The sequence below is a fragment of the Floridaenema flaviceps BLCC-F50 genome (genome assembly GCF_041929275.2).
GTDB classification, from domain to species: domain Bacteria; phylum Cyanobacteriota; class Cyanobacteriia; order Cyanobacteriales; family Aerosakkonemataceae; genus Floridanema; species Floridanema flaviceps.
In genome coordinates, this window is the sequence record NZ_JBHFNR020000001.1 from 3,525,416 (window position 1) to 3,756,101 (window position 230,686).

The 230,686-nt window shown below is 40.2% G+C and carries 207 protein-coding genes, 3 tRNA genes and 7 pseudogenes (2 of these 217 cut by a window edge); 94 read left to right on the forward strand and 123 right to left on the reverse strand.

The window, feature by feature from the left end; translation table 11 throughout:
• The 4 genes in view from ACE1CI_RS17160 to ACE1CI_RS17175 are tightly spaced (at most 59 nt apart) and all read right to left on the reverse strand, a layout consistent with a single transcriptional unit that may run on beyond the window.
• Window positions 1-1,185: the 5' portion of a thymidylate synthase gene (locus ACE1CI_RS17160; RefSeq protein ID WP_413263821.1), read on the reverse strand. The gene continues 306 nt to the left of window position 1, outside the view; 1,185 of the gene's 1,491 nt are visible here — the first part of the coding sequence; its start codon is at window positions 1,183-1,185; its stop codon lies off the left edge, out of view.
• 59 nt (window positions 1,186-1,244) lie between these two features.
• Window positions 1,245-1,712: an ATP-binding protein gene (locus ACE1CI_RS17165; RefSeq protein ID WP_413263820.1), complete on the reverse strand. Its 468-nt coding sequence runs from the start codon at window positions 1,710-1,712 to the stop codon at window positions 1,245-1,247.
• Between the two features lie 15 nt (window positions 1,713-1,727).
• Complete coding sequence (sfsA, locus tag ACE1CI_RS17170; protein WP_413263819.1) at window positions 1,728-2,498, reverse strand: DNA/RNA nuclease SfsA; 771 nt, start codon at window positions 2,496-2,498, stop codon at window positions 1,728-1,730.
• Window positions 2,499-2,505: 7 nt separating this feature from the next.
• A complete protein-coding gene (locus ACE1CI_RS17175; protein WP_413263818.1) occupies window positions 2,506-3,690 on the reverse strand; it encodes a DUF3095 domain-containing protein in 1,185 nt (394 codons plus the stop codon).
• A 63-nt stretch (window positions 3,691-3,753) separates the two neighbouring features.
• Here ACE1CI_RS17175 and murJ point away from each other — a divergent pair, with 63 nt between their 5' ends.
• The gene (murJ, locus tag ACE1CI_RS17180; RefSeq protein ID WP_413263817.1) at window positions 3,754-5,391 is read left to right on the forward strand and encodes a murein biosynthesis integral membrane protein MurJ; all 1,638 of its coding nucleotides are present in this window, start codon (window positions 3,754-3,756) and stop codon (window positions 5,389-5,391) included.
• Between the two features lie 113 nt (window positions 5,392-5,504).
• Here the strand turns inward: murJ and ACE1CI_RS17185 are convergent, their stop codons facing one another.
• The 5 genes from ACE1CI_RS17185 to ACE1CI_RS17205 all read right to left on the reverse strand — a co-directional run bounded on the left by ACE1CI_RS17185 (window position 5,505) and on the right by ACE1CI_RS17205 (window position 6,931).
• The gene (locus tag ACE1CI_RS17185; RefSeq protein ID WP_413263816.1) at window positions 5,505-5,810 is read right to left on the reverse strand and encodes a DUF3181 family protein; all 306 of its coding nucleotides are present in this window, start codon (window positions 5,808-5,810) and stop codon (window positions 5,505-5,507) included.
• 100 nt (window positions 5,811-5,910) lie between these two features.
• On the reverse strand, window positions 5,911-6,195 hold the full coding sequence (locus ACE1CI_RS17190) for a 2TM domain-containing protein (protein ID WP_413263815.1): 285 nt from the start codon (window positions 6,193-6,195) through the stop codon (window positions 5,911-5,913).
• Between the two features lie 50 nt (window positions 6,196-6,245).
• Window positions 6,246-6,410, reverse strand: coding sequence for a hypothetical protein (locus ACE1CI_RS17195; protein WP_413263814.1), 165 nt, complete (start codon window positions 6,408-6,410; stop codon window positions 6,246-6,248).
• 3 nt (window positions 6,411-6,413) lie between these two features.
• Window positions 6,414-6,587: a hypothetical protein gene (locus ACE1CI_RS17200; RefSeq protein WP_413263813.1), complete on the reverse strand. Its 174-nt coding sequence runs from the start codon at window positions 6,585-6,587 to the stop codon at window positions 6,414-6,416.
• Window positions 6,584-6,931 carry a restriction endonuclease subunit S gene (locus ACE1CI_RS17205; RefSeq protein ID WP_496615529.1) on the reverse strand — a complete coding sequence of 116 codons (348 nt, stop codon included), beginning with the start codon at window positions 6,929-6,931 and terminating at the stop codon, window positions 6,584-6,586. Before ACE1CI_RS17205 ends, ACE1CI_RS17200 begins: the two co-directional genes overlap by 4 nt.
• Before the next feature lie 330 nt (window positions 6,932-7,261).
• Between ACE1CI_RS17205 and ACE1CI_RS17210 the strand changes: the two genes are divergently transcribed.
• Window positions 7,262-8,107, forward strand: coding sequence for a DUF4351 domain-containing protein (locus tag ACE1CI_RS17210; RefSeq protein WP_413261191.1), 846 nt, complete (start codon window positions 7,262-7,264; stop codon window positions 8,105-8,107).
• A gap of 75 nt (window positions 8,108-8,182) precedes the next feature.
• Here ACE1CI_RS17210 and ACE1CI_RS17215 read toward each other — a convergent pair whose 3' ends face one another.
• Entirely contained in the window at window positions 8,183-8,995 is an 813-nt protein-coding gene (locus tag ACE1CI_RS17215; protein WP_413261190.1) for an Rpn family recombination-promoting nuclease/putative transposase, read from the reverse strand.
• A gap of 9 nt (window positions 8,996-9,004) precedes the next feature.
• A complete protein-coding gene (gene moaC, locus ACE1CI_RS17220) occupies window positions 9,005-9,502 on the reverse strand; it encodes a cyclic pyranopterin monophosphate synthase MoaC (RefSeq protein ID WP_413261189.1) in 498 nt (165 codons plus the stop codon).
• A 43-nt stretch (window positions 9,503-9,545) separates the two neighbouring features.
• On the opposite strand from moaC, the gene ACE1CI_RS17225 reads away from it, so the two are divergent.
• A tRNA-Arg gene (locus tag ACE1CI_RS17225) sits at window positions 9,546-9,619 on the forward strand.
• Between the two features lie 69 nt (window positions 9,620-9,688).
• Here ACE1CI_RS17225 and ACE1CI_RS17230 read toward each other — a convergent pair.
• From ACE1CI_RS17230 to ACE1CI_RS17245, 4 genes and pseudogenes are all read right to left on the reverse strand, one after another.
• Window positions 9,689-11,662 (reverse strand): hypothetical protein, encoded by a 1,974-nt coding sequence (locus ACE1CI_RS17230; protein ID WP_413261188.1) that lies wholly within the window; start codon window positions 11,660-11,662, stop codon window positions 9,689-9,691.
• Window positions 11,663-11,871: 209 nt separating this feature from the next.
• Window positions 11,872-12,888: a glycosyltransferase family 2 protein gene (locus ACE1CI_RS17235; protein WP_413261187.1), complete on the reverse strand. Its 1,017-nt coding sequence runs from the start codon at window positions 12,886-12,888 to the stop codon at window positions 11,872-11,874.
• A gap of 19 nt (window positions 12,889-12,907) precedes the next feature.
• Entirely contained in the window at window positions 12,908-13,870 is a 963-nt protein-coding gene (locus ACE1CI_RS17240; protein WP_413261186.1) for a lysylphosphatidylglycerol synthase transmembrane domain-containing protein, read from the reverse strand.
• A gap of 157 nt (window positions 13,871-14,027) precedes the next feature.
• A pseudogene (locus tag ACE1CI_RS17245) lies at window positions 14,028-14,690 on the reverse strand (C40 family peptidase); the annotation flags it as partial.
• Between the two features lie 108 nt (window positions 14,691-14,798).
• Between ACE1CI_RS17245 and ACE1CI_RS17250 the strand changes: the two are divergent.
• From ACE1CI_RS17250 to ACE1CI_RS17265, 4 genes are all read left to right on the forward strand, one after another.
• A complete protein-coding gene (locus ACE1CI_RS17250) occupies window positions 14,799-15,755 on the forward strand; it encodes a serine hydrolase (protein WP_496615530.1) in 957 nt (318 codons plus the stop codon).
• 33 nt (window positions 15,756-15,788) lie between these two features.
• Entirely contained in the window at window positions 15,789-16,985 is a 1,197-nt protein-coding gene (locus ACE1CI_RS17255; protein WP_413261183.1) for an RNA-guided endonuclease InsQ/TnpB family protein, read from the forward strand.
• Between the two features lie 47 nt (window positions 16,986-17,032).
• Window positions 17,033-17,887, forward strand: a complete 855-nt coding sequence (locus ACE1CI_RS17260) for a hypothetical protein (RefSeq protein ID WP_413261182.1) — start codon at window positions 17,033-17,035, stop codon at window positions 17,885-17,887.
• 323 nt (window positions 17,888-18,210) lie between these two features.
• The gene (locus ACE1CI_RS17265; protein WP_413261181.1) at window positions 18,211-18,999 is read left to right on the forward strand and encodes a hypothetical protein; all 789 of its coding nucleotides are present in this window, start codon (window positions 18,211-18,213) and stop codon (window positions 18,997-18,999) included.
• 181 nt (window positions 19,000-19,180) lie between these two features.
• Here ACE1CI_RS17265 and ACE1CI_RS17270 read toward each other — a convergent pair whose 3' ends face one another.
• Both ACE1CI_RS17270 and ACE1CI_RS17275 read right to left on the reverse strand, forming a co-directional pair.
• On the reverse strand, window positions 19,181-20,533 hold the full coding sequence (locus ACE1CI_RS17270) for an ABC transporter substrate-binding protein (RefSeq protein ID WP_459563977.1): 1,353 nt from the start codon (window positions 20,531-20,533) through the stop codon (window positions 19,181-19,183).
• A gap of 288 nt (window positions 20,534-20,821) precedes the next feature.
• A complete protein-coding gene (locus tag ACE1CI_RS17275; RefSeq protein WP_413261179.1) occupies window positions 20,822-21,592 on the reverse strand; it encodes a 4'-phosphopantetheinyl transferase family protein in 771 nt (256 codons plus the stop codon).
• A gap of 290 nt (window positions 21,593-21,882) precedes the next feature.
• Here ACE1CI_RS17275 and ACE1CI_RS17280 point away from each other — a divergent pair, with 290 nt between their 5' ends.
• Entirely contained in the window at window positions 21,883-26,004 is a 4,122-nt protein-coding gene (locus ACE1CI_RS17280) for a PAS domain S-box protein (protein WP_496615531.1), read from the forward strand.
• Between the two features lie 366 nt (window positions 26,005-26,370).
• Here ACE1CI_RS17280 and ACE1CI_RS17285 read toward each other — a convergent pair.
• A tRNA-Ser gene (locus ACE1CI_RS17285) sits at window positions 26,371-26,462 on the reverse strand.
• A 429-nt stretch (window positions 26,463-26,891) separates the two neighbouring features.
• Between ACE1CI_RS17285 and ACE1CI_RS17290 the strand changes: the two genes are divergently transcribed.
• A complete protein-coding gene (locus ACE1CI_RS17290; RefSeq protein ID WP_413265787.1) occupies window positions 26,892-28,163 on the forward strand; it encodes a glycosyltransferase family 4 protein in 1,272 nt (423 codons plus the stop codon).
• 205 nt (window positions 28,164-28,368) lie between these two features.
• On the opposite strand, the gene alr is transcribed toward ACE1CI_RS17290, so the two are convergent.
• On the reverse strand, window positions 28,369-29,583 hold the full coding sequence (gene alr / locus ACE1CI_RS17295) for an alanine racemase (protein ID WP_413265788.1): 1,215 nt from the start codon (window positions 29,581-29,583) through the stop codon (window positions 28,369-28,371).
• Window positions 29,584-29,811: 228 nt separating this feature from the next.
• Between alr and ACE1CI_RS17300 the strand changes: the two genes are divergently transcribed.
• From ACE1CI_RS17300 to ACE1CI_RS17350, 11 genes are all read left to right on the forward strand, one after another.
• Window positions 29,812-31,116 carry an adenylate/guanylate cyclase domain-containing protein gene (locus ACE1CI_RS17300; protein WP_413265789.1) on the forward strand — a complete coding sequence of 435 codons (1,305 nt, stop codon included), beginning with the start codon at window positions 29,812-29,814 and terminating at the stop codon, window positions 31,114-31,116.
• A 231-nt stretch (window positions 31,117-31,347) separates the two neighbouring features.
• Window positions 31,348-35,124, forward strand: a complete 3,777-nt coding sequence (locus tag ACE1CI_RS17305) for a PAS domain S-box protein (RefSeq protein WP_413265790.1) — start codon at window positions 31,348-31,350, stop codon at window positions 35,122-35,124.
• Between the two features lie 197 nt (window positions 35,125-35,321).
• Complete coding sequence (locus tag ACE1CI_RS17310; protein WP_413265791.1) at window positions 35,322-35,819, forward strand: HNH endonuclease; 498 nt, start codon at window positions 35,322-35,324, stop codon at window positions 35,817-35,819.
• Between the two features lie 483 nt (window positions 35,820-36,302).
• Entirely contained in the window at window positions 36,303-37,577 is a 1,275-nt protein-coding gene (locus ACE1CI_RS17315) for a DHH family phosphoesterase (protein ID WP_413264701.1), read from the forward strand.
• Window positions 37,578-37,687: 110 nt separating this feature from the next.
• The gene (sixA, locus tag ACE1CI_RS17320; RefSeq protein ID WP_413264700.1) at window positions 37,688-38,182 is read left to right on the forward strand and encodes a phosphohistidine phosphatase SixA; all 495 of its coding nucleotides are present in this window, start codon (window positions 37,688-37,690) and stop codon (window positions 38,180-38,182) included.
• Between the two features lie 94 nt (window positions 38,183-38,276).
• On the forward strand, window positions 38,277-39,419 hold the full coding sequence (locus ACE1CI_RS17325) for a citrate synthase (protein WP_413264699.1): 1,143 nt from the start codon (window positions 38,277-38,279) through the stop codon (window positions 39,417-39,419).
• 341 nt (window positions 39,420-39,760) lie between these two features.
• Window positions 39,761-40,879: an NADH-quinone oxidoreductase subunit NuoH gene (gene nuoH, locus ACE1CI_RS17330; RefSeq protein ID WP_413266547.1), complete on the forward strand. Its 1,119-nt coding sequence runs from the start codon at window positions 39,761-39,763 to the stop codon at window positions 40,877-40,879.
• A gap of 216 nt (window positions 40,880-41,095) precedes the next feature.
• A complete protein-coding gene (ndhI, locus tag ACE1CI_RS17335) occupies window positions 41,096-41,677 on the forward strand; it encodes an NAD(P)H-quinone oxidoreductase subunit I (RefSeq protein ID WP_413266546.1) in 582 nt (193 codons plus the stop codon).
• A gap of 132 nt (window positions 41,678-41,809) precedes the next feature.
• Window positions 41,810-42,433: an NADH-quinone oxidoreductase subunit J gene (locus tag ACE1CI_RS17340; protein WP_413266545.1), complete on the forward strand. Its 624-nt coding sequence runs from the start codon at window positions 41,810-41,812 to the stop codon at window positions 42,431-42,433.
• Between the two features lie 27 nt (window positions 42,434-42,460).
• Window positions 42,461-42,772, forward strand: coding sequence for an NADH-quinone oxidoreductase subunit NuoK (gene nuoK, locus ACE1CI_RS17345; protein WP_413266544.1), 312 nt, complete (start codon window positions 42,461-42,463; stop codon window positions 42,770-42,772).
• Window positions 42,773-42,999: 227 nt separating this feature from the next.
• A complete protein-coding gene (locus ACE1CI_RS17350) occupies window positions 43,000-43,923 on the forward strand; it encodes an NAD(+) kinase (RefSeq protein WP_413266543.1) in 924 nt (307 codons plus the stop codon).
• 269 nt (window positions 43,924-44,192) lie between these two features.
• Here ACE1CI_RS17350 and nblB read toward each other — a convergent pair whose 3' ends face one another.
• From nblB to ACE1CI_RS17425, 15 genes and pseudogenes are all read right to left on the reverse strand, one after another.
• Entirely contained in the window at window positions 44,193-44,858 is a 666-nt protein-coding gene (gene nblB / locus ACE1CI_RS17355; protein WP_413265985.1) for a phycobilisome degradation protein NblB, read from the reverse strand.
• A 146-nt stretch (window positions 44,859-45,004) separates the two neighbouring features.
• On the reverse strand, window positions 45,005-45,472 hold the full coding sequence (locus tag ACE1CI_RS17360) for a CBS domain-containing protein (RefSeq protein WP_413265959.1): 468 nt from the start codon (window positions 45,470-45,472) through the stop codon (window positions 45,005-45,007).
• Window positions 45,473-45,897: 425 nt separating this feature from the next.
• Window positions 45,898-46,956, reverse strand: a complete 1,059-nt coding sequence (locus ACE1CI_RS17365) for a M42 family metallopeptidase (RefSeq protein WP_413265960.1) — start codon at window positions 46,954-46,956, stop codon at window positions 45,898-45,900.
• A 267-nt stretch (window positions 46,957-47,223) separates the two neighbouring features.
• Window positions 47,224-48,558: an S-layer homology domain-containing protein gene (locus ACE1CI_RS17370; RefSeq protein WP_413265961.1), complete on the reverse strand. Its 1,335-nt coding sequence runs from the start codon at window positions 48,556-48,558 to the stop codon at window positions 47,224-47,226.
• Window positions 48,559-48,685: 127 nt separating this feature from the next.
• Window positions 48,686-52,318 carry a WD40 domain-containing protein gene (locus tag ACE1CI_RS17375; RefSeq protein ID WP_496615532.1) on the reverse strand — a complete coding sequence of 1,211 codons (3,633 nt, stop codon included), beginning with the start codon at window positions 52,316-52,318 and terminating at the stop codon, window positions 48,686-48,688.
• A gap of 308 nt (window positions 52,319-52,626) precedes the next feature.
• A complete protein-coding gene (locus ACE1CI_RS17380) occupies window positions 52,627-53,532 on the reverse strand; it encodes an alpha/beta fold hydrolase (RefSeq protein ID WP_413265963.1) in 906 nt (301 codons plus the stop codon).
• A gap of 121 nt (window positions 53,533-53,653) precedes the next feature.
• Window positions 53,654-53,938 carry a hypothetical protein gene (locus ACE1CI_RS17385; RefSeq protein WP_413265964.1) on the reverse strand — a complete coding sequence of 95 codons (285 nt, stop codon included), beginning with the start codon at window positions 53,936-53,938 and terminating at the stop codon, window positions 53,654-53,656.
• Between the two features lie 218 nt (window positions 53,939-54,156).
• A complete protein-coding gene (locus ACE1CI_RS17390) occupies window positions 54,157-55,542 on the reverse strand; it encodes a hypothetical protein (protein ID WP_413265965.1) in 1,386 nt (461 codons plus the stop codon).
• 45 nt (window positions 55,543-55,587) lie between these two features.
• Entirely contained in the window at window positions 55,588-56,763 is a 1,176-nt protein-coding gene (locus ACE1CI_RS17395; protein ID WP_413265966.1) for an AI-2E family transporter, read from the reverse strand.
• A 72-nt stretch (window positions 56,764-56,835) separates the two neighbouring features.
• Window positions 56,836-57,024, reverse strand: a complete 189-nt coding sequence (locus ACE1CI_RS17400) for a hypothetical protein (RefSeq protein ID WP_413265967.1) — start codon at window positions 57,022-57,024, stop codon at window positions 56,836-56,838.
• A gap of 82 nt (window positions 57,025-57,106) precedes the next feature.
• On the reverse strand, window positions 57,107-58,126 hold the full coding sequence (locus ACE1CI_RS17405) for an aldo/keto reductase (protein WP_413265968.1): 1,020 nt from the start codon (window positions 58,124-58,126) through the stop codon (window positions 57,107-57,109).
• Between the two features lie 68 nt (window positions 58,127-58,194).
• Window positions 58,195-59,478 (reverse strand): tetratricopeptide repeat protein, encoded by a 1,284-nt coding sequence (locus tag ACE1CI_RS17410; RefSeq protein WP_413265969.1) that lies wholly within the window; start codon window positions 59,476-59,478, stop codon window positions 58,195-58,197.
• Window positions 59,479-59,606: 128 nt separating this feature from the next.
• Window positions 59,607-62,600: a hypothetical protein gene (locus ACE1CI_RS17415; RefSeq protein ID WP_496615533.1), complete on the reverse strand. Its 2,994-nt coding sequence runs from the start codon at window positions 62,598-62,600 to the stop codon at window positions 59,607-59,609.
• A 114-nt stretch (window positions 62,601-62,714) separates the two neighbouring features.
• Window positions 62,715-63,143: pseudogene (locus tag ACE1CI_RS17420) on the reverse strand (SAM-dependent methyltransferase); the annotation flags it as partial.
• Window positions 63,144-63,236: 93 nt separating this feature from the next.
• Window positions 63,237-63,644 (reverse strand): hypothetical protein, encoded by a 408-nt coding sequence (locus ACE1CI_RS17425; RefSeq protein WP_413265972.1) that lies wholly within the window; start codon window positions 63,642-63,644, stop codon window positions 63,237-63,239.
• Between the two features lie 213 nt (window positions 63,645-63,857).
• Between ACE1CI_RS17425 and ACE1CI_RS17430 the strand changes: the two genes are divergently transcribed.
• The 6 genes from ACE1CI_RS17430 (at window position 63,858) to ACE1CI_RS17455 (ending at window position 67,446) form a co-directional block, all read left to right on the forward strand.
• Window positions 63,858-64,259, forward strand: coding sequence for a fasciclin domain-containing protein (locus tag ACE1CI_RS17430; protein WP_413265973.1), 402 nt, complete (start codon window positions 63,858-63,860; stop codon window positions 64,257-64,259).
• A gap of 155 nt (window positions 64,260-64,414) precedes the next feature.
• Window positions 64,415-65,650 carry a DUF4336 domain-containing protein gene (locus ACE1CI_RS17435; RefSeq protein WP_413265974.1) on the forward strand — a complete coding sequence of 412 codons (1,236 nt, stop codon included), beginning with the start codon at window positions 64,415-64,417 and terminating at the stop codon, window positions 65,648-65,650.
• 85 nt (window positions 65,651-65,735) lie between these two features.
• Window positions 65,736-66,515, forward strand: coding sequence for a Uma2 family endonuclease (locus tag ACE1CI_RS17440; RefSeq protein ID WP_413265975.1), 780 nt, complete (start codon window positions 65,736-65,738; stop codon window positions 66,513-66,515).
• A gap of 43 nt (window positions 66,516-66,558) precedes the next feature.
• On the forward strand, window positions 66,559-66,780 hold the full coding sequence (locus ACE1CI_RS17445) for a hypothetical protein (RefSeq protein ID WP_413265976.1): 222 nt from the start codon (window positions 66,559-66,561) through the stop codon (window positions 66,778-66,780).
• 121 nt (window positions 66,781-66,901) lie between these two features.
• Window positions 66,902-67,246, forward strand: a complete 345-nt coding sequence (locus ACE1CI_RS17450) for a hypothetical protein (protein ID WP_496615534.1) — start codon at window positions 66,902-66,904, stop codon at window positions 67,244-67,246.
• The gene (locus ACE1CI_RS17455) at window positions 67,243-67,446 is read left to right on the forward strand and encodes a hypothetical protein (protein ID WP_413265978.1); all 204 of its coding nucleotides are present in this window, start codon (window positions 67,243-67,245) and stop codon (window positions 67,444-67,446) included. The genes ACE1CI_RS17450 and ACE1CI_RS17455 overlap by 4 nt, the downstream gene beginning before the upstream one ends.
• A 194-nt stretch (window positions 67,447-67,640) precedes the next feature.
• Here the strand turns inward: ACE1CI_RS17455 and ACE1CI_RS17460 are convergent.
• The 6 genes and pseudogenes from ACE1CI_RS17460 to ACE1CI_RS17485 form a co-directional block, all read right to left on the reverse strand.
• A pseudogene (locus tag ACE1CI_RS17460) lies at window positions 67,641-67,910 on the reverse strand (DUF2281 domain-containing protein); the annotation flags it as partial.
• 26 nt (window positions 67,911-67,936) lie between these two features.
• A complete protein-coding gene (locus tag ACE1CI_RS17465) occupies window positions 67,937-68,320 on the reverse strand; it encodes a type II toxin-antitoxin system VapC family toxin (RefSeq protein ID WP_413265980.1) in 384 nt (127 codons plus the stop codon).
• Window positions 68,317-68,628, reverse strand: a complete 312-nt coding sequence (locus ACE1CI_RS17470; protein ID WP_459564102.1) for a DUF2281 domain-containing protein — start codon at window positions 68,626-68,628, stop codon at window positions 68,317-68,319. Before ACE1CI_RS17470 ends, ACE1CI_RS17465 begins: the two co-directional genes overlap by 4 nt.
• 37 nt (window positions 68,629-68,665) lie before the next feature.
• The gene (locus ACE1CI_RS17475) at window positions 68,666-69,553 is read right to left on the reverse strand and encodes a hypothetical protein (protein WP_413265982.1); all 888 of its coding nucleotides are present in this window, start codon (window positions 69,551-69,553) and stop codon (window positions 68,666-68,668) included.
• Window positions 69,550-70,617, reverse strand: coding sequence for a DNA-methyltransferase (locus ACE1CI_RS17480; RefSeq protein ID WP_413265983.1), 1,068 nt, complete (start codon window positions 70,615-70,617; stop codon window positions 69,550-69,552). The genes ACE1CI_RS17475 and ACE1CI_RS17480 overlap by 4 nt, the downstream gene beginning before the upstream one ends.
• Before the next feature lie 68 nt (window positions 70,618-70,685).
• Window positions 70,686-71,921: an LL-diaminopimelate aminotransferase gene (locus ACE1CI_RS17485; protein ID WP_413265984.1), complete on the reverse strand. Its 1,236-nt coding sequence runs from the start codon at window positions 71,919-71,921 to the stop codon at window positions 70,686-70,688.
• A 477-nt stretch (window positions 71,922-72,398) separates the two neighbouring features.
• Here ACE1CI_RS17485 and ACE1CI_RS17490 point away from each other — a divergent pair, with 477 nt between their 5' ends.
• Window positions 72,399-73,394, forward strand: coding sequence for a glycosyltransferase (locus tag ACE1CI_RS17490; RefSeq protein WP_413263556.1), 996 nt, complete (start codon window positions 72,399-72,401; stop codon window positions 73,392-73,394).
• A 4-nt stretch (window positions 73,395-73,398) separates the two neighbouring features.
• Window positions 73,399-74,145 (forward strand): 5-formyltetrahydrofolate cyclo-ligase, encoded by a 747-nt coding sequence (locus tag ACE1CI_RS17495; protein WP_413263555.1) that lies wholly within the window; start codon window positions 73,399-73,401, stop codon window positions 74,143-74,145.
• Between the two features lie 21 nt (window positions 74,146-74,166).
• Here the strand turns inward: ACE1CI_RS17495 and ACE1CI_RS17500 are convergent, their stop codons facing one another.
• Window positions 74,167-74,547, reverse strand: coding sequence for a circadian clock KaiB family protein (locus ACE1CI_RS17500; RefSeq protein ID WP_413263554.1), 381 nt, complete (start codon window positions 74,545-74,547; stop codon window positions 74,167-74,169).
• Between the two features lie 71 nt (window positions 74,548-74,618).
• On the reverse strand, window positions 74,619-76,331 hold the full coding sequence (kaiC, locus tag ACE1CI_RS17505) for a circadian clock protein KaiC (RefSeq protein ID WP_413263553.1): 1,713 nt from the start codon (window positions 76,329-76,331) through the stop codon (window positions 74,619-74,621).
• Between the two features lie 277 nt (window positions 76,332-76,608).
• On the opposite strand from kaiC, the gene ACE1CI_RS17510 reads away from it, so the two are divergent.
• The 4 genes from ACE1CI_RS17510 to ACE1CI_RS17525 all read left to right on the forward strand — a co-directional run bounded on the left by ACE1CI_RS17510 (window position 76,609) and on the right by ACE1CI_RS17525 (window position 80,385).
• Window positions 76,609-77,766 (forward strand): MGDG synthase family glycosyltransferase, encoded by a 1,158-nt coding sequence (locus tag ACE1CI_RS17510; protein ID WP_413263552.1) that lies wholly within the window; start codon window positions 76,609-76,611, stop codon window positions 77,764-77,766.
• A 4-nt stretch (window positions 77,767-77,770) separates the two neighbouring features.
• Complete coding sequence (locus tag ACE1CI_RS17515; RefSeq protein WP_413263551.1) at window positions 77,771-79,330, forward strand: glycoside hydrolase family 1 protein; 1,560 nt, start codon at window positions 77,771-77,773, stop codon at window positions 79,328-79,330.
• Between the two features lie 93 nt (window positions 79,331-79,423).
• Complete coding sequence (locus ACE1CI_RS17520; protein ID WP_413263550.1) at window positions 79,424-79,870, forward strand: DUF6932 family protein; 447 nt, start codon at window positions 79,424-79,426, stop codon at window positions 79,868-79,870.
• Window positions 79,867-80,385, forward strand: a complete 519-nt coding sequence (locus ACE1CI_RS17525) for a helix-turn-helix domain-containing protein (protein ID WP_413263549.1) — start codon at window positions 79,867-79,869, stop codon at window positions 80,383-80,385. The genes ACE1CI_RS17520 and ACE1CI_RS17525 overlap by 4 nt, the downstream gene beginning before the upstream one ends.
• A gap of 296 nt (window positions 80,386-80,681) precedes the next feature.
• On the opposite strand, the gene ACE1CI_RS17530 is transcribed toward ACE1CI_RS17525, so the two are convergent.
• The gene (locus tag ACE1CI_RS17530) at window positions 80,682-81,035 is read right to left on the reverse strand and encodes a Spx/MgsR family RNA polymerase-binding regulatory protein (RefSeq protein WP_413263548.1); all 354 of its coding nucleotides are present in this window, start codon (window positions 81,033-81,035) and stop codon (window positions 80,682-80,684) included.
• A 154-nt stretch (window positions 81,036-81,189) separates the two neighbouring features.
• Here ACE1CI_RS17530 and ACE1CI_RS17535 point away from each other — a divergent pair, with 154 nt between their 5' ends.
• Window positions 81,190-82,530 (forward strand): YcjF family protein, encoded by a 1,341-nt coding sequence (locus tag ACE1CI_RS17535; protein ID WP_413263547.1) that lies wholly within the window; start codon window positions 81,190-81,192, stop codon window positions 82,528-82,530.
• 221 nt (window positions 82,531-82,751) lie between these two features.
• Here the strand turns inward: ACE1CI_RS17535 and ACE1CI_RS17540 are convergent, their stop codons facing one another.
• The 15 genes and pseudogenes from ACE1CI_RS17540 to ACE1CI_RS17610 form a co-directional block, all read right to left on the reverse strand.
• Window positions 82,752-83,465: a rubrerythrin family protein gene (locus ACE1CI_RS17540; protein ID WP_413263546.1), complete on the reverse strand. Its 714-nt coding sequence runs from the start codon at window positions 83,463-83,465 to the stop codon at window positions 82,752-82,754.
• Window positions 83,466-83,550: 85 nt separating this feature from the next.
• Complete coding sequence (locus ACE1CI_RS17545; RefSeq protein ID WP_413263545.1) at window positions 83,551-85,413, reverse strand: sensor histidine kinase; 1,863 nt, start codon at window positions 85,411-85,413, stop codon at window positions 83,551-83,553.
• A 41-nt stretch (window positions 85,414-85,454) separates the two neighbouring features.
• Window positions 85,455-86,348, reverse strand: a complete 894-nt coding sequence (locus ACE1CI_RS17550; protein WP_413263544.1) for a transporter substrate-binding domain-containing protein — start codon at window positions 86,346-86,348, stop codon at window positions 85,455-85,457.
• A gap of 315 nt (window positions 86,349-86,663) precedes the next feature.
• Entirely contained in the window at window positions 86,664-88,148 is a 1,485-nt protein-coding gene (locus ACE1CI_RS17555) for an AMP-binding protein (RefSeq protein ID WP_496615535.1), read from the reverse strand.
• A gap of 11 nt (window positions 88,149-88,159) precedes the next feature.
• Window positions 88,160-88,708 carry a GUN4 domain-containing protein gene (locus tag ACE1CI_RS17560; RefSeq protein WP_496615536.1) on the reverse strand — a complete coding sequence of 183 codons (549 nt, stop codon included), beginning with the start codon at window positions 88,706-88,708 and terminating at the stop codon, window positions 88,160-88,162.
• A complete protein-coding gene (locus tag ACE1CI_RS17565; RefSeq protein WP_413263541.1) occupies window positions 88,684-88,866 on the reverse strand; it encodes a PIN domain-containing protein in 183 nt (60 codons plus the stop codon). The genes ACE1CI_RS17560 and ACE1CI_RS17565 overlap by 25 nt, the downstream gene beginning before the upstream one ends.
• Complete coding sequence (locus ACE1CI_RS17570) at window positions 88,863-89,111, reverse strand: UPF0175 family protein (RefSeq protein WP_413263540.1); 249 nt, start codon at window positions 89,109-89,111, stop codon at window positions 88,863-88,865. Before ACE1CI_RS17570 ends, ACE1CI_RS17565 begins: the two co-directional genes overlap by 4 nt.
• Before the next feature lie 66 nt (window positions 89,112-89,177).
• Window positions 89,178-89,360, reverse strand: coding sequence for a hypothetical protein (locus ACE1CI_RS17575; protein ID WP_413263539.1), 183 nt, complete (start codon window positions 89,358-89,360; stop codon window positions 89,178-89,180).
• Window positions 89,347-89,838 (reverse strand): type II toxin-antitoxin system VapC family toxin, encoded by a 492-nt coding sequence (locus ACE1CI_RS17580; RefSeq protein WP_413263538.1) that lies wholly within the window; start codon window positions 89,836-89,838, stop codon window positions 89,347-89,349. The genes ACE1CI_RS17575 and ACE1CI_RS17580 overlap by 14 nt, the downstream gene beginning before the upstream one ends.
• Before the next feature lie 82 nt (window positions 89,839-89,920).
• A pseudogene (locus tag ACE1CI_RS17585) lies at window positions 89,921-90,138 on the reverse strand (hypothetical protein).
• 24 nt (window positions 90,139-90,162) lie between these two features.
• Complete coding sequence (locus ACE1CI_RS17590) at window positions 90,163-90,753, reverse strand: Uma2 family endonuclease (protein WP_413263561.1); 591 nt, start codon at window positions 90,751-90,753, stop codon at window positions 90,163-90,165.
• Between the two features lie 212 nt (window positions 90,754-90,965).
• On the reverse strand, window positions 90,966-91,964 hold the full coding sequence (locus tag ACE1CI_RS17595; RefSeq protein ID WP_413263537.1) for a phosphotransferase enzyme family protein: 999 nt from the start codon (window positions 91,962-91,964) through the stop codon (window positions 90,966-90,968).
• Between the two features lie 172 nt (window positions 91,965-92,136).
• Window positions 92,137-94,404, reverse strand: a complete 2,268-nt coding sequence (locus ACE1CI_RS17600) for a DUF1796 family putative cysteine peptidase (RefSeq protein WP_413263536.1) — start codon at window positions 94,402-94,404, stop codon at window positions 92,137-92,139.
• Between the two features lie 224 nt (window positions 94,405-94,628).
• Window positions 94,629-95,123, reverse strand: coding sequence for a DUF427 domain-containing protein (locus ACE1CI_RS17605; protein WP_413263535.1), 495 nt, complete (start codon window positions 95,121-95,123; stop codon window positions 94,629-94,631).
• Between the two features lie 66 nt (window positions 95,124-95,189).
• The gene (locus ACE1CI_RS17610) at window positions 95,190-95,927 is read right to left on the reverse strand and encodes a class I SAM-dependent methyltransferase (protein WP_413263534.1); all 738 of its coding nucleotides are present in this window, start codon (window positions 95,925-95,927) and stop codon (window positions 95,190-95,192) included.
• 130 nt (window positions 95,928-96,057) lie between these two features.
• Between ACE1CI_RS17610 and ACE1CI_RS17615 the strand changes: the two genes are divergently transcribed.
• Entirely contained in the window at window positions 96,058-97,587 is a 1,530-nt protein-coding gene (locus ACE1CI_RS17615) for a glycine betaine ABC transporter substrate-binding protein (protein ID WP_413263533.1), read from the forward strand.
• A gap of 12 nt (window positions 97,588-97,599) precedes the next feature.
• Here ACE1CI_RS17615 and ACE1CI_RS17620 read toward each other — a convergent pair whose 3' ends face one another.
• From ACE1CI_RS17620 to ACE1CI_RS17670, 11 genes are all read right to left on the reverse strand, one after another.
• Window positions 97,600-99,300 carry an iron uptake porin gene (locus tag ACE1CI_RS17620; RefSeq protein WP_413263532.1) on the reverse strand — a complete coding sequence of 567 codons (1,701 nt, stop codon included), beginning with the start codon at window positions 99,298-99,300 and terminating at the stop codon, window positions 97,600-97,602.
• A gap of 74 nt (window positions 99,301-99,374) precedes the next feature.
• A complete protein-coding gene (locus tag ACE1CI_RS17625; RefSeq protein ID WP_413263531.1) occupies window positions 99,375-100,451 on the reverse strand; it encodes a substrate-binding domain-containing protein in 1,077 nt (358 codons plus the stop codon).
• Window positions 100,452-100,530: 79 nt separating this feature from the next.
• The gene (locus ACE1CI_RS17630) at window positions 100,531-101,076 is read right to left on the reverse strand and encodes a hypothetical protein (protein WP_413263530.1); all 546 of its coding nucleotides are present in this window, start codon (window positions 101,074-101,076) and stop codon (window positions 100,531-100,533) included.
• A 168-nt stretch (window positions 101,077-101,244) separates the two neighbouring features.
• Window positions 101,245-102,831: a mechanosensitive ion channel family protein gene (locus ACE1CI_RS17635; RefSeq protein ID WP_413263529.1), complete on the reverse strand. Its 1,587-nt coding sequence runs from the start codon at window positions 102,829-102,831 to the stop codon at window positions 101,245-101,247.
• Window positions 102,832-103,036: 205 nt separating this feature from the next.
• Window positions 103,037-104,155 carry a mechanosensitive ion channel family protein gene (locus ACE1CI_RS17640; RefSeq protein ID WP_413263528.1) on the reverse strand — a complete coding sequence of 373 codons (1,119 nt, stop codon included), beginning with the start codon at window positions 104,153-104,155 and terminating at the stop codon, window positions 103,037-103,039.
• Between the two features lie 648 nt (window positions 104,156-104,803).
• A complete protein-coding gene (locus ACE1CI_RS17645; protein WP_413263527.1) occupies window positions 104,804-106,357 on the reverse strand; it encodes a radical SAM protein in 1,554 nt (517 codons plus the stop codon).
• Between the two features lie 368 nt (window positions 106,358-106,725).
• Complete coding sequence (ovoA, locus tag ACE1CI_RS17650) at window positions 106,726-108,078, reverse strand: 5-histidylcysteine sulfoxide synthase (RefSeq protein WP_459564031.1); 1,353 nt, start codon at window positions 108,076-108,078, stop codon at window positions 106,726-106,728.
• Between the two features lie 62 nt (window positions 108,079-108,140).
• Entirely contained in the window at window positions 108,141-109,121 is a 981-nt protein-coding gene (egtD, locus tag ACE1CI_RS17655; RefSeq protein WP_496615537.1) for an L-histidine N(alpha)-methyltransferase, read from the reverse strand.
• Window positions 109,122-109,788: 667 nt separating this feature from the next.
• Window positions 109,789-110,151, reverse strand: coding sequence for a hypothetical protein (locus ACE1CI_RS17660; protein WP_496615538.1), 363 nt, complete (start codon window positions 110,149-110,151; stop codon window positions 109,789-109,791).
• Between the two features lie 55 nt (window positions 110,152-110,206).
• Window positions 110,207-110,416, reverse strand: coding sequence for a hypothetical protein (locus tag ACE1CI_RS17665; RefSeq protein ID WP_413263523.1), 210 nt, complete (start codon window positions 110,414-110,416; stop codon window positions 110,207-110,209).
• A gap of 21 nt (window positions 110,417-110,437) precedes the next feature.
• On the reverse strand, window positions 110,438-110,608 hold the full coding sequence (locus ACE1CI_RS17670) for a deaminase domain-containing protein (RefSeq protein ID WP_413263560.1): 171 nt from the start codon (window positions 110,606-110,608) through the stop codon (window positions 110,438-110,440).
• Between the two features lie 219 nt (window positions 110,609-110,827).
• Between ACE1CI_RS17670 and ACE1CI_RS17675 the strand changes: the two genes are divergently transcribed.
• Window positions 110,828-112,747 carry a GTPase family protein gene (locus ACE1CI_RS17675; RefSeq protein WP_413263522.1) on the forward strand — a complete coding sequence of 640 codons (1,920 nt, stop codon included), beginning with the start codon at window positions 110,828-110,830 and terminating at the stop codon, window positions 112,745-112,747.
• Window positions 112,748-112,777: 30 nt separating this feature from the next.
• Here ACE1CI_RS17675 and ACE1CI_RS17680 read toward each other — a convergent pair whose 3' ends face one another.
• The 11 genes and pseudogenes from ACE1CI_RS17680 to ACE1CI_RS17730 form a co-directional block, all read right to left on the reverse strand.
• Complete coding sequence (locus ACE1CI_RS17680) at window positions 112,778-112,993, reverse strand: hypothetical protein (RefSeq protein WP_413263521.1); 216 nt, start codon at window positions 112,991-112,993, stop codon at window positions 112,778-112,780.
• A gap of 273 nt (window positions 112,994-113,266) precedes the next feature.
• Entirely contained in the window at window positions 113,267-113,656 is a 390-nt protein-coding gene (locus ACE1CI_RS17685) for a response regulator (RefSeq protein WP_413263520.1), read from the reverse strand.
• 192 nt (window positions 113,657-113,848) lie between these two features.
• Window positions 113,849-114,220 (reverse strand): response regulator, encoded by a 372-nt coding sequence (locus ACE1CI_RS17690; protein WP_413263519.1) that lies wholly within the window; start codon window positions 114,218-114,220, stop codon window positions 113,849-113,851.
• 51 nt (window positions 114,221-114,271) lie between these two features.
• Entirely contained in the window at window positions 114,272-116,113 is a 1,842-nt protein-coding gene (locus ACE1CI_RS17695; protein ID WP_413263518.1) for a response regulator, read from the reverse strand.
• A gap of 775 nt (window positions 116,114-116,888) precedes the next feature.
• Window positions 116,889-117,176 carry a PIN domain-containing protein gene (locus tag ACE1CI_RS17700; protein WP_496615539.1) on the reverse strand — a complete coding sequence of 96 codons (288 nt, stop codon included), beginning with the start codon at window positions 117,174-117,176 and terminating at the stop codon, window positions 116,889-116,891.
• 53 nt (window positions 117,177-117,229) lie between these two features.
• The gene (locus ACE1CI_RS17705) at window positions 117,230-117,451 is read right to left on the reverse strand and encodes a hypothetical protein (protein WP_413263516.1); all 222 of its coding nucleotides are present in this window, start codon (window positions 117,449-117,451) and stop codon (window positions 117,230-117,232) included.
• Between the two features lie 39 nt (window positions 117,452-117,490).
• Window positions 117,491-117,700, reverse strand: a complete 210-nt coding sequence (locus tag ACE1CI_RS17710) for a hypothetical protein (protein ID WP_413263515.1) — start codon at window positions 117,698-117,700, stop codon at window positions 117,491-117,493.
• 190 nt (window positions 117,701-117,890) lie between these two features.
• Window positions 117,891-118,226 carry a XisI protein gene (locus ACE1CI_RS17715; protein ID WP_413263514.1) on the reverse strand — a complete coding sequence of 112 codons (336 nt, stop codon included), beginning with the start codon at window positions 118,224-118,226 and terminating at the stop codon, window positions 117,891-117,893.
• A pseudogene (locus tag ACE1CI_RS17720) lies at window positions 118,196-118,447 on the reverse strand (element excision factor XisH family protein); the annotation flags it as partial. The gene ACE1CI_RS17715 and the pseudogene ACE1CI_RS17720, both read right to left, overlap by 31 nt.
• 102 nt (window positions 118,448-118,549) lie before the next feature.
• A tRNA-Ser gene (locus tag ACE1CI_RS17725) sits at window positions 118,550-118,636 on the reverse strand.
• Between the two features lie 30 nt (window positions 118,637-118,666).
• Complete coding sequence (locus ACE1CI_RS17730; RefSeq protein WP_413263513.1) at window positions 118,667-119,608, reverse strand: TIGR04168 family protein; 942 nt, start codon at window positions 119,606-119,608, stop codon at window positions 118,667-118,669.
• Between the two features lie 212 nt (window positions 119,609-119,820).
• On the opposite strand from ACE1CI_RS17730, the gene nadA reads away from it, so the two are divergent.
• From nadA to ACE1CI_RS17745, 3 genes are all read left to right on the forward strand, one after another.
• Window positions 119,821-120,792 carry a quinolinate synthase NadA gene (nadA, locus tag ACE1CI_RS17735; RefSeq protein WP_413263512.1) on the forward strand — a complete coding sequence of 324 codons (972 nt, stop codon included), beginning with the start codon at window positions 119,821-119,823 and terminating at the stop codon, window positions 120,790-120,792.
• 218 nt (window positions 120,793-121,010) lie between these two features.
• Window positions 121,011-121,652, forward strand: a complete 642-nt coding sequence (locus ACE1CI_RS17740) for a TIGR04282 family arsenosugar biosynthesis glycosyltransferase (protein ID WP_413263511.1) — start codon at window positions 121,011-121,013, stop codon at window positions 121,650-121,652.
• Between the two features lie 26 nt (window positions 121,653-121,678).
• Entirely contained in the window at window positions 121,679-122,374 is a 696-nt protein-coding gene (locus tag ACE1CI_RS17745) for a TIGR04283 family arsenosugar biosynthesis glycosyltransferase (RefSeq protein WP_413263510.1), read from the forward strand.
• Window positions 122,375-122,382: 8 nt separating this feature from the next.
• On the opposite strand, the gene ACE1CI_RS17750 is transcribed toward ACE1CI_RS17745, so the two are convergent.
• Complete coding sequence (locus tag ACE1CI_RS17750; RefSeq protein WP_413263509.1) at window positions 122,383-122,997, reverse strand: tetratricopeptide repeat protein; 615 nt, start codon at window positions 122,995-122,997, stop codon at window positions 122,383-122,385.
• A 100-nt stretch (window positions 122,998-123,097) separates the two neighbouring features.
• Here ACE1CI_RS17750 and ACE1CI_RS17755 point away from each other — a divergent pair, with 100 nt between their 5' ends.
• Window positions 123,098-123,436, forward strand: coding sequence for a DUF4342 domain-containing protein (locus tag ACE1CI_RS17755; RefSeq protein WP_413263508.1), 339 nt, complete (start codon window positions 123,098-123,100; stop codon window positions 123,434-123,436).
• A gap of 1 nt (window position 123,437) precedes the next feature.
• Here ACE1CI_RS17755 and ACE1CI_RS17760 read toward each other — a convergent pair whose 3' ends face one another.
• The 5 genes and pseudogenes from ACE1CI_RS17760 to ACE1CI_RS17780 form a co-directional block, all read right to left on the reverse strand.
• Window positions 123,438-125,717, reverse strand: a complete 2,280-nt coding sequence (locus ACE1CI_RS17760) for a hybrid sensor histidine kinase/response regulator (RefSeq protein WP_413263507.1) — start codon at window positions 125,715-125,717, stop codon at window positions 123,438-123,440.
• Window positions 125,718-125,775: 58 nt separating this feature from the next.
• Window positions 125,776-126,996 (reverse strand): RNA-guided endonuclease InsQ/TnpB family protein, encoded by a 1,221-nt coding sequence (locus ACE1CI_RS17765; RefSeq protein ID WP_413263506.1) that lies wholly within the window; start codon window positions 126,994-126,996, stop codon window positions 125,776-125,778.
• Window positions 126,997-127,135: 139 nt separating this feature from the next.
• Window positions 127,136-132,262, reverse strand: coding sequence for a PAS domain S-box protein (locus tag ACE1CI_RS17770; RefSeq protein ID WP_413263505.1), 5,127 nt, complete (start codon window positions 132,260-132,262; stop codon window positions 127,136-127,138).
• Window positions 132,263-132,449: 187 nt separating this feature from the next.
• Entirely contained in the window at window positions 132,450-132,863 is a 414-nt protein-coding gene (locus tag ACE1CI_RS17775; protein WP_413263559.1) for an EVE domain-containing protein, read from the reverse strand.
• A gap of 21 nt (window positions 132,864-132,884) precedes the next feature.
• Window positions 132,885-134,103: pseudogene (locus tag ACE1CI_RS17780) on the reverse strand (RNA-guided endonuclease InsQ/TnpB family protein); the annotation flags it as partial.
• Between the two features lie 232 nt (window positions 134,104-134,335).
• Here ACE1CI_RS17780 and ACE1CI_RS17785 point away from each other — a divergent pair.
• From ACE1CI_RS17785 to ACE1CI_RS17800, 4 genes are all read left to right on the forward strand, one after another.
• Window positions 134,336-135,817 carry a TldD/PmbA family protein gene (locus tag ACE1CI_RS17785; protein WP_413263503.1) on the forward strand — a complete coding sequence of 494 codons (1,482 nt, stop codon included), beginning with the start codon at window positions 134,336-134,338 and terminating at the stop codon, window positions 135,815-135,817.
• Between the two features lie 134 nt (window positions 135,818-135,951).
• The gene (locus ACE1CI_RS17790; protein WP_413263502.1) at window positions 135,952-137,298 is read left to right on the forward strand and encodes a TldD/PmbA family protein; all 1,347 of its coding nucleotides are present in this window, start codon (window positions 135,952-135,954) and stop codon (window positions 137,296-137,298) included.
• A gap of 65 nt (window positions 137,299-137,363) precedes the next feature.
• Window positions 137,364-137,630, forward strand: a complete 267-nt coding sequence (locus ACE1CI_RS17795) for a ribbon-helix-helix domain-containing protein (protein WP_413263501.1) — start codon at window positions 137,364-137,366, stop codon at window positions 137,628-137,630.
• Between the two features lie 32 nt (window positions 137,631-137,662).
• Window positions 137,663-138,265, forward strand: a complete 603-nt coding sequence (locus ACE1CI_RS17800; RefSeq protein ID WP_413263500.1) for an HD domain-containing protein — start codon at window positions 137,663-137,665, stop codon at window positions 138,263-138,265.
• A gap of 359 nt (window positions 138,266-138,624) precedes the next feature.
• Here ACE1CI_RS17800 and ACE1CI_RS17805 read toward each other — a convergent pair whose 3' ends face one another.
• The 5 genes and pseudogenes from ACE1CI_RS17805 to ACE1CI_RS17825 form a co-directional block, all read right to left on the reverse strand.
• Window positions 138,625-139,203 carry a Uma2 family endonuclease gene (locus ACE1CI_RS17805; RefSeq protein WP_413263499.1) on the reverse strand — a complete coding sequence of 193 codons (579 nt, stop codon included), beginning with the start codon at window positions 139,201-139,203 and terminating at the stop codon, window positions 138,625-138,627.
• Between the two features lie 75 nt (window positions 139,204-139,278).
• Window positions 139,279-141,069, reverse strand: a complete 1,791-nt coding sequence (locus ACE1CI_RS17810) for a M61 family metallopeptidase (RefSeq protein WP_413263498.1) — start codon at window positions 141,067-141,069, stop codon at window positions 139,279-139,281.
• 120 nt (window positions 141,070-141,189) lie between these two features.
• Complete coding sequence (locus ACE1CI_RS17815; RefSeq protein WP_413263497.1) at window positions 141,190-141,873, reverse strand: Crp/Fnr family transcriptional regulator; 684 nt, start codon at window positions 141,871-141,873, stop codon at window positions 141,190-141,192.
• 187 nt (window positions 141,874-142,060) lie between these two features.
• Complete coding sequence (locus ACE1CI_RS17820) at window positions 142,061-143,290, reverse strand: ATPase, T2SS/T4P/T4SS family (protein WP_496615540.1); 1,230 nt, start codon at window positions 143,288-143,290, stop codon at window positions 142,061-142,063.
• Between the two features lie 405 nt (window positions 143,291-143,695).
• Window positions 143,696-144,825 (reverse strand): annotated as a pseudogene (locus tag ACE1CI_RS17825) (HetZ-related protein 2).
• Between the two features lie 289 nt (window positions 144,826-145,114).
• Here ACE1CI_RS17825 and ACE1CI_RS17830 point away from each other — a divergent pair.
• A complete protein-coding gene (locus ACE1CI_RS17830) occupies window positions 145,115-147,370 on the forward strand; it encodes a response regulator (protein WP_496615541.1) in 2,256 nt (751 codons plus the stop codon).
• A 231-nt stretch (window positions 147,371-147,601) separates the two neighbouring features.
• On the forward strand, window positions 147,602-148,753 hold the full coding sequence (locus ACE1CI_RS17835; RefSeq protein WP_496615542.1) for a response regulator: 1,152 nt from the start codon (window positions 147,602-147,604) through the stop codon (window positions 148,751-148,753).
• An 11-nt stretch (window positions 148,754-148,764) separates the two neighbouring features.
• Here the strand turns inward: ACE1CI_RS17835 and ACE1CI_RS17840 are convergent, their stop codons facing one another.
• Together ACE1CI_RS17840 and ACE1CI_RS17845 are read right to left on the reverse strand one after the other, a co-directional pair.
• Window positions 148,765-149,388, reverse strand: a complete 624-nt coding sequence (locus tag ACE1CI_RS17840) for a COG3650 family protein (protein WP_413263492.1) — start codon at window positions 149,386-149,388, stop codon at window positions 148,765-148,767.
• A 7-nt stretch (window positions 149,389-149,395) separates the two neighbouring features.
• Entirely contained in the window at window positions 149,396-149,614 is a 219-nt protein-coding gene (locus tag ACE1CI_RS17845) for a hypothetical protein (protein WP_413263491.1), read from the reverse strand.
• A 313-nt stretch (window positions 149,615-149,927) separates the two neighbouring features.
• On the opposite strand from ACE1CI_RS17845, the gene ligA reads away from it, so the two are divergent.
• From ligA to ACE1CI_RS17880, 7 genes are all read left to right on the forward strand, one after another.
• The gene (gene ligA / locus ACE1CI_RS17850) at window positions 149,928-151,973 is read left to right on the forward strand and encodes an NAD-dependent DNA ligase LigA (RefSeq protein WP_413263490.1); all 2,046 of its coding nucleotides are present in this window, start codon (window positions 149,928-149,930) and stop codon (window positions 151,971-151,973) included.
• Between the two features lie 67 nt (window positions 151,974-152,040).
• Complete coding sequence (locus ACE1CI_RS17855; protein WP_413263489.1) at window positions 152,041-152,964, forward strand: DMT family transporter; 924 nt, start codon at window positions 152,041-152,043, stop codon at window positions 152,962-152,964.
• A gap of 223 nt (window positions 152,965-153,187) precedes the next feature.
• On the forward strand, window positions 153,188-154,885 hold the full coding sequence (locus ACE1CI_RS17860; RefSeq protein ID WP_413263488.1) for an alpha/beta hydrolase: 1,698 nt from the start codon (window positions 153,188-153,190) through the stop codon (window positions 154,883-154,885).
• A 27-nt stretch (window positions 154,886-154,912) separates the two neighbouring features.
• Entirely contained in the window at window positions 154,913-155,815 is a 903-nt protein-coding gene (gene truB / locus ACE1CI_RS17865) for a tRNA pseudouridine(55) synthase TruB (protein WP_413263487.1), read from the forward strand.
• A 139-nt stretch (window positions 155,816-155,954) separates the two neighbouring features.
• Entirely contained in the window at window positions 155,955-156,536 is a 582-nt protein-coding gene (locus ACE1CI_RS17870) for a rhomboid family intramembrane serine protease (RefSeq protein ID WP_413263486.1), read from the forward strand.
• A gap of 179 nt (window positions 156,537-156,715) precedes the next feature.
• Window positions 156,716-157,108, forward strand: coding sequence for a DUF3011 domain-containing protein (locus tag ACE1CI_RS17875; RefSeq protein WP_413263485.1), 393 nt, complete (start codon window positions 156,716-156,718; stop codon window positions 157,106-157,108).
• 276 nt (window positions 157,109-157,384) lie between these two features.
• Window positions 157,385-157,888, forward strand: coding sequence for an MAPEG family protein (locus ACE1CI_RS17880; RefSeq protein WP_413263484.1), 504 nt, complete (start codon window positions 157,385-157,387; stop codon window positions 157,886-157,888).
• Window positions 157,889-158,016: 128 nt separating this feature from the next.
• On the opposite strand, the gene hpsU is transcribed toward ACE1CI_RS17880, so the two are convergent.
• The 3 genes from hpsU to ACE1CI_RS17895 form a co-directional block, all read right to left on the reverse strand.
• Window positions 158,017-158,646 (reverse strand): hormogonium polysaccharide biosynthesis acetyltransferase HpsU, encoded by a 630-nt coding sequence (hpsU, locus tag ACE1CI_RS17885; RefSeq protein ID WP_413263483.1) that lies wholly within the window; start codon window positions 158,644-158,646, stop codon window positions 158,017-158,019.
• Window positions 158,627-159,607, reverse strand: coding sequence for a glycosyltransferase family 2 protein (locus tag ACE1CI_RS17890; protein WP_413263482.1), 981 nt, complete (start codon window positions 159,605-159,607; stop codon window positions 158,627-158,629). The genes hpsU and ACE1CI_RS17890 overlap by 20 nt, the downstream gene beginning before the upstream one ends.
• A gap of 80 nt (window positions 159,608-159,687) precedes the next feature.
• On the reverse strand, window positions 159,688-160,605 hold the full coding sequence (locus tag ACE1CI_RS17895; protein ID WP_413263481.1) for a glycosyltransferase family 2 protein: 918 nt from the start codon (window positions 160,603-160,605) through the stop codon (window positions 159,688-159,690).
• A gap of 265 nt (window positions 160,606-160,870) precedes the next feature.
• Here ACE1CI_RS17895 and cobU point away from each other — a divergent pair, with 265 nt between their 5' ends.
• From cobU to glgX, 3 genes are all read left to right on the forward strand, one after another.
• Window positions 160,871-161,428 (forward strand): bifunctional adenosylcobinamide kinase/adenosylcobinamide-phosphate guanylyltransferase, encoded by a 558-nt coding sequence (gene cobU / locus ACE1CI_RS17900; protein WP_413263480.1) that lies wholly within the window; start codon window positions 160,871-160,873, stop codon window positions 161,426-161,428.
• 256 nt (window positions 161,429-161,684) lie between these two features.
• Window positions 161,685-162,155, forward strand: a complete 471-nt coding sequence (locus ACE1CI_RS17905) for a hypothetical protein (protein ID WP_413263479.1) — start codon at window positions 161,685-161,687, stop codon at window positions 162,153-162,155.
• Window positions 162,156-162,324: 169 nt separating this feature from the next.
• A complete protein-coding gene (glgX, locus tag ACE1CI_RS17910) occupies window positions 162,325-164,439 on the forward strand; it encodes a glycogen debranching protein GlgX (RefSeq protein WP_413263478.1) in 2,115 nt (704 codons plus the stop codon).
• A 144-nt stretch (window positions 164,440-164,583) separates the two neighbouring features.
• Here glgX and ACE1CI_RS17915 read toward each other — a convergent pair whose 3' ends face one another.
• Entirely contained in the window at window positions 164,584-165,516 is a 933-nt protein-coding gene (locus ACE1CI_RS17915) for a ribonuclease Z (RefSeq protein WP_413263477.1), read from the reverse strand.
• A 204-nt stretch (window positions 165,517-165,720) separates the two neighbouring features.
• On the opposite strand from ACE1CI_RS17915, the gene ACE1CI_RS17920 reads away from it, so the two are divergent.
• A complete protein-coding gene (locus tag ACE1CI_RS17920) occupies window positions 165,721-166,899 on the forward strand; it encodes a SpoIID/LytB domain-containing protein (protein WP_413263476.1) in 1,179 nt (392 codons plus the stop codon).
• A gap of 199 nt (window positions 166,900-167,098) precedes the next feature.
• Here the strand turns inward: ACE1CI_RS17920 and ACE1CI_RS17925 are convergent, their stop codons facing one another.
• Window positions 167,099-168,412 (reverse strand): hypothetical protein, encoded by a 1,314-nt coding sequence (locus ACE1CI_RS17925; protein WP_413263475.1) that lies wholly within the window; start codon window positions 168,410-168,412, stop codon window positions 167,099-167,101.
• Between the two features lie 683 nt (window positions 168,413-169,095).
• On the opposite strand from ACE1CI_RS17925, the gene ACE1CI_RS17930 reads away from it, so the two are divergent.
• Complete coding sequence (locus ACE1CI_RS17930; RefSeq protein WP_413263474.1) at window positions 169,096-169,545, forward strand: ATP-binding protein; 450 nt, start codon at window positions 169,096-169,098, stop codon at window positions 169,543-169,545.
• 207 nt (window positions 169,546-169,752) lie between these two features.
• On the opposite strand, the gene ACE1CI_RS17935 is transcribed toward ACE1CI_RS17930, so the two are convergent.
• Window positions 169,753-170,040 (reverse strand): DUF6439 family protein, encoded by a 288-nt coding sequence (locus tag ACE1CI_RS17935; protein ID WP_413263473.1) that lies wholly within the window; start codon window positions 170,038-170,040, stop codon window positions 169,753-169,755.
• Between the two features lie 32 nt (window positions 170,041-170,072).
• Here ACE1CI_RS17935 and ACE1CI_RS17940 point away from each other — a divergent pair, with 32 nt between their 5' ends.
• The 5 genes from ACE1CI_RS17940 to ACE1CI_RS17960 all read left to right on the forward strand — a co-directional run bounded on the left by ACE1CI_RS17940 (window position 170,073) and on the right by ACE1CI_RS17960 (window position 175,117).
• Window positions 170,073-170,456, forward strand: coding sequence for a sll0565 family protein (locus ACE1CI_RS17940; protein ID WP_413263472.1), 384 nt, complete (start codon window positions 170,073-170,075; stop codon window positions 170,454-170,456).
• Between the two features lie 149 nt (window positions 170,457-170,605).
• Window positions 170,606-171,658: a gamma-glutamyltransferase gene (locus ACE1CI_RS17945; RefSeq protein WP_496615543.1), complete on the forward strand. Its 1,053-nt coding sequence runs from the start codon at window positions 170,606-170,608 to the stop codon at window positions 171,656-171,658.
• Window positions 171,573-172,355, forward strand: coding sequence for a gamma-glutamyltransferase (locus ACE1CI_RS17950; protein ID WP_496615544.1), 783 nt, complete (start codon window positions 171,573-171,575; stop codon window positions 172,353-172,355). Before ACE1CI_RS17945 ends, ACE1CI_RS17950 begins: the two co-directional genes overlap by 86 nt.
• Window positions 172,356-172,517: 162 nt before the next feature.
• Complete coding sequence (gene asnS / locus ACE1CI_RS17955) at window positions 172,518-173,909, forward strand: asparagine--tRNA ligase (RefSeq protein WP_413263558.1); 1,392 nt, start codon at window positions 172,518-172,520, stop codon at window positions 173,907-173,909.
• Window positions 173,910-174,082: 173 nt separating this feature from the next.
• Complete coding sequence (locus ACE1CI_RS17960) at window positions 174,083-175,117, forward strand: M28 family peptidase (protein ID WP_413263470.1); 1,035 nt, start codon at window positions 174,083-174,085, stop codon at window positions 175,115-175,117.
• 69 nt (window positions 175,118-175,186) lie between these two features.
• Here ACE1CI_RS17960 and ACE1CI_RS17965 read toward each other — a convergent pair whose 3' ends face one another.
• From ACE1CI_RS17965 to ACE1CI_RS17975, 3 genes are read right to left on the reverse strand one after another with little or no spacing between them, the layout of a single operon-like run.
• On the reverse strand, window positions 175,187-175,903 hold the full coding sequence (locus ACE1CI_RS17965; RefSeq protein ID WP_413263469.1) for a dual OB domain-containing protein: 717 nt from the start codon (window positions 175,901-175,903) through the stop codon (window positions 175,187-175,189).
• Window positions 175,891-176,337 (reverse strand): DUF488 domain-containing protein, encoded by a 447-nt coding sequence (locus ACE1CI_RS17970; RefSeq protein WP_413263468.1) that lies wholly within the window; start codon window positions 176,335-176,337, stop codon window positions 175,891-175,893. Before ACE1CI_RS17970 ends, ACE1CI_RS17965 begins: the two co-directional genes overlap by 13 nt.
• A complete protein-coding gene (locus ACE1CI_RS17975; protein WP_413263467.1) occupies window positions 176,330-176,971 on the reverse strand; it encodes a DUF488 domain-containing protein in 642 nt (213 codons plus the stop codon). The genes ACE1CI_RS17970 and ACE1CI_RS17975 overlap by 8 nt, the downstream gene beginning before the upstream one ends.
• A gap of 243 nt (window positions 176,972-177,214) precedes the next feature.
• Between ACE1CI_RS17975 and ACE1CI_RS17980 the strand changes: the two genes are divergently transcribed.
• Window positions 177,215-177,439, forward strand: a complete 225-nt coding sequence (locus ACE1CI_RS17980; protein WP_413263466.1) for a hypothetical protein — start codon at window positions 177,215-177,217, stop codon at window positions 177,437-177,439.
• A 290-nt stretch (window positions 177,440-177,729) separates the two neighbouring features.
• Here ACE1CI_RS17980 and ACE1CI_RS17985 read toward each other — a convergent pair whose 3' ends face one another.
• Window positions 177,730-177,999, reverse strand: coding sequence for a GlsB/YeaQ/YmgE family stress response membrane protein (locus tag ACE1CI_RS17985; RefSeq protein WP_413263557.1), 270 nt, complete (start codon window positions 177,997-177,999; stop codon window positions 177,730-177,732).
• A gap of 299 nt (window positions 178,000-178,298) precedes the next feature.
• Here ACE1CI_RS17985 and ACE1CI_RS17990 point away from each other — a divergent pair, with 299 nt between their 5' ends.
• The 4 genes from ACE1CI_RS17990 (at window position 178,299) to ACE1CI_RS18005 (ending at window position 183,745) form a co-directional block, all read left to right on the forward strand.
• Entirely contained in the window at window positions 178,299-181,652 is a 3,354-nt protein-coding gene (locus ACE1CI_RS17990) for a PAS domain-containing protein (RefSeq protein WP_496615545.1), read from the forward strand.
• Between the two features lie 283 nt (window positions 181,653-181,935).
• Window positions 181,936-182,724, forward strand: a complete 789-nt coding sequence (gene crtW, locus ACE1CI_RS17995) for a beta-carotene ketolase CrtW (RefSeq protein ID WP_413263464.1) — start codon at window positions 181,936-181,938, stop codon at window positions 182,722-182,724.
• Between the two features lie 148 nt (window positions 182,725-182,872).
• The gene (locus ACE1CI_RS18000) at window positions 182,873-183,346 is read left to right on the forward strand and encodes a TspO/MBR family protein (RefSeq protein WP_413263463.1); all 474 of its coding nucleotides are present in this window, start codon (window positions 182,873-182,875) and stop codon (window positions 183,344-183,346) included.
• A gap of 156 nt (window positions 183,347-183,502) precedes the next feature.
• Window positions 183,503-183,745, forward strand: coding sequence for a ChaB family protein (locus ACE1CI_RS18005; RefSeq protein WP_413263462.1), 243 nt, complete (start codon window positions 183,503-183,505; stop codon window positions 183,743-183,745).
• Window positions 183,746-184,413: 668 nt separating this feature from the next.
• On the opposite strand, the gene ACE1CI_RS18010 is transcribed toward ACE1CI_RS18005, so the two are convergent.
• The 3 genes from ACE1CI_RS18010 to ACE1CI_RS18020 form a co-directional block, all read right to left on the reverse strand.
• Complete coding sequence (locus ACE1CI_RS18010) at window positions 184,414-185,100, reverse strand: SRPBCC family protein (protein WP_496615616.1); 687 nt, start codon at window positions 185,098-185,100, stop codon at window positions 184,414-184,416.
• Between the two features lie 75 nt (window positions 185,101-185,175).
• The gene (locus ACE1CI_RS18015; protein WP_413265148.1) at window positions 185,176-186,339 is read right to left on the reverse strand and encodes a baeRF7 domain-containing protein; all 1,164 of its coding nucleotides are present in this window, start codon (window positions 186,337-186,339) and stop codon (window positions 185,176-185,178) included.
• A gap of 43 nt (window positions 186,340-186,382) precedes the next feature.
• The gene (locus ACE1CI_RS18020; RefSeq protein WP_413265147.1) at window positions 186,383-186,511 is read right to left on the reverse strand and encodes a hypothetical protein; all 129 of its coding nucleotides are present in this window, start codon (window positions 186,509-186,511) and stop codon (window positions 186,383-186,385) included.
• 250 nt (window positions 186,512-186,761) lie between these two features.
• Here ACE1CI_RS18020 and ACE1CI_RS18025 point away from each other — a divergent pair, with 250 nt between their 5' ends.
• Both ACE1CI_RS18025 and ACE1CI_RS18030 read left to right on the forward strand, forming a co-directional pair.
• Window positions 186,762-187,697, forward strand: coding sequence for a hypothetical protein (locus ACE1CI_RS18025; RefSeq protein WP_413265146.1), 936 nt, complete (start codon window positions 186,762-186,764; stop codon window positions 187,695-187,697).
• Between the two features lie 48 nt (window positions 187,698-187,745).
• The gene (locus ACE1CI_RS18030) at window positions 187,746-188,225 is read left to right on the forward strand and encodes a DUF2243 domain-containing protein (protein ID WP_413265145.1); all 480 of its coding nucleotides are present in this window, start codon (window positions 187,746-187,748) and stop codon (window positions 188,223-188,225) included.
• Here ACE1CI_RS18030 and ACE1CI_RS18035 read toward each other — a convergent pair.
• Window positions 188,222-188,395 carry a hypothetical protein gene (locus tag ACE1CI_RS18035; RefSeq protein ID WP_496615546.1) on the reverse strand — a complete coding sequence of 58 codons (174 nt, stop codon included), beginning with the start codon at window positions 188,393-188,395 and terminating at the stop codon, window positions 188,222-188,224. The two genes, ACE1CI_RS18030 and ACE1CI_RS18035, sit on opposite strands and share 4 nt — an antisense overlap.
• A 147-nt stretch (window positions 188,396-188,542) precedes the next feature.
• Here ACE1CI_RS18035 and ACE1CI_RS18040 point away from each other — a divergent pair, with 147 nt between their 5' ends.
• The gene (locus ACE1CI_RS18040) at window positions 188,543-189,337 is read left to right on the forward strand and encodes an alpha/beta fold hydrolase (RefSeq protein ID WP_413265143.1); all 795 of its coding nucleotides are present in this window, start codon (window positions 188,543-188,545) and stop codon (window positions 189,335-189,337) included.
• Window positions 189,338-189,569: 232 nt separating this feature from the next.
• Here ACE1CI_RS18040 and ACE1CI_RS18045 read toward each other — a convergent pair whose 3' ends face one another.
• From ACE1CI_RS18045 to ACE1CI_RS18060, 4 genes are all read right to left on the reverse strand, one after another.
• Entirely contained in the window at window positions 189,570-190,739 is a 1,170-nt protein-coding gene (locus ACE1CI_RS18045; protein WP_413265142.1) for a zinc-dependent alcohol dehydrogenase, read from the reverse strand.
• Between the two features lie 73 nt (window positions 190,740-190,812).
• Window positions 190,813-191,862, reverse strand: a complete 1,050-nt coding sequence (locus tag ACE1CI_RS18050; protein ID WP_413265141.1) for an SDR family oxidoreductase — start codon at window positions 191,860-191,862, stop codon at window positions 190,813-190,815.
• A gap of 56 nt (window positions 191,863-191,918) precedes the next feature.
• The gene (locus ACE1CI_RS18055) at window positions 191,919-192,155 is read right to left on the reverse strand and encodes a hypothetical protein (RefSeq protein WP_413265140.1); all 237 of its coding nucleotides are present in this window, start codon (window positions 192,153-192,155) and stop codon (window positions 191,919-191,921) included.
• 282 nt (window positions 192,156-192,437) lie between these two features.
• Complete coding sequence (locus tag ACE1CI_RS18060; protein ID WP_413265139.1) at window positions 192,438-192,866, reverse strand: response regulator; 429 nt, start codon at window positions 192,864-192,866, stop codon at window positions 192,438-192,440.
• 622 nt (window positions 192,867-193,488) lie between these two features.
• On the opposite strand from ACE1CI_RS18060, the gene ACE1CI_RS18065 reads away from it, so the two are divergent.
• Window positions 193,489-193,845: an Hpt domain-containing protein gene (locus ACE1CI_RS18065; RefSeq protein ID WP_413265138.1), complete on the forward strand. Its 357-nt coding sequence runs from the start codon at window positions 193,489-193,491 to the stop codon at window positions 193,843-193,845.
• A gap of 40 nt (window positions 193,846-193,885) precedes the next feature.
• Here the strand turns inward: ACE1CI_RS18065 and ACE1CI_RS18070 are convergent, their stop codons facing one another.
• Entirely contained in the window at window positions 193,886-195,004 is a 1,119-nt protein-coding gene (locus tag ACE1CI_RS18070; protein WP_413265137.1) for a phosphodiester glycosidase family protein, read from the reverse strand.
• Window positions 195,005-195,101: 97 nt separating this feature from the next.
• Window positions 195,102-195,806, reverse strand: coding sequence for a Crp/Fnr family transcriptional regulator (locus tag ACE1CI_RS18075; RefSeq protein ID WP_413265136.1), 705 nt, complete (start codon window positions 195,804-195,806; stop codon window positions 195,102-195,104).
• 94 nt (window positions 195,807-195,900) lie between these two features.
• Here ACE1CI_RS18075 and hcp point away from each other — a divergent pair, with 94 nt between their 5' ends.
• Both hcp and ACE1CI_RS18085 read left to right on the forward strand, forming a co-directional pair.
• Window positions 195,901-197,538 carry a hydroxylamine reductase gene (gene hcp, locus ACE1CI_RS18080; RefSeq protein ID WP_413265135.1) on the forward strand — a complete coding sequence of 546 codons (1,638 nt, stop codon included), beginning with the start codon at window positions 195,901-195,903 and terminating at the stop codon, window positions 197,536-197,538.
• A gap of 186 nt (window positions 197,539-197,724) precedes the next feature.
• Complete coding sequence (locus ACE1CI_RS18085; RefSeq protein WP_496615547.1) at window positions 197,725-198,504, forward strand: HAD-IIB family hydrolase; 780 nt, start codon at window positions 197,725-197,727, stop codon at window positions 198,502-198,504.
• Window positions 198,505-198,795: 291 nt separating this feature from the next.
• On the opposite strand, the gene ACE1CI_RS18090 is transcribed toward ACE1CI_RS18085, so the two are convergent.
• Window positions 198,796-202,905: a TIR domain-containing protein gene (locus ACE1CI_RS18090; protein WP_496615548.1), complete on the reverse strand. Its 4,110-nt coding sequence runs from the start codon at window positions 202,903-202,905 to the stop codon at window positions 198,796-198,798.
• A gap of 243 nt (window positions 202,906-203,148) precedes the next feature.
• A complete protein-coding gene (locus ACE1CI_RS18095; RefSeq protein ID WP_413265132.1) occupies window positions 203,149-205,710 on the reverse strand; it encodes a sigma 54-interacting transcriptional regulator in 2,562 nt (853 codons plus the stop codon).
• Window positions 205,711-205,924: 214 nt separating this feature from the next.
• Between ACE1CI_RS18095 and ACE1CI_RS18100 the strand changes: the two genes are divergently transcribed.
• The 5 genes from ACE1CI_RS18100 (at window position 205,925) to ACE1CI_RS18120 (ending at window position 209,999) form a co-directional block, all read left to right on the forward strand.
• Entirely contained in the window at window positions 205,925-206,947 is a 1,023-nt protein-coding gene (locus ACE1CI_RS18100; RefSeq protein ID WP_413265131.1) for a M23 family metallopeptidase, read from the forward strand.
• Window positions 206,948-206,978: 31 nt separating this feature from the next.
• Window positions 206,979-207,557, forward strand: a complete 579-nt coding sequence (locus ACE1CI_RS18105) for a thylakoid membrane photosystem I accumulation factor (RefSeq protein WP_413265130.1) — start codon at window positions 206,979-206,981, stop codon at window positions 207,555-207,557.
• A 420-nt stretch (window positions 207,558-207,977) separates the two neighbouring features.
• On the forward strand, window positions 207,978-208,544 hold the full coding sequence (locus ACE1CI_RS18110; RefSeq protein WP_496615549.1) for a CAP domain-containing protein: 567 nt from the start codon (window positions 207,978-207,980) through the stop codon (window positions 208,542-208,544).
• Window positions 208,545-208,641: 97 nt separating this feature from the next.
• The gene (locus ACE1CI_RS18115; RefSeq protein WP_413265128.1) at window positions 208,642-209,250 is read left to right on the forward strand and encodes a hypothetical protein; all 609 of its coding nucleotides are present in this window, start codon (window positions 208,642-208,644) and stop codon (window positions 209,248-209,250) included.
• A gap of 374 nt (window positions 209,251-209,624) precedes the next feature.
• A complete protein-coding gene (locus tag ACE1CI_RS18120) occupies window positions 209,625-209,999 on the forward strand; it encodes a hypothetical protein (RefSeq protein WP_413265127.1) in 375 nt (124 codons plus the stop codon).
• A 42-nt stretch (window positions 210,000-210,041) separates the two neighbouring features.
• Here the strand turns inward: ACE1CI_RS18120 and ACE1CI_RS18125 are convergent, their stop codons facing one another.
• Entirely contained in the window at window positions 210,042-210,986 is a 945-nt protein-coding gene (locus ACE1CI_RS18125) for a CPBP family intramembrane glutamic endopeptidase (protein ID WP_413265126.1), read from the reverse strand.
• A 110-nt stretch (window positions 210,987-211,096) separates the two neighbouring features.
• On the opposite strand from ACE1CI_RS18125, the gene ACE1CI_RS18130 reads away from it, so the two are divergent.
• Window positions 211,097-211,414, forward strand: a complete 318-nt coding sequence (locus ACE1CI_RS18130; protein ID WP_413265125.1) for a hypothetical protein — start codon at window positions 211,097-211,099, stop codon at window positions 211,412-211,414.
• Window positions 211,415-211,428: 14 nt separating this feature from the next.
• On the opposite strand, the gene ACE1CI_RS18135 is transcribed toward ACE1CI_RS18130, so the two are convergent.
• The 3 genes from ACE1CI_RS18135 to bchM all read right to left on the reverse strand — a co-directional run bounded on the left by ACE1CI_RS18135 (window position 211,429) and on the right by bchM (window position 213,294).
• Window positions 211,429-212,049, reverse strand: coding sequence for a hypothetical protein (locus tag ACE1CI_RS18135; RefSeq protein WP_413265124.1), 621 nt, complete (start codon window positions 212,047-212,049; stop codon window positions 211,429-211,431).
• Window positions 212,050-212,103: 54 nt separating this feature from the next.
• Entirely contained in the window at window positions 212,104-212,481 is a 378-nt protein-coding gene (locus tag ACE1CI_RS18140) for a DUF423 domain-containing protein (protein WP_413265123.1), read from the reverse strand.
• Window positions 212,482-212,607: 126 nt separating this feature from the next.
• Window positions 212,608-213,294: a magnesium protoporphyrin IX methyltransferase gene (bchM, locus tag ACE1CI_RS18145; RefSeq protein WP_496615550.1), complete on the reverse strand. Its 687-nt coding sequence runs from the start codon at window positions 213,292-213,294 to the stop codon at window positions 212,608-212,610.
• A 48-nt stretch (window positions 213,295-213,342) separates the two neighbouring features.
• On the opposite strand from bchM, the gene ACE1CI_RS18150 reads away from it, so the two are divergent.
• Window positions 213,343-214,260, forward strand: a complete 918-nt coding sequence (locus ACE1CI_RS18150; protein ID WP_413265121.1) for a GNAT family N-acetyltransferase — start codon at window positions 213,343-213,345, stop codon at window positions 214,258-214,260.
• Here ACE1CI_RS18150 and nagA read toward each other — a convergent pair.
• The gene (gene nagA, locus ACE1CI_RS18155) at window positions 214,252-215,433 is read right to left on the reverse strand and encodes an N-acetylglucosamine-6-phosphate deacetylase (protein ID WP_413265120.1); all 1,182 of its coding nucleotides are present in this window, start codon (window positions 215,431-215,433) and stop codon (window positions 214,252-214,254) included. The two genes, ACE1CI_RS18150 and nagA, sit on opposite strands and share 9 nt — an antisense overlap.
• Before the next feature lie 67 nt (window positions 215,434-215,500).
• Between nagA and purE the strand changes: the two genes are divergently transcribed.
• The 6 genes from purE to ACE1CI_RS18185 all read left to right on the forward strand — a co-directional run bounded on the left by purE (window position 215,501) and on the right by ACE1CI_RS18185 (window position 222,186).
• On the forward strand, window positions 215,501-216,025 hold the full coding sequence (purE, locus tag ACE1CI_RS18160; RefSeq protein ID WP_413265119.1) for a 5-(carboxyamino)imidazole ribonucleotide mutase: 525 nt from the start codon (window positions 215,501-215,503) through the stop codon (window positions 216,023-216,025).
• Window positions 216,026-216,521: 496 nt separating this feature from the next.
• Window positions 216,522-218,147: an ammonium transporter gene (locus tag ACE1CI_RS18165; protein ID WP_459564073.1), complete on the forward strand. Its 1,626-nt coding sequence runs from the start codon at window positions 216,522-216,524 to the stop codon at window positions 218,145-218,147.
• Window positions 218,148-218,678: 531 nt separating this feature from the next.
• Window positions 218,679-219,968: an ammonium transporter gene (locus ACE1CI_RS18170; RefSeq protein WP_459564072.1), complete on the forward strand. Its 1,290-nt coding sequence runs from the start codon at window positions 218,679-218,681 to the stop codon at window positions 219,966-219,968.
• Window positions 219,969-220,052: 84 nt separating this feature from the next.
• A complete protein-coding gene (locus ACE1CI_RS18175; protein WP_413265116.1) occupies window positions 220,053-220,928 on the forward strand; it encodes a GDSL-type esterase/lipase family protein in 876 nt (291 codons plus the stop codon).
• Between the two features lie 91 nt (window positions 220,929-221,019).
• Window positions 221,020-221,673 carry a helix-turn-helix domain-containing protein gene (locus ACE1CI_RS18180; protein WP_413265115.1) on the forward strand — a complete coding sequence of 218 codons (654 nt, stop codon included), beginning with the start codon at window positions 221,020-221,022 and terminating at the stop codon, window positions 221,671-221,673.
• A 150-nt stretch (window positions 221,674-221,823) separates the two neighbouring features.
• Window positions 221,824-222,186, forward strand: a complete 363-nt coding sequence (locus tag ACE1CI_RS18185) for an STAS domain-containing protein (protein ID WP_413265114.1) — start codon at window positions 221,824-221,826, stop codon at window positions 222,184-222,186.
• Here the strand turns inward: ACE1CI_RS18185 and ACE1CI_RS18190 are convergent, their stop codons facing one another.
• Entirely contained in the window at window positions 222,187-223,320 is a 1,134-nt protein-coding gene (locus tag ACE1CI_RS18190; protein ID WP_413265113.1) for a PP2C family protein-serine/threonine phosphatase, read from the reverse strand.
• Between the two features lie 220 nt (window positions 223,321-223,540).
• Here ACE1CI_RS18190 and ACE1CI_RS18195 point away from each other — a divergent pair, with 220 nt between their 5' ends.
• The gene (locus ACE1CI_RS18195; protein ID WP_496615617.1) at window positions 223,541-223,993 is read left to right on the forward strand and encodes an ATP-binding protein; all 453 of its coding nucleotides are present in this window, start codon (window positions 223,541-223,543) and stop codon (window positions 223,991-223,993) included.
• Here the strand turns inward: ACE1CI_RS18195 and ACE1CI_RS18200 are convergent.
• Window positions 223,960-224,736 (reverse strand): DUF1350 family protein, encoded by a 777-nt coding sequence (locus ACE1CI_RS18200; protein WP_413265111.1) that lies wholly within the window; start codon window positions 224,734-224,736, stop codon window positions 223,960-223,962. The two genes, ACE1CI_RS18195 and ACE1CI_RS18200, sit on opposite strands and share 34 nt — an antisense overlap.
• A gap of 114 nt (window positions 224,737-224,850) precedes the next feature.
• On the opposite strand from ACE1CI_RS18200, the gene ACE1CI_RS18205 reads away from it, so the two are divergent.
• Both ACE1CI_RS18205 and ACE1CI_RS18210 read left to right on the forward strand, forming a co-directional pair.
• Window positions 224,851-225,024: a type II toxin-antitoxin system Phd/YefM family antitoxin gene (locus ACE1CI_RS18205; protein WP_496615551.1), complete on the forward strand. Its 174-nt coding sequence runs from the start codon at window positions 224,851-224,853 to the stop codon at window positions 225,022-225,024.
• A 52-nt stretch (window positions 225,025-225,076) separates the two neighbouring features.
• Window positions 225,077-225,463, forward strand: a complete 387-nt coding sequence (locus ACE1CI_RS18210; protein ID WP_413265109.1) for a type II toxin-antitoxin system VapC family toxin — start codon at window positions 225,077-225,079, stop codon at window positions 225,461-225,463.
• On the opposite strand, the gene ACE1CI_RS18215 is transcribed toward ACE1CI_RS18210, so the two are convergent.
• The gene (locus tag ACE1CI_RS18215) at window positions 225,454-225,678 is read right to left on the reverse strand and encodes a DUF433 domain-containing protein (protein WP_413265108.1); all 225 of its coding nucleotides are present in this window, start codon (window positions 225,676-225,678) and stop codon (window positions 225,454-225,456) included. The two genes, ACE1CI_RS18210 and ACE1CI_RS18215, sit on opposite strands and share 10 nt — an antisense overlap.
• A gap of 138 nt (window positions 225,679-225,816) precedes the next feature.
• Here ACE1CI_RS18215 and ACE1CI_RS18220 point away from each other — a divergent pair, with 138 nt between their 5' ends.
• The 5 genes from ACE1CI_RS18220 to ACE1CI_RS18240 form a co-directional block, all read left to right on the forward strand.
• On the forward strand, window positions 225,817-225,999 hold the full coding sequence (locus tag ACE1CI_RS18220; RefSeq protein WP_413265107.1) for a DUF6888 family protein: 183 nt from the start codon (window positions 225,817-225,819) through the stop codon (window positions 225,997-225,999).
• The gene (locus ACE1CI_RS18225) at window positions 225,996-226,205 is read left to right on the forward strand and encodes a DUF6887 family protein (protein WP_413265106.1); all 210 of its coding nucleotides are present in this window, start codon (window positions 225,996-225,998) and stop codon (window positions 226,203-226,205) included. The genes ACE1CI_RS18220 and ACE1CI_RS18225 overlap by 4 nt, the downstream gene beginning before the upstream one ends.
• Window positions 226,206-226,625: 420 nt before the next feature.
• Window positions 226,626-227,390 (forward strand): CHAT domain-containing protein, encoded by a 765-nt coding sequence (locus tag ACE1CI_RS18230; protein WP_413265105.1) that lies wholly within the window; start codon window positions 226,626-226,628, stop codon window positions 227,388-227,390.
• Complete coding sequence (locus tag ACE1CI_RS18235; RefSeq protein WP_496615619.1) at window positions 227,377-229,098, forward strand: WD40 repeat domain-containing protein; 1,722 nt, start codon at window positions 227,377-227,379, stop codon at window positions 229,096-229,098. Before ACE1CI_RS18230 ends, ACE1CI_RS18235 begins: the two co-directional genes overlap by 14 nt.
• Window positions 229,099-229,693: 595 nt before the next feature.
• On the forward strand, window positions 229,694-230,686 hold the 5' portion of the coding sequence (locus tag ACE1CI_RS18240; protein WP_413265104.1) for a PAS domain-containing sensor histidine kinase. 486 nt of this gene lie beyond the right edge of the window; the window shows 993 of its 1,479 coding nt (coding positions 1-993); its start codon is at window positions 229,694-229,696; its stop codon lies off the right edge, out of view.

Here is a 230,686-nt window from a genome sequence, read left to right on the forward strand (position 1 = left end):
TGTATCATCATAAATATGCGCCGACTGACTAATAGTAATTAACGGCCCCATTTGCAAATCATAATCAGAAGTTTTGGCAATTTCATCCCTAATATGTTTTTGCAATGCCCTTAATCCCATTGCATTTGCAGGCCATGCCATGTACATATCATTACTACGAAGAGTCGCCGTTAAAGATAATTCATTTTCTACAACTCTCACCCAAATATGATTTAGGCAAGGACTCCCGCCTTTATCATGATCTTGCACATCCCAAAGAGACATTACTGCACTCGCCGCATCAATTTCTCCTATTAGTTTCTCAATCACTTGTTCAATTTGATCTTTACCAAACCAAGACCTTAAACGCTGTCCGTAAGTATATTTAACTCCTTCCCTGTAAGGCGCATCATCTAAAATTTGGGAAATGTATTCTTCTAAGAAAGTTCTATCAATTGGTAAATAGTTCGGTTCGGGGAAATAGAAGTTTTCTGGTTCATCGGTGACAACTGCCATTAAATCAATTAACTCTTGCCATTTGCCATCGTAACCTGTAGGTCGAATTGTGCCAGTTGTCTTAATTCGGTGGATGATTTTTACCCAAGTTTCGGCAATTGTTTTGCCTTCGATGCGATGTCCGTAACGATGTCCTGGTAATACTGTTGGAGTAACTTCTACTTCGGGAAAAATTAACGGTTGTCCCCAAGGTTCTAAAACTTCTTTTGTTGAATATGACTTGACTAAATCTACTGCTTCGCTAATTGTTTTTGCTTCTTTAACTTCAATATTTTGCCGCAATATTTCTAAAGCTTGGGCGGAAATTTCGATGTCAATGTAACCTGTAATTGGAGATTTAATTACCCAACAATCTCGTCCAGTGTCGCTTTTGCCTTCGGTAAATCCATGAGTAAAAAAGTCTAATAAACATTGACAACCACCAGCGTTTTTATCTTCTTTGGTGGCGTTTAGAATTACTAATCTTCTAACATGAGGATTAGCTAATAAATTGCGAATTAAAAAGGAAATTCCCCTGGTTGGGCTGTATAAATTACCAATGACAGCGTAATTATCAACTGGTAAATGTTTAGCTATTGTTTGTCTGACACTCCAACCTGTAACTATGGCGGTTTGTCCTGTGCCACAGATTAACTGATTTGGTTTGTAAAGTGCATTATATTTAAATTGAATGGCTGAGTTATTAATCATAAATTTAGCGATCGCACAATCTTAAATCATACCAAATCATCATATTGTTAGCTTAACGATTAGGGTTTTCGCTTCACCAGCAACAGACAGTTTCGCCCATCCTTGTCTCGTTCATAAGATACGCGATCGGTCAAGCGGCGAATTAAAGACCAACCAAAACCACCTTCTTGAAGTGAACCTAGTGCTGGTTCTGGTATGGTACTCGGATCGAAAGGTTCGCCGCGATCCCAAATCCGAATTTCTATGCGATCGTCCCAGATAGTAAATTGAATGTCGATCGGAGTATCAGGCGGTAATTTTTCGTGGGCGTGGCGTACCACATTGGTAAAACCTTCATCTAAGGCTAGTTTTAACTCATCTAAAGGGATGTATTGGCGATCGCTTTTACGTACTAACCAGGAAAGCTTTGATTGATTACGAAAACATAATTCATCAAACCATGATAATACCTGGTTAAGGAAAGCGATATCACTTTTAACCGTTAAATCCTCTTTGAAAAATATCCCTTGGCGGTTCCACCACTTCATAAGAAGTACCTAAATTTAACGATGATAATTAGTTGCATTTACACTCAATTCTGGCATAGATGCTATAAAATTTGCTTTTCCCAAATAGCGAATTCCTTCGGGTTTAGTTTCAAAGCGATAAGCTAAAACCTCTACACCTTGCGCTACTGCTGATCGCAACATTTTCCCATAAACCGGATCGACAAGATCTCCGGGGGCAAAACTGTCGCAGTCTCCCCTATTTATAAAATAAAGCATTACTGCCCGTCCTGTGGATAAAATTGAGATTAATTCTTGTAAATGTTTTTGCCCTCTGGTGGTGACAGTATCCGGGAATACTGCCAACCTACCTTTTGACCAAGTTGTATTCTTCACTTCCAGATATACAGGCAAGTTTGCCTCACTTCCTGATAATAAAAAGTCAATGCGACTTTTTTTCTCTCGCCCGTAAACTACTTCTGGTTTAATTTCTTTATAATCACTTAATTCCGGGAAAATTCCGGCTTCTAAACCTAGTTTTACGATCCGGTTTGGTAAATTTGTATTAATTCCTACCCAAGTCGGTTCATTGTCAGAAACTTGAATCATTTCCCAAGTATAAGCAAGTTTTCTGGTAGGACTTGGATTATAAGAAACTTGTACCAAACTACCAGGAGTTGAAACCCCGGTCATTGGCCCAGTATTAGGGCAATGTGCTGTAATTAATTCCCCTGTAGTTAACTCAATATCGGCAAAAAATCGCTGATAACGTTTAATTAATATACCTGAAAAAAGCGGAGGATATTGATAAATAAAATTAGAATTCATGCTGATTTTATCGATAATTTATGGCTTGCATTCTTTTTTTCATTGCTTTAGCTGCTAAAGCGTAACCGCCATCTGCACCATCCACAAAATGTACTTGGCGACCGTTACGTTCAAATACTAAACAGGTAACTATAGCCCGATCGGAATTATGTAATCCATACACTAATTTTCCTCGCTGATACTCAGTTTCTAGATAATTGGTTAATTGCTGTCTTTGTTCTGCGTTACCAGCTATAACCATACGCAGTATATCATCAAACTTTTTATAATCTGTAGAATTTAAGAAAATATTTTTATATTCGCCCCAATCCATATCACTAACTTTTAGTTTCAGGTTCATGAAAAATGAGCCTAAATAGTTTTCCATTTTTATTTTAGATAAATACCATTGCTGTTGTAACCAATTACCTACTGGCGAGCGCACTTTGGTTTCCAGCATCAGTTTTCTTTCATCGAAAGTCAGTTTAAGATTAGCTATAGGAATCGGATGAAAATCTATCTCTTCACCATAAATTTCGCTAAATTTATTTAAAACTTGTTTATAAATAAAATTAGCTTCTCTCTGTTCCCTAGCTTTTGCTAATACCAAAAAACTAACGATCTCACCACGCTGACTAGGAATATCTTGCCAACGACATTCCAACCCAGAAAAATCAGCTTTTGGTTCCACTTCCTGGTCTTTAACCAAATAAATATCGGCATAATCTGGATTTTTGATTAAATTTGTGGCATGAGTCAAGCCATAACTAGTAAAAACTGCTTGATGATAATGTTCCGAAACTTTTAACTTGGCAATTTTGATATCATACCCATTTTGATTAACTACCGATACCGGGACAATCCCCACTCTTAAATCTAACTGAAATTCCTGTTTTGCCAAAATTTTAGTAGCTAATAAAGCTTGTTTAGTTTGTGGTAAAATTGCAGGCGGAATTAACAAGGAAGCACCATCACCACCAAAGACAAAAGGCACCTCAAAATCTGTAGCAATATTTAAAATAGCTACAATTGAACAAGCGCCGATTAAGTTAACTTCTTTGTAACGTCCTGACTCGATCGCTTTTGTAGAACCAACAATATCTGTAACTATAACTTGCCAATCAGGAGGTACAGAAACATAATTTTGGGAATTAGTAATTTCCCAAAAATCTGTTAAAGCAGGTAACTCAGAATAAAAATAGTCCGTTGACATCTTTTCGGAATCGCCAGTTCGCGATTGAATAGGTAAGGTACGTTTAGTAATTTTTAAGAATTCGTGTCTGCAATCAAGAAACCCTCTCGAACTTTAGTTAGCATTGCCGGAATTGTAGCTGTAGCGACCCTGATTAGTAAAGTCTTTGGGTTAGTGCGTCAGCAAGCGATCGCCGCCGCTTTTGGAGTAGGCGCAGCTGCCAATGCTTACAGCTACGCTTACATCCTCCCTGGTTTTTTATTAGTATTGCTAGGTGGCATCAACGGTCCATTTCACAGTGCTTTGGTTAGCGTACTAGCGAAACGGGAAAAAGAAGAAGCCGCTCCTATTGTAGAAACAATTACTACTTTTGTCAGTGGGCTTTTATTACTAGTTACGATCGCTTTAATTATTTTTGCTGAACCAATGATTGATTTAGTCGCACCCGGATTAAATCAAACCCAAGGAGTCACTGTAGCACAAGCACAGACATTTGCACTCACCAAAGCGATCGCCATTCAACAACTACAAATTATGGCACCAATGGCTTTATTTGCAGGTTTAATTGGCATTGGTTTTGCTACATTAAATGCCGCAGATCAGTATTGGTTGCCTTCAATTAGTCCCCTATTTTCCAGCATAACAGTTATTGGCGGATTAGCAGGTTTAGCCATAGTTTTAGGTGGCAAAATCACCTCTCCTGAATATGCGATGCTAGGTGGAATAGTGTTAGCGATCGGCACATTAGCTGGAGCAATTTTACAATGGTTAGTGCAGGTAATTGCTCAATGGCGATCGGGTTTAGGAACCTTACGTTTGCGCTTTGACTTTCAGAATTCTGGAGTCAAAGAAGTGCTGAGAATTATGGCACCTGCAACCTTTTCTTCCGGGATGTTACATATTAACGTTTACACCGATTTATTCTTCGCTTCTTTCATCCCCAAAGCTGCTGCTAGTTTAAGCTATGCCGGACTATTAGTGCAAACTCCTTTAGGCATTATTTCCAATGTTTTATTAGTTCCCTTTTTGCCAATTTTCTCCCGACTTGCCGACCCTAAAGATTGGTCAGAATTAAAAGACAGAATTCGTCAAGCATTAATTCTCACCGCCCTCACAATGTTACCATTAGGGGCAATCATGGTTTCTTTAGCCATGCCGATCGTCCAAGTAGTTTATCAAAGAGGCGCATTCGATAAACAAGCTTCTCAACTAGTAGCATCCCTATTAATTGTTTACGGCATCGGAATGTTTTTCTACTTAGGACGAGATGTTTTAGTTCGAGTATTTTATGCCTTGGGAGATGCAGATACACCCTTTAGAATTAGCATCTTTAATATCTTCCTCAACGCCCTCTTAGACTTCATTTTCTTCAAACCTTTTGGCGCACCCGGATTAGTTTTAGCCACAATGGGAGTTAACATCACTTCCATGATCTTTCTCACCTGGCGACTGCATCAGAAACTAAATGGTTTACCCGTGAAAAAATGGGCATTAAAAATCGGTGCTTTAGGTGGTGCTAGCGTCTTTACAGGTGTAATTTCTTGGGGTATTAGTTGGGGTTTCCAAAGATTTATTCCCAACCAAAACTTGTTAACTCAACTCTTAGAATTAGCGATCGCCGGAGCGGTTGGTTTAGTCTTTTTTGCCTTCTGCGCCATCCAACTGAAATTGCCAGAAGTAGAGCTTTTAGTTGCTCGAATAAACCAGAAGCTTGGTAGATAAACAAATTGGTAACTGGTCATTTGTCAAAAGGTCAGTTTAACTTTAATAATCAGAAGTTGCTAAATAGTAAACCATGACCAATGACCAATGACCAATGACCAATGACCAATATCCTACATATTGCGTTGGAACTCTTCCAAGATATCCATCAAATTTACTTGACTAGCGGTAGGAATCAAATCAGCTAAAGGAAGATCGCGTTTGCCACCAATTTTTACTGGAATATCCTCCAAAATTTGCGACACTTTGCTTTCATCTAAAGAGTTGCTTTCTAGCAGAGGATAGACTCGTTCAGCAACCAAAGTATGCAAATGTGCTTCCCGCAAATAAAGATGCCATTTGGCAATATCGATATAAACATTACTGCCAATTTCAGCGGCAAGAGATTCGATCGCCCGTGAAGTATTTGTATTAGCCATAATCACTTACTCTTGTAAAATTCCTCAAAAATCAAGTTTTGTTTTAATTAAAACAAACTTGATTGGGTTGAAACATCTCTGCAAAGTCAGAGAATTTACCTTAACCGGAGGAGGATTTAGAAGCAGTTTCCTCGGTTACAATTGTGGGTTGAGAGTAGTTAGCGATCGCAAAAATATACAAAGCGTGGGCAAACAAAATAGTCGCCCATCCGCCTGTCACCCAAACTGCCCAAGGCCAATCAGCCTTTTGGAAATTATGGAAAAACCATAACCCGGAATTACAGGCAGCAAAAATTGCTACATGAACAGCAAAATTCATCCGGTCATCGAGTTTGCGGAAAGCGGGGTCTTTGCGATCGGGTTTGCGGGGCCAACGAGGAGGCATAAAATATTTCTACTGAGTGGAACGAGTTAGTACTTATTTAAATTGTAGGGCTATTGACTAGCCTGTAACTTCTTAGCTACTCTAATTTCGGCTAAACGTTTTTCATATTTTTGGTTTATCTCCAAAGTAAAATCGGCTAATTCCTTCATTTGGTGCTCGATAATTTTAGCCAATTTCAGAAATTCTTTTAACTCCGCTAATTCAGTTTCAGTCATGTCTTACTCAACCCCGCTGGCCTGTTGTTGCCTAGCCTCTCTAATTTCGCGCATCCTTTTTTGATATTTGAAAGCGATCGCAGTCGCCAATTCACTCATTTCTCTAGCTTTTACTTCAGCATCTTTAAATACTTCAAGCATTTCCAGTAATACTTTTTCATCAGGTAATTCTTTCATGGTAATCCCCTTAAGAAATTAAAAATCTGTTCAACTCGGTTTTTCCCTTCTAGAACCCGACCCAGTAAAGTTCCTAGATCTTCTCCAGACTCCTGAATCGTACTTGTTGGCACATCAACTGGCGTGAGAGTTTCAACAATTATTTCGATCTGTCTTCGAGAAGTGTCTACAAAAAGTAGGAGTGCATTGAGATAAGCCAAATACTGAACGAGTATAACATTCTCAGGAAAGCTGGATATTACTCGCATGAGGATATTTAATCCCTCAGTGGTTTCCTGCTCAATCTCATCTAACTCCCGGTTGAGTCGGTCAATTAGTGCTTGAATTTCTGATGGAATAGGCATCTAAACTTAATTTTAGGGGCTGTTCTCAGAAGTTTGATTAAGTAGGTGTAAATAAATAAAGTGAAAATAGTTATTTATCAATGGGGCGGGCAAGATGCCCACCCCACAAGATTTTTAGCTTTCTTGTGGGGTGGGCATCTTGCCCGACGAGAGTTTTACTTTATTTAGATCTACCTACTTACTGCGATCGCTTAGTTTGCGGAAACCGGGGTCATTGCGATCGGGTTTTCGGGGCCAACGAGGAGGTATAGAAAAACTCTAAATAAAAGGACAATTGATTTGTTTACTTTAATTTTAGAGTAATATTAATCCCTGATTGGAAACTTCCCCTTGGCATCGGACAACATTTGTAAATATCTCACCGAAAAGTACCCAGCACAATTTGTCCGCTGGTTACTTAACAAAGAACCCCAAAATATCCAAGTCCTGAAAACCGAATTAAGCGTCGAACCAATTCGCGCCGACAGCCTAATTTTATTACAAATTGACGAGCAAATACTGCACCTAGAATTTCAAACCTTACCCTATTCCCAACCGCCACTCCCATTTCGGATGCTGCAATATTGGGTGAGACTACAAGCACAATTTTGGGGCAAAGAAATAGTGCAAGTGGTCATTTTCCTTAAAGAAATCGACTCCGATGCCGTCTTTACAGACTCTTACCAAAGTACTAACATCAGGCATCAATATCGAGTGATTCGTTTGTGGGAACAAGAACCCACACCTTTCTTTGCTGATCCAGCACTTTTGCCCCTAGCTACCCTAACTAGAAGCGATCGGCCTAACATTTTATTAGAGCAAGTTGCCAGCCAAATCGCTAGGATTGAAGAAATAGAACAGCGCCGTAATATTTCAGCCTGTGCTGAAGTTCTCGCTGGTTTACGATTTAATCAAGCTTTAATTCGTCAATTAATTAAAGGGGAATTTATGCGAGAATCTGTGATTTACCAAGAAATCCTTCAAGAAGGTGTACAACAAGGACTTCAGCAAGGAAAGAAACAAGGAGAATTAGCTTTAATAATGCGCCTCCTAAACCGTCGATTTGGTTCGATCGATCCCCAATTACAAGAAAACCTGGAAAAATTGTCTATTTCTCAATTAGAAGAATTAGGTGAATTGTTGTTAGATTTCTCGACAATTTCCCAATTAACTGATTGGTTGGAACGCCAGGGATAATTAATTTAACCCTAAGAAACCGGGTTTAGTTAACGTGATAAAACCCGGTTTTTGTCATGGTAAGTACGATCGCCATTACCTAGACTGACTCTCTGCTATTGACTGCACTTGTGCGATCGACAAATCCAACGCCTCTGCAATTTGTTCCACCGTCAAACCTAACGCTAATAACCTTGGTACAGCCTCTAATTTTGCTTCCTGTTTACCTTCCTGTTTACCCTCTTCCAAACCTTCCTGTTTAATTGATTGATACATTCTTGTTTGTCGAAATTCATCATCTATTAAACCCAACATTTCTGCTAACTCCTCCCGACTTAACTGAGTAAGTTTGTACAACAAGATAGTTTCGATTAATTCTAATATTTCTCGCGTAGTGTCTGCATCTTCAATTTCCTCCCTTGTTTGCAAAATTAATCTTCTCGCCCGTTCAATAGCCGTTTCTTCCCTCTCAACTATTAATTGTACAATGCCAATTCCCAGCGATGTAGTTTCTCCCAATTCATTTAGGTAGATGCGCCTAACTCGCTGACTCTCAATTAATTCTTGATAGGTTGCTAAGTCATCTGCCTCGACACTGCGATTAGGATAAATTACAACCACACGCCATAAATTCACCGCCGGATTTTGCCTTAGATAAAGAAAGATTTCGGCGAACAAACGGCGATAAAATGACAAATCTAACTGAAACTGGACTTCTACAAAATAAACTGGTTGTCTGGTGACATCGGATTTGGGAACAAAAACTCCATCCATCCGAAAAGCAGTTTGCTTGAGTTCCACAGATGTAAATTCATAATTTCTCGCCTCGTTGTATTGGCGATCGATCAATTCAAAAAATATCCCCGGAAACTCCTGAAACAACCGATAAAAAAGCGTATCTGTTCTCAATTTCTTACCTCAATCTGCCCTTTGATAATCTCCCGACTTTCCACCCGTCTTACTAATTAACCGAATCGCCTCAATTTGCATCGACTTTTCCAAAGCTTTCGCCATATCATAAAGCGTTAACGCTGCCACAGAAACCGCAGTTAAAGCTTCCATTTCCACACCAGTTTCCGACTTAGTTTTTACTCTTGCCCGAATTTGATATCCCGGCAATTCGGAATCTGCGGTAATCTGCACCTCCACCTTTTGCAAAGGTAAAGGATGACAAAGGGGAATTAACATCGAAGTCTGTTTCGCAGCCATAATTCCCGCTATCCTTGCCGTTCCCAAAACATCTCCTTTAGGGGCGTTTCCCGATTCAATTGCCTCCAAAGTCTGCGCTGACATCCGCACCTGCGCCGCTGCTACCGCTTCTCTGAGAGTAGCTTCTTTGGCTGAAACGTCCACCATTCGCGCTTCCCCGCTTGCATCCAAATGAGTTAAAGAAGAATTTTCGGAAAACTCTTGCATAATTTTGAAACCCTGTGTTAGTATAAGATTCTGTGATTCAAATGGGCTTGTAGCTTAGTGGATTAGAGCGTGTGGCTACGGACCACAAGGTCGGGGGTTCGAGTCCCTCCAAGCCCGTTCCTTAATAGATGCGAATTTTGAGTTATGAGTCCTGAATTAGGATAATAACTCAAAATTTCCCATTTATCACTCTGCCTTAGATACACGAATTAGTTGACCTTTTTTAGCCGATGGTTTTGCAGTCCATAAGATAGCTTTGTTTAACTTAGCCTGATTAAAGTCACACTGGACATCAAGACAGAGAATATATTCAAAATTTGAGGCTTTAGACTCTAACTCACGCTGTTGAACAGGTATAAATTCTACTTGTGGATTTTGCAGGAGGTAATTGTATACCCAAGTAGTGCTATCTGCGACTAGGGCAACTCGTGAACCACGAGGAAGAAGCTTCATCGACTCTTGTACTCTAGAGTCTCCAAAAAAAGCTTCTGCATAATATAGTCTATTTGTACCCAGATTAGTTTTTCCCCAAATACTATTTTTAAAAATTACATAAGGCAGATTAATTGCATTGATATTTGAGTTAGTAAATGATTTATCTAAAGTGATGAATGGCTTTGCAGCATTAACACTACAAGCAAAGAATAGAATCATTATAGATATATATTTTACTAAGATTAGTAATATCATTTTTTTGCTAAATATTTGAATAAAATAAGCAACACATCCACCTGAAGCACCAAAGAAAATTGAAAGATAACGATTATGAAAAGGAGTCCAAGTTAGTGTGTAACACAAAATAAAAACATAGGTTAGTAAAGTTAGACTTGATGCTCTTAAAAACTTTTGTCCTTTGATGGTTGAGTATAAAATAGCCGGGATGACTATTAAAAATCCAAAAGGACCAAACCAAGCCATATCTTCATGACTCCACCAAGATAGTCGAAATGGGCCAAATGTATCATTGGTGGCAGCATTACCAAAAACTGGATAGATAAAAGAGTCATAGATTTTTTGGAGAAACTCTGTAAAACTCAAACCGATTAGACGACGAGCAATAGCATTACCGATTTCTAATACATCAATACTATGAAAAATATATCTAACTATGTTAGCTAAAGCTCCTGTAAGTCCATCTGTCTGTTTAGTGAGTTCGTTAAATTCACGAGTCCCTGACCAACTTCCCCAAACATAAATATTATGGATAAAAAGCCAAAATTGCGAAAAAATAAGCACCGGAACTCCAAAAGGAATCAAAATTCGCCAGTTACTAAAAATCAGATGTTTCCCATCTCTGAAAGGATATTTTTGGAGTAGTAAAATAGAGAATAATATACAAAAAGGAACGCCAAAACCAATCCAGGTTGTTTTAACAGAAATCCCCCAAAATAGCCCCAAAATGAAAATTACCAAATCTGTTATATTGAGGCATTCTAAAAGACGATGAACGGTTAAAAAACAAAAAACAGCCATAGCACAAGCTACAATATCATTCTTAGTCGATGTAGCTTGATAAACGAGTTCGGGTAAGCTGAGAATTACTAAAGTAGCTGTTAAAGATACTTCAGTGGATGTATACCGACGAGATAAAGCATAAGTTCCAAATACCACTGATAGATAAGATAAAAAGCTAAATATGCCTATTCCATAGTCTGTATAAAATCTTAGAAAAATATGCGGTAGTATATCAGAACCTAATGGATATATTGATTGCCAAATATTAGTAACATTCGTAAGAAGTAACGTTTTTTCTTGTTGGAATAGAAGGACTCTTGCTAAATTATATGTCATGCTATCCCAATTGGAAGGAGGGAGAAGAATCGCCTGTAATCCCAAGTAAACCCAGGCAAGACAAACCAAACTAGTCAGGATTTTGTATTGAGTCCAGAAACTATTTATTCTTTGCCCAATAATGCGAAGATATTTGGCTTTTTTCCTAACTTTTGAGAATAGCCAAACTAGTAGCATGGCTTCTAAAAAGAAAGCCAAATTTGGTTGACCAATTAAAAAGACTAATTGAAAGATAAATGAGAGAGCTAAAAAGGCTAAAATTATCCCCAATGATATGGATTCAGAAATTCTTACATCAGGGCGATGGATCAATAGGGTAGCTCCAAGACAAAATAAAAGAATCTCAAGAAGTGAAATAATAGCAGTCATTTCTATTGGATAAAAACTTGATAATTATCAGGCTATTTAACACACATAATTATAGCAACTAGCTACCTTGTTGTAAAGTTATACAAGTATAAGTGTATTAAGTAAAGATTGACATCTCCAAAAAAGATTATTGCTCGTTTAATATCAAGATTGCAGTTAATTTCTGAAGATGTCAAATAATGACCAATAAACAAGGACTATAGACAAAACTATCGTTCAGTGGTGTGTGCGATCGCCTCCACCACTTCCCTCACCCGATAGATTGGTCTTCCTTGAGATTCATGGTAAGTTCGCATTAACAATTCCGCTAACAATCCGAAACTAAATAGTTGCACGCCAGCCAATAATAGCACAACTGCTAAAACTAATAAGGGACGATTGCCAATTTCTTCTCCTAACACTAATTTGACAAAAGTTAGATAACTTCCAAGTGCAATTCCGGCAAACATGGAAATTAAACCCAACCATCCAAAAACGTGCATGGGACGGGTGAGAAACTTCTTCATAAACCAAATAGTTAACAAGTCCATTAATACCCGAAAAGTTCGTCCTAAACCATATTTACTTTGACCAAAACGACGTGCATGATGACGTACAGGAATTTCGGTAATTCTGGCACCTTCAATGTAAGCTAGCGCAGGTAAAAAGCGATGTAATTCGCCGTAAAGGTTCATGTCTGCAACTAGTTCGGAACGGTATGCTTTTAAAGAGCAACCATAATCATGTAATTTTACACCTGTAACTTTGCCAATTAACCAATTAGCAATTTTAGAAGGCAAGAGTCTAGTTAAAGCACCATCTTGACGATTTTTTCGCCACCCACTCACTAAATCATAGCCTTCTTCCAATTTTGCTATTAATAGGGGAATATCAACAGGATCGTTTTGTAAATCGCCATCTAAAGTAACAATAACCTGTCCTTTAGCATAATTGAAACCTGCTGCCATTGCCGCAGTTTGACCGTAATTTCGCCTTAGTAAAACTGCTTTTAAGTCTGTTCTTAGTTTCGCTTGTTCGCGGAGTAGTTGGGTAGAACCATCTTTGGAACCATCATCTACTAAAATTATTTCGTAGTTGAGTCCTGAATTTTTCAAAACATTAGAGATAGCATCAATTAAATGCGGTATACTTTCTAATTCATTATAAATCGGTACTACTACCGATACATTTAGTTGATAGGGATAAGCATTCTGTCGAACACTGTTTTGGTAAATTATCGCAGTCATAATCACTCCTCAAAAATTTTCAACTGCAATTCTCTTTGGCAAAAATTAGTTGAGAAAAACTTCCTAATCCAGCACCAGCCATTTCTGCCAGAATACTAATTAAGCGGTATAAAGCAACAGTAGCTAACATTAAGGCTGGAGAAAAGCTGTCACCTAAAATTGTTAGTATTGTAGCTTCAAATACTCCCAGTCCTCCAGGCGCACCGGGAACTACTAAACCCAAAAGCCAAGCTAAACTAAAAGCTGTGAACAGTAATGGGATTTTACTTGGTTCGATCGCACCAAGCGCCCTTAATGTTAACAGAAATCCCGTACCCCTTAATCCCACAAAGCAGATTTCTCCCAACAAAGGTACTAAAGGATAACTGGCAACTGGCAAAGCAGTTCCCTCAACATTTACTGAACCAGACTTTTGTTTTAACTTACTCAGTTTTTGAATCACTGGGTTTAATATGCGCGGATGAATAGCTATTAAGACTACCACTAATCCAAAAAGTTGCCAACCTAAAAAGGATGTATTTTTCGACCAGATTAAGGGAATGCCAATTACAGCAAAAATTAGAGCGCTAGCTGCCATCAACAAAGGTTCTAATAATACGGCAACTGTGGCGATTTCTAGGGAAACTCCCTGTTGTTTAGCGGCGACAATGCGACCATAAAAATGCCAAACATTTCCGGGAATATACTTAGCAATGTTCGTTTTTAAGTAAACCGGAATTCCCCAAGCTGCGGTAATTGGTTGTTTAAGATGATGAAAAATCCACACCCAAACCCAAGCAGACCAAATATGTGCTAGTAAGGTGATGGTAAATGCGATCGCTAAAATTCCCCATCCTCTATCATTAATTCTAATTGCCGCCACTCCCGCCCCATGATCTTTCAACGCTTTCGCCAAAAAAAACAGCGTCCCCCCCAAAATCACCCACCGCAAATAAGGCTTAAATTTTGCCAATACTTGTTTAATAAAGTTGGTTATTCTCATTCTTCCCCAATCCTGTAGGACAGGCATCTTGCCTGTCAACATCATCTTGCCTGTCAACATCATCTTGCCTGTCAACATCATCTTGCCTGTCAACATCATCTTGCCTGTCAACATCATCTTGCCTGTCAACATCATCTTGCCTGTCAACATCAATACCCCATCCCCTCATCACTCTGCCAAAACCTCGTAATTGCTGATAATAATTTTTGCTAATTTCATCACCTCGCTCGGAAAGTTCATCAATACCAATTCCATTCCGCCCTGACTTTTCCCCAGAACTGTGAATATAACAGTTATTGCCTAAATAAAGTCCCACATGAGTGGCTTTTTCCGCATTGCCAAAAAAGACAAAATCTCCCGGTTGTAACTCCTCAAAAGTAATTTTTTCCAGAAAAGCTTCCTGTTGATAAGCATCCCTTGGTATCCAAATACCAGAAGCAGCAAAAGCAGCTTGCATTAATCCCGAACAATCGTAATTTGGCCCTAATGTCCCACCCCAGAGATAACAATTGGGTTGTTGCATGGCATTTTGGGTAAAAGCAATGATTTCGGGTAACTTATTTTGAATTTCTTGGGGAGAAAGTGCGATCGCCTGATATGCTACTTCTGCCTGTACCAGCGACTTTAAATCATCCTTTAACAACCATCCCGGATAATTATCCTCCACCAAACGAACTGAAATCGCCATTTCCTCTGACTCTGGCAAAACTTTCAGGTAACGTCCCACTTTAGCCTGAGTTGCCAAACGATTACAGCTAGGAGAATCATATATATTGAGGTCTGTTTGGCAGATGTACTCAATTGATAGACTAAGGTTCATAACACCTACTACTTTCAGGAGTGCTTCAGAGATCACAAGTGGTTTTGCCTAAAATATTTCTGGGTAAAGTTAAAAATCAACCATGAACAATTTACATCTAGCAATAGAATGAGCTTTTTCCGCAAAGACGAAACACTAGAAAGTCTGGGTAATCAGATTTTACAGGCAACTTGGGCAGAATTTCCCGAATTAGGTCAAAACCAAGTAGCGATGACTTGGATTGTCTACGATCCTCCCGTCGTAGTAAACACTGGAGGTGCCTTAAATCCCGAAACCTTTTGGCAACACCAAGTTCGCGGTTTTAATTACCGGGGATTCGATCGCATTTATCCCGCCAGCATAATCAAGTTATTCTACCTCGTTGCCGTTTACGAATGGATCGAAAAAGGCATGATCCAAACCTCCGCCGAGTTAGAAAGAGCCATCCGCGATATGATCGTTGACTCCAGCAACGATGCCACCAGCTTAATAGTCGATGTATTAACAGGGACCACCAGTGGGCCAGAACTCACAACAGGGCCTTTTGAAACTTGGAAATTGCAGCGGAACTTAGTTAACCGCTACTTTCATTCTCTGGGATGGGCAGAATTAGAAACCATCAACGTCAACCAGAAAACCTGGTGTGATGGTCCCTACGGGCGGGAACGCCTGTTTGTCGGAGAAATGATGGAAAATCGCAATATGCTGACCACCAACGCCACCGCCCGCTTGCTACATAGCATTATTGGCGGAGTTGCGGTATCCTCCAGAGCATCCCAAGCAATGATGGCATTAATGAAACGTGACCTAAAACGGGTTGACTTAAACAGCAACGACGAAAATCAAATCACAGGTTTTCTCGGTGGTGGACTTCCCCAGAACGCCCAAATTTGGTCAAAAGCTGGTTGGACAAGTCAAGTGCGTCATGATGCTGCGTACATAGAGCTCCCCCGACAAACCACCTTACTTGTTAATCGTCTTTACCGAAGGCAAAGCCCACAGTCAGAACAAAGCCATTTTACCTTTCATCTCTCGGCAAGTACTTGCCGCTACCAGCAATCTATGAGCACAATACGACTGTCTTGATGTATTATGCTCATGAGTGATTAGGTCGAAGTCATGGAACAAGTATTGACGCTAGTTTGCAAACTCAACCCCACTCAAAAACAGGCTCTTGAAATCGAACTGGTGCTGAAAGCTTTTGCGGATGCGTGTAACTACGCTAACCAAAAAGTTAAGCCTCAGATAACCAGCAAGACCACTATTCAAAACATGGTCTATAACGAAATTCGTGTTTTGTTTGGGTTGAGTGCAAACTTAGCTGTTCGTGCTTGTGCCAGGGTTGGGCCTAATCGCAAAACTGCCAAACTCAAAGACAAACCAGTTAAAGCATTTAAGCCAACATCTGCTGATTATGACGCAAGAATCTTCTCGTTCAGAGAGAAAGACTGGACTGTTAGTTTAACTTTGATGAATGGCAGAGAACACATCAAAATTGATGCTGGTAATTATCAAAAAGGTAAATTAAAAGATAGAAAACCAACATCAGCACAGTTATGTAAACATCGTGACGGTAACTACTACATCCACATTCAAATTAAGGACGAACCGCCAACACCAATTAAGTCAAATAATGTAATTGGGGTAGACTTTGGTCGTCGCGATCTTGCTGTTACCAGCAATGGTGATAAATGGGATGGAAAACAAATCAACGATGTTAGAGATAAGTTTTCTAGATTAAGAACTTCTCTCCAGAAAAAAGCCACGAAAGGCACAAGGTCTACTCGCCGCAGGGCAAGGCGGATTTTGAAACGGCTGTCGGGTAAGGAGAGAAGATTTCAACAGTGGTTGAACCACAACATTAGCAAGTCCATAATTCAAAACGCATTAAAAAATAATGCAGTAGTGGCGGTTGAAGACTTAAAAGGTATTCGTGAAAAAACTAATCAAAAGCCAAGAAGCAAGACAGAGCGTAGGCGTTCAAACTCTTGGTCTTTTTATCAATTGCGTTCTTTTTTGGAATACAAAGGTATCCAATTTGGAGTAGAAGTAATTGCTGTTCCTCCAGCTTGGACAAGTCAAACTTGCCACCAATGCCTATATATTGGATTGCGTTCTGACAAGTGTTTCAAATGTATTAATGAGACTTGTTCTTGGAGTGGTAATGCTGATTTAAATGGAGCAAAAAATATTGCTGCTATTGGGGTGACTTTTGTAAACTCGCCCAGAGGCTCGAACCGTTTATACTGTAATTTCAGTATAGACAGTTCAGGGCTACTAAAAGCCGACACTCACCGCTTGCGGGAGTGTGGGTAGTTTACTGATATTTTAAGGTTGAACCACTTTGTTTGTGAGGAGTGACAGTGAATAACCTTTTTTTGCAACGCGCTATTTTTCTGCTTAGTCTTACAGCTATGGCTGGTGGAATTGGTAATTTACCTGCACAAGCTGAAACACCAAAGGTGAAAATGTTGGGTAATTCTGAGTGGCTGGTTGCCCAAAGTAATCAGCAAAACTTGGGAGAAACATCATCAAGTAACTTGGGGAAACTTGACCAATCAAATATAGTATCTGCGATCGATTCGGCTGAACAACAATTAAAAAATTCTTCATCTGACGAGAAAAGTTCACCAGTTCCAGGGACAACTCTTACATCTGCGGCAAATCTGCTAGGTCAAACTGTTACTAACTCGAATTCCCGAACTTCTACCGCTACAACAGAGAACACTAGAACCAGTAATTCTCGAACCAAAAAGGGGACTCAAGTAGCACAGTTTGAAATAGAACCAGGTCGAGAAACTCGTTCCGGTTCTAGCTATGTTGGTGCTGGCGGTAACATCGGTTTAACTGGTGAATCGGGAATCGGAGAAAATGGTTTTGCCTTATTTAGTAAAATTGGTTTAACCAGGGCATTATCTGTGCGACCAATGGTGGTTTTTGCTGGTGATACTGACTTTATCATCCCGATAACTTACGATTTTGCGATCGCCGCCGAACCATTCCAAAGAATTAATTTAGCTCCTTTTGTCGGTATAGGAGCAATTATCACCACCTATCGCGAACGCAATGCTGGTCTTGCCTTAACGGGCGGTGTAGATATTCCCATCACCGCCAATCTTACCGCCGTAGGTAGCGTCACACTAGGTTTTGTCGATACTACCAGTGTGGGTATATTGTTGGGTGTGGGTTATAACTTCGGTCAAGGATTTAGATTCTAAGATTGAGTGAATTTTGGCAATTGTCTGCCGATTCTCCAAAAATGAGGATTGCACCCCTTTCTTTGCAGAAGGGGGTTTGCTTCCAAAATTACCTGAGAAATTTTCAGGAAAAATACTATTGATAAATCAAAGAAAATTATTTACGGAATTTTGTCAACTTATTGTATAGGTGCTTACCTTAAATTTTAACTTAAGATTTTAGTAGCCTTAAGTAAGAAAATTTATAAAAATCGCTCAATGCTAAAATTAACCATATAGAATAAAATTAATCATAGTGTGATTTTGACTTTTGGCAATAAACCAAGTCTTTGTGAGGAGTGACCGTGAGTAATATTACAATTGTTTTCCAGAGAAACATTTTTCTTTATCTTGGTGCGATCGCCAGTGGATTAACTGTATCCTTAACTACTCTTAATGGATTACCCGCCCAAGCTGAAACAGTTAATAATAGCAGCAATAAGATTCAACAAACCGTTAACAGTAACATTCTGATCCAAGACTTAACCTTAACATCAGAAGAAATTTCCCCATCCTCAAAAGCAGTTGCTTTAAACATTCAATCAGAAGCAACACAAACCGAAATCCCAGTAGCAGAAGCAAAAAACCAACCCTTTCCGGGAACAACAGAAACCTCAGCCTCAGTTTTGTTAGAACAACCTAAAACAAAAAGTCAAGTCGCACAATTTGGCGATGTTGAACCAAGCCGGACAACTACTGGTAGCGGTTACATAGGCATAGGCGCTAACTTAGGAGTTGCAGGCGGCACAGCCATAGGAGATTTAGGCTTTACCCTGTTTGCCAGATTTGGCTTGGGTAGAAATTTTTCCGTCAGACCAGCCTTAATAATTGGCGATAATTTCGACATTCTCTTGCCAATAACATACGACTTTGCCATAGCAAATACTCCTTTCCTGCCTTTCGTTGGCGGTGGCTTGCTAATCACAACTGACAGTGGCAATGTCGGCGGCTTAATTACTGGCGGAATTGATGTTCCCATCAGCAGGCAATTTACCGCCACTGGTCGCTTGAACGTAGGCTTTACCAGTAAGGATGCCGCACTTGGATTCATCTTCGGTATAGGCTACAACTTCGCCCCCGGCTTTGCATTCTAAGGCAACAGAGAACAAGATGTGGGCACAGGGAGAGGGGGTCAAGGGATAGGGGATGGGGTGAAAGGGTGTAGGGTTTGGGGAAGAAGACATATTCCCTACACCCCACACCCCAACCCCCAACCCCCAGATTCTCCCCATCCCCCCATCTCCCCATCTCCCCATCTCCCCATTCCCCCTGCCCCTACTTGGGGCTAACTTTACCTGTAACCTTCAATTTACCGTCATCTAAGACAGTCCAAACATCGTAGCTACCGACGACATCACCATTTTCATCGATGTCAACGTTGCCGCTAGCACCTTGGTAATTAATGTCTTTGCCTTGACGGACTAATTCCAAAGCTTTGCAAACGTCGGTTACTTCTTCACCTGGGGCATTGGCAACTTCGCGGATTTTACTTTTAATTCCTTCCCCGGTGTTTGATTTAGAAGCTTGTGCTGCCAAAACTAACAAAGCTGCGGCATCCCAAGAATGGGGAACGTAAGCGCTAACGGGGCGTTTTTCCTTTGCTTCCCAAGATTTAGTGAACTGTGTAAGTGATTGACCGTTGGCACCGGGAACAGTTCCGATCGCATTGGCTAAAATAAACTTACCGTCGCTAGTTTTGCCCACTTGTTGCGGAAAGTCTGGAGAATAGACACCATCGGTAAGCATTACCGTGACTCCCTTCATTAACCCTTGTTCGTAAGCAGACTTGAGCAACAAAGAGCCAGTTTCAGCATACAAAACTGCTACTACCGCATCAGGTTTACCAGCAAAAGCCGCCGATGCTTCTGATTCAAAAGTAGTCGCTTTTGGGTCATAACGAGTTGGTTTAGCTTCGTTAACTACCGTTCCCCCTAAAGCTTTAAAGGCTTTGACAAATTCCTTTTCAAAACCCACACCATAATCATTATTAATTACAACCGTAGAAACTCGCTTAAAGCCTTTTTCACTCGCTAGTTTAGCTAAAGCTTGCGCCTGATAAGTATCTGGTGGCGCAGTCCGCGCCCAATAACCTTGAAAATCACCCTTTTTCGCTCTTTCTGTAAATACTGGACTTGTACTACCGGGTGAGATTAACACTACTTTGTTCCGTGCCGCAATATCTACAGCAGCACTAGACACACTGCTAGCAAAAGAACCGACAACTCCGGCAACTTTATCCACTTCTGCCAGTTTAGTCATTGCCGCTGCACCAGCTTCCGGTTTCGTTTGGTCATCCTCCGAAATTAAGGTGACAGGTTGACCGTTGACACCACCACATTTATTGACAGTTTCCACTAAAAACGGCACCGAGGCAATCATCGGTTGTCCAATTGAAGATAAGTCTCCAGTGGAGGGTAGCAAAGAACCAATTCGCAACCCATTTCCCGTAGCCGCTGAGGTTGCTGTTGGCGCAGCCGTAGGGGTAGCAGCAGCATTTTGGGCAGTGGGGGCAGGGGTGGTAGTACTAGCGTTGTTGGTAGTGGTGGATTGACAACCTGCTGCCAAAAACCCTGTAATCAAAGGGATAATCGTGAGAGTAAGTTTGGTTTTTAGCTGTAGGATAGGCATCTTGCCTGTCTCACTTGGTTTTTTCTGTCTTTTCATGATTTAATTACTGAACTTCTCCACAGTCAACTACAGGAAGATTGCAAAATTGAAATGAATATCTGATTTTAACCTTCAGTTGGTTGACAAAAACTTTACCATCTTCTATAGATTTTCGCCAAATAATTCGTTGAATGCTAAAAAATACTAAAAGTAAGTACCGCTCTTTGTATAAAATGAACATTGTCGTTCCGTAAGCGAAAATTAGCTACTCTTGAGTTGTCAAGGCAGTTTAATTGCAAATCTTAACTCTCAATGTTTCATAATATAATCAGTTTCTAAAGTAAAATATTCTATGGAATTTTCCTCTAAGTCTTTTCGCTCTGCAACCAAGGCACCTGTGTATTCTGCCCCTGGTTTGAATTCAGTACAAAACCACTGATTGTTGAGTAAAATATTACTTTCAGTGTTGTGCAAATTAATGGCGTTTTCCGCACTAAAAGAAACTGCGATCGCTTGCAGTCCACTCAATCCTTCACCAGTCGCTTTGAGATAAGCTTCCTTAATAGTCCAAAACCGAAAAAATAGTTGTTGCTGTTGTGATTCTGGCAAGGCATTAATTAAGCTAGATTCACTTCGGGAAAAAAAGCGTTCTGCTAATTGTTGCACATCAGGAATCTGGCGCGAATACTCTAAATCAATGCCAACTGCTCGATTAAGCGCGATCGCATAAACTGCTAAATCTTGAGAATGAGATACATTAAAACACAGCCTCGCTTCAGTATCAATATTATTGATATCCGGCTTCCCTTGCTGCGAGTACCTAAACTCTAGTCGATTCGGTTCTATATTTAAATAGCGACTCAAAATAATTCTTAATAATCCCCGACAGGCAATAAACTTTTTTTTATCCCGTTCAAAATAAAACCTGTCCGCCCTCTGCCGTTCATCTAAAGACAAATTTACCGCTAACTGTGTCAATAACTCTGGCGGTAAATCTAGATCGGCTCGCCAAATATGCAGATCGTTTTTTAGATTAGTTAAATTAATTAAATTTTTGGTGGGAAAATGCCATAATATCATAAAAGTGGAAAATCTTTTACTATCGGATTAAAATATATTATCAAACCTAGATTAGGAGCTTAAATGTAAAATACCATAATCTTAAATCCACCAAACTGAAAGAGTAGATATAGAACAGTATTTTACCTGAGATGTTGAGGATTTAAGTCGTTTCGCTGAACCAGTAATTCCAATAGGCGACTCTAGAAGAATCTCCCGTCAAGCTTCGCTGTGACGGTGAAAGTATGTCAAGAAGTGACTGTTCTTAACTCATAAGTTTTCCTCAACCTTATCCGCCTTTGACCGAGCAAATGAACAGAACAGGAAATCATAACTCTTCTTCCTCTGCAATTTGGCGCTATAGTATAGCGATTTTAACAGTAAGCTTGGTTCTGGGGATAAACTTACTCCTGGAACCGTTATTTGACACAGAAAGTCCAGTTCTCCTCTTTTTTACTGCCGTGATTATTAGTGCGCTGTATGGGGGAATTTGGGCAGGAGTCTTAGCTACAATTTTGTCAGCATTAATTTGCGATCGCCTGTTTTTATTCCCACTAGGTTACTTTTTTGTTCCCAGTGTGGGGCAAAGTGTGAAGTTTATTTTATTTATTTGGGAAGGCGTTTTTATTAGCTACACTATTGGGCAATTAAATATAGCTAAACAGCGACTAATAAGGGAAAAACAGGCATTAGAAGAAAAACCAAATAGCCTGGGTTTAAAGAGGGAATCAGAGCCCAAATATGCGGTTTTTTTGTTAGATGCAAAAGGGGCGGTTGCTAGTTGGAATCAACAGGCAGAAAATCTCAAGGGATATCAAGCTAAGGAGATTATTGGAAAGCATTTTTCTTGTTTCTATCTCCCGGAAGATATTGCCCAAAAAAAACCCGATCGCTACTTGCAAATCGCCGCCACAGAAGGACATATAGAAAAAGAAGGATGGCGAATTCGCCAAGATGGTTCTCGGTTTTGGGCAAATGCGATAATTACAGCCTTGCGAGATGAAAAGGGAAATTTGACAGGATTTTGCAAATTAACGCGAGATTTGAGCAGTCGCAGACAAACGGAAGATTCTTTACAAGAGCCAAACAATAACTTAAACTTAGAAACTCGCATCCAAGAACGCACCGCCCAACTAACAGCAGCAAATCGAGAATTACAGCAGCAAATCGAAGAAACAAGGAAAGCAGAAGCAGCATTGCAGATGAGCGAACAACGCTTTCGGGCGATCTTTAATCAGACATTTCAGTTTATGGGATTGATGAAACCAGATGGTACTTTAATAGAAGCTAATGAAACAGCCTTAAAATTTGGTGGATTAAAGCGAGAAGATGCGATCGATCGCCCATTTTGGCAAACTCGGTGGTGGACAATTTCCAGAGAAACCCAAGAAAGATTAAAACAGGCAATTCAACAAGCCGCCAACAACCAATTTGTGCGCTACGAAGTAGAGGTTTTAGGTGCAAAAGATACAGTCATAACGATCGACTTTTCCATCAAACCAATATGCGATGAATCCGGGCAAGTAGTCTTGCTAATTCCCGAAGGGCGAGACATTAGCGAACGCAAACAAGCCGAACAAACATTGCAAAGCTTCTTCGACGCAGCCCCAATGATGATGGGCATTGTAGAACTAATCGAGGATCGAGACATCCTGCACATAGCTGATAATGCTACCACAGCCAAATTTTTTGGTGTAGAGGCGATACAGGAATCACCTGTACAAAAAATGCCAAACGCCACAGCAAGCGAAATGGGAGCCCCAAAGGAACATATTCAACAATGGATTAAACATTACCGAGAAGCAGAACGCACCCAAGCCCCCGTTCGCTTTGAATATACTCATGTTACTCAACAAGGAGAACGCTGGCTATCAGCAACCGTTAGCTTAATTTCAGGGAAATTGGGTAACCGTTCCCGCTTTGCTTACATTGTGGAAGATATTACCGATCGCAAACTTGTCGAAGCCCAAATTCACCAACTGAACGCCGAACTAGAACAACGAGTCCAAAAACGCACTGCCCAACTACAAATAGAAATTGCCCAAAGAGAACGCGCCCTCCAAGAACTACAGCAAACCGAAGAAGCATTGCGGCAAAGTGAAGCACAATTTCGGATGGTAGCCGAAACAATGCCCCAAATAGTTTGGACAGCCTTACCCGACGGTGCGGTAGACTACTACAACCAACGATGGACAGAATTTAGCGGCATTCCCCAAACAGCAGGATGCAACTGGGGTTGGCAACCTATTCTACATCCAGAAGATGAACAACGCACGGTAGAGGCTTGGAAAAAAGCAGTGCAAACTGGAGAATTCTACGAATGCGAACACCGCCTCAGAAGGGCGGATGGCGAATTTCGCTGGTTTCTCAGTCGCAGTTTACCCCTTTGCAATAGTCAAGGGCAAATAATTAAATGGTTTGGTACTGCTACTGATATTCACGAACAAAAGCAGGTGCAAGAAGCCTTAAGGCAAAGCGAACAAAGGTTCCGGGCAGCAGTTGATAATATCCCTGATACTTTTGTCATTTACGATGCGGAACGTCGTTTGCAGTTCGTCAATGCAGAAGGTTTGCATCGAACTAAAAAGCCACTAGAAGCATTGTTAGGTCGTCGGGATGAGGAAATATATCCACCGGAAGTTACAGATGACTATCTACCATTCTTACAGTGGTCAGTGGAAACTTTGACTACTCAGAGTTTTGAATGCACTACTACCCTACCTAGCTATGGTACTTACACCGCAATTATTTCCTACATTCCCTTACTTAATGAGCAAGGGGAACTCTATCAAATTCTTGGTATAACTCACGATATTACTAAGCGCAAACGTGCTGAAGAAGCTTTGCGGTTAAGTTTAGAACGCTTCCGCATTGCTTTAGAAAATTCCCCGATCGCAGTTTTCAACCAAGACCGACAACTTCGCTACACTTGGATTTACAATCCTCGATTAGGCTACAAGGCAGATGAAGTTCTGGGCAAAACAGATGCCGATCTCATGCACCCAGATGATGCTGCTAAACTAACCGAAATTAAGCAGCGGGTACTTTTAACCGGGAATGGAGTCAGAGAAGAAGTTCACGCCAGTAAAAACGGAGAGTTTTCTTACTATGAACTAAATGTAGAACCATTACGGGACGAATCCGATCGAATTGTTGGCATTACCGCCTCTGCGATCGATATTACCGAACGCAAACGCACAGAAGCACAGCTGCAAATTCGGGCAAAACAACAAGCAGCGATCGCCAGTTTAGGACAAAAGGCATTATCTGGCATCAACTTAGATGAATTAATGAAAGAAACCACAAGTTTAATTGCTCAAATCCTGAATGTTGAATATTGCGAAATTCTGGAACTTTTGCCCGATACACAACAAATGATTATGCGTTCAACCTTTGGCTTCCCAGAAGAGTTAATCGGACAAAGCATAGTTAGCACAGGTTTGCAATCCCAAGCAGGTTATACTTTACACGCTTGGGAACCAGTAATAGTAAATGACTTAACTGCGGAAACTCGCTTTACTCCTTCCCCTTTTTGCCAAGAATATCAAATCATCAGTGGACTAAGCACAATTATTGCCGGAGTTCCCCAACCCTTCGGTGTTTTACAAGTTCATACTACCAGTAAATACAGCTTTACCCAAGATGATATTCACTTTCTGCAAGCCGGAGCAAATATCCTCGCCGAAGCAATTCAAAGACAAAAAGCGAGTGTTACTTTACACAGACAATCAGAAGAGTTAGCTTTAGCAAATCGTCTCAAAGATGAGTTTTTAGCAACAATTTCTCATGAACTACGGACTCCGCTAAATTCAATGTTAGGCTGGGCAAAACTTTTACCTACCAGAAATTTTAGCCAAGAAACTGTGAGTAGGGCGATCGAAACTATTTCCCGCAATACTCAAGCTTTAGCACAACTAATAGAAGATGTGCTAGATATGTCCGATATTATTCGTGGTAGGTTGAATTTACAAGTTGAGCCTGTGTCATTGGATCTGGTAATTGAAGGGGCGATCGCTTCCATCAATCTAGCAGCCGAAGCGAAAAATATTCAAATCTGCTCCCAGATCGATGACTCTGTAGGAATTGTTTTAGGTGATGCCAGTCGCTTACAACAAATAGTTTGGAATTTGCTCTCTAACTCAGTCAAATTTACCCCCAATGGTGGGAGAGTAGAAGTAAGGCTGACTACAATTAATCACCTTGCCCAAATTCAAGTCAGCGACACCGGAAGAGGTATTAGTCGTGATTTTTTGCCTCATGTTTTCGATCGCTTCCGTCAAGAAGATGGTTCCATTACTCGTTCTTACGGGGGTTTAGGTTTAGGATTAGCGATCGTCCGTTACCTAGTCGAACTACACGGCGGTACAATTCAAGCCGAAAGCCCTGGCTATGGACAAGGCGCAACCTTTACCGTCCAGCTTCCCCTCCTGTAAGACTCTAGGTGCAGGGGGGCAGGGGGGCAGGGGGGCAGGGGGGCAGGGGGGCAGGGGGGCAGGGGGGCAGGGGGGCAGGGCAGGGCTAATTCATGGTCATCAAAGAAAATTAAACGGACAAGGAGACTCTTGGGACTCTTGGGACTCTTGGGACTCTTGGGACTCTTGGGAAAAGATGATTTTTCCTTTGTTTGTATTATCTCTCCTTCACAAATCAATTTCTCTGTTTACAATGAATTAGCCCTGGGGGGCAGGGGGGGCAAGAAAGCTCTTTAACTCTAAACTCAGTACAGGCAATTCATGAATTGCCCCTACTCAAAACTTTCCGGGTCTCCAGTCCCAAGACCAGCCTAATTGTACAAAAAACGGAGAGGGAGGGATTCGAACCCTCGGATGGGTCTTACGAGTCCATCAACAGATTAGCAATCTGCCGCTTTCGACCACTCAGCCACCTCTCCAAGGTGACAGGAATTTATAATAGCACGCTTTTGATAGATAATCCAGCGAATTTCCCAAAAAAGTTTTGCACTTTCCGACCCTTGTCTAGTCTGCCTCCCTACCCGCAAAAGGTTCGGTTAACATTACTTGTCTGAGATCTTGCACAACTAGGAGGTTCCACCTCCTTTATCCTCGTTCCCCGGTTGAAGCTGGGAACGAAAAACATTTTAATTTACCAGATTATAGTCTGGTATTTATAATTTTTCACTCTTAAGTAATATCTTCACTTGCGCCGATCAATCTCTCCGTTAGCTGATGTTATCAGATCAATTGATCCTTACTGTAAATATCAAAAGCTCAAATTTAACACTTGAGCTAATCAGGCGGCTACTAATTTTAATAACCTCTTGTTTCGGCTGTCATTTAATTACACCAACAGTTACAAAACTATGTTTTCCCCAATCAAAAAGCACATTGCTCTTATATCGGTGCATGGAGATCCCGCGATCGAAATTGGTAAAGAAGAAGCTGGCGGGCAAAATGTTTATGTGCGTCAAGTAGGTCAAGCTTTAGCACAAAAGGGTTGGCTAGTTGATATGTTTACCCGCAAAGCTAATCCTCAACAAGATAAGATTGTACAACATAGCCTTAATTGTCGAACAATTCGTTTAAATGCTGGCCCGGAAGAGTTTGTGCCTAGAGATGATATTTTTGTATATTTACCAGAGTTTGTGGAGAATTTTCTCCAATTTCAGCAAGACAATCAAATTACTTACCCGATCGTTCATACTAATTACTGGCTTTCTGCCTGGGTAGGGATGCAATTGAAAAAGAAACTTGATGTAAAACAGGTGCATACTTACCATTCTTTAGGTGCAGTTAAATATAAGTCAGTCACTACAATTCCGATGATTGCTACTACCCGCTTAAGCACGGAAAAAGCAGTCTTAGAAACTGCCCAGAGAATTGTGGCAACTAGTCCGCAAGAAAAAGAACACATGAGAAATTTAGTTTCTCAAAAAGGCAAAATTGACATTATTCCTTGCGGTACTGATATTAGTCATTTTGGTTCTATTAGTCGGATAGCAGCTAGAGAACAATTAGGAATTGACCCAGAAACTAGGGTAATTTTATACGTGGGTCGTTTCGATCGACGCAAGGGAATTGAAACTTTAGTGCGTGCAGTTGGTCAATGCCAAGCTAGGAAAAATCAGCAGTTAAAATTAATTATTGGGGGCGGATTTATCCCCGGACATAGTGATGGTAAAGAGTACGATCGCATTGCCAGCATTGTAGACGAACTGGGTTTAAACGATATCACAATTTTCCCTGGAAGATTGAGTCGAGAAGTTTTACCAAATTACTATACTGCGGCTGATGTAACAGTTGTTCCCAGTCACTATGAACCCTTTGGGTTAGTAACAATTGAATCAATGGCTTGTGGTACACCAGTTATTGGCAGTGATGTGGGTGGTTTACAATTTACGATCGTACCAGAAGAAACTGGTTTACTCTGTCCGCCTAAAGATAACGCAGCTTTTGCAGCGGCGATCGATCGCATTTTGGGCAACCCAGAATGGCGCAACAAATTAGGAGTAAATGCCAGAGAACGAGTCGAAGAAATGTTTAGCTGGGATGGTGTTGCTGCTCAGTTAACTAACCTTTACCTTGACTTACTCAAACAACCAGCAGCGAAACAATTAACTACTGTGAGCGCTTAGTAACACTAGTTGCAAGTTACTTGAAATGGTTACTTTGTTGCCCTTGGAGGCTAACTCACATCTTGCGACCTGTGAGGTAGAACCTCCCAATACTCGTTCCCAGGTTGAACCTGGGAACGAGAAACTCCAGGCTCTGCCTCTTGGTGCAAGATTTCGGTATTATTCAGATGACCATAGATTTTTTTTACTAAACCGCCTCTACAACTCAAAACTTTCTTGCCCTCTGCCTTTTTACTTCACCCACAGCTACACGGGGGAGGCGATGTTTAAAACTGCAAAGAATTTCCCAGGAAATAGTACCTAAAATTTCTGCCCAATCATCAGCGCCAATTTGAAAATTGCCATCTTTGCCTAAAACAGTGACTACTTCTCCTACTTGTAGATCGGGAATCGCACTAACATCAAGCATTATTTGATCCATTGTAATCGCTCCCACTTGGGGCACTTGCTGACCGCGAATTAAAACTTTCATTTTGTTAGAAAGGTTGCGGGGAATGCCGTCTGCGTAGCCAATTCCTACTACTGCTAAACGCATTTCTTGGTCAGCAATGAATTGATAACCGTAGCTTACACCAGTACCAGCAGCAATGGTTTTAACTTGGGTAACTCTGGCTTTTACCTGCATTACTGGTTTAAGTTCTACCACTTGTTTTAAATGATTTGCTGGGTAAAGTCCGTAGGTAGCCAAGCCAACTCGTACCATATCATAGTGTAAGTTGCGACTGGTTAAAGCCGCAGCTGTGTTTGCTAAATGTAGTCGGGGAAATTGCCTACCTAAGTTGTTAATTTTTCTGTTATTTAAGCGAGTAGCAACGGCATTTTTCGCTGCTTCAAACCGCCGCTGTTGTTCTTTCATAATCGTTGGATCGGGACTATCAGCGGTGGCTAAGTGAGAATAGATACTGGCTATTTCTAAATTTGGACAATGATAAACTAGCTGGACAAAATCAGCGGCTTCTTGCCAGTTAGTTCCTAATCGTGACATTCCCGTATCTAATTTAATATGGACAGGTAAATTTTGATTCAGGGAAGCCAAAGTTTCCGAATAAATTAAAGCTTGTTGGGGAGTGCAAAGGGTGGGTTGTAATTTCCATTGTGCGATCGCTTCAATTTGCTCCGGCGTGTTTGTTGCCCCTAAAATTAAAATTGGCGCATTTATCCCCGCTTGGCGTAACTCTATTCCCTCTGGTATTGTCGCCACTCCCAGCCAACTAGCTCCCGCTTGTAGGGCTGTTTGCGCTACAGTACAAGCACCATGTCCATAAGCATCTGCCTTTACCACCGTCATCAGTTGCGTTTGGGGTGCTAAAAGACTTTTCATTTGCTCTACATTGTGAGCTAAAGCTGCTAAATCTATTTCTACCCACGCACGTTCGCATCGCATCGCAGCTAAAGCAGAAGTTTGCTCCCAACTTAACATTCCGTCTCACTCCTTCTTCACTCACACTCGATCGCCATTTGCCCAGCATTATCGGACAATACCTGACTGGTTTGGCAAAATTAAACCACTAAATTGATACTAGATTAACTCGATAGTAAGTAAATTTTACATTTAGCTAACAAAGAATGCCAAGGTAAATTTCAGTATTATTATCATTCTACAAATATTTTTCCCCAAGTTAGACTATAGTAAATATCGATTGGGATTATGAAGCGAATTCTCTTGGGTGACAAACTAATTATCTATTTTTCCGTACCCTGTATTTTTTTTATCACCTCTTTATTGCTGATTTATTTACAATCAGAGTTACAACTTTATCGGGTCATGCAACTACTTATCGTTGAGTTACAAGGAATCCGCATTCATAACCTTTTGGCAAGTCAATATACAATTAACTTATTGGTGACATCGGGATTTTTCTTAATAGTTTATGCTTTAGCCAAAAAATTGCCAAACTTACAGATTAAGCAGGAATCTCAGCCAGAGTTACAGTCAGAGGAATCAAAGTATCGGAGTATTTTTGAAAACGCTACAGAAGGAATTTACCAAACTACACCCAATGGCAAATTTATTAGTGCTAATCCGGCTTTAGCAAAAATTTTAGGTTACGATTCCCCCTCAGAACTAATGAACACAATTACAGATATTAGTAGCCAAATTTATGTGGAGCAAAACAGACGAGAAAAATTTATCAGTACTTTGAAAAAAAATCATAGTACAGCGAGATTTGTGTCCTTAGTTCGGCGCAAAGATGAGAAATTAATTTGGATTGCAGAAAAAGCGCATAGCGTCAAAAATTCCCAAGGGGAATTGCTTTATTATGAAGGCACAGTGGAGGACGTTACTAATCACAAAATTGCCGAAGAAGCGCTGCAATATCAACAAGAACAAACGGAAAGGCTACTTTTTAATATCTTACCCGGACCGATCGCAGTCAGGCTGCAAATGCAGGAAAGCATTATTGCCGATAGTTTTCCTGAAGCTACAGTTATGTTTGCCGATCTCGTGAATTTTACTGAACTTTGTAATACTATTCCTCCCACTGAGTTAGTGAGATTGCTCAATGAGATTTTTTCTGTATTCGATCGATTAGCCGAACAATATGGTTTAGAAAAAATCAAAACTATTGGGGATGCTTATATGGTAGCAGGAGGCATTCCCATAAACAGAGAAGATCACGCAGATGCGATCGCACAAATGGCTTTAGATATGTTAAAGGAAATCAAACATTTTCACACCAAAGACGGACAACCTTTTAGCATCCGCATCGGGATTCACAGTGGACCCGTAGTTGCGGGAGTAATCGGGATTAAAAAAATTATTTATGACCTTTGGGGAGATACCGTAAATATTGCTAGCCGGATGGAATCCCAAGGAATTCCCGACCAAATTCAAGTAACGGAATTTACTTATAATATTTTATGTGAGAAATATTTCCTTCAGGAAAGGGGAATGATTTCAGTTAAAGGTAAAGGCGAAATGAAGACATATTTTTTGGTTGACAAGCTTTAAAAATGACAAAATAAAAGCAGTTCTCCGGCGATTTACGTTAAATTAGATACTTCAATAAAAACTACAGCTAGTCCAGTGGATAGAGGGGTGTTTTCGCAGGTTAATTCGGCAAAATTAGCTAAATTCAGCCAGAAAACTAAAAATAGCTAAAATATCAGGGTAGCGTTCTTACTGACTGATTGTTTGACCGATGAAAATTCCATTAGTAAGACTTTCGATGAATTTATATCTATGAGAATTCGCCTTTTACCCTACATAGCAGCATTATCAGCAGGAATGGTAGTTCTAGCTGGTGTTTGGATTATCGATCGCTCAGAGGGAAAACGCTTCCGGGAAAGTAATCGCGCCGATGTGTTGCATCAACTGAGCACTGTTCGTGCCAAATTAGAAGGCGCTTTAAACTCCCGATTATTTCTGGCGCGAGGGTTAGTCGCTTATGTTTCCAATCATCCAGAAATTGACCAAGCAGAATTTGAACGCCTTGCCAAAGTGTTAGTTTCGCAACAAACTGGCATTGGGAGCGTGGCATTGTACAGAGATTCGATCGTAACTCACATTTACCCATTAAAAGGTCATGAAGCAGCGATCGGATTCGATCCTTCATCAGTACCCGAAGAACGAGAGGCGATTCAACGAGCAATTAACAGCAGAAAAACCGTAATTGCAGGGCCAGTAAACTTAGTAGAAGGGGGTGTAGGTTTTATCAATCGCACTCCCATTTTTCTTTCACCCGCCAACGAACCCCCGGAAAGTGGAAGATATTGGGGATTAGCAGGTGTAATCGTGGACAGAGACACGATTTTTCAAGAAGCAGGACTGATAAATTTAGGAAATCAAGAAAAAAATCTTCCCCAATCTCATCAACCAGTGGAATTTGCTTTGCGGGGAAAAGATGGATTAGGGGAACAAGGGGAGGTATTTTTCGGTAATGGCGCAATTTTTAGCAAAAATCCGGTAATTTTAGAAGTAAAATTGCCCAATGGTTACTGGCAGGTAGCAGCAATACCTGTGGGTGGTTGGTCAAAACAAGCGCCAATTTCCCAATGGTTGCGAATCGGTGGAGGAATTTCAGCTTTATTAACTGGTATTTTGGTGTATATTTGGGTGCGATCGCCAGAACATTTACGCCGAGCCGTACAAAAAGCCACGATCGCTTTAAAAGAATCAGAAACTAAATATCGGGAATTAGTTCAAAATGCCAACAGTATTATTGTAAAGATAGATCCGCAAGGGAATATCACCTTTTTTAATGAATTTGCTCAACGTTTCTTTGGTTATTCAGAAAAGGAAATTATTGGTAAAAATGTAGTCGGAACCATAGTTCCCCTTACTGATAGTTCTGGTCAAAATTTAGCATTGTTTATGCAGCAAATTCTTAGGCTTCCAGAAAAATACAATCATCAGGAATATGAAAATATTCGGCGCAATGGAGAAAGAGTTTGGATTGCTTGGCGGAACAAAGCTTTGTTTGATGAAAAGGGTAATTTTACTGGGTTGCTTGGTATTGGTACAGATATTAGCGATCGCAAACAAGCCGAAGAAGCCTTAAGAGCCTCCCAACAAATGTTACGCTTGGTGATGGATAATATTCCCCAAGCTATTTTTTGGAAAGACCTTAACTCAGTTTATCAAGGTTGTAATCAAAAGTTTGTCGAAGATGTGGGTTTAGTAGATCCAGCCGCAGTTATTGGGAAAACTGAGTATGATTTTTGTGAAAGTGAAACCCAAGCCGAATTTTTACGAGCGATCGATCGACAAGTGATGGAAAGTAATACACAAGTCACTCAATATTGTGAATATTTTCACTTCAAAAATGGTCGAGTAGCTTGGTTAGAAACTAGTAAAATTCCCCTGCATGATGCCGAAGGAAATGTAGTCGGAATTTTAGTAACTTATGAAGACATTACTGAGCGCAAACGTACCGAAGAAGCCTTGCGAGAAAGTGAAAATAAATTCCGTTTATTATTTGAACAGTCAGGAGATGCGCTCCTGTTATTACAAAATGATAAATTTATCGACTGTAATCAAGCCGCACAAGAAATGATTGGCGCTAGCAGCAAGGAACAATTATTAAATTTACATCCGGCTCAATTATCACCTGAAAAACAACCAGATGGTAGCTACTCTTTAAACAAAGCTAACGAAAATAATGCCTTAGCAATTAGTAGAGGAAACTGGAGATTTGAATGGATACATCAACGTTTAGATGGCTCACAATTTCCCGTAGAAGTATTACTCACCGCTATTCCCTTACAAGGTGAAAAAATCCTTCATGTAGTTTGGCGTGATATCACCGAACGCAAACGTGCGGAAGAAAATTTAAAAGCAAGTGAAAGACGCTTACGCAGACAAAGCACGGCTCTTTTAGAATTAGCAACTAACAGCAAACTTACCTGCGGTGATTTAGTAGAAGTAATTCAAGAAATTACCGAAACAGCGGCTAAAACATTGGAGTTAGAAAGAGCCAGCGTTTGGTTGTATAAACCAGGGAAAACAGGAATTATTTGCTTGGATTTGTATGAGCGGAGTAGCGATCGCCACTCTTCAGGAATAGAATTATTATCACCAGACTACCCCAACTATTTACAAGCATTACAAACTGAAAGAATTATGACCGTTAATCATGCTGATAAAGACTCTAGAACCAATGAACTATATGAGAATTATCTGCATCCTTTAGGGATTATTTCCATGTTAGAAGCACCAATTAGATTAAGTGGGGAAATGATTGGTATAATCTGCCATGAAAATACCGAAACAGCACGTTATTGGACTTTAGACGAAGAGAACTTTGCCGCCTCTTTAGCTGATTTTGTAGCCTTAGCAATGGAAGGGGTAGAACGTCGCCGCGCTCAACAAGCACTATTAAAAGCTAATGAAGAATTAGAAAATCGGGTGGAAGAAAGAACAGCAGCTTTAAAAGCAGCAAATCATCAATTACTAGAAGAAATTCGGCAAAGGAAACAATCAGAAGTAGCATTAAGCCAAGCCGAAGAAAAGTATCGCACAATATTTGAAAATGCTGTAGAAGGAATTTTCCAAACCTCAGTAGATGGACGTTACTTAAGTGCTAATCCAGCATTAGCAAGATTATACGGTTACAATTCTCCCGAAGAATTGATGAATAATATCCAAAACGTTGAACAGCAAGTTTATGTCGCTCCGCAACAAAGAGCAAAGTTTATTGAATTAATCGAAGAACATAACAATGTATTTGGGTTTGAATCGCAAGTTTATCGTCAAGATGGAAAGATTATTTGGGTTTCCGAAAATACTCGTGCCGTCCGGGATGAGCAAGGAAAAATACTATATTATGAAGGGACAATCGAAGATATTACCAAACGCAAAACAACAGAAGAAGCACTACGTTACCAACAAGAACAAACCGAAAAATTACTGTTAAACATATTGCCACAACCGATCGCAGAACGCCTGAGAAGAGAAGAAAGCACGATCGCAGATATCTTTAAAGAAGCCACAGTTCTATTTGCCGATATTGTCGGATTCACCGAACTTTCAGCGAACATTTCCCCAGTAGAACTAATAGAAATGCTCAACGAAATATTCTCCACCTTTGATGAACTAACCGAAGAACACGGCTTAGAAAAAATTAAAACCATTGGCGACGCTTACATGGTAGTTGGAGGATTACCAATACCCCGCCAAGATCATGCTCATGCGATCGCAGAAATGGCATTAGATATGAAAACAGAGATCGATCGTTTCAACCGGGAAAGCGGACAAAACGTACAACTGCGCGTAGGCATAAATACAGGCCCCGTCATCGCAGGCGTAATCGGCATTAAAAAATTCATCTACGACTTATGGGGCGACACAGTAAACACCGCCAGTCGCATGGAATCTCACGGATTAGCCGGACAAATTCAAGTCACAACCACAACCTACGAACTACTCCGAGATAAATACCACTTCCAAAAACGAGGTAACATCCCCATCAAAGGCAAAGGAGAAATGACAACCTATCTGCTTACAGGCAGAATGCGGTAGGGACTGGGGGCTGGGGAGGAGGGCACTAGGGCGGGGTTAGGGGTTAGGGGTTAGGGGTTAGGGAAAAACTCCCTTGGCTTTGAGAGCGAAAGAGCGCCCATCTGGAAAAAAATTTCTGGCAGTCCGAATGAGGTACTGAGATTCTAAGACTATAATCTTGACATAATCAGTAAACTATTGACGCAATTTTAATTCTCATGGGCAAGGTTCTGGTGTTAAATGCCTCTTATGAACCGCTCAACATCACCAACTGGCGACGGGCGGTTGTTCTATTGATCAAAGGTAAAGCAGAGCAAGTCGAACACAATGGGAAATACATTTATGCGGAATTTCCCTTACCAACTGTGATTCGGCTGCGTCATTACGTCCGGGTTCCCTACAAAGATATTCCCCTGACCAGACGTAATATATTGCACCGAGACGGGCATAGTTGTCAATACTGCGGTTACACAGGGGACGAATTAACCCTCGATCATGTTCTCCCTCGTTCTCGCGGTGGAGGCGAAAGTTGGGAAAATATGGTGACAGCCTGTGTCCGGTGCAATATCAAAAAAGGCAACCGCACACCCTCAGAAGCAAATATGCTGTTAAGGAATACACCGCGAAAACCTTACAGCAGTCTATATTTTGAAGTTGCTAAACACCTAAAAAGTGGTACGCATCAAGAGTGGCGAAAATATGTTATCGGTGTTTGACAAACCTGCACGAAATAAAGTGCAGGTTTTTTTGTAAGAGAAGGGGAGCAGGGGAGCAGGGGAGCAGGGGAGCAGGGGAGCAGGGGAGCAGGGGAGCAGGGGAGCAGGGGAGCAGGGGAGCAGGGGAGCAGGGACTCTTGGGACTCTTGGGACTCTTGGGACAATTTAATTCCCCCCATCCCCCCATCCCCCCATCTCCCCATCTCTCTAGCTCCCCACCTCCCCATCTCCCCATCTCCCCACCTCCCCACCTCCCCATCTCCCCACCTCCCCATCTCCCTACCTCTGCCTTTTTGCAATAGGGGGCTTCTACCGAATGAAATACTCAACAGGGGGGTATGTACAATCTGGATTTTTTTGCGAAGATCGAAGGAGAAGCAACTTAACTCAACCTGGGGAATGCTGCTTTCTAGCAAGCATAACCGCAGGAAATAAATTGTACATTCTAGACTTCGTAAAGTACCCCTACCCCTTTTTAATAGTATGCAATCTCGATCGCTCGAGTCACTCGACCGTTTAACCCTAATAGCTGATTCTCCTGTGGAACTAAAGGCAAATACAGCCAATACTGAATCTCATCCAAAGCGATCGGCTTCGTCTGCATTTGAATCGGCAAACGAACCTCCCAGACGTTCCCCCAGCCAATTATCTGCTCAAAAAACCCAAGCTCTACAACAAACCTTAGAGCGCCATCGGGAAGAAAAGCAAATTGTCGTGGTTCAGGATTTCCCAGATCCCGATGCTTTATCATGTGCTTGGGCATACCAATTAATCGCGCAACAATATGGGATTCAATGCGACATTGTTTATGGGGGTACTCTGAGTCACCAAGAAAATATTGCCTTGGTGAAACTGACTAACCTACCTGCAATGCGTTGGACACCCCAAGTCGCCAAAAACAAAGATTTATCAGTGTATCAAGGTTGCGTATTAATCGATAACCAAGGTACAACCAGCCAATTAATGACACAAGTCCAGCAAGCTGGGATTCCCACAATTGTAGTAGTTGACCATCACCAACTACAAGGTAACTTACAAGCTGAATTTATTGATATTCGTCCAGCTGTTCGTGCCACATCAACAATTTTTACCCAATATTTGCAAGCAGGATTACTGGTGTTGGATAACGGTATTAGCGAGCACGTAAAATGCGCTACTGCTTTAATGCACGGTTTGCGTTCTGATACTAATGGCTTGCGACAAGCGCAGGAAGAAGAATTTCTCGCTGCTGCTTATCTTAGCCGCTTTTACGATCCCCAAATGCTCAATGCTGTATTACAGGCGACTCGTTCTAAACGAGTTATGGATGTAATAGAACGTAGCTTGAAAAATCGGATTGTGAAAAATAATTTTTCGATCGCAGGAGTCGGATATTTGCTTTACGATGACCGTGATGCCATTCCCCAAGCTGCCGATTTCTTAGTAACAGAAGAAAACGTGCATACGGCAGTGGTTTATGGTATCGTTCATGATGAAGATAAGGAACGAGAATTAGTAGTTGGTTCTTTAAGAACTACTAAATTAACTCTCGATCCCGATGAATTTATCAAAGAAGCTTTTGGTCAAGATAATCAAGGACGTTTCTTTGGTGGTGGACGTTCAATGGCAGGAGGTTTTGAAATTCCGATCGGTTTCTTAGGTGGTAGTAACGAAAATTCCGAATATGCCAAACTGAAATGGGAAGTTTTTGATAGCCAAATTAAGCAAAAGCTCTTAAAACTAGTGAATCCCACCCATAACTTGATTGAAACCGAATAGTTGGGAAAAGTTGACCGTTTCAGATTTTAGATTTTTTGCTCAATTCAATATACAATCAAGAATCTTAAATCTGTTCGCCAAGCTGGTGCGGAGTGCAGGTAAATCAAGCAATGGTGAATTTGTACTTGGTGCGTCATGGGATCGCTGCCCAAAGAGAAGAATATACTGAAGATGCTCTCAGACCGCTAACAGGTGAGGGGAAGCGGAAAACGAAGCAAGTAGCTGAGCAATTGTTTAAATTAGGTCTACGATTTGATTTAATTTTGACTAGTCCGTTGGTACGAGCTCGCCAAACTGCTGATATTCTAAAAGCGATCGGACTAAGTTCCCAACTAGAAGAATCCACAGACCTAACTCCAGAAGGTAGCATCTACTCTTGGTTAACTTGGTGGGAGGAGTGGCGAAACCAAGGCGGTAATAATCTAGCATTAGTTGGTCACGAACCAAACTTAGGAGAATGGACAGAGATTTTGGTTTGGGGTGAAGCAAAAGGCAATTTGTTAGTTAAAAAAGCTGGAGTTATCGGAGTGCAACTTCCCGAAAGTGGTTCTTTGATCGGTCGTAGTTTATTATTTTGGCTAACACCACCAAAGTTCTTGCTGTAACAACTCTTAAATCATTTCGGTGCTAACCGTAACAGGTTCAGACTTTCTGGTAAGTTAGCCTGAAGAGATATTCATGTAAGCAAAGAGTAAGGATATGACCGTCTGCGAGTATAGACCAGGTTTAGAAGGAATTCCCGCTGCTGAATCCGCTATTAGTCATGTTGATGGACACAAGGGAATTTTGGAATATCGGGGTATTAAAATTGAAGAGTTAGCAGAAAAAAGCAACTTTCTAGAAACAACTTACCTGTTGATTTGGGGTAAGCTACCCACCAAGCCAGAATTAGAAGCTTTTGAGCATGAAATCCGTTACCATCGTCGGATTAAGTATCGCATCGTTGACATGATGAAATGCTTCCCAGAAAGCGGTCATCCGATGGATGCTTTGCAAGCTTCAGCGGCAGCGTTAGGATTGTTCTATTCTCGCCGCGATTTGCATAATCCAGCTTATATTCGAGCAGCTGTGGTGCGATTAATGGCAAAAATCCCGACAATGGTAGCCGCTTTCCAGTTGATGCGGAATGGGAATGAGCCAGTTAGACCCCGTGATGATTTGGGTTATTCAGCTAACTTTCTCTATATGCTTAATGAGAGGGAACCTGACCCCTTATCGGCAAGAATCATGGATATTTGCCTGATTCTTCATGCTGAACATACCATGAATGCTTCTACTTTCTCGGCAAGAGTGACGGCTTCTACACTGACAGACCCTTATGCAGTAATAGCTTCAGCTGTGGGAACTTTAGGTGGGCCTTTACATGGGGGCGCAAATGAAGAAGTTATCGAAATGTTAGAAGAAATTGGCTCGGTGGAAAATGTTCGCCCTTATTTAGAGGATTGTTTGCAGCGCAAATCGAAAATCATGGGCTTTGGTCACAGAGTTTACAAGGTGAAAGACCCCAGAGCAACCATACTCCAAGGTTTAGCAGAGCAATTGTTCGACAAGTTCGGGATGGACAAGTATTACGAAATTGCGGTGGAGTTGGAAAGGGCGGTGGAAGAGAAGTTGGCACACAAGGGAATTTATCCGAATGTTGACTTTTATTCCGGTTTGTTGTATAGGAAGATGGGTATTCCGACAGACTTGTTTACGCCGATTTTTGCGATCGCTCGTGTAGCTGGCTGGTTAGCCCACTGGAAAGAACAACTCGAAGAAAACCGCATCTATCGCCCCACCCAAGTTTACACCGGATACCACGAATCTCATTACATCCCAATGGATCAACGGTACTCTTGAGGAGATGGGGAGATGGGGAGATGGGGAGATGGGGAGATGGGGAGATGGGGAGATGGGGGGATGGGGAGATGGGGGGATGGGGGGATGGGGGGAGTTCCTGAATTTACATCAACAACTGCTCCCTACCTCCCTACCTCCCTACCTCCCCACATCTTCCCTCAGTCCCCATCAGTGTATCTCAGGGTTAGTTATAAGCAGAAATTGTGATTGCCTTGCGGGGCTGTAGTCCCTGCAACGATATACTATGCAGAGAAGTCCTAAAAAAATCTTCACAAACTGACATCGATCGCATTTTCAGCGGTTGGTTGGTTTGGTCGAGATCACGATAAATATCGACAAACATGAACTCAGGAATAGACCTGCAAGGCATTTTTATTAAGTCTCTCACGGACTTTGGCATCCCATCGGGAGCAGCTAAAGCCTTATGGCTTCCCCTACCGATGTTCTTAATGATCATCGGCGCAACAGTAGGAGTGCTAGTTACCGTTTGGCTAGAACGGAAGATTTCCGCTGCTGCTCAACAACGCATTGGCCCTGAGTATATGGGCCTGTTTGGGGTGTTAGCGCCCGTTGCAGATGGAATTAAGCTGGTTTTTAAAGAAGATACGCTTCCGGCAAAGACTGACGGAATTTTGTTCACTTTGGGCCCAATTATCGTTGTTATCCCGGTGTTTTTGTCCTATTTAATTGTGCCTTTTGGACAAAATTTGGTGATTACTGACATTGGGATGGGGATATTTCTGTGGATTGCCTTTTCCAGTATTGCGCCTATTGGTCTGCTGATGTCGGGTTATGCCTCCAATAATAAGTATTCGCTACTGGGTGGCTTAAGGGCAGCAGCACAATCAATTAGTTATGAAATTCCTTTGTCTTTGTCTGTGATTGCGGTGGCGATGATGTCGAATAGCCTCAGTACGATCGACATTGTAGACCAGCAATCTAGTTTGGGAATTTTAAGCTGGAATATCTGGCGACAACCTTTAGGGTTCTTAATTTTTTGGATTTGCGCCTTAGCAGAATGCGAACGGTTGCCTTTTGACCTTCCCGAAGCAGAAGAAGAATTAGTTGCAGGTTATCAAACCGAGTATTCTGGGATGAAATTCGCCCTGTTTTACCTTGGTTCTTACGTTAACTTAGTTCTCTCTGCCTTAATCTTCGCGGTTCTGTATTTGGGAGGGTGGAATTTCCCCGTTCCCATTGAAAAATTAGCCAGTTGGTTAGGAGTCAGCGAAACTAATTCCTGGTTACAAATTATCACCGCTTCTTTGGGCATCGGCATGACCGTACTCAAAGCTTACTTCCTGGTATTTTTAGCAGTTTTGGTACGCTGGACAGTACCTCGCGTCAGAATCGATCAATTGCTAAATTTAGGATGGAAGTTCTTACTACCCGTAGGGTTAGCAAACTTGCTATTAACGGCAGCTTTGAAGTTAGCATTTCCAGTTGCGTTTGGCGGGTAATTATTGGTCATTGTCTTATGTCGTTGGTCTTATGTCATTGGTCTTATGTCATTGGTTATTAGTCATTAGTGCTTGGAAAAGTAGGTCAATCAGTAATTGCTTTTTCTTACAAATGACAAACAACAAATGACATAAGACCAATGACAAATGACTTATGACCAATAACAAATGACTTATGGCAAATAACAAATGACTTATGACGAATGACAAAAAATTATGAAATTCCTCAAACAGGTTGGAGATTACGCGAAAGAGGCAGTTCAAGCAGCTAAGTATATTGGTCAAGGTTTATCTGTAACTTTTGACCACATGCGTCGCCGTCCAATTACGGTACAGTACCCTTACGAAAAATTGATTCCTTCGGAACGTTTTCGGGGTCGGATTCACTTTGAATTTGATAAGTGTATCGCTTGTGAAGTTTGCGTGCGGGTATGTCCAATTAACTTACCTGTAGTAGATTGGGAATTCAACAAAGAAACGAAGAAGAAACAACTCAAACACTACAGTATTGATTTCGGAGTTTGTATTTTCTGTGGCAATTGTGTGGAATATTGTCCGACTAATTGTTTGTCAATGACAGAAGATTATGAGCTTTCGACTTACGATCGCCACGAGTTAAACTACGATAACGTAGCTTTGGGTCGCTTACCTTACAAAGTGACAAACGATCCAATGGTGACACCTTTACGCGAATTTGTTTACTTGCCAAAAGGTGTAATCGACCCCCACGATTTGCCCCCAGGTACTCGCGGTGCTGGTAAACTACCAGAAGAGATTCTCCAAGAAACAGAAAAATAGGGACTGGGGACTGGATGATTTTAGATTTTAGATTTTAGATTGACTTAGCTAAAAATCTAAAATCGAAAATCTAAAATCGAAAATTTCCCAGTACCCAATCCCCGAATTAACGTTATTAAAGGACAAAAAACTGTGAATCTAGCAGAAGGAGTTCAACTAGTTTCCTTTGGACTGCTGTCATTAATGATGATTGGTGCAGCACTGGGAGTCGTGCTGTTAGCTAATATTGTCTATTCAGCTTTTTTGCTGGGTGGAGTGTTTATTAGCATTGCCGGATTATACATTTTGCTGAATGCTGATTTTGTGGCAGCAGCACAAGTGCTAATTTATGTGGGAGCAGTTAACGTTTTGATTTTGTTTGCCATTATGTTGGTAAATAAAAGGCAAGATTTTACTCCCTTGCCTAACGCTTGGGTACGGAAAGGTGCAACAGCTTTAGTTTGTGCTGGTTTATTTGTGTTGCTAGGAACAATGGTTTTGGCAACTCCTTGGACTAAAACTCATGTTGCGGGTACTGTCCCGACTCAATCCTCTATTGTGACAATTGGAGAGCATTTTTTCACTGACTTTTTGTTACCTTTTGAGTTGGCTTCTGTGTTGTTATTAATTGCAATGGTGGGAGCAATTATTTTAGCTCGTCGCGAGTTCTTACCAGAGGAAGTAATATCTCCAGAAACACCACAACAACCTGCTTTGACTTTACCGGAAAGACCAAGGGAATTGTTAATAGCAGGTAATGATAATAAAAAGGTTTAACTTTCGCAGTGAGGAAATAGAGGATTCATGCAATTACAATTACAATATTTTCTGCTAATAGCAGCGGCTCTTTTCTGTATTGGAATTTACGGATTGATTACTAGCCGCAATGCTGTGCGGGTGCTAATGTCGATCGAACTACTGCTCAATGCCGTAAATCTGAATTTGATGGGTTTTTCTAATTTCTTAGATTCCCAAGCAATTAAAGGGCAGGTGTTTACAGTATTTATCATTACTGTTGCCGCAGCAGAAGCCGCTGTAGGATTGGCGATCGTCCTGGCAATCTACCGCAACCGCGATACGGTGGATATGGAGGAGTTTAATTTGTTGAAATGGTAATGGGTGACTGGGGACTGGTAAAGTTTTGAGTTTGTAGGGGCGGGTGAGAGCCCTTTATATTGTTTGTGAGAGCCAAATACTGTGTACTAAACCCGCCCGTACAGAGTTTTGAGTTAGTCAGAGAGTTTTCAGTTTTAAGTTTTGAATTCTCCTCTTATTCCGAGAGTTACCTGCCTTTCCCAGTCCCTAATCCCCAATTACCCGAACAATAGGAGTGTGTTATTTCAGTGGATTTAAAACACATAATTATTGCACACAAGGCAGGAGATGACCTGAGTCGGCAATGGGCAGAAAATTGTGCGCGACAATTGGAAAAGCGGAATTGTCAGGTGTTATTGGGGCCAAGTGGAGCCAAGGATAATCCTTATCCGGTTTTTTTGGCTTCGTCAATTCATAAAATAGATTTGGCTTTGGTGTTGGGTGGGGATGGTACGGCATTGGCAGCGGCGAGGCATTTAGCGCCGGAAGGTATTCCGATTTTGGCGGTAAATGTGGGGGGACATTTGGGATTTTTGACGCAGCCGTTTGAGGAATTTAAGGATACAGAGAAAGTTTGGGATCGCCTGTTGGAAGATCGTTATGCGATTCAACGGCGAATGATGTTGCAGGCGGCTTTGTTTGAGGGCGATCGCACTAATCAAGAACCGATGAGTCAGTACTATTTGGCTTTAAATGAAATGTGTGTCAAGCCTGCTTCTGCCGATCGCATGATCACTTCAATTTTAGAGATGGAAATTGATGGCGAAGTAGTAGATCAATATCAAGGCGATGGGTTAATTGTGGCTACGCCTACGGGGTCAACTTGTTATACTGTTTCTGCTAATGGGCCAATTATTCATGATGGGATGCACGCGATCGCAGTTACTCCCATTTGTCCCTTGAGTTTAGCGAGTCGTCCCTTGGTTTTACCTGCTGGCTCGGTGGTAAGTATTTGGCCTTTGGGAGATTACGATCTAAATACTAAACTCTGGATGGATGGTGTTTTAGCAACGGCAATTTGGCCGGGACAAAGAGTGGATGTCCGAATGGCTGACTGCCTTGCTAAGTTTATTATTTTGCGGGAAAACTACTCTTATTATCGAACTTTACGGGAAAAATTAATGTGGGCTGGGGCGAGAATTCATTACAACAATAATCATCGTCAGGGATAGGAGATTGGGGACTTCGGATTGGTGACTAGGGGACTAGGGGACTAGGGGACTAGGGGACTAGGGGACTAGGGGACTAGGGGACTAGGGGACTAGGGGACTAGGGGACTAGGGGACTAGGGGACTAGGGGACTAGGGGACTAGGGGACTAGGGGACTAGGGGACTAGGGGAATTTTTGGCTTCTGGCTTCTACCTTTTTCTGTTCCCTGTTCCCTGTTCCCTGTTCCCTGTTCCCTGCTCGCTCCTTGGAGCCTTCTTAGACTAATCTAATCTAAGCGATCGGCAAAGAGTTCTTAGCTTCTTGGGCGATTTGTTCTACTTCGTCGTTGGTCATGGTTTGTAGTATAGCGAGGGCTTCTGGACTACCTAAACGATTGAGTGCTTGGACGACGCGATAGCGAATTTGCCAGTCGGGATCTTTGGCGTAGTGACTCAGGAGGGGAACGGCGCGTAAGTCTCCCAATTCGCCAAGAGAACTGATAGCGGCTGTTTTGACTAAATCTACTTCGGATTGGAGTGCTTCTTCTAGGAGGTTAAAAGCTCGGCTGTCTCCCATTTCTCCTAAAGCGGCGACGATGCTCATTTGGAGCAACCATTCCGAGGTGTTGTGGTAGGTTTGTTCTAAGTCTTTGAGAGCTTCTTTTAATTGTAAAGCTCCTAGACAGTCGGCTGCTGCTGCTTGTACGTCTACTTCCGAGTCGTTCAGCAGGCGATCGAGCAAGATATCGAAAGATTTTTTCAGATTTTCCCAGCCAACGGTGTCGAATTGACTAACAGCAGCGTAACGTACTCTGGGGTTGCTGTCCTTGATGGGGATTTGCACTAGCCTAAAGGCGTTACGTCTGTCTAACTGGCGCAGTTGGTTGACGGCGCGTAAGCGATCGCTAAGTTCCTCTGAACGAAGCAATTTTTGCACAGAGTCAGGATTTATGGTCATTTGGTCAGTAAAAATGGTTTTCAAAGAACAAAGCTGATTGGTCACAGGTCAAAAGATTTTAGATTTTAGATTTTAGATTTTGGATGGTTCGATCGCAAATCTAAAATCTCTTCGTGATTCAATGGCAAATGACCAGGACTAATGAACTAGTCTTGACTGGCTGCCATTGCCCGAATAATATCTCCGCGAGTGAGAATGCCGATAATTTGTCCAGCATCATCAATGACTGGCAAGCGACGAATGTTTTTGTCGTGCATTAATTGTGCTGCTTTCTGCAAGGGTTGATCGGGTTGAGTGGTAATTAACGAATCTTTCGTCATCACTTCTCCCACTGTTTGCCCCAAAGCTTTATGTAAGTCTCGGTCATAGCGGGCAGGATTTTCTAAGTAAATCACGCTATCGAGAATCATAATATATGCTGGGGGAGTCACCCCGGTTTCCCGCCACATTAAGTCTGTTTCCGAGATTACACCTACTAATTTGCCAGCCTGATCCACTACTGGCAGACCACTAATACGTCGCTGGGCCATAATTTTAATCGCCTCTTGGAGAGGTGTTTCGGGCCGCACTGAAATTGGATCGCGGCTCATTACATCGGCAACAGTTTTGGGCATAATCGACTAAATTCTTCCTGATCAATTCCCCGGTATCCTATTGTAGGAAATATTGACATACTCCCCTTGTTGAAAGGAAGGGGATTCAAAAATGTTGTTCCGTAACCGAGTGAACTCATGCTACTCCACATTTTCTTCCTGTCTCTTTGACTCTTAACTAGACTGTTACCAGTCCCCGCCAGACCGTCTCCACAAGCATTTTGTTTAACGTTCAGGAAGTGCCCCTCCCCAAACGGATCTAAATTCAATTTGGAACAATTTCTCTACCTGATTAGGCTCTATCGTGCAGGTCGCGTCACCTTTACTAATTTCTTGGGTGATATTTGTCTCGACGATCCATGATGGGGCTGAGTTGCCCGGTAATAATAATTGCGCTTTACCGCTAACATAATTATACCAGAAACAATTTGAAGTTTTTAGTTTCCTTAATCTCCTAGTCCCCAGTCCTTTTGGCAGTATGCTTGTAATATGTGGATGCAGTTGGCGATCGCACCGAGATGAGCAATTTCATAACCGTGAGTGTTTTGGGTGGGAAAGCTTAAGCAAGCGGCGCGGGCAACATGACCGAATTTCATGGCGATCGAGGCATCGGAACCAAAACCACTGAGAACGGCTAATTGTAAAGGTATACCCAGTTCTTTGGCGACTGTTCGCAGGTCGTTGTTTAATGATTCGTCATATATTCCGTAGCCATCTTGTGATAATAAGACTGGTGCTTCTCCATCTTGGATGGGGTATTCGCTGGATAGGGGACAAATTTCGAGGGCGATTAAGGCTTCGAGTTTTTGGTTTTGAGTAAAATAGAGTGCTCCTATTGCGCCGACTTCTTCTTTTGCTGAGGCTACTAAATAAGTATCGACTGCGGGTTGTTTGATATTTTCGGCTAGGGCTAACAAGATGGCGATCGAGGCTTTATTATCTAAGGTGTAACTGGCGATGTGGTCTTTGAGGCGAATCGGGCGTTTGCGGTGTTTGCCAATCACGACGCGAGTTCCGGGACGAATGCCTGCTGCTTCTAGTTCTGCGGTTGTCAGTTTGGTTTCTACCCAGGTGTCTTCCCATTTTAAGGGTTTGTCTTCTTGTTGGGCTTTTTGCGGTGATTCGTGGGAAACGTGGCGAGAACCGAAGGAAAGTATGCCACTGATTGTTTGATTGTCGCCTAGTAAGTCTAATACTCCTTCGCCGTAAACCCAAGGGAATGCGCCGCCAAGTTTGCGTATTTGGACTTTTCCTTCTGGTTCGATGCTTTTGACGATCGCGCCAATTTCGTCTTTGTGGGCGGTAATGGCGATCGCTCTGGTAGAATCTTTGCCTGGTAGGTGGGCGATCGCATTTCCGGCGCGATCGATCCAAGCTTTTACTTGTATTGTTTCAAAGTGGGTTAGTAGTAGGCGATCGATTTCGCTTTCTGCGCCACTCGGAGAATGATGCAATACTAATTGTTCGATGATGTTGAATAAGTTGTCGTAGGTTGATGTGGACATTTTTGGTTTTTTTAAGGCAGATGAATGCAGATTAACGCAGATTAACGCAGATGTTATTTAGGATTTTTGGTTAGGTAATTAACTGTTGTAGGGGCGAAGCATTCGGGCGACAATTTATGAAATTTACCAAAATCTAACTATCCGAATGCTTCGCCCTCCCCCACAGATATCCTCTATCTACATTTAATGGCGACAATTTATGAAATTCAACCAAAATCTAACTATCCGAATGCTTCGCCCTCCCCCACAGATATCCTGTATCTACATTTAATTCTGTGTTGAATTAGCTTGATTTTTCACTTTCAATGCTTCTTTGGCAGATATTCCTTCACTTGGAGTGCCAAAAAACCAAATTGTTCCTGCTGCTTCGGCACGAGTTACAGGTTTTTTGGGTTGAAATAAAGTAGTATATCCGTAAACTCGACGGATATTGGAAGCGTCTCCATTTTGGAAATCTGTTAATAATGCTTTGATTGCTTTGGGATCGATTTTAAAAGTATCTTGGAAACCCCAAGTTTGTTTAATTGCATCAAAAGTTGCACCGGAAGTTGTTAATTTCGTATCTAAGGGAACTTTCCAAAGTATCATTTGTTCGCGAGTTAATGGTGCATCAGGACGAAACAGTAATGCAGTGTTATCTCCTGAAAGTTGACTAGGAATTATTCCCGCTTCTGCTAATCCTTGAATTGCCGCAAAGTCTGGATCTGTTCGGGTTACGTCCTGAAATGCTGGTTGGGAACTTTCGTTAGCTAATCTGATTTGTTTGGCTGGTTGGTTGGCTTGAATTTGATTATTTGCTGCCATTAACCAACGGGCGAATTCTCTTTTAGTAATTACTTTGTTTGGTTCAAATACTGTGCTGTTAGAATCAGTTTTTCCGGCGGTCTTTGCAGGAGTTAATACCCCTAATTCCCCTAATTCAGTCACGTAAGGCTGTAATTCTTTCGGGGCTTTGTTAACATCAGAAAATGTTAGTGGTGTACCAGTTAAAATCGTGGCATCAGGTGCGGAAGTTTCTTGTGGTGTAGGTGTAGCAGCTACTTCGGGGGTTGCTTCTGTTGTGGGGGAAGCTGTAACGTTATTTTCTGGCGTTGTTGCGGCAGTTGTTTGCGGTGTTTCTTTAACGTATTGAAGAGTAAATTCTGTAACTCCGGGATTTTGGGTGGGTACAGCAGCAACAGTAACTTTTAAGTCGTTTAAACGTGCTTCTAAATTTCCTGTTTGTTGACTGGGTTGATTAACAATTTGCCAGTTATTATTCTGGAATTGCTGTTGATAGAAAGCCTGAATTTTGTCTGCACTGTCAGGACTAAACCAGCGAGTGTTAGTAGTTGATTCTGTAGAAGTTACTTCTTGTAGTTGTGCGTTGGGGTAACGGGGAATTTCTCTGGGAAAATCAGCGGGTAATTCGGCTTGTGTGGTATTCTGGCGGTTAGTATTAGCCGGATTTTGACCGAAGGTAACAGAATTATCTTTTAATTTTGGGTCTGCTGCGAAGGTTTGTTCTAAGTTTTTGCTGGCTGGACTATTGGCGCAAGCAGTCAGGGAACTTAGCAACAGGATGATTAAAGTTAAAGATATAGCCGGACGTTTAGTATACACCGCAGGAACTCAGAATTCTATTTCATCCCTACCCTAGCGTATCAGGAAACAGGTTGTTGCTTTTGGGGTGATGCAGGGCGGAAATTACACCTCCTAAAGCGACTTTCCTAACCCTAATTCCTCCTTTTTATTTCAGATTCAAGTCTTTGGCACAAATGCGACGGTCTTCTTCTGTAACATTAGGATTCGTTTTCAGATAATCGCTAACCCAGTAACAACCTTGTCTGATGAGGACATCTAAATCAGTTTCCACTTTCCACAGTTTCACTGTGTTGTCAAAACTTCCACTAGCCAGAGTTTGACCATCAGGGTTCCAACTTACACTAGTGACAAGACGCTGATGGCTTCTAAGAGTTTGCAGCAACTTCCCTTGAAGGTTCCACAGTTTCACCGTCCTATCCCAACTCGCAGTCGCCAGAGTTTGACCATCAGGACTCCAACTCAGACTGTAGACAGAACCCTGATGACCTTTAAGAGTTTGCAGCAACTTCCCTTGAAGGTTCCACAGTTTCACCGTCTTGTCATTACTTGCAGCAGCCAGAGTTTGACCGTCAGGACTCCAACTCACACTATTGACAGATTCCTGATGACCTTTAAGAGTTTGCAGTAGTTTGCCTTGTTTACTCCAGAGTTTCACTGTCTTGTCACCACTTCCAGTTGCCAGAGTTTGACCGTCGGGACTCCAACTGACACTTCTAACAAATTCCTGATGACCTTTAAGAGTTTGCAGTAGTTTGCCTTGTTTACTCCAGAGTTTCACCGTCTTGTCATCACTTCCAGTTGCCAGAGTTTGACCGTCGGGACTCCAACTGACACTTCTAACAGATTCCTGATGACCTTTAAGAGTTTGCAGTAGTTTGCCTTGTTTACTCCAGAGTTTCACCGTCTTGTCATCACTTGCAGAAGCCAGAGTTTGACTGTCGGGACTCCAACTCACACTCCTGACCCAATCCTGATGACCGCTAAGAGTTTGCAGAAGTTTGCCTTGTTTACTCCAAAGTTTCACTGTTTTGTCAACACTTGCAGAAGCCAGAGTTTGACCGTCGGGACTCCAACTCACTCTAGAGACTCTTTCGTGATGACCACTAAGAGTTTGGAGTAGTTTGCCTTGTTTACTCCAGAGTTTCACCGTTTTGTCACCACTTGCAGAAGCTAAAGTTTGACCGTCAGGACTCCAACTCAGACTAATGACAACACCCTGATGGCTACTGAGAGTTTGGAGTAATTTGCCTTGTTTACTCCAGAGTTTCACTGTATTGTCACCGCTTCCAGTCGCCAGAGTTTGACCATCGGGAGTCCAACTTAGACTCCAGACAGATTCCTGATGACCAGTAATAGTTTGCAACAGTTTGCCTTGTTTACTCCAGAGTTTCACCGTGTTGTCATAACTTCCAGTCGCCAAAGTTTGACCGTCGGGACTCCAACTCAGACTAATGACAGATTCCTGATGACCAGTAATAGTTTGCAACAGTTTGCCTTGTTTACTCCAGAGTTTCACCGTGTTGTCATCACTTGCACTCGCCAAAGTTTTACCGTCGGGACTCCAACTTACACTACTGACAGATTCCTGATTTTTAAGAGTTTGTAGTAGTTTGCCTTGTTTACTCCAGAGTTTCACCGTTTTGTCATCACTTGCACTCGCCAAAGTTTGACCGTCAGGACTCCAACTCACACTCCAGACAACAGCCTGATGACCTTTAAGAGTTTGTAGTAGTTTGCCTTGTTTACTCCAGAGTTTCACTGTCTTGTCATCACTTGCAGAAGCTAAAGTTTGACCGTCGGGACTCCAACTCACACTCCTGACAGATTCCTGATGACTTTTAAGAGTTTGTAGTAGTTTGCCTTGTTTACTCCAGAGTTTCACTGTCTTGTCATCACTTGCAGAAGCTAAAGTTTGACCGTCGGGACTCCAACTCACACTCCTGACAGATTCCTGATGATTTTTAAGAGTTTGTAGTAGTTTGCCTTGTTTACTCCAGAGTTTCACTGTCTTGTCAGAACTTGCAGAAGCCAAAGTTTGACCATCGGGACTCCAACTTACACTATTGACAGAACCTTGATGACCAGACAAACTATTGCGTTCTCTAATAGAATAAAGCGTTTGGCTCAAAGCAGCTAACACTTGCCTCTGAGTGTCGTCCTTTTCCCAAAGTAATTGATTGAGTTGTTTAAGTTTTTGTCCCGCCCGTAATGCTTCTAGTAATGCGGTGAATCCTTGACCAGAAAAAAGTTGTTCTCTGGAAGAAGCAGCTTTGAGTTTCACATCTGCTGCTTTGAGTATTTCCGTACTAACCATAAACGCTGTGACAATGGAAAAAGCTAGTAACCCAAGAGAAATTCCAGTAATCAAACCCGCCTTTTTTCGTGCTTTATCTAAAATTTGATTAGCTTTCTTCTGTGCATCCAATTCTTTCTTCTGTACGTCCAATTCTGCCTGAATTGTTCGTTTATCATACTCCTGACTCAAGCTTAAAAAACGGTAATCCAAATCACTCAAACTTTTCCCAACCGCCCAATTTTGAGCGTTCAACAATGCTTGACCCCGCAACAACCGCGATTCATCTTGATAATTAGAATCTTTCCAAGCATCAAAACTTTCCCCATAAGGACGTAAATTAGCTAACTTTTCCTCTACCCAATTTAAGTGAAACACAGATTGATAAATCCGGTTATAAACTTGTAATTGACCGTCACGTTTCACCACCAATCCAGTTAAGCGTAATTCCATCTGTTCGGGGCTGTCGTCTGCGGCGACTGGGGACTGGGGACTGGGGGCTAGGGATTGGGGATTGGGTTCGTATTGAAGGATTTGTTGATAGATTCCTAATAATCTGCCTGCGCGTTGTGGGCTTCTAAGAATTCGGTCTCTAATCGTTTTTAAATGTTCTGGTACATCTTGGGTTTCCCAACTTTGAATCACATGATCTTGTACCAGATTCGCTACTGATTCAGCTTCTTTACCCGTTGTAATTTCATCAGATGATTGACGAATTAACTTACAAATTTTCTGAGTTAAAAATGGTTGTCCGCCCGTCCAAAGCAACACAGCTTCAATCACTGCTTGGGGATTTTCGACAATATTTGCTAATCCTAATGTTAAAGGTTGTGCTTCCGCTAATTGAAAGCCAGTTAATTCGATTGCTTGACCAATATTAAATGGTGTGCGTTGTCGGTCACTAATCAAATCCGCAGGTGTCGCTACCCCAATTAAAACAAAGGTTAAACGACAATATTCGGGATTATCAGCCCGATAATTATAACATTCGCGAATGACGGCAAAAAAATCATCGATATTAAATGGTAAACTTAATACACTATCAATCTCATCAACAAATATAATGATGGTTTTCTCTATATATTTGAGTAATATTTCTCCTAAAAACTTGCGAAACTTCTGTACAGGAGAAAGTAAACTGTGATTTGTCCACCATTCATCTAAATCAAAACTAGTGTACAGTTCAAAATCGTTAATTAAATAATCAATAACTCCAGCATACCATTGTTCAGGGGTGATGTCGGAAGTGCCGATCGCAGTAATATCCACAGTAGCACAAGCAAATCCTTCTTCCCTCAAACGCTTAATAGTTCTCACCCGCAAACTAGACTTTCCCATTTGCCGAGAATTCAGTACATAACAAAATTCTCCAGCAATTAATTGTTGGTAAAAATCCTCATCTGCTTGTCTGCGAACATAAGTAACTGCATCCGCTGGTAAACTACCGCCTACTTGATAATCTAGGGAAGAACTTGGCAGGTTCATAACTTGTTTGAGGCACTTTTGCAAGTTAAATTTTAAACTAGCTTTTTTACATAATATGGCAAATAAATTTTATTTGTTTATAATCAATTTTAGTTAAAAATATTTGGTTTGTGTAATTTTTTACATTGCTTTTTTTAGTGATAACAAATATTTTTAGGAATGCGATCGAAAATAACACCCCCTAAAGTGAGTTTTCCGATCGCTTTAAGTTAATCTAAAAAATATTCTGGCTATTAGTCATCCGTTCTACTTGACTTTGACAAGATGGGCAAGCACAGCCGACAATCGATCTCGTAATTTCTGAATATTTAACTTTGCAAAAATGGTAGAATTTCAGAGGCGATTTGCTGGGGGAATTCTTCGTGCATTCCGAGAGAACCTGGGAGATAGCGGGTTTGGATGTTGGATAGTTGGGCTAAGTTGTCCATTTCTTGTTTTGATTTAGGTGGACATTGTTCGCCAATTACTACCATTATTGGCAGGGAAATTGAGTTAAATAAACTGAGGAATTCGCTGTTTGTTTGCACAGGATCTAATGCGCCTGTGACGAAGGCGACTGGGGCAAATTTTCCGCCTGGTTTTTGGGTAATTTGCCATTTGCGATCGATAAAATCAGAACTAAGTATTTTTGTATCGGTAAAAACGTGGCTTTGATACATATAACTGAGGAAGGGTGGCGCAGTGTTCAGGCTGTAGAGAATGTCGCCTAAAATTGGCGATCGTACTGTCTCCCGAATTATACTAAACCAATCTTCCTGTTTTCCTGCCATTGTGGGCAAGGGGCCTCGCCATGTGGGGGCGGTTAAAACAATGTGCGAAAATAATTCTGGTTGTTGATTGGCTAGTTGCATGACGTAACCTGCGCTGTGTCCGGCTGCGACGACGGCTACGGGTCTTTTAAACACTGTTTTGACGAAATCTGCCAAAAATTGCTGGAATATGGTTGGTTTGTAGTCTAGGGGTGGGCGATCGGATTCGCCAAAACCAGGCCAATCTAATGTTACTGTTTGAAAATAGGGTGCTAGTAAGTTCGCTAATCCTGCCATTTCGGAACGGCTGGAAACTGTGCTAAAAGCGGGTAAAAGTAATACTGGCGTTCCTTTGCCTGCGGTTTCGTAAACTATCCATAATTGTTGACCTTGCCAGTTCCAAGCGTATTTTTGTAAGAGTCTGTCGGTGTTGGTGGGCGAAGTTGCTGGAGATGTGGTGTTCATGGCTAGAAGGGAAAAAGGTTTTCGTTTGCATCCGTTCTAGCCTTTAATTTAGGTCAGGTTGTCTGACCTCGCAACTGTCGCAAGGAACGAATACAGGCGGGACGATCGCAACCAAACAAAGCTACGGCAGACTCGCTTCTTCATCTGTAAAATCTAACATGGGTGTGTTGTCTTCCCCAGGTTGCACGTTAGTTGGTGTCACTAAAGCTATTGGTAAACTCGATTTTTTGACACACACTAATTGTTTTGTGTGTACCGAAGGGGTACAGACTAAATCCTGTTTATTTGATTCGGAAGTTTGGCTAATTATTTCCGATGCTTGTGCAGGGTTGATGGTGACAAACAATGACAGTATAGACCCCAAAAGTGTCGGTCTAGTCAGTAAAACCAGCAAAATTCTACTCATTGGCTTCCATCACACATATCTATTTCTTTGCATAGATTATCAAGTATATTACCGCAAAAAGAAACAGAAAACCAAAAATCTCCCAAATTGCTGGGAATGACAGGCAAGATGCCTGTCCCACAAGATTGGGCAAAAATGAATTTTGTCTGTGTAGGCTATGGGAAGGTTAAGCTTTCATCTGTGTTTATCTGTGGATATCTGTGGTAAAAAAAATAGCTTTATTCCAAAATCACATAATTTACTAAGTCGGTAATTTGGGGCTCGGCAAAGCGGTTTAAGATGCGCCAAAGCACTGTATAACTACCATCAGCATTGCGCGAAACTGGGCGAAAGGCAATTAATAAATCGCTGCTAGGTGTTGTTAATAAGAATTCCAAATTGCGCCGTTGCCTTTTGGTAATTCGTTCATTGTTTAATACTGCTTCTGGTAGTTGAAATTGTACTGTTCGCACTAAATAAGTGTGGTTTAAAACTGCTGGCGCTTGGGCAAAAAGTTTAATGCAACATAAGTCTTCAATTTTACCTGTGATGAATAAGCGGCGATCGATCTGCAACGCTTCCAATCTATCAGGTGGTTGATATTTCAAGAAAAATTCTCTTGTCGGTTTAGCAACATTTAATAATTTAGCATCAAGATTTTCAATTGGTACATCTCCTAAGTCTTCCATAAAGCCGTAATTTAATCCTCGCTGCACAATTTGAAATTGATTATTGTCGAGTTGAATTTCTAAACGGGGAAGAAATTCCCCGCTTTCTGCTAAAGGCGGATAAGGGAAACGTTCTAATCTACTAGCTAATAATCGACTGCGTAATTCTTTCGCGTCTTGGCGATAAAATTCTGCGGGTAATATTCGGGCAATTCCTGTGTTGGGTAAGGCGAGAAATGGGCGGTATAATTGATTAAGTGCTTCGGAAATATTGTAGGGATCTTCGGTTACTTGACTGGGAAAATTAAATCTAGTTGCAGGGGGAAAGAGTGCGGTTGCTTGGGAGAGTAATCTTCTGGTAGTTAACAGGGGGGTGGTTGCTTCGATCGAAATGGCGATCGCAGGTAAAACTGGTGGTAAATATCCCTCTATTGGTTGTTTAGCTTCTCTCCCAATTATAGGCGGTTCTGGTGAAGGTAAAGGTGCGATCGGTGGAGGCGAAATTGGTTGTACATCACCCAATCTAACTAATCTTCCGCTGATGATTGGTTTAAGGGTTTCTACTGTGTTGGTAGAAATATAAAGGTAACAGTAAAGTTGTAATTGTTCGGGTGTTAAACTAACAAATGGTGGTAGGTTAGTGGAGTTTCCTGAGCTAACAATTCGACAAAGATCTACTGGGGAAGCATAGTAGCGTCTGAGGAAGCGATCGACTGCCCAAGTGTGAAAGAAAAGTTGCGATCGCACTCCTCTGAGAAATTCTGGATCGGCACTTGCGATCGCCTTTTCTAAGAGAGAAACTAAATTGATTTGTTCCTGTACTAGTTGCTGTGCTGGTTGCCAAAAATCAGAACTTTGATTTAATTGATCTGAAGGCATAAAGGGATTTTCTTGCGCCTTGGCAACCAGGGGTAAAAATAACAAAAGTGGTAATAGCAAAGATAAACGCTTTTTCATGGTTTCATGTTTTTATAATTACCAACCACCTTTTTACCACATCTTTTAACTTTGCCGATCTTGAATATTTTGATTATCTTCTTGAAGCTGAGTATTTTCTGCTGCTAATTCTTTTGGTGGCGACTCATTTGATATTACAACGACTTCACTTGTCTGATCTTCTTTCTTTTTACCCCATTGATCCAGCACATCTTTAATTAATACTTCCTTAATCCAAACTTGTCCCACAACTGTAATTGGCAAAGCTAATAATAATCCTAAAAATCCAAAAAATGTAGCAAAAATCACTTGTGACATTAAGGTAATCGCGGGTAGAAGTGCTACCTGTTGCGCCATGACATAAGGAGTGATGAAATTACTTTCCAGTTGTTGAATAAATATGTAAAGAATTAACACAAAAAGAGATTTCCAAGGATTATCTAATAATGCCACACCCATCGGTAAAACTACACTTAATGTAGGGCCAAGATTAGGTATAAAATTTAGTAAGCCTGCTAAAACTCCTTGTGCTAATGCTAATCTAACGCCAATAATTGAAAGACCAATAAAACTTAATAAGGCAACCAGAGTCATACTAATGATTGCGCCAATTACCCATTTTCCTAATGCTACTTCACATTCAGTTAAAATTTCTTCTACTCGCCGTCGATAAAAAGAGGGAAATAGCCGCACAAATGTTCTGCGATAGGCTAAGGGTTGAGCTAACATCATTATTGTTAAAACTATAACCAATAAAAAGCTCAGAATCATCCCTAATGTATTAGAAACAAATACACCTGCACCCCCAACTAATGATTGTACTAAAGGTTGTAATTGTTGGACTAATTGTTGGCTAGGTCGGAAAGCTTGGTTATTAATGGTAGGTCGAGGTATGAATTGATTTATCCAAGGTGGTAAACCATTAATTAGTTGTCTGAGTCTGGTATTCCAAAGGTCGATCGCCTTCGGAAATAGGTCAACAAGTTCTTGAGATTGAGCAATAAAAGGCGGTACAATTAAAAAGAAAAAGCCTATAGTAACGGCAAAAAATAAAACTAAGGAAACTATTACTGACCAAAATCGAGGCAATTTTAATCTTCTAGTTAACCAACGGACTAATTGATTTAAAGAAGTGGCGAATACAATAGCCGCAAATACCAGCAAAAGCACTTGCCGGATTTCCCAAAGCACATATAAACAAATAATAAGAACTAATAGGCCGATTATTTGACCAAATTTCACTGTAATTACTCCCTAATAGTTAGCTCATTTAACAGTTGAGTTGACATGATAACTTGCTTGTCACATTTAACTTCAGGTTTGCTGTTGTTGATATCGCCACCAGAGAGCGATCGCTAATACTACAGTAGGCAACAACACAATTATCAGGACAATTTGTGTTTCTGCGGGAACATTGAAATAGGGGCATACAAATTTAATAATTGCTGACAAAACTGCGGAAAGAATAAATACTTTAAGAAGGAATTCGGTTTGATTTTCCATTGTTTTATTTTCCTAAATTAAGGGGAACTTTTAAACTAAGTATCTAAAATTCCCCGATTTTTTTGTAAAATTGGATTAGTTACTAGCGTCGATATTCGTCACCACAATCACCAATATATTTGAATAAATCTTGGGATTGTTGTGTAACAGTATTAATTTGTTCAAGATCGTCTCGATCCAAGCTCAAATTAAATACTTTCGCGTTATCCTCAATATGCTCAGAAATTCCTAATCTTCCGCCGACAATTACACCTCCGACTGCTGGTTTATCAAGTATATAACGAACCGCAACATTAGGAATACTAACTTGGTGTTTGCTAGCAATTCTTTGCAAAACTTCAAGCAATTCTTGGAATAAACTCCAACCTCCCCAAGCGTCAATCATATTTTTATATTTCCGCAAGGAAACTGTTTCTAAAGCCATCGGATTTGGTTCTGGTTGACCGAGATATTTTTCCGATAAAAAGCCACCACAAACAGTCCCGTAAGTGAAAAGTTTAATATTGTGCTGTTCACAAAATTGGCTCATTTTGACTTCGGGACGGCGATCGACTATCGAAAATTGCACTTGGTTGGAAACAATTTTGATCCCGTTATCTACAATTATTTGTAGATGTTCTGTGTCAAAATTTGTTAAAGCTAAATGCTTAATTTTTCCTTCTTCTTGCAATTCGACCATGTATTTTAGGGCATCTAAGTAGTTATAATCGCGATATTCCCACCAGTGAAATTGCATTAAATCCAGAGATTCTACTCCCATTCTGCGGCGAGAAATATCAATATTATCTTCCACTATTTTCCGGGTCATTTTCCCTGGTCTTGGCACCCATTTAGTGAAAGCTTGAATATTAGATAATGCAGCTTCTCCACTGGTAGCAGCAAGGTGACGACGAAATTCGCCAATAAAGTCTTCGGCTGGCCCATAATGGTCGGCTAAGTCCCAAGTTGTAAAGCCTGCATCGACGTATTTAAACATAGTTTCGATCGCAGTTTTCGGGTTAATTCTTCCATGTGCGCCCGATACTTGCCACATTCCGTTTAAAATGCGACAAATATTTAAATCTGACGTAAATTGCAATCGGCTTGATGCTGGTAAATTCATCTACTACTAAATCCCTTGGTTAAAAGCAGATGCAATAGATTTTAACATTATTGCTATATTATGCCGATCTAGCGATCGCGCTCCAAATCTTGAATTGCCTTTTCCCAATACCATTCTTCTGGCATTCCCGGATATTTATAACGCGCAATATCCACCAAACGTTCAGCAATATCTCGATATCCACCAACCATTCTAATTAGTTGATTTTGTAACTCGGTTAATGATGTAGATTTTGCTTGAGAAAAGAAATCAGAAGAATTTTTTCTTTGATAACGTTGGGGGCGCGATTGTACTTTTTTAATTTGCTCTAATGCTTCTCGATATTTTTGCCAATCTCCGCGATTAAAGTAAATATTCGCAACTTGTTGATAATCATCGATCGCCCCTGGTAAATCTTCAAAATCTAAACGTGCAGCTGCCCTTTGATAATAAGCTTGTGGCTCGTCTGATTTCTCTTTTATAACGCGAGAATAATCTTCTATTGCTAAACGATGATTAGCAGATTTGTGATGAGCATTACCCCGATAAATATAGGCATCTATGTAATTTGGATCGATCTGTAATGCTTGGTTGCAATCATTAATTGCCCCGCCATAATCACCCATTTCCAAACGTACCATTGCCCGATAACAATAAGCTTGTAAATTTTGGGCATTGAGTTGTAATGCTTTATTTAAATCAGCAATTGCTTGTTGATTATAGCCGAGTTTACTTAACACCATTCCGCGATAAGAATGTGCTTGAGCATCATTAGGATCGGCTTGAATTAGCCAGTTTAAATCTTCCAAAGCTTGTCTTAAGTCGCCTCGTTGCACTTTTTGTAATACCTGCTCGTAAAAACCAGTATGGGTAGCTAATGCAGTTTGGGCGCGATTTTGTTCTGCTTGAATTTCGGTAATACTATTAATGCAACGTTGGCAATTTTGCTTATCTTTTTCTGCCAAATAAATGTTAGCAGCTTGCTTAAAACTGGCGATCGCTTCCGCTAAATTTCCCAAACGGCGGAAAGCTGTTCCTTGCAAGCTATAAGCAGCAGCTAATTTGTTATTTAATTTCAAACTTTGTTCCGCATCAGCAAGCGCCCCAGCATTGTCTTTTAATGCTAACTTAGTCAATCCGCGACTTAAATAAATTTCCGTTCTTTCCGGTTGTAATTGCAAAGCTTGGTTGTAGTCAGCTATTGCGCCTGTGCGATCGCCTAATTCAAAGCGACACCTTCCCCGTTTATAATATGCCTCAACTAATTGGGGGTTGATTCGCAAAACGCGATCTAATTCTCGCACTGCGCCTGCAAAATCTCCCGCTTGCGCCTTTTCTAATCCCCGATTGTAAAACTCTTGTTCTTGATCCATCTGACAAAATCCATTTACCCAACTCTTGTTTATTACTTTAGCTCATAGCAAAAATCCTGCGCCTCAAGGCTAAACTTACTAGCAGCAGGATTTTAATTTCAAATATCTTTTACTTTAATGAAAATTCATCAGCTAAGCAACTGATTCAAAGTAGTAGCGAAGTTTTCCACTTCAGGTTTACCAATTTCTCGCCAGCCCTCATCACCCAAAATTACAGAGATCTCGTGCTTGTTTGTTGGGTAAAATTTGGCGATCGTATTTGGCGATAACCACAGTTTCAAATTTCCCTCATCAGAAGGCTTTGCGGAAACTACAAACAAGCATTTTGAACAATTGCTGGGTACAGATAGCATTCGACTTGTCGGCGGACTAACCATTAAATTAGTAGGCCAACAATCAAAAGTCAATTGGTGCTGGCTAGCAACTTTTAGTATTAATTGAAACTCTTCCCCAATGCCATTCTCCTCAGCCATCCGCAAAATTGATGCTAAACTCAATTTTCCGCTGTTATAGTAAGTGGAGAATTGGCTGAATCTGGAAATAGCGAATTTGTCAGTTTTTTTTTCCACAGGTTCGGGGGGTTTACTTGGCGGAAACTGAGGAATTTTCGGGGTTAGTTTCTCAGTTTTTTCCTGTAATTCCTGCAATTGTTGTTGCATTTGAGCAAAACTATCTAACAGTTGAGGAATCATTGCTACTTGTTCATTTGAACTAGTTAGCTGTTGTTTGAGAGATGCCATCTCTAATTTTAGTTGTTGATTTTCTTGCTCTAAGTAACTAGGATCAAATTCAGGTTTTCCCGTTTCTAATTCCGTTATTTGAGCTACTAATTTTTGTTCCAAAGACTCTACAATTTGTCTGATTTCAGCCATTTCTTGTGGCTCGGAACGTTCCTTAAATTGAACAGACAACCCGGCAAAATAATCTTTTAATAGTTGGATATCTTTTTCTAAGTAACCTGCATCAAAACCTGTGGTTGAATTTAATGTTGCTAGTCTTTCTTGTACTGTATCTGTAATTTGCCTTAACTCAGAAAGTTGCTGTGATTCCCGATCGCTAAATTCCGCTCTTAACTGAGCTAAATGCTCTTTTAATTGATTGATTTCTTGCTCCAATTCACTAACATTAAAACTCGCAGGCGCGTCAGGTAATGTAGTTAAGCGTTCTTGAACTGTATCTGTAATTTGCCTTAACTCAGAAAGTTGCTGTGATTCCCGAGCGCTAAATTCCGCTCTTAACTGAGTTAAATGCTCTTTTAATTGATTGATTTCTTGCTCCAATTCACTAGCATTAAAACTCGCAGGCGCGTCAGGTAATGTAGTTAAGCGTTCTTGAACTGTATCTACAATTTGTCTTAACTCAGAAAGTTGCTGTGATTCCCGATCGCTAAATTCCGCTCTTAACTGAGCTAAATGCTCTTTTAATTGATTGATTTCTTGCTCCAATTCACTATCATTAAAACTCGCAGGCGCGTCAGGTAATGTAGTTAAGCGTTCTTGAACTGTATCTGTAATTTGCCTTAACTCAGAAAGTTGCTGTGATTCCCGAGCGCTAAATTCCGATCTTAACTGAGTTAAATGCTCTTTTAATTGATTGATTTCTTGCTCCAATTCGCTTGGATTAAAACTTGCAGGCGCGTCAGGTAATGTAGTTAAGCGTTCTTGAACTGTATTTGTTATTTGCCTTAACTCAGAAAGTTGCTGTAATTCCCGAGCGCTAAATTCCGCTCTTAACTGAGCTAAATGATCTTTTAATTGATTGATTTCTTGCTCCAATTCGCTAACATTAAAACTTGCAGGCGCGTCAGGTAATGTAGTTAAGCGTTCTTGAACTGTATTTGTTATTTGCCTTAACTCAGAAAGTTGCTGTGATTCCCGAGCGCTAAATTCCGCTCTTAACTGAGTTAAATGCTCTTTTAATTGATTGATTTCTAGCTCCAATTCGCTTGGATTAAAACTTGCAGGCGCGTCAGGTAATGTAGTTAAGCGTTCTTGAACTGTATCTGCAATTTGCCTTAACTCAGAAAGTTGCTGTGATTCCCGAGCGCTAAATTCCGCTCTTAACTGAGTTAAATGCTCTTTTAATTGATTGATTTCTAGCTCCAATTCGCTTGGATTAAAACTTGCAGGCGCGTCAGGTAATGTAGTTAAGCGTTCTTGAACTGTATCTGCAATTTGCCTTAACTCAGAAAGTTGCTGTGATTCCCGAGCGCTAAATTCCGCTCTTAACTGAGTTAAATGCTCTTTTAATTGATTGATTTCTTGCTCCAATTCACTAACATTAAAACTCGCAGGCGCGTCAGGTAATGTAGTTAAGCGTTCTTGAACTGTATCTGCAATTTGCCTTAACTCAGAAAGTTGCTGTGATTCCCGAGCGCTAAATTCAGAATTTAACTGCGCTAAGTTTTGTTTTAGCTGGTTAATTTCTTGTTCTAAATAACTGGTATCAACACTAACTGTTGTTGTCGGTAGTTCAGCTATTTTTTGTTGAAGCAAATTAGTAGTTTGTCTTAATTCTGTTATTTGGCGTAACTCTGTCCGCTCTTTGAACTCAGCACTTAATTTAGCAATATCTGCTTGCAATTTGGCAATTAGTTCCTTTTCGTCATTTTGGTAAATAACACCTTCTAATTCGATAACTGCTGCTTTCAATTCAACAAGTTGTATTTCTACATAAGTTGGATCAAATGTCGCCAAATTTTGCGGAATTTCTGGCTGTTCTTGGGTTTTTCTGGAAGTAAGGTTACTCAATGCTTCTTGCAGAGTAACAAATTGTTTTTGCAGAGCAGAAATTTCTGCTTTAGAAGCTTGAGAATCTACAGTTTTGCTAGCAAGCGATAAATCTTGAACTGAAGCTTGTAGCGATCGCATTTCCCCAGCAACTTCTTTATCTACCTGTTCGATCCGATTGTCGATTTCCGAAACGATCGCTGTAATATCATCTTCTAACTTTTGCTGAAATTTTCCTCTGTTGATCAAATTCAGCGACAGCGCTAAAGTCAGAGGAGCCGCCGCTACAATCATCTGTTGTGACCAAATCGCAGCCAGCGTCCCAGCCACACTAGCACCAACTGAAACCTTCTCTGCAACCCTCAGACCGTTGTTTTCGTTGCTAGCTTTCATGGAGTACACCTACAAATTGTAAATTTGTTTTGCCTGTTAAGTAAAATCTATCATATAATTTATCGCGTCAATATTTGATAAGATGTTTAGATTTCCTTTTCATCTGCGTGAAGTCTACCCAAGAAAATGACTTTCTTTTGTACTAGCAGATTCTTCAGCCAATTTTGTGATACTTAAACAATTTAAGATACTCGATTTAATCGGGCGCTTTTCGTCCCCAAATATCAATGATAAATAAAACTTATTCGCTGCTGGAGAATTCAACAACTGAAATGTTTCGGATGCTGCTTCCTGCTCATTAAAACTCAGGAAATAAACAGTATCATCAAAAACAACAGGCTTTTCCTTTATCTTGCCTATTAATCTGAACTCTAACTTTTTATAAAGTCCAGAAATGGCAATTTTCCAAGGGGCAAAAGTATATGAACCAACTCCAAAAATAGAGAAAGGAGGATTATTAAGATAAATTTTGCTTTTTCTATTATTTAAGTAACTAGCGTGGGATTCCAGATAACTCCAAGTTTTAGGAGCAAAATCTTTTATAGTTTTATATAATAAATTAAGGACTGAGAAATTTTGTTTTACTACATTCAATCCAAAATCTAAAACTCCCCAGTCCCCAATCACCAATACCAATTATTGCCAATTCCAAGATTTTAACCGAAAGACTAAATTAGCCTGTTCAGGTTTTGATTGTAAATCGGAAAATTGAGTTAAAAATATCGAATGTCCGTTTCTTAAACTCACCAGATTATCTGCCTCAATCTTCAAAGTTTTTTTATTCCCGAAATTACATTCAAAAGGTGCAACTCTGGAAGCACTCAAGGGGCCAAACTGACTTCCCAATCTAACTCCAACACAAGTAATATCTGACGGTTTTTTACCTGCTTGGCGCAAAGCAGTATTTACTTCTGTGTTTAGTTTGCTGGATTGCCGAATCAAAGGCATAATGTCATTTAAAGCTAGAGTTCCCTCGGCTAAAGCAGTTTGAGAAATCAAACTGCCTGCGATCGCTAAAGGTAGCACAAATTTAGTGATATTCATTTTTGATCTCGCTCTGACAAAATTTCACAATACTATGATAAATTGACTCTTTAGATAGAGATCGGTTCCCAAAAGCAAAACATTTTAAATTGTTTAGCAACAAGACTCAGTTCATGCTAAGGTGACAGATTGAGCCAAGAATCCAACGCGCTTCTGCCCGGAGGAATATTAATAAGCTCAATAAGGCATTTTTATGTAGATAAGTTGAAACTCATGGCTGACATAGTTGATATTGCAGTTAGCGCAGGTTCGTTCCAGACTTTAGTAACAGCTGTTCAAATAGCTGGTTTAGTCGATGCGCTGAAAAGTCCGGGGCCTTTTACAGTTTTTGCACCTAATGACGAAGCTTTTGCCAAACTGCCACCGGGAACAGTAGAGTCTTTGGTTAAAAGCCCTCCTCAGTTAGGCAGGATTCTCAAATATCATGTAGTGGCAGGAAGATTAATGAAAGAAGACCTAGCTAAACTTAATTCTGTCACTTCTTTGGAAGGTTCGCCGATTCCCATCGATTGTTCTGATGCTTTTGAAGTAAAAAATTCCACAGTTATTGCCGCAGATATTGAGGCGGATAACGGTGTGATTCATGTGATCGATCATGTAATATTGATGGGTTAATCTGCGGAAAATTGTAGAGACGTTGTATACAACGTCTCTACAAGCCTAATACAACGTCCGTACAAGCTTAAAATAGTAGTGTCTGACCCAACGGACAAACTAAAAATTGTATTTTAGAAATTAAGTAAAGTAATTGTAGAGTAGATAAACTTGAGATGAAAGGGCAAGAAACACAAGAACAAACAATTAACTTAAACATCAATCCTAAAGATATTTCATGGGCATTTTGGCCTGTTTTACCACTTTATCCCCGCAGTAGAAGAAGAACTATTCGTAAAGAAGTAGTTCCTGAGACTATCTGGACTTTTGATCAGTTACAAGGGATTTTTTACGTTGCCGTACCAATTAGGATGACAGTTGTCAGACTGGAAGCAGGAGGTTTGTTAATCTATGCACCAGTTGCCCCAACTTTAGAATGTATTCGATTAGTTAAAGAATTGGTAGCTAAATATGGCGATGTGAAATATATTATTTTGCCCACAGTTTCCGGTCTGGAACATAAGGTTTTTGTCGGCCCTTTTGCCAGACGTTTCCCGCAAGCCCAAATTTTCATCGCCCCAGGTCAATGGAGTTTTCCCATTTCCTTACCTTTGAGTTGGTTAGGTTTTCCGGCAAAACGCACTCAAATACTTCCAGAAGATAGCAGTCAAACTCCCTTTGCTGATGAGTTTGATTATAAAATTTTAGGCCCAATTGGATTAGGTTTAGGTTCATTTGGCGAGGTGGCTTTTTTCCATAAGCGATCGCAAACCCTCCTAGTAACTGACTCGGTAGTTTCCGTCCCGGAAAATCCCCCAGAAATCGTTCAAATTGAACCTTATCCCTTACTTTTCCACGCTAAAGATGATGCTTTTTCTATTGTTGAAGACAACCAAGCTAATCGCCAGAAAGGTTGGCAACGCATCTCATTATTTGCGTTTTATTTCCGTCCTAGTGCAATGGAAACAGTGGAATTAGGAAAAGCATTTGGGAATTCTTTCAAAGTTAGCGATCGCTCCAAAAAAGCTTATTTTGGTATCTATCCCTTCAAATGGAAAAATGGCTGGCAACATTCATTTAAAGCCCTCCGAAGAGATGGGAATTTATTAGTAGCACCAATCTTACAAGCTTTGATTTTGAATCGCGCACCACAGGAAACAATTAATTGGGCAAATCAAGTTACCCAATGGGATTTTCACAGGATTATTCCCTGTCATTTTGATGCACCAATTTCCGCAATTCCCCAGCAATTTCGCCAAGCATTCAACTTTTTAGAAAAAAATCCTGCTGTCAGTAATGATTTTATTAGTGCTACTACACCTTTGCCGGAAGAAGACTTTCAATTACTTAGAGAACTGGATGAAGCTTTAGGCAAACTTGGCATTGTGCCACCGTCAAAGGAAAAAATTTAAGCTGAAAGCTTAATAAAAATTGTAATGCTATAGAATATAATAAACATAGCTAGGCTAAAAAGTTTGATATTTAGGATAGTGAATAATGTATCAAACAGATCCGCCACTCCCGGCGAAAGAAACATTACCGACAATGTACGATCTTCCTAGCGAAGATCCAGAGGAATCAGGTTTGCCAGATCAATTTCATTTATTACAACCACAATTATTAACAGAAACATTCCGTCCTCCTGTTTATCCGCTCGAGGAAATATTTACGGCTAGCGATCTGAATCTTTATTATGATTCTCGTCATCCACTGTGGCATAAACGCCCGGATTGGTTTGCAGTTGTAGGTGTTCCTTATCTTTATGAAAATGGAGATTTGCGTTTAAGTTATGTAGTCTGGCAAGAAGCTATTAATCCTTATATTGTCGTTGAGTTACTGTCACCTGGAACCGAAAAAGAAGATTTAGGTCAAACATTGCGAGATGTGGAAAAACCTCCTAGTAAATGGGAAGTTTACGAAAAGATTTTAAGAATACCCTATTATGCCATATTCGATCGTTATAAATCTGAGTTTAAGATGTTTCAATTGACAGGCGATCGCTATGTCGAAACTTTGCAGGAAACAACTTTATCTAATTCCCGTTTTTGGATTCCCGGCTTAGAATTAGGTTTAGGAGTCTGGGAAGGTAAATATCAAAATGTCCAAAGGCTTTGGTTACGTTGGTACGATCGAAATGGTAATTGGATGTTAATTCCCGCAGAAGAGGAAAGACAAAAAGCTGAACAAGAAAGGCAAAAAGCCGAACAAGAGAGGCAAAAAACAGAAAGATTAATTGCCCAATTGCGATCGCTGGGTGTTGAACCTGATTTAGATTAGAGCGATCGCATTTCATATATAAAACACAATAAATTCAAAACAGATGTCTATTTCCAAATCAGAAGCAAAGCAACTTTTAGAAAGAATGATTTTTGAGGAGACAAGTCCTCAAGATTGGGTACAAGATGTTTGGGGATTAAGCCCTTTGTTGGGAGATAGCGCCGCTAAATTATTTGAAGCTTTTGAAATGTTAATTGAGTGTTGTCCTGAAGAAAAGTTAGATAATTTGCTGCAATCTTTGTATCGGGAAAATCTTGATTTGTAGTGATTAGGAATGGGAGATTGAGGATTGGGAATAGAAAAAGTGATTGTACAAAAATTTTTCTCCTGATAGTTGCAGCAAAATGAGTATGATATAGTCTTGTTCTCTTGAAATATAGGGCATAATGGCTAAATTACCAGACCAAACTTTAACTACTATTTTTTACTTGCAGCAACAGTTGGTAGAATTGATTGATGAAGCAAAAGCTACTGAGTTTGCTTTATTTGAACAGTTTGGTGAGAATGAAGCAACTCTACCAGAATTAGATCAGATGCAAAGCAGTGTCGAGAGATTGAGAATACCTTACTCGCGTCTGCATACGTTGGTTTTAGGAATAGCTGAATACCAGCCGATAGCAACCGATGCTATGCTGAACTTATTGGCTCAAACTATTGAACAGGCTGAAGCATTAATCGGTGCTGTCGAGGCAAGCATTTCTGAAACTAAACAAAATTGGAATTTGCCATGAATCAACAAGCTCAAATACCAGACCCCGAAACGAGAGCAAGAAGTGTAGCTAGGTGGCGCGAAGTTAACCAACAAATTGACTTGCTTACACTCCAGCTTGATGAATTAATTGCGCTCGTAGAAGCTGGTTTGCGAGAGCAACGTCTGGCTAGACTTAAAGGAAAAGGTAAAGATCAAGCAGCAGAAATTATTAATCAGTAAGTTGCAGTATAGGTTGTCAGTAGAAAACTAAAACTTAAAACTTTGCGGGAGATGGGCAGACTGTGATTATTGTTAGCAACCTATTCAGCAGACTTGCGCCATTCTTGTCCAAGACGAACCGCTTCATCAAAGGTAGGATCGTTTTCAAAGCTACCCGTAACTTTTAACCACCAATCATTCTCTTTGGAATCAAGATCATCAAAGTCATCTGGAACTGTAAACTCACCTGTACACAAACCAAATGGTCGTAGTTGCTTATTGCTTGGTTCTGCGGTGGTTACTTCTAAGCGATCGACACCTTCAAACCATTTTAACCATGCTTCGACAAGCTTTTCTTTACTCTGGCTTTCAGCAGTTTTGGCAAGATGTTTTTGGGTAATAAAAGCGATGAAATCACTCACTTCCTGTAAGAGTGGTTCGGGAAGTTGTTGTAATTTGGCGATCGTACTATCACGAATAGTCATAAGAATTGCCTCTATACTATTGTCCTTTACAAGATGCTGACTGAATAGGCACGAATTGCTGCATCTACTGTCGCAATGCTCAAACCATTTTGTAATGCTTGGCAGATAAGCATTCTATCAAACGGATCGCGATGTAATGGTGGTAGTTTAGCCAGTTGAACTACACTACTTTCATCAAGAGCGAGACTGGAAATTTCATGAATATCGCGCTGTTTAGGTAAATATGTTTCGGGAGGTTCCGGCAGAGGTAACTTACCTAACTGGTACTTAACAATTGCTTCCCAAATTGAAACAGAACTTAGATAGACTTCGTTGTTTGGATCGCGAATTGCATCCCGAACATCCGTTAATAATCGAGTATCGCCACTAATGAACCAGAGAAAAATATGCGTATCTAATAAAATCCTCATTTGCCCTCGAATGCGTTGATAAGATCTTCCGGCAAAGGAGCATCAAAGTCATCTGGAACTGTAAACTCACCTGCACACAAACCAAATGGTCGTAGTTGTTTATTGCTTGATTCTGTGGTTGTTACTTCTGAGCGATCGACACTTTCAAACCATTTTAACCATGCTTCGACAAGCTTTTCTTTACTCTGGCTTTCAGCAGTTTTGGCAAGATGTTTTTGGGTAATAAAATCGATGAAATCACTCACTTCCTGTAAGAGTGGTTCGGGAAGTTGTTGTAATTTGGCGATCGTAATGTCACGAATAGTCATAAGAATTGCCTCTTTGAAATCACTTTCTCTAAGATCTTTAGCTGTCATCTGCAACGTCTTCATGAGTAGAAACAGGTAAAGGTTGCCCAACAGATAATAAAGTGCTTTGCGGTAATCTCTCTTCAATTTGTCTCAACATTGCCTCCAATTCTACTCTTGGACTGGTTTGTAAACCAAGACACTGTGCAATTCCATTCGCGTCCGTACTCCATCGTTGTGTAAGCTGAATCCGATAACCTGAAGCTTCAGCAAGCAATTCATAGGAGTGAAAGTGCATAGGATTTCCCAGGCGAGCATCTTGAATATGTTCAAAAGAAAACTCTCGTTGCATATATTCAATAAGGCAATCTTGAGCTACCAAGACAAGGTGTTTACTGAGATGTTCAAAGGTGTGAATTTTATGGTGGAGTTGCATCAAAATTGTCTTTGCTGTCATCTTCCAATTCATGCCAAAGCTCTTTCCTGATGTAACGTCCGCATCTCGCACTTCGATACCATGATTTTGAAGAAAACGTTGACGTTCAGGCCACACCGTACCAGTGGTATCGAGGGTTTGCAATTCAATGCCAACGAAGTCAATAACCTTTCCCGATCTTACAGAAGCAAGGCAATAATCTATGCTGCCTCCAGGGACTGAAATTTCAGGCACAATCCGAAGTTCATTGCCCGGTTCATGCAGTGTCAAAAGATGAATACAGTCCATAAAGATCTGGCTACGCTCAAGAAGCCGAAACGGACAAATAATAATATTTCGGGCTTGTTTACCATAAGATACTGTACAGGTACCAATGGTAATTTCAGGCTCACTCTTCCGGTTTTTGAGACATTTACGAGCTAAAAAAGGACAGTTCTGGTTAGATACAATATCACTCCAAGGAAGCAAGTGATTGGTAGAATTTCCATATAATTCGGCAACTTTAGTCATGAGGATAAGCCACACCTTTGACGAGCAATAGTAATGTACTCGCCTGAAACATCAATTCCGATCGATTTTCGTTTTAGTTGATAAGCAACTAAGCTTGTTGTACCTGTTCCCACAAAGGGATCTAGAACAACACCAGATTGTGGACAGGTAGCAAGAATTGGTATTTTACAGAGATCTTCAGGATAAGGTGCAAAGTGAAGCTTTCGCTTTTGAGTATCTTCTGGCAAAATATCCCAGACATCGCTGGGTTTACTGCCATTTGGATGATATTTAAGAAAATAGAAGCCACGTTCAGCAAGTTCACGCGCTCGTCCAGAAACTTTTGCTGAATCTGAATGCGTTGTTCTTTGCTGTCCACGAATAATCATGCGAAAGTCAGATATTTTACCTACACGCACTTCTTCCAATACTTCATCAAGAGCTTTGAGTGCATTTATCCGTTCAGCATCATTAAGTGCTGTCGATAATTCAATTTGTCTTCGATAACGTACTCCAGAAACACCTGTTGCAGAAACTACGGAACCATTGACAACCTTAGCTTGTCTGGGCTTTGAGCGAATTGCATCAACATCATAAAAATAGCGTTCTATCTTTACAAAGTGAAAAAAAGGCTCATGTATATTTCGGAGTTTATCTTTGGTGTTGTCGGGTGCGCCTTTTACCTTATTCCAAACAACACTATTACGAAGAATCCAGCCTTGTTTATCAGTCATCTCAAGGGCAACTCGCCAAGGTATACCAATTAAAGATTTATTCTGATAAGCATCTCCGATATTGAGCCAGAAAGAACCACTAGGTTTAAGAATTCGCTTGATCTCATGAAAAATTAGCAGCAGTTTTTTAATGTAGTCTTCCCACTTTTCCTCTAGCCCAATTCCTCCATTAGCATAAGCTCTGTGTCCCCAATAAGGTGGCGATGTTATTACACAGTCGATGCAATTGTCAGGAAATAGCTGCAAAAGTGCAAAAGTATCAGCTTCTAAAAATAGAGGCATGGGGTCTGATAAGGTGAGATAGTCTTTAACCTTACCTATATTATCTAGAAGTTCGCTTCCCACAACCATTGAGATACCTAGCAACTACATCTCATAACTTTTTATTCAGGGTGAGCAAAGCCCACCCAAATTTCATCTTACACCTTAAACTTTTCGGTAATTCGCTTCATCGCTTCTTCCACATTTTCCCGACTATTAAAAGCAGAAATGCGGAAATAACCTTCACCTGCTGCACCAAAACCAGAACCGGGAGTTCCTACTACATTGCAATTTTGCAACAGCTTATCAAAGAAATCCCAACTCGATAAATTATTTGGGGTTTTTACCCAAACGTAAGGGGCATTTACTCCGCCATAAACTGCGATTCCTGCTGATGTTAATTGTTCGCGGATAATCCGGGCATTTTCCAAATAAAAACTGACTAATGCTTTAACTTGTGCTTTGCCTTCTTCGGAGTAAACTGCTTCTGCACCTTTTTGTACGATGTAAGAAACGCCATTGAATTTAGTTGATTGGCGACGATTCCATAACTTCCATAATTCTACATCGGAACCGTCGGCAGCTTTGGCGGTTAAGGTTTTTGGTACTACTGTGAATGCACAACGAGTTCCGGTAAATCCGGCAGTTTTGGAGAAAGAACGAAATTCGATCGCACAATCACGAGCCCCCTCTATTTCATAAATAGAATGGGGAATATTTTCTTCAGTAATAAATGCCTCGTAAGCTGCATCATAGAAAATAATTGCATTGTTTGCTTTGGCATAATCAACCCAAGCTTTTAAATGTTCTTTCGTCGCAACTGCACCTGTGGGATTATTAGGAAAACAGAGATAAATTAAATCGACTTTTTCCGAGGGAAGGGAAGCAGTAAAGTTATTTTCGGCGGTGATTGGCAAATAAACTAAACCTGCAAATTCGCCTTTTTCACTTGCATCGCCCGTGTGTCCCGCCATTACGTTAGTATCTACATAAACGGGATAAACTGGGTCGGTTACTGCAATAATATTGTTATCGCCAAAAATGTCGAGAATGTTGCCTGTATCGCACTTTGAACCGTCAGAAATAAAGATTTCGGAAGCGTCTACTTCGCATCCTCTCGCTTGGAAGTCGTTAGCGGCGATTTTCTCTCTTAACCAAGCATAACCTTGTTCGGGCCCATATCCTTTAAATGTGTTGCGATCGCCCATTTCTTCCACAGCTTTAATCATAGCTGTGCGGCAAGCTTCCGGCAAAGGTTCGGTAACGTCTCCAATACCTAAGCGAATAATCTTAGCATCAGGATTTGCTTCTGCAAAAGCATTGACTCTTCGCGCAATTTCGGGAAACAGATATCCAGCTTTCAGCTTCAGGTAGTTGTCGTTGATGGTTGCCATGTTAAATTGCAAAAAACGCCCTAAAATAGCTTACTGCTAATCTAGATAATTATTTCCCTTCTGGCTTCTTACGGTAAATATTACCCGATCGGGTGAATCTAATGGATGAAGTAGCGAAAATTGCAGTTTTGCGAGAATATAGTTAAGTGGCGATACAAGCTTTATGCCTGTGTCTCCCAAAAAACTATGCTGTGTTTCCCCACCGTTAGCAGTGGGGTTTCCTATTTTTTCCAGGGTAATTTTGTTCCCATTTCTGTCATCGCTGAAAAAATTAGATAAAGTATTAGCAAGCCGACTCCACCGCAAAAAGCTAACAAGTCATGATTCATATTGTTTCTCATTAACACTTTAAGTAATAATATTAACTCAAGTAACGTAAGAGATTAAGATTAGGTACGTTGTTGCGCTTCAGCGCTCTTATTACCAATCTTGATAAGAGCGCTGAAGCGCAACAACATACTAATTTGAGGTGGTGTGATGCGAAAGCTTTATTTTTTAGTTCCGGGAACTAAAGGCAAATTTGCTTGTGGTGGACTTTGGGCAGAATTAAAAACAGTGAAGTTAGCCCAACAAATATGTGATGCGAATGTTGTCACTTATCGTCAAAGGGAACCAGAACAACTTTTTATTGATGATATTTTAAAAAGTCCAAGTTTAGATAATGCAATTTTTGTAATTAGTTGGGGTTTTGATGTTCCTAAACTTGTCACTAAGCTTAAAGGTTATAATTTAATTTATCATGCTCATAGTGCTGGTTACGGCTTTAAGCTTACGGCAAATATTCCCATTATTACTGTTAGTAGGAATACTTTGGGATATTGGGGACAAAAATCTCCTCATTCGCTAATTTACTATTTACCTAATCAAATTTCTGATGAATTTACTAATTTAAGTTTATCACGGGATATTGATGTTTTAGTGCAAGCGAGAAAATCTTCGACTTATTTAATTAAAGAGTTAATACCAGCGTTGAAAAATCTTTGCAAAGTACAAGTTATTGATTCTTATGTGGAAGATTTGCCAGGGGTTTTTAATCGATCGCAAGTTTACTTATACGACTCTGCGGAATACTGGGCGCAACAGGGAGTAAGTGAGGGTTTCGGTTTACAACCAATGGAGGCGCTTGCTTGTGGTTGTCAAGTCTTTTCTAGTGTGAATGGTGGGCTTTCTGATTATTTAGATCCGGGTTTTAATTGTCATAAAATTGCAGGTTACTCAAAAGAATATGATGTAAAAAGGATTTTAAATGTCGTGAAAGGTTCAAAAAGTATTACATTACCGGAACAGTTTTTTGCTGAGTATAGAACCGAAAATATTATTAAGCGATTACAGGTCATTTTAGGGGAAGTAAATCAATTTTTTGACCAAAAGCCTGATTTTTCAAGTGAGATTAAAGATTTAACAAAAATGCGAATCTTCAGGCTGAAAACACAAACATTGTTGAAGAAAGTTTTAAAAAGAATACGAGGTTAAAATAATGGCGTGGAGTGGCTATCATTTAGAAAAAGATGAGTTAAGAAGTGAAATTTGGTCTTTACTGAAACAGGAAAAAGCTGCAATTCGCGATCCTTTTGGTCATATTCCTAATTTTTTGGGTGCGGAAAATGCAGCCCAAAAGTTGGCGGAGTTACCAATTTGGCGAGAAGCAAAAACTATTAAATGTAATCCTGATTCGCCACAAATTCCGGTAAGATTGCAAGCTTTAAAAGATGGAAAACGCTTGTATATGGCGGTTCCTAAGTTAACAAATACTCGCTGTTTTGTGGAGTTGACGGCGGAAATTTTGGGTGAGAATAATGTGGCGTTGGAGGAGGGTGCGATCGCACGCCAAGCACTAAAATTTGGTAAATTAGTCAGTTTTGCAGAAATGCAACCAATTGATTTAGTAATGGTAGGTTGTGTCGCTGTCACGCGCAATGGCGGACGTACCGGAAAAGGTGCAGGTTTTGCAGATTTGGAACTGGCGATGTTAAAAACTTTTGGGTTAATTGAGTCAAATACTCCGATCGCAACTACAGTACATCCATTACAAATTGTCGCAGATTCCCGCTTACCAATGCAAGCTCATGATTGGTCACTTAACTGGATTGTTACGCCTTTTGAAGTAATCGAAACTAATTCTAATTATCCTCGTCCCATCGGATTAAATTGGGATAATATTCGCCCTGAACAATATCGGAAAATACCAATTTTAAGGAAGTTGAAAGAACAGTTTACACAGTAAATATACAACAGTGGTGTTATTTTACCAATCGTTATGTAATTTTTTATAGTGAACTTCTTTATTCTTTAAAGAAATACCTAAAGAAGTAAGAACTTTTTTAGTATTTGACAAATCACCCACTAATCTTTTTACAGGTAAGGGAGAATCTTTAATCAGAGTGGGAATGGCAACTATATTTTCTAATAATAGTTGTTCCGGCTGTTCGTAAACATCTATTACTTCTAATTCGTAGTTATTGGGAAAATATTTTTCAGCAATTCTTTGCAGGTTTTTTAACGCCCGACCTGAATTAGGTGTACTTCCAGCAACGTACAAACGAAAACAGTATCGCTCATCGCTCTTGTGTGTTAATACAGGTTTATTAAAAATTTTCGCTAAGTTCGTCACATCTTCTTTTTCCATAAATTTAACCTAAGTTTAGTTTTAATTTGCTGCTCATTTTTTTACTATTCCCTTTCTGTTTGAAGAAGTAACTAATCTTCGTCAGCTTGTCGCCAATTGGCAACTTTTATTTGCTCTTGAAGAACAACATCCTGATATAATTTTTCTTGTTCAATCATTAGTTTAAATTCTTCTTCTTCATTTTCTAATTGGGTTTTTAAAGCTTCGATTTGCGATCGCACTAACACCTGTTTTCTTTCTAACTCGCGCCGTTTACGTTCAAATTCTTGCTGACGGACTAAGCTAGCAGCTTTTTCTTTTGCTTCTTGCACATTTCGCGCCGTACCAGTCAGCACAGTTCCCTGTCCTAAATAAACATCTTTTAATTCTATTCCTTGACTTGTCAGGACGAATTCCCGCACCTGATTTGAATGTTCCATTCCGCGAGATTTTAATACATATAAAACTCGGTTGCGTTCTCCACTGCTTTCATTAACTCGCAGTTCTAACCATGTATCCATTAAAGATGAAATGCCAATTTCTGTATGTTCCAAAGAACTACTACCCGTGACTAAATTCGTTAGCATGACCGTAATTTGTTGACTCTTTAAAGTGTCAATTAACCGCATAAAAAAGGCTTTAGACTGAAGTAAATTACCGCCTAAAACTAAGTTACTCATTGGGTCAACAATCACTACAGTTGGCTGAAATTCATTAATTAAATTATTAATTTGAATTAAGTGCATTTCCAAACCAAAAGCTGTCGGGCGTACTGCTTGAAACTTGAGTAACCCTTTCTCGACAAATGGATTTAAATCTAATCCTACTGACAGCATATTGCGGAGAATTTGTTGGGGTGCTTCTTCAAAAGCCAAGTAAAGACAAGGTTCACCGCGAAGACAGGTTGCTTGAGCAAAATGAGCAGAAATTGTACTTTTTCCAGTTCCCGCTGTACCTGTTATTAAAATGCTGCTACCTCGAAAATATCCTTGACCTCCTAACATTGTATCGAGGCGAGGTATGCCTGTACTGATCCGTTCGGTAGAAATTTTGTGGTCTAATCCTACTGAGGTAATAGGTAAAACGGAAATTCCTTTTTCGTTAATTAAAAATGGATATTCGTTAGTACCGTGACTAGAACCACGATATTTAACTATCTGTAAACGTCGAGTCGAAATTTCATTTTGGATGCGTTGATCTAAACGAATTACGCAATCAGCAACATATTCTTCTAAACCATGTCTGGTGAGAGTATTTTCTCCTTTTTCTCCAGTGATAATTGCTGTAACACCTTTGCTTTTTAACCAGCGAAATAAACGCTGTAATTCGGATCTGACGATCGTCTCATTAGACAAACCAACAAATAATGTTTCAATTGTATCTAAGACTATCCTTTTGGCTTCGATCGCATTAATTACTTGTTCTAATCTAATAAATAAAGCTTCTAAATTATAATCTCCCGTCTCTTCTATTTCATAAGGATCGATATGGATGTGATCGATTAAAAACTTTTTCTGAGCAATTAACTCCTTTAAATCCCAACCTAAAGAACGGACATTTTGGATCAGTTCTTCCGGTGTTTCTTCAAAAGAGACGAACACGCCCGGTTCTGAGTAAGAAACGGCACCAGAAACCAGGAAATTAAGACCGATTAAAGTTTTACCACTCCCCGCAGTTCCACATACAAGAGTTGGTCTTCCTTTGGGTAAACCACCGCCTGTAATTTCGTCTAGTCCCTGAATTCCTGTAGGACATTTAGGTAATTGATTGTTGTCTGATTTAGTAATTTCGCTGTCTAATAGCATAATGAATCGAGAATTTGACTATATGACATTTAAAAACCGAAGATTTTTTGTTCTTTCTAACTTATAGCAATTTAAATTCAAGTCGTGGTATTGATTAGCAGTCTCTGGTATTTATAATTATTCAATGCCACTGTTTAGTTTTGTCTGAATCATCAGCTTAAGTTCACCATAAAGGAGGTTGATTTTATAGACATCGGTCTTTTAACTGTTTACTTTTCACCAATATGTTATAAACTACTGAATCATAAGAAAGTTAAATTTGTGAGGATACTTAACAATGCGAGTAATGATTTTATATGCTTCACTAGGAATGGGGCATATTAGTGCTGCTAACGCTTTAACTCAGGCTTTCTCTCGCTTTCCAGGTATAGAAGTACTCAGTGAAGACGCTTTGGCTTACGCTAGTTTGGTTTATCGCAATGCTGTTATTCAAGCTTACAAAAATTCTAGCGAAAAAGTACCACAACTTTACAAAGCTCTATATGAAGGAAGTGATATTTCTGATTTAGAAAGGTCTTTGGATAGCAATTTAGCTTGGGCGAAACTAGAACTTCCTTTCTTCAGACGTTTGGGAAGATTGATTAGGGAAACAGCGCCAGATGCGATCGTCTGCGTACAACAAATTCCCAGCCGATTGTTACAATTATTAGAGCCAGAAGACCAAGTAAGCAAACCACAATATGTCGTTGTAACAGATTTAATTGCTCATAGTACTTGGTTAAATTATGGTGTAGATGGTTATTTTTTACCGAACGATTTGAGCGCTAATATTCTTAAACAAAGGGGTGTAAATTCGTCACTGATTCATGTGACAGGAATTCCGGTTAAATTAGAGATTAGCGAACCAAAATCTAAATCAGAAATGCGATCGCGTCATCACTTACCTCAAGATTTATCGGTAGTTACGTTATTTGGCGGGGGATTGAATAGTAGAAGAGTTTATGCGATCGTTTCCTCTTTGTTAGAAACTCTAAGTTCCGCTATGATTGTAGTAGTGGCTGGCAGAAATGAAGACTTGCTAGACACTTTAACAGATTTAACAGATAGCCCTCATGTGAGATTACGTAAATTAAGCACAATTGATTATGTAGATGACTTAATTGTAGCTAGCGATCTAATTATTACCAAAGCCGGAGGATTGATTACTAGCGAAATTTTAGCCAGGGGAACACCAACTATTATTGTAGATCCTATTCCCGGTCAAGAAGAACAAAATGCTGATGTAATTACTGCCGCAGGTGCCGGAGTTCAATTAAGATTATTAGAAATGGTAGCCCCAGCAGTCAAGTATCTTTTAAACCACCCAGAAAGGTTAACTCAAATGCGTCAATCTGCATTGGAGTTAGGCAAACCTCGTGCAGCTTTAAACATAGCTGAACATATTTTATCAGATTGGCGATCGCGCACCAAAATGTTACAACCTAGCAAAAATTGAAATTATGGCAACTTCTCTAAATCTTCCAACAAAGAATCAGAAAAATGCAGCTTTCCTCTGGGGAGTTGCCACATCAGGTTATCAAAGTGAAGGCGGTTACAATGGTTTTTCCCAACCCCAAAATAATTGGACACTCTGGGAAAAGCAAGGTAAAGTAATGCCGACAAAAGATGCTACAGAATTTTGGCATCGCTATGAAGAAGACTTTAAAACCTGCCAAAGATTAGGTTTAAATTCCTTCCGTTTGGGTTTAGAATGGGCGAGGATTCAACCTTCTACTAGTCCCGAAACTGCCCCTGCGCCTGCCTTTGACAGCGATGCTTTAGATAATTATACAGCAATAATTGCTGCTTGCTATCAACATGAATTAGAACCAATTGTTACCTTACATCATTTTACCCATCCAGCATGGTTAGGTTTAGATGCTTGGTTATCAACAGATACAATTGAGTGTTTTATCGAATATGTTCGAGTTACAATAACTCACATAAATCGCCGCTTAACTGATTACTACCAACTGCCGCCAATTAAGTGGTATATTACCATCAATGAACCAAATATTTTACTTTCTAATACCTATTTAAGCGGTCAATTTCCCGCAGGTTCCGCCAAGGGAATTGAGGCAATGATGAAAGGTTATAATCACATTTTAGCGGCTCATGTGCGAGCTTACAATGTGATTCATGACCTTTATGAGGCTGAAGGCTGGTTAACGCCCCAAGTTACTCTTAATACTTATTGTAGCGATTTATATTGGTCAGAAAAGGTGATTTGGGATTTATTGAATCATCAAAAACTAGGAATTAAACCTCAAGAATTACCTGATTACATTGTTAACAATGCCAAACACTTAGACCGTGCTTTAAGCCGTGAAAAGTTGCCTTTTCGTCGTAATTTACCTTATTTTTTAGGGAAGTTAGTGCATCAGGTATCTAATAAATTAGGATATAGAATTTTCGATCCGAAAAACTTAGATGTTTATCTGGAAGAGTTGGGGAAATCTGCGCGATCGCAAATCTTCGACTACCTCGCAATTGACTATTACGATCCCTTTTTAGCGCACATCTTTCGACTACCAGATTTTTCCGATTTTGAATTTGAAACCAAAGATTTTCGCGGTTGGTTAATGAGTGGAATTACTAGTAAATGGTGGGACTGGCGATCGTTACCTGAAGGATTACACTTTTTCTGCAAATATTATACCGAAACATTAGGTTATCCGATAATGATTGCTGAAAATGGGATGGCATTACGTCGCAAACCTGATAATAGTCTTTCTAGTTATCGTCGGGATCAAATTAAACGCAGCGATTTTTTGAAAGCACATATTCACCAAATCAAAAGGTTATTAAATGAAAAAGTGCCTGTAATTGGTTATATGCACTGGTCATTAACTGATAATTATGAATGGGGTTCTTATACACCTCGGTTTGGACTTTTTAGTATTGACTTTGCGAAAAATAGCGATCGCATAATTGAAGACCATTTAGGCGATCGACCTTCGGAAACTTACGCACAATTAATTCAAGAAATTGGTTCTCCTACAATTTCCTTAAAAAACTGAACAAAAAGAAGTACGTTGTTGCGCTTCAGCGCTCTTATTTAACGCTAAAGCGCAACAACGTACCTAATTTAATTTATATTATGAGTGTGAGAAGTGATTCCAGAATTCGATGAAAACGGCAATTTACCCCCAGGAGTTCATTTTTGTGAATGGGAAGAGTTTCAGCAGAGGTTTGGAACAAATTTTACCAGACAACGAATGATCTATGGGTTGAAACTGGCAATGACTCAATTAAAAGCAGCAGGTTGTAGAACTATCTATATTGATGGTAGTTTTGTTACCCGCGAACCCAAACCTGGCGATTTTGATGCTTGTTATGATAACGAAACTGTAGATATTGAGAATCTGAGGATTAATGCTCCTAAATTACTCAATCATTACGATCGGAATGGACAAAAAGCTAAGTATAAAGGCGAAATTTTCCCATGCAACCAACCTGTAGGTGATTACGGAATTAATTCTTTTGATTTTTTTCAAGCTGACAGACGCGGAAATAAGAAAGGTATCATAGCTATAGATTTAATAAGGTGGGAACCATGATTAAAGACGAATTAGAGTATAAAGTTACTCAAGAATGGATAGATAAGTTTAAAAAATCTATAATATTGATGGAGAAAGATGAGGAAGGTAAAAGAAATGATCCTCAGCGATGGGAATTAAACCGCAGCGCATTACAGTGTCATTTGGATAAATTAAACGCAGAAATTGCTGAATATGAAAGGTTGGTGAATTGCGATCGCACTCACCCAATCCAAATTCAAGTAGAAAATCTAAATAAATTACCCGATGCTTTAATTAAAGCTAGAATTGCTGCGAAAATGAGTCTAAAGGAACTAGCTGAAATATTAGATATTGATGAACAGCAAATCGAGGATTATGAAAAAACTGATTATCAAGATGCTAGTTTCGGAGAACTTCTTGAAGTCAGCGCAGCTTTAGGCGTAGAATTTACTACAGCAATTATGAAAGTAGATTTTGCCGAAATAGAAGAAGGTAAAAAAATTTCTGATAAATGGCGAAAAGAGAAGCTGAAAAATAAAACTAAAATTTCTTAAGTTGTTACCAATCTGAGTATTTAACCTAATCTGGACGGGTTTAGCCAAAAGTTTGGAATACCCAGGAATAAGATTCAAATCAAAACCCGCCCATCCCAAGAATTCTGTAACAAACATTTAGATAATCAATAAGAAACTGGTTTTTATTTAACTCAAGTTGCTAGTTACATAGATTGTTGGTTAGATCCCCCCTAACCCCCCTTACCAAGGGGGGAACTGGATTCAAAGTCCCCCTTAGTAAGGGGGATTTAGGGGGATCTAAACCTTCTGGGCTAATAAGTAGCAACTTACGTTATTTACTCTAGCTTTTGTTTAATAATTTCCGGTTTTTCCCGAAAACCAACTAATACTGCTGTGCCATTTTTAACAAACAAAGGTCTTTTCAGTAGCATCGCATCTTTGGCAAAAGCATCAATCCATTGTTCGTCTGTCCAAGTTTGTTTTACTTCCCCCAAGGCGCGGTAAGATTGTCCTGAAGTGTTTCGCATTGGTTTAGAACCCAACGTTTGCACCCAGCTTTCAATTATCTCGCGAGAGGGAGGATTTTCTTTAGTATTGATGAAATCATATTTAATATTATTATCAGACAGCCATTGTAGTGCTTTCTTGCAAGTGCCGCAGTTAGGAATGCCGTAAACTTGAATCGTCATAGTGTTGTTTACCGAAATTTTTGGGAGAGTTTACCGAAATAGAGATTTTTATTTGATCATCTAGAATTATTAAGTGTAACTCCTAATTTTAATAATCTCAATCCTTGATTTTGAGACAAAATGGAGTCGTCAACTAATCACGGTTTTGATGCCAATGACAGAACCAAACAATACTAATTTACCTTCAGATGATTCTCAGCAATTGAATCAACCGACTGCTAACATTACCAAAAAGTCAGTTGATGAGTCTTGGCAAAGTCGTATTGCTGAGGTTTGGAACAACACTAATAATAGCTTGAATGAGTTTAAAAAACTCCTACCTGTTGAGCCAGTGGCGCAAAAAATTGTAGAATTATTTAGTGTCAGCGAGGCTCAAGTAGCAGAAATTCTGGCAACTGTTCGGGCAGAATTACCTACAACTGAAGCATTGTTAATTGGTAAACCGCAAGCGGGAAAAAGTTCGATCGTGCGCGGACTAACAGGCGTTTCTGCCGAAATTGTTGGTCAAGGTTTTCGTCCTCACACCCAAAATACTCAACGCTATGTTTATCCTTCCGAGGATTTGCCGTTGCTGGTTTTTACTGATACGGTAGGTCTGGGAGATGTTAATCAGAATACACAGGGAATTATTGATGAGTTAATTGGAGATTTACAAAAAACCAATCGCGCCAAAATTTTAATTCTTACTGTTAAAACTAACGATTTTGCTACTGATACTTTACGCCAAATTGCTGAACAATTGCGGAAAAAGTACCCCGATATTCCCTGTTTGTTGGCGGTAACTTGTTTGCATGAAGTTTACCCGCATGATATAGATAATCATCCGAGTTATCCACCTGATTTTGAGGAAGTTAATCGCACATTTACGGCTTTAAAAGATGCTTTTTCGGGATTGTACGATCGCGCCATCCAAATCGACTTCACCTTAGAAGAAGATGGTTACACTCCCGTATTTTACGGTTTAGAAGCGTTGCGAGATGCCTTAGCAGATTTACTCCCAGAAGCAGAAGCTAACGCCATTTATCAATTATTAGATCGAGAAGAAACTGGCAGAAAACTGGGTAATCTTTATCGAGATGTCGGGCGGCGTTATATAATGGCATTTTCCATAATGGCTGCTACTTTAGCCGCTGTACCTTTGCCTTTTGCTACTATGCCAGTATTAACTGCTTTGCAAGTTTCAATGGTAAGTTTATTGGGAAATTTGTATGGACAAACTATCACGCCATCGCAAGCGGGTGGGATTGTTAGCGCGATCGCAGGTGGTTTTTTAGCCCAAGCGATCGGACGAGAATTAGTTAAATTTATCCCCATTTTTGGTAGCGTTATCGCTGCATCTTGGGCAGCTGCTTATACTTGGTCTTTAGGTGAAGCTGCTTGTGTTTATTTTGGGGATTTAATGGGTGGCAAAAAACCCGATCCTAAGAAAATTCAAAATGTCATGAAAGAGTCTTTTAAAACAGCAAAAGAAAGATTTAAAGGAATAAATAGTTAATTCTCAAGATCCCCGACTTCTTCAAGAAGTCGGGGATCTTAAGAGCTACTCATATCTTGCACTCCTGGAGGTGGAACCTCCTTTGTCCTCGTTCCCAGGTTCAACCTGGGAACGAAGAATGGAGGTTCTGCCTCTAGGTGCAAAGGAATAAATAGTTAATTCTCAAGATCCCCGACTTCTTCAAGAAGTCGGGGATCTGGGGGGATCTGGGCAGCTATTATCTAAGCAGCGAGTAATTCTTCAAAAACTACAAACATACTCTTTTTCGCTCCACAAATCGGACAATGCCAATCTTCGGGAATCTCAGCAAAAGGAGTTCCGGGAGCAATTCCTGAATCAGGATCGCCTGCTTCAGGATCGTAAATCATGGAACATTGGCGACAAATCCATTTTTGCGTAGCCGGATCGTCGCTTGCAGATCTGGGGAAAGCAGCTTTACCATCCAAAGCACCCAACGCTTCCGTGTATTGTTGCGCGTGATGTTGCTCAATGTGCGTTAACAAACCAAAATTTTTGGCTGCTGTGCGGAACATCATCGCGTGTTCTTTGGATTCCTCTGTTTGTGCATTGAACTCGGCGACTGCATCACTATCTTGATCTGCTTTTGCTTCTGCCGCAAAACCGGGATACATGGTAGTGTATTCGTAAGTTTCTCCTTCGATCGCCAGTTCTAGACAACGAGCAGCGATCGCTTTTTTTTCCTCCTCACTTAGTTTAGCCGGATCGTCCACAACTAATTCAGGATGCAACAAACGAAAATGTGCAAAAGCGTGTTCTGTTTCTTGATTCGCTGTTTCTTTGAATAACTTTGACAGTTCGCTCATCCCCAGTTTCCGAGTCACTTCCGCAAAAAACAGGTACTTGCGATTTGCCATTGACTCGCCACCAAAGGCAGCTTCTAAATTTTTCGCGGTGTTAGATTGTGAAAGATCCATCAGTGTTTCCTCAAAATTTCTAAGAGCGATCGCTCAATTAACTATCTTGCCATTATTGTTGGGCACAAATGTAGCAAATCGCTCATTAATGGATCGGTATTTCAATAAAAAATTCTGTACCCTTTCCTAGCTCAGATATACAGTAAATCTTCCCACGATGGCGCTCAGTTACAATCTGATAGCTGATGGACATTCCCATCCCTGTTCCTTTGCCAATAGGTTTTGTGGTAAAAAACGGATCGAAGATGCGTTGTTGTACTTCTTTCGACATTCCTTGTCCATTATCTGCGATCGCAATTTGCACCCAATCTTTATTTATAGTATTAGTAGTAATCCGAATCGTACTTGGAGGTTGATTGCATGAAGTATCTGTAATAATGCGCTGTTCTTCTAAAGCATCCAACGCATTACTTAAGATATTCATTAACACCTGATTGAGTTGACTAGCGTAGCAATTTACTAATGGTAATTCGCCATAATCTTTAATAACTTGAACTGCACTTAGATGGGGTGTCGCCTTGAGGCGGTGTTGCAAAATCAGCAAGGTACTATCAACACCTTCATGTAGATCGACTGGCTTAACTTCCGATTCATCTAAACGGGAAAAATTGCGAAGTGAGATGACAATTTGTTTAATTCGATCGGTGCCCAACCTCATAGAAGTTAGCATCTTCGGCAAATCTTCGCAAATAAAGTCAATATCTAAATCTGTGGCATATTCATCAATTTCGGCAGCAGGCTGAGGATAATATTTATGATATAAATTGAGCAAGTAAAGTAAGCCTTCTGTATATTCATTGAGATGAGTAATGTTGCCATGAATAAAGTTAACTGGATTATTAATTTCATGGGCAACTCCCGCAACTAATCCCCCCAGAGACGACATTTTTTCATTTTGAATCATCCGCAGTTGGGATTGTTGAAGTTGCTCCATTGTTTTGGCAAGTTCAGCTGTTCTTTGAGCCACTCGTTTTTCTAATAGTTCGTTCGATTTCTTCAACTGTTTTTGCTCAAAAGCCTGAACTCGCCAAAGAACCACCAACACAACAACAGTCATTCCAGCAATCACTAGAGCAATCACATCTAGCGATCGCAATTGTGATTCAATATTTTCTCTAGGAATAACCAACCCAACCGACCAATCGACTTCTTTTAAAGGCAGATAGGCAACATACTTAAGCTCATTCCCAATAGCCAATAACTCTATACCCTGCTGCTTTTTGACCATTCGCTCCCTCACATTAACTAGCTGTTGAATTTCTAGTTGTTGCGCTTGCCAAGGAGCCGAATTTTTGGTGAACTTATAGTTAGGATGAGACAGAAGCATTCCTTGGGAATCAATGGCAAAAGCATAGCTACCTTGACCATATTGCAGGCTACTAATTACCTGATTAAGGCGTTCTAATCGAACTTGACTGTGGATCGTACCAATTGGTTTACTATCAATGTCAAAATTGCGTCGAATAGGAGCAATAACAGCGATTGTGGGGATTTGATTAACGCGACTGATCACCGGATCGCTAACGTTAGTTAGCCCAGTCATTGCCTTTTGAAAATAGAGACGATCGGCAATACTAAGAGGTTTTCCTCCGATCGTATTACGCCAGCCATCAGGTCTAGCGATCGCAAAACCATAAACATCACTAAACCGTAAAACTTCTGATTTCAAATAAGGCTCTGTACGCGCCCAATCCATTGATTTGACTACATCTGTATTAGCCAGAGTTTGCACATGAATTTTTTGAGCAGATAGCCAACGATCCAAATTTTCTCGCCCCTGCTGGGCTTCCAAAAAAGCATTTGTCTTCAAGCTATCCAGCATTGTATTCCTAACAAGCTGGTAGCTATAGTAAGCTCCACAACTTGCTAATAAAGTGGTTCCGGCAATCAACAACCGCATCAATAAGCTGCGTTTGTGGAATACTAATTTTTCTACAAAAGATGACATAAGTAATAAGCTGGAAAACATAATAAAACAAACCAGTCAGTTTAAAAGTTTGGATTATAAATGGGACGATCGCCGGGTAGAAGAGGTTGTTCGGGTAAATCATCAAATGTCACCTTGAACCAATATTCTTGGAGTTTTTTCAGTTCCCCTTGTGCTTTCTGTCTTTGTAAAAACTGATTTAAAACATCTAATAATTCCTGATTGCCTTGTTTGACTGCCCAAGCTGCGTAAGATTTACGACTGACTCTTTCGCCTAATTCAAAAATGGCAGGTTTCTCATCCACCAAAACCGAAAGGGACACAATGTTATTGAGGACAACATCTATATTTTCGTTGATCAAATCTTGATAAGCGTCACCATAGCTTCGGTACTGCTTAACTGCACCCAATGTACCTCCTTGTTTTTTCAATTCTGTTGCTAGCTCGGGAACGACAGCTAGAGAAATTCCTCCCTGTTTTACTCCCAGCACTTTACCAGAGAGAGATTGAATTTCCTGAATCGAGGTGTCATCCTTACGTTTCAGGTAGGCAATGGTTGATTCTGCGATCGGAGTAGTAAAGCTAAGGAACTGAGCCCTTTCATCTGTGATTCCAGCAGCAGTTAAAGCAACATCGTATTTCCCCTCTGCTACACCTGGTAAAATCCCTTGCCAAGGAACCATTTCCTGTCGAATTTCAAAAGGAACTTCTTGCCTTAACCGAGTCAGCAATTCATTATCGAAACCAGCAGGTTTGCCATTCAACAAAAATTCAAAAGGTGGATAATCCTCTTCTGTCGCTACTAATAAGTAACCCCGCTTCTCGATCTGAGTTAATAAAGTGTCGCTAATCTTCAGGTGGGAAGTACTCGGAGTGTTGTGCATACACCCATGAATACTTGCTGTTAGCAGAAAACTAGTTCCAGATTGCAGGATAAAACGTCTAGAAATATTCATAATCGAATTTATCTGGATTTGGTACACAGATCCCCGACTTCTTGAAGAAGTCGGGGATCTCGCTGGCAGCTTTAGATTGTGAAAGGTACACAGATCCCCGACTTCTTGAAGAAGTCGGGGATCTCGCTGGCAGCTTTAGATTGTGAAAGATCCATCAATGTCTCCTCAAAATCCCTAAGATCGATCGCCCAACTAAGTACTTAATCAAGTTACTCAGTTTTAGGATGCGTCACTGATTAGATTTAGCAATAATCGCTAAATTTAATGCCACACTTGCGTTATACCATAAATACAAGTAGGGAAAGAATGTAAGAATTACTGAAATAATTTCGCCACGCTAGGTCTCGTTACTTTCCCCATCGCGTTGCGTGGTAATTCTTCAACAGCTATAATTTTGCTAGGAACTTTGTAAATAGCCAATCGTTCTTTTGCCCAACTTCTGAGAGTTTCTAAACTTAAATTACTTCCCTGTTTTAATATCAAAGCTGCACAAACTCTCTCACCCCATTCTGCATCTTCCACTCCCACAACTGCACAATCTTGAATCTCTGGATGAGTGCGTAAAACTTCCTCAATTTCTAAAGCCGAAACTTTATAACCGCCAGTTTTAATAATATCAACACTCATTCGCCCCAAAATCCGATAATTATCGTTTTCTACTACCGCAAAATCCCCAGTACAAAACCAACCATCACGAAATGCTTTTAAAGTAGCTTCCGGTTTTTGCCAATATTCCAAAAAAACAGTTGCGCCTTTAACTTGAATTTCTCCCGGAGTTCCCGGAGTCACTAATTCCCCGTTTTCATCTACTAATCTAACTTCTACTTGCGGCAAAGGTTTACCCACATATCCTGCGAATCTTTCACCATGTAAAGGGTTAGATAAAGCCATACCAATTTCCGTCATTCCGTAGCGTTCCAAGAGAAAATGACCGCTAATATCTTGCCATTTTTTTAATACTCGAACTGGTAAAGCTGCGGAGCCGGAAACCATTAACCGCATTTTAGCGCAACCATGAGAAATTCTTTGTTGTCGATCGCCATCACTCCTTTCCCAAGCGGCAATTAACTTAACATAAATCGTCGGTACAGCCATAAATAAAGTTAAGTCGCCATCACTAATGCGATCGCAAACAACCTCCGCATCAAACTTAGGTAAAATATGACATTCTGCCCCACTCCACAAAGCGCAAGTGAGCACGTTAATAATGCCATGAATATGATGTAAAGGTAAGACGTGCAAAATGCGATCGTCCGCCGTCCATCCCCAAGCAGAAACTAAGCTAGTGACTTGCGCTTCAATATTTTTATGTGTAGTAACAACACCCTTGGGTTTACCAGTTGTGCCGCTAGTATAAAGGATTAATGCTCGTCTGGTAAGCTCAATTTCTGGCAGCAAACTAACTTCTTCGGGCAGAGTTTCCGAAGTCAAAATAAATCTGATATTTCGTTCTTCAGCAATAGGACGCAATAGGTTTTCAAAACTCGGATGTGCAATAATAATTGATGCACCCGAATCAGCAATTACATAATCTAACTCAGGTTTTGGATGAGAAACACATAAAGGTACAGCTATTCCACCCGCACGCCAAATACCCCATTGTGTAGCGACATATTGAAATCCCGAAGGTATGAGAAAAGCAACTCGCTGTTCTTGTAAATCTGTGATATTATCCAGAAGTTTAGTCGCAATTTTAGCCGAAGTTTCGAGTAAATCCTGATAGGTAAATGTTCCTTCAGTGGCGACAATTGCGGTTTTGTTTGGGTTTTGGTGGGCGCGATCAATCAGTGGGAGATTCATGTTATTTTCAATTAATAATCTGTATTGCGCGGGTAGAGTTTAGAAAAAATCCTACTCAACATATAACCATGATGAAAAGCAACTCCCATTTCTTGCCTACCTACTGTAGGTAAGTGACCTAACGGAGCATCAAGTGAATAGATAATATCACGATCGAATGCCCATTCACCCGATCCTTTATTTAACCAGCCAATTTCTATTGCTAATGCAGACATAGGAGACCATCGCTTATTAACCAAATATTTCTCTATGAGATCTGGATTGTAATACGCTGCCGTTATTTCTTGAAATATTTGCCACTGAACGCTAAAACCAAATCTTCCATTACTATGTTTTTTCCACAAAAAATCAATTAGCTGTAATTCCTGAATAGGAAATTTATCGATAATTTCAGCTATTTCTCCTCTAACCGGAATACCACCATCTATCTTCAGCTTTTCAGAATCGACGCGAAATGTTAACCTAGTTGTCTCTAAATCCGCCTCTTGCCAATTTCCAGATACTAGTAATCGATGTAGTGGAGAATATTTAGCTTTTAGTTGCGACAAATTATTAGCCATTGATTTATATTAGGGTTAAGTGTATGAATATCAATATATATTAATTCACGATTAACTGCTTCGGGAATAGTGACTTGATTGTAGAGTTGAGGCAGAAGGTATAAGTATTGAATTGCTGCTAAATTCATGATAATTGATGTATCGCTGATGACAATCACAGTCGTCCCAATTCTCGTAAGTTTTTCAAATCAAGTTCAAAGTCCTCAACATCGTAGGAATAAAGTGGAATGTTGTGTTCTTTCAAAAGTTGACGAAAAGAATTTGGGTGCATATCCGCTAGTTGGCTAGCATAGCCCAAAGTTAAGCGACCTGTTTGGAACATATACAACGCAATTTCTTGGCGAAAGTCGCTGGAAGTAAGCCCGGATGCCTGTAGTATTTCGTCTGAAACGATCACACTCATAGCAAAATTATCTCACTCTTTTTGAATTGTTTTCTTGAGTTTAAGCTGTGTGACACATTCAGCTTCTTAAACACTTGGATGCAGTGGTTTATTAAGCTTTTTCTTCGGAGGTAATGTTACTGAATTCCTACCACTTTCAGCTTCTCTTTTGCGCCAGTCTGCAAACATAGCAGCTACATCATAATTAAATGATTTAGCATAATCTTCCCGAAATTTATGAATTTCTTCTAAAATTTCATTGGTCAGCATTTCCATAATCTCCCATTAATTCATAAGGTGTGCAAATCGTTGGTAGCTCGTACCCAAAGTCAGCACAAATCTGTGTCAATTTTTTTTGAATCTGAGCATTTGCTATATGTTTACAATTCCACGTTAGAAGATAATCCATCCCGTGAACAGTAGCTAGGGCAATATGTGCTGCATCGTTAGCAGCTTTATTTGGAAGATTACTTCTTGCTAAAAATTGGATCACCAGATCTTCAGCAGCTTCGCTAGGCTTCAGCAATGTCATATCCTGCAAAATTTCCAGCCGCTTGGCTGCTATCTCTGAGTCGCCCAAGGCTGCTTCATCTAAAACAATTTGCGAAATGTATAAATCGAAAGCTCTGCGATAATTTTCCCACCAATCTCGCGTTAATTCAATGTTGGCAGCAAGAATCAGATTTTTAGTCGATCTAGCTGTCAAATAGCCGAAAATACTGGTTTCAATGTAGATGGTTTCACTCATGCAAGATAAAGCTACTAACGTTTCTATTTTAGCGTGGTAATAGGTACTACACACAAGTTATGCGATCGCCACAATCAGCGTTTTATTCCGTCATTTGTACACCACTGTTGGGTAGCTGGCGTTGGGCTACCTGAATCAACAATCTCAATGCGTTATTTACAGCTTCATCATTAGGAAAAGCTTGGGCAACATCAGGTTCTAGAAGTACTAAATTAGTCCCTTGATATCGATGACATATTTTCCTCTAACTCCCCCCTGCATTTGAGTAAAGTCGTATTCAGGACGTAAATCGTCTTCCATTTCGTTTTCAAATTCCTTCTTAAATTAAAACATAATTGGATTGAGATTCAAAACAAAACCAGGCAACACATCTTCACCGGAAAGAGTCGCCGGATTTTCCAAAATTTCTACTTCTTGATTTGGGCGATAAATTTCAACTCGCTTGTTTTTTCTGTCAATTAACCAACCTAATTTTGCGTCATTTTCGATGTATTCTTGCATTTTTTCGCGCAGTTCTGTTAGGCTATCGCTAGGTGAGCGTAATTCAACTACAAAATCGGGACAAAGGGGCAGAAACTTTTCTCGTTGTTCGGGTGTTAAGGCATTCCATCGTTCCATTTTTACCCAAGAAGCATCGGGAGATCTATCCGCCCCATTCGGAAGCTTAAAACCACCATTAGAATCAAAGGCAATACCCAGATTATTCTGACGACTCCAGGCTTGAAGTTGAAAAGTTAACTCAGCATTGCGGTTGCTAGTTTCTCCTCCGGTTGGTGGCATAATTAGTAATACTCCTTCGGCTGTGCGTTCAAATTTTAAATCGCGGTTCTTTTGACACATTTGGAAATATTGTTCGTCAGACAAATCGATTTTCAATTTGAGGGTGGGAGGTAAGGCGATCGCAAAAGTATCCATAACCTTATCCAAATATTTGTTATTAAACGATTTTAGTATATCAAATTAAAAGGGGAAATAATGTTTTTTGATTTGGTTTTAGTTTGGAGTTTAGACTAAATAGCCTTTTTAGCGGGTTTTAGTTCTCCCTAATTCTACCAATACAGTTTTTTCTACCAAAGAACCGCTACTGGTAACGTCCGGGAGAATTAGTCTAAACTCCAGTTTAGTGGTTAACAGATTTGAATTTCTGCATTATCTAAACTTTTCAACATGGCTAACCTTGCATCTAGCCAATCATCATCGAACCAACCATAAGGTAAAACATCACCTACAACACTTGTACTAATTCCCATAACCCAGATATGAGCAGTTTGAACAAATACGGGAATTGATGCTAGTTCATCTTCACTCAACTGGCGAATTGTCTGATAACCTTCAATAAAGCTGTTTCTAACTTCAATGTCTATCTTCATCCTTAGTGCTGCGTGTAAAAACTTTGCAATGTCAAAAGCACGCCAGCTATAACCACACTGATCAAAGTCAAACAATGTTGGTTTATTCTGTTCTGTAAAATGAGCATTACCTGAATGTACATCACCTATACAAATTCCATACTCAGGGGCTTTAAAAGGTAGCCTAAATCTGGCTATTTGGCTGGCAATTTTTTTTGTTAATTGTTCGAGGTAGTCTATATCATGTTGACGATGTTTGTAGAGGGATGTAATTGCTAGCAATGACCTATGAAGTAAATATTCACTATTTAATTGATTCCGAGTAAAACAACTCCTGAAGCAGTTTAATTCCTGATGAATTTCTGCCAGTACTTTTCCCAAAATATAACTTTGCTCAACATCAAGCTTTTCATTAACTGCACATCCTGGTGCATACGTAAACACAGCCGCATAACGTACACCCTCCGGTGCTAAAACCTCTGTAGTAAAACCACCATCTTTTCTAAGAAGAGGGTATGCTACTGGCTGATTTTTATTATTTAAAAATGCTAGCAGTTCTAACTCAAAACCAATCTCTTCTTTATTTCTCCAACTATATCTATAAATCCGTAAAATATATCTCTCTTGTTCAGTTTCTATTAAATAAGTATCGTTAAGCCCACGTTTGTATAACTTACAACTGAGGGGCTTGTTAATTGGGTAGTTATCAAGTACAGTGTCAATTAAAGCTGACCCTTCAGGAATTGAATGAACTATAGGAATAAAAGGTGTGTTCATAAAATAGCGTTTCTCGATCTAGTGAGGTACAACTTTAAAACTAAAAGGCTTGATATACACATCTGGGTGTACCTCAGTTAATTGGGAAACGCTATACAAAAATCAAATAGACCACACCAGACAGTTAATTCGTCTTCCATTTCGTTTTTCAATTCCTTCTTCTGCAAACCTCTCACTCTTTCGCCCAATCTTTCGGGGGATTTGGCGGACACCAAAACAAGTTTTTACTAGTCACTCCCAAGGATTCCAGAATTTCTCGCATTACATCTGTGCAATACATCCAATATCCCAAATCATCGTACATTTTATCTGGATTAAATTCTAAATTATAATGCAACACATGGGGAAGTCCGGCAAATTGATCGGATGATTGGGGAGAAATCAACAAAACTCGGAATGGTTTCCCTTCACATTTTGCTTTCAATTTATGCAGCAAATCTATCACGTATCCGCGATCGGTAATACCTGTGCGAATAAATAACGCTTCGTCACATTTTTTAAGCGTATACCAAAAGCGTTGAGAACGGGCTGAATAACGCACGCGCATCCGTTCATAAACCGGAGACATATCATTTAATGGATCGTCTGTTTCTTCAACTTCATGGGCGAAAGATAAACCCGACCATTTGCCGTGATAGATTCTCCTTTCGTCATGATTGTAATGTAAAAACTGAGGATTCCACATATCGGCAAACCCATTTTCAATCATGTCTGCCACGTCTCCAAGATTGGTGCTTCTTGTCAGATCGAAGGGAAAAGCTGGCCCGTCATATTCCATTTTGTACAATAACATTCTGGCGGCACAGCGATCGCCTAACGGAAGAATCGCTACTCGGCTAATATCTGATAATTTACACTTGTATTCAAAAATTACTGATGATTTAGCTGGCACTTTAACTCGGTTTTCCAGTCCATCTTTGCCAATTATCATTGTCCGAAAAGGCAAATCTGGTTCAATTAAATCTTCATAAACACCTTCTGGCATTCCTTTGAGGGCGCTGCGTACTTCTTTCCACATCGGGTGGATGTTATATTCGTGGTCTGATTCGTTGATGACGCGCAAAGTAGTATCGCTTTCTTTCCATAATCCCAAAAGTCCGTCGTAGTGTAAAACTTGGGCAGCTTTTGGGGTAAAGAAATTGAAAGCGGCGCTATATTCAATGTCAGCACCAGGGGGAATATTTACGCTGGTTTCGATCGCACCATCCTCACGCACCCAAAAGTAAGGAAGTGTACTTTTTTCTACCTTTTTGCTAATATAAATTCCTGGAATCAATCCGGCTTTACTTTGAATATGTGCTTGCAGTTCTTCCCAGTAAGTTGCGATCGTATAAGTATTTTTGGAAGTATTAATAACTCGCAAACTTTTCTCTTCTTGACAGGCGAAAACATGGAAACCCCAATTATCGCGATATATTGGGACTTCTTGCTTTTGAGTAGAGAGTTGTTTTGCTTGCATTAATTTGTTTTTATCGATGTCGAATACTTGGAGATCGATCGCCTCAAACATCAACCGATGCCCTAAACTATTAGGATGAGCCGCATCAGACGAAATACCAGCTTTCCAACGCCCCGCCCCATCATCGATCGCATCCAGCCAATTTAACACGGTCACGCCCCAAGTTAACATTCGATTGTGCGTATCTCGCAACAGCCAATTATGTTCCGAATAATAATCCCCATTCGGGTATAATCCAGCTAAAATGGGCATTGCTCCCAATTCTTTGGTCATTTTTACGAGTTGCTGCAATCCTCTTTCAAAATGGCGTTGTACCGCCCGTCTTTGATGCGGTGGACAATGCGCTAACCCCTCGTTACCGAGAGAAAGCGCAATAATTACAATATCGGGTTGTTCTGGTGCGACTACTAAGGGAAATCTGTCGATCGTCCGGCTGACATTAGCCCCCACTTCTGATACATTCACCAGTATGTGACCATATTTTTCCTGCAATGCTTTTTCCAGATGCCAAGCCCAACCGCGCAACAACCAGGAATTGCAACCTAAAGCTACAGAACTGCCAATAACCGCGATTTTTAAACCTTCATTTCCTTTGGTGCTTTCTTTCTGGACAATAGGTTGCTGAAAATATCCGTAGGGAAAAGGTTGCACCCAACCGAACCAGCCATCTTCTACAATTATTGTGGTTGGTGGTAGGCTAGGTTCTAATGGTATCCAACGATTATCTCCCCAAGCTTCCCACTGCACAGTACCATCGGCACTAAATCGCACATACTTATAGTTAACCTTTTGGTTATTGGATGACTCTAATGAGGAAGGAACATCGATTTTAATTTCCGTCCACCATAACGGGTAACTTTGACCATTGGTATGTAGAGGTATGCACTTATTTATGTCCCACATTCCTAACTCAGGAGTTGAACCGACAAGTGCAATAAATTCTCCCCTTTGTGTGTTTGCCCTTACTTGGAACCGATACATACATTTCTCTTCTAATGCTTAAAAATACTATGCCAGACAATGTTAAATAATCAAAAGGAAAATGCAAACTGCATATCTGTATAAAAGATCGGAGTTTACAAAGTTGCTTTGAGGTTATCACAATTAGCGATCGATTTCTGTCTTGCAGCACACCAAAGCAATTAGATCCAAATAGATCCCCGACTTCTTGAAGAAGTCGGGGATCTATTCAGGGGATCTGGAAATTACCATCCCCATGTACCGGGACCACCTTTAAAAGGCCCGACAATATCAGAGGTAATCCATCCGCCATAAAATTCACCTGCTTGCGGTGTTACTAACTCATCATTAACGTAGCAAGCATCCATTAAACTAGCATTAAATCCATAGTATCCTTGAATTGACTCAAAACCGGGGGTGGACTGAAAGTATGTCCAAGCAGCTTGATTTATGTACTTATCACCAATGCTAACATCATAATATTGCCAATACCCTTTCCATTCACATACACCTTTTTTAGGTGTAGCAATTAAATGTTCTAGTTTAATATCTTCAGGAGGGAAGTAGTAGGCAGGAGGATGACTTGTTTCTAAGACTCTTTTGCCTTTGTTGGTTTCGGCTAAAATAATCCCATTACAAATTACCTTCAAATGTTTATTGGTATCTTCTAAGCGTGCGGGACGAGGGTAATCCCAAACTGATTCTTGACCGGGTTTTGGTGGTATTGGTTGTGGTCTCATGGTGATGATTTCCTAATTTAATGAGTTTAAGCTATTGGGCGATCGCACAGCATAGCAGATGCCATGTTACCACTTGCGATAACAACGAGATGTTATTAGGTAAGGATGAAAAATTTCTAAAAATTTAGTTTGTAAGGTCTGAAAGAAACTTTCTATCAGTTGTCGATCGTCATGGTGAAAAGGAAATTCCTGATTAAACCCCTTGAAGAAATACCAGTTAAGAATTATCTTTCCTTCATCATTCAAAACTTGATGAAACTTGAGTAACTGTTGTATGGGGTCTGGTAAATGTTCCAACACATCAAAACAAACTATTGTGTCAAAATTTTCTGAGTTTGGCATTTCTTCACATAAAATAATTTTGTTTTCTAACCCCAGTTGTTTAGAGCGATACTTTACAAAATCACGATTGATCGGATTAATATCGCAATATATCACCTCTTTTACGTCTGGACAAAGTGCTGCACCGATCGCATGAGTACCAATTCCTCCACCAAAATCTAATACCCTACCTTGGGCATATTTAGCAATTAATAGTAATGTATTACCAATATAATCATGACTCGCTAAATGCCAAGCTCCTAGTTCAAACAAATAAGCATCCTTCACCCGGTCTTGATAGAAAGCTGTAGCTTGTTGCCAATCAAAATCTTTGTGACTTAACTCAGCCATTTTTTGTTGACCCGATGCTAATTTACTCTCTAATGTTTCCACATCCAAATGTAAAAATTCCTGGAGATGCTGCTTTAAATTAAAAGCATCTTGCCAAAAGCTACTTAAAAATGATGGAATTGGTGGTGTCACTCTGTTTTTATACCTTTTTGTTACAAAAATTAAACTCAAGTATATAGTAGGTTTTAGCTATTACCTGCTTTATAGTTGAGTATAGTTGGAAAACCTTGTTAATTATAAACCAAATTCTCAGGAGATAAAAATGTTTTTTACTGAATACGCGCCAGAAATTTTGCTCCGCATGGGACAACATTTAATTTTAGTAGCGATCGCCATGACAGTAGCAACTGCGATCGGCATTCCTTTAGGCATCCTGATCGCACGCCAACCAAAAATTGCTCAACCAATTCTCGGTGTTGCCAACGCCATTCAAACCATCCCCAGTTTAGCAATTTTTGGCTTCCTAATTTCTGTACCATTTCTGGGAGGAATTGGCACAACTCCCGCCATTGTTGCTTTAACTTTGTACGCTTTACTCCCGCTAATTCGCAATACTTATATTGGCATTAATAGTGTCGATCCAGCAATTCGAGAAGCCGGAAGAGGCATGGGAATGACAGATAATGAATTGCTGTTTCAAGTAGAAATTCCTCTAGCTTTAGGTGTAATTTTAGCAGGAGTCAGGGTAGCCACAGTTATTTCTGTGGGAGTTGCGACTATTGCAGCTGCGATCGGTGCTGGCGGATTGGGAGTATTTATTTTTCGCGGTATTGCTTCTGTTAACAATCAGTTAATTTTAGCAGGGGCAATACCCGCTGCTTTTATCGCTTTAAGTGCAGATTTTTTCTTAGGTTGGGTAGAAAAGCAACTCACACAAAACAGACAAAGAGAAGGAAAATTTCATCGCAAAATTGCTGTTGCTTCTGGCATATTAATCTTAATGATACTGGGCTTATTTGTCTTTGCCAACCGACCAACAGCGCCGACAATTGCGATCGGGGGTAAAAATTTCACCGAACAATTTATTTTAGGAGAAATTCTCGCTCAACACATCGAATCTCGTACTAAATTAAAGGTCGATCGACGCTTCAATTTAGGAGGAACTTTTATTGCTCATGAAGCTTTAAAAGCAGGTAAAATTGACGGATATGTGGAATACACAGGAACAGCATTGACAGCTATTTTAAAACAACAGCCAATCAAGAACCCGGAAATTGTCTATCAAAAAGTCAAGCAAGAATACGACAAAAAATTTAACTTGGAAGTCATGAAACCGTTAGGATTTAACAGCACCTATGCTATGATTATTCGCGGAGAAGATGCTAGACGTTTAAAAATCAAAACTCTTTCCGAAGCTGCTAAATATACTCCCCAATGGCAAGCAGGATTTTGGTATGAATTTCTGGAAAGAAAAGACGGTTATGAAGGGTTAATTAAGACTTATGGCTTCAAATTTACCAAACCTCCGAAACAAATGGAGTTAGGATTAATGTATCAAGCTTTAAAAGAAAAGCAAGTAGATTTTGTGGCAGCAAATGCTACAGATGGCTTGATTCCTGTGCTGGATTTGGTGATTTTAGAAGATGACAAAAAGTATTTCCCTCCATATTACCCTATCCCAGTTTTTAATCAAGCAACGCTGAAAAAATATCCAGAATTGCGAAAAGTAATCAATGAATTAGCTGGATTAATTTCAACTCAAGAAATGCAAAAGATGAATTATCAAGTAGATAAGCAATCTCGTCCAGTTGAAGAAGTTGCCCGGGAGTGGCTGAAATCTAAAAAACTTTAATTTTAGCTTAACCTAAAATGTAAACGAAGTTCGGAGCAACCCAATCCAAATTGGAGAATTTGCAGAATTATGCTCTGGACTTGTAACTACAAGAAATCCGGGAGTGATAAAAATTCTATCATTTATTGGGTAGCGATAAGATAGTTCTAAATGCAAAGAAGTATCTCGATCTTCTCGTCCAGAAACATCATTATTTATCACTCTTGGAGGCATACCAAAAACAAAACTTAATTGCGAACTTGTTTTACCTAAATCTGCTACAAATGCCGTCAATGCCCAACTCCAAATCTCTGCTTGAGAACCCCGAAAACCATTTAACCCACTCACGCTGGGAGAAGCTTCCGCTTTAGCATTAAAATAGCTAACCCAACCACCTAAGATCAATTTGGAACTGATTTTGTAAGTAAATTGTAAACCAAAAGCATTGGAGGAAGTTGCTGTACTTGTACCAAAAGGAAATTGAGCGAATACACTACCTTTACTGCCCGTTATATTATTAGTTATACCAGGTTCGGGTGCATAATAATGACCATAAGTAAAAGCAAATCCAAATTGCTCAGTTGGAGTATAACTTATTTGGCTCAAGAGAGTATATTGACCCTTAAATAGTCCTTCTCTCACATTACTAAGGGAATCAGTTAAATAACTAATACCGCCAGCTAACTTGTCAGTGAAATTGTAGTAAATTACTCCACCACCACCGAAAGCAAAAGAATAAATCGGACTTTCTGCACCAAAATTTGATATAGAATTAACTGGATTAAAAGCTGGAAAAATCCTCGTAGGAAAGTCGGCAATAGGAGCGATCGCTACAATCCCACGCTTCCCTAGAGGAAATTCATAAAATAGGGTTCCTAATCTTATATTATTGTTAGTATTTATTGTGAGTAAACGAGTCATTTCTGTGCCAGTGACACGGCTAGCAAAAGGATTAACATTTCCGGCTAATAGTTGGGTTCGCAATCTATCTTTTCCGGTAAAGCTGGTATCAAAGTTAAGTATTACTGCTCCTGATAAAGTGAAATTATCTTCTAATTTTTCCTGAGAACGACTTCCAGGAGAAACGGCTTTCCTGTCACCAAAAGCACTAATTAAGTTAAAATTTGCTGTACCTCGTAAAACTGTAGTTGGAGTAAATTGGTGCCTTTCGATAGAAGCTACTCGCTGTTCTATGTTGTCTACTTTGGCAGTAATATTTTGTAGTTCTGTGGCAAATTCGGCTTGCAATCTTTCGATAACTAGCAAGTCTTCTTTTTGAGGAAATTGATTGTTAAAACTTTCAATTAAACGCCTAATACTGGTTAGACAACTATTTAACCCTGCGGCAAATTCATAGCGACTCATTGCCCGCTCGCCATTAAAATTTCGCTCAGGAGAACCGCTAATACAGCGATATTTTTCGATTAAATTTCTTAGGGCTTGATAAGCCCAATGGTTAGGAGTAACATCTAACAACTGATTGACATTGACGATCGCTTCGTCAAGTTCAGGAGGAGGGCCACTATATAATCTTTCGATTTGCTCAAGGGTACTTTCTTCGTCTTTAAATTCGGAATTATAGGTGACTAAGGGTGATTCATTGGCATTATTTAAAGATGAGTCTCTCAGAGGATTTGAGTTGAAGTTTGCTTGGGCTACAACTGGAGATAGGATGAGTAAATTACAACTCGCGATCGCTAAGGTAATAGAAAATGGTAGATTTAAGATTTTCATGATTTTATTGACAACTTATCCTCACACTTACAACCCCATTAGCTGTAAAAATTGCTAAAGAGAAAATTTTTATTTTAATAAGGTCGAATTTTCAATTCATTATTTACAGCTTCGATCGCTTTTTTAGCGACATCTTCAGGAACTTTCGTGTACTCCAACTGCTCATTAAATGTTTGACCCTTGATTAAAATCCAATTCAACAAATTTTGAATTGCTTTTAGCATATCTGGATTCAGATATCTTCTATAAACTAACAACCAAGTTAAACTTACCAAAGGATAACCATCTTCAGGATCTTTGATATCTTCAGTAGTAAAGTCATCATTAAATTTGACATTTGCTAGAGCTTTTTTGGTTTCTGCCAAAGTTGGTTGTACGTAACGACCTTTCTGATTTTCAATACTAGCAATAGATAGATTGTTGGCTAGAGCAAAATTACTTTGTACATAACCAATAGTACCATCAACTCTGCTTATTTCTCCTGCTATTCCACTATCTGTGGGAAAAGCAGAAAATACATTAAATCCCCAATCAGGATTTCTACTAGCTAGTACTTTTCCTCCAGTAATTTTGTTTAAGTATTTAGTGAGGATAAAGCTAGTAGCGCAGTTGCCAGAACAAACGACTACTTGAATTTTTTGATTGGGAAGGCTGGAATTAATCTGTTGCCAATTGGTAATTTTACCTGTAAAAACTTTCACTAATTGCTCGCGAGATAATCTGACTTCTCTTTTCACACCTGGCAAATTATAAACAATAGCTAATGCACCTCCTCCTGTAGGTACCATTAACAAACCATCTTCCATTTGATTTTTTTCAATAGGTGTGGGAATTAAACTACTGCCACCAAAGTCGATCGATTTGTTCACAAACAACCGAATTCCACCACCACTGCCAATAATACTGTATTTAAATTTTTCTCCTGTTTGCTGTTCGTATTCTTTGCTATATCGCTGATAAAGAGGTTCGGCAAAAGAATCACCAGCACCCCTAAGCAACTGTGCCCAAGCTGCATTAGTAGTAAGAGAAATCGTTGTTATAGTTAACGTGGCAGTTAATTTTTTCTGCCAGTTGTCGATCGCTTTGATTTTCATTTGTGTCTGATTAAGTAAGGTTTGATAGCGATTAAAAATTGTAGCTACGTAAGCCAAACTATTGTTTTTAATTAGTCAGTATATGCCAACTTGATGTTGGGTAGTCCCAGAATTATAGTCTGGGACTTTTAATTGACTAAATCTGAATTTTTTTGCGGTTAATGATGACTTTACTACCATCAGGAGCAATTTCTAACCAAAAATCCTGAAGGACAAATTGATAGTATAATTCGCCAAGACGAGTACTCCGCCAAATACTGATAAGTTGGTCATTTGGTGCCCATCTTTTGAAAGCTTTTGTGGCAATTTCAGGAACTCCGCTGGGATCGATTTGTTCATCAACTTGAAGGACGGTACCATTAGGAGTAACTTGTACTTCCACTTCAAAGCCTTGTTGATTTTTGCCTCTGAGTATGTACATTAATGAACCGTCAGACTTGAGTTCTATTCGGGCTTGGTTAAATTGAGCATTAGTTACTGTTTTTGCTGAAGACATTGCTGGAGGTGCTACTTCTTCTAAGGGAATTTTGCGGACTATTCCCCCTAAATTTTGGGCGATTAGTATGTTTCCAGACTCAATTTTTGATTGAGCTTGTGCTTTACAGGTATAGATGAAAGAGGCAGAAACAGCCATCCCTGTAATAATTAAAATGCTTTGCCAAGTCTTTGCGTAAAACATCATAGTTTTTTTAGTTGGTTGGTGTTTTTTGGGCAGTGCGATCGAGCAATTCATTTTTAGAACTTATCTTTGAGTTGAGCAAACAGAGCATCAGGAATTGCGTGTTCCTTTAAGTAAACAAAATTATCTTTTTTACCTGTTGGTAACTAATAAACTGAGATAGATACCAAATTAATCTTCACTAATTTGAGTATAAGCAGGAAGCAAAATACCTTCTCGAAACAAGATATCCATAAAATTCTTTCGCAGAATGCGCTGAATGTGAAGATGTTTTCCGGGCTTGACTTTGGTTAATGTTCGCAGCATTAAGTTAGATTCACCTAGACTTTCTACCCCATCTATTTGTGTGGGTTCGAGTACATCTGAGTAATTAGCTTTTAATTGTTTTCCTACCTCCTCAATTACTTGATAAACATGAGCAAAGTTAGAATTGTAAGGTACACCAACTTCGACTACGGCAAAGATGTATTGTTTGGAGTAATTGGTAATTGCACCCATCTCACCATTGCGAATAATTTGTAATTGACCGTTGGGATGTCGGATGCGGGTGGTTCTAAGTTCGATCGCTTCCACAATCCCCTCTAATTTTGTTTCTTCGTCTTTTCTCAACTCCACATAATCACCCACTAAATAGTAGTTTTCAAACAGAATAAAGAAGCCGCTGACTATATCATTTATTAATGCCTGTGCGCCTAAACCAACAGCTATACCAACAATACCCGCACCAGCTAGTATGGGAGTTGGATTAATGTCGAGAGTATAAAGGATGGAAACCCCAACGGTGAAATAAATTAAGTATTGCAATAAGCTGCGAAATAGTGGAATCAATGTTAAGCGCCTGCTTCTTTGGATGTCCGTCAAATTTTGTTCTTTAAATACTACTTCTTCAGCAATTAAATAGATAACTTCAAAAATTACCTGACTTAAGAAAATCATGGCAATAATTTTGAGTACTCGCAGACCGAAATCTGACATTTTGGCGATCGACTCTACCTGCTGAACTACCAATGTGGCGATGCAGACGTAAATGACAAATTCTAAACATCGCTTGAAAAATGGAATCAGGTGTCGTAGGCGATCGTAGAATCTTAAAAAGTTATCAGGACTAGAGTATTTGATGGTGAGAGCATCGAAAATATCAACGATCGAGGCGACTGCTTTGAGGATAAGTAATCCCACAGCAGTTATCAAGTATATTCTTAGTCCGATCGACAAATATTCCGAAATTATTGCTGGAAATTGGAGAAACAGAACACAAGAAATAATTACCCACAGCCAAATTCCCCATTTGATTCTTTGATAAAGTGCCTTGAAGAAAGCTTCAATAATATCATCATCTGCGGTGCTTTTTTCTATGTTTTTGGCACGATTACTCGCTACTTTCAAACTATATTTGAGTAATTTCAGTGCGATCGCTGCTACAATTATTGCGCCAATACTTTGAGCAATACCGATTCCCAAACTGAGCCAAAATCCTGCCGGGATTTGCCCAATCAAGTCTATTGTATATTTTTCCAGGTCTTGACCTTGATAAATCAAAAAACCATTAACACCTATAATCAAAATACACAACACCGAACATACAAGTAACAACAATCTTGTAATGTTCCGGCGCATGATTTTAATTCGGCGATCGTCCAGATTGAATAAGGAAAATTTAATCAATAGCTTGGATAATCTATTAACTAACCAAATTAAGGATAGAAAAATAATTATTACCAAACCAACTTCAGCCAAGATAATTAATAAGTTGCTCATTGTTTTTACTAAATTGTTTTTGGGAGTTAACGCAAAAATCAAATCATTTGAATATTTTAATTACTTTGCAGTACAAAATTATTGATTCTGAGTTAATTGAGGTTTTTTAATAAATTCCAGAAACCGAGTTCTGTTTCTTCCCCATTCCACTTTTTGCTTGAATGGGGACAGAGACAAAATATTTTTTGTTACCCCACTCTTTTTTTCAATTATTAACTGCGCTCTCTGCAAGTTTGCGTTTTTCTGGTTCGGTTCTCAGTTCCACATGGAGGAAATCGATACCCTCTTGCTCCAGTAATTCTAATATTGTTAGATTCAATTCTCTCTCTGCATCAAAGTAGAGATTGTCATCGTTAACAAAAGCAATAACTTCAATTACTCTGGCATTCTGCTCGATTTGTTTAAACCGAACTATACATGAGGGAGAAAAACCCTTAATATTTTTCGGCATTTGTTCAATAGCAGAGCAAATTTTCGCGGTTTTCTTAGCGGAAATTCCGTCAATTTTGAGAATTAAATTAATTCCCCACTTTAATTCATCGCCCGGATTTTGTGACCAATTTTCCACAACTCCAGAAATCATTCTAGAGTTGGGCATTTTCACGATCGAACCCCATTTAACAACATGAAGTGTTGTGGTTCTAAATCCGATATTAAGTATTTGTACAAAGCCCTCTAACCCCGTTACTCCAACCCAATCGCCTTCTCGATAAAGGTTATCAGAGTAGATAATAATTGTACAGAACCAGTCATAAACAATATCTTTCAACAGCAAACCTAAAGTAATACCAGCACCACCTAATAAACCAACTAGTGCTGCTGCTGATTGCCCTAAAAAGATTTCACTAATCTTGATAGCAATGACGATAATTGCTGCTGATTGAAAAATTTTCGGCATCAAAGGTCTGAGCAATTCATCCAACTCAGTGTCGCTCTGTAGCAACAGATTAGCAATGATTTGACCGAAGATAGAAGCCGCTCGATAAACAGCATAAGCAATTATGAAAACGACTATCAAATTGAGCGCCCTGCCGATTGTTTCGCTCAATTGAAGACCTAATTCCTGCGCCAGAATTTCCTTGACAATCCACAATCCACCAATCAAAATCAACCAACTTAAAGACGGTTTGAGAATCGCAATTAATTCATCGTCGAGAGTGGTCTTGGTTTTGCGAGTAAAGCGCTCAATAGTTTTAACTATAGCTGCAATTACAAATCTTCTCAACGTTTGAGTCAGCGTCAATATGATAATGACGGTAACTATTTTGCCAATGGGTACGCCCGAATAATCGAGATTTTTCAGCGTGTCTAAAATTGCTTGCATAGTCTTTCCTCAGCTTGAAACAAAACTTCTTAGATAGTGTAAATACTTAATACTGAATTAAGTATCAAGAGCAAATCAGGGTTACTGATATCATGTCCGCTTGATTACCCATAATTCCCATTGCACACCACCCTGTCAACGGGCAGGAGGGGTTGTTTATTAGGGGGAATTTACCGGAAATGAATGAGTCAGTGAAATGCTGGACTGCTCCAGATGATATCCATCTGGATTTGCTAAATGTTCCTGTTGATACCAAGACCATTAAGAATGTAGTGGAAAAATATAAGAAAAATATAAGATGAAGAAAATTTTCAATTTTCTTCATCTTTTTCCTACCAACACATTTTCTGTTTACTTGTAGGAATCCCAGATCTGCGATCGGGAATGAACAACAGGACTTACGCAACTGGCACATACGAAAAAGTATGTTGTTGCGCTTGGGCGCCTTTCTTTAGCGCTGAAGCGCAACAACATACCTAGAAAATTCGGCTCTCCCGTAATCATGGTGATAAGTAAACCTAATTAATTAGCCAAGTGCTTACTTCACAAGGTTTCCCAGTCCCTAGTCCCCAGTCCCCAGTCCCTAAAACCAGGGTTTTCCACCACAAGTACGGGAGAGCCGTTACAACCGAGTATAATCGCCAGCGCTCACTTCAAACTTGCCAATGCAATCTTTGTGTCCTCAGAGGAAGCTTCACTAACCATCCCTGAATATTCCCCGTTATAGTTGGTAAATTCAGAAGGTGCTCTGCGAATATTAGATAGACGAATTTGCCAGTCGGAAACTTCTTCGTAGGTAAGGTGATGAGTGTTGGAAGTTGTTGTCCATACTCCCCAAAGACAGGTGTCTTCAAACTGTAACAGTCCTGCCTTACGTAAGCTTTGGGCTTGCCCAGTTCCAGGTAAGGGAATAATGCTGTAGCAAGAAGTCTGAAATTCCAATTGCGGGTTAATCTCTACCAGTTCATCCACCAGTTCTGCGATCGCTTCTTCAAGACGTAACAAGTCCTCATGGTCATCATCGGGTAGCCCGATAATGATGCCATAACCAATGACAGGTACACCAGTTCTGACTACAGATTTCATTAATGTACAATGCTCTTGCCAAGGCAGGAGCTTTTTGTAGGCTTCTCGTCCAAACACGGGACGTTCGGCAGGAATATAAGCTAAAGGACAACCGACTTTGCCATCCCAGCCAAACAGTGCTTCAATCAGTTCTTCGTCAGGTCTGAGGTCGGTGCTTTCGTAGTTACGCCCAGCGCCGAGAGTTGTTTTTCTCAGTTCTAAACCATTGGGCCACATGAGAGTTATTCCCATCTCCCGTGCGCCATTGGTAATTTCCAGGATCTCTTCTCGTCCTCCCGGAAAGAGTCCACGAGCGAGGAATTGATCGGACCCGATATTGATCGACTTAGCCCCTGCTTCTTTCTGGATCTCCAACCATTTCAGGGTTGTTTCTGGGGACATTCTCCGAAAACCTGTGCCGTAGGTGGGTGTCATGCAAAAATCGCAGGTGCGATCGCAACCAATGTCAGCCACTACCGAACCGACTGGCGCAAATCCTTGGACATTGGGGAGTGTTCCTAAACAGTCCCGCGCCACTTCCAACGAGGGTAGTGCCCACTCATCTGGACTTTTGGCTTTAGTCTTCTTGGGATATTGTTTACCATCTGCGAGAATCACACCCGTAAGTTCTTCTCTAGGGGTTCTTCCCAATACATAGTCAAAAATAGCCCAATTCGCTGCCCCTGATTTATCCTGAACTACTGCGGTTGCGCCAGCCTTTAAGTAGTGCTGTGGTTCAGCGAAAGCATCCGAACCCCCAACCACAATGGGACGACCTCCCTTTGCCAGATGCTCAATCAGCATACAGCTAACTTGACGATCTTGCGAGAAATTAATTGTAACTCCCCAAGCATCGAATGCGTGAGGATCGAGAGCCGAAATGCTGCCTCCTACATAGGTTTTCCGTAGAGTCATCCCTTTCCAGAAAACTTGCCCAAATTCTTCACTATAATCGCCATCTCTGAGGTTGACTAATCGTGCATCAAATCCCCCTGCTTGCAAGTCAGCTATTAAAACTTGCTTGCTGATTAAAGAACGATTTCTGTACAGAGAAGTCCAATTTTTGCCTTCAGAATCGAATAATCCTGTTGCTGGAACTTCAACTAATCCAATTGTTGGAGATTTTTTCGCTTCCATAGTTCAGGGTTGGTTATCTACAAATGACTGTCAGAAACTTTTGAGCCGTCATGCTGCCAATTCTTTGGAACACTAAAACAAGTCGGGGAAATAATCTTCTATTAGACATCTCCAAAAACTCTTGTGGGGTAGGCATCCTGCCTGCCTTTGAGATTCTTTGTTGGAGATGTCTATTAAAATAGAAGGATAGGTGAACAAATGTGTAAACTGAACAAAATTTCCAATTTTTTTAATAATTCCCTTCTAAGGGAATTATTGATGTTTGAGCTTATGCCAAAATTTTTGCATGGTTTTAATTTGTCTCCCATGATATCTTGGTGATTTGGGCGATCGCAGAACACCTGCATAGCACCTAATTACTGTTCTTCTTAGTTTTGTGACTCAGCTATTCTAAAACCAGCGTGTTGATAGAAATGAGGACGGAACCAATTGCGATAAAACTTTAACGCTTCTGTTCCATTTGTTGCCCAAGCACCACCCAACATCATCTTATGTTGGTTATCAAAAAAAGGTGTTGCATTGTCTTCATAAAGAAAGTGACTTTTAAATCCGGGCAATGGGTTAAAATCATCACTCAACCATTCCCAAACATTTCCCCTTAAATCATACAACCCGGAAGGACTTTCGGCTTGTTTTAAGATACCCACTGGACTGGGCGAACCAAATTTTAAATTGAGATTGAAATTATTTACTGTATCCAATCCAGAAGTTTTTCTATTCGCCTCAGATCCATAAGTTGCTAAATGCCATTCCGCTTCACTCATTAAGCGAATTCCCTCACCTTTCCAGCGACAGTAAGCCATTGCTTCATAATGATTTACTTCTACGGGCCAATCTAAAGGTAGGTCAATCTCATCAAACATTGCCCTATAGTTGTAGCCACCATTATTAGGTATCCAAAATTTGGGATGTTTGACGTTATATTCAGTTTTCCAAGCCCAAGATTCTTCATTCCAGTAAATTTGTTTTTCGTAGCCACCAGCATTAACAAATTCCTGAAATTCTGCATTGGTTATCATATATTTGCTGGCGGCAAATGGCGCAACATTGACTTGCCGATCGCCATATTCACAATCCCAACCAAAAAGCGGAAAATCTTCGGGTTTACCTACTTCAACTAACCCTCCAGAAATTTCGATTATTTCATTATGAGAAATGTCACTATTAGAAGGTGCATATTGCCAATTTTCGGGACGTGCAACTTTCTCTACAGGAAGTTGCCTAATTAGCATAGATGAAGTTTCAAAATGAATGCGCTGATGTTCAATTCCCATAATCAACGCCCAAAGGGGGTGATTTTGATGAATTGGCAGATTAAGCGCTGTGTTTTTAATGATTTTTGAAACGATTTCATAAGCTTGATTCCGATATTCCCAAACTTTTGCTAATTCAGGCCATTCAATATGAGAAATTGCGGCGTTTAGTTCGTCAGGAGTTTGCGGATCGACCCCAACTCCAAAGATGAATTCGTAATCCGGGTTAATACTTTTATCTAACAAATTTACCATCATTAATTTGTTGATGTAAAAACCCGCTGAATGACCCAAATAAAAAATTAGGGGATTGCGTAAGGAATCAGGATTCAGATAGAATGTTTCTTCTCCTACTATACTTTTCATCAGCGAATCTTCCAGTTCCCAAGCGTTTTGAAAGTAACTGAAGATGGCTTCTCTACTACAAGTGTTTAGTTGAATTGGTAGTTGAAGTTTCAGGGTGTTCATGCTGGAAATTTTTGTTTGTTGAATGGGTTGGGGTACTAAGCTGAGGGCGCGATCGCAAAGAACTATCTCGCTGCTTGACAAAGGGTTAAACCAAACCAATTTTGCGAATCGGTAAAGCTTTTTATGGTCTTTAATCCTTTGAAGTCTAGGTCTTTTTGCACAGTTTCTAAATCAAACTTCCGAGAGATTTCGGTGAGCATACTTTCCCCAGCTTCCCAATTAACTTTCAAGTCTAAGCTTTCTAAATGTACAACATGGCTTTTTTGGCAATGCAAGTACATTTCAATTTGATTTTCCTCTTGATTGTAAATAGCTTGATGGGTGAATAAGCTGGTATCAAAATTGCCTTGAAAACGCCAGTTTAAATGGTCAAGCATATTCAAATTAAAAGCCGCCGTTACTCCTTGAGAGTCGTTATAAACCGCTTCTAAAATTTCTATGGGTTTTTGCAAATCAATGCCAAGCAAAAAGTAATCTCCTGGGGCAAGTACATCCCTGATTTGGTTTAAGAAAAGATCATATTCCTGGGGTGTGAAATTGCCGATCGAACTCCCCAAGAAAAAAATCATTCGTGCTGGCAAAGAGGTGGGTTTTAGTTGGGCGAGGGCTTGTTCATAAGTGCCTACTAATGCTTTAATCTGTAAATTGGGGTAGTCCTTTTGTAATTGAATGGCACTAGCTTCGAGAATGCTTTCACTAACATCGATCGGCACATATTTACAGGAATAATTTTGCGCTTGATAAGCATCTAACAACAGGCGAGTTTTTGTCGAACTACCACTACCTAATTCTACTAATTCACAAGCACCTGTTATCTGGGCAATTTCATCAGAGTATTCGCGTAAAATGGATGCTTCTGTTCGTGTCGGATAATATTCTGGCAACTCACAAATTTGCTCAAATAGTTGCGAACCTTGACGATCGTAAAAATACTTAGCTGGTAAAGTTTTTGGATTTCTTGTTAATCCTTGAATAACATCATCTCCATCATTGTTTAGAGTTTGGTAATGCCCCTTAAGATTTGTCAAAAATGTTGTTGCCATTTTACTTTTTTTTGATGTGGATACAATCAATATGGCAGATTTTGTTTTTGGGATCAACACTTTTTCCTAAAATATTATTTTTTTGTATGAAAAAAAAACTTACTGATTTAGTAATCTGTAATAATCATCGTCTATTGAATCGATAAGACTGAAAAAAGTTATATTAATTTTATTAATAATAAGTGATTAACAACTTCTGCCCAAAGATAGTATTTTGGGCATTTAATTACTGATTGATTAAAATTTATCTATCCTGAGAGAGCAGAAGGCAGAAGCTAAAGAAACTTTGTACAATTCTGTTTCTCCTTTTTCAATAGGTGAATAATTTAACAAGCTACAATATTCCCATTTCTTTGTAGGAAAAGGGGAAAAAGTAGTTGTTAATTTCTAGTTGGATGCTACTGGAATGCGATTTACTCCAGGAGCGCCGTGACTAAAACATTATGCCATTTTTTGTGCTAAATGAACATTGCAAAATTTCTACTTGATAACTGTCTGAATAATGGACAAAATAGAGTATAATCCGATAACTCTTTTCTAGAAGGTTGCTGAAGTTAATCCAATCAGTTAACCTCGGTCGGTTTGTATTGTCCACTTAGCTGTAGTTATTGGCATAGCGATCGTTTTTCTCTTTTTCTTCGCATTTTACGATCGTAACTTAATGGATTCATGAATTTATTTGTTGCACCAAAGCTGCTGTTCGGGTTGTAGCAGCTTTTAATTCAGCTTCTACAAGCTTATCTAATTCTGTTTGCTGTTCTACTGGAAGTGTTTGTCCTCGATCGCGTGCAGTTCGCCAAAGATTCATTAATTCAGATAAACGCTTTTGTTGTTCTGCATTAAAAAACCAATCAGGAACAAAACTTTGGATAATCATTAACGTACTAAATTCACTGCTTTCTAACTGTGCAGTTAAAGCATCTAGCGCTTCTCCTGCGGTTTTACCGATTGATTGCTTATCACCTGCGATCGCACGAAAAATCCTCTTACCACTTCCACTAGTTATTGGCAAAATAGCTACTGTAGTCATGTCTAATTGTCCTCAATTTCTTCTAAAATCATGGCAGCAATATGTCTCCGGTAGGCTACACGATCGCATCCTGTTCACTAGCAGGTAATGTTTTGAGTATATTTTCATTTAAATCATCTTGAAGTGAAGTTGTGCCATCTGCTTCTGACTCATAAAGTTCTTCGTAATGTTGTTGCTTAATTTTATCCAGTAAAACTTTTAGAGAGTCAGGCAACATCTCTATAGAGGGTGTTTTTATATCTGATTGGATCGATCGCAATACCATAAAAAAATCCCTCCTTTATACTCACTCCGATGGATAAGGATAATCCCAAAATAATTCTATTTTGATGTTGGGAAACTTCTCCTCAAATTGCTTGACTATATTTTCACAGCTTTCACAGGGTTGTAGCTCAGTGTAAAGATAGAGATTTCCCTTTACTTGAAGATCGTAGAACATCTCAAGAGCTTCCGCAATTGCTGATAATACTTCAGAACTTACGCAGCGACGTTAAATATGGTGGGATGGTGCGTTACACTGGCGTTAACGCACCCTACGGATAAACGCTTTCTTGCAAACGCTCTTTAATCAGAAATTCAACTCCTCATCGCTTCTGATGGTGTTTTATATAAATTAGAAATACTAGCATTGATAATACAGGTTATCTTGTTCGTTTAATTAGAAAGGTTGAGGACAATGGTACGACTAAAAGCTTGGAAAATCGTTGTATTAGCAACGCCGATCGCAACTATCATTGCTTTCCTGATGGTAGCAGCAGGGCAACAAATTCACGCTTGGGGAATTAATTGGATTTGGGCGATCTTTACTATAATTTTGGTGGGTTGGCGTTGGTTGTTGGTAAAATGGACGCAACCTGTGGTAGCACAAATAGAAAATGTGGTTGCTGAGGTTAATAAAGAACTGGAAGAAGCTGCTGAAGATACAGTAAATTTACCAGAGGGAAATGATGCTGCAATTAAAGCGGAAGCGGCGTTACAAGAAATATTAAAAACTGCACAAAACGATCGCCCAGTTTGGGAAGATTGGGGTACTTTTTGGCAACGCTGTCAGCAGTTAGTAATTGCGATCGCACGCGCCTACAATCCAGAAGTAAAATATCCCTTACTTAACATCTACGTTCCCCAAGCTTACTCTCTAATTCGGGGCACAGTAGATGATATGGATCGCTGGATGCAAAGATTATCTCCTGCATTAAATCAAGTAACAGTTGGACAAGCAGTAGAAGCTTACGAAGTGTATCAAAGATTAGAACCTTCGGCGCGAAAACTTTGGCAAATTTGGAATTGGGTACAATGGGTAATTAACCCAGCAGCAGCTTTAGCAAGAGTAGCTAGTCAGCGTTCTAGCAACCAAGCAACTCAGCAATTATTAATCAATTTAGGTCAACTTTTGCGGGAAGCTGCATTACGAAATTTAGCTGGACAAGCAATTCAACTTTATAGCGGTATTGCCGCAAATCTCTCTGAAACTGCTGTTGCTACACCCACTCTTCCCCAAGCAAAAACCCAAACTTTACGAGAGATTTTAACTCAAGCTGAACCCGTAGAAAAAGTAGAACAAAAACCTGTAAATATTCTATTGGCGGGAAGAACTGGATCGGGAAAAAGCAGTTTAATTAATACTTTGTTTCAGGCAGATTTAGCCGCAGTTGATGTTTTGCCCAGTACAGATAAAATTCAAAGTTATGAATGGAAAGCCCAAACCGGAGAAAGTTTAACCCTTTGGGATACTCCTGGTTATGAACAAATAAAGCGGGGAGAGTTACGGGATTTAGTAATTGATTATGCGACAAATGGCGATCTTTTGTTATTAGTTACTCCCGCTTTAGATCCAGCTTTACAAATGGATGTAGACTTTCTGCAAGATATTAAAGGAGAAGTTGCAGATTTACCTGTAATTACAGTTGTAACTCAAGTCGATCGCTTACGTCCGATTCGGGAATGGGAACCTTTTTATGATTGGCAATGGGGAGATAAACCAAAGGAAATTGCCATTCGAGAAGCAACTGAATATCGTGCTAAACAGTTAGGAGAGTTTAGTAAAATCGTTGTACCTGTTGTTACTTCCGATAGTCGAAGTAATCGCCAAGCTTGGAATATTGAAGCGCTATCTTTGGCTTTGGTAAATGCGATCGCACCCGCCAAACAACTCCGTTTAGCCAGATTTTTGCGTAACTTAGAAGCGCGAACTGTCGCTGCTGCTAAAATTATCGATCGTTACACTTTCCAGATGACAACTACTCAAGGATTAGCAAGTTTCTTGAAAAGTCCAATCCTACAATTCATCTCTACCATGTCTACTGGATCGCCATCCTTAGCTTTTGCCTTAGCTCAACAAATTCCCGTAGAACAATTGCCTGTTGTTATTGGTAAACTGCAAATGGCTTATGACATTTACTCCCTGTTAAATGACAAAGTTAAACCGCTTGATTTTGATCTAAGACCGCTTTGGTTATTGTTACTGGAAAATTCTGCTGCGCCCGATCGCGATGCTTGGGCATTTGGTCACACTATAGTAGAGTTTTGGACACAGAATCTCACAGTTACACAACTACAGGAACGATACAATTACTATTTGAACTCTACTAAAAAGTAGAAATTTGTTATTAGCGTTAGTAACTTGAATTTAAGAGGCTTTTTGGTAAAGCTTCTCTGTTTTCCCTAATTCACGAACTGACGCTTTTTTCTGAATGATACTTTCCAAAGATTGGCTATACTTTGACAACGAAGGAGATGAATTTAAATTAGGCATTTCTTGCCAACAGTGGCGACAGTACCAGAAAATTTGGTTATGACGAATATGCCGCAACATCGTATGAGAACAACAGGGACAACTTGCCATTTTCTTAGACCTCAATCACTAACAGAGGAAGGATGACAATTGATTTACCAGCGATGATTAGAGGATATGAGGCAAATTTGAAGAATTTTTGAAGATGAGCCTAAAGTAACGGGAAACTTACAAAACTACATGATTGTTTACACAACATTACCGGAGCAGGGGAACACAGGGGCTCGCTTAGGCTCGCTTAGGCAGCGGAGATACCTTAAAACTCAGAACTTTCTTCCTAACTCAAAACTCTCTCAAACGAAGCTAAGAACTTTCCCCAGTCCCCTAAATAATTTGATGTTCCAGAAAACAGTTAGTTACAACTGACAATAAATCACGCTTGGTAAAAGGAGCAATTAAATAATCAGTAATTCCCAGTTCTTTAATTAAAGAAATCGCTTCAGATTCGTAGTTGGCAGTAATTAAAAGGCTTGATGCTTGTAAATTTTGTAAACTCGATTTGATTCGCTTGAGAATATCATCTCTTTTTAGCGAATAAAAGTTTAATTCAAAAATGATTAAGTCAAATTTCAGATTAACAGCTAAATTCAAACCTACGGCGATGTTACTGATTAATGTAATTTTAAATCCCTCCATATCTAGAATTCGGGCGATGTTTGTGCCAAACTCTAAACTACTGGAGTAATTATCTTCAATAATTAAAATTCTAGTCACTATTCCTCTCCTGGGGTCACAAAGGTTGCACAGTCTTACTTAGGCTAAAAATTTTACCAGGGGCTTCTCATCAATAATTTTAGACATACTAATCAGCAAATCTCCTCTAGCAAAAAACATCCATCAAACCTTTGAGGATGACTACTGCCATATTAAAAAGAAAATTTGAAGAAAATCTGAAGTTTACAAAAGTTAAAGTTTTCTGCCTAAACTTTGGGACACCTGTTCAACTAATTTTATGATGTTGAAAGGTTTAATAATTACACCAGCAACTTGCTCTAACTGCTGTTGATCGGCAGAAACAGTCCTAGCGGTTAATAAAAAGACGGGAATTTTCCGTGTTGCTGAATTTTCTTGTAACTTTTGCAACATCTCAATCCCATTCATTTTTGGCATAGAAATATCTAGTAAAATTGCATCTAAGGCTTCCGAATTGGCGATGCGAAGTCCTTCTAAACCTGAACCTGCTAGCAACACTTGCCACCCCGCTAACTCTTCCAAACAAGTTTTAATGACTTGTTGAATTGCCTCGTCGTCGTCAACTACGAGAATTTTTTTACTCATAATTCAATACACAAGCTGTATTTTAAGTCTGCAATTATCCATCATAGTTAATTAATTAGGACTACGCTTCAGGCGGCGAATAATTCGCGTTGCTATTTCAGTTCCCACTACTGATTTGTTAATGTAATCATCTGCGCCAGCAGCAAAGGCTTTTTCAATTTGTTCGGTTCCAGTGTGTGAGGAAACAAATAAAATTGGCAGATGATGCCATTGGGGATCGTTGCGAACTACTTGACACAATTCTACACCGTTGAAGTCAGGCATTTCTAGATCGAGAATCAGTAAATCTGGTGTGCAAGCGGTGAAAATCTGCCAGAAATTTTGGGGATTTTCTAATGTTGTGACTTCTACACCCCAAGATTTTAAGAGGGTGGAGAGATGGGCTAAGGCTACTCGATCGTCATCAACAATCATAATCCGATTTCTGGAGGTTTTTTGGTGTTGAGCAAGTACTTCGCTCACTACTTTCAGAATTTGATGAGCAGGTAATGGTTTGTGTAAAAAAGCACTAGTTCCTAACCGAGCAACGGCTACCCGATCGCTCAAACTTTCTCTTCCCGTTAAAGCGATCGCCGGAATGGGAGGAACACGCCCAGTTATTTCTTCTAGTAAGGTGATGCCATCTTCTTTACCGCTAGGAAAGTTCAAATCTAGAAGAATAATATCCGGTGGTTTTTGGGAAATTATTTTCCGGGCTACCGTCAATTCGGTAGCAATTTCTACTCGTAATCCCCAGGCGCTCGCTTCAATTCGCACTCGTTCTGCTAATGCTAAATCATCATCGACAATTAAAATTAAAGGTGAGTAAGAGTTCGCTGTCGATTGAGCAGGCAATGTAGAATTCGGTTGCACTTCTCTATATATTGCTGCGGCTAATTCCGAAATTTGCTTGATTTGTTCCGCCTCTAGTTGTAAATAATCTAATTGCAATAACTCTTCCAATTCCTTAGCTAACCTTGAGCCTTCCATAAAACCAAAAATACCCAAAGAACCAGCTAATTTATGCGCCTCTTGTTTAGCTTCTTGTTGTAATTCTGCGGTCAAATTTCCGGCTGTTAAAGCCGCTGCTGCTTCTCCAAGGATGGCGATTTGCGCTAACATTTTTCCCTGAAACTTTTCCCATACTTTAGAAGTTGCTGCTTCTACTCGCTGACGATAATCAGCATCAGTTTTTGGTTCAAGAATTTGAAAGTTAGCAGAAGTTGCTGTTTCTGGTTGATAAGCAGGGGTTCGCAGTCGATAACCTAAACCATGAACTGTTTCGATCATATCAGTTGCTCCTGCTGCTTTAAGTTTTTGGCGCAAACATTTAATATGAGTACTCACAGTTTCTTCTCCCGGTGCTTCGGCAAAATCCCACAAGCGATCTAAAATAGCACGACGGCTAAAAATCTGCTTAGGATTTAATAAAAATAATTCCAATAAGCAATATTCTTTCGGTGTCAGGTGTAAGAGTTTTTCTCCACATTTTACTTCGTTATTCACCGAATCAAAACAGACATTTTCCCAAGTAATTACCGAAGAGGAAACAGGTTTTCCTCGCCGTAGTAAAGCGCGAATTCTTGCCATTAATTCTTCTGGATCAAAAGGTTTTACAACATAGTCATCGGCTCCAGCATCTAAGCCCATAACGCGATCGTTACTACTATCCTTGGCTGTTAAAAGTAAGATTGGGTTATGATAACCTTTAGCCCGGAGTTGCTTACAAACACTGATTCCATCGAGTTTAGGAATTACAATATCCAGCAAAATTAAGTCATATTCGTATTCTAAAGCTAACTCCTGCGCTACTAATCCATCGGCAGCTACATTAACAGTATAATGGTGATTTGAGAGCGTTTCAGCTAGGGCTGAACTAGTCAAAGAGTCGTCTTCTACTAATAAAATTTTCATTAAGTTTTCTTCCTCAATGGAGGGTGCGATATGCCTACGGCAGGCTATGCCAACGTTAAGATTTTTAATGGTTGGTTCCTGCTGGTTGCACTAGTTATTTATTAAGCTGTGGGTTATCAGCCAGTAGCTTAATAGATAGCTCATCCCTTCTGGACGACCTGTTTAAGTTGGCTGCTGAGTAATGGATACTTTTATTGTCGCTGGTTTTTTAGTAGTTACTGTTACAGAAAAGAATTAATTTAGAATTGCTGTAACCCTATAGATTTATATGATTTTGGGAGTTAGAGAGAGTTACAATTCAAAAGAAATTCTAAAATTTTGCGAAACACAGAGATATTGATGAGCTAATTACAATTAATTCGGAAATAGCAAAAAAGTTATTAATATTCATTTTTGTTGGAGCATTTGCCAAAGCAGGATTTAGAGATTTTCCCCCTAATTGTTTTAATGCTTTCTGATGCGCTGCTAATATTAGTAATACTTTGTCTGGTTCGATAGTTGATTCCAACCAGAAATTGCGATCGCACAGTTTAGCAGTTTCAGTTTGCGATCGAGCTTCCGTCCGATCGCCTTTCTAATACTTACCTAAGCATCGCACCTCCCATCGCACAGCCAACACTTCCCGCGCCGCCACTTCCATCAGTTTCTCGCTATGCGATCGCGCATTTAAATTTGCTTTTATTTAAAAGGATTCACAATTTCCAGCCTATTTTCAACAACTAACCCATCCTGCATATCTTCAGAATAAAGGATACTTGCTCCTGCTTCCAAGGCACTAACTAGAAACAATTAACCCATCCCAAAAAGAGAAATTATACCGACTCCGCAAATTAGAAGCTAGTATCAAAGTTTCATAATTGATATTGACTACAACACAACCATTATAAAATTCTTGAATTGCTTGTTTAATCTGATTTTCATTAAAACTAGCTTTTCGGTTGAGAATAGAGCAAACTTCATTGATTACTTGGATGCTAATCACCACGTTTTCATTTTCAGTTAATTCAATAGCAACCTGTCGTTTTCTCATTTCTTCTTCTGGTTTATTTTTGGGATCGGTCATTAAAATATACAACCAGATATTAGAGTCAAGGAAACAAAGCTGATTAGGCATAATTAGCGATCGTATATTTCATCCCTTTTCATTGAACGTAGTCCTTCTACCTTAACCGGATTTCGCATCATTTCTGCAAACATACCCGTTTTAGAAATCTTTTTAGCAGATTTCAAAATAATTACTTTTACTTCAGTTCCATCACCAAAATCTTTTTTGTACTCCTCTGGAATTTGGATTAACCCATCTTTTGTTCTAGTTTCAAACTCAAATCCTGTAAGCATTTTAACTACCTCATTGAATTCATCAAGCTTATTGTAACTCTAACTCCCTATTTTTGAATCATCCCCCAACGCTTCCATCAATTCAAACTTCAATTTACTCCGCACCTCATCCAAATCTGCCATCAACTTTTGATAATCTGCCAACATTTCATCTAAATTAGCCTGTTCTACATCAACTCGGTGAGGGTTTTTAATATCCAAATTGTAATTATTTGCCTTAATATCCTCAAGCGAAACTTGCCAAGCCAACTCATTTTCCTCTCGGTTATCCCCTTCTTAACAGTTTTGCTGTTTCTCCTGCCCACAAACAAAAATCGCGATCGCACAAATTAGAAGTTTCAGTTTGCGATCGAGCTTCCGTCCGATCGCAATGCCTCAACCAAATCTTATTTAAATATTGTCACCAATAACAATTAATTGTGTACAGTACCAAATTAAGTTATATGGCAGCGAATTCGGTAAACTGACGTAAACGGGGTGGATGAAAAGCTAGAACAATATCTTCACGAGGTACTCCTGCTTGTAGCAGATCAGTTGCAACGCCATCTTCCGTCGAGTCTTCTTCAATCCAGATTTTTTGGTCTTTCAAACGAAGGTGAATGACATTGCGTTTGATGCGCTTATCTTGATGCCACCCCATTTTCAGAAGAAGATATTGATCGCGAATCGGGTCAAATAGTAGTGTAGATTCCATATCGGAGTTACCTGAACCGAGTTTGTGATATTCTTCTAAAATTTTCTGGATTAGGTTTCGGTAGTGGTTGAGTTTATCCATTGTTGGATCGCCTCTTGGATTGGATCAAAAATTAATAGGTTGATTTGGGTTGTTTGAAGCATTAATTGAGCGAGTGGTGTTTGAAAATTATTGTGATACAGGTCGGCTGGAATTGCTAAGAACAGTTTGAAATCTAAGGTCTGAACTTTGACCACTTCTTGGTACATGATGTATTGACCGATCGCAGATTGTAGGTCACTAATGAACGATCGCCCAAGAAAGCTTTTGACTTCAGGGAGTTGCTCTAAATTTTACACAGATACCCGACTTCTTCAAGAAGTCGGGTATCTGGTTTGCAGTATTATTACCAACTAAAAACTCAACGGAGAGGGTGGGATTTGAACCCACGGTGACATTGCTGCCACACTTGATTTCAAGTCAAGCGCAATCGACCACTCTGCCACCTCTCCAGGCACATTTGTTTATCTTATCAGGAATAATTACAAATGACTACAGGCAGTTTGCGCCTGAGTTGGGGAAACTTGATAGAGTATTTCCTCGGAAATCACGCTATAGTCTTTGTCTACCCAAACTAAGGATGCTTGAGTCACAACGCCAGCTTGCAATGTCACCAAAGAGAAATTTCGCTGAGTGCGATCGCCTTTGTGAATAATTCTGGGCACACTCGCAGAGTTTAAATACAATGTACCATCGTCACTGGTGGAAATTGGGGTGCGTAAGCGGTCTTTGCGGTGACGGAGGTGATGGTGCATATGACCAAAAGTTACGAGGGGAACTGATTTTCCCATGTTTTTTGATTGCGCCATCGCATCTGCCAAATCCGAATCGCCAAAATCTCCCCCCAAAGGTTGCCAGTCTCTCCCACAAGGGTCTTCCGGTCGATCGCCTAACCCCAAAGGCCCATTGTGACCGAGAAAAATAATCGTATCATAAGCAGCGTCGTTCACTGCTGCCATGATTCGCTCAGTAGACTGAGCAAAATCATTCACACCATAACGTTCTAGGTAAAAATCGGCATTTCTCCAAACATCGCCGCCCCAACTAAACGGACGACCACCCACAACAGTTAAGTTAAACTGTGGAAAATCCAGTTTACTGTACCCAACGTGAGTTTCCCCCAGTAAATCCAACTGATCCTGTACCCAATCTTCTTTGGCGCGATCGTAGGGACAACGCTGGCGACCCCATTCCGTAGCAGTGTACCACGCATCGTGATTGCCCATAATTGCCGCTTTTGGGATGTCGAGAGATGCGATCGCCTCCACCACTCCTACCGACTCATTCCCAAAATCTCCGACAAATAGCACCAAGTCTACACCCAAGCGGCGTAAAGCTTCTCCATCTGCCGCTTCCCATTGGTCGTGAACATCTCCGACCACTGCAATTTTAATTACTTGATTTTGATTTCCCAAGATACTCATGCCTTACTTTATTTTTTTATCTTTTCTTAGGATAGGCAAGCCAGGGCTATTTTTGCAGCTTACTTCAGAGCGATCGCCAAATGGTAGTTGGTAGTAGGTAATTGAAGTTTACGTAATTCTTACTGATACTCTCTACCCCCATTTTTAGTAAAATCAACTATAATTAATTAACAGTAACAGTCATGTCTTCTTACTTTAATTAGAAATTAGCTGTGTTTATTACTACATTACTACCCAGAGAAAGCACTGAAACTTCAGAAATCCCTTATGATTTAGTGGGAGCTATAAAAGCTCTCAAGAAGGAACTGAATGCAGTTATACTGGCTCACTATTATCAAGATCCAGAGATTCAAGATGTAGCAGATTATATCGGTGATTCCTTGGAACTGTCCCGACGAGCCGCCAGTACAAATGCGGAGGCAATAGTTTTTGCTGGGGTTCACTTTATGGCAGAAACCGCCAAAATTCTCAACCCTGATAAATTGGTACTTTTACCAGATATCAATGCTGGATGCTCTTTAGCGGATAGTTGTCCCCCCGATCGCTTCGCTGCTTTTAAAGCTGCACATCCCGGACATTTGGTAATTTCTTATATCAATTGTTCGGCAGAAATTAAAGCCATGAGTGATATTATTTGTACTAGTTCTAATGCTGTAAACATAGTTCGCCAAATTCCCGAAGATCAGCCGATAATTTTTGGGCCCGATCGCAATTTAGGACGCTACGTAATGCAGCAAACTGGAAGAGAAATGGTACTTTGGCAAGGTGCTTGTATCGTCCATGAAACCTTTTCCGAAAAGAAGATAGTTCAGTTAAAAATTGCTCATCCCCAAGCCAAAGTTTTAGCACATCCAGAATGCGAACCACCAGTTTTACGCCACGCTGATTTTATCGGTTCTACCAGTGCTTTACTAAAATATTCCCACGAAAATTCTGCACAGGAATTTATCGTAGCGACAGAACCGGGAATTATTCACCAAATGCAAAAACAGCAACCGCAAAAACATTTTATTCCCGCGCCACCGATAACCAATTGCGCTTGCAACGAATGTCCTTTCATGCGATTAAATACCTTAGAAAAGCTGTATCTAGCAATGAAAAATCGCACCCCAGAACTCACTTTACCAGAACATCTCAGAATTGCCGCATTACGTCCGATGCAAAGAATGTTAGAAATGAGTTAATTGTCATTGGTCATTGGTCATTGGTTATTAGTCATTCGCACCCTACAACAAATCTTCCCTCGTTCCCTCGTTTCCCTCGTTCCCCGGTTCAACCAGGGAACGAGAAACTACGAGGCTCCGCCTCGTAGTCCTCTTATCTGAGTTAAATAGCACCCCACCAAAAATCATGCTGAACATCTGCGGTTACAAAATTCATCCTAACTAATGACAAATGACCAATGACTAACAACAATCCAAAAAACTGTTTAATAATTTTTACTCGCTATCCCGAAGCTGGTCAAACCAAAACACGCTTAATTCCAGTTCTAGGTGCTGAAGGTGCAGCAAATTTGCATCGACAATTAACGGAAACAGTGGTAACTGGAGTAAAACAAGTTTCAAATACTTTAATTGAAGTGCATTTTACTGGAGGAAACCAACAGTTAATGGCAGCATGGTTAGGAGAAAATCTAAGCTATAAACAACAAACAGAAGGGGATTTAGGTAAGCGAATAGCGACAGCTTTTGCAACAGCTTTCAACAATGGAATTGAGAAAGTTATAATTATTGGTTCGGACTGTCCGACTTTAACTTCCCAAATCATAACAGAAGCATTTGCAGCACTTTCTCAAAATGAATTAGTACTTGGCCCTGCAACTGATGGAGGTTATTATTTAATTGGGTTAAAGCGGTTAATTCCCGAATTATTTACAGGGATTAACTGGGGGACTTCTGAGGTATTGCAGCAAACAGTTAAAATTGCCGAAAATCTGAAATTAGTAGTTGCTTATCTTACTACTCTTTCTGATATTGATAGACCAGAAGATTTAGTGAAGTATACAGATCCCCGACTTCTTGAAGAAGTCGGGGATCTTGATTGAAAAAACTATTTACTTCCCCAAAATTAATGACAAAAGAACAAATAAAAATATCAGTAATTATTCCGGTATTAAATGAAGCTAAGGCAATTGAAAAAAGTTTGCTAAATTTACAAAGTTACCCAGAGTTAGAAGTTATTGTTGTAGATGGGGGAAGCGAAGATCGAACAGTTGCTATTGCTGAAAGTTTCGGTTACAAAGTTTTGTCTTCTCCTCGTGGACGATCGATCCAAATGAATGCAGGTGCTAAAATTGCAACCGGAGACATTCTCCTATTTTTGCATGGTGATACAATTTTACCTGCTAATTTTGGGGCAATGATTTTGGCAGCAACACAAAAACCGGGAGTAGTTGGGGGTGCTTTTGAATTAGCAATTGATGCTAAAGTTAGAGGGATTAGGTTAGTGGAAATGATGGTGAATTTGCGATCGCACTTTCTCTCCTTACCTTACGGCGATCAAGCTATCTTTGTCAAAGCCGAAATCTTCCATAAAATTGGCGGTTTTCCCATCCAAGCAATTATGGAAGATTTTGTCTTTATCCGGCAATTAAGAAACATGGGAAAAATTGCCATTATCACTACACCAGTTATCACATCAGGTCGCCGTTGGCAACAACTTGGCATCATAAAAACTACCCTGATTAATCAATTAATGATTGTGGGTTATTACCTGGGAGTTCCTTCAGAAAAACTAGCAGCTTTTTATCGAAAAAAACGCAAATAACCTTAATTTTACCAGCCTCTTAATTTCTGATGTACGCAAGCTAAATACCACATATAATCTTCTAATTGATAACCAACTGCTTTGACTATATAATTTTGAGACTTTTGCACGTCTTCTTCTGCTTCATAATACAAACCTAAATAAAGATGACTGTAAAATTTACCTTGTTTGCCTTCTGTTTCCCCAGCAATTAATACATCTTCTTCTGTACTATTTCCGGCGAACAAATCATAAACGCAACGCATTACTTGGCGCGGATCGTTCCGCACTTCTAATAAAGTATTCCTCGCTTCATAAACTCCACTAAATCTAGCAATACACAGATATCGCCACACCGTTTCTTCAACATCGTGAGAATTAACTGTTAAATCTATCTCAAATTGGTTAGCACCCTCGGCAAATTTTTCGGCATAATAGTAAGATAAACCACGTTGCCAAAGATAGGGAGTGAGAGTTGGTTCTAGCTTCTCTGCTGTGTCAAAATCCTCGATCGATTCGGCAATTTTAGCCAGCTTAAAATTCGTCATTCCCCGCCGAATATATGCCTGAGCATCTTGAGGATTTGTGCGAATGACGTTATTCCACCAAGAAAGTTGTGCTAGCAGTGAAATTTTGCTGTTCATGTAAATTAATATTAATCGTTATATGGATTATAATTTAGGAGGTAATAAGCTAATTGTAAACAGCCTCATGTCCTGAAATTTAAGATTGGAGGATTTAAAAATGAATTCACCTCAAGACGAAGCCGATGCTATAGAGATTGAAGTAATTAACATCAAACCTGAAACTGAGGTTGTTACACCAAAAGTTAGGGTTGAAGAGTTTAGTATTAGCGGTGATGCCTTAGTAAGTAAGATTAAGGAATTGATTTACGAAGGTAACATTCGTCGCATTACCATCAAAAATGAAGAAGGGCATATACTAATAGAAATTCCTCTAACTATTGGTGTTGTGGGAGGAGTAGTTGGGACAGCATTGTTCCCGATCGTAGCAGCAATAGGCGCAATTGGCGCATTAGTTGCTCATCTGACAATTGCGATCGAAAAAGTTGAAGGTTCTTAAGTTATTTGAGAATTGGCAATTGAACTGTGAATTGGGTGAGATTGTTATTGCTTTGGGCAGTAATTATCCCGCCCATCTGTTTAACCAGTTTTTTCACTAATGCTAGTCCTAAGCCAATACCGCTGTATTTCCAAGGATCGTTGTTGGGGATACGGTAAAACTTTTTGAAGATGTGAGCAAGTTCTTCTGGTGCAATTTCGATACCTGTATTTGTAATGCTCAAATAGAAATGTTCTGCTTGTGTATAAGCAGAAATTGAGATTCTCTCACCTGCAGGAGTGTATTTGCAAGCGTTATTGAGTAATTCGGTGAAGATGCGGCTAAAACTACGGAGGTCAACTGTTATGGTAGGAAGATTGGGTTCTATTTCCAGTTGGAGTGTTTGCTGTTGATTATGCGCCCGAATTTGAAAGCTTTCGCTCGCATGATGCAGCCAATCTTGTAAATTGATCCCAATAGGTTGAGTAGCATAAACTCCAGCTTCAATTTGCTGAAGGTTAAGTAAGTCTTCTATTAAGTTTAGTTCCCGCTCAGACTCTTCGTGCAAAACTTTCAGATAGTGCATTGCTTCGTTGTTTTGTGCTTCTAACCCAGCGGTATCTTGAATGAAAGTTTTTCCTCGATCGGTAAGCTCAATTAATAAGCCTGTTACCATGTGAATACTAGAAATTGGGGTACGCAGTTCGTGAGAAACGGTACTAAGAAAATCATCTTTAAGATTATTTAGTCGTTCGAGTTCCTTAACTTGAGATTGAGCCGCTTCATAAAGTCTTGCTTGTCTCAGAGCGATCGCACACTGATTAGCCACCTGTTGCACTAAATGAATTTCCATTTGACTAAAACAAGAATCAATGGATTTTAATACCCAAAGTTCACCAATTACTTCCGGTTGTTCTAATTGTCCATCATAAATGGGACAGACCAAACTTGCTGAATGATTGCGAATTGTACTAGCTTCAGTTAGACAAAAGGCGAAGCAATAACCCTGCTGTAATTGTTTATAGATCTCAATTGCATCTTGGACTTGAATTTCTTGCCCTTGAGTTGTGGGTAGCCCTGGTGCAACATACTGATAATGAATTTTCGAGGTAAGACGATCGGGACTATAGAGAGCAGCATTACAAGTTTCTGCTTTGATTGCCATTCCTAACTCTTTTACAGCAATTTGGAGAATTTGATGAGAATCTAGTGAATCTCGCACTTTATCAGAAATGCGTTTTAGTGTGGCTTCAAATTTGAGAGCTTGCTGTAATTCTAAAGTGCGAATGTAGACTTGCCTTTCCAAAGTCGTATTGAAACTCTGAATCTCATGATAAAGTTCAGCTTGTTGAATCGCGATCGAAATTTGACCTGCCAGTTGCGAAAGTAAACTTACTTCCGAACTCAGCCAAGTTCTAGGGGCAGAACAATGGTGAATAACCAGCAAACCCCACAAATTTTCATTAGCCAAAATTGGCACCACCAATTTAGCTTTCACTGCCCATTGTTCCACAAACTCAATTAAACAAGGAGCCATATCTATGTTTTTGGCATAAATATCATTAATAATGCCAATTCTGCCGTGATTGTAAAGTTCATGATAGGTAGCGGGAAATACTTCTTCTGGGAAAGACATTCCTAAAATAGCTGGAAAACCTGCTACAACTGATTCCGCTACTACTTTTCCCGTATTATTAGCCAATATTTGATAGATTAATACCCGATCGGCTTGCAGCAATTGTTGAATTGCAGAAACCGTTGAATTGAAAACAACTTCTTTATCGAGAGATTGTCTAATTTTGAGAATAACCTGACCCATTAACCGTTCTTGTTCTGCCTGAAACCGCAGTATTTCCGTACTTTCTTTTAACTGTTGACTCTGAGCTAATAATTGCTGTTGCTGCTGTCGAATTGTCAATTGATGTCCAATCCGAACTAACACTTCTTCTGCTTGAAACGGTTTAGTTATGTAATCTGCTGCGCCAGCTTTAAAGGCTTTGACTTTATCATTAACATCATTCAAAGCACTTAAGAAAATTACGGGAATATCACGACTAGCAGGATTAGCTTTGAGGAGCGAACAAACTTCATAGCCATCCATCTCTGGCATTCGGACATCCAATAAAATTAGTTCTGGGGGATTTGCTTGTACTGCACTCAAAGCGATTTTGCCACTAGTCGCTTGTCTCACCGTGTAGGTTTCATCGCGTAAAATAGCAGACAAAGTGCGTAAATTGTCGGGTTGGTCATCAACAATCAAAATACTGACTTTGGTTTTTATATTTGTCGGAACTGTAACCATAGACTTAAAACATACCGCTCAACTAAATTTACTCAAACCTACGAGAGAGGCGAAAAGACTAGTCATTCGTAGTGGGTCCGTGCACCACAGGGTTAAACGGCAAACCCTTTATTCCTTGGTCTAAGACATCAGGAATTACTTTTCTGGTAATATTAAATGACCCATTCACATCGGCATTTAATAACTTACCATCAGCTGTTTTATACAATCCTCTAGCTATTCTATGTCCCTGAAACACTGACCTTTTTTCTCCATACTTAGGGAGAGCATCCCCATCTACAGCACTAGCTTGAGATGTATAAGATTCTTCTGTAATCACGACTTTTATTCCGGTTAATTGGGCTTTATAGGTCAACATTTCTATTAACCGATAATGTGGAATCTCCACAAATTGTTGATTATTCCTTTGACCTAAGTTAATTTTTTGTTTCCAGTTAGCATTATGCCCAATTACCAGGATTCCTATGTGATGCTGTCTACACCAATCTATGACTCTTCTACTGGCTGTATGTAGATAGTTATCTACTCTACAGTTGCGCTTATGAGTGAGATTTTTTAATCTTTGAGATTGGTTTTGATGATGTTTGAGTTTGAGGACAGACTGTAAACAGGAACGTTGTTTATTGTAAAAGGTGTTAATCGCTTTTAGTGGGGAGCCTTTAATCAAAAGAGGTCTGACACCTGTTTGATTGGTAGTTACAGCCATTAAGTTATTAACGCCTAAGTCTATACCTGCTATTTGTTGCTCGTTGGTTGTTGACTCTACTTTTTCATAAACTATTTCCATGATATAACAACTACTTTTCGGCACAATCCTCGCCTCGATTATTTCTGTTTGTGATGTGGGAATTTTGATTTCACTCATCGAGAGCTGACAAATTCCTTTTTTTAAGGCTTTTTTGGAGATGGCTTCGTGAGGATAAGGGAGAATATTGCGCCCTTTGGTTTTATGTTTATATCCCGGTATTTTTGGTTGACCATTAAATTTTTCGGGATGTTTCTGCCAGACTTTTACCGCAAGACAATAACTTGTCCATGCCCAATCTAATCGGCGGATGATTTGCTTACTAACTTTTGTGGGTAAGGCTTTATAGTCGGGGGTTTGTGATAGGAGGTGGTAAAGTTGGTTAAAGTTTAATTTCTCTTTGTGGACAAAGAAGTGTTGACGATAATGATAATTAGCTTGGTTAAACAAATTTTTCGCCAAAAAAGCTTTGTGGTCAATTTCTGACCACAGAGGATGGTTTTTGGTGATGATATGACGTTCCACTAGCAACATGATTTGATTATATTGTGAGTTGGTCTCATCGAAAACCACCCTCGCCAAAACTTCGTCACTATTGGCATAAAGCTCCAAAAATGAGTAAGATTGAGGAGAAGCAAGCTAGATTTTTGGCAACTGTATTTACCCCCCAACTTTAGGATTCCCAATTCAGCGGCAAATTAGCTAACTCCACAATGCGAGGAAATTCAAAGTTTTGTGTTATTTGGCGTAATCCTGCTGCAAGTTGGCTATGGGCTTCGGGAATCTGGTCAATCAATTCCAAAACTGCATCTTGATCGCAAGATAGCGCCTTAAAGTTTAACTCAGCTATCCATTCTTCTGACATTACAGATAAACTCTCGGTAGTTAATGCCTGCGTCAGAGAAAGGTCAGTTTGATTGGGTAATTGTGGCTCATTTTCGGCATAAATATAACAGATGCCTAAATATTTTGCCATTTTTTCAAACAGGGTTCCTTCTTGAAATGGCTTGCTAATGTAATCATCACAGCCTGCGGCGAGGGCAAGTTCACGATCGCTGTGTGAAGCATGGGCAGTCAGAGCAATAATAATTGATCGTTGATGTTGCAGATTGAGTTTTGATTCCTCATGTTGCAAATCTGCCTCACTTTCCCGCAAGAGATTTTCCTGCTCTCGAATCCATTTTGCTGCTTCATAGCCATTGAGAACGGGCATCCGAATATCCATCCAGGTAAGATGAGGTTGCCAATCTTTCCAGATCGCGATCGCATCTTGCCCATTCATTGCTTCGCGCACATCTAATCCTAATTGAGTCAACAGTTTGACCAGCAATAAACGGTTTTCGGCTTGGTCATCCACTACCAATATGCGATATTTAGGTTGATTGGGAACCAGTCCGATTACTTGGCGATCGTTTTGCTCTAGTTGTATATCTGCATTGGTAGCAATTTCAGAGGGCAGGATCAGTTGGAATATACTGCCTGTTCCTACTGCACTAGTAGCAGTAATCTCTCCTCCTAGTAAGCGGGCAAGTTTCCGGCTGATGGTTAAACCTAACCCTGTTCCTTCGGTTGTTCCTCTGCCAGCTTCAGCTTGTACGAAAGCATCAAAAATTGCATTCAGGTCTTTCTGAGCAATGCCACTGCCTGTATCTTCTACTTCAAATATGAGGAAGCGAAGGTTTGGCGACTGATGGTGATTTTCTGTAATATTTTTTACCTCCTTTTGTTTATTATCCACTTTAACGCGCAAGGAGATGCCTCCCCGTTTGGTGAATTTGATGGCGTTGCTGAGGAGGTTAATTAGTATTTGACGGAGTTTGCTGGCATCGGTGGTGATGTATTGGGGTAAAAGTGGGTCTATATAGAAGTTGAAGTCGAGGTCTCTTGCGATCGCACGTTGCCCAAACATACTACGAAGTGAATGTAATAGAGCAACTAAATCTATATTGCACAAGTTAATTGTGGTGTGTCCGGCTTCGATCTTCGACAGGTCTAATACATCATTAATCAAGTTGAGCAGGTGATCTCCACTGCGGCGAATAATTTGCAGGTTTTCTTGCTGTTCGGTACTCAAGGATAAATCATGGCTCATTACTTGAGTAAATCCCAGAATTACATTGAGCGGGGTTCGTAATTCATGACTCATATTAGCCAGAAAAATGCTCTTGGCTTGATTTGCTACTTCTGCGGCTTCTTTGGCTTGTTGCAGTTGAATTTCAAATTGTTTGCGATCGGTGATATCTTGACCAATACCAAGGTAGTAGCCGTTGGAAAGTCGGACGTTTGCCCAAGAAGTGTGCAAAGTTTCACCGGAAGCTGTTTGGGTAATCCAATCTTTCCATTTGCTATTAGCTGCCATCATGTGATCTATGACTTCTTGGCGATAGGCGGGGTCGGGATAACACTGCATTAATATGTTTCGTTGTTGCCAATCTTCTAGTGACCAACCTAATACTTTTTGGAGTTGGGGATTAACGAATTCAATTATGTTGTGTTGGTTAAACATGGCAACCATGATCGGAATGTGATCGAACATGGCTTGTAGGATTTCTTTTTGATGTTTTAGTTCGATTTCGGCGCGTTTGCGATCGGTAATATCGCGTACCATAACCAACACTTGATCTTGCTGTAATGGCACAATTCGCACTTCTTCATAGCAAAGTTGTTCTTTAATTAAAATCTGTTGCTCATAAACCTGCATATTTCCAGTTTTGACAGCCTTTTGGGTATAATCCAGGCGGATTTGAGCTAGTTCATCAGGCAAGACATCAAACACATCTACATCGTCAAGGATCTGGTCTGGATTGACGATGTTAAACTCACTGTTAGTAACAAAATCGAGATAAGTACCATCAGAACCCATCCGAATCAGTAAGTCGGGAATGGCTTCAATAATTGCTTGTTTTGTGGCTTCGCTTTGACGTAATGCTTCTTCGGCTCGATGTTGCAAAGTCACATCAACTGCTACTCCTCCCACCAATGTTTGTCCAGAAGGATCGGGAATAGGAAATTTATAAACTAGAAAATTACCCATTTCACCATCTCGGCGCGGAGCAACTTCAATTGCTTCAACTACCTGCTTAGTTTGAGCAACAGTTTGAATATTCTCTAAAAATTGTTGGGCAACTATTTGGGGATAAATTTCAAAGATAGATTTGCCAACTGAATTTTCAATTGGTACCAAAAAAGTTTGGTAATAAGTCTGACTGAGATATAGTATTATTCCTTTGTCATCAGTAATCCAGGCAGGAGCAGGGCTATGATTCATGAATGCTTGGAAGCGGGCTTCACTGTGGCGCAAGGCGGCTTCAGCTTGTTGGCGTTCTTCTTCGATGCGTTTGCGATCGCTAATATCTCGCAAAAATGCCGTAAAGACTGTCTCGCCACCTAGTTCCAATTTCGAGATTGAGGCTTCGGCAGGAAATTCACTGCCATTTTTGCGACGACCAAAAATTTCCCCTCTTGCTCCAACTGGGCGATAAGTTTCTACACCACCCATGCGTCGTGCTTTACCACTTGATTGACCAAAGTTATAAACGTGGTGATGGTGAACATTGGCGAAGCGAGATGGTAGTAATTGGTCTAAAGGTTGCCCTAAAATTTCCTCAGCTTTGTAGCCAAAAATCTTTTCTGCCCCTTGGTTAAATAGGGTAATTCGCTGATTAATATCGACTGAAATAATCGCATCGTTAGCGATTTCGAGAATTCCGGCAAAACGTGCTTGGGAGATGCGTAAAGTTTCTTCGGCTTGTTTGCGATCGCTAATATCTCGACAGATACAAAAGTTTATTCTCTGATCTTCTAATTCCACTCGGTTCCAGCTAATTTCTACATCATAGACAGAACCATCTTTACGGCGATGTCTGGTTTCAAACAGAGGAATTACCTCTTCTCTGTTGATCAAAAGTTGTAGTTCTTCCTGAGTCCACTGAGCATCCCAATCAGCAACATTAAGTTTGAGGGTTTCCTCTACGGTATAGCCAATCATCCGAGCAAAACTTGGGCTAGTTTGTACCACATCTCCTCGATGATTCATGGCAACAATGCCATCCATTGACATATCAAACAGCGTTTTACTCCGTAGGGATTCTTTTTTCAGGGCAAGTTCTGCTAATTTGCGATCGCTAATGTCCTTCATGAAACAGTAATTTCCCGAAAGCTGGTGTTGTTCGTCGTAGCAGGCAATCATCACCAGTTGTTTATAAAAAACTGAACCATCCCGGCGTATTCCTCTAGTTTCAACCTCTACCCTGCCCTCTTGCACCATCTGGTGATAATTAGCGATCATTTTCTCTAATTCATCGGGATGTACTGTTTGCTGCCAAGACATCCCAATCATTTCTTCCGGTTGGTAGCCAGTGACGCTGGCGTATGTTCTATTAACGTAAAGGTAGCGTCCTTGAACATCTAATTTGGAAATACCTGAGACTGCATTTTCTAAGACTCCAGCCATTTCTCGCAAGTCTGCTTCTGCCTGCTTCAGGTTGCTAATATCGATGAATGTCACTACTATTTGTTTGAGTTGATTTTTGGTATCAAATTCTGGAAATGCTGTAACTAATACCCAATTAATTGAGTCAGTGCCTCTGCTAATTCCGAGTACGTAATTTTGCAAGGGCATTTTTGTAGATAGTACTCGATTGGCAGGATATTCCTCGATCGGCATGATTGTTCCATCTTCCCGAATAAAATGCCATGAAGGATCGATCGCACTTTTTCCCAATATTTGATCCATCGACAGCCCTAATAAATCACAAGCAGTTAAATTACACAAGCTTATGCTCGTATCAGGAGCATGAACTACAAACCCGGCATTTAAGTGATCGATCAGTTGGCGATATCTGGTTTCACTTTCTCGCCAAGTTTCTTCTACTTGCCGTCGCTCGATGATTTCTATCTGTAGCTGTTGGTTGATTTTTTTAGTTTTTTGAATTTGTTTTTCTGATTGTTGTGCGAGAAAAACTGTTAGTGCTAAAGTCCAAGCCGCAATTAAACCACTAAATAAAACTATATTCGGGAGAACGAATGGCTCACGGGCGATTAATGCTGGATTTGTTAAAATTTCTAGTTTCCAGTTCAGGTTATAAACTGTAATTGGAATGATTTTTTTTAAGAATGGGAACTCGATTTGTGAGCCTTGACTATAAATTAATTCTTGATTTTCATATAGTTTTAATTGATAACCTTTCGATACTCGTAAGGTATTGTCAAACAGTGCCGGAATTGGGAAAACAGCAAGAATAAATCCATCAAGACGATCGGCTGTAAATAAGGGAATAACTGCCAAAAACTCTTGATTTCCTTCACTGTTTAAAATATGGCGTGATAGGATGGGTTGACGCTCAGTTTGTGCGCGTTTTAAGGCAGCTTGCCGAACGGCATTTTGGTTGAGGTTTAAGTTTTGAGTTTTTGGTGTTTCGCGTGGCGAAGCGACAATCCAATATATGTTAGATGATGGGACGATTAGTTCGATCGCTTGATATTCATTAAAGTCCTTAACTAAGGCAGCTGCGTCAGCTTCCCAGAAAGCTTTATTTCTCCGACTGCCTGTTTGCCAACGCTTTGCCATCCGTTGCAGTGCCAAAACTCTTTCTGTCAGTTCTTCTTTGAACTCCGATTCAATTATTGTGACTTCTTGCTCAACTAACTGTTCAATGTGCTTTTGTTCCTGTGTTAATAACTGCTGCCACAGTCCAAAAACTGCGAGTGTGGCGACAATGCCCAGCAACAGTGGTAGCCAGTAACGTAGAGTTTGCCTCCTAAGCAATTGAAAGTATTTATACCAGTATGAGTGCTTCACTTGAACCTCCTAAGCCAACACCAAATGTTAACCCTCACCCAATAATGCTTGGGCTACTTCTGGAAAAATTGAAGTCCTTAAGGAATAGTTGGTTGTCCTTTTATACTATTTGATATCTAGGAACTAAAGGTAAAAAATACAGAAACTTTAATAGGGCGTATGCCAAAATAATTGATGGGTGCGATCGCTATTTCCGGCTGCAATTTAAAATATGTGTCGCCACAGTTTCCGCTACAGGCATTACTGATAAACGATTACCTTGTTTAACGACTAAAAGCTCATCTGGACTAAATTCTTGTTTGAGTTTTTCTAAAGTAATAATTTGGGGGAAAACTTCTTTAAATTCCACAATTACCGTTTGCCAACGGGGAGATTGAGGAGTAGATTTAGGGTCATAATATTTACTTTTAGCATCGAATTGAGTCGGATCGACAACATTGTTTTTGATGACGCGCATTAACCCAACAATTCCGGGAGGATTGGCGTTAGAATGATAAAAAAATGCTAAGTCACCTGGGTTCATTTGGCGCATAAAATTTCGCGCTTGATAGTTACGCACCCCATCCCAAATAGTTTGGCGATCGCGCTGCAAATGAGTTATACTTTGACACTCTCCCCTTTGAGCTAGCGCTGTGACGGGAGATTCTTGTTTCTTAGAAAGCTGCTTAAGAGTAGAGGTATTTCTACCTTTACTAGGTGAGTCTTACGCCTTCTCCACAAGCTTGAAATTCTGTGTGTCCCACAGTATTTGTTGACAAAATCCTGATGCCTTCTGACCGTAAATTACGTGCGGCATTCTCGTCCCTATCATGATGGGTTTGACATTGTGGACAAACCCATTCTCTATCTTTCAAGGTAAGAGAATTATTTTTGTAATTGCAACAATTGCAAAGCTTGGTACTAGGGAAGAACCTATCAACTTCTACAAGAATTCCGCCAACTCTTTTCAGTTTGTAGTCTAAGAAATTAATCAGCATACCAAATCCAGCATCTAATACAGATTTAGCCAAATTGGTTCGTGCTAATCCTTTTACGCAAAGGTTCTCAACTACAACAGTTTGGTTTTCACTCACTAACTGATGAGAGAGTTTATGGAGGAAGTCAAGTCTAGTATTTGCTATTTTATGATGAACTTTAGCTACCCTCTTAACCTGTTTTTTCCGGTTATTAGAGCCAAGGTTTTTCCGGGATAAGGATTTCTGTCTATGCCTTAATCTCTTGGCATATTTCCTAGTAGGTTTAATTGGGTCAACCTTATAAGTTGTTTCCCCATCAAATACCGTAACGAGGGAGCTAAGACCTAAATCAATACCAGAAATCTTACCCTTTTTATTAGTTGGGGTATCTTCAACTTCAAATAAAATAGCGGCAAAATATTTATCCGTGCTGTCTTTTGAGACAGTTACAGATTTTATTTTGCCGCTTATCTTTTTAGAGATTACCGCTTTTACGACCCCCAACTTAGGAAGGTAGATACCACTACCTTTGATTGAGCAACCATTCGGGTATCTCAGCGATTGCTTTTTGTGTCTACTTTTAAACTTCGGGAAGTTAGCCCGATGTTCAAAGAAGTTTTTAAATGCCGTTTCTAGGTTTTTCAGCGATTGCTGTAACGCTGAAGATGACGCATCTTTTAACCACAAGAATTCTTCTTGTTTCTTTAACTGCGTCAAATCTTTCGCCATGTCGCAATAGCTTAATCCTTTTCCCGTTTCTTTATATTGAGTGTTGCTTTTGTTTAGGTAATGATTCCAGACAAAACGACAACAGCCAAAGTTTTGGCCTAGTGCTACTTCTTGTTCTTTGTTGGGATACAATCTTACCTTTAAAGCTGTTAACATCTCTCTATCAATTCGGGAATTGCTAACAGTATATCATTATATTGATTCGCACAGCGAGATCTGAGGCGAGCTAGTCACAATTCATCTCCCGTTAAACTTCGTTGTAACGGGAGATGAATTGCGACATTAAGATAAACCTCTGGTTCCGATTTCATCAGCCAATAATTAATCAAGTTTGCCACCTTTTTGGAAAATCGCTACAATACTTTTACCTTTGAGTTTTAATCATACTATGGTACAAGCCCCAGGACGCACGGCTACAGATTTAGCCCAATTAGCAATTAGTCTGATTAAAAAAGCTGGATGCGAATATGGAGATGTAAGAATTTGTACATATCGAAGACAGTATTTAACAGCACGCGATCGATCTTTAACTAACCTATCAGATAACGTAAGTTCTGGTTTTGGCGTGCGCGTATTACTCAATGGATCTTGGGGTTTTGCTGCTAGTCCTCATAAAACCCCTGCTGAAGTGGAACGCATCGTTAATTTAGCAGTAGAAATTGCCCAAGGGAGTCGCCTTTCCCAACAGAAAAAAGTAGAATTAGTCCCGGTAGAAGCTTATCGCGATACCTACGTTACCCCGATTCAAATCGATCCTTTTGCTGTGCCAATTGCCCAAAAAGCAGATTTACTTTTAAATATTAACGAAAAACTGTTGAGTTATGGGGAAAAAGGAATCAAAAAAGCTTATTCTTTCTTAGAATTCAGTCGGGAAGAAAAGGTTTTTGCCTCTACAGTAGGTTCCTTAATTGAGCAAACAATTTATCGCAGTTATCCCTTATTTAGTTGTACGGCAATTGCTAACGGTGATGCCCAAAGTCGGACTTACGAACGTCCACCTTTAAATCAAGGTTACGAAAATATTAATCCAGAAGATTTATTATCACAAATAGATAGAGTAGCACAAGAAGCAATTGAAAAAGTTAATGCTCCCAAAGGGCCATCTGGAATTAACACAACCTTGATTCTCAAACCGACAAATGTCTGGTTAACTATCCATGAATCTGTCGGACATCCCACAGAATTAGACCGAGTTTATGGCTACGAAGCGAACTTTGCGGGAACGAGTTTTGCCACTACTGATAAGTTAGGAAAACTGCAATATGGAGCACCTTGGGTTAATTTTAAATGCGATCGCACCCAGCCAGCAGGACGCAGCACCGTTGGCTATGATGATGAAGGCGTACCAGCACAAGAATGGTATGTAGTTAAAGACGGAATTTTAGTGGATTATTTGACCGATCGCGAAACCGCTTATCGTCTAGGTCGTCCTCATAGTAACGGTTGCGCTTTTGCTGATAGTTGGTCTAGCATTCCAATGGTGAGAATTCCCAATTTAGGATTAGAACCAGGGCCAGAAAACGGTTCCCATACTGCTACTTTAGCAGAAATGATTGCCGATACCGAAGATGGCATTTTAATTGATGGTTATGGAACTTTTTCGATCGACCAACAAAGACGCAATTTTCAATTCGGTGGCGATGCTTTTTGGAAAGTTGAAAAAGGCCAAATTGTCGGAATGTTAAAAGATGTCAATTACCATTCTATGACCACTGATTTTTGGAATAGCGTTGATGCAGTTGGGCCTGCTTCCGAACGTCAACAATGTGGTACAGATTCCTGCGGCAAAGGAGAACCAATGCAAGTTGCCCAAATGTCTCATGCTTGCGTTCCTGTGCGCGTTCGCAACATTCAAGTTAGCGCGTCATAAATAATCAGCTGTAGGGTGCGTCAAACAGCAAAACTTTAGGGACTTCTATTTAATTTTAAGGCTCTGACGCACCGTACTTAATCTAATAATTTCATCTGTGTTTATCTGTGTTCATCTCTGGTTTAATATGTGATATGACCGTAGCAACAGCAGCGAATATTCTTAACGAAGATCAAGCTCTTTCTTTAGTAGAAAAAGTCATCAAAAAATCGACAGCAGAGGGCGTTTTTGTCAGCTTAAGCATGGGAGAATCATCTCTGAGTCGTTACTCGGAAAATCAGATTACTCAAAATATCAGTAACTCAGAATTTAACCTGACAGTTACTAGTTATTTTGGGAAACGTAGCGCTTCAGCTTCCACAACAGAATTTGATGAAGATGCGATCGCGCAAACAATTCAACTCTCAGAAGAATTAGCCAAAATTGCGCCCGAAGATCCCGAATGGGTGCCACTTTTAGAACCGCAAATTTACGAACAACGTACCCCCGCTTTTGACTTAGCAACCGCCTCATTTTCGCCCTTAGCTAGAGGAGAAATCATTCAAAAAGTTTGCCAAAAAAGTATTAAAGCTGGCATTAATGGTTCGGGAATTCTTAGTACAGACGCATTTTTATCGGCAATTGGTAATTCTCAAGGTTTAAGAGCCAGCAATCGAGGAACCGCAGCAAACTTTAGTTTTACTGGTAAAATTGAAGATGGTTCTAGTTGGTGCGATCGTACAAGTTTTGCCATTAATGAATTGCCGATCGAACTATTAACCGAACAAATAATCGATCGCGCTTTTGCATCTCGTCATCCCCGTGAAATCAACCCTGGTAAATATCCAGTAATTTTAGATGCCCCAGCTGTCAGCGACTTATTAATGATGGCAATTTGGAGTTTAGACGCACGCGCCGCCGATGAAGGGCGTTCTTTCATGTCGCGCATCGACGCAAATGGAAAACCAATAGGTAATCGTTTAGGTGAAGCGATGTTTAGCCCTTTAGTGCAAATAAATCGCGATCCAGCCCATCCTTTATTACAATTTGGAACTAGCTTTAGTGATGGATTAAGTAATAACTATTTAGAGTTAATTAAAGACGGAATTCCCCAAGTTTTATCCTACAGTCGCTACTGGGCGCAACAGCAAGGGAAAGCACCCACAGGTTATTTTTATCCCATAGTTATGCAGGGTACAGAACAAAGTTTGCATGATTTAATTGCTCAAACTGAACGCGGAATTTTAGTCAGTCGAACTTGGTATGTAAATTTTGCCAATCCGAAAACTTTAGAAGTTACCGGAATGACTCGCGATGGTACTTTTTGGATTGAAGAAGGCAAGATTGCTTACCCGATTAAAAATTTCCGTTTCAATCAAAACTTGTCCGAAATGTTGCGCGATGTTGATGCTTTGAGTGCTGTGGAAAGATCCGGCTATACTGTTGTACCAGGAATCAAAGTAAAACAGTTTAATTTCAGCAGTATCAGCGATAGTGTTTAATCTTAACTAGGAATTACGCAATATTGCTATAATTCAAGGTAAAATTAGCACTAGGAGCAACAGCTATGAATATCACCTTAAAAACCGAACAAGCTGAGTTAATTCAACAAAAGATAAACAGAGGTAAATACAACAATGCTGAGGAAGTAATTGACGAAGCATTACAATTATTAGAGCAACGCGATCGAGAGTATGAAACTTGGGTAGAAGAAACAAGGGAAAAAGTAAATTTAGCCCAAGAAGAACTCAGGCGCGGTGAAGGAATTGATGGAAATATAGTTGTCGCTCAATTGAAAGAAAAATTACATCAAATGCGCCAGAAACAAGCATGAATCGTTACATTATTTTAAAAAAATAACTAAAAATGAACAATCGACTGGTTCAACAAATCCAATTTATCACCGAAATTGACAAACTAAAAAACATCCTGCGCCAAACCAAATTAACTGATGGTTCCCGTCAAGAAAACAGCGCCGAACACTCGTGGCATATAGCAATCATGGCAATAATTTTAGCCGAATATGCAGCACCAGAAGTTGATATTATTAAAGCAATTAAAATGCTCTTAATTCACGATATAATCGAAATCGATGCGGGAGATACATTCTGTTACGACGTAAAAGCAAACTTAGACAAAGCAGCAAGGGAAATCAAAGCAGCAACGCGAATTTTTGGTTTGTTACCTTCAGAACAAGCTGAAGAATTAAGGCAACTTTGGGAAGAATTTGAGGAATCAAAAACTGAAACTGCTAAATTTGCGATCGGCCTAGATCGCCTACAACCCCTACTGCAAAATCAACAGAATCACGGCGGAACTTGGCAAACACACGGAATTACCGAAAACTTAGTCAGAAAAAGAATGTCTCCTGTACAAGAAGCATCACCTATTCTGGGTAAATTAGTCGAAGAAATTATCGCTGATTGTATCGCCGCTGGATACTTGAAAAAAGAACGATTAACTAAGTAGGTAGATGTAAATAAAGTTAAAACTAGGGCGGGCAGGATGCCCACCCCACAAGAAAGCTGTAACTATTGTGGGGTGGGCATCCTGCCTGCCCCACAAGAAAGCTGTAACTATTGTGGTGTGGGCATCCTGCCCGCCCCACAAGAAAGCTGTAACTATTGTGGGGTGGGCATCCTGCCTGCCCCACAAGAAAGCTGTAACTATTGTGGGGTGGGCATCCTGCCTGCCCCACAAGAAAGCTGTAACTATTGTGGGGTGGGCATCCTGCCTGCCCCACAAGAAAGCTGTAACTATTGTGGGGTGGGCATCCTGCCTGCCCCACAAGAAAGATAACTACGATCGCTTTATTTATTTACACCTACTTAATCCCAGATAAATTGTAGATTTAGCACAAATCCTGGTAACAGATCTTCCCCTGTTAATTCAGTGGGAGATTCTAGCAATTCTACAGCTTTTCCTTGGCGATAAACTTCTACCCTTCGACTTTTTCGATTAATTAACCAACCAAGCTTTACACCATTATCTAGATATTCCTGCATCTTTTTCTGACTTTCTTTTAAACTATCAGTCGGTGACATTAACTCCAAAACAAAATCTGGCGCTATTGGGGGAAATTTTTCTTTCTCTTCGGTAGTTAGTGCATCCCATCTTGACTGTTTAATCCATGCTACATCAGGAGAACGATCCGCACCATTAGGAAGTTTAAAGCAAGTGGAAGAATCAAAAACTTTACCCAATTTAGTTTGACGGTTCCAAATTACAAAATCAGCATTAATCTCCGAGTTAAAGTTTCCTGTTTCCCCTCCTGTAGGTGAGATAATAATAATTTTTCCGGTAGCATTACGCTCAAATTTTACATCGGTATTTGCTCTACAAAGTTGATAAAATTGTTCGTCAGTGAGTTTAATAATAGGATTTAAGTTTACGGTGAAGGTTAGCATGGTAGTTCATTTTATCGGAAATTTATAGAATAAAAAAGGTGCGTTACGGTTGCACCTAACGCACCCTACGAAATTCTAATTTTTCAGGTTTGCTAAGGGAATTCCTAACCAAGCTTGAAAGTTTTCTTGCTGGGTTGAATTGGGATTTTCCACAGCTACAATTTTGTAATTGTTAGGTTGTGGTTCTGCTAAAGTCACTGGGAGAGTTTGCAATTCATCTTGATGGAAAATTGACAATTGAATTGTATCTCCTGGTTGATAATCTTTTAACCTGTCGTTTAATTGATCTGCATTAACTCGCATTCCATCAATTGCTAGTAATTCATCATCAGCACTAACGCCAGCTAGTTGTGCTGGTGAACCAAATTCTACAAATTCAATCTTTTGTTTGCCATTTTGAGCTTTGGCTTTTAAGCCAATATAAGGAGGTTGATTTTCATCAAGATCGGCTTCTAAACGTAAGCCAAAAGGTGCTAAATATTCATCAAAAGGTAACTCTTCAACACCGTCGATGTAGCTGGCGAAAAAGTCACTTAAATCTTTTCCGGCTACTAATTCGATCGCCCCTTGCAATTCCTCAGCTGTAAACCCAATTTCCGCCTTACCGAAATTTTCCCACATATAGCGCATCACATCATCTAGCGATCGCTCATTTCCCTGTCTCTCCCGAATCAGCAAATCCAACAAAAACGAAATCATTTCCCCTTTCAAATAATAGGAAATCTGACAATTATCACTATTGGCATCCCGGCGATAAAGCTTAATCCAAGCATCAAAACTCGACTCACTCACAGGCTGAACTTTTCTACCAGGTTTAGTCTGTAATAAAGTAATTTCCTTGCCTAAATTCTGCAAAAAAGTCTTAGCATCATAGACTCCCGCCCGAAACGGAATCTGTAAATCGTAATAGCTAGTTGTTCCTTCCGAAAACCACAGGGAAGAAGTGTAATTTTCCCCATCATAATCAAACTTTTCCAAACCTTTCGGGCGCAATCTTTTCACATTCCACAAATGGAAAAACTCATGCGCCACCAACTGCATGAAACTCTCATACTTATCCTGTTTGCGGAAATTAAACCGGGGATAAATTAACGAACAAGCATATTTATGTTCCAAACCGCCACCGATACTTGGAGACAAATGTAGCAAAAACAAATATCTTTCGTAAGGTAAACCTCCAAAAATTTCGGCTTCTACCTCAATAATTTTTTTCGTATCCTCAATAATTCGTTCTGGTTCAGCATTTCCCTTTCCCCAAATCGCTAACTCATGGGATTTGCCCAATACTTCAAACTGATAAAATTGATGAGTGCCTATTTCAAAAGGACTATCCACCAAAGTATCAAAATCTGCCGCTACAAAAGTATTGGACATCCCGGAAACCGCACTTAAAGGTGTAGCAATGCGCCAATCTGCTTGGGGAGTAACAATAGTAATTGTAATTGCTTGTTCCGTAAATTCTGGGATATAAAAACACAGCGCCGCCGGATTAAAATAACCGTGAGAACTATCTAAATGATTAGTCCTTACCGATAACTCATTAGCAAAAACTCGATAGCGCACCGTAACTTCTGAAACCCCATTTGTTCCCACTTGCCAGTGATTTTTGGCTAACTTCTGCCAAGGCAAAATTGTGTTTCCCGCTAGGGCAGAAAAATCTTGCAAATTTTTAGCATACTCGCGCACCAAATAAGAACCGGGAGTCCAAACGGGAAGTTTTAAATCTAAAACTGGTGCTAACCATCCCGAAACTTGTAAACTCACCTCAAACAAATGTGAATTAGGTTGAGGCATCGCCACTTGAAAGTGTATTTTAGGTGTAGTGCGTGGCAAATTGCTAGGGCGAACAGTAGTTGCTTCTGTCATGGCAGTGGAAAATTGATAATGTTTATTTACTTAGCTCAAAATTGCTTGCTCGATATTTTGCCAGAGGATAAAATTGCGCTAATCCTCTCCCCTACCCGGTCAAAAAGTTGTCACAGCTGATTAAAGTTTTCCTGCTAGGTGCGCCAACTGCTTAACATTGATTAAATGGATAACTTGACGCGATCGATCGATTTTAATCCAACCCTTACTATCTAATTTCTCCATAATCTTAGTAGTTTCCTCAACACCTATATCAGCCACATCAGCCAAATCTTTGAACGGAATATTATAAATTTCCGTTCCCGTATCCGTGACTTGACCGTAGTTTTCTCCCATAGAAACCAAACTGTTAGCCAACTTAACTGCGGGTGGTTGATGACGTAATTGAAAACGAATATTCATCTGGCGCAGTCTTCTGACCATCAGTTGTAGCATTCGATGGTGTAACTGTGGGTCTTTAAACAAAGTTTGGATAAATCGCTGAGCGTGGACGCTGAGTAACCGCACTGAGGACAAGGCAATCACATCTGTAGAACGCGGAGATTCATCGAGAATCGCCATTTCTCCAAAAAAATCGCCCTTTCCTAGAATTGCCAGCGATATGCGATCGTCGCCAGCGATGCGACGGACTTTTACCCAACCGGATAGGATAAAGTAAACCGCATTACCCCAGGCATCTTCCATCAGAACTGCTCTGCTGGCGGGATACTCGTGTTCGTCGGCAACCGATAGCAACCATTCTAAGGTCTCTGGATTGACCGTATTGAAAAGCGGAAAAAGTTCACTAAAATCTTCAGTCTGCATGAAAGATCTTAAAATCACGATTACCAGCATCGGCAGCAATAAAAGTCTTCTCCTTGGTTGAACAAGGGCTGCTTTTGTGGCAGAAACAATTAGCACTTTCTATCGTAGTCTAGGGATGGGTAATTTAGGCTTTTTCGGCTGTAAGGAATTTTTTATTTAAAGAGAAAAGCAGCAACTCCCTTCTAGATTATTGTGTGTTATGTTCATTTTTCTTGGCTTGAGCTTGTACAATTCTTAAATATTTAATTTGTTGTTCCACGCTCTGAACTAATTCATCTAAAGCTGGCAGAGCTTCTAGCTGATCTGTGTTTAAGCTAGGGTCAAGATTAGTCCGATCGCGAATTTCATTAACTTTTTGCTGCAACTGCTGGGCAATGTTTAAAGCATCTCGACTCAAGTTTTCCAGCTGTTGCTGTTGATAAAATTTCAAAGCTGCGCCCCGCAGTACTTGCAGGGTTGCTTCTTCGCCATAAGTACCAGGCATCACTCGCAGGCGTAGCAGCAAGCGGTTTTGCCTGTAAATGCGTTCAATTTCTGCTTGCTTTGGTTTTTCCACTGGCAACATCGGCAAGTGGGTTAACCGCTTGAGTTCTTGAATTAACCCCTGGAGGATGGAGGTATTGACTCCTTCTAAGACTAACTGGAGAACTCCGTTTTGGCTCCAGAGAATGCGTCCTTTGTCGCTATGGTTTTCTAAATATAATCGACCAATTCCTCCGGCTAATACTCTGGCGAGTAATTCATTGAGTAAAACTTTGGGTGGCAGTGTTGCCAAAACTTCGATCGGACTAGTTAAGTATTGCGCTTCTACTTGCAACATCGGTAAACTCAAACCTGGATTGGGAACAACAGGTGGTGTTTGTGCCGATCTTTTCGCACTCTTACTGGCAGATAGTGGTTTCTGCGCTGTTATATGCTGCCCTACTGTTGGGGGTGAATTTACTACTGGTGGGATTTGTTCCTCGATATAATCTTTCGCCGATTCTTCATCATCTAAAATCAGCGTGGGTTTATTATCTTGGGTTAACTTTTCTTTGGTTATTTCTTGTGACTCTGTGCCGGGTGCTGTTGGCTTTAACTGTCCTGTGTGGCTTAAGTAAGCTGAGAGCAATGCTTGGTGATTTTTGGCTGAAAGTGGCTGTGGTATTAGCGAGCAGTTCATGTAAGCCAAGATGCGGCGAACATAATCCAAGGTTTCTGTATCGTTAGGATTTACCATGCCTAAGTTCAGGCGGGTTCCCTCTAGGGAAAGAGGTATAACTTGATGATATAAACAGGCTTCAAAGGGAAGAATACCATCAATCAGGCGGAACATTGCTTCATTGATCTGAAGCGGGTCATCTTTCATTGATGAAAAAGTCTCTCCCTGAGTTTTGGTGTGCTTGCTTTTTATAGTGTTAACTTCTACAGGTGGCATAAATATTTACTTTGACCTGGATGATTTTTTCTGATTCGTTCCCTTTTCTTGGCCTTACTGTTGTTGTAAATCGCTGTTTAATTCCGGTTTGGAGAAAATTTGAAGTTAGCTCAAATTTTCTCCTGCCACACAAGTTGGAGGAGTTACTCTAGCTAAATGACAACTTTTCAGGTCAGCCAAAAATCAATTAAATTTTGCCTGTTAACTTTTAGTGGTTTTTCCTGAACTACTCAGGATAAATACCTAACTAAGTATCAGGTTCAGATACACCCTTGTTTAATTAAAGGATATTATAACTTTTGTCTTCTGATAGTGGATACCTATCTTTAACGATCGCAAATCTTTGCACCGTATTACTCTCTACCCCAAAAGGGAAATTATTTCCTGAATCTTTATATTTCTTTACTAAGCATTGCGTTTTTCTTGCGCTGCCAGGTAAAGTTTACTCCATTCCCCCATCACTTGATTTGTTTTCAGGTTTAAATCTTGGGCTACAGCTTCTAGGGTTTTACCAGTAGTTAATTTGTCTAACAGTCGCCGTTGTTCTGGTGTTAAACTCTCCCAATATTCTTGCCACTGACTTGGGGTTAAAATCCGAGACGGTGTTCGGTAAGGGAGGTTTCTAACCAGGTGGAAACTATCTCTGGTTGTACTTTTAGGGCAAAAACTTTGATGGCATGGTAGCTGATTTTTTCCCGCAAGCGATAGATTTCTTTGATCGGTTTGTTTAAGGCGCGGGCTATTTCTTCTTGAGATCTTCCTTGAAGATAAAGCCTTAGCCATTCCGAGGCAAAAGAATCAATATTTTTGGCTAAATAAGTTTCAAATTCTGTTTTGACGGCGAGACGGGCGGCAAGTTTTTCCTCCCATTCTTGGTTTTCTTGGTATTGCGCGATCGCTTGATTATCCAATAAACTTAACGGGTTGTCTGCTTCTTCCGGGACTATTTCTTCGGAAACTAAGCGCACTAAGTCTCCGGTTGGTACTTGGGTAATACCTCCCCGTTGAGAACGCCGCAAATAGTTAACAAAACGATACAGTAGTAAAGGTTGGTTGCGAATCGGGCGCATACAGTACTCTTCGGTACTGGTTAGCAACAGAGCATTCCGCAATCTCGAATCTTCTGTACATTCCCGTATCCAGCCAATTTGCTCTTGTAGGTAGCGATCGGACTGTAATAATTCTTGAATTACTTCCTGGAGAACATCAACTACTGCTCTTTGGCGATCGCGACTCAAGGCTACCCAAGTCTTAATTTTATTGCGGAGCATCACCAAAGAACCCAAGCGAGTCATTAAATTTTTATATGCTCTTTCTGGCCCTACTCCTAAATATCGATGCCGTAAAATCCGGTAACGATAGTCTATTGCTTGTCTGGCAATTGTTAACTGATTCGGGGCTAAGGTTTCATAACGCTCTGTTTCTTTTCCCAATAACCATTTAATAATACTCTCTTGGGTCTGTTGGCTGATGTTCTCACAGTCCACTTGCAGCTGCTTTCGCAATTCATCTGCCAGTTTTTCAGCTATTAACATGGACTCTAGCTCCTCAATTCCCTATAACGAAAAGTATGCCCACTATCTGACTCAAAACGTTCACCCATTATGGGTAGTGTTTACCTTGAGAGATGTATTTTTTGACGACAGGTGAAGTGAACCAAGCTTTCTTGGCAGGTTTTTCTAGTATATTTTCTCCACTTGTGTAATTGTCGCAGGTGTTTTAGATCACAACCATTGGGAGAGTAGACTCACCAACCGCAAATGTTAAATTTTGTTAAGTTAACGGTGTATAAAAAAATCTTTGTCCTCAACACTGTTTGCCACTATGAAATTAGAATCTATAGAGATGCGCCTGCAAACACTCAAGCAAGAACAGGATGTAATTGTTAATCAAGTGGACAATGCGATCGCGCTTTTTGATCGATCCCACCAACTAATCCTATTTAACATTAAGTTGATCCAGATTTGGGGATTATCTCCCGCGTTTCTGGAAACCAAACCTACGGATGAAGTTGTGTTTAACCATATTGTAGAACAGGGCTATTGGTCACAATCACAAAAGCAAAACTTAGAAACATATTTGGGAAGAGCAGATACAGCAAACACTTGTTTATACTTACAACAAAGTAATGGCATTTGTTTAGAAGTTTACACTACATTAACCTCTGACGGAGGACGTTTATTTACGTTCCGCGATGTGACCAAATATCAGCAAGCATTGCGTTCGACCAGCGAAACCCAAGCTTCCTTAAATGCGGAAGTCAAGCGGTTAAATTTTTTACTACAACTTACAGAACGACTCCAACCTGCTACTGATTTAAAAGAATTAGGCAGATTTGCTCTGAGCTATTTGGTAGAGGTAACGGGCGCAGCATTCGGAGATGTAAAAGTAATTATAGGTAATAATAATCAGCGTTATGCAAGCGCGATTACAAATCAGATTTCGGGACAATTTATTGCGACTCATGGAGAAATAGCGGTTGCGGAAATGGAAGCGTTACTAAATCAAGGCATTCCTTATGGTGAAGGGTTACTCTGGGATGTGGTGGAAACAGGCGAACCGCTGTTTGTGGAAGATTACTATAAACACCCGAAAGCTTTAGCAGGATTTAAACATCCGGCGATCGGACAATTAGGCATTTTTCCGATTCCGGCAGCCGATGGTACGATTATCGGAGTGCTAACTTTGGAATCGCGCAGTTTACAGAAGTTACAAGAAGCGCCGCAACAGGATATGCTGATTGCAGCTTGTCGGACTTTGGGAGTGGCGATCGAACGGGTGCAAGCGCAAGAAAATTTACTGCGGATTAATGAAGACTTAGAACGCGCTTCGCAGATGAAGTCAGAGTTCTTAGCTTCAATGTCTCACGAATTACGCACGCCGCTCAATAGTATTTTAGGATTTTCTGATTTATTGATTCGCCAAAGTGCGGGTTCTTTGAGCGATCGCCAACTCAGTTATGTTCAGACGATCGAAAGAAGCGGCGAACACCTGTTACAGCTAATTAACGATATTCTCGATCTTTCCAAAATTGAAGCTGGCAAAGTTGAACTGAACTTAAGACCAATTTCGATCCCTTATCTTTGTACAGAATGCCTGAAAATGATTCAAGTGCGGGCATTGAAAAAGCAACTGGCGCTGACTTTGGAATTAGATTACCGTTTGGAACAGGTGAACATTGATGAACGTCGCGCTTGTCAGATTTTAATTAATCTGCTTTCCAATGCGGTAAAATTTACCCCCGAAGGCGGACAAATTAAACTTTCTAGCCGTTTAGCTTATGGTAGCCAATTAGAGAAAGAATATCGTCCCGATCGCTCTGCGATCAATCCCAGTACTCCTTACCTCTGCTTGGAAGTGGAAGACTCCGGTATTGGTATTCCCAGACATAAATGGCATTTGCTGTTCCGCCCTTTTCAACAGGTGGATGCTACCCTAACTCGCCATCACGAAGGTACAGGTTTAGGTTTGGTGCTCACAAAGCGGTTAGCAGAATTACATGGTGGTACTGTCTCTTTAGAATCGCAAGTAAACATAGGTAGTAAGTTTCGCGTTTGGATACCTCTGACGGAAATGCGCCAGCAACAACCTAGAATGGCGGATTTAGAGTTTCCCCAACAGTCGAAAATTAATCTAAAACTCAAACAACCCTCAACTTCTGGCGCAGCATCCGAGAGTAAGCGAGTTTTGGTGGTGGAAGATCAACCCTACAACCAAGCTTTTATTTCGGAAGTGCTCGAACTTGAAGGATATAAGGTAGAGATGATTTATGATGGCGGAACGATGATGCAAACAATTTATTCTCCTTTAGTTACGCCCCAGACTTTACCAGATTTGATTTTAATGGATATTCAATTGCCCCATGTGGATGGAATTCAGATTATCCGCCAACTGAAGGCGCATGACTTGTGGAAAAAAGTGCCAGTGGTTGCAGTGACAGCGATCGCTATGTCTGGCGATCGCGATCGCTGTTTAGCTGCTGGCGCTGACGCTTACTTGAGTAAACCCCTGAAAGTCGATGAGTTAATTGCCTGTGTGCGCCTATATACCAACAGCGAATCAAAAGAAGTAAATCCGTAAATCACCAGGCACAGAGTTGAACATTTATAATTATATTGTTTCAATATATTAAGAAGGCTTGACAAATCGGGGAATAAAATTCCTTACAGCTAGCTTACTTGTAAGAACAAAGCGGGTGTATCTTTATTACCAAAGGCTTTAAAAATTAAAGACTTTGGAATTATTTCTAACTTTAAACCTGATTTTTGATGTTTGTGGTTGTACCACATTAATAGTTTTGTCTCCTTAATTATGCTAAACCACCCGCCAAGAATTTTGCTCGTAGATGACGAACCTGTGAATATTACTTTACTAGAAAGTTTACTCCAATCAGAAGGCTACGATACCCTGTCAGCGGTTTCTGGAATAGAAGCACTGACAATAGCTAAAACATCAATTCCCGACTTAATTGTACTGGATATTATGATGCCAGGAATGAATGGTTTTGAGGTTTGCCAAAAATTGCGAGAAGATAGTATTTTAAATACTATACCAATTATTTTTTTGACGGCATTAGATGACGATCGTTCTAAATTGCGCGGTTTAGAAGTGATGGGAGATGATTTTTTAACTAAACCGTTTAAGAATGGATTACTTTTAAAAAAAATTTCCAGTATTTTCCGACTTCAGGAAATGCGATCGCAACAAATTCAACAAGAACTTAAAGAGAAAACTAAACGCCAATTATCAGCAGCTTGGAATATTAATTTAGCACTTTCCGAAAAGTTACGGTTATTTGTTCCCGATCAATTTCTGCGGCGCATTGCACCCACTGGAGTAGAATCTATTCAATTAGGCAATGCTCAAGAAGAAGAAATTACTGTTTTATTTTGTGATATTCGGAAGTTTACGGCTATTTGTGAATCCCAATCTCCTAGCGAAACTTTTCAATGGTTAAATGTATTTTTTAACCAAATGAATGCTTGTGTCATGGCAAATCACGGGTTTATAGATAAATACTTGGGTGATGCTTTAATGGTAGTATTCGATCGCCCAGAAACTCACCCCCAAGATGCGGTAAATGGCGCATTGATGATGCAACAAAAGCTTGTTGAATTTAATTGCGATCGCAGCAAATACAAATTAGAAATACCGATTAATATTGGCATTGGAATTCATACAGGAAAAGGCATTATCGGTGCTTTGGGTGCAGATTCTCGCATTGATTCTACTGTAATTGGTGATGTGGTAAATACAGCAGCAAGATTGCAAGAATTAACCAAACATTATGAATGTGGAATTATTGCTAGTGATTCAGTAATTTCTCAATTGACACTATCCGAATTTTTTGAAATACGTTGGATCGATCGGGTAGTACCCAGAGGTAAACAACAAGCACAAGACATTTACGAAATTTGCGGTAAAAGCATCCCCCCGACAAATCAACCACTAATATTGACTTAAGCAAAATTACTTTAATTCTTGGGTTTTAATCTCCTACCTGGATTAGATAAACTATCAGCAAATAACCCAATCCCTGTCAGGGTACTATTAGCTGGTACTGCTGGTTGTACGGAGGGATTTAAAGGATAAGTTCTTCCATTAAATCGCATTAAATTATATTCTGGTTTAGCACCACCGCCACTAGTAAGAAAAACTAAATTTTTCCAGCCAGAATTACGTTGAGGAGTAACTAAAATAGGCGGATTTACTAAAGTGTGTTGAGAAAGTAATTGATAATCTTGCCCTTTAGGAGTGTAAATTAAAGCATTACAACCACCTGAACCGCAAACGTAGGAACCTACTAAATATACAATAATTTCTGGTTGATTGTCGCCGTTTAAATCCAGGCGATTATAATAGTAACGGACATAATTTTCGGGATTTGTTTCGTTGTAATCAGTAAGGTAATCTCGTAAAATTGCCCGTTCTAATTTGGCATCTGGGGAGGTTTCGGATTTTAAATACTGAATGTTGCCAATTTTTACGCCATTCAAGGGTTTAAATTGGGTGGTTTGTTGGGATTTGACTGGTAAGGTTAGTTGTACAATGGTTGTGATGGTTAAGGCGATCGCACTAACTCGAAATTTAAAATTCATATTTCTATTAATCTAATCTGTCTGTTGGCGTTTCAAGATGTTTAACTTCGGAAGTGGATATTTGGTTGCGGAAAGGCCAGCCCGATCGCTTATCATAGTTAGAGGCGATCGCTAAAAGCAACCCAGCTAAGATGAATACTGGTAATGGTAATGATAAGTGTTTCATCCATTTAAAAAGTTGGGCTAAAGCAAACAATAATAGGAAGCTAGCAAACCAAACTCTCATTTTTTTACCTCTTTTTATATGTGAAAGGGAGGGCGAATATAGCAATCTTCAATCATTTGCAAAGGCTATAATTTATTTTGAACCACGTTCGCGTAGCGTGCGCGTAGCGCATAGACACGATAGCGAAGCGAAACGCGATAGCGTTTTAGAACACGAAGAAAGAAGAAGAAAGAAGAGGAACAAGATAGCTAACTCAGCTTTGGTAGTAAGACAGATTTCCATCGATTCTTACTTTAGCTATAAAATAGTCAATCTAGACAAAGGTTACACTGGTATTTGTGCTTAGTGTAATTTTCGCGCCAAGAGGGATTCTGTGTCACCATTAACGCCGGAAGTCAAGCAGCGAGTGGAACAATTACGGCAAAAGCTTCAGGAAGCAAGCTATGCCTATTATGCTCTCGATAATCCAATTATGGAGGATGCGGTATACGATCGCTTGTACCGGGAATTACAAGATTTAGAAACACAATACCCCGAAGTAATTACCCCAGATAGTCCAACGCAGCGAGTTGGTGAACGTCCCGCCAATCAGTTTACCTCAGTGCGGCACAATATTGGACTCTACAGTTTGGAAAATGCTTTTAATATAGATGAGTTTGCCGCTTGGCAGGAACGTTGGCGGCGTTATGGGAAAGAACAGGATATAGGGAAAGAATCTTTTGAGTATGTTTGTGAATTGAAAATTGATGGTTCAGCTTTGGCGTTAACTTATGAAAATGGGATATTAGTTAGAGGTGCGACTAGGGGTGATGGTGTTACCGGAGAAGATATCACCCAAAATGTGAAAACCATTCGTTCCATTCCCTTAAAATTAAACTTAGAAAAACCGCCCTTTCGCGTCGAAGTACGGGGAGAAGCATTTTTAGCATTAGATACTTTTAAACAAATAAATCAGGAACGAGAAAAAGCGGGAGATACTTTATTTGCAAATCCTCGCAATGCTGCTGCGGGAACTTTGCGCCAATTAGATTCTCGCATTGTCGCACAACGCAGGTTAGATTTCTTCGCTTATACTCTACATATTTACGGAAAAGATGACGCGGAAATTGCCCAAACTCAATGGGAATCTTTGGAATTGTTACAAAAAATGGGTTTTAAAGTAAATCCCAATCGCAAACTTTGTCAAACTCTGCAAGATGTCGCAGATTACTACAATTATTGGGATACAGAAAGGTTAAATTTGCCCTACATGACTGATGGGGTAGTGGCGAAACTAAACTCTTTAAAACTGCAAGAAAAACTCGGTTTTACGCAAAAATTCCCCCGTTGGGCGGTAGCTTTAAAATATGCCGCCGAAGAAGCACCAACTCGCGTCGAAGCTATTAGTGTAAATGTAGGAAGAACAGGCGCAATTACACCTTTGGCGGAAATGACTCCGGTACAATTGGCGGGAACAACGGTTTCACGGGCGGCGCTGCATAATATTGATTATGTGCGATCGCTAGACATCCGCGTAGGAGACACCGTAATTGTTCACAAAGCTGGCGAAATCATCCCCGAAGTCGTCAAAGTTTTAACCGAACTTCGCCCCCCCAATACTCAACCTTTTCAAATGCCAACTTGTTGCCCAGTTTGCAATCAACCTGTGGTAAAGTTACCCGATGAAGCAGTCACCCGCTGCGTTAATGCTTCCTGCCCCGCAATTTTAAAAGGCGCATTGGTACATTGGGGAAGTCGTGACGCTTTAGATATTAACGGATTAGGCGAAAAACTAGTGCATCAAATGGTAGAAAAAAACCTAGTCCATTCAGTTGCCGATTTGTATGATTTAACCCCCGAAAAACTCATGACTTTAGACAGAATGGGGAAAAAATTAGCCACTAAATTAATCGACGCAATTAATCAATCAAAAACTCAACCTTGGGCAAGAGTATTATATGGTTTAGGCATTCGTTTAGTAGGTAGCGTCAACGCCCAAACTTTAACCCAAAAATTTACCAATGTAGAACAATTAGAAGCAGCTTCAGCAACATCTATTGAAGCAGTTTATGGGATTGGTGCAGAAATCGCCCAAAGTGTGTTTCAATGGTTCAAAGTTCCTGCCAATCAAACCTTAATCGAAAGGTTAAAAGCAGCAAATTTACAACTGGCAAATCAAGAATCCGCCCTAAGTTCCACAACTCAAAGTAACAAATTTAACGGTAAAACTTTTGTCCTTACCGGAACTTTGCCCACCTTAAAACGCGATGAAGCTAAAGATTTAATTCAAAAAGCAGGGGGAAAAGTCACAAGTTCGGTAAGTTCCAAAACTGACTTTGTAGTTGTCGGAGAAGACGCAGGTTCTAAACTCCAAAAAGCTGAAGAATTAGGAATCACCCGATTGTCGGAAGCGGAACTTTTAGAAATGTTAGAAAATTGAAATCTAGATCCCCGACTTCTTTAAGAAGTCGGGGATCTGGGGAGAATTAAACTTTTAAATATCGCCAATGACACTTCATCAAAGTTCGGGAAAATGGCGTTTAGGGTTAGCGCTATCACTATTAACAGTCTTGTTATGGGGTATTCTACCAATAGCCCTGAAAGTAACACTTCAAGGATTAGATCCCTACACCGTTACTTGGTTTAGATTTTTAATGTCTTTTGGGTTACTGGGTGTTTATTTAGCTACCAGAAAACAACTACCTTCAGGGGAAAAATTACGTTCTCTTCCCTTAACTTTGTTAGGAGTTGCCAGCATATTTTTAGCCCTAAACTATATCTTTTATCTAATAGGTTTAGCTTACACAACTCCAACAAATGCCCAAGTTTTAATTCAACTTGCTCCCGTATTAATGGGATTAGGAGGAATTTACATTTTTAAAGAACGTTATACCCTGATACAATGGACAGGTTTAGGAGTATTAACGTTAGGATTTGCCCTGTTTTTTAATGAACAATTAAAAACCTTGATTACTGCTCAAGGGAAATACTTATTTGGTTCAGCTTTAATCATCATAGCTGCAATAGTTTGGGCAATTTACGGTTTAGCACAAAAGCAACTTTTGCAACAATTAACTTCAGCCAATGTCATGTTATTAATTTATGGCATTTGTGCAGTTTTATTTGCTCCCTTTGCTCATCCCCAATCCATCCTTAACTTAACTCCTTTGCAGTTAGTCATGCTAATTTTTTGTGGTTTGAATACAGTTATTGCTTACGGTGCTTTCGCTGAATCTTTAGAACATTGGGAAGCATCTAGAGTCAGTGCTGTATTATCTACTACTCCGATCGTTACTTTACTATCAGTTTGGATGGTAACATTTTTATTTCCCAGTTGGATTGTGACAAATAATCTGACAACTTTAGGAGTTTTGGGAGCGCTTTTAGTTGTAGTTGGTTCAATGTCTATTGCTTTAGGAAAAAAACATTAATTCCTGATGATAATAACTTAAATTTAACCAACGGTTATATATTTTAACAAATTATTTGATATTTGTGTAAGACTTATTTGCAGCTTTGTTTAAAATCACACAAGTCTCGACGTTTTGAGAATTTTTAGTCACTATAGTACTAGGTAACGATCGTTGTTAAGCTTTTTTGAACGACGCTCTGCCAAGTTTTTGCATAATTGGTTTTTGTGAAACCTCCTAAACTATGCGTAAATTCACTTATTCGATCCACAAGTCTTTTAACTGGGTAGGAATTTTGCTAGGAATTTCTCTGGTGACAACGATCGGATCTGCTTTTCCGGCTCGATCGGCAGAAAGAGTGCAAGTATCCTTAGACATATTAAATCGGACAATTTCTGTAGATTCTTTGGAAGCTTACGCTAAAAGAGGGGTAGTTAACCAAGATTTAGCACCTTACGTTCGATATGTTAATCCCCAAAAACAAACCCTGCTACGTCAGATTTTACTCAAACGTTTAGAAATTAGACCGATCGCAGTTTCTCAATTCTTCAATACACCACAAGCTGAAATTTTACTGCGAAGATTAGGACAAATTATTCAGACGGAATCAGGACAATATGGTTCCCAAGCAATTCAAAAAGCGTTAATTTCTGCCGCTAACGATCCAGAGGGAATTACCTTACTAAATGTTTTACGCAAATTTCCGGCGACAGGAGTCAGAATTGATTTAGCCAAAGGGTTACAACTAGCTGATGATTTATCTAAAGTAATCGAGCAAACTAATAAAGCAATTGCAGCTGTCAATCAACAAGCAACTACTGTAGCAACAAATCAAACTCCTGCACAAATAGCTGCATTACCAAACTTACGCCAACCGGGATCTTTCACTATTAACAAACAAACAATACAATTACGAGATCTGCGCCGCAACCGCAGTTTTCAAGCTGATATTTACTTACCAATTCCTGATAATACTAGCCAGCAACCAACACCAGCACCAGTAATTGTCATTTCTCATGGTGTAGGTTCAGATAGAGAAACCTTTGCTTATTTAGCTCAACATTTAGCTTCTTTTGGACTAGCAGTTGCTGTATTAGAACATCCAGGTAGTAATGCCCAGCAAATACAAAATCTGATTGAAGGTAGAGCGGAAGAAGTTGCTCAACCTCGTGAATTTATTAATCGACCTTTAGACGTTAAGTTTCTTCTTGATGAATTAGAAAGACTTTCCCAAACAGATATCTTATATCAAGGTCGTTTAAATATGCAACAAGTAGGAGTAATTGGTCAATCTTTTGGTGGTTATACTGCATTAGCTTTGGCAGGTGCAGATATTAATTTTGCCAGTTTGCAAAAGGATTGTGCTGCCATTAATTCTTCTTGGAATTTGTCACTTTTACTGCAATGCCGTGCTTTAGTTTTACCAAACTACAACTATAATTTGCAAGATTCTAGAGTCAAAGCGGTAATTGCTATTAACCCCATTAGTAGTAGCGTTTTTGGCAAAAATGGACTAGAAAATATTAATATTCCAGTTGCTATAGTTGCGGGGAGTGCTGATACAGTTGCACCCGCCTTGCCAGAACAAATAGCGCCTTTTACCTGGCTAGATAATCCAAATAAATACTTGTTAATTATGAATAACGGTACACACTTTTCTACTTTAGCTGAGTCTCAATCTAGTGTACCTTTGCCGTCATCAGTAATTGGCCCCGATCCTGCCTTGGCGCGTGATTACATGAAAGTTTTGAGTGTAGCTTTCTTTGAATTTTATGTTGCCGATCGCCCAGAGTATAAAGCTTATTTGACTCCAGCCTACATCAGATATTTGAGTCAAGAGCCTTTGCCTTTAAGTTTGGTGCGATCGCTCTCCGAAGCTGAGTTACAATTAGCATTAGATCGCCCATCTCCAGAGTTAATCATCTCACCTAATCGTAACTAAAAATCACCAATTATTCATTACTAAATCGTGCAAGGTTTCCTCAACTTAAACAAACCATTTGGCATTACTTCTCACGACTGCGTAGCTAAAGTACGCCGTCTATTACATCAAAAAAAAGTCGGACATGGCGGCACACTAGATCCCGCAGCCACAGGAGTTTTACCCATTGCCTTGGGTAAAGCAACTCGCCTGTTACAATACCTGCGGGAAGACAAAGCATATCACGCCACAATTAAATTAGGCGTAACTACAACTACAGACGATTTGCAAGGAGAAGTAATTGCCGAAAATTCGGGAAGTAATCTCACTTTAGAACAGGTAAAATCAGCGCTGGAAAAATTCAAAGGAACTATTCAGCAAATTCCACCTAATTATAGTGCAATTCAAGTTCAAGGTAAACGTTTATATGAGTTAGCCCGTGCCGGAGAAACGATTACAATTGCCCCTAGATCTGTGGAAATTAATCAAATAAAAATCTTAGATTGGCGTATTGGAGAATTCCCGGAATTAGACTTAGAAATTACTTGTGGGCCTGGAACTTATATTAGAGCGATCGCACGGGATTTAGGAATAACCTTACAAATTGGTGGAACTCTCGCCGCCTTAACTCGCACCGCCAGTTGTGGTTTACAATTAACCGAAAGTTTGACTTTTCCAGAGTTAGAAAATCAAATAGAACAAGGAACATTTAACCCTATTTCTCCAGAAACAGCTTTAAGCCATTTAGAAGTAGTTAACCTAGCCGAACCAGATGCCCGTCGCTGGTGCCAAGGACAACGCCTATCTCTACCGGAAAATTACCCAAAATACTCTTTGGCAAAAAAGCGAGTCCAACAGGAAAACGGTCAATTTCTAGGAATTGGGGAAATAGTAAACTCAGATACCACACAGATATTAATTCCCCAACTTGTATTTGAACCAATCTCATAACTGAGAAAAAACTAGTTTGGGCAATATTTACTTTGTATTCCCACATTAAGTAAACTTAAAATTGCCAATTAGTTGAGCCAAACAATGCTGAACTTGCTATCTTGGAAATATAAAAAAATCAATTACCAAAGGTATACAAATGAGTAGGGATGAAGCAAGAGGAATTATCAATGAATTAAAAGCCCAGGTGTTCATCTTGGGTGGTACTGTTGCCTTAATGTGGATTGTGGAATTTTTCGACCTCATCGTTTTCCGAGGTAGACTGGACTACTTTGGGATCATTCCCGGTTCAACTATTGGACTGCGTGGCATCTTATTTGCACCGTTTCTACATGGAAACTTCGTGCATCTAGCAGCCAACACCATTCCCTTTATCACCCTTGGCTGGTTAATCATGTTACGAGAAACCAGCGATTTTTTCATTGTTAGTGCCATTTCCATGATCGTTAGTGGTCTAGGCGTTTGGCTATTTGCACCACCTAATAGTATTCATATTGGTGCTAGTGGAGTTGTGTTTGGCTATCTGGGTTATTTACTATTTCGAGGTTATTTTCAACGTAGTCCAGGATCTATTATTTTATCATTATTCGTAGGCTCGCTTTACGGTAGTATGATTTGGGGTGTTTTTCCCTCACAAATCGGCATTTCTTGGCAAGGACATTTGTTTGGCTTTATCGGTGGTGCGATCGCAGCGCGTTTACTTACCCGCAAAAAGTACTAAAATTATTCCTAAAAAGCGCTGTAACTGTTACCACAATTCTCAACTACCCAATCAGATCGCCCAAAAAGGCCAAAATATACAAGTAGTTGACGAGAGTAGCTAACTTAGGGATACTGTTGGTCTATCAGGGCGCAGATGCAAAAGCTACCTAAGCCCAGTACTGTGAGGAGTTTAACCTGATGACCAATCTGTGTCAAAAAGTCGCTTTGGCTGGTGCTGCTACTGTTGCAGTGGCGGCTACTATAATCATGGCTGAGTCTGCCTCGGCTCAAAGCGTTGCTATTTGCCAGAGTGTTAATTTTGAAACCATAAGATGTTCAATTAATACCCGACGTGGCGTATTTCTCGAAAGACAATTATCTCGCGCCGCTTGCATAGAGGGTATTGATTGGACTTACGGTAGAGGTTTTGTTTGGGTAAGAAACGGATGTCGCGCCGAATTTCGCTCAGGCGATGTCAGCGATAACTGGAACGCTCCCGACGAAGAAATATGTTGTATCCAAGAGTGTTACCAACCACCAAGACGCAGACAGGGTGTTCGTCGCCCCAGAAGAATTCCGCGTTGCCCATAATCGGGAGCAGGGGGAAAGTTTTGAGTTTGGTGTTAATGAACTTCCCAAGAGTCCCCTCTGCTTAGATGTCTAACATCTGCAACAGTTTTTTCTTTAGAGTATCCAGACCTAAATTTTGAGTGGCAGAAATAAAGACAGCTTCAGGATATTTTTGTTGGGCTAAAGCTAAATTTTCGCTATTAACGCGATCGACTTTATTAAAAGCTAATAATTTAAGATTTAGCTATCTTGGGCTATAAATGCTTCAAAGAGAAAGTTGACTATTTAACCAAATCAATGTCTGCAATAATTCCCATCTCAACCTTTTTCATTGGCTGTAACGGTTTACTAGCTTTGGGTTTATCCTATCAGGTAGTTATGGAACGTACCCGGACTCGCATTTGGCATGGAGCAACAACCGCAGATGTTGCCTCACAACCTGATTACCTAAAGAATCCTAATGCCTGGGCTGCTTTTGTGGAACAACTGACGCAAAAGACTGTTGTGACAAAAGAAGCAGATGATGGGGTGTTGCAGCGAAAGATTAGAGCCTACGGCAATTTTACTGAGTATGTTCCGATCGCTTTATTATTTCTGGTAGCTCTGGAATTGATGCAAGCTGCAACTTGGTTGATTTGGATGTTGGGTGCAATGCTAATTGTGGCACGGATTGCCCATGCTTGGGGACTGATTCAAACTTATGGACCTTCGCCGGGACGAGCGATCGGCTTTTTCGGCACTTGGTTAGTCTACATTATCGGTAGCGTGGCTTGTGTCTACTATAGCTTGCAGCAATTTTGATTCTTAACGCTATCCCGTTGCTAGCAGGACTTACGCACTGAAACTAAATATGGTGGGATGGTGCGTTACACGCTTCGTTAACGCACCCTACGCATAGAGGCTTTACTAAGTTAACCGAGCGCTCATCCTTATCCCTTACCTTTTACTTCTCTGGGATGGTGGGGACGACAGGGACTACCCAAGCAAACTTGTCCGGCTGGCAAACTGCGAAAGACGCTACTGCGTGCGCCTACTATTGTATTAGCACCGATTTCTACACCAGGGCCAACGAAGGAATCAGTTGCTACCCAAACTCCGTTGCCAATGGTAATCGGCGCAGTAATTAAACTAAAAGCGGGGTCTTGAAAGTCGTGATCTCCGGTGCAAAGGTAGCATTCTTGGGAAATGACGCTGTGACGACCGATGCGAATGTAATCCAAACTGTACAAAACTACGTCATCACCAATCCAGCTGTAATCGCCGATTTCCACTTTCCAAGGGTAGGTGAAACGGGCGGTGGGTCGAATGACGACTCCTTTGCCGATTTTTGCCCCAAATAAACGCAATAAGGCGATTCTGGGTGCGTGGAGTTGGTGGGGAGTGAGAGGAAATGCGATCGCTTGCACCAACCACCAAAGTAAAATTATCCAATTGGAACGACCGCGATCGAAATTTGATTGATCGTACTTTCGTAAATCTATCCAAGGTTCTGCATCCAGCAAAGGCTCTTTTTTGGATGCAGAAATTGGATCAGTTGGTTCAGGAACCCACTGAGTCATAAGCTGTAGTGTCGCTAGTGGTAGGAGAATCGGTTGTAGATGTAGTTTTTGGGGGAGTAACTGGTTGTGGGGCGTTGTTTAACTGACCACCAAAACGGCGTAGTTCGTAGAGTTTTACCCCAATTTGATATTCGTATTGGCTCAAAAGTCTAGCATAAATATATCCGGCTCTCCCATCCAAAAAGCCCAATTGCAAAACATAACTGATCAAAAAGCGCAGAGTCGGTTTAAAAGGCAAGCGTACCCAAACTTTCTTTAAAAAGCGTTTGCGTTGGACGGCATCTCCCAAAATATTAGCGCCGATCGTCCCGTTATCTCCTCTGCCAGTTATCAGGTTCAAATAAACGCGAGCTTCCCAATTAGAATAACGATTGTGTCGCTCTAACCAGTGATAAACATCGCGAAAGTCAATGTGCAGCATATCATTTTTTAGATAGCCAACTTTGCCTTCTAAAATTACGTGCTCGTGAACTTCGTTATCTCCGGTGTTGCGAATTTCTTCTGTTCCCAAGTTTTCATAACGTCCTTTTTGGTGACGCAATAAGCGCAAATTCCAATCGGGATATCTACCACCATGCTGAATCCAAGTTCCCAGGAAAAACACTTTCCGATTTAAGTAATAGCCGTTGTATTCCGGGTTTTCAATGGCAGCGGCAATTTCTGCCCATAGTTCTGGGGTAATGCGTTCGTCACAATCGACTATTAACACCCATTCATTGCGGAAGGGCAAATTTTCTAACGACCAGTTTTTCTTTTTCGGCCAACGACCGTTAAAGTAAAACTGAACTACATTTGCTCCATATTTTTGGGAAATTTCTACTGAGCGATCGCTACTTTGCGAATCCACTACAAAAACTTCATCTGCCACTGCCACACTTTCTAAACAAGCTGGCAAGTTAGCTTCTTCGTTTTTGGCGGGAATCAACACGGAAACTGGGATTTTTTTGGCTGTGGCAGTCATGATTAGTGGTGCTTAATTTAGCAATAAACTTCTAGAGAATCAGCGAGCGAGCCAATGAGGAACTAACTCATCGCCTGATCTTATTTTTCCCGCTTGGCGGCAGAAAATAACCCCATGATTACGGCACTTAAATATCCTATTTGACCGTAGCTATAAACTAAATTTTCAAACCTTCGGTCGGGATGGCGAAAATATTTCATACTTTTATAAACACCATACATTAAACGTTCGCCGCCTCGCCCTATTTGTTTGACTCCGGCTTTCCCGACTAGTTGTTCGCGGTAATATTCGCTGATGCCTTGCCACCAACCCCGACTTAAGAACCATTGCGGGTTAACTCGTTCTGGGGAAACGTTATGCTGGACTAAAGCTTCCGGGATATAGGCGACTTGCCAACCTCGGTTTAAAGCTTGTTCTGTCATTAGTAATTCTTCGTTGGATAGTAATTTTTTCCCAACTCGACCCAGGTTAATGTCGAAACCACCGATTTCTTCTAAGAACTTGCGTCGAATAGAATAGTTTAAACCTCTCGGAGTTAAGCCTGGGCGATCGATATAAACAATTTTGTCACCCAGATTGTATGCACCCAAATTTCCCGCTAAGTCATCGGAAAGCCAAGCTGGGGGTTTAATTCCCTCCGGCCAAATTAAGGTAACTTTGCCACCTGCGATCGCCAGTTTTTCATTGCTTTGATAAGCTGCATACAGTACAGTTAACCAACTGGGGCTAGCTACGGCATCATCATCAAGATAAGCGAGAATCTGACTTGTTGCTGATTGAGCGCCCGTGTTGCGAGCTACTGATAATCCCGTGATTGGTTCATATACATATTTCACGCTAGGGCGTGCTTGAACTATTTCACGAGTGCGATCGCTTGAAGCGTTGTCTACAACAATTATTTCATAATCAGGAAAATCTTGTGCTAGCAAACTATCAATAGCTGCACCTAGATATTTCTCTCGATTATGTGTACAGATAATTGCAGAAATTTTCGGCATAAACTTCCGCCTTAGTGTTTAATAGCTTATCACTTGTTTATGAAAAGCTAAATTGAGCACAAAAAGTTTTTCTTATTACTTTTTGGCGATGAGCAAAAAAAATTAGCGTTGAACTTTTCTCATGTTACCAAATAAAAGTCTTTATAGATATCCGTAAAATCTTTGACACTTGTCCCGTTATTGAGTACCGTTAACTACGTAGCAAAAAAGGGAAGAAGCCTTTATTGATCGGATTGAGAGCAATTTTTTAAGCTTTTGCATATTTATGAGTAAATTACCTAAAAAACGAGTAATCTTAGTAACTGGCCCTGCGCGATCGGGTAAAAGTGAATGGGCAGAATCATTGGCGCTACAATCGGGAAAATCGGTAATCTATGTAGCTACTGCCCAAAAAGATCCTGATGATGCTGAGTGGATGGAGAGAATTTCCCAACACGCTCAACGCCGTCCTTCTGTTTGGCAAACTTGGGAAGTACCTGTGAATTTAGCAGCAACTATTGGGTCAGCAAAAAGTAGTAATTGCTTATTGGTTGATTCTTTGGGAACATGGGTAGCTAATTTATTAGAGTGCGAGCAAACTCAATGGGAGAAAATCTTAAAAGAATTGTTAGAAATTGTTGAGAATTGTGATGGTGATGTAATATTTGTGGCAGAGGAAACAGGCTGGGGTGTAGTTCCGGCGTATCCAGCAGGGCGGCTGTTTTGCGATCGCTTAGGTACTTTGGTGCGTCAAATCGGAGCGATCGCCAATCCCACTTACTTAGTCACAGCAGGTCATGTTTTAAACTTAAGTCAGCTTGGTAGCCCCCTAAACAACAAATAGCAAATTGCTGTTACCAGATTAATCGCATTTTCCGAGATTTAAACTTGGGAAATAAATATTTTATTTCTCTTGAGAGAAGATCGCTAAAGGTTATGATTGACTGGACAGAAAAATTTATTCCTTTTTATAGCTGAGTTACTCCTCTGTTAGAGGGAAACAAAATGGGAAAAAAAAACTAAGATGAAGAGATAGTTGTGAGAGATTCGGGATCATATCTATTGCTCCCTAGTTTTAACCAGTGATTGAATTAAAAGCTATGGCATCTGAAGAACAAGTTAAACAATATATTGCCTATTGGTTTCAACTAGGGAAGAGAGTTTTGATTCGCAATGGCAGAGAAGCTTTATTGCCGCCAAGGGTGATCCAAGGCGATCGCTACAGCGAGGAATTTGAAGAATGTTGGCAAAAAATCATAGCACATAATTCTGGGGATTGTAATCTCGAAGGTACACAAGAAACAATTGCCGAATTACTTACACCAGCTTGGGATTTAAACTCTTGTGCTCGCTGTTCAATGCCAATACCAGTGAGAAATTTGGGATTACCACCTAATAATTGTCCTTGTTCTGATTTACCCACTTGGCCTAATTTGGATATTCCTTTACCGCGATCGCCAGTTGACAACCAAGTACATTTAAATAGTTTAATTAGCCGCCTGTTGCGAAAAGAAAGAAATATTGATGAGGCAGAATCTTCATCTGACAATATTAAGGAAAAAGTAGAGTAGACTTTTATTCCCAGGTAAGGGTTTTGTCAAATTCTGATTAAATTGATATTTATGTAACAGAAAAAACCTCGAAAATTACCGACAATCTAAAGATTATATCTGATTCGGAAGCAAACTACATTGGGATCTGAGACAATAATAGGATTCATGATGTTTGTAAATATAGAACATGACCGTTTATCATAGCTACACTCACGGTGATTTCAAATTACTACAAGGGCAACCTATTCCTTTTGGTGCTACTCCAGTACCAGGAGGAGTGAATTTTTCAATATATTCTCGTCACGCCATAGCTGCGACATTAGTGTTATTCAAAAAAGACGCACCAGAACCTTTTGCAGAAATTCCTTTTCCCAGCGAGTTTCGCTTAGGTAATGTGGTCAGCATGATAGTTTTAGATTTACCAAATTACGAAGATTTAGAATATGGCTATCGTGTGGATGGGCCATACAACCCAGAAGCGGGTCATAGATTCGATCGCACCAAAATTCTTCTCGACCCTTATGCTACTTGTATAGGTGGCAGAGATGTTTGGGGAATTTCTTTAAGAGAGGATGATATTTACCCCTATCGCGGACAAATTATTAGCAAAGAGTTTGATTGGGAAGGCGATCGACCTTTGGAAATTCCCGCCGAAGATTTAATTATTTACGAAATGCACGTCCGAGGTTTTACCCGTCACCCTTCCTCTGGAGTGAACGAAGAATATCAAGGTACTTTTGCTGGACTACAAGAAAAAATTCCTTACCTGAAAGAATTAGGTATTAATTGTGTGGAATTAATGCCAATTTTTGAGTTTGATGAATTAGATAATACCAGACATAATCCCTTTAATGATGAAAGATTATTTAACTATTGGGGTTACAATACAGTAGGCTTTTATGCCCCGAAAGCGGGTTATGCAGCTACAGGTAAATATGGTAATCAAGCAAATGAACTGAAAACTTTAGTTAAAGAACTACACAAAAATGGCATTGAAGTAATTTTGGATGTAGTGTTTAACCATACTGCTGAAGGAAACGAAAATGGCCCTACTATTTCTTTTCGGGGTTTAGATAATAAAACCTACTATATGCTGACTCCCGAAGGGTTTTATTATAACTTTAGTGGTTGCGGTAATACTCTTAATTGTAATCATCCAATAGTAAGACAATTTGTGGTAGATTGTCTAAGGTTTTGGGCATCTGCATATCACATTGATGGGTTCAGATTTGATTTAGCCTCAATTTTAGGACGGGATACTAATGGTGTACCTTTGACTAATCCCCCATTGTTAGAAACTTTAGCTTATGACCCTGTTTTAGCCAAGTGTAAATTAATTGCCGAAGCTTGGGATGCTGGTGGACTTTATCAAGTTGGTTCTTTTCCAAATTATGAGCGTTGGGGCGAGTGGAATGGTAAATATCGGGATGCGGTACGGAAGTTTATTAAGGGCGATCCTTTAGTAGGAGAAATGGTGCAGCGAATACAAGGTTCGCCTGATTTGTATGCTTGGACGGAAAGAACAGTTGATAGTTCAGTAAACTTTATTACTGCCCATGATGGTTTTACTTTAGCAGATTTGGTGGCTTATAACCATAAACATAATGAAGCTAATGGGGAGGATAGTCGAGATGGGTCAAATGACAATTTTAGCTGGAATTGTGGGGTTGAAGGCGAAACTGACGATCCAGAAATAAATAAATTGCGCCGTCGGCAAATGAAGAATGCGATCGCCATTTTAACCATTAGTCAAGGGATACCGATGTTACTGATGGGCGATGAAATGGGGCGATCGCAACAAGGAAACAATAACGCTTATTGCCATGATTCAGAGTTAAGTTGGCTAGATTGGAACTTATTACAAACTAATAACGACTTTTTCCAATTCGTCAAAAATTGTATTGCTTTTCGTCATGCCCATCCTGTATTAAGAAATCGGGAATACTTCACCAATAAAGACTATATGGAAAGTGGTTATCCCGATATTAGTTGGCATGGTGTTTATGCTTGGAAACCTGATTGGGCAAGCTATTGTCGCACTTTAGCTTTTATGCTTTGTGGCAAACACGCCAAAGGAGGTTCTGTTAAAGACGACTCAATTTATGTGGCAATGAATATGCACTGGGAAAGCCACTGGTTTGAATTACCGAAACTACCTTTAGGAATAAAATGGCACCTTTTTGTTAATACCGGACTTGCCTTTCCCGAAGATGTTTGCCAACCGGGAACCGAACCAATTTTAACTCAACAACAGGGAATTTTAGTGGGCGATCGATCGGTAGTAATTTTGGTTGCTAAATAGGGACTAGGGGACTAGGGGAGATAGGGAAAAACTCAAAACTTTCTCACTAACTCAAAACCCTGTACGGGCGGGTTTAGTACACAATATTTTGCTCTCACAAACAATCTTCTGGCAAAACCCGCCCCTACAAACTCAAAACTGTCCCTATCCTCGACGCGGAACTTCATAAGCTAAGAAATCATAAGCCATTGTGGTATTAGGAAAAATGGCTTTTGCCTCCTCCAACAAATCATTTAATTGAATATCATTACCTGGGGCATAGCGGGGGCTAAAGTGAGTCATAATTAAATGTTTTGCGCCAGCTTCTAAAGCGACTTGGGCTGCCATTGTGGAAGTTGAATGTAATCTTTGAAAAGCTAATTCTGCATCTTGGTGAGCAAAAGTAGCTTCATGAATTAATACATCAGCATCTTTTGCTAATTCAACAGCGCCTTCACAATAAACCGTATCTGTACAGTAAACCAGTTTACGCCCAGTTTGATTTTGCCCACATAAATCAGCGCCATTAATTACTCTTCCATCGGGTAAAGTAACTTGTTCGCCTCGTTTAAGTTTGCCATAAATTGGGCCAGAAGGAATGCCTAATTGCTGGGCTTTTTCCACATCAAAACGCCCTGGTCTATCTTTTTCTTCTACACGATAACCAAAAGCTGTTACTCGATGTTTTAAAAGACCACATTTAACAATATATTCGTCATCTTCATAAACTATTCCCGGTTCAACAGTATGTACTCTTAAGGGATAGGAAAAATGGGTAGATGAGTAACGTTGGCAGGCTTTAATGTAATCATTTAAACCAGGTGGCCCATAAAGATCTATCTTAGTGGGATTGCCAGCCAAACCATAAGTTGCTAATAGACCCATTAACCCAAAAATATGGTCGCCGTGCGTATGGGTAATAAAAATGCGAGTAATTTGGCTAATTTTCACATCACTATGTAAAAGTTGATGTTGAGTGCCTTCACCGCAGTCAAATAGCCAAACTTCTGCACGCTGAGGTAAGCGCAAGGCAACACTAGAGACATTGCGCGATCGCGTTGGGACACCGGAACTGGTGCCAAAAAAAGTAATCTGCACTTAAATTAAGCCAATCTACTAAAATTTCAGGGATTCCCCTATTGACATTTTAACTAGGAAAAAGTTTTTCTTTACCTATTTGCCCGATTAAGGTATCCTAGAGGACTGTCTAGCGTAGCCAAGCTAAGAAAAATTTTTTGCCAGATTCAACGATAAAAATACTTGTTACCTCGATTCTCCGCCGTGTGAGGAGGTTTTAACCAAATGCTAGCCAAAAGTTTGATTTTCTCCTTTTTATCCCCAAAACAGAAACAGTTAATTCCGCAACCTAGAAAAAATTTTTGGTTGTCGCTGTTGTTCTGGATGCTTTTAGTTGCTCCTGCCCAAGCTGCATTAGAATTGCGAGTGGCGATCGAAGAAAATACCCCGCAAGTGAAAATCGGTAGTTCTACGAAAGCGATCGTCCGTGATGCCGCTGGTCAACCAGTAGGAGAAATTGCCCCACTCAACGCTTTTGTAGCCGAAACAGAAAGCGGTAGAGTAAAGATGAACCGTTGGCTATCCAATGCTTTGTGGGTGGAACCGACTAACAAAGGTTTTGTGTGGATTGGCGATAAGTGGTACCGAGGACGCACCCTAGTTGTACCGACAAACAACGGTTTAACAGCAATTAACTATGTAGACCTGGAAAGATACCTCTACAGCGTTCTCGGAGGAGAAGTTCACACAAATTGGCCTCAAGAAGCATTAAAAGCCCAAGCTGTAGCTGCCCGTACTTATGCCCTTTACCAACGGCAAACAAGAGGTAATCGCCTGTTTGATGTTGGGGATACGATCGCTTGGCAAGTTTATCGAGGTGTAGAAACTGAATCACCCAGCTTTTACAACGCCGTAGATGCTACCGCTGGACAAGTTCTCACCTACACAGGCAGGCTGATTCTAGCGGCTTATCATGCTGCTTCTGGAGGACACACAGAAAACGTCGAAAATGTTTGGGGTGTACAAGCTTTACCTTACCTGCGTGCTGTTCCAGACTTCGATCAAGGAACTCCCGGTTATCAGTGGACAAAATCTTTTACTCAACCAGAACTTAGTAACCGCATTAGCGGTGTCGGACAAGTTCAATCTTTGACACCAGAAAGAATCTCTCCCTTTGGGCGAGTTCTGACGGTGAAAGTGGTTGGTGACAAGGGTTCACGCACTATGAGCGGCGCGGAATTACAGCGAATCTTTGGTTTAAGAAGTACCTGGTTCACCGTCACCCCAGAAGGCAATAATAAATCTCTACCAACCTCTTTCCGTTTTGATGGTCGTGGTTTTGGTCATGGTATCGGCATGAGTCAGTGGGGGGCTTACGGAATGGCTCGTCAAGGCGCAAATTACCAACAAATCCTCCTGCATTATTATCGGGGGGCGAGTTTAGCCAGAATTAGGGTGAGATGAGGCTCTAGGAGCAGGGGAGCAGGGGTGCAGGGGTGCAGGGGAGCAGGGGAGCAGGGGAGCAGGGGTGCAGGGGTGCAGGGGAGCAGGGGAGCAGGGGAGCAGGGGTGCAGAGGGGAGGAAAATTCAAAACTCTCTTCCTAACTCAAAACTCAAAACTCAAAACTTAAAACTATCCCAGTCCCCAGTCCCTAGTTCCCTTTTAAGAACCGGATTCTAATCTGCGTTGCCACTCTGCGTCGATTTGATCTTTTTGGGCGATTTCTTGTTCGATTAGGTCGGTTTCTGTGGTGTAAGCTAAGTCTTCTTTGTTAATGATGTTTTGGGCGGCAAATTGACGGGCATAGCTAATTTTTTTCTTTAATTCGGCACTAGCTTGGTTTAAAATACTAGTTCTTTGTTCGCGTTTTTGGTTGCGCTTGGCAATTTTACTGTTGCGCCATTGTAGCCAAAAATAACGGACTAAAGGTAATGTCAGAAAAGCTATTCCGTAAATTAGTAGCGCCAAATAAATTGATTGAACAAAGGCGACTAATCCACCAATTTGGGCGGCGATAATACCACCAGCTAGGAGATTTCCTAAAACTAATGCGCCAACTAAATTAACTGCTCCTAATCCACAAGCTAACAGAATTTGTCCAGAACTAGCGGCACTAAACCGCCAAGGTATTTCGCGTAAATATGGTGCTACTGGTTGAATTTCTTGTTGGGTAGCTGTTACTTGTAATTCGGGGAAGTGATAAACTAATTGCCCTTCAGGACTAACTTCTGGACGGCCATTATATTTTGTTAGTACTGGCAGCATATAGTCTTCATATTCGCGGGAGTAGCCTTCTCCCAATTCATCTAAATAGGGGGCAATTTGTTCGGCTACTACTGCGCCTTGGTTGTTGCGAATTACTGTGGCAATTTCTTGCCAACGTCGTTCTTTTAAGTTGGCGTTGGGGTTTCCGTCACCAAATAAGAATGAGAAGATGGCTTCTAAAAAGTTTAGTTGGGGTTTTTCCCGGCGATGATATTGGTATTGGGGGCTGTCGTAGTCGGGATAAAATACCCAAAACCACCAATCACCAAACCAAAATGTCGGCATAAAAACTGTGCCGCCATTAAAGTCGCCGCCAAAGTCGCCACCGGAACTGTCACTGTCTCGGCTGGAGTTGAGGGCGATTAAAATTATGGCGATCGCAATGAAGATTAACGCGATCGAAGCTAGTAAAATTAACCCAAAGCTAACCCGAATTAAATAAAACAGCACTCGCCAAACTTTTTGCCACCATTCTTGTAGCTGCAATCGGAAAAATTTGTTGCGTAGCACTGCTTTAAAATTTCGCGGAAACTGATAGGCAATTTCTCCTGATTCAGCTACCTGTAAATGTCCCCCTGCATCAGAAGCTAATACTAATAACGCTTGCTCAGCTTGGTTGATATTTAATCCAGTTTGTGATGCAATGTCGCCTACCGTGACCCGGTAGTTCAACTGTTCTACAGCCTGCATGATGGTGGGATTTGGAGCCATGCTCTTCCCTCAGATATTTGTCTTCCTATTTCCAGTATAAATTTTTCGACTTATTCAAGGGTGGCAGAAGGCTGAAACCCTCTATTTACAGCAGATTCGGGATTTTACTTTCAAAATAATTTCTCTGCTGATTCTGGCTGCATGAGAAATTGTTGTCTATTTATCTTGCAAATTCTCTTATAAATAAGCGACTATAACTTGTATAAGTTCCAGTTTATCTAAGTGCTACAGTCCGATTAAATCTCTAAAGGACTGCTGTTGTTTTTGTGAAATTGACAGGCACTTAGGCGTAATTTGTATCATATAGAACAAAAAAACAGAACAAATGGGCAGATCACTCAAAAGGCTCTGGTGTTTTAAGAAGATTTCGATACAATATAAATATAGGTAGTGAAAACCCTACCGAAAAACTGCACCTGTTCAGGGTGTATTTGTATGGCTTTTATGAAGCTATGGGCAATCACAAAGTTAAATGGAATGGCTGGGCTGATGGGAATTAACCAAATTTAGGCATTGTGAGTAAAATGCGAATCAATGAAATTGCAAAATAGGTAACAAAACCTAAAAATTTTCCCATTAGACTTAAGCAGGAGTTTATAACGAAAAAATTAAGTTATGAGCATAGGGATGAAATCTGTGCAGAGATTTCAGTCTGTCCACCTGAAAGCGAGGGGGTTTTCAAAGTGATTGCTATATCCAAGCGTCCTGTTGGGCGCAGCTGGGCTACGATTAGCTTTGCTTCGACTCTTTACCTTTGTCCAATTATAGATTTGCTGGTGTCTGAGATCCCTGACTCTTGGCAAGCGGAATTGCGACTAGGTTTACAAGAGGCTTTAGTGAATGCAGCTAAGCATGGAAACAATCTAGATCCTAGTAAAACAGTAGTTGTGAAATTTGCCGCGATCGCAGATCACTACTGGTGGGTGATCTCAGACCAAGGTTCAGGGTTTAAACCTTGTTGTTGTCACCCTAGCGATGTCAACGAGCACCTGCCGCCAGAAGAGTCGGAATGTGGTAGAGGTTTGTATATTCTCTACAAAGTTTTCGATCAAGTGCATTGGAACCCGGAAGCAAGAGAGTTAAGTTTGTGTAAATATGTCAAGAGCCGCTCTAAGTTACCTTTAGTGCGATAGATAGCAGAAGGCTCCCAGGCAGAAAGGAACAGAGCTTTTATCATCAGCTTTTTACCTTTTTTCCACTGGTTAGTTATTTTTGCCACCTGCGCTAGGTATTTAATTCTAGCTCACCTGTTATCAATTTTTGGTCAGCTAATAAATCTTAATGTTCCTAGTTCTGAGGTTTAGTGGCTGAACGAGCAGCCACCTCTAGAAGTTGGGATATTAGTGAGGATGATTGTGACCGTGAGAGGGGCAGGGAGGGGCAGAGATCGATCGATCTAACCAGCCGGAAGCTTGATTTAAGCGCGGTAATGCTTCTTCTGGTTGATTTTTGAGGAGAAACAATAGTGCAGCAGCAGCTTGTTCACTGGCACGCGCTTGACGATTGGATTTGAGGCGATGCCAGTCATTAGGTGTAATGGCAAGGCGTTCCATTAAAGCTTGAGCTAGTTCTAAGGTGGTAAATTGGTTCAAGGTGTCGGTTTTTAGCAGTTGGGTAGGTTCAGACATAATTAAATCACGTTAGTATTTACCCTTATTGTATGAAGCCATCAGAAGAACCATCTGCATCTAGCGATACTCCGGGATCGGGAAATAGCGAACTAGAGTTTGAGCAAGCTTTGGCACAAGTAGAGCGATCGCTAACGGCTCTAAAAGAACGTTTAGCACAGGTACAGCGCGATCGCCAGCGACAAGCAGAATTAAAACATCGCTATGAGGAAGTGCGTCAAGACCGCAGTATGGGGCGATCCCAGCAAATGAAAACTCAGTTAAAGCAAATTCAACAGGAATTAGAAACCTTGGAAGTTAACTTGGAAAGCAGTTTGTTTTCTTGGAGTAGCTTGAAAGAGCCTTTTTGGATGGCGGTGCGATTTGCGGGGATCGGGATCGTTATTGGTTGGTTGTTGAAGTCTTGTGCAAGTTAAAGACTTGTATTTTCCCCATTGTGCATTGCTTTGGTAATCTGCTATGCACAAATCATTGCACAGAAACTATGCGATCCCCAATTAGCATTGATTGAATATGCGTTAAAGTGGGGATCGCTGATGAATACACGATCCCAGACTCTGGCACAATGCAACGGAAATATTGGCAAGTAGTTTTTACCACCTTGGTATTTTCCTATAACTTCGTTTTCCCAGTTCGCACTCAAGACTTACCTGCGCCGGAAGGGGATACAGGACGTACTGAAAAGCAGGCTGTCCGCGCTAAAAGACAAATGGTAGTGACTGGGAATGTGTTAGCTTCTCAGGCGGGGATGGCAATTTTGCGGCGTGGGGGTAATGCGGTGGATGCGGCGATCGCAATCCAAATGGTGTTAACTTTGGTAGAACCGCAGTCTTCGGGAATCGGCGGTGGGGCGTTTTTACTGTTGTATGATGGCAAAACGGGGAAATTGCTGAGTTATGATGGTCGGGAAACTGCGCCTGGGAAGGCGAGAAGCGATCGGTTTTTAAACCCAGAAGGCAAACCTTTAAATTATTTCCAGGCGATAGTCGGGGGAAAGTCCGTCGGTGTACCTGGAGTTGTGCGGATGTTGGAAATGGTACACCGGAAGGAGGGGAAACTTCCTTGGCGAGAGTTATTTCAACCTGCTATCCAGTTGGCGGAAAATGGTTTTCCGATTTCTCCCAGGTTGTATCGACTGTTGAGTAGGGAAAAGTATTTACAACGTTTTTCTAATAGTAGGGATTATTTTTATTTGGCAAATGGTCAGCCGAAACCTGTTGGTAGTAAGCTGGTAAATCGACCTTTGGCCGGGGTTTTAAGAGCGATCGCTAATCAAGGCGCAGATGCTTTTTACAAAGGAGAAATTGCTAAAGATATTGTTGCTACTGTTAATCGATCGCCTATTAATCCGGGAGATTTGACACTTACTGATTTAGCTAATTATCAGGCAAAAAAGCGCGATCCTATTTGTGGTTTATATCGAGTTTACCAAGTTTGTAGCATGGGGCCGCCGAGTTCTGGTGGAATTACTATGTTGCAAATGTTGGGGATTTTGCAGAATTTCGATCTGGCTAGTTTGAAGTCTAAACCAATTGAATTGGTGCATTTATTTTCGGAGGCGGGTAGGGTTTGCTTATGCCGATCGCGATCGGTTTTTAGCCGATCCAGATTTTGTTAAGATTCCTACTGGAAGGTTACTCGATCCGCAGTATTTGCGGGTGCGGGGGAGTGCGATCGATCTTAACCGTTCGATGGGAAAAGCTGCACCGGGAAATATTGTAGTTTCTTTTGGGGAAAGGCGATCTATTCATTGGTTGGATTTACCTGCGACTACTCATTTTTCGATCGTCGATAAAGATGGTAATGTCGTTTCTATGACTAGTTCTATTGAAAGTGGTTTTGGTTCTCGGTTGATGGTTAGGGGGTTTTTATTAAATAATCAATTGACTGATTTTAACTTTGTTCCTGTAGAGAATGGTCAACCTGTTGCTAATCGTGTGGAAGCTTGGAAACGTCCCCGAAGTTCTATGTCTCCGACGATAGTTTTTGACTCTCAAAAAAAGCCGATTTTAATTACTGGTTCTCCTGGTGGTAGCGGAATTATTAATTTTGTAGCTAAGGTTTTGGTGGGAGTTTTAGATTGGAATCTTGATATTCAAGAGGCGATTTCTTTACCTAATTTTGGTAGTCGTAATGGTCCGACAGAGTTGGAAGCTGATACTAATTATGCTAGTTTTAAGGCAGATTTGGAAAGTCGCGGTCATCAGGTGATTGTTATTCCTTTAAATAGCGGTTCTCATGGAATTCAAGTTAAAAATGGCGAACTCATCGGTGGTGCCGATCCGCGTCGGGAGGGGGTTGCTATTGGTGATTAAGAAGGGTAAGATTTTTTGAACCACGAAGACGCGAAGAGCGCGAAGGAAGAGGAAGGAAGAGGGATGATTTATTTCTGTGGTTTAATATAATTGCAAGCTAGATCCCCGACTTCTTCAAGAAGTCGGGGATCTGTGTACCTCACTCGTTAAAATCAATTAATAATTATGACTCGACGTATTGCTGATATTCTGAAAAATGGTCAACCTGATGAATCTGTTAAGGTGCAAGGTTGGGTTCGCACTAAGCGGGAATTAAAAGATTTTGCTTTTGTTGAGGTGAATGATGGTTCTTCAATGGCAAATTTACAGGTGGTTTTAAATCCTGATTTGGCGGATTACGCTACAGTAATTAAACAATTAAATACTGGTGCTTCGGTGGAAGTTGAAGGGGTTTTGGTTGAGTCTCCAGCGAAGGGTCAAAGAATTGAGTTGAAAGCTTCTAGTGCAAAAGTTTTTGGGGAAGCCGATCCAGAAACTTATCCTTTGCAGAAGAAACGGCATTCTTTTGAGTTTTTAAGAGATATTGGACATTTGCGATCGCGTACTAACACTTTCGGCGCAGTTTTTCGAGTGAGAAATGCTTGTGCAACTGCAATTCATAACTTCTTCCAAGAACGGGGTTTTTTATGGATTCATGCACCAATTATTACCGCAAGTGACTGCGAAGGTGCAGGGGAAATGTTCGCGGTTACGAGTTTTAATTTGGATAAGGTTCCTCGCACTGAAAAGCAAGAAATTGATTACACTAAAGATTTTTTTGGTCGTCCGGCTTATTTAACTGTTAGCGGACAGTTGGAAGCGGAAATAATGGCAATGGCTTTTTCTAATGTTTATACATTTGGGCCAACTTTTCGCGCTGAAAATTCCAATACTTCCCGCCATTTAGCCGAGTTTTGGATGGTAGAACCAGAAATGGCTTTCTGCGATCTCCAAGGTGATATGGATTTGGCAGAAGAGTTTTTGAAATACATCTTTAAATATGTGTTGGAAACCTGTGCTGAAGATATGGAGTTTTTCAACCAACGCATTGATAATTCGGTTTTAGCAACGGCGGATAATATCATTAATAATCAATTTGAACGGTTAACTTATACTGATGCAGTTAAATTGTTGGAAAAGGCAGATAAAAAGTTTGAGTTTCCCGTTAGTTGGGGTTTAGATTTACAATCCGAACATGAAAGATATTTGGCAGAAGAGAAGTTTAAAAAGCCTGTAATTGTTACCGATTATCCGGCGAAAATTAAAGCTTTTTATATGCGGTTAAGTGATGATGAACAAACCGTCCGTGCAATGGATATTTTAGCACCGAAAATAGGCGAAATTATCGGCGGTTCTCAAAGGGAAGAACGCTTAGATGTGTTAGAAAAACGCATTGAAGCGTTAGGAATGGATGCCAAAACTTTGTGGTGGTATTTAGATTTGCGCCGCTTTGGAACAGTTCCTCATGCAGGTTTTGGTTTAGGCTTTGAAAGATTGGTGCAATTTATGACTGGAATGGCTAATATTAGAGATGTAATTCCTTTCCCTCGTGCGCCATTAACAGTGGAATTTTAATGGCAGAAATACAGAAAGCAGAAAAAATTAATAATTCGATTCTTTTGATCTGCTTTCTTTAATCTGCGTGCATCTGCGGTTTAAAATTTAAAACTTCAAACTTTGACCAGAAGTTGAAATTAAAACATCTGTGTTTATCTGTGGTAAAAAAAAGATATTATTAACGCCCAAAAATGAGAAAATGGTTATGGTGGGGATGGTTGTTTGCGATCGCCACAACTACAACAATCTTTTTCTACTCCTACACTAACAACTTCATTAGCAATTGGTACTCCAGCTTATTAGCATCTCAACTAACAACAAATAACACCTCAGAAGTAGTTCAACAACCAATTTCTACACCAAAACTTAACACTCCGCAAGCGATCGCAGCACCAAAAATTAGTAACCGCCAACTACTAGCACATATTAAAGCTTTAAACTTTGAACGTTACGAAGATAATAGTCGCAGTCAAACTAGAGATTATATTATCAATAACTTAAAAAAAATTGGCTGGTCGCCAACTCTCCAAACCTTCGATTTTGGTGTTAACGTAGTAGCAGAAAAACCCGGAACTAACCCCGAAGCAGGAACCATTTTATTAGCCGCACATTATGACACAGTTATTGGTTCTCCCGGCGCAGATGATAATGCTAGCGGTGTTGCTACCGTTTTAGAAGTAGCGCGTTTATTGAGTAAATTTCCCACAGCAAGAACCTTAAAAATTGCCTTTTTTGACTTAGAAGAAAAAGGACTTTTGGGTAGTTCCGCTTTTGCTAATCAACCAGAAAATTTAACTAATTTACAAGGTGTAATTGTTTTAGACATGGTTGGTTTTGCTTGTCATACTCCCGGATGCCAGCAATATCCTCCCGGTTTACCAATTACCCCGCCAAGTGACAAAGGAGATTTTTTAGCAGTAATAGGTGATGTAGAAAGTCCACAATTACTAGCAGCATTTAATAACAAAAATTCCTCCGATCTACCACCAGTAATTACTTTGCCTATTCCTTTAAAAGGCATAGCCACTCCCGATCTATTGCGTAGCGATCATGCACCTTTTTGGATGCGGGGAATTGGTGCTGTTTTAATCACTGATACCGCAAATTTTCGCTCTCCTCACTATCATAAACCTACAGATAAACCTGATACAATTGACCAAGAATTTTTTACTGGTGTGGCGCAAATTGTCGCTAATGGTACGGCTACATTGTTGCAAACTCAGTAACTTAAAAGGTAGGTTATTAGACTTTAGCGCTAAAGCGCAACAACGTACCTTGAAAGTTATTTAAGTGCTTTAAAAGGGAATTTCATCATCATTGTTTACTTCTATCTTTTGATTTTCGGAATCAGGTAATTCCACTACACCAGCTATTAATTTCCAGCAAGGATCGCCACCTTCCCAATTTTCCGGTCGCCAAGGCATACTTAAACTAACTGTAACTAAACAATGATTTTTGGGACGATAGCCTAAATCTAACTTCCTCGCAAACACTGGATCGGTAATATTTGTGGTCAATCTTTGCTGATTTTCGGTGACAATTGTACCTTCCCATTTTTGGCTTCCTTCATACATTACTTTTAAAGGTCTAACGTCAAACTCTACTACTTTTACTAGTTGTAAAGTCCGTCGCTGAGGAAATGGTAATGATTGCAAAAATGGTACTTCTACATATTTCAAATCATTGTGTAAAATGTATTCTTCATTGCTACAATATTTCAGCAAGTAGCTTGGGGGAAATTGTCCAACTCGCTGCCATTTTCCTGGGAAAATTGAAAGGTTCTCGCTCTCAAAACCGTAGTCTGGACCCGTTTTAGCTAAAGGAATTTGTAAAATATCTAATAATGCTGGTTCTGTTCCCCCAATTTGTCGCATTTCTTTGGTTACTTGACCAGCGGGTAAATCGGAAACTGGACGAATCCATTGTCCTTTAAAAGTAGTAATTCCGGCGATGCACCTTTCGCCTCGCTTCCATGAATTAGCGAGGCAAATTATTCTGGTTACAGATGGCATATTTTCACATTTCCCCATTTATCCTTTAAATATTCGGCAACTAAGCGGCGATGACAATGATGTGGTTTTGGTTCGCTACAAAGCAAACATCCACAGTCTAAAATTTCGGGAGTAACTGTTTTTTCTATTTGTCGTTGTGCAATTAAATTTAAGAATTGTTTTTCGTAAGTTTCCCAATCTCCGCCATTTTTTTTGTAAGCATCCAATATGTCTTTTGTTGGTGCTAGGTCTAAAATGTGAATGTATTCGATGTTGCCAATTTTTTGGAGAAAATACTCTAAGTCTTTGCGCTTGGTAAAACCTGCTAGTTGGGAGACATTATTTAGGCGGGTATCGATGATTTTACGCACTCCTGATTTCAGCAAGGTTTCAAAAAATTGCTCGGCGCTTTTCTGGGTGAAGCCAATTGTAAATAGGTTAATTTCTTTACTCATTTTCGTTGCTGTTTTGTGAATCTTTAACATAAGCAATTTGATTGCCTTGAAGATTATAAGCTGCTTCGAGGTCGATTTTCTCTGGTTTGGCAGGTTCTAATTCAAATAAGGTTAACTGAATTGGTTGATTGGGATCTTCTGTTTTATTAAATTTGCCTAAAAGTCTGGTTTCAAGTTGCTGATGAGTTTCTAAATTCCCATCTGATAAAATATGATTAATTTGTAAGTCAAACTTTCGCAGTTGCCGACAAACTAAAATGGTACGATGACAAGTAATAGGGTCTTTTTCGGCACACATTAAGGCAATTTTGTAAGTTTCTGCGCCTTTGAGTAACCGCTGAATTCCTGTGGAGAATAAGTCAGTTGCAGCTATTCTTTCGTACAAAGCTTTTCCTGTAGCGTCGTAACAGCTTAAATCTTCCGGTCTTGCGCCTAGTTCTCGACCTAAAAAAACGTAGTTTATTCCGGCATTTAATAATGATGTTTTTAAGGCGGGTTGACTAAAGTGGGGGAAACGGCGGCTGTAGGGGTGGGAACGCACATCGGCTACTGCTGTAATTCCGTGTTCTTGCAGTAGGGAAATAAAGGTTTCAATATTAAGATTTGAATGACCTATAGTAAATAATTGATTCATTAGCGTTATAATTTTTATACATTCTGACAAATGTATTTTGATAATTATAATACTTTTTGGGGAAAAGTCAAAATATTAGTTAAAAAGTGCGATCGCTCCAGCAACTCCACTGTTAGAACCTTAACTTTGCTTTCTATCTGAGTTAGCGAATATACATGAGTTTAATTTATGTCATAAGACTGAGGTATTTATTAATAATAAGTGGAAAACTAGGAAGCTAACTGGCAGTTTTGAACCAAAATAATGAATTCGGAAAAACCTAGAAGTGCTACTACTCCCAGAGAGGAAACAACCGATCGCGGTTTGATTCAACCTGATGCGGGCCCAGATTCATTTGTGAGCGATCGAAACGATCGAATTCCTGAAGGAGTCGAGCCGAATAATAATCCTGAAGATATTTTCAATCCCGATGAGCAGTCTAAATTAGGCGATCGCCAAATTACGATCGCTAATATTTCAGCAGGTTAATACTAGGGTGAAAAAAATATCAATCAATAACTATCTGGTGAAGTCAGGTATAACCATGACTTCGCCATCATTAATAGCCTTTAATTATAACGCATTAGTTACTACTAGTAACGAGTAATATTTGGCTCCTCACTAACTGGAAAAAGCTGAGTTGTTTGTGTTATGTTACTATTATTCAAGGCTCAAAAGCGCTGTGTGGATTGAGCAAGCAGCGACAATTTGAGCCTGAATGTTAGAGCGCTTAAAAAAATCATGGAAGCCAAAGTCAAAGGGCTTTAACCAAAAGTCACCTATGCAGCAGTACGGGTGAACAGGTTCCACAAGAAGATGGCAACAATTGCGCCTAAAACAGCAACAATAACGCCAACAATACTTAAAGTTGAGGAGGTGAGAGCTAAAGTTCCCGTAGTGAATAAGTTAGCCAAACTTCCACCAACAAAAGCGCCGATGATACCTAGTAAAATGGTGCCGAGAATGCCACCGCCTTGGTGTCCGGGATAAATAGCTTTAGCGATCGCACCAGCAATCAATCCTAAAATGATCCAAGCAAGAATATTCATGGTAATTTTCTTTTTAACCTCTTCTTTTGACATTTACAATCTATCAGTAATAATTTACTCAACCCATCTGCCATCCGGTATAAACTGATTTTTCCTAACGGAATAAATCTTTTGGGTTACTCGTTGAACAGAAAATAAAAACTATGTCTGCTGCATTTTTCCGTAATTCATTGTGACAAAACAGAGAGGCAACAGAAAATCAGTTTCTAGCAGTAACCTGGCAGTGGAGCAAGGGAAATTTTTAGCAATCCAAGTAAATTACCGTGAACTATCAGGGATAAAAATTGGAGAGGTAGAAGATGAATGTTCCTGAAAATATTTTTGCTGGCGGTGGAGAAATAGGCGCATTAATGCGAAGTTTTGACTGGGGGAATACTCCTTTAGGTATAGTAGAAAATTGGCCCCAAAGTTTAAGGACTGCGGTGAGTATTTTGCTTAATTCTCCTTTTCCAATCTTCATCTGTTGGGGTTCTCAGTTCATCACGTTTTACAACGATAATTACATCCCCTTTCTGGCAGAAAAACACCCCCAAGCGTTAGGAAAACCTTTGGCTGAAGTTTGCCCGGATATGTGGTCAGAAATAGGAGCGATGCTGGAAAAAGTCAGGGAAACTGGCGAAGCTACCTTATCAGAAAATATGCAGCTATTCATGCACCACAATAAATATGGAAAACAAATTAATATTAATTTTTCTTATGCGCCAATTCGGGATGAAAGTAATCAGGTGGAAGGAATTTTTGTTAATTGTATAGAAACTAGTCAAAATGTGCTTAGACAGTTTTCAATTAATGAGCATGAATTGCAAGAAAGTCAACGTTTGTTACAACAAATTATCGATACAATACCGGGAATTTTGTATATTTATGATTTAGTAGAGAATCGGAATGTTTATGTAAATCAGCAAATTAGTGACCTGCTGGGATATACACCAAAACAAATTCAAGCAATGGGAGAAATGTTATTTCCTTTATTAGTGCATCCCGATGATTTAGTTAAATTTCCTGACCATATTGCACAGTTTCACTCACTTCCAGAAGGAGTAATTTTAGAACTAGAATATCGGATGCTAAGAGCTAATGGTGAGTGGTGTTGGTTTAGTGGTCGGGCAACTGTATTCAATAGAAATGCTGATGGTTCACCGAGGCAAATTCTCGGTACTGCTTATGATATTACTAAACGTAAGCAAGCTTTATCGGAGTTACGATCGCAAAAAGAACGTTTTGAATTAGCAGCAGCGGCGGTAAATTGTTTGATTTATGACTGGGATTTGCAAACAAATTTAGTCCAAAGAACTGATGGGTTAACACGCATTTTTGGTTATTTACCCGAAGAAGCAGAATCAACGCGAGATTGGTGGTCTAGTTTGATTCATCCCGAAGATTTGCCAAAGGCGAAGGAGAAAGTAATTGCTCAATTAGTCAGTCAAAATCGTTATGAAATAGAGTATCGAGTGCGCTGTAAAAATGAGCAATATTTGTATGTAATAGACCAGGGTTTTGTGATCAAAGATAGTGAAGGTCATCCAGTGCGGGTAGTGGGAACAACTACAAATATTAGCGATCGCAAAAACTTAGAAGTAGCCTTACAACGTTCAGAAGCTAAACTTAATGATATTCTGAATAGTGCGATCGCTGCAATTATCAGTTATCGCGTATTTGCTGATGGTAGTTGGGAATCTGAATATTTTTCCGCAGGTTGTGAGAAAGTTTTTGGTTTTACCGTCACAGAATTAACCGAAAATCCTCATCTTTGGATGTCAAGAGTATTGCCAGAAGATTTAGCTATCTTGCTTCCTAATCGTTATCAAGATATCTTTGCTGCTCGGACTAATTCAATGGAATATCGATTTCAACATAAAGATGGAACTTGGCATTGGATTTCCGATATTATGACTTCCCGATATGAACCTGAGTGCAATTGTTGGATTGCAACTGCTGTAGCAACTGATATCACGGAACGTAATCAATTATTAGGTGATGTTCAACTACGAGCAAGTCAATTACGCGGATTAACGGAAGCATCATTAGCAATGAATTCTGTGCTATCAATTGAACAAGTATTGCAAGTAGTAACCGAACAAGCGCGATTAATTATTGGTGCTCACCAATCAATTACAACTATGGCGATCGAAGGAAATTGGCGAAAACCAATTCATGTTGTCTCTTTTTCCGATAAATATGCTCAATGGCAAGGTTATCAACCTAACTGTGATATTTGCCAAACCTATCCGCAAATTCGCCAGATGAATCAAGTTTTAAGAATGACGGAAACTGAGCTAATTTTAGATCCTCAATGGATGGAATTCAATCAAAAAATGGAAAATCATCCACCAATGCGGGGTTTATTAGTTGCACCGTTAATTAGAAGAGATGGAGTAAATATTGGAGTCATTCAACTTTCTGATAAATACTCCAGGGATTTTACCGAAGCAGATGCAGATATTTTAGTGCAGTTGGCGCAAATGGTTTCGGTGGCGATCGAAAATTCTCGGCTATATGAAGCCGAACAAAATGCGCGTACTCAAGCAGAATCAGCTAACAGAATTAAGGATGAATTTTTAGCCGTTCTCTCCCATGAATTACGCTCTCCTTTAAATCCGATTGTTGGTTGGTCAAAATTACTGCGAAGTCGCAAATTCGATCAAAAAACTACCGATCGCGCTTTAGAAACGATCGAGCGCAATGCTAAATTACAAACAGAATTAATCGAGGATTTATTAGATGTTTCCCGTATTTTACAAGGTAAACTCACACTCAATGTTTGTTCTGTTGACTTAAAAATTATCGTGGAAGCGGCAATTGAAACAGTCCGTTTAGCAGCTGAAGCAAAGTCAATTCAAATTAAAACTTTGTTTCAAGCAAATCTTAGCTTAATTTCTGGCGATCCGAATCGATTACAACAAGTAATTTGGAATTTGCTTTCCAATGCAGTTAAATTTACCCCTAATGGCGGAAAAGTAGAAATTGAATTAGAACAGATTGGTGGGTTTATATTAATTCGAGTCAGTGACACTGGTAAAGGAATTAATCCTGATTTTCTTCCTTATATCTTTGATTATTTCCGTCAGGAAAATAGCACTACAACTCGCAAATTTGGCGGTTTAGGTTTAGGTTTAGCAATTGTACGCCATTTAGTAGAATTACATGGAGGAATTGTCCAAGCAATTAGTCCAGGCGAAGGTAAAGGAGCTACTTTTGTAGTTCAATTACCAGTAAAATCTACTAGTTCAACGACAAAAGTAGAAACAATAAACTTTGATTTAAAAACCAACTTAAATGGTGTGAGAGCTTTAGTTGTTGAAGATCAAACAGATACACGAGAATTAATTACTACGCTGCTAGAACAAGCAAACGCCAGAGTAATTTCAGTCGCATCGGCGCAAGAAGCATTAAAAGTTTTAACCCAATCAGAAATCGATATTTTATTAAGTGATATTGGAATGCCAGAAGTTGATGGTTATATGTTATTACGGGAAATTAGAAATCACTCCAACCCAAAAGTTAGCCAAATTCCGGCGATCGCACTTACCGCTTATGTGGGTGAATTTAACCAGCGAAAAGCCCTGCAAGCCGGATTTCAAAAACATCTCCCTAAACCTATAGAACCAGTAGAATTGATTGCCCTAGTAGCCAAGTTAGTTAATAATTCCTAAATCAAAAATTTCATCCTTTTTATAGATGCTTTGTGTATGTCGAAAAATCTGCTGGTTTATCTCTCAGTTTGGTAAACAAAATTATAAAAATCTTCTCACTTTTGTCAGATTTCGATTTGTTTTTTAATCTTCTACTTTCTTTAGGAATACTATCAGTAATTTTTATGATTTTTATAAAGCACAAATATCTACCCTTAGAAGTGTAAGGCTTTTAGAACTGTAGACAGAGCAAAGAAAAATTTTTGACAGTTACGATAAAGAAGTAATTGTTAAGTAATGTAACATGACTAGCGATATTACCAATTTTTCTACTTTTAATGTCTCCAGTAAAAGTAGAAAAACCTACTTTTCCGGCTTATCAATTTTGAGAAACATAGCAAAATTTTATGGAATTATTATTGCTGCTGTTATTATTTTCTTATGGGCAACTACTTTAATAACACTAATTTATATTGATGTCAGCAATCTAGGGTTTTTATGGCTGATACCTGCTATACTTTTGCAAACCTTTCTATACGCAGGATTATTTATCACTGCTCATGATGCCATGCACGGTGTAGTATTTCCTACCAACCTTAAAATTAACCATGCGATCGGAGCAATTACAGTATTTTTATACGGTTTATTTTCTTATCAAAACTTACTCAAAAAGCATTGGTTACATCACCGTTATCCGGCAACTGAACTTGACCCAGATTATCACGATCGGATACACAAAAGCTTTTTTGGTTGGTATTTCTACTTTATGAAAGGTTACTCCAACTGGAAGCAACTTTTAGGATTAGCATTAGTGTTTTTGTTGCTAGCCGAAGGGTTACATATAGCTAAAATAAACTTGGTTTTATTTTGGATCTTTCCCTCACTTTTAAGCTCATTACAATTGTTTTATTTTGGAACTTACCTCACCCACCGAGAGCCAAAAGAAGGCTATACCAATCAACATAGAGCAACAAGTAATAACCTTTCACCTTTCTGGTCATTCATTACCTGTTACCATTTTGGCTATCATAAAGAACATCACGAACACCCTCATCTTCCTTGGTGGAAATTACCAGAAGTTTACCAAAAATAGTTGAATAATTCTGAATAGTTTAACTCAACAATAAAAGATACAAAAAATCAGTTTTGGGATGTTCATACTCAAGACTGATTAAACTTATTTATTCACTTGCGAGGATCGATCGCAAATAAAAAGATATAGAATTCTCAGAGGTAGAAAAATGATTCAATCTTGGATGGTAATCGGAGGAATAACTTTAATAGTTGCCCTTGGTACTATTTTGATGAGACCGCGTGATACAGTTTGGGGAGTGGAATTACTCCGACCTCAATGGTTAGTTTTTGAACCTGCTATTCCTTTTATTTGGACTTTCATTTTTATCTGTGGTGCAGGGTCAGCTATTCAACTTTGGGAAAAAGATCCAGGTAGTTTAAAAACTTGGCTACTCTTGGCACTTTACCTAATTTTAGAAGTAGTAACAGTGGCTTATATTCCCATGACGCTAAGGCTAAGAAGCTTAAAAGTTGGCTTGATATTAGGAGCAGTGGGATTTGTTTTATCTGTTTCACTAACACTTTTAATTTGGCCTATTTCTGGTTTAGCCGCTGCTTTGTTAGTACCTTATTTGCTGTGGAGTCCTGTTGGCACATATACTACTTGGGAAATGATTCAACTCAATCCAGAAGCGGCTTAATAACTTAGTTTTAAGTTGCTGAGAGTGGCTGTTAATTTACTAATCATACCTTAGAGGTAGTTAATTAAATAGCATAATTACCTCCAGGGATGAAGAAATTGTAAGCTCTGCTTTTTATGATGATCCCAGTAGTGAAATCAAAAGAGGATGTTATTTATGGCTGTGAAACTCGAAGACTTATCTCCTGAAGTTAGAGAACAATTAGCTGATGGTTCTGAACAATATTTTCTAGCTGCTTTCAATAGCGCCTACGAAAATGGAATGGATGAAGAATCTGCTATGAATGTAGCTTGGAATAGCCTGGGTGTAAACTTTGAAAAAGGTCAAGATGGCAAATGGCACAAGAAACCAGAGGAACCAGGTATACATTACAAACCTGTTACTTCTGGCGGTAACTAAGTAGTAAGAAAAGAGCCTATTGTGCCAAATCTTATTTACATTTTCTGTAGGGTGCGTTAACGCCAGTGTAACGCACCTTCCCACTACCCATACTTCCAGACTTATTGCAGGGAAGGTGCGTTACGTTATTACTAACGCACCCTACAGGTTAACTTCCAGACTTATTGCAGGGAAGGTGCGTTACGTTATCACTAACGCACCCTACAGGTTAACTTCCAGACTTATTGCAGGGAAGGTGCGTTACGTTATCACTAACGCACCCTACAGGTTAACTTCCAGACTTATTGCAGGGAAGGTGCGTTACGTTATCACTAACGCACCCTACAGGTTAACTTCCAGACTTATTGCAGGGAAGGTGCGTTACGTTATCACTAACGCACCCTACAGGTTAACTTCCAGACTTATTGCAGGGAAGGTGCGTTACGTTATTACTAACGCACCCTACAGGTTAACTTCCAGACTTATTGCAGGGAAGGTGCGTTACGTTATCACTAACGCACCCTACAGGTTAACTTCCAGACTTATTGCAGGGAAGGTGCGTTACGTTATTACTAACGCACCCTACAGGTTAACTTCCAGACTTATTGCAGGGAAGGTGCGTTACGTTATTACTAACGCACCCTACAGGTTAACTCGATAAGAGCGCTGAAGCGCAACAACGTACTATGTTACATATTCCCAGCAGGTTGTCCTTCGGTGGTGGCAATTTCTCCGGCTTCCATTAGTTGCTTAAAGCGGCGTAAATCATCCCCGATTTGTTGTTCTGGTTCTTCACCAAAAAGTTTGGCGATCGCAGCCCCCAAAGCACCACCAGGTGGGTTATATTCCATCACAACTTTTACTTCCGTACCTCTTCCCGCTGGCGCAGGTTGAAAGCGCACAAAACCAGAATTATCGACATCTGCACCTTCTAAGGAAGCCCAAGCAATTAAATGATTTTCTTGCTCATTAATAATCTCAGCATCCCACTCCACGCTATTACCCATAGGCGCATTTGCCACCCAATGAGAGCGTTTTTCGTCAAGTACTCTCACCGATTTCAAGTGTTTCATAAAATTGGGTAAATTCTCGAAATTGTGCCAGAAACGATACAATTCTTCCGGTGATTTGTTAATAGTTACTGTCTTTTCCACCATGATATTTTGGTTCATTCCTGTTGCATCCTGTACGCCACTTTTTCCGCCAACACCTTGATACACTAAACCGCCACCTGCAAGAACCATCAACGCACCCCGAAGCGATCGACGCGATAAGCCATAAAGTACAAGTGCTCCACCACCAATTAAGGATGCCCATTGTCCAGCATCCTTGGTATTTTCTGGTTGATTAGTAGTGTTTTGTTTGGTAATTTCCATCCGTTTGTCTCCTGAAAATACTAAAAGTTCATGATTCACAATTAAAAATTTTATGAACCATGAACTAGGGGCAAGTTAATAACGAAAAACTGCTGCTAAGGGAGCGCGATCGGGAACTTTTTCTGGTTCCACTGCATAGACAGTTCCTCCATTTAAAATGGTTTGAACTGCGGCTGAATCTAACAAATCCTCATCTCCAGTTTCGGGTTCTGGATGTAGTTCAATTGAGTTATTTTGGGGATCGAAATTACCCCACTGTTGCACTCCAACAGCTACAAATAATTGTTCAACTCGCCCATAATAGGCGGCAGGAACAGTTTCTTTGATATCAGTAGAAGCTCTTTGAGCAGCGGCGGATTCTTGATAGTAAGCGATCGCTTCTTGTTGCGCCTGGGAAAATAGCGGTTCCACAATTTGCCAAGCTTCACTTTGTAATTCTTCGGGAGTCGAGATTTTGGTATTCCCAGTAATTCCTTCTTCTACTAAATGCGGGTAAGTATTAGCTTCTCGGTAAATTGGGAAGAGATATTCTACTCCTGTTAATACCAAAGGTGCATTTTTGCCCCGCAAGTATTTTTGGATTCCGCGATCGATTAAGAAGAAAAATTGCAACAAATCGGTCTTAATATTATCTCTGTCTGGACTTCCTTGCCCATGATAACTACCCGATCGTTGAAAAGAATTATTAGTCCCACCTCTTGTTGTGTTGATGCGGAACTGTCCCTCTTTAGCAGTCTCATCATACATGAGCGCTTCATCCATATTTTTGGGGACATCCTCTAGCTCAATTTCTTTCACATCATAGCGGGTACATTCTAATAGTTGAATTCGATCTTGACTCAAACTCAAAATGTAAAATAGTCCATCATTAGTTAATAGAGGTAACAGCGGTTTTAGATGGAAACGATCGGTAACAACCGCTAATTCCGCAAAGTCTAATGGTAAACGGTAGTAATGAAATACTCCCTCAGCTACAAAGATTGCTAACCCATTATTTTGATGTTGCCAAAAATCTTGATCGTCAAGCTCATGAGCAGGCTGCAAAAATTTTCCGGCTTCTGATTGAGTTAAACCCTGTTCTACTAATAATTCTTCTGCCTGACGAATGAGATTTTTAAACCGAATAGGATTTTGTTGCGTTTCTTGTCCTAAACGGCAAGTAGGCATATAAATTGAAACACAAAGTCCTTTGGGTTGTTCTACTAAATTTTTTAACTCATCTATAGATAATAGACTCATGCTATCCCCTCTCCTAAATCTTTCTCCGATCGCTAATAGCCGTCTATTCTTTACAATTTATCTCTGTTAACTTTTCTACTCTTCTGCCTTTAGTAACAATCGGAAGGATGATTTTTAAATTACTCAACTTCAGATAGATGTAAGTAATATTTTGTTTCGTTAAAATGCTCATTTTTTGTGTTTTTTAAATAAAAAAAGCACATCTAGGAATAGATTGCAAGACTACTCTTCCGATAGAAAAGAATCTTAATAATTTAGATTAACCTATAGATAAGCAACCAAAAGATTAGGCAAACACAGGTCTGCCTGAAGAGTTTTTATTTACTAATAAAGCTACCTGCTTTATATAGTCAAGTTTTTGCTTGGCGCTAATTTTTAGTGGCTTAAATTCTCAATTCACAGATAAAAGTAACTAAGCAACTATGGATAAATTGACACCTCATCGAACTTCTGTACAGATTTCCGAATTTGTTACTAACCTAAGAAATGGAATTTGGTTAATAGGAATTCCCTCTTGGTTATTTGGAATTACCGATCGCAGTATGGCAACTCTAGCTGATGGTTATCTATCAGCAATGGATTTCATGCAACTACTGACAGCTTCTCTGTTCTTTTTAAGCTGGCTAGTCTTGAAACCCGATCAAGTAGAAATCAATACTTATCCTACCGATATAAGTTTGGTTCCTTATGAAATTAACCCAGATTCAGCACAAAATAGGATGCTGGAACTCCGCAAATTGCACCTGATTAGTCAGGAGTATATATTACCCTTTTCTCATCTTTGCCAAATCTACCACTTGTTAAATTTAAAACATCTAGAAACAGTTCACAGTTTTAGTCTCAGTAACCTGAGAGTTGTTTCAGTTACGCATTTTCAACCGACGGCTATAGGCGGAATTATTAAATTCCAAACCATGCTAGATTCGGCTTTTAATACGCTGAGAATTTGGCGACAACCAGTAGTAGAAGTAATTTTAGCTTTGCATAACCCGCACACTGTAGAACTGAATATTCCCGTTTATGGCAATAAAAGAATTGTTGTCATGTTTAATGTCGAACCTATTAGTGATAAAGAACACAAGTTCTTTATCGACATTTACAGCAATCTCAATTGGCCGAAACCTTTGTTGCAACTTTTATTACATCTAGCATCTTGCTTAACTCTGTTTGAAGACTTGCCATATTTACAGAAGTTAACCGAAAGAAATATTGACCGTTTATTTAGTGCTAGTATGGTTTCAAGTCACGAAACTGCTTGGTTATTTAGAAGGTTTGTTGAGTTGTATGGTTCGGCTCGGAAATCTTCTCAAACCATGAAAATGCTTGATTCAAATGATACAGTTTCAGAGATCGCTTAGACCGATCGCAATCTACCAAAAAAACTATTCCTGACCAACAAAACTCTTATGAATCAACCAAATAATCAACTAGGAAGATTCGTTGCATCTGGTATTTTACTAGGTATGGGTGCTGCTGCTTTCTTCGATGGCATAGTACTGCATCAAATCCTCCAATGGCATCACATGGTATCGAGTATTCGACCCTTAACTAATGCGGCTAATATTGAGTTGAACACTTTCTGGGATGGCGTTTTTCATATAGGTGCGTCTCTCTTGACGGTAGCAGGATTAATTTTGTTCTGGCAGGCAACTGCTAACAGTAAAGTTTCTCTTTCTTTAAAAACTTTTGCTGGTTCTTTTCTGATTGGTGCGGGAGCTTTTGATTTTATTGAAGGTTTAATCAATCACCAAATTTTGGGAATTCATCACGTAAAACCTGGGTCAAATCAATTGGCGTGGGATATAGGATTCCTAACTTTAGGTGTGTCGCTGGCTGTTGTGGGTTGGTTTTTATTAATGAAAGATCGAGAAGAGGTAAACACTTAAATTAATAAAACGGTCATTAATGGTAAACCTGCGATCGTAGAAGCTAAAAAAGTCCAAACGCAAAAGCTCTCTATATCTTCTTGCTCCAATGCTGTTCCCATTTGTACTATTGAAAAAGGAAAAATGACTAACAGCAATGCGGCAATTATTATGTATTCTAAAGCTAACATTATCATGGCTTATCCTTGTTTATATTGTTGGATAATGAGCGATTTGCTGCTTTCGTAAATCCCTCCATAGTATGAATGACTACCTCTATTTGTGTGTAACTTTAATTACAAATCAATTTATAAAAATAGCTAAAAGGAGTAATTACTATGGGGAACTTGTTCATCGAAAAGCAAATTCATTTGACAGATAGTAAAATCTATTACCTAGAAGCGGGAAACCCTGCTAATTCTACTTCTATATTATTTATTCATGGATGGTCTGTATCAATTGAACCTTATCAAGATATCTTAAATATTTTGTCGCAACGTTATCATGTAGTAGCACCATATTTGCCAGGTTTTGGAAAATCAATCGCTCCTCATTTTGTGAAAGATTATAGCGATTATGCCGCACTATTAATCGATTTTTTAAAGGCTTTAAATCTCCATCCAGTACATATTGTGGGTCATTCTTTAGGCGGCGCGATCGCAATGGCGTTAGCAGCTTTAAAACCTGATTTTGTCAAAAGTTTAATAGTAGCAGATAGTACAGGCATTCCGATGAATTCATTGCCGGAAGTTGTATTGCGAAGAGCGATCGAAATGTCTGCTCAAATGTGGCAAGCAAAACCAAAACCAACCCTAGCTATATTGGAGCGTGTACTTTACAATAGCCTGTTTAATACTAGAAAAGTGATAGAAACAGCTAGGATAGTCTTAGAAAGAGATATTCGCTCAATTTTGCCTCGAATTAATACTCCTTGTCTAATTATTTGGGGTGCAAATGATTTACTCACTCCCATTACAATGGCTAAAGAATTCGCTCGAAATATTAAAGGTTCCAAACTGGTAATTGTTGAGGGTGTTTACCATGAATGGAACTTCTTTTTTACAGAAACATTTACAAAAGCAGTCTCCAACTTTATTGATGAAGTTGAACTTATGTATGTTGTTGCGCTTTAGCTCACATCTTGCACCACTCCCAAAAACCGCCTGCGAATCAATTCGCAGGCTAATAGCGAAACTCCTCTGAAGAGGACTAAAATATTTGAAATTAAAAGCTTTCAGTCCACTTTAGTGGACTTGAGCTATTAACCTGGGACTTGAGTCCCAGGCGGGCTAAAACGACAGGTGCAAGATCTGAGTTAGCGCTTTTATGCGAGTGCCAATAAGAGCGCTAAAGCGCAACAACGTACTAAGGTTTCAACAAAACTTTGATGCAATTGTCTTTTTTATGCTTAAAGATTTCAAAACCTTGTTTCGCTTCTGCCAAGGGTAAAGTATGAGAGAAAACTTGCGATGGATCGATTTCGTTGTTAACTACTTTTTCTAACAACATGGGCATATATTTTTGACCGTGCATTTGCCCCATTTTGAAGGTTAAACTTTTGTTGAAAGCTGCACCCATTGGCATTTTATCGACAAAACCACCGTACACTCCCATAATTGAAAGAGTGCCACCTTTACGACAAGCTACCATCATTTGTCGCAACACGGGAGGGCGATCGGTTTCTAAGCGAATAGTTTGTTTTGCTTCATCAAAAAACCCTTCTAAACCCATGCCATGTGCTTCTAATCCAACAGCATCAATGCAGGCATCTGGCCCCCTACCTCCGGTCATTTCTTTTAATGCTTCTCCGGCATCAATTTCTTCATAATTAATAGTTTCTGCTTTGGCAAAATCTCGCGCCATTTGTAATCTTTCGGGGACTCGATCGATCCCAATTACCCTCTCTGCGCCCAACATATAAGCGCTTCGCATAGCAAACAAACCTACAGGCCCACAACCCCAAACTGCCACAATATCTCCGGGTTGAATATCACACATATCCGCACCCATGAAACCTGTAGGAAAAGCATCAGAAATGGGCAATAATTTTTCGTCAGGAATGCCATGAGGAACTTTTACTGCGCCATGATCCGCAAAGGGAACGCGCACATATTCGGCAAAAGCACCAGCATAACCACCAAACAAATGTGAGTAACCAAAAATTCCCGAAGTACCAAAGCCATAAACTTTTTCTTGCATCCAACCGTTAGGGTTAGAATTATCGCATAAAGACCAGGATTGTTGTTTGCAAAAGAAGCATTCACCGCAACCAATGATTGAAGAGACGACGACGCGATCGCCTACTTTTAACTTTTTAACTTCTCGACCAACATCCACCACCTCACCCATAAATTCGTGACCTAAAATGTCACCTTTTTTCATGGTGGGAATATAACCATCATAAATATGTAAGTCAGAACCACAAATTGTTGCTGAAGTAATTTTTAAAATGGCATCTTTTGGATTAATAATTTTTGGTTCTGGGACTGTTTCCAACCGGACATCATTAGCGCCATACCAACAAACAGCTTTCATTTTTGCTACTCCAATTTAATAAAACTTAGCCTGTAGGGTGCGTCATTTGACGCACCCTACGATTGTGATTAATTTACTCGGTGATTTTTGAGATTTCGGCTGCCATTGCTGAGAGTATTGTTGCACCTCCTAAAACAGTAAAACCTACAGCAAGGGCGGCTAAACCTAAAGCGTATTTAACCGGAGGATTTTTATCGATCCAATCAGTGAAACTAGGAATTGCTAACTGATCGAAATCTCCCCTTACTGTGTCGTAGTTTCCGTTAGGAATAGCCTCAAAAACATTGTTTGGTGCATCTTCCGATTTTGCTTCATTGGTGCGTTGTCCTTGAAAGGCAATTAACAGCAAAATTGTATCTGTTAATTGTGGGGAAATTCGATGTAAAAAATCTAAGACTTTTCCCGAATCACCGACAATAAAATCACGGGTGGGATGTTCCGCAGTGTAGAGGATTGCATCAGCAACTAAACCGGGTTGATAATAAGGTGGTACTCCTGTAGGTTTGACTCCTATTTTGGTGCGAACTTTGTTGTAATAAGGAGTGTTGATTGTTGAAGGTAAAATGTTAGTAACGCTGATGGGAATTCCTTTGTGAATTAGTTCTAAACGCAGAGAATCGAGGAATCCTTCAACTCCATGTTTTGATGCTGAATAAGGACTTTGTAGGGGAAGACTGCGCCTACCTTCTACTGAAGAAACATGAATTAATGCGCCTCTTCCTTCACGTTTTAAATGGGGTAATGCTGCCATTGCACCGTAAGCTTGTCCGGTGAGGTTAACATCAATTACTCGCTTGAATTCTTCGGGGGTAATTTCATCAAATGGCGCAATAACTCCCGTAGCAGAAAGATGTACCCAAGTATCAAGTCTGCCGTATTGTTCTACTGCTCGCTCGGCGATCGCTTTTACTTGCCCAAAATCCGCCACATCAGCAATTACAGAAATCGCATCTCCGCCAAAAGTTTTAATCTCAGAAACTAACGATTCTAAACCTGGTTGACTTCGTGCAGAAACTACTACTTTTGCTCCTTTTTTCGCAAATCTAATCGCTGTTTCGCGTCCAATTCCACTGGAAGCACCGACGATCGCAACTACCTGTTCATTAATTGGTTTTAGCTGCATTAATGCTACTCCTTATTTATGTTTGTGGTTAGGGAAGGCGATCGCGCCTCTTCGCTCTATTTGGATTCAGAAAATGCTGATTGATGCGATTCAATCATCTTTTTTAATTGCAAATATGCTCTTTCTGGAGTCAATGGTTCGCCTTCCTGTTCGTTGGGAATATAAAATTGCCTACTATCTGGAAAGCAACGCATTAAAAAGCTGGGTATTATGCCTAACTTCACAGCTTTTTTAGCTAATTCTTCAGCTTTTTCTGACAGAGTATATTCGTCGTGAAATTGATATTCTTTCATCTACCCATTCCCTGCTATTAGTGATTAATTAACAAGTTCCTTAATCGAACTAAAAGCTGTAATTGCACAAAAAAAACTTACTCGCTGTTATGTTTAATTAACCCAGCGAGACACAGGATTTATTGTTCTTAGTAAAACTTAACAATCCTACTTAACCTAAACCTCTATCTGAAGAAGAATTTATGTTTCTATCTATAGAACGAGTTCAATATGAATAATGTTGGTATCATAGGATTAATAATTAATTCAATGTGAACCTGGAAAATTAAAGCAAATAATTGTTTACTTTTTGGTAAGTTCAACAATTACAGAAATTACATCCATTGGTTCTACTGGTTTAGCTAAATGCCATTGAAATCCAGCTTTTAATGCTTGTTTTTGGTTAGACTCTCCAGCATAAGCGGTGAGTGCGATCGCTGGAATTTGTCCCCCTTGTTCTGGGGGCAAGGAGCGAATTTGACGCATCAACATATAACCATCCATATCCGGCATTCCGATATCACATAAAAGGATATCTGGTTGAGCGCTGGCTAAAGTTTTTAATACTTCTAATGCTGAGGCTACCACAATTACTTCCATGCCGTATTCTTCTAACAAGAATGCCACTAAATCTCTAGAGTCGGGATCGTCATCTACAACCAAAACTTTTAATCCAGCAAGGTTTACGGAATCAGCAGAGAAGATTAGAGAATCTTCTATTGGTTCGCTCATTCTTATTTCTCCATATCGCGTAAGTAGTAATCTAACAGTGAATGTTGCAATTCAACTTTTGCCTTAGTTTTCTGTTCCCAGAGAAACGATATTTAATTCTAGCAGAGAGAGAATAGGCAGAGAACGATCGTCAAATCAAGTTCATAGCTTAAATCAGCCTTTAGTAATCTTTATTACTTTCCTGCGATTATTCTACTACAAAAAGCTAAAATTTTCCCTTCATTGACAAACAGAAAATTAGTTAAGCAAAACAAAAGTGATGTATGCTGATCATTTTGTGCCATTAGTACTAATATTGCATTCGGAAATACGGGGAGAAAAACCCATCTACTTTGCTGTAGTTTTTGTATTACGGGAACAAGATCCTTCCCAAGTTTGTTACAGAAAATGTTGATTGAGTTCACCGCCCAAAGTATTTGCAGTTTTAAAGTTCAGCTTGATTGGAATTCATATCTATAGATGGATGACAAATATACTAAATCTACAAGTATTAAATCTTAAAAAAGTGTTAAAAAAATTAGTATAAATAGTAATTATAGCTAAAATTAAATATTTTTATAACATAAATTTAATCACTATTCAGGTAAAATTAGAATAAATTTTACCTATAAAGCCTCTAGAAGTGTTACCACAAGATGAAGAATTGCCGATAAACTTGCAGCGCTTGCAAGCAGTTACCAGGGGAAAAGTAGCCGTACAAAAGCGTCTTTTAGAAATATTTTTCCCAGCTGCCCAGGGAGATATTGCCGCATTGAAAGAGGCGATCGCCAATCAAGATTTTCCCACTATAGAACACAAAGCCCATCAACTAAAAGGCTCTAGTGCTAACGTAGGTATAGCAAAAATGTCTATTGTAGCCGCAGAATTACAAAAACAAGCCAATCAACGTAATCTTTCAGAAGCTAATCAATTGCTTAATGAAATAGAAAATTACTTACAAAAAGCACGACAATTCGCAGAAACTTATTTTTCAAATTAAGCAAATGCCCTAAATAACTTTACCAATAAATTACTTACAATCAATCCGAAAAATCAGCTGTTGCAGGTGAAGGACGATCGCCTTCTTGAAAGCGTAACCAAGACATTTTTAACTCTTCTGGTGCTGGATAATTGGTATCGTAAACCGCGATTACATTAGTTAAATTACGTCCCGGAGAAACTAAAATTCTCCCTTTGTGCGCCAAAGCGACAGAAGCACCACCATCTAAATTCATCGCTTCTACACAACCGATCGCTTGCATAATTTCCGCTTCTTTTTGTAAAGATAAACTAGTTAAAAAAGTCACTAAATATAACTGTTTTCTCGATTCAGGAAATCCGATCGCGCAACGAGAACCTACACCCAAAACATGAGAATCTTTAAACCCTTCCGAAAGCGGAGAAAGCGAAACTTTTCCTTCTTTAACTAATCTTGGTCCACAAGTTAAAGAAAACCAATGTTCTGTCCAATTAGGCTTTCTTTCCGTTCTAGCAGTAACCATTTCTAATTCATTTCCCGCTTTAATTCCCAAAGTAGTGCCGTAATTTTCCCAACGGCTATATTTAACAAATTTTCCCCCAGCTACCATGTTACCCAGCACCGCTTTTTGGTTATCCTTGCCGAAAAAAGTGCCATTAGTGACGATCGCAGCCTGCTGTCTATCTACTAAATTCTTAAAAGGTTCATCCCCTTTAGTAACTTTATAATTATTAGCAATATCGGCATTATTAGCCAATCCAATAGTAATAAAAGTTTCCGGGTCTGTCAAGTCAATAACTGTTTGATAAAAACTAACACCTGAAATAGTTTTTTGTCTGATTTGTACGGGCTTACCTTTTTGATTAGAAAGCTTAAATTCAGGAGTTTTTACTGGTTTTTCTGGTTCTGGAGATGGCGAGTTAGTAACTTTTGGTTGCCAAGAAGGAGTAGTTTTAGCTACTGGTGTATTTGGCAGTTCAGGAGTTGCATCTGGTTGATATTTCGCTCTTAAAGCTAGCAGTTTTTGCCATAATTCTCCCATTAATGTGAAGAAATTATCGCGGTTCTTGGGAATCGAAAAATATTCAGCTAAAACTTGAGTCGCAGCAAAAACTATGATAAATAAAAAAGTGCGCCGTAACATTTTACGGCAACCACTAGCTGGTTTAGATTTAGGCATACTGATAGTAAAAAAGTAAATTTAAAACAAATTAAGACTACACTTCAAATTTCCCACTTATCGGTAGAATCTACTTGGGTTCAAAAAATCTTAACAATTACTCCCTAGCGCCACCTAAAAGTTTTAACCGCTGTAAATCCAATAATTTAACAGTTGAACCATTCAAGTTAATAATTTCCTCCTGGCTGAGTTTAGCAAATACCCGTGATAAAGTTTCGGGAATCGTACCCAACAAAGCGGCTAATTGTCCTTTAGTTAAATCTAATTCTACTTCTTCTTGGTTGCCAGTGCGATCGCTCAAATACAATAAATAAGCCGCCAATCTCCCCGGTACTTCTCTTAAAGAAAGGTCTTCAATAACCTTAGCAAATCTGCGTAAATGGCGGGCGAACACCTTCAACAAATTAACTGCTAAACTCGGATGAGTTTTCATCAGTTCTAAAAAAGTAGTGCGGGGAAAAAACAACAGTTCAGTTTTCTCCAAAGCCGCAGCAGAAGCGGGAAAAGCTTGACCATCAAAAGCTGGTACTTCGGCAAAATGTTCATGAACACCGAACACTTGTAAAATTTGTTCTTTACCTTCTGGGGAAATCTTAAAAACCTTCACCTTGCCAGAGATTACCAAAAAAAACCCCGTTCCGGCATCACCTTCCCAGAAAATTGTCTCACCTTTTTGGTAAGTTTGCTGTTGAGCAATACTTAACAAAGCATCAACCTCATCTGTTGGCAAGCCAAAAAACATTTGACTATTGCCCAAAAACTCTTGTAAATCAACCTTTTTCTGGTTGTCCTTGCTTGCCATATTTTCTGATTCCTCAATCTTTTGACTTAAGTCAAGGTTATCTTTTTTAGCTTCTCCTATTCTGAGGGTAGATGAGAGAAACAGGAACAAGATTATGTATTGCAACCAATGTGAACAAACCACCAAAGGAGAAGGATGCTATCAATGGGGTGCTTGTGGCAAAAACCCAGAAGTTGATGCTTTACAAGATTTATTAGTGCATTGTTTGCGGGGATTGGGAGAAGTAGCGATCGCAGCACGCACCTTTGGTATCATCGATAAAGAAGCAGATTTCTTTACTTGTGAAACCCTCTTTTCTACCCTGACAAACGTCAACTTTGATCCCAACGACTTTGTTAATTATATTCATAAAGCGATCGCATTGCGAGATGAATTAAAAGCCCGAACATTCTTCACCAGTTGCAAACATATTGAATGGTCAACTCTTGCTGAATTTCAGCCCGCCAAAACGGTTAGCGAACTAGTCCAACAAGGCAAAGATATTGAATATGAATTTATCAGTTCTTCTGCCAAAAACGTTGATATTTTCTCCTTAAAACTCACCACACTTTATGGATTAAAAGGCATTGCTGCTTACGCTTATCATGCTGCCGAACTTGGTCAAGAAGACGATCGCGTTTATGCCTTCTGCCATGAAGCCTTAGCAGCCCTTGGAAGCAACGAAAAAACCTTAGAAGATTGGGTAAATATAGCTTTAAAACTAGGAGAAATTAACCTGCGAACAATGGAACTTCTCGACGCAGGTAACACCAACACTTATGGACATCCCGTTCCTACCCCGGTGCCTTTAGGTGCGAAAAAAGGCAAAGCAATTTTAGTTTCAGGACATGACCTTAAACAACTAGAACATCTCCTCAAACAAACAGAAAATACCGGAATTTATATCTACACTCACGGCGAAATGTTGCCCGCCCATGCCTATCCCAAATTAAAACAAACCTACCCTCATTTGTACGGTCATTATGGCACGGCTTGGCAAAATCAAACTAAAGAATTTCCGGCATTTCCTGGACCGATCGTGATGACAACCAACTGTCTCATGCCGCCTCATGATAACTACAAAGACCGTGTTTATACCCTTGGCCCAGTCGGTTGGCCCGGATTAATTCACCTCACCGATAGCAACTTCAATTTAGTAATTGAAAAAGCTTTAGCAATGCCCGGATTTACTGAAGATGTTGCAGCTAAAGAAGTCATGACAGGCTTTGCCAGAAATGCAGTCTTAGGTGTAGCTGGTGACGTAATTGATGCAGTTAAACAAGGCAAAATTCGCCACTTCTTCTTAGTCGGTGGTTGTGATGGTGCCAAATCAGGAAGAAACTACTACAGCGAATTAGTAGAAAAAGTGCCAAATGATTGTGTAGTATTAACTTTGGCTTGTGGTAAGTTCCGTTTCTTCGACAAAGATTTAGGAGATATAGGCGGTTTACCTCGGTTAATGGATGTAGGTCAATGTAACGACGCTTACTCAGCAATTCAAATTGCTTTAGCGTTAGCAAATGCCTTTAATGTAGAAGTGAATCAGTTACCTTTGTCGATGATTCTTTCTTGGTACGAACAAAAGGCTGTAGCGATTTTACTCACTTTACTTTATCTGGGAATTAAAGATATTCGCTTAGGCCCAACATTACCAGCGTTTATCTCTCCAAATGTCTTCAAGTTACTCTCAGAAAAATACAACTTGAAACCGATTACAACCCCCGATGAAGATTTGGCAGCCTGTCTAAGTTAACTCTCATCTTATCTTTAAATGTAGGTTGGGTAAATATTTAATCCAACCTACATTTTTTTGTAGCCTTTTAATTTACTTAGATCTCCAACTTGGTTGATTTTTGGGGAACGCTTTACTTTGTGGTTCTTAGCACGTTACAATCGTCACTGAAAATACAGAAATGAGCAACTTTAATTATTTTCTTGTATGTCCTTAATTCCCATTTCTTTCCAAGCTTTGTTTGCTGCAAAAAATATTAGTTTAATTGCTACTGATATGGATGGGACTTTAACCAGTCATGGGAAATTTACCTCATCTTTACTCAAGAGTTTAGAAAGTCTAGCTGAGGCAAAAATTTCTGTATTATTAATTACGGGTCGATCGGCAGGTTGGGTACAAGGTTTAAAAAGCTATTTACCTGTGACAGGTGCGATCGCAGAAAATGGCGGCGTATTTTTCCCAACCAACAGCGAACAACCAAAACTTTTAACCCCTATTCCCGATCTAACTACTCACCGTCAACAACTAGCTGCCACCTTTGACTATTTAAAATCCCACTTTCCCCAAATAGAAGAATCTACAGATAACCCTTTCCGACTCACTGACTGGACATTTGATGTCCAAGAGTTGACAACTGCGGACTTACAGCAAATAGAACAACTTTGTCGGGCAAAAGGTTGGGGTTTTACTTATAGTACAGTACAATGTCATATTAAACCTGAAAATCAAACAAAAGCGACAAGTTTACTGCAAGTATTAAATAGTTATTTCCCGGAAATAACCACAGAAAATTTGATTACCGTTGGCGATAGTCCTAATGATGAAACTTTGTTCGATCGCAGTTTGTTTCCCTTTTCTGTTGGTGTGGCAAATATCTTACATTACAAAGACAAATTAAAGTTTTTACCTGCTTACGTCACTTCCTTAGAAGAAGGAGAAGGGTTTCGGGAATTAGCAGAATTGGTTTTGCAAGTGCGATCGCATTAACTATTCGTAGGGTGCGTTAGTGCTAACGTAACGCACCGTTCCACCATAGATAGTTTTAGTGCGTAAGTCCTAAAATATTTTAGTCCTCTTTAGAGCGGTTCACGGGCGGGAATGCCCGTTAGCGATGAAAGAAACAATTTGTCTGTTAGGAGGACTTTCGCTACTCGCGGTGGGAATTGATTCCCAAGCGGATTTTGCGACTGCTGCAAGATGTAAGAAAGGGGAAGGATTTTTTTTCTACCTTTTCCCTTTTCCCCGGAACGTAAACAAATGCTTATGCTCCTACTCCTGCTACTTTTGAGTACCGATACCGTCGCAGATATGCTTATCGCTCTCGTCTAACTTTTTCTCTGTATTCGTCCGCAGATAATCCCGCAGCAAATCGCATCCGTATATCTGTAAGTCTTCTGACGGCAGTACAACTTTATTGACATTCCACAGCATTACTGTGTTATCACTACTGGCAGAAGCAACAGTCTGACTATCTTGACTAAAAGCAATATCATTGACCTCATCGGTATGAACGTAAAAAGTATTCAGCAGTTTGCCATTCCGATTCCAAAGCTTGACGGTTTTATCAGCACTTGCTGAGGCAATTGTCTTACCATCTGGGCTAAAAACAACTGCATTCACCGACTCATTGTGTTTCTGTCTGAACAGAAAAGTCGGCGAAATCCCATCCAGTTTCCAGAGTGCAACAAAGTTGTCGGCGCTACCAGAGGCAATCAGCTTACCATCAGGACTAAATGACATATTGTTAATAACCGAACCGTTATGCACTGTCAGATTTCGCAGCAAATGACCGTTGCGATTCCATAACTTGATGCTATTGTCGGCACTTCCACTGGCAATTAGCTTACCATCTGCACTAAAGGCAATGGTTGTGACTTTATCGGTATGTCCTTTTAGAACTTTTAGCCGTGTCCCATCTCGCCGCCAAAGTTTAACAGTTTTGTCGTCGCTTGCCGAGGCAATCACTTGACCATCTGGGCTAAATAACACCTGATTTACCTGGTCAGCGTCAAAGATCGGTTTTTGTAACCGAATCCCATCTCGGTTCCAAAGCGTGATTTTTTTGTCTCGACTCCCTGTGACAATAGTTTGACCATCCGGGCTAAACGATACATCATTAACTTTGTCAGTTTGGGGAATGGTCACTAGCAATCTACCGTTTGACTGCCACAGTTTTACAGTCTGGTCGTCACTGGCAGAAGCAATTAACCGCTTTTCCTTGTCTCTATCAGGACTGAAAGCAACTGCGTTTACGGGTTTTTGATGCCCAAAGAGAATCTTCACGAAGGGTGTCTCACACTTCCAGAGTGCGAGCGTTTTGTCTTCGCTAGCTGAAACAATCGTTTGACCATCAGGACTAAACGCTACATCTGTGACCTTATCACCATGTCCGAACAGAGTTGCCAGCAAAGTGCCATCCAGGTTCCACTGTTTCACAGTTCCATCCCAACTGGCAGAGGCAATGGTTTGACTATCAGGGCTGAAAACCACTCCTGTTACTTGATCGGAATGTCCATCAAAGGTTTTCACGAAAGTACCATCTGACTTCCACAGTCTAATCGTATTATCATCGCTAGCAGAAGCAATCCACTGACCGTCTGGGCTGAAGGCAACGGCTTTGACCTGTTTTTGGTGTCCAGTCAAGGTTTTGACTAAGGTGCCATCTGGCTGCCACAGTTTCACTGTTCGATCGTCGCTGCCTGAAACAATTAGTTTACCGTTCGGGCTGAAGGCGACTGCTTGTACCTTATCACTATGTCCTTTCAAAGTTTTGACTAAGGTGCCATCTGGCTGCCACAGTTTCACTGTTCGATCGTCACTGCCTGAAGCAATCAGTTTACCGTCCCGGCTGAAAGCGACTGCTTTGACCCTATCTTGATGTCCAGTCAAGGTTTTGAGCAAAGTTCCGTCTCTCCGCCACAGTTTGATAGTTTTGTCCACACTCGCTGAGGCCATCAGTTTCCCATCCGGGCTAAAGGCTACCGAGTAGACTGAATCCTTATGGTCAGTAAGAGTCTTCAGGAGTTTGCCATCCCGATTCCAGAGTTTGACTGTATTATCATCACTACCGGAAGCTATCATTTGACCATCGGGGCTAACGGCAACAGTAAACACCGTTGCCTGATGCCCAGAGAAGCGATGATATTGTCTCGACCCAAACACGGTCTTCTGAAGTACACCGTCAACCTCTTGTGTAAGCTCAGTGCTTGCCCCTTTGAGATTTTGTAGTAATCCCTTCGCCTTAAGTGCTACTAGCAGAGCATCTAATCTTTTATTGGAAGCAAAGAGCGCATCCGAATATCTAGCCAGTGCCTTAACTTCGGCTTCGTTTGCTTTATTCTGGAGTTGGCTGGCTTTTATAGACTGATAGAAAGAAATCCCTCCCAACACCGTGGCAATGGCAAATCCCATACTTACAGCACCGAGGAACATTTTCTGCAAACGCAACAATGCTTGTCTGTTTTTTTCAGCTTCCTGGGCTGCGATGATAGCTTTATAACTTTCATCGATAAATGTCTGCTGTAAACCTGTAGGGACAGGCTGTTTGTTTTGGGCTAAAGCCGTTTTTAACCAGTTTTGGGCAGCAGCAAACTCTTTCCCCCGCAACAGCAAATCAGCGCTTCGATCTTTCTCCTGCCATTCGATCGCCCTGTGCAACCATTTAGTATGACTATGGACGTACTCTCGGTCAGTATCCAGGCTTCTGAGCAACTGGTTAAAATTAGCATTAAAATCCCGCTCATTCTGATTAAAATCAATCCACTGCACCTTAGCTAACTCTGGATGCAAATCACCCGGATTTACCTCTCGATGCAACACCGTTACAAAGCGTTTATTCAACGAAGCTGCATACTCGACTTCATCCTTACAATAAGGCGAGTTCACAGAACGGGGCGAAAGAATAAACAAAAAGTTGTCACAAGCTTTAATTCCCCGATAAATCTCTTGCTGAAAATCACTCCCCGAAGCAATACTTTCTTGGTCAAACCAAGTAGTTTTCCCCTGCATTTGTAAGGTATCATTCAGCTTTCGGGCAAAGTCTGAATCCGCACGGGAATAAGAGATAAATATATCGATCGACTCTAAAGGCGGTTGTTGCAGACTTTGAGTAATGAATTCTTCTTGTAACTCTATGGGTCGATGCTGCGTTCTTTTTTGTGCTACTTTTAGCCATGTCTCGGCACTCCGCAAATTATAGCCGCGTAGCAGAATGCTGGGATTTTCGTTTTGTCGCTTCCACTTGAGCGCTTTGGTTAGCAAAACCTTATGTTCGTTATAGTACGCTGCGTCCTCATGCAGAATTTTTAATAGTTGGCTTTCATCAAGTAGATAATCGTCTTCCAATACATTGTCGGTCAGGTTAATATACTGCAATGAATGTAGTGCGATCGGCACCTGATCCGGATCAGTTTGGCTCACCAATACAGGTATAATTCGCTTATTCAGCGACACAGCTAAGTCCAATTCTCGCTGACAATAACTCGATTTAACCGCATCTGGCGACAGCAAAAACACCAAGTTATCCGCTTGTTCAATCCCTCGCTTAATCGCTTCGTCAAATGCTTCCCCAGTTTGAATATCAGTTTTATTAGTCCAAACGGTAATACTTTCTCGCCGTAAACTATTGCGAATCTTCTCCATTATTGCCCGATCTTCATCGGCATAAGAGATAAACACTTGAGTCATCAAGTTGTTGGCATTCTTGATACTTTCGGTAATATATTCGCAATGGAGTTCTGAGGGGGTGCAGGGAGCTTGCTCCTCCTTAAATCTTTCCTTCAACCATTGTTCAGCCTCTTCCCGTTCTTCACCAATTAACAAATATTGTGACTGCTTTTGATGACGCTCCCATTCCAATGCTTTCGCTAACAAAACTGTGTGCTGATGCACGTAGAGCTTCTGTCTCTCTAAGATGGCAAGTAATCCCTGAAAAGTTGGTTCAAAATCATCAATATTTTCCCGAAGGTAAACCCAGTTAATTTTGCCAATCTCTGGGTGCATATTCGCAAAGCTAGAATGTTTCCCCTGCGCCTTGTAAACTTCCCATTCTTGTTCTGTGCCAAATGGAAACCTTTGTTGCCAGGTTTCTTTGCTAAGAAGCTCTACGTGCAGTAGGGGAACGATCCGTTTTTTGCGCTTGAGTGCTAATTCAATCTCTTTGAGGCAGTAGGGAGAGTTGATCGAGTGTGGTGCAATGATGAACAGGAAGTTATCTGCCTTTTCAATACCGTCATCAATCTGGTTTTGATAATCTACCCCCAGGGGAATGTCGTCAAAATCAAACCAAACTTCTAATCCTTGCTCTACTAGGCGAGAGTTGAGTTTTTTGGCAAAAGCTTTGCTATCGGCTCGACCGTAGGAGATGAAAACATCCTGAAATTTATTCATGGTAGATTCCCATTGCTAACGAACGACTTGATTTAATCGCTGTGAGTCGAGGGATTTTTACAGACAAAACTTATTATTTTTCAAAAAGCAATTGATAAGAGCATCCCTCGCTAGATAGATTTATCTAGATATAATTAAATTTTATTCCTTTGTCAGCGATCGCGCAACCTTGAACCGCCGTAGGCATCGCCTGATTTCGACGGCAAATCCACATTTAGGTTAATTTGTCAATACCTAAGTCACTTAAATAACAGAGTTAACAATAATCACCCATAACGCAACACACAAAACCAGAGTAGCTAGATGTTGAGGAAACAAACATTTAAAAGATTGACGGGCAATTTTTTGGGTTAATATTACCGAACAAATCACCGAAAATATCAACGTCACTCCTTGTAAAAAAGCGATCACAGCTGGATGAGCAACTATTATAGGTAAACCTTCACCATGCAAACCAAAAGTTGCTAAACTCACTGGCAAAATGCGTCCAGCTTCCCCTAAACCTAACCGCAAATAATGGGCTAAATTTGCCCCTAAAACTAACGGTAAATAACCGTAAGCTAACTCTATAAAAGAGCGAGGTTTAATAAAGTTTTGCGTCCTCGATACACTCCACCAAATCACCAACTTGATCCACCCATAAGCAACAAAGGTAACTAATACTGGTAGGAGTAATGCTGCTAATGAAAATCCTAAATGAGTCCAAAATTGAGTTAAATCTAAATTTAATCCCAACCAAACATTTATCTCCGGTAAACGATGCAGAAAAACACCACCTAATAACAACATTAACAAAGCTACTTCATAGGTGTGAGGAGTGTGAGTTGTCCAAAGTTCAATTCCGGGAGGACGCAAATTGAATTCTACGGAACGATGAGGACAAGCTTTTAAACAAGTCATGCACAAAACACAATCTTTGTTATCTTCTAATTGTGCCGGATGGGAATATAAAGGACAGCCATTTGTCGCTAAACCTTCTCCTTTTTGCGGCCCACCTTTATAACATTGATAAGTAGTACATTCTGCCGAACAAGTTCCTTGTTGCGCTCGTAATTCGGTCATTGACAGTTTAGCAAATAAGCCATTCATTCCCCCGATCGGACAAAGATAGCGACACCAAAATCTTCGTTCAAAAATAGCAGAAAATATCATCGCTCCGGCTGTAATTAATAACAGTAAACAAGCGGAAAGATAAGCAGTATTTTCTAAATTCCAGAGTTCTTCCCACAAGAAAATTAAGGCAAATAAGCCAAATAAAAACCAACCTCCCCATTTTTCTGCTGACTGTCTAGGCCAACGTTTTAGTTGTCTAGGCCATAACCATAAGGATAATTTTTGGGTAATTTCTCCATAAATCATGAAGGGACAAACCGCGCACCACAAGCGTCCGACAAAGGGAAATCCTATTAATATTAAAGGCCACCACCAAGCCCAAAATAAGTTTAAAGCAAAGTTTTCTTGACGATTTTGGGGGGCTAGAAATAGGATAGCTACAACAAAGGCGAAAAAGCTAAAAGTAAACCAATAATTTATGCGATCGGGCCACCAAGAACTACGTAAAAATTGCCTTAACCAAGGATAAGCATTTAATAGATTAACTCGAAATGCTTTCTTCTTAGTTTGGGCTGACCAAAACACTTCTTCTGTTAATACTTTGGTGCCGGGAGATTGCACGATCGCTCTTTGCACCAAACTCTCTAATTCCCGCAAATTTCCCGGAAAATCATAAGACTGTAACCTGCGTAAAGCTTCCTCTGTAATTTCCGGGTTCGGAATACCTTTAGCGCGGCTAAATAACCGCATATAATATTCTACTTGGTCACTAATATCCGCTTTTCTGACTCGCAAAGGAGGAACTTTAATTAAATGCTTGACTAAGCGATCGATAGTTGGCAATGTCCTTTCCGAAATCATCACAATTTTAGCCTGACACTCTATTTCTAAAGTGGCTGTTTCTAATTCCTGAACACCTACAGGCGTGAATGTTTTAGTTTCCAATAAATGAGCAATTTTCGGAATTAATGCTTGGGGGATCTCTTGAATATTGTTAAGCAGTAAAGTTCCCCTTCCCAACCATTCAATTAATCCCGGTTTACCGCCAGCCCGACCAAACAAATCTACCCCACTGGCTTGTAAAGTGCTACAATCTAACTTAATCATTGGTTCCCGTCTTTGAGCCGAACCAAAATGAATTAAAGCGGCAATATTATCTTTTTCTAAACCTGGTTCACCGAAAATTAAAACCGAACCCATATCATTAGCTGCTTGTTTAATTTGTTGGCGCAACCTTTCCGCATAACGACTTCTTCCCACAACCCCACGTTTAGCCTTTGTGATTAAATAAGGACGTAAAATTGTTTGACGTTCTTGCTCATAAGTTAACTGCGAAGAAAGCTGCACCAATTCCATCGCTAATTTCGGGGTAAAAGCTTGGCTAATTTCGGGATATGCAGCTAATAACTCCTGAAATTTTTGAGCTGGAATAAACCATAACTCACATTCACTCAAAGCTATAATAGTCCTTTGAGTTAACTGCCCGAATAGTAGTTCTTGTAAATGAATTATGGCACCGGGAAGTAAACTAATCGCCCAAACCGAATTAGTTTGATTAATGCGATCGCCCTCTAGCCTCCCTTGTTTTAAAATATAAAGACCATCAGGTGTAGTATTTTCTTGTATAAAACGAGTCTGCGCCGGAATCACCTTTTCTTCTAAAACTTCTGCGATCGCTGCCAACGCATTTTCAGATAAAACACCTAATTCTGTACGTTCCTCCAACCATATCACTCTCTCTGGATATCTCATAAAATCTACTCCCAGCAAAGCTTTTTAATTTAAAACTATGTCTCAACAAATAATCGATCTTTGGGTTCCCCTAACACTTTTAAGTCTAATTGTTTTAGCGGCAATTTTCTTCAGTCGCAGCAGTTAATAAAAGGCAGAAAGCAGAGGGGAGAAGAATTCAAAACTCACCCAGTCCCAAGTCCCCAGTCCCCAATCCCCAATCCCCCATAAAGTCATGAAAAAAACTTTTTTAGCTATAACAACTTTGGGTTTTCTCCTCACAGTAATTCTTGCCCTAAGTAAACAACCAAATGTCAGTTCAGCACAATCAGCCGGAAACAGTTTTAAACTTGCTTTGCCGATCGACTGTACATTAGGTAAAGACTGCTTTATTATGCACTATTTAGACCGTGACCCCAGTTCCGCAGCCATAGATTTTGCTTGTGGTCAACTTACCTACGACACTCATAATGGCACAGATTTTGCGATTCCAGACGAACGGGCAATGGCAAAAGGTGTAGCAGTCAAAGCAGTTGCTTCCGGGAAAGTCTTACGAGTACGCGACGGAGTTCCTGATATTCGGGTAGCAGACCAAACGGACAAAAGCAGAGTTCAAGGTATAGAATGCGGTAACGGCGTAATTATAGATCATAGTAACGGTTGGCAAAGTCAGTATTGTCATCTTCGTAAAGGTAGCATTGCCGTCAAACCAAATACATCTGTGGCATCGGGTGCAGTTTTAGGTATGGTGGGAGAATCGGGTTTAGCTTCTTTTCCTCACGTCCATTTAACAGTTCGCTATCAGGATAAAGTTGTAGACCCTTTTGTTGGTACTGGTAGTACTCAAGGTTGTAACGTGGCGCGTCAATCTTTGTGGCAACAACCTTTAGAATATGTTCCTACAGGTTTGATTCGCACAGGTTTTGCTACCAAACAACCAACAATGGCAGAAATTTGGCAAGGACAGTTGGCAGAAACAACCTTAGCTAAAAATGATCCGGCATTATTGTTTTGGGTGCAAGCTTTTGGAGTACGTCAGGGGGATGAAGAACAGTTTCGGCTGATAGCACCTGATGGTAAAGTGTTGATCGATCGCAAACAACCACTAAAATCAACTAATCGCGTTTGGTTGAGTTACGTTGGTAAGAGGAACTCTGCCAATCAACCTTTAATTCCCGGCGTTTGGCGTGGAGAGTATCGCCTGCTAAGAGGTAATAAAGTATTGATTGAAAGCATCAGACAAGTGCAGTTGCGCTGAGATAATGGAAAAGTAAGGATTCTGAGTAACAATGAGTATCGCTACTTTTCTCAATTCTGGGCGACGACTGTTTAGCTGGCTAATCTTGTTAGTAGCTACCCTCAGTTGCCTATTTCTCTTGGGAACACCCTCAGCAAGTGCGGGTATCAATGATGATAACTATGAGGGTAATATTTTCGTCCTTTATGGCGGAAATGGTTCTTTAGTACCGCCAAAGGTAAAGTTAGCAGAGTCCTTAAAACGAGATAATCCGACTCTGTTAGTGTATTACGCCGACGATAGTAAAGATTGTAAGCAATATGCGATCGTAGTTTCCCAACTACAAGCATTTTACGGTCGAGCCGCAGATTTTATCCCCGTCAGCGTCGATTCTATCCCCGCTAAACCCAACTACGCACCCACAGAAGTTGGTTATTATTACAAAGGTTTTGTTCCCCAAGTCGTTCTACTTGACAAGTCAGGTAAGCAAGTAATCAATGAAAAAGGACAAGTACCCTTTGAAAAAATCGATGATGCCTTTCGGGAACTGTTTAACTTGCTACCTCGTACCGAGTCTAAGGAGTTAAAGCCAAAAGCTTTCAACGAGTTCAACAGTGAGTTAACTAATTGATATCATGTCCGGTTGATTAGACATAATGTAGAGACGTTATATATAACGTCTCTACATTATTTTGGGTTGAGGATAGTATGGTTGATTAACCGCACACAAAAGGATGAAAAACTCCTCTCAACAAACAGGTTGTTAAACATGAAAATCTTGACAACTGAAGATATAGAGTTACACCAAGAAGTGTAGAAATACAGCCGTTGGTGTGTAAAATCTTCCCTTTGGCAAAATCAAGACAAAAAAGAGACAACAACAGCACCTCAAAATAGCCAAGCTTCAGGGGGCGACAACGAAGCTAAAGAGGTTAAGCTATCCATTAGCTGATTTTGCTCACACTTCTTGAGAAGTAGAAAAAAGCAGATGATTTCCAATTTCTGCTTAGACTTTAACAACACAAACAACCACACAAAAAGGAGAAAAATAATGGCAGATAGTAACGATTGGGCGAATGGGGCACCCGCCGATAACGGTGGAGCAGGTCAACCATTGGGTGATGGCATTCCGAATGGGGATGAAGCAACTCTGGCAAATCTGATCAATCAATACCGGATGCAAAACGGACTCGCTGCGATACCTATTTCCAAATCTCTGACTCAAGTAGCTCAAGCTCATGTGAGAGACCTCTCTGAGAATCATCCCGATCAAGGTACAGATGGACGTGGCTATAGCTGTAATTTACATAGTTGGTCAGCCCAGGGAAACTGGAGTCCGGTTTGCTATACAGATGATCATCAGTATGCTCAAGGTATGTGGAGTAAGCCTGGTGAAATCACAAATAATGCTTATTCAGGAAATGGTTATGAAATTGCATTCGTTTCGTCTGAGCAAGTTCAGCCTGAAGCAACCTTAGCTAGCTGGCAGAGTAGTTCTGCTCACAACGCTGTTATTCTGGAAGGCGATATTTGGGCAGGTAAAAATTGGCCTGCATTTGGCGTAGGGATTTATGGAAACTACGCAGTAGCTTGGTTTGGCGATAATCCAGAGAATTAATCCCAACAGCGGGATTTCCAAATTATTAGTAAAGGATAACCAAAAAATATGAGTTGAGAGGTTAAACTTGCAGTTAAACCAACTGAATGGTGTGCTCATGACAAAGGTTTACACCACCCAGGATCTAATAACAATTTTGGCGCACGAGCGTCAAGCCTGTCTGACGGGACAGCGCCTTAGCTTGAGTGCGAAACCTTCGGGAAACCCTTTAATAGACAGATTTTTGAAAACGGAGGGAGTGCAAAAGTTTACAGCTTATCAAGATTTTAAAGCTACTATTCATCATTACCAAAGACAACATGGAGTTTCTGGTATTGTTTGGCGAGAGATTGTGATTCATGGCAAGTCTCTGCGCTTTCCAGAAGTTGACTCTAACTTAATTGCTTTACCAAGTGATGTGGAGATTTTAAAAGCTGCTAAACCCTCCATACTGAAATTTTGGCATGAAGTAACATCCGCTATGGATCTTTATCTGAGTGTCAATCATGGTAAAGACTATCGTGCGATCGCTCCCGCTGATGTGGGTAGAATCGCATATAGGACAGAATGGGCTAATCTTTGCAAATGGGAAAAGTCCGACTTTCTGGAAATTCTCTTGCAGTTAGGATGGGGAAACCCAGAGGAAGCAGCTTACAAACGAGGATGGCCCACTTCCGGTAGTGAGTATATCCATGCCGTAAAACCTGGTCATCGTCCAATTTGTTAATTTACAGGACTTACGCAACTGGCACAATTAGTAGGGTGGGTCAGACACTCAAATTCTGATGCTGTCGATCGAATTTATCTTCTGACGCACCCTACAACTCTGATGTTTCATCCTTCTTTGTTGTTATCTCATAGCAACCTTTAAGATAGATATTCATATTTGAGAAATTTATACCTTTAGATTGCGAAATTGCTCATCTATAATTGTTAGTATAAATATAGAAATTGCTAAAGAAAAGTCTTTCTTAAGTGTGGTGAAGAGTGAAAAAGCTACAGATGTAAGGACGCTTTACTAATCGTGTCTACATCTGAGGTAAACGATGTTTATTTGTAGCACAAATCAATCCAACCAATATCACACCAGAGAATAAAGCTATGCAAACTATCGCCAAAATTGCTTCCCTTCTGGGAATGTCTGCTTTAATTGTAGGGATTCCTCTTGTTGCTAATGCACAGGTTGTGCCAAGATCGAGAATTCAAATCGATCCCGCTGTTGTAGAGGATTTGGAAATTAATCGATACAACTTTAGTCAATTTAGTGAAGCTGAGGTTACTTACGGTCTTTATCAACCAGCTTATGGTGCTGTTGCCTATAACACTCAAACTTTACCTATAGGTGTTGGCGGCCCAGATTTAGAAGAAACTTGGCCTGATACCTATGTTGTTAAATTAGGCGAAGGACAAGTAGTAACACAACCAAATTATAGACAAGGAGACAATTTTCTGCAAGTAGAAGTGTTAAGATTTTGAACTCTCAAGCTAGGTGGGAAACCCCTAAATTGATTTCTGTGATTATTGGGGTTTCCTTTTAACATTTGGTTCTGGTGTTTTAGTTGTTTCGTTATCTTGTCTATTTTTTGATTTTTTTAGGAAGATAATTAGATAGAAGATCGTGGCTGCGATCGCACAACTTACTAAAGTGTATAAAGGATTTAATGTATAATTAAAAACTGGATAAGCAGGTAAAGCAGAATTAATGGGATTAACTAACAAAATAGTAAATAAATTATTCGCCGCATGAACTCCTAAAGCAAGTTCTAAACTATTATCTTTAATAGTAACGATGGCTAAGAAAAAGGCTAATCCTAAGTAAAAAAGAGCTAAAATAAAAAAATTTGATTCTACTTCGGGATTTCCTAAATGGATAGCAGCGAAGATTAATGATGAAAAGCCAATAGGAATCCAGCGTATACGAGTAATTAAGCTAGCTGTTTGCATTAAATAGCCTCTAAAAAAAAGCTCTTCAACGCTAGTTTGGATGGGAGTTAAAAGTAAGGCAAAAGGGAGAAATAGGAAAAATTTACTTGGGTTATAACTAAACTCATAACTCTGGGGGAACAGTGCATATTCGATCGCGCAAGCAATACCCAGAAGAATCAACCACAGCAAAAATCCCTGGACAATTCTGGAAATTTTTACTTGACTTCTGGGAGTAATTAAACTAATGAATTCTCGCTGATGTATAAACCTAACTGCAATATACAAAGCAAGTAGAAAAACAATAAAAGCAAAATTAATTACTAAATAAGTCCATAATAAATCTATTCCGTCAAACCGATTTAGTTCTGAGTCAAAACTTGTGCGATCGTTACCATCATAAAATACTAAAAGTATTAAAGCTAAAGCAGGTATATTACCAATCACTAACCAGGAAAATAAAATCAAAGATATTGCTGACAGGTAACGCCACCATTGGTTTTTGCCGCGCTTAGCTAAAAATAAGTATCTATCTGCCATTATTTTTACAAGTATGTTTTACCAAAAAAATATCATAACTAATAACATTTTTCTACATCTATAATAGGATTGACGTAAGATTATCTGTGTGATACCAAATGAAAATCCTTATGGCTCGGATAGTTTGCCGAGTAGTTAAAGCAACACTAGGGGGAGTTTCGCTAATTTTATTACAGAGTTCGTCCCTATTAGCAAATCCTATTCCTTATCAGGTAACTAACGGTTTATATCGTTCCAGTTCTGAAGATTTCTTTGACCAAGGAAAGCGTCAATTTGAAAAAGAAATCCAGATTTTAATGCGACAACTACTGAGCGAACCTGAGTCACTGTTAAATATTAGTGATGAAGTCGAAATCAAAGAGGAAGAAGTTTTAGAAAAACCTAATTTATCCCCAAATAATTCTGTTAATAATAAAAGTGAGAGGTAATTTTATGTCTAAGATTAATCTTTCGGTTCATCTCCCTTAATTAAAGCTTCTAAGAGACTTTTCTTTTGATCTGTCTCTACTAATGCTTCCAAGGTAGTGGGAATTCCTAAAGTGGTAATTACTCCTTGAGTGCTAATGGTGAAACTATTAATTAACCATTGATTTTCTCGCCTGATAATTTGCATTTTTATTGTGGCTGAGCCTTTTTCAAAATCTGCTTCAGCAACATAGTTACCTAAAGCGATTTTGCCAAATTTCTGACTACTACCTAGATACATTTCTTTGCTTGATTCTGGGGAATGCCATCCTCCTACAGCACCTTTATAGGATTCTAGTTTGCCAAGTTGACGACAAAAAGCAACAATTTTTTCTGTTTCTTCCGAGTGGGATAATTCTAAAAATTGGGGTGTAGCTCTGTCGTAAAGCTTTTTAAAGTTCCAATCATTGACTGTTTCTAAAATTGCTGTATTTACATAGTCCTGTGCTTCCTCGTTTAACTCCATTGTTTGAGGCAGAGATTTAAGATATTTAGGTAGGAAGATAAATACAGCAATGACTATAGCTAAGACCGTTACTGCAATTAAAGCTATTAAAATTAAGAAAATCCCACCAGAGATCATTAAGAATTCTTTCATGGCACCCCCCTCTAATTGGACATGGTAGGGGAAAATAATAATGTTAATGGCTGACTACTTCAACGCCCAAGCTGCGATCGCCAGACAACTCCATCCTACTATAAAAGCTGCACCCCCAAAAGGCGTAATTGCTCCTAGCCACTTGATCCCGGTTAAACTCAAAGCGTACAAGCTGCCAGAAAAAATTATTACACCCAAAATAAAAGCCCAACCAGATGTTACCAGAAACGGTGTGGGTTTTTCAAATCGAGTTAGCAGCAACCCCACCAACAGCAAAGCCAAAGCGTGATACATTTGGTAACGAGCGCCTAGTTCAAAAATAGCGATCGCTCTTTCTGTAAGTTTTTCCTTCAAGGCATGGGAAGCAAAAGCGCCAGCAGCTACAGACACAGCCCCAAAAATTGCCCCAAACATTAAAAAAATCCGCATCATATTTTTTACTCACCAAGAAACGACTTCAGTCGTTACAACAAACTTGTTCGTTGTGACGACTTTAGTCGTTCTATTCTGACAAAGGAACGACTAAAGTCGTTACAACGAACTTAAATTAAGTTTATTTTATTTACGAGTTGCTTCTAGGATGCGAGAGAAGTAAAAACGAGTCTTAGTCATTGCTTGTCTTTCTATGGAAAATCCGCAACTTTCCAATATTTTCACAATCTCAACTTCTCGGTGCAAATAAGCGCGAGTTGTTTTACTAGGCCCTGGGAAAAAACTGCCTATTTTCTTCAACAAACTGAGACAAAGAGTTTTTGGTGCAAAGCTAATTATTAACCTTGATTCTGATAAAGAACTGAGATGATTAATCATATCAGCCGCTTTTTCTTGAGGATAATGAATTAATACATCCAAGCAAATTACAGTGTGATACTTGCCGCTTAATGATTCCAAATCTTGAACAGCAAAGGTGAGATTATGATTATTTCCTAGAACTTGTTGTGCTCTATCTTTAGCTTCACCGACCATTTTTTCGGAAATATCGCTAGCATAAACTTTAGCGCCAGCTTGTGCTAGGGGAATGCTGAGGTTACCCACACCACATCCAGCATCGCAGATAGATAAATCAGTTAAATTATCATCTGCTTTTAGCCAGCTAATTACCGTATCTACAGTTTGTTGGTGTCCGTTGCGAATGTCCAGTTGGACTTTGTTAACTTCACCATCCCCGTAAATGCGTCGCCATCTGTCAAAGCCAGTAGAATTAAAGTAGTTTTGAACAATAGTTTTGTCGTCAGCTGCGTTCATGAATTTGGGTTTGCCTAACAAGTTGCCAAAATTTAATTTAACATAATTGTGGTCAGCCAAAACCATAATATAAAATCTTGGTTAACAGTTAATCAACTTCAAGTAAATTTTATGGCAGATATCAACAGCAATCTATTTAAAATTCGACCCATGACTCAGGCTGATTTAGAATTATCCTTAGAATGGGCAGCAGCAGAAGGTTGGAACCCAGGAATTTACGATGCAGAAGCATTTTATGCAGCCGATACTGGTGGTTTTTTAATAGGTGAAATTAATGGCGAACCTATTAGTAGTATTTCTGCTGTTAGATATGATGACACATTTGGCTTTATTGGTTTGTATATTGTTAAACCAAATTGGCGAGGTCAAGGTTTTGGTTTACAAACTTGGAACGCAGGTTTAAAGCTATTAGAAAATAGAAATGTTGCTTTGGATGGAGTGTTAGCGCAAGTTGAAAATTATCGTAAATTTGGTTTTCAGTCAGCTTATCGTCATGTACGTTATGCAGGTTTGGGAATGGCTACAGATTATAATAAAAGTATTGTACCTTTATCCAATGTACCAATAGAAAATTTACTGAATTACGATCGCCAATGCTTCCCCACTCCCCGCCCGCAATTTCTGCAAAAATGGATTAATCAACCGGAAAATTCTGCTTATGGATTCCTCAAAAATGACAATTTATCTGGTTATGGAGTTTTGCGAAAATGTCGCAATGGTTTTAAAATTGGGCCTTTATTTGCCGATGATTTAGAAATAGCAGAGTCGCTGTTTCTAGCTTTGATTAACCATGCCCAAAATCAAGCAATTTTTCTGGATACACCAGATGCAAATCCCCAAGCTATTTTCCTAGCGCAAAAGTATCGGATGCAGCCAGTATTTGAATGCGTGAGAATGTACACTGGTGGCATACCAGAGTTTGATATTACAAAGGTTTTTGGAGTTACAACTTTAGAGTTAGGTTAAGAGTCTTTGCCAACGTAAAAGAGGTTCATTAGTTGCTTGGGATTGACTAGTTTGCCAGCGTAATAATTGATAGCCAGATTGCCCAATTATAGCTGGAATTCCCATTGCTTTGCGGGGAGAAACGGTGGCTAATGCGATCGCTTTTTCCTGAACACAAATCCCCCACCTTACCAAATTTTGTACTCCCGCTAATAACGGCAAAGTAGTCCCCGCTAGAACACCATCTGGCAACTTAGCGGTGCTATTTTTCACTTCAATTTCTCTGACATCCCAAGGATAAACACCATCAGGTAAACCTAAAGGCGAAAGTGCATCACTAACTAAAAAAATTCCCTTATCGTAATCACTAGCACGAAGCAATATTTGCATCATCGCTAAAGAAACGTGCTGTCCATCAGCAATTAAACCACATCTTACATTAGAATCAAGAATTGCTGCCCCTAATAATCCAGGTTCGCGGTGATGTAAACTTGGCATAGCATTAAAAGCATGAGTCACCATTGAAGCACCCAATTTAAAAGCCTTTTCTGCCTGATTGAATGTCGCTTGAGAATGTCCTAAACTGATGATAATTCCTAAGTCTTGTAAATAAGAAATTACTTCATCCGTTGGATCTAATTCCGGTGCTAAAGTAATAACTTTTACAACACTTGGGTAATCGCCCAAAACTCGCTTGACATTTTCCAGAGTTAAAGGCAAAAGATACTCAACCGGATGTGCCCCGCGTTTTTGGGGATTTAAAAATGGCCCTTCTAAATGAACACCCAAAACTTTGGCTGTAGGTTTATTTTCTGATTGGGAACTAACAAAATCTGCGAAAATTGCTAAACTTTGGTGAAAATTTTCCAGAGAAGTTGTCACCAAAGTTGGTAAAAAACTATCAACTCCTTGATGCCAAAGAAAATCACAAATTGCCGGAAGTTTGTCGCAATTGTCCGAATTTAATTCAGGAAATGCTAAACCAAGCGCCCCATTAATTTGTAAATCTACACCACCTAAAGAAACCCAGTCACCTGCAACATCTATAATATGTTGATTTGCTGTAGAACTTTGGGAATTAACGACACCCATTTGCTGAATTTTGGTAATCTTGCCTTGGGAGTCGATCGAGATTTTTTGTAGACCTTTGTACCCTGGAAATCTAACGTTAGTAATCTGCACCGGAAAAATCATTGGTTCTGTTTGCTACAACCTCTGTCAGAATAACTAATAACCTTTTGACTTGTCGAACTTTTGTACAATGACTGACCAACCATTAGTTGGTATTATCATGGGCAGCGATTCCGATTTACCAACTATGCAGGGAGCGATCGCCATTTGTGAAGAATTCGGTGTCACCTGTGAAGTTGCCATCGTCTCCGCCCATCGCACCCCCGATCGCATGGTAAATTATGCCCAAACAGCCGCCCAGCGTGGCTTAAAAGTTATTATCGCTGGTGCTGGCGGCGCTGCTCACTTGCCCGGAATGGTAGCTTCCCTAACTCCTTTGCCTGTAATTGGCGTACCCGTACCCAGTCGTCACCTCCAAGGCGTTGACTCGCTTTATTCCATTGTGCAAATGCCCGCTGGAATTCCTGTAGCAACTGTTGCTATTGGCAACGCCACCAATGCTGGACTCTTAGCAGTGCAAATTTTAGCCACTTATCAGCCTCAATTGCAAGAAAAAGTGGTAAATTACCGCCAAAATCTCTCAGAATCCGTAATTAACAAGCAAACCAAGCTAGATAATGTTGGTTACAAGCAATATTTGCCAGAAACACATTAGGCTGGGCACTGGGGTACGGGCGATTCATGCGCCCCTACGACTGGGGACTCGAAAGGCAGAGGAAAGTTTGAGTTAAAGAGTTTTCTTGTTCCCTAGTCCGCCCATCCCTTTGATTACCGCTAACCACCCAGAAAAATTGTATAAAGAGTTACAGAATAATTGAACAAAAAGATTGACTATAGTCAGATTTGAAACCTTAATTGCGTCGTCTGCCTAAGTAAAATCGGGGAAAAACATATATAAAACTGTTCCCCTTCAAGTTACAATCACCAAACAATTAGTCGAAAAAACCTGAGACGTTTTACACATCGGAAATAATAGTGCTGTAGTCATGCCTAAATTAGTCCTCAGAAAGAAGAGGTCGAGAGCAAAAGCTAGAAGACCATTTGCAAATAGACTGCTCGATCGAGTATTAAGCGCCAAATTTTTGCAGAAATTGCCAGCGAGAGTGAAGAGGTTGTCTCCTAGTTGGCAAGCTTGTATTCCTTTAGCTTTAATGATTGTGTTGTCTTGGGGTTACATGGCGATCGCGCAAGATGCCACACCCACTGCCACACCTACACAGCCAGGAATTGTACAAGAAGCTACTCCAACGGCATCACCTTTACCAGAAGGCACAACTGCACAAGATGGCACAGCCACTCCCACACCCGTACTCACACCCCTTCCAGTACCGGGTACAGCTACCGATCCCGCAGCAGCTAGCGCAGCGGTACCTGCTGCTGGCCCAACAACTGCCGACTTAAAAGTAGCGTTGGATACTGTCTGGGTAGTAATCGCTGCCTTTTTAGTCTTCTTCATGAACGCTGGCTTCTGTATGTTAGAAACTGGCTTTTGTCGGGAGAAAAACGCGGTTAACGTTTTAGCGAAAAACCTAATTGTATTTGCTCTTTCCACCCTAGCGTTCTGGGCAATTGGTTTTAGCTTAATGTTTGCCGACGGTAACGATTTCATTGGCGGACTAGGAGGAATGTTCCTCAATGGCGCAGATAACAGTCCCGCCACAGGAGATGCTTACAAAGGCATTTTCGGTGCTTTGAACTGGACTGGTGTACCCTTAGAAGCCAAGTTCTTGTTCCAATTAGTATTCGCTGGAACCGCAGCTACTATTGTTTCTGGTGCAGTTGCCGAAAGAATTAAATTCATTGACTTCTTAATCTTTAGTATTTTACTTGTAGGTATTGCTTACCCAATCACCGGACACTGGATTTGGGGTGGTGGCTGGTTAGCAGACATGGGTTTCTTTGATTTCGCTGGCTCCACTGTAGTTCACTCAGTTGGTGGCTGGGCAGCGCTGATGGGTGCAGCATTTTTAGGGCCAAGGATTGGCAGATATCAAAGTGGTGGAACTGTGGCTTTACCCGGTCACAATATGAGTATTGCCACCTTGGGTTGCTTAATTTTGTGGTTGGGTTGGTTTGGATTTAACCCAGGTTCGACAATGGCTGCGGATGGTAGAGCGATCGCACACATCGCCCTCACCACCAACATGGCTGGTGCTGTCGGTGGAATTGCTGCTACCATTACCGCTTGGCTGTACTTAGGTAAACCAGACCTCTCGATGATCATCAACGGGATTTTGGCAGGCTTAGTGGGAATCACAGCTTCCTGCGCCTACGTCAACATGGGCAGTGCTTTCATCATTGGCTTAATAGCCGGGGTGATCGTCGTTTTCTCCGTCACCTTCTTCGATAATCTCAAAATAGACGACCCAGTAGGTGCTACTTCAGTTCACTTAGTTTGCGGGGTTTGGGGTACATTAGCTGTTGGTCTATTTTCCGTTGGTCCTGGTGGTTATCCTTGGATGGTTGATCTGGCTGGTAAACCAGTTGGCCCACATGGACTGTTTATGGGTGGCGGCATCACCACACTTTGGCCTCAAATCCTTGGTATTCTTACCGTTGGAGGCATAACCGTTTTAATCAGTTCCATCTTTTGGATAGCACTGAAAGCTACTTTGGGCATTCGCGTATCTCCAGAAGAAGAAATCGTCGGTTTGGATATTGGGGAACACGGAATGGAAGCCTACAGCGGCTTTGTCAAAGAAGCTGGCTCTTCCAGTTTGGGAGGTAAAGCTGGAGGAATTTCTAATAATCCTGGTGGCATAACTACTAAATATTAGTTAAGCATGAACTAATTTGCAGTAAATTTATTCACCAATTGGTCAAAAACCTTCCCGTCATGATTTCAGGAAAATTTCTGAAATCATCATGGGAATTTTTATTTATAATTTATGTTTTATCTGGGTTTTTACTAAAATTACAAGCAGTAAAGATTATAAAAATTTAAATTAATTTGTGTGAGAAAACACAGAAACCATATACTTATAATTCGTTCAATTAAGTTCATTTCTGTCAATGCCTTGTTTGGTAATAAAAGGAAAAAGTAAGTGTTGAAGAAATTTATTATTCCTTGCATAATCTCGGCTCTGGTGTTGATTGGGCCAACGGCAATCCAATCTTGGGCGCAAACATCGCCTTCACCAAGTCCGACTCTCACGCCGGAAGCATCTCCTACGTTAGTCTCTCCTAGTCCGGCATCGCCGGAAGCATCGCCCACACCGGGATTAGTTTCTCCTCTTCCACCAGAATCACCTTTACCAGATGCCTCGCGTCAGGAAGCTACCACACCAGCCACAAATGAAGCCTCGAAAATCGACACCGGGGATAGTGCCTGGATGCTAATTTCCTCAGCATTAGTGTTGTTGATGACACCGGGATTAGCCTTTTTCTATGGTGGGTTGGTGCGATCGCGCAACGTCCTCAACACCATGATGATGAGTTTGATCTTAATGGCAGTTGTTGGTGTCACCTGGATCTTATGGGGTTACAGTCTCGCCTTTGCCCCTAACTCCTATATACCAGGAGCCAATCCTCCGTCGTACAGCGCTAGTCCGATCATAGGCAGCTTGAATTGGGCATTTATGAATGGTGTTGCCATCGATCAACCAGATCCGGTTGGCTACGCACCCACCATTCCCCATCAACTATTCATGGTTTACCAAATGATGTTCGCCTTCATCACCCCTGCCCTAATTTCAGGGGCTATTGTGGAGCGAGTCAGTTTTAAAGCTTACTTCTTTTTTATTCTCCTTTGGTCTACCTTTATTTACTCACCCCTAGCTCACTGGGTTTGGGGCAAAGGTTGGATCGGTACTATGGGAGCTTTAGACTTCGCAGGCGGAACCGTCGTACATATTAGTTCCGGTGTCTCCGCCGTAGTCGCCGCTTGGATTTTAGGCCCAAGGAAGACTTACCCCACGCAACCCGCCGCCCCCCACAACGTCCCTTATGTTTTACTGGGAATTGGTTTGCTGTGGTTTGGCTGGATGGGTTTTAACGCTGGTAGTGCTTTAGGTGCAGGCCCATTAGCAACAGTAGCTTTCGTCGCTACTACAGTAGCCAGCGCTGCTGGGGGTTTAACTTGGACGATCGTGGAATGGGTATTAAGAGGTAAACCCACTGCTATTGGCATTGCTAGCGGATTTCTGGGAGGTTTGGTAGGCATTACTCCCGCCGCAGGTTACGTCACTCCCATAGGGGCGATTTTGATTGGTTCGATCACCGCTTTCTGTTGTTTTTGGTCCGTCAGCTTGCGGGCGAAGTTGCAATTCGACGATTCTTTGGATACTTACCCGATTCACGGCGTAGGCGGTACTATAGGCGCAATTCTTACCGGAATCTTTGCGACTAAGCTAGTTAACAGTGCGGGAAATGATGGGTTACTATATGGCAATCCCGGATTAGTTGTTACCCAAATAATTGGTGTGGTAGCTACCTATATCTTTGCTGGTGTTGGTACAGTAATTATCTTGAAGCTTCTGGGATTGGTGATGCCGCTGCGGGTGAAACCATTGGCAGAAGACCAAGGTTTAGATATCAACGAACATGGCGAAGAAGCTTATGGAGAAGAGTTTGCTTCCGGGTTGAGTCTAGGCGAGTAACTTATACTGTTTTGGATTTTAGATTTGCTCTATTCTGAACGAAAAAGGAAAATCTAAAATCTAAAATCTAAAATTTAAAATCGAATGACCGATCGCACTCTCAAATCAGAACCAAACACATTGAAATCGAATCGGGTATTAAATTCCCTAAAGAATTACCCGACTTGGGCTTTGCTGTCTCTAGCTGTTAATGCTTTACTTATACTGGTGGTTGGCTGGCTACTACGTGATAGTTGGTGGCCCGTTGATTATCAGATTAGTCCTTCTGTTGCTAGAGAAAGTCTGTTGTTAGAAGCTTCTTCCACCACTCCCGGTTTAGGAAAAAGACATCAGTTGACTTATCAAAAGTGGATGGATATTTTGCAGCAGGAGGCGAAAGTTGCAGCCGAAAAACAGCCAACACATTTAAATATTTTGTTGGGTGATTCCTTGAGTCTGTGGTTTCCGCCAGATTTGTTACCGACAAACAAAAACTGGTTAAATCAAGGAATTTCCGGGGAAGTTTCCCAGGGTTTATGGCGGAGGTTGGGGTTGTTCGATCGCACTCAACCGGAAAGAATCTACATCATGATCGGGATTAATGACTTAATTAGGGGAGTGGACGATCGGACTTTGTTGCAAAATTACCGCCTGATTCTGCGACGGTTGCGACGAGTTCATCCCCAAACCCAAGTCATAGTACAGTCGATTTTACCTCATGGTGGGGAAGAAGCAACTTGGGAAGGGCGCGATCGGTTAATTGCTATTCCCATCACTCGCATTCAACAGCTTAACCAACAATTAGCTGCGATCGCCCAAGAAGAAGAAGTAAAATTTTTAGATTTATATCCTTTATTTACCAATGCTCAAGGTCATCTTCGCGCCGATTTAACCACAGATGGATTACATCTTAACCGCCAAGGTTATCTAGTTTGGCGATCGGCAATCCAAATGTATACACAGTTAGTCCTTGGGGAGTAGGGGAGATGTCTGTTTAATTTTCTTTGATGACAATGAATCAGCCCTGCCTATCTCCCCACCCCAGTCCCCAATCCCTAATCCCCAATCCCCAATGAACCAGTCTCCGCTTCCAGACTACACCGATCGGCTGCAACAACAAATGCAGCTAATCGGTGTTTCCAGTTTTAAAGCACTCAGTCAGAAAGCAGGTGTATCAGAACGGCAAATCAAGCGACTGCGGCGCGGTGAGGTGATGCAAATGCAAATAGAGACTATTCTCAAGCTGAGTTCTACCTTGCAAATGCCGCTAAAGGAGTTTTTAGCCGCTTTTTCTGCTTCCCAATTCCAGTTTACCCAGTCATCAGACAAATCAACAGCACTCGAACAAGAATACCAAAGATTACAAAAGCAACTCGCTCAACAGCAAATTACTTTACAGCAGGAGTTCCAACAAAAAAGCCTGCAAACTTTGGAATCTTGGCTGATACAATGGCCTACAGCAGCTTACGCAGCCCAACAAAACCCCCAAGCGCCAGCGGTGAAATTGTTGCCTCTGTTACGCCCTGTGGAACAACTTTTGCGAGAATGGGGAGTGGAGGCGATCGCTTCCGTAGGTGCACAACTACCTTTCGATCCCCAACAGCACCAACTCATAGAAGGAGTAGCACAACCAGGCGATCTTGTCAAAGTAAGTCATGTTGGCTACCGTCAGGGTGACAAACTGCTCTACCGTGCTAAAGTGAAGCCTGTTTTTTCTGCAAAGTAGAAGTTAACTAAGCACTCTTTGTGGTAAAGTCAAATGCTGATAGCTTCAGCTTTAGTGTTGAGCTACTACAAAAAAGCGGCTAAATATGAGCAAAATTTTTAGCCCGGTTAACGTTCCTAAACATTTAGACAAAACCATTTGCTAGACAATATGAATTCTCGCCCTGATTTTAAAATTGTTCAACCTAGTGGAATTTTAGATAATCCCAAAGGCACTAAATTCCGGGATGAAATAACTAATTTAATAAATAATGGAGCTAAAGTTATCTTGGTGGATTTTCAAGATGTTACCTTTATGGATAGTTCAGGATTAGGCTCTTTAGTATTAGCATTAAAAACAGTACGTGCTTCGGGAGCCAAGATATTTATTTGCGCGATTAATGACCAAGTGAAGATGTTATTTGAACTCACCAGTATGGATAAAGTTTTTACAATTTTACCCAACCGGGAGGAGTTTATGAATCAGTTTGATTCAATAGTTTTAGCAAATTCTGATGGCTCACCTACCGCATAATTAAAAGTTTATTTCTAATATAGATAAGTCATCATCAAAAATAGGTTTTGGGTTAATCGATCGCACTGCTTGCAAGATTGACTCTAAATTAGACTGACCAAATCTTCTCGTTTTGGCTAGTAAATTAATAAATTCATCTAAAGACCAAATACTCCCATCTCTTTGATGGATTTCATAAATGCCATCACTAAAAATGTAGAGAGTACTAGGAGATTCAATTTTACATGACTTATCAGTAAACATCACATCGGGAAACATTCCAATCGGCATACCAGGTGTTTTTAAAGGTTGGACTTGTTGATTATTAGGAGACTTTCCTGAGATCAGGACTGCTGGTGGGTGTCCAGCACTAGCATAAATTAATTGATGATTGACTTGATTGTAAACGCCGTACCAGATAGTAAAATATTTATCGTTTTGGTAGGCTAATTGGAAAGTTTGGTTTAAAGCACTTAAGACTTCACTGGGTCGATGATAATTGAGATTAGGAATGGTACGCGATCGCAAAATGTTAAGTACAGAAATAGAAGGTAACGTAGCTCTTAATCCATGTCCAGCCGTATCCAACAAATAAATAGCTAAACAATCCGAATCTAACCAAAAATAATCAAAACAATCTCCTCCCAAACGTTGCGAAGGGATAAATACAGACTCAATATTTACTGGTTTAGTTAAAAGTTCTGGTAACAGAGAACGGACATATTCAGCTGCTTCCGCCCATTCCGCTTCCAACATTCGCTTTTGAGTTTGTAAGTCGTGACTAAGTTGGTGTAATCGTAGCCCCGCCCTTACCCTAGCTCTTAATTCATTAACTTCTATTGGTTTAGAAATGAAATCATCTGCACCTGCATCTAATCCTCTGACTCGATCCTCGATCGATCCCAAAGAAGTTAGTAAAATAAAAAACGTCGTGGAAAGTGCTTTGTCAGCTTTTACCCGCCGACAAACTTCAATCCCATCTAACCGAGGCATCATCCAATCACAAATAATTAGTGCCGGATGTAATTGCTTTGCTTGTTCTAAACCAGATTCACCATCACTGGCTACTGCTACATCATAACCTTGTTTTTTCAGCAACCTTGTCAGTATTAGCTGAACAGCCGGATCGTCATCAATTACGAGAATTTGAAACATGGACTAAGAATGATACTATTGATTTAATATAGAATCCTCGACCAAAGTTATCCAAAATTTTTGTCTGAGTTGGGGAGATGCCAATTTAACAAAATACCACTAGCAAGAGGTCAACTAGAGGATATCCTGTAATTATACATAAAATTACCAATTGAATTGGAAAATTGGCTCGGTGTAAGCTAAATTAGTGACGGGAAATTTTCTTGAAGCTAAGGGTTTGGTGAAATTGTCAACTTTAAGCAAAAATTGCCTACAACTGAAAAGTGATTTAAAAGCTTTAACTGATGTTCTGATTTGGTTCGATCAGTTATATAATTCCGTAATACCGAGAGAAGTGTGGTTGCGCTGTCAACTTGCTTTGGCGGAAGCTTTTACTAATGGGGTGCGTCACGCGCATAAGAATCAATCTGTGGAAGTGCCGATTGAGATTGAAGTTACACTCACAGAAAACTCTATAGAAATGCGAGTTTGGGATTATGGTTCCCCCTTTGATTTAAAGGAAAAACTCAAAATCATGCCTGTGAATCATGAAAATGATTCTGGCGGGGGAAGGGGTTTACGGTTATTAGAAGCTATATCAGATCATCTTAGTTATACACGCAGTAGTGACGATCGCAATTGCTTACTAATGATCAAATATTACGGTAATGAGGACAAAGGATCGAGCCAGTGAGAAATTACCAGTTTTAACTGATTGAGTTCCCGATAAACTTCTTGCTTAAACCATTGTCCGATCGCATCAAAAGGAGTAAAAACCTGTCCTGTTTGCCAATTAATATCTTGTCCTAAAGGTGTTAAGTGATTACCTTTTAATGTTCTGGCAAATACCAGATCGGCAAAGAGTTTTTGTAACATTTCGGTTAAGGCTGGAGTTTGGTCGATCGTATCGTCAGCGAATCTAATTAATAAATTACGTCGAATTTGGTAGCCTCTCAGGATAATATTCTTAGTTTCTAAAGGCGAAGGAGTAAATTCCACGTTGAAAGAGTTACTCAAATTTAATTGCTGCACTAGGGGAATCGCATCTCTAGCGGCATAGTTATTGAAAGAAATTAAAATATTTCCAGCCCTGTCTACGGGGAATAAGCTACCAATTAATAAGTGTAATTTGCAACCCATACTATGCCCAATCCCATAAATGGGGAGATATCCTTGGCGCAGTAATCCTCGACGGCGCAATTGTTCTAACGTGCGATCGAAATTTAGCAGCACATCTTTAGCGATCGCAGCATGGTCTAAAGTATTGACAAAAGGCGTAGCTATTACGAGATACCCCTGTTTTCCCAAGTATTCTAATAATAAACGATAGGTGATTTGCGGGGCAGCAGCGACAAATGCACCACCTAAGAAATGTACGATCGCGATCGGACGTTTGGGAATCAGCACCCAGTTACCAGAAAATTCTTGCCAGTCCATACCCAAACAAAGGTAGTTAACACTTCTTTATGTTAATGCGATGACAGCGAATTTGCCGCAAATGTTGAATCCTGAGTTAAAACAGTTTCAGACAATTAGGAAATAGAGATGATAATGACACGAATTACTTTAGCAGAAGCTCAACTTCGTTTACCCGAACTGATTGCCAGTTTACAACCTGGGGAAGAAGTGCAGATTTTTGAAGGCGATCGCACTGTCGCCAGATTGATTGGCGAACTCCAACCACACCGCAAACCTCGCCACCTGGGAGTGCGATCGGAACTCTAACCATTGTGTCCGAAGACGAAACCCACTTGGAAGACTTTAAAGATTATATGCCATGAAGTTTTTGCTCGATACTCAAGCATTCCTGTGGTTTGTACTCAACGATCCTGCACTTAGTCAAGTCGCCCGTGATTTAATTGTCGATCCGCTTAATGACATCTTACTTAGTCCTGCTTCCTATTGGGAAATTGCCATTAAAGTTAGTATTGGTAAGTATCAAGTTCCTGGTAATTTTGAAACATGGATGGAGCATCAAATCCAAGTTAACGAATTGGAAATATTACCGATTAAAGTTGCTCATGCAGCTGCGATCGTAACTCTACCATTTCATCATAAAGATCCCTTCGATCGGCTTTTGGTTGCCCAAGCACTCACAGAAAAAATCCCAATTATTAGTGCGGATGCAGTGCTAGACAATTATGCACTCACTCGTTATTGGTAACTACGATCATCTGCGATCGCTTCCAAAACTTGCAAGGCTTGTGTTTTTAGGTGAGGAAAGTCTTCCAGAAACTCAGCTAAACCTGATTCACCTTCTAAGTAATCAAAAAAGGTTTGTAAGGGAACTCTTGTGCCAACAAAGACAGGAACACCGCTCATAATTTCTGGATCGGTATGAACAATGCCTTGACGATCGAGCATTGTTTGGATTTTCATAACGAATTCACTGAATTGATTTGATGAAATCCTAGCACTGGTCAAGCTGCGATCGCACTGTCGCTGCAAGAGTTTCAAGATTATATGCCATAAACGCTATGATTTAATGCAGCTTGGTGTAACTTCAGAAGTGAAAAGTTGCCAACGCGAAAACAGTCAGATACAGCAATATTTCTTTGTCAGTTGCTTTCTAACTTGTACCAACCGATACAAATTTTCCGTTACGATCGCCACTTAAAAACGATATACATCCAGGCTGGAAGGCAGGATGAAATTGCGCTGATAATTGATGAAGAAGGAAGTTGGGAGTTTGTGCTATGACACCGAATCTGGCTCAAATGTCGAATACTGAGTTAAAACTGTATCTTTCGGAACATAGAAATGATGAGGAAGCCTTTCGCGCCGCCTTGGAAGTATTAATGAGTCGTCGCAATCCCGCTAATCGCCAACCTTATCCTTTTGATCTTGCGAATCCAGAAAAGGAAGTTGAAGCTATTTTGAGAGAGAAACTCGATCAAAGTAAATAAAAGAAGTATGTTGTTGCGCTGTCTTCGCTAAAAGCTGGAAACGCGATCGCACTCTCGCCAAACTGATTGGCAAACTCCAACCACAAAGCAAACCTCGCCAGCTTGGTAGTGCGATCGGAACTCTAACCATTGTGTCCGAAGATGAAACCTACTGGGAAGACTTTCAAGATTAGAGGTTGAGAATTTTAGAAAAGAATACCTATACTGAGATCTTGCACCTGCGATGCGAGCCCGCCTGCGAATCAATTCGCAGGCTAATAGCGAAACTCCTCTAAAGAGGACTAAATAGTTAGAATTCAAAGGCTTTTAGTCCATTTTAATGGACTTGAGCTATTAGCCTGCGAATTGATTCGCAGGCGGATTTTGGGACTGGTGAAAGATCTAAGTATATACTTAGATAAACACTTCGTCTGGTAGAAGATGAGCAACGACACCAGTGTTAAGAAAATCTTAATTCTGGCAGCGAACCCGAAACAAACCCCACAATTGCGTTTAGATGAAGAAGTGCGGGATATTCGCGAAGGGTTGCGGCTGGCGAAAAACCGCGATCGGTTCATTTTAGAGGCGAGGTGGGCGGTACGTCCGAGAGACATTCGCCGCGAGATTTTGGATTTTAGACCCCACATTATCCATTTTTCGGGGCATGGAGCGGGGGAAACTGGATTATGCTTTGAAGATGAAATGGGGCAACTGCAATTAGTCACGGGAGAAGCACTGGCAGGACTTTTTAAGCAGTTTGCTAGGCAGATAGAATGCGTGTTGTTGAATGCTTGTTATTCGGAAGAGCAAGCTAAAGCTATTGTCCAACACATTGATTATGTAATTGGCATGAATAAACCTATTGGTGACAAAGCAGCCATTGAATTTGCTGTTGGTTTTTATGATGCTTTAGCAGGTTTCGATCCGCAATATGATGAAGGTTCGCCTGTAGAATTTGCTTATGATATTGCTTGTAATGCGATTTCTCTGGAGGGGCTTTCGGGGGAATTGATTCCAGTAATTAAAAAGAAACCTAACCTAGTGCCGAGAGAACCAGAAAATAAACCAGTAAATATAAATAATTCTATGAATACTAGTCAACTATATACAGGTCGAAATAAACTTTTTGTTTGCGAAAGGCTGGTAAATCAAAACTCTCAGCGGACATACCGACTCGGTAAGAGCAGTAGCGATTGCACCCAATAGCAAATTCGCGGTTTCCGCTTCCAACGATCGCACTTTAAAAGTTTGGGATTGGGAATCGGGCAATCAACTTAAAACTCTCAGTGGACATACCAACTCGGTAACAGCAGTGGCGATCGCACCTAACAGTAAATTCGCCGTTTCTGCTTCTTGGGATCACACCCTAAAAATTTGGGATCTGGAATCTGGTAATGAACTCAAGACTCTCACCGGACATACCGACTTGGTATATGCAGTGGCGATCTCACCTGACGGCAAATTTGCTGTTTCTGCTTCAAGGGATGACACCCTGAAAATTTGGGATTTGGATGAGAAAAATGAACTCAAAACTCTCACAGGACATACCGATTCGGTAAATGCAGTAGCGATCGCATCTAACAACAAATTCGTTGTTTCTGCTTCAGGCGATAACACTGTGAAAGTTTGGGATTTGCAATCTGGTAATCAACTCAAAACTCTCACCGGACATACCAAATCGGTAAGGGCAGTAGCGATCACATCTAACAGCAAATTCACTTTTTCTGCTTCTTGGGATAACACCCTGAAAGTTTGGGATTTAGAATCTGGTAATCAACTCAAAACTCTCAGCGGACATACCGACTCGGTAAGAGCAGTAGCGATTGCATCCAATAGCAAATTTGCGGTTTCCGCTTCCAACGATCACACTTTAAAAGTTTGGGATTGGGAATCCGGCAATCAACTCAAAACTCTCAGCGGACATACCGACTTGGTATATGCAGTAGCGATCACACCTAACAGCAAATTCGCCGTTTCTGCTTCGCACGATCGCACCCTGAAAGTTTGGGATCTGGAATCTGGTAATGAACTCAAAACTCTCACTGGACATACCAACTCGGTAACAGCAGTGGCGATCGCACCTAACAGCAAATTCGCCGTTTTTTTTTCAGGGGATAGCACCCTGAAAGTTTGGGATCTGGAATCTGGTAATGAACTCAAAACTCTCACTGGACATACCAACTCGGTGACAGCAGTGGCGATCGCACCTAACAGCAAATTCGCCGTTTCTGCTTCATACGATCGCACCCTCAAAGTTTGGGATTTGGAATCTGGTAATGAACTTAAAACTCTCACTGGAGATACCTACTCGGTCACAGCAATGGCGATCGCACCTAACAGCAAATTCGTTGTTTTTGCTTCAGGTGATAACACCCTGAAAATTTGGGATTTGGAATCTGGTAATGAACTCAAAACTCTTAGCGGACATACCCACTTGGTATATGCAGTAATGATCGCACCTAACAGCAAATTAGCCGTTTTTATTTCTTGGGATAACACCCTGAAAATTTGGGATTCGGAATCTGGTAATGAACTGAAAACTCTCAGCGGACATACCAACTCGGTAACAGCAGTGGCGATCGCACCCGATAGCAAATTCGCTCTTTCTGCTTCATACGATCACACCCTCAAAGTTTGGGATTTGGCAAGTGGAAAGGCACTCAATACTCTCACCGGACATACTCATTGGGTAAAAGCAGTAGCGATCGCACCTAACAGCAAATTTGCCGTTTCTGCTTCCGCCGATCGCACCCTGAAAGTTTGGGATTTGGATAGTGGAAATGAGATCGCCACTTTCACCGCAGAGTATCCTTTAGATTGCTGTGCTATAGCGCCCGATGGAGTGACAATTGTGGCGGGTGATTGGTCAGGTAGTGTGCATTTCCTGCGTTTGGAGGGGTTGCCACAAGAATAATTTTAAACACAGAAACATCAATTAATATTGCAGTGAATATGAGCGATTTTCCCACCCAATTAGCCAGTATGTCGCCATCCCAAGAGGGGTAATTTCTCAACAAAATACCTGCTGCTTTAGCTGCTAAATCCCAAACAAACAACTGCTAAATTATTAATTAATTTCGATTTTATTAATCCCAAAATTTCCGCTTTCCCACCGCAGCAGCTAATTGACGATGACAAATTAGCTTTGCCTCCTCACTTTCCCCTTGATTCAGAAAAAAAGAATTGCAGGAACAGAACGGAAAAAGAATGATACATACGCTTCGAGCGAGAAGGAAGTAATAAATACTTCGTATGCTAATATTCTTAATATAAATTAATATGTTTTAAAAAAACTTGTTTGTAATTTATTTTAACACCTAATAATATTTCTATTAAGCAACATAATGTTGACAGTCAATACTAAGGCGAGATTATGCTTGTAGAATAGGGCGCTTTTGATGACACGCCAATAAGACAAAAGATCGGAGCGTGTAAATTTTGATCTGACTAGGTAAAAAGTTTAAAAATTCAGATAAAAATTCCCAGTATATTTGTAGGAGCAAAGCAAGATGGAGCCAAAGAGAGCCAGAAAAGAAAATGTATTGAAAATCACAGATTTCCCGAAGGGAAAAATGGTAAACAACGAAGAAGATGCGCTACAAGCTTACGCTGTTTCTGTAGCGAAACACAGATATAGTGAAGAATTAATTAGGCAAACTATAAAAGAATTAGCAGACATCAAATTTGCTTTAGATAAAGCAGCGATCGTAGGAATAACAGACGCAAAGGGAATCATCACTTATGTCAATGACACCTTTTGTGAAATTTCTCAATATTCGCCAAAAGATCTGATCGGAAAAGATCACCGAATCGTCAATTCCAGTTATCACAGGAAAGAATTTTTCCGGCAAATGTGGTCAACTATTAGCGCTGGAAAAATCTGGAAAGGGGAAGTCAAGAATAAAGCGAAAGATGGCACTTATTATTGGGTAGATACTACCATTGTGCCGTTTTTAAATGAAGCAGGAAAACCAGTACAGTATTTGTCAATTCGATTTGAGATTACCGAACGCAAGGAAGCGGAAGAGGCGCTAAAGCGATCGCAAGAAGAATTAAGAGAAAAAGCCGAACAGTTGGAACAAGCAATGAATCAACTAAAACAAGCCCAATCCCAACTCGTTCAAGCCGAAAAAATGTCATCTCTCGGACAATTAGTAGCTGGTGTCGCCCACGAAATTAATAATCCAATTAACTTTATTTATGGCAACTTGACTCACATCAACGAATATGCCAAAACCTTATTTTACATTTTGGATCTATATCGACAACACTATCCGAATCCCGTACCGGAAATTAAAGCGGAAATCGAGTCACAAGAATTAGATTTCGTAGCTGAAGACTTGCCAAAATTGCTGGATTCGATGACTTTAGGAACAAATCGCATCCTTCAGGTAATTGTTAGCTTGCGAAACTTTTCTCGCCTAGACGAAGCGCAAAAGAAAGAAGTCAATTTACACGAAGGAATTGATAGTACCCTGCTAATTTTGCAAAATAGGTTGAAA

Excerpts from the sequence above, each read along its gene's own strand:
- ACE1CI_RS17165 (WP_413263820.1), bottom strand. The coding sequence starts at position 1,712 with ATGAAGTGGTGGAACCGCCAAGGGATATTTTTCAAAGAGGATTTAACG.
- sfsA (WP_413263819.1), bottom strand. The coding sequence starts at position 2,498 with ATGAATTCTAATTTTATTTATCAATATCCTCCGCTTTTTTCAGGTATA.
- ACE1CI_RS17175 (WP_413263818.1), bottom strand. The coding sequence starts at position 3,690 with ATGTCAACGGACTATTTTTATTCTGAGTTACCTGCTTTAACAGATTTT.
- ACE1CI_RS17185 (WP_413263816.1), bottom strand. The coding sequence starts at position 5,810 with ATGGCTAATACAAATACTTCACGGGCGATCGAATCTCTTGCCGCTGAA.
- ACE1CI_RS17190 (WP_413263815.1), bottom strand. The coding sequence starts at position 6,195 with ATGCCTCCTCGTTGGCCCCGCAAACCCGATCGCAAAGACCCCGCTTTC.
- ACE1CI_RS17195 (WP_413263814.1), bottom strand. The coding sequence starts at position 6,410 with ATGACTGAAACTGAATTAGCGGAGTTAAAAGAATTTCTGAAATTGGCT.
- ACE1CI_RS17200 (WP_413263813.1), bottom strand. The coding sequence starts at position 6,587 with ATGAAAGAATTACCTGATGAAAAAGTATTACTGGAAATGCTTGAAGTA.
- ACE1CI_RS17205 (WP_496615529.1), bottom strand. The coding sequence starts at position 6,931 with ATGCCTATTCCATCAGAAATTCAAGCACTAATTGACCGACTCAACCGG.
- moaC (WP_413261189.1), bottom strand. The coding sequence starts at position 9,502 with ATGCAAGAGTTTTCCGAAAATTCTTCTTTAACTCATTTGGATGCAAGC.
- ACE1CI_RS17230 (WP_413261188.1), bottom strand. The coding sequence starts at position 11,662 with ATGACTGCTATTATTTCACTTCTTGAGATTCTTTTATTTTGTCTTGGA.
- ACE1CI_RS17235 (WP_413261187.1), bottom strand. The coding sequence starts at position 12,888 with ATGACTGCGATAATTTACCAAAACAGTGTTCGACAGAATGCTTATCCC.
- ACE1CI_RS17240 (WP_413261186.1), bottom strand. The coding sequence starts at position 13,870 with ATGAGAATAACCAACTTTATTAAACAAGTATTGGCAAAATTTAAGCCT.
- ACE1CI_RS17250 (WP_496615530.1), top strand. The coding sequence starts at position 14,799 with ATGAGCTTTTTCCGCAAAGACGAAACACTAGAAAGTCTGGGTAATCAG.
- ACE1CI_RS17255 (WP_413261183.1), top strand. The coding sequence starts at position 15,789 with ATGGAACAAGTATTGACGCTAGTTTGCAAACTCAACCCCACTCAAAAA.
- ACE1CI_RS17270 (WP_459563977.1), bottom strand. The coding sequence starts at position 20,533 with ATGCCTATCCTACAGCTAAAAACCAAACTTACTCTCACGATTATCCCT.
- ACE1CI_RS17275 (WP_413261179.1), bottom strand. The coding sequence starts at position 21,592 with ATGATATTATGGCATTTTCCCACCAAAAATTTAATTAATTTAACTAAT.
- ACE1CI_RS17280 (WP_496615531.1), top strand. The coding sequence starts at position 21,883 with ATGAACAGAACAGGAAATCATAACTCTTCTTCCTCTGCAATTTGGCGC.
- ACE1CI_RS17290 (WP_413265787.1), top strand. The coding sequence starts at position 26,892 with ATGTTTTCCCCAATCAAAAAGCACATTGCTCTTATATCGGTGCATGGA.
- alr (WP_413265788.1), bottom strand. The coding sequence starts at position 29,583 with ATGTTAAGTTGGGAGCAAACTTCTGCTTTAGCTGCGATGCGATGCGAA.
- ACE1CI_RS17300 (WP_413265789.1), top strand. The coding sequence starts at position 29,812 with ATGAAGCGAATTCTCTTGGGTGACAAACTAATTATCTATTTTTCCGTA.
- ACE1CI_RS17305 (WP_413265790.1), top strand. The coding sequence starts at position 31,348 with ATGAGAATTCGCCTTTTACCCTACATAGCAGCATTATCAGCAGGAATG.
- ACE1CI_RS17310 (WP_413265791.1), top strand. The coding sequence starts at position 35,322 with ATGGGCAAGGTTCTGGTGTTAAATGCCTCTTATGAACCGCTCAACATC.
- ACE1CI_RS17315 (WP_413264701.1), top strand. The coding sequence starts at position 36,303 with ATGCAATCTCGATCGCTCGAGTCACTCGACCGTTTAACCCTAATAGCT.
- sixA (WP_413264700.1), top strand. The coding sequence starts at position 37,688 with ATGGTGAATTTGTACTTGGTGCGTCATGGGATCGCTGCCCAAAGAGAA.
- ACE1CI_RS17325 (WP_413264699.1), top strand. The coding sequence starts at position 38,277 with ATGACCGTCTGCGAGTATAGACCAGGTTTAGAAGGAATTCCCGCTGCT.
- nuoH (WP_413266547.1), top strand. The coding sequence starts at position 39,761 with ATGAACTCAGGAATAGACCTGCAAGGCATTTTTATTAAGTCTCTCACG.
- ndhI (WP_413266546.1), top strand. The coding sequence starts at position 41,096 with ATGAAATTCCTCAAACAGGTTGGAGATTACGCGAAAGAGGCAGTTCAA.
- nuoK (WP_413266544.1), top strand. The coding sequence starts at position 42,461 with ATGCAATTACAATTACAATATTTTCTGCTAATAGCAGCGGCTCTTTTC.
- nblB (WP_413265985.1), bottom strand. The coding sequence starts at position 44,858 with ATGACCATAAATCCTGACTCTGTGCAAAAATTGCTTCGTTCAGAGGAA.
- ACE1CI_RS17360 (WP_413265959.1), bottom strand. The coding sequence starts at position 45,472 with ATGCCCAAAACTGTTGCCGATGTAATGAGCCGCGATCCAATTTCAGTG.
- ACE1CI_RS17365 (WP_413265960.1), bottom strand. The coding sequence starts at position 46,956 with ATGTCCACATCAACCTACGACAACTTATTCAACATCATCGAACAATTA.
- ACE1CI_RS17375 (WP_496615532.1), bottom strand. The coding sequence starts at position 52,318 with ATGAACCTGCCAAGTTCTTCCCTAGATTATCAAGTAGGCGGTAGTTTA.
- ACE1CI_RS17380 (WP_413265963.1), bottom strand. The coding sequence starts at position 53,532 with ATGAACACCACATCTCCAGCAACTTCGCCCACCAACACCGACAGACTC.
- ACE1CI_RS17385 (WP_413265964.1), bottom strand. The coding sequence starts at position 53,938 with ATGAGTAGAATTTTGCTGGTTTTACTGACTAGACCGACACTTTTGGGG.
- ACE1CI_RS17390 (WP_413265965.1), bottom strand. The coding sequence starts at position 55,542 with ATGAAAAAGCGTTTATCTTTGCTATTACCACTTTTGTTATTTTTACCC.
- ACE1CI_RS17400 (WP_413265967.1), bottom strand. The coding sequence starts at position 57,024 with ATGGAAAATCAAACCGAATTCCTTCTTAAAGTATTTATTCTTTCCGCA.
- ACE1CI_RS17405 (WP_413265968.1), bottom strand. The coding sequence starts at position 58,126 with ATGAATTTACCAGCATCAAGCCGATTGCAATTTACGTCAGATTTAAAT.
- ACE1CI_RS17410 (WP_413265969.1), bottom strand. The coding sequence starts at position 59,478 with ATGGATCAAGAACAAGAGTTTTACAATCGGGGATTAGAAAAGGCGCAA.
- ACE1CI_RS17415 (WP_496615533.1), bottom strand. The coding sequence starts at position 62,600 with ATGAAAGCTAGCAACGAAAACAACGGTCTGAGGGTTGCAGAGAAGGTT.
- ACE1CI_RS17425 (WP_413265972.1), bottom strand. The coding sequence starts at position 63,644 with ATGAATATCACTAAATTTGTGCTACCTTTAGCGATCGCAGGCAGTTTG.
- ACE1CI_RS17430 (WP_413265973.1), top strand. The coding sequence starts at position 63,858 with ATGGCTGACATAGTTGATATTGCAGTTAGCGCAGGTTCGTTCCAGACT.
- ACE1CI_RS17435 (WP_413265974.1), top strand. The coding sequence starts at position 64,415 with ATGAAAGGGCAAGAAACACAAGAACAAACAATTAACTTAAACATCAAT.
- ACE1CI_RS17440 (WP_413265975.1), top strand. The coding sequence starts at position 65,736 with ATGTATCAAACAGATCCGCCACTCCCGGCGAAAGAAACATTACCGACA.
- ACE1CI_RS17445 (WP_413265976.1), top strand. The coding sequence starts at position 66,559 with ATGTCTATTTCCAAATCAGAAGCAAAGCAACTTTTAGAAAGAATGATT.
- ACE1CI_RS17450 (WP_496615534.1), top strand. The coding sequence starts at position 66,902 with ATGGCTAAATTACCAGACCAAACTTTAACTACTATTTTTTACTTGCAG.
- ACE1CI_RS17455 (WP_413265978.1), top strand. The coding sequence starts at position 67,243 with ATGAATCAACAAGCTCAAATACCAGACCCCGAAACGAGAGCAAGAAGT.
- ACE1CI_RS17465 (WP_413265980.1), bottom strand. The coding sequence starts at position 68,320 with ATGAGGATTTTATTAGATACGCATATTTTTCTCTGGTTCATTAGTGGC.
- ACE1CI_RS17470 (WP_459564102.1), bottom strand. The coding sequence starts at position 68,628 with ATGACTATTCGTGACATTACGATCGCCAAATTACAACAACTTCCCGAA.
- ACE1CI_RS17475 (WP_413265982.1), bottom strand. The coding sequence starts at position 69,553 with ATGACTAAAGTTGCCGAATTATATGGAAATTCTACCAATCACTTGCTT.
- ACE1CI_RS17480 (WP_413265983.1), bottom strand. The coding sequence starts at position 70,617 with ATGGTTGTGGGAAGCGAACTTCTAGATAATATAGGTAAGGTTAAAGAC.
- ACE1CI_RS17485 (WP_413265984.1), bottom strand. The coding sequence starts at position 71,921 with ATGGCAACCATCAACGACAACTACCTGAAGCTGAAAGCTGGATATCTG.
- ACE1CI_RS17490 (WP_413263556.1), top strand. The coding sequence starts at position 72,399 with ATGCGAAAGCTTTATTTTTTAGTTCCGGGAACTAAAGGCAAATTTGCT.
- ACE1CI_RS17495 (WP_413263555.1), top strand. The coding sequence starts at position 73,399 with ATGGCGTGGAGTGGCTATCATTTAGAAAAAGATGAGTTAAGAAGTGAA.
- ACE1CI_RS17500 (WP_413263554.1), bottom strand. The coding sequence starts at position 74,547 with ATGGAAAAAGAAGATGTGACGAACTTAGCGAAAATTTTTAATAAACCT.
- kaiC (WP_413263553.1), bottom strand. The coding sequence starts at position 76,331 with ATGCTATTAGACAGCGAAATTACTAAATCAGACAACAATCAATTACCT.
- ACE1CI_RS17510 (WP_413263552.1), top strand. The coding sequence starts at position 76,609 with ATGCGAGTAATGATTTTATATGCTTCACTAGGAATGGGGCATATTAGT.
- ACE1CI_RS17515 (WP_413263551.1), top strand. The coding sequence starts at position 77,771 with ATGGCAACTTCTCTAAATCTTCCAACAAAGAATCAGAAAAATGCAGCT.
- ACE1CI_RS17525 (WP_413263549.1), top strand. The coding sequence starts at position 79,867 with ATGATTAAAGACGAATTAGAGTATAAAGTTACTCAAGAATGGATAGAT.
- ACE1CI_RS17530 (WP_413263548.1), bottom strand. The coding sequence starts at position 81,035 with ATGACGATTCAAGTTTACGGCATTCCTAACTGCGGCACTTGCAAGAAA.
- ACE1CI_RS17535 (WP_413263547.1), top strand. The coding sequence starts at position 81,190 with ATGACAGAACCAAACAATACTAATTTACCTTCAGATGATTCTCAGCAA.
- ACE1CI_RS17540 (WP_413263546.1), bottom strand. The coding sequence starts at position 83,465 with ATGGATCTTTCACAATCTAACACCGCGAAAAATTTAGAAGCTGCCTTT.
- ACE1CI_RS17545 (WP_413263545.1), bottom strand. The coding sequence starts at position 85,413 with ATGTCATCTTTTGTAGAAAAATTAGTATTCCACAAACGCAGCTTATTG.
- ACE1CI_RS17550 (WP_413263544.1), bottom strand. The coding sequence starts at position 86,348 with ATGAATATTTCTAGACGTTTTATCCTGCAATCTGGAACTAGTTTTCTG.
- ACE1CI_RS17555 (WP_496615535.1), bottom strand. The coding sequence starts at position 88,148 with ATGAATCTCCCACTGATTGATCGCGCCCACCAAAACCCAAACAAAACC.
- ACE1CI_RS17560 (WP_496615536.1), bottom strand. The coding sequence starts at position 88,708 with ATGGCTAATAATTTGTCGCAACTAAAAGCTAAATATTCTCCACTACAT.
- ACE1CI_RS17570 (WP_413263540.1), bottom strand. The coding sequence starts at position 89,111 with ATGAGTGTGATCGTTTCAGACGAAATACTACAGGCATCCGGGCTTACT.
- ACE1CI_RS17575 (WP_413263539.1), bottom strand. The coding sequence starts at position 89,360 with ATGCTGACCAATGAAATTTTAGAAGAAATTCATAAATTTCGGGAAGAT.
- ACE1CI_RS17580 (WP_413263538.1), bottom strand. The coding sequence starts at position 89,838 with ATGAGTGAAACCATCTACATTGAAACCAGTATTTTCGGCTATTTGACA.
- ACE1CI_RS17590 (WP_413263561.1), bottom strand. The coding sequence starts at position 90,753 with ATGGATACTTTTGCGATCGCCTTACCTCCCACCCTCAAATTGAAAATC.
- ACE1CI_RS17595 (WP_413263537.1), bottom strand. The coding sequence starts at position 91,964 with ATGAACACACCTTTTATTCCTATAGTTCATTCAATTCCTGAAGGGTCA.
- ACE1CI_RS17600 (WP_413263536.1), bottom strand. The coding sequence starts at position 94,404 with ATGTATCGGTTCCAAGTAAGGGCAAACACACAAAGGGGAGAATTTATT.
- ACE1CI_RS17605 (WP_413263535.1), bottom strand. The coding sequence starts at position 95,123 with ATGAGACCACAACCAATACCACCAAAACCCGGTCAAGAATCAGTTTGG.
- ACE1CI_RS17615 (WP_413263533.1), top strand. The coding sequence starts at position 96,058 with ATGTTTTTTACTGAATACGCGCCAGAAATTTTGCTCCGCATGGGACAA.
- ACE1CI_RS17620 (WP_413263532.1), bottom strand. The coding sequence starts at position 99,300 with ATGAAAATCTTAAATCTACCATTTTCTATTACCTTAGCGATCGCGAGT.
- ACE1CI_RS17630 (WP_413263530.1), bottom strand. The coding sequence starts at position 101,076 with ATGATGTTTTACGCAAAGACTTGGCAAAGCATTTTAATTATTACAGGG.
- ACE1CI_RS17635 (WP_413263529.1), bottom strand. The coding sequence starts at position 102,831 with ATGAGCAACTTATTAATTATCTTGGCTGAAGTTGGTTTGGTAATAATT.
- ACE1CI_RS17640 (WP_413263528.1), bottom strand. The coding sequence starts at position 104,155 with ATGCAAGCAATTTTAGACACGCTGAAAAATCTCGATTATTCGGGCGTA.
- ACE1CI_RS17645 (WP_413263527.1), bottom strand. The coding sequence starts at position 106,357 with ATGGAAGCGAAAAAATCTCCAACAATTGGATTAGTTGAAGTTCCAGCA.
- ovoA (WP_459564031.1), bottom strand. The coding sequence starts at position 108,078 with ATGAACACCCTGAAACTTCAACTACCAATTCAACTAAACACTTGTAGT.
- egtD (WP_496615537.1), bottom strand. The coding sequence starts at position 109,121 with ATGGCAACAACATTTTTGACAAATCTTAAGGGGCATTACCAAACTCTA.
- ACE1CI_RS17660 (WP_496615538.1), bottom strand. The coding sequence starts at position 110,151 with ATGACTACAGTAGCTATTTTGCCAATAACTAGTGGAAGTGGTAAGAGG.
- ACE1CI_RS17665 (WP_413263523.1), bottom strand. The coding sequence starts at position 110,416 with ATGGTATTGCGATCGATCCAATCAGATATAAAAACACCCTCTATAGAG.
- ACE1CI_RS17675 (WP_413263522.1), top strand. The coding sequence starts at position 110,828 with ATGGTACGACTAAAAGCTTGGAAAATCGTTGTATTAGCAACGCCGATC.
- ACE1CI_RS17680 (WP_413263521.1), bottom strand. The coding sequence starts at position 112,993 with ATGGCAAGTTGTCCCTGTTGTTCTCATACGATGTTGCGGCATATTCGT.
- ACE1CI_RS17690 (WP_413263519.1), bottom strand. The coding sequence starts at position 114,220 with ATGAGTAAAAAAATTCTCGTAGTTGACGACGACGAGGCAATTCAACAA.
- ACE1CI_RS17695 (WP_413263518.1), bottom strand. The coding sequence starts at position 116,113 with ATGAAAATTTTATTAGTAGAAGACGACTCTTTGACTAGTTCAGCCCTA.
- ACE1CI_RS17700 (WP_496615539.1), bottom strand. The coding sequence starts at position 117,176 with ATGACCGATCCCAAAAATAAACCAGAAGAAGAAATGAGAAAACGACAG.
- ACE1CI_RS17705 (WP_413263516.1), bottom strand. The coding sequence starts at position 117,451 with ATGCTTACAGGATTTGAGTTTGAAACTAGAACAAAAGATGGGTTAATC.
- ACE1CI_RS17715 (WP_413263514.1), bottom strand. The coding sequence starts at position 118,226 with ATGGATAAACTCAACCACTACCGAAACCTAATCCAGAAAATTTTAGAA.
- ACE1CI_RS17730 (WP_413263513.1), bottom strand. The coding sequence starts at position 119,608 with ATGAGTATCTTGGGAAATCAAAATCAAGTAATTAAAATTGCAGTGGTC.
- ACE1CI_RS17740 (WP_413263511.1), top strand. The coding sequence starts at position 121,011 with ATGACTAACAACAATCCAAAAAACTGTTTAATAATTTTTACTCGCTAT.
- ACE1CI_RS17745 (WP_413263510.1), top strand. The coding sequence starts at position 121,679 with ATGACAAAAGAACAAATAAAAATATCAGTAATTATTCCGGTATTAAAT.
- ACE1CI_RS17750 (WP_413263509.1), bottom strand. The coding sequence starts at position 122,997 with ATGAACAGCAAAATTTCACTGCTAGCACAACTTTCTTGGTGGAATAAC.
- ACE1CI_RS17755 (WP_413263508.1), top strand. The coding sequence starts at position 123,098 with ATGAATTCACCTCAAGACGAAGCCGATGCTATAGAGATTGAAGTAATT.
- ACE1CI_RS17760 (WP_413263507.1), bottom strand. The coding sequence starts at position 125,717 with ATGGTTACAGTTCCGACAAATATAAAAACCAAAGTCAGTATTTTGATT.
- ACE1CI_RS17765 (WP_413263506.1), bottom strand. The coding sequence starts at position 126,996 with ATGTTGCTAGTGGAACGTCATATCATCACCAAAAACCATCCTCTGTGG.
- ACE1CI_RS17785 (WP_413263503.1), top strand. The coding sequence starts at position 134,336 with ATGGTACAAGCCCCAGGACGCACGGCTACAGATTTAGCCCAATTAGCA.
- ACE1CI_RS17790 (WP_413263502.1), top strand. The coding sequence starts at position 135,952 with ATGACCGTAGCAACAGCAGCGAATATTCTTAACGAAGATCAAGCTCTT.
- ACE1CI_RS17795 (WP_413263501.1), top strand. The coding sequence starts at position 137,364 with ATGAATATCACCTTAAAAACCGAACAAGCTGAGTTAATTCAACAAAAG.
- ACE1CI_RS17800 (WP_413263500.1), top strand. The coding sequence starts at position 137,663 with ATGAACAATCGACTGGTTCAACAAATCCAATTTATCACCGAAATTGAC.
- ACE1CI_RS17805 (WP_413263499.1), bottom strand. The coding sequence starts at position 139,203 with ATGCTAACCTTCACCGTAAACTTAAATCCTATTATTAAACTCACTGAC.
- ACE1CI_RS17810 (WP_413263498.1), bottom strand. The coding sequence starts at position 141,069 with ATGACAGAAGCAACTACTGTTCGCCCTAGCAATTTGCCACGCACTACA.
- ACE1CI_RS17815 (WP_413263497.1), bottom strand. The coding sequence starts at position 141,873 with ATGCAGACTGAAGATTTTAGTGAACTTTTTCCGCTTTTCAATACGGTC.
- ACE1CI_RS17820 (WP_496615540.1), bottom strand. The coding sequence starts at position 143,290 with ATGCCACCTGTAGAAGTTAACACTATAAAAAGCAAGCACACCAAAACT.
- ACE1CI_RS17830 (WP_496615541.1), top strand. The coding sequence starts at position 145,115 with ATGAAATTAGAATCTATAGAGATGCGCCTGCAAACACTCAAGCAAGAA.
- ACE1CI_RS17835 (WP_496615542.1), top strand. The coding sequence starts at position 147,602 with ATGCTAAACCACCCGCCAAGAATTTTGCTCGTAGATGACGAACCTGTG.
- ACE1CI_RS17840 (WP_413263492.1), bottom strand. The coding sequence starts at position 149,388 with ATGAATTTTAAATTTCGAGTTAGTGCGATCGCCTTAACCATCACAACC.
- ACE1CI_RS17845 (WP_413263491.1), bottom strand. The coding sequence starts at position 149,614 with ATGAGAGTTTGGTTTGCTAGCTTCCTATTATTGTTTGCTTTAGCCCAA.
- ACE1CI_RS17855 (WP_413263489.1), top strand. The coding sequence starts at position 152,041 with ATGACACTTCATCAAAGTTCGGGAAAATGGCGTTTAGGGTTAGCGCTA.
- ACE1CI_RS17860 (WP_413263488.1), top strand. The coding sequence starts at position 153,188 with ATGCGTAAATTCACTTATTCGATCCACAAGTCTTTTAACTGGGTAGGA.
- ACE1CI_RS17870 (WP_413263486.1), top strand. The coding sequence starts at position 155,955 with ATGAGTAGGGATGAAGCAAGAGGAATTATCAATGAATTAAAAGCCCAG.
- ACE1CI_RS17875 (WP_413263485.1), top strand. The coding sequence starts at position 156,716 with ATGACCAATCTGTGTCAAAAAGTCGCTTTGGCTGGTGCTGCTACTGTT.
- ACE1CI_RS17880 (WP_413263484.1), top strand. The coding sequence starts at position 157,385 with ATGTCTGCAATAATTCCCATCTCAACCTTTTTCATTGGCTGTAACGGT.
- hpsU (WP_413263483.1), bottom strand. The coding sequence starts at position 158,646 with ATGACTCAGTGGGTTCCTGAACCAACTGATCCAATTTCTGCATCCAAA.
- ACE1CI_RS17890 (WP_413263482.1), bottom strand. The coding sequence starts at position 159,607 with ATGACTGCCACAGCCAAAAAAATCCCAGTTTCCGTGTTGATTCCCGCC.
- ACE1CI_RS17895 (WP_413263481.1), bottom strand. The coding sequence starts at position 160,605 with ATGCCGAAAATTTCTGCAATTATCTGTACACATAATCGAGAGAAATAT.
- cobU (WP_413263480.1), top strand. The coding sequence starts at position 160,871 with ATGAGTAAATTACCTAAAAAACGAGTAATCTTAGTAACTGGCCCTGCG.
- ACE1CI_RS17905 (WP_413263479.1), top strand. The coding sequence starts at position 161,685 with ATGGCATCTGAAGAACAAGTTAAACAATATATTGCCTATTGGTTTCAA.
- glgX (WP_413263478.1), top strand. The coding sequence starts at position 162,325 with ATGACCGTTTATCATAGCTACACTCACGGTGATTTCAAATTACTACAA.
- ACE1CI_RS17920 (WP_413263476.1), top strand. The coding sequence starts at position 165,721 with ATGCTAGCCAAAAGTTTGATTTTCTCCTTTTTATCCCCAAAACAGAAA.
- ACE1CI_RS17925 (WP_413263475.1), bottom strand. The coding sequence starts at position 168,412 with ATGGCTCCAAATCCCACCATCATGCAGGCTGTAGAACAGTTGAACTAC.
- ACE1CI_RS17935 (WP_413263473.1), bottom strand. The coding sequence starts at position 170,040 with ATGTCTGAACCTACCCAACTGCTAAAAACCGACACCTTGAACCAATTT.
- ACE1CI_RS17940 (WP_413263472.1), top strand. The coding sequence starts at position 170,073 with ATGAAGCCATCAGAAGAACCATCTGCATCTAGCGATACTCCGGGATCG.
- ACE1CI_RS17945 (WP_496615543.1), top strand. The coding sequence starts at position 170,606 with ATGCAACGGAAATATTGGCAAGTAGTTTTTACCACCTTGGTATTTTCC.
- ACE1CI_RS17960 (WP_413263470.1), top strand. The coding sequence starts at position 174,083 with ATGAGAAAATGGTTATGGTGGGGATGGTTGTTTGCGATCGCCACAACT.
- ACE1CI_RS17965 (WP_413263469.1), bottom strand. The coding sequence starts at position 175,903 with ATGCCATCTGTAACCAGAATAATTTGCCTCGCTAATTCATGGAAGCGA.
- ACE1CI_RS17970 (WP_413263468.1), bottom strand. The coding sequence starts at position 176,337 with ATGAGTAAAGAAATTAACCTATTTACAATTGGCTTCACCCAGAAAAGC.
- ACE1CI_RS17975 (WP_413263467.1), bottom strand. The coding sequence starts at position 176,971 with ATGAATCAATTATTTACTATAGGTCATTCAAATCTTAATATTGAAACC.
- ACE1CI_RS17980 (WP_413263466.1), top strand. The coding sequence starts at position 177,215 with ATGAATTCGGAAAAACCTAGAAGTGCTACTACTCCCAGAGAGGAAACA.
- ACE1CI_RS17985 (WP_413263557.1), bottom strand. The coding sequence starts at position 177,999 with ATGAATATTCTTGCTTGGATCATTTTAGGATTGATTGCTGGTGCGATC.
- ACE1CI_RS17990 (WP_496615545.1), top strand. The coding sequence starts at position 178,299 with ATGAATGTTCCTGAAAATATTTTTGCTGGCGGTGGAGAAATAGGCGCA.
- crtW (WP_413263464.1), top strand. The coding sequence starts at position 181,936 with ATGACTAGCGATATTACCAATTTTTCTACTTTTAATGTCTCCAGTAAA.
- ACE1CI_RS18000 (WP_413263463.1), top strand. The coding sequence starts at position 182,873 with ATGATTCAATCTTGGATGGTAATCGGAGGAATAACTTTAATAGTTGCC.
- ACE1CI_RS18005 (WP_413263462.1), top strand. The coding sequence starts at position 183,503 with ATGGCTGTGAAACTCGAAGACTTATCTCCTGAAGTTAGAGAACAATTA.
- ACE1CI_RS18010 (WP_496615616.1), bottom strand. The coding sequence starts at position 185,100 with ATGGAAATTACCAAACAAAACACTACTAATCAACCAGAAAATACCAAG.
- ACE1CI_RS18015 (WP_413265148.1), bottom strand. The coding sequence starts at position 186,339 with ATGAGTCTATTATCTATAGATGAGTTAAAAAATTTAGTAGAACAACCC.
- ACE1CI_RS18020 (WP_413265147.1), bottom strand. The coding sequence starts at position 186,511 with ATGAGCATTTTAACGAAACAAAATATTACTTACATCTATCTGAAGTTG.
- ACE1CI_RS18025 (WP_413265146.1), top strand. The coding sequence starts at position 186,762 with ATGGATAAATTGACACCTCATCGAACTTCTGTACAGATTTCCGAATTT.
- ACE1CI_RS18030 (WP_413265145.1), top strand. The coding sequence starts at position 187,746 with ATGAATCAACCAAATAATCAACTAGGAAGATTCGTTGCATCTGGTATT.
- ACE1CI_RS18035 (WP_496615546.1), bottom strand. The coding sequence starts at position 188,395 with ATGTTAGCTTTAGAATACATAATAATTGCCGCATTGCTGTTAGTCATT.
- ACE1CI_RS18040 (WP_413265143.1), top strand. The coding sequence starts at position 188,543 with ATGGGGAACTTGTTCATCGAAAAGCAAATTCATTTGACAGATAGTAAA.
- ACE1CI_RS18045 (WP_413265142.1), bottom strand. The coding sequence starts at position 190,739 with ATGAAAGCTGTTTGTTGGTATGGCGCTAATGATGTCCGGTTGGAAACA.
- ACE1CI_RS18050 (WP_413265141.1), bottom strand. The coding sequence starts at position 191,862 with ATGCAGCTAAAACCAATTAATGAACAGGTAGTTGCGATCGTCGGTGCT.
- ACE1CI_RS18055 (WP_413265140.1), bottom strand. The coding sequence starts at position 192,155 with ATGAAAGAATATCAATTTCACGACGAATATACTCTGTCAGAAAAAGCT.
- ACE1CI_RS18060 (WP_413265139.1), bottom strand. The coding sequence starts at position 192,866 with ATGAGCGAACCAATAGAAGATTCTCTAATCTTCTCTGCTGATTCCGTA.
- ACE1CI_RS18070 (WP_413265137.1), bottom strand. The coding sequence starts at position 195,004 with ATGCCTAAATCTAAACCAGCTAGTGGTTGCCGTAAAATGTTACGGCGC.
- ACE1CI_RS18075 (WP_413265136.1), bottom strand. The coding sequence starts at position 195,806 with ATGGCAAGCAAGGACAACCAGAAAAAGGTTGATTTACAAGAGTTTTTG.
- hcp (WP_413265135.1), top strand. The coding sequence starts at position 195,901 with ATGTATTGCAACCAATGTGAACAAACCACCAAAGGAGAAGGATGCTAT.
- ACE1CI_RS18085 (WP_496615547.1), top strand. The coding sequence starts at position 197,725 with ATGTCCTTAATTCCCATTTCTTTCCAAGCTTTGTTTGCTGCAAAAAAT.
- ACE1CI_RS18090 (WP_496615548.1), bottom strand. The coding sequence starts at position 202,905 with ATGAATAAATTTCAGGATGTTTTCATCTCCTACGGTCGAGCCGATAGC.
- ACE1CI_RS18095 (WP_413265132.1), bottom strand. The coding sequence starts at position 205,710 with ATGAGATATCCAGAGAGAGTGATATGGTTGGAGGAACGTACAGAATTA.
- ACE1CI_RS18100 (WP_413265131.1), top strand. The coding sequence starts at position 205,925 with ATGAAAAAAACTTTTTTAGCTATAACAACTTTGGGTTTTCTCCTCACA.
- ACE1CI_RS18105 (WP_413265130.1), top strand. The coding sequence starts at position 206,979 with ATGAGTATCGCTACTTTTCTCAATTCTGGGCGACGACTGTTTAGCTGG.
- ACE1CI_RS18110 (WP_496615549.1), top strand. The coding sequence starts at position 207,978 with ATGGCAGATAGTAACGATTGGGCGAATGGGGCACCCGCCGATAACGGT.
- ACE1CI_RS18115 (WP_413265128.1), top strand. The coding sequence starts at position 208,642 with ATGACAAAGGTTTACACCACCCAGGATCTAATAACAATTTTGGCGCAC.
- ACE1CI_RS18120 (WP_413265127.1), top strand. The coding sequence starts at position 209,625 with ATGCAAACTATCGCCAAAATTGCTTCCCTTCTGGGAATGTCTGCTTTA.
- ACE1CI_RS18125 (WP_413265126.1), bottom strand. The coding sequence starts at position 210,986 with ATGGCAGATAGATACTTATTTTTAGCTAAGCGCGGCAAAAACCAATGG.
- ACE1CI_RS18130 (WP_413265125.1), top strand. The coding sequence starts at position 211,097 with ATGGCTCGGATAGTTTGCCGAGTAGTTAAAGCAACACTAGGGGGAGTT.
- ACE1CI_RS18135 (WP_413265124.1), bottom strand. The coding sequence starts at position 212,049 with ATGAAAGAATTCTTAATGATCTCTGGTGGGATTTTCTTAATTTTAATA.
- ACE1CI_RS18140 (WP_413265123.1), bottom strand. The coding sequence starts at position 212,481 with ATGATGCGGATTTTTTTAATGTTTGGGGCAATTTTTGGGGCTGTGTCT.
- bchM (WP_496615550.1), bottom strand. The coding sequence starts at position 213,294 with ATGAACGCAGCTGACGACAAAACTATTGTTCAAAACTACTTTAATTCT.
- nagA (WP_413265120.1), bottom strand. The coding sequence starts at position 215,433 with ATGATTTTTCCGGTGCAGATTACTAACGTTAGATTTCCAGGGTACAAA.
- purE (WP_413265119.1), top strand. The coding sequence starts at position 215,501 with ATGACTGACCAACCATTAGTTGGTATTATCATGGGCAGCGATTCCGAT.
- ACE1CI_RS18165 (WP_459564073.1), top strand. The coding sequence starts at position 216,522 with ATGATTGTGTTGTCTTGGGGTTACATGGCGATCGCGCAAGATGCCACA.
- ACE1CI_RS18175 (WP_413265116.1), top strand. The coding sequence starts at position 220,053 with ATGACCGATCGCACTCTCAAATCAGAACCAAACACATTGAAATCGAAT.
- ACE1CI_RS18180 (WP_413265115.1), top strand. The coding sequence starts at position 221,020 with ATGAACCAGTCTCCGCTTCCAGACTACACCGATCGGCTGCAACAACAA.
- ACE1CI_RS18185 (WP_413265114.1), top strand. The coding sequence starts at position 221,824 with ATGAATTCTCGCCCTGATTTTAAAATTGTTCAACCTAGTGGAATTTTA.
- ACE1CI_RS18190 (WP_413265113.1), bottom strand. The coding sequence starts at position 223,320 with ATGTTTCAAATTCTCGTAATTGATGACGATCCGGCTGTTCAGCTAATA.
- ACE1CI_RS18200 (WP_413265111.1), bottom strand. The coding sequence starts at position 224,736 with ATGGACTGGCAAGAATTTTCTGGTAACTGGGTGCTGATTCCCAAACGT.
- ACE1CI_RS18205 (WP_496615551.1), top strand. The coding sequence starts at position 224,851 with ATGACACGAATTACTTTAGCAGAAGCTCAACTTCGTTTACCCGAACTG.
- ACE1CI_RS18210 (WP_413265109.1), top strand. The coding sequence starts at position 225,077 with ATGAAGTTTTTGCTCGATACTCAAGCATTCCTGTGGTTTGTACTCAAC.
- ACE1CI_RS18215 (WP_413265108.1), bottom strand. The coding sequence starts at position 225,678 with ATGAAAATCCAAACAATGCTCGATCGTCAAGGCATTGTTCATACCGAT.
- ACE1CI_RS18225 (WP_413265106.1), top strand. The coding sequence starts at position 225,996 with ATGACACCGAATCTGGCTCAAATGTCGAATACTGAGTTAAAACTGTAT.
- ACE1CI_RS18230 (WP_413265105.1), top strand. The coding sequence starts at position 226,626 with ATGAGCAACGACACCAGTGTTAAGAAAATCTTAATTCTGGCAGCGAAC.